The sequence below is a fragment of the Mesorhizobium sp. 1B3 genome (genome assembly GCF_050958605.1).
Taxonomy (GTDB): Bacteria; Pseudomonadota; Alphaproteobacteria; order Rhizobiales; family Rhizobiaceae.
In genome coordinates this window covers 112,983-341,590 of record NZ_JBJHDO010000003.1, presented here as the reverse complement: position 1 = coordinate 341,590, position 228,608 = coordinate 112,983, and the positions used below count along the sequence as shown (strand labels likewise).

212 protein-coding genes, 5 tRNA genes and 3 pseudogenes (2 of these 220 cut by a window edge) are annotated in these 228,608 nt (G+C 61.9%); 141 read left to right on the top strand and 79 right to left on the bottom strand.

Going from position 1 to position 228,608, the window contains the following annotated elements:
- Positions 1–145, bottom strand: the start of a protein-coding gene (locus tag ACCO56_RS10665) for an MFS transporter (RefSeq protein WP_433640387.1). It extends 1,088 nt beyond the left edge of the window; only the first 145 of its 1,233 coding nucleotides appear in the window; the start codon lies at positions 143–145; its stop codon lies beyond the left edge, outside the window.
- Between the two features lie 280 nt (positions 146–425).
- On the opposite strand from ACCO56_RS10665, the gene aspS reads away from it, so the two are divergent.
- Both aspS and ACCO56_RS10655 read left to right on the top strand, forming a co-directional pair.
- Positions 426–2,216 (top strand): aspartate--tRNA ligase, encoded by a 1,791-nt coding sequence (gene aspS, locus ACCO56_RS10660; RefSeq protein ID WP_433640385.1) that lies wholly within the window; start codon positions 426–428, stop codon positions 2,214–2,216.
- 46 nt (positions 2,217–2,262) lie between these two features.
- Entirely contained in the window at positions 2,263–2,898 is a 636-nt protein-coding gene (locus tag ACCO56_RS10655; protein WP_433640383.1) for a hypothetical protein, read from the top strand.
- 45 nt (positions 2,899–2,943) lie between these two features.
- Here the strand turns inward: ACCO56_RS10655 and ACCO56_RS10650 are convergent, their stop codons facing one another.
- Positions 2,944–4,152 (bottom strand): hypothetical protein, encoded by a 1,209-nt coding sequence (locus ACCO56_RS10650; protein ID WP_433640382.1) that lies wholly within the window; start codon positions 4,150–4,152, stop codon positions 2,944–2,946.
- A gap of 227 nt (positions 4,153–4,379) precedes the next feature.
- On the opposite strand from ACCO56_RS10650, the gene parC reads away from it, so the two are divergent.
- The 4 genes from parC (at position 4,380) to ACCO56_RS10630 (ending at position 9,752) form a co-directional block, all read left to right on the top strand.
- A complete protein-coding gene (parC, locus tag ACCO56_RS10645) occupies positions 4,380–6,632 on the top strand; it encodes a DNA topoisomerase IV subunit A (RefSeq protein WP_433640381.1) in 2,253 nt (750 codons plus the stop codon).
- A gap of 640 nt (positions 6,633–7,272) precedes the next feature.
- Positions 7,273–8,451, top strand: a complete 1,179-nt coding sequence (locus ACCO56_RS10640; protein WP_433640887.1) for an AI-2E family transporter — start codon at positions 7,273–7,275, stop codon at positions 8,449–8,451.
- 103 nt (positions 8,452–8,554) lie between these two features.
- Positions 8,555–8,932, top strand: a complete 378-nt coding sequence (locus ACCO56_RS10635; protein ID WP_433640379.1) for a hypothetical protein — start codon at positions 8,555–8,557, stop codon at positions 8,930–8,932.
- A 112-nt stretch (positions 8,933–9,044) separates the two neighbouring features.
- A complete protein-coding gene (locus ACCO56_RS10630; RefSeq protein WP_433640378.1) occupies positions 9,045–9,752 on the top strand; it encodes an SDR family NAD(P)-dependent oxidoreductase in 708 nt (235 codons plus the stop codon).
- A 62-nt stretch (positions 9,753–9,814) separates the two neighbouring features.
- Here ACCO56_RS10630 and ACCO56_RS10625 read toward each other — a convergent pair whose 3' ends face one another.
- The 6 genes from ACCO56_RS10625 to hemB all read right to left on the bottom strand — a co-directional run bounded on the left by ACCO56_RS10625 (position 9,815) and on the right by hemB (position 13,897).
- Positions 9,815–10,732 (bottom strand): DMT family transporter, encoded by a 918-nt coding sequence (locus ACCO56_RS10625; protein ID WP_433640376.1) that lies wholly within the window; start codon positions 10,730–10,732, stop codon positions 9,815–9,817.
- Between the two features lie 43 nt (positions 10,733–10,775).
- Positions 10,776–11,525 (bottom strand): arginyltransferase, encoded by a 750-nt coding sequence (locus ACCO56_RS10620; protein WP_433640374.1) that lies wholly within the window; start codon positions 11,523–11,525, stop codon positions 10,776–10,778.
- 110 nt (positions 11,526–11,635) lie between these two features.
- Positions 11,636–12,106, bottom strand: a complete 471-nt coding sequence (locus tag ACCO56_RS10615; RefSeq protein ID WP_433640372.1) for an RDD family protein — start codon at positions 12,104–12,106, stop codon at positions 11,636–11,638.
- A 90-nt stretch (positions 12,107–12,196) separates the two neighbouring features.
- Positions 12,197–12,436 carry a DUF2188 domain-containing protein gene (locus tag ACCO56_RS10610; RefSeq protein WP_433640370.1) on the bottom strand — a complete coding sequence of 80 codons (240 nt, stop codon included), beginning with the start codon at positions 12,434–12,436 and terminating at the stop codon, positions 12,197–12,199.
- A gap of 47 nt (positions 12,437–12,483) precedes the next feature.
- A complete protein-coding gene (locus ACCO56_RS10605; protein WP_433640368.1) occupies positions 12,484–12,849 on the bottom strand; it encodes a DUF423 domain-containing protein in 366 nt (121 codons plus the stop codon).
- 16 nt (positions 12,850–12,865) lie between these two features.
- Positions 12,866–13,897, bottom strand: a complete 1,032-nt coding sequence (gene hemB / locus ACCO56_RS10600) for a porphobilinogen synthase (protein WP_433640366.1) — start codon at positions 13,895–13,897, stop codon at positions 12,866–12,868.
- Positions 13,898–14,045: 148 nt separating this feature from the next.
- On the opposite strand from hemB, the gene ACCO56_RS10595 reads away from it, so the two are divergent.
- Both ACCO56_RS10595 and ACCO56_RS10590 read left to right on the top strand, forming a co-directional pair.
- Positions 14,046–15,089 (top strand): enoyl-CoA hydratase/isomerase family protein, encoded by a 1,044-nt coding sequence (locus tag ACCO56_RS10595; RefSeq protein WP_433640885.1) that lies wholly within the window; start codon positions 14,046–14,048, stop codon positions 15,087–15,089.
- Positions 15,086–15,508, top strand: a complete 423-nt coding sequence (locus ACCO56_RS10590) for a DUF6163 family protein (RefSeq protein ID WP_433640365.1) — start codon at positions 15,086–15,088, stop codon at positions 15,506–15,508. The genes ACCO56_RS10595 and ACCO56_RS10590 overlap by 4 nt, the downstream gene beginning before the upstream one ends.
- A gap of 252 nt (positions 15,509–15,760) precedes the next feature.
- Here the strand turns inward: ACCO56_RS10590 and ACCO56_RS10585 are convergent, their stop codons facing one another.
- Positions 15,761–16,435 carry a GntR family transcriptional regulator gene (locus ACCO56_RS10585; protein ID WP_433640363.1) on the bottom strand — a complete coding sequence of 225 codons (675 nt, stop codon included), beginning with the start codon at positions 16,433–16,435 and terminating at the stop codon, positions 15,761–15,763.
- 136 nt (positions 16,436–16,571) lie between these two features.
- On the opposite strand from ACCO56_RS10585, the gene ACCO56_RS10580 reads away from it, so the two are divergent.
- The 19 genes from ACCO56_RS10580 to ACCO56_RS10490 all read left to right on the top strand — a co-directional run bounded on the left by ACCO56_RS10580 (position 16,572) and on the right by ACCO56_RS10490 (position 36,329).
- Entirely contained in the window at positions 16,572–17,492 is a 921-nt protein-coding gene (locus ACCO56_RS10580; RefSeq protein ID WP_433640362.1) for a substrate-binding periplasmic protein, read from the top strand.
- A 17-nt stretch (positions 17,493–17,509) separates the two neighbouring features.
- Complete coding sequence (locus ACCO56_RS10575) at positions 17,510–18,250, top strand: amino acid ABC transporter permease (RefSeq protein ID WP_433640361.1); 741 nt, start codon at positions 17,510–17,512, stop codon at positions 18,248–18,250.
- 4 nt (positions 18,251–18,254) lie between these two features.
- On the top strand, positions 18,255–19,055 hold the full coding sequence (locus tag ACCO56_RS10570; protein ID WP_433640360.1) for an amino acid ABC transporter ATP-binding protein: 801 nt from the start codon (positions 18,255–18,257) through the stop codon (positions 19,053–19,055).
- A 197-nt stretch (positions 19,056–19,252) separates the two neighbouring features.
- Entirely contained in the window at positions 19,253–20,449 is a 1,197-nt protein-coding gene (locus tag ACCO56_RS10565; RefSeq protein WP_433640359.1) for an NAD(P)/FAD-dependent oxidoreductase, read from the top strand.
- A gap of 226 nt (positions 20,450–20,675) precedes the next feature.
- Positions 20,676–21,338: a hypothetical protein gene (locus ACCO56_RS10560; RefSeq protein ID WP_433640358.1), complete on the top strand. Its 663-nt coding sequence runs from the start codon at positions 20,676–20,678 to the stop codon at positions 21,336–21,338.
- 413 nt (positions 21,339–21,751) lie between these two features.
- Positions 21,752–22,267: a transcriptional regulator LdtR gene (gene ldtR / locus ACCO56_RS10555; RefSeq protein WP_433640356.1), complete on the top strand. Its 516-nt coding sequence runs from the start codon at positions 21,752–21,754 to the stop codon at positions 22,265–22,267.
- A gap of 287 nt (positions 22,268–22,554) precedes the next feature.
- On the top strand, positions 22,555–23,811 hold the full coding sequence (locus tag ACCO56_RS10550; RefSeq protein ID WP_433640883.1) for a L,D-transpeptidase family protein: 1,257 nt from the start codon (positions 22,555–22,557) through the stop codon (positions 23,809–23,811).
- A 204-nt stretch (positions 23,812–24,015) separates the two neighbouring features.
- Positions 24,016–25,326, top strand: a complete 1,311-nt coding sequence (glyA, locus tag ACCO56_RS10545; RefSeq protein ID WP_433640355.1) for a serine hydroxymethyltransferase — start codon at positions 24,016–24,018, stop codon at positions 25,324–25,326.
- A gap of 106 nt (positions 25,327–25,432) precedes the next feature.
- The gene (nrdR, locus tag ACCO56_RS10540; protein WP_433640354.1) at positions 25,433–25,897 is read left to right on the top strand and encodes a transcriptional regulator NrdR; all 465 of its coding nucleotides are present in this window, start codon (positions 25,433–25,435) and stop codon (positions 25,895–25,897) included.
- A 96-nt stretch (positions 25,898–25,993) separates the two neighbouring features.
- Entirely contained in the window at positions 25,994–27,100 is a 1,107-nt protein-coding gene (ribD, locus tag ACCO56_RS10535) for a bifunctional diaminohydroxyphosphoribosylaminopyrimidine deaminase/5-amino-6-(5-phosphoribosylamino)uracil reductase RibD (RefSeq protein WP_433640352.1), read from the top strand.
- Positions 27,100–27,717: a riboflavin synthase gene (locus ACCO56_RS10530; protein WP_433640351.1), complete on the top strand. Its 618-nt coding sequence runs from the start codon at positions 27,100–27,102 to the stop codon at positions 27,715–27,717. Before ribD ends, ACCO56_RS10530 begins: the two co-directional genes overlap by 1 nt.
- A 119-nt stretch (positions 27,718–27,836) precedes the next feature.
- A complete protein-coding gene (gene ribH / locus ACCO56_RS10525) occupies positions 27,837–28,280 on the top strand; it encodes a 6,7-dimethyl-8-ribityllumazine synthase (RefSeq protein WP_433640349.1) in 444 nt (147 codons plus the stop codon).
- A gap of 1 nt (position 28,281) precedes the next feature.
- Entirely contained in the window at positions 28,282–28,782 is a 501-nt protein-coding gene (gene nusB / locus ACCO56_RS10520; RefSeq protein ID WP_433640348.1) for a transcription antitermination factor NusB, read from the top strand.
- Positions 28,779–29,984, top strand: coding sequence for an MFS transporter (locus tag ACCO56_RS10515; protein ID WP_433640346.1), 1,206 nt, complete (start codon positions 28,779–28,781; stop codon positions 29,982–29,984). Before nusB ends, ACCO56_RS10515 begins: the two co-directional genes overlap by 4 nt.
- Before the next feature lie 210 nt (positions 29,985–30,194).
- Positions 30,195–31,106 carry a glycine betaine ABC transporter substrate-binding protein OsmF gene (gene osmF, locus ACCO56_RS10510; protein WP_433640344.1) on the top strand — a complete coding sequence of 304 codons (912 nt, stop codon included), beginning with the start codon at positions 30,195–30,197 and terminating at the stop codon, positions 31,104–31,106.
- Positions 31,107–31,146: 40 nt separating this feature from the next.
- Complete coding sequence (locus ACCO56_RS10505) at positions 31,147–32,313, top strand: ABC transporter permease (RefSeq protein WP_433640342.1); 1,167 nt, start codon at positions 31,147–31,149, stop codon at positions 32,311–32,313.
- Positions 32,310–33,248 carry an ABC transporter ATP-binding protein gene (locus ACCO56_RS10500; RefSeq protein WP_433640340.1) on the top strand — a complete coding sequence of 313 codons (939 nt, stop codon included), beginning with the start codon at positions 32,310–32,312 and terminating at the stop codon, positions 33,246–33,248. The genes ACCO56_RS10505 and ACCO56_RS10500 overlap by 4 nt, the downstream gene beginning before the upstream one ends.
- Positions 33,245–34,000, top strand: coding sequence for an ABC transporter permease (locus ACCO56_RS10495; protein ID WP_433640338.1), 756 nt, complete (start codon positions 33,245–33,247; stop codon positions 33,998–34,000). Before ACCO56_RS10500 ends, ACCO56_RS10495 begins: the two co-directional genes overlap by 4 nt.
- Positions 34,001–34,184: 184 nt before the next feature.
- Positions 34,185–36,329, top strand: a complete 2,145-nt coding sequence (locus tag ACCO56_RS10490; protein ID WP_433640337.1) for a sodium-translocating pyrophosphatase — start codon at positions 34,185–34,187, stop codon at positions 36,327–36,329.
- A gap of 88 nt (positions 36,330–36,417) precedes the next feature.
- Here ACCO56_RS10490 and ACCO56_RS10485 read toward each other — a convergent pair whose 3' ends face one another.
- Positions 36,418–36,876: an outer membrane protein assembly factor BamE gene (locus ACCO56_RS10485; RefSeq protein ID WP_433640881.1), complete on the bottom strand. Its 459-nt coding sequence runs from the start codon at positions 36,874–36,876 to the stop codon at positions 36,418–36,420.
- Between the two features lie 182 nt (positions 36,877–37,058).
- On the opposite strand from ACCO56_RS10485, the gene ACCO56_RS10480 reads away from it, so the two are divergent.
- From ACCO56_RS10480 to ACCO56_RS10455, 6 genes are all read left to right on the top strand, one after another.
- Positions 37,059–37,619, top strand: coding sequence for a ubiquinol-cytochrome C chaperone family protein (locus ACCO56_RS10480; protein ID WP_433640335.1), 561 nt, complete (start codon positions 37,059–37,061; stop codon positions 37,617–37,619).
- On the top strand, positions 37,619–38,161 hold the full coding sequence (locus ACCO56_RS10475) for a YceD family protein (protein WP_433640333.1): 543 nt from the start codon (positions 37,619–37,621) through the stop codon (positions 38,159–38,161). Before ACCO56_RS10480 ends, ACCO56_RS10475 begins: the two co-directional genes overlap by 1 nt.
- A 111-nt stretch (positions 38,162–38,272) precedes the next feature.
- Complete coding sequence (gene plsX, locus ACCO56_RS10470) at positions 38,273–39,334, top strand: phosphate acyltransferase PlsX (RefSeq protein WP_433640331.1); 1,062 nt, start codon at positions 38,273–38,275, stop codon at positions 39,332–39,334.
- Between the two features lie 8 nt (positions 39,335–39,342).
- On the top strand, positions 39,343–40,314 hold the full coding sequence (locus ACCO56_RS10465) for a beta-ketoacyl-ACP synthase III (RefSeq protein WP_433640330.1): 972 nt from the start codon (positions 39,343–39,345) through the stop codon (positions 40,312–40,314).
- 181 nt (positions 40,315–40,495) lie between these two features.
- Positions 40,496–40,819, top strand: a complete 324-nt coding sequence (locus ACCO56_RS10460) for an integration host factor subunit alpha (protein WP_433640328.1) — start codon at positions 40,496–40,498, stop codon at positions 40,817–40,819.
- A 124-nt stretch (positions 40,820–40,943) separates the two neighbouring features.
- A complete protein-coding gene (locus ACCO56_RS10455) occupies positions 40,944–41,489 on the top strand; it encodes a MerR family transcriptional regulator (protein ID WP_433640326.1) in 546 nt (181 codons plus the stop codon).
- Between the two features lie 142 nt (positions 41,490–41,631).
- Here ACCO56_RS10455 and ACCO56_RS10450 read toward each other — a convergent pair whose 3' ends face one another.
- The 7 genes from ACCO56_RS10450 to ACCO56_RS10420 form a co-directional block, all read right to left on the bottom strand.
- Complete coding sequence (locus tag ACCO56_RS10450) at positions 41,632–41,883, bottom strand: ribbon-helix-helix domain-containing protein (RefSeq protein WP_433640325.1); 252 nt, start codon at positions 41,881–41,883, stop codon at positions 41,632–41,634.
- A 235-nt stretch (positions 41,884–42,118) separates the two neighbouring features.
- Positions 42,119–42,379 (bottom strand): DUF982 domain-containing protein, encoded by a 261-nt coding sequence (locus tag ACCO56_RS10445; RefSeq protein ID WP_433640324.1) that lies wholly within the window; start codon positions 42,377–42,379, stop codon positions 42,119–42,121.
- Between the two features lie 179 nt (positions 42,380–42,558).
- Positions 42,559–42,635, bottom strand: a tRNA-Pro gene (locus ACCO56_RS10440).
- 91 nt (positions 42,636–42,726) lie between these two features.
- A complete protein-coding gene (locus ACCO56_RS10435) occupies positions 42,727–44,001 on the bottom strand; it encodes an O-antigen ligase family protein (protein ID WP_433640322.1) in 1,275 nt (424 codons plus the stop codon).
- Positions 43,998–45,536 carry an undecaprenyl-phosphate glucose phosphotransferase gene (locus ACCO56_RS10430; RefSeq protein ID WP_433640320.1) on the bottom strand — a complete coding sequence of 513 codons (1,539 nt, stop codon included), beginning with the start codon at positions 45,534–45,536 and terminating at the stop codon, positions 43,998–44,000. The genes ACCO56_RS10435 and ACCO56_RS10430 overlap by 4 nt, the downstream gene beginning before the upstream one ends.
- 43 nt (positions 45,537–45,579) lie before the next feature.
- Positions 45,580–46,680, bottom strand: a complete 1,101-nt coding sequence (locus tag ACCO56_RS10425) for a glycosyltransferase (RefSeq protein WP_433640879.1) — start codon at positions 46,678–46,680, stop codon at positions 45,580–45,582.
- A gap of 83 nt (positions 46,681–46,763) precedes the next feature.
- Complete coding sequence (locus tag ACCO56_RS10420) at positions 46,764–47,327, bottom strand: polysaccharide biosynthesis/export family protein (RefSeq protein ID WP_433640318.1); 564 nt, start codon at positions 47,325–47,327, stop codon at positions 46,764–46,766.
- A 199-nt stretch (positions 47,328–47,526) separates the two neighbouring features.
- Here ACCO56_RS10420 and ACCO56_RS10415 point away from each other — a divergent pair, with 199 nt between their 5' ends.
- Positions 47,527–49,674 (top strand): GumC family protein, encoded by a 2,148-nt coding sequence (locus ACCO56_RS10415; RefSeq protein ID WP_433640316.1) that lies wholly within the window; start codon positions 47,527–47,529, stop codon positions 49,672–49,674.
- An 11-nt stretch (positions 49,675–49,685) separates the two neighbouring features.
- On the opposite strand, the gene ACCO56_RS10410 is transcribed toward ACCO56_RS10415, so the two are convergent.
- Positions 49,686–50,843, bottom strand: a complete 1,158-nt coding sequence (locus ACCO56_RS10410; protein WP_433640315.1) for a GNAT family N-acetyltransferase — start codon at positions 50,841–50,843, stop codon at positions 49,686–49,688.
- An 82-nt stretch (positions 50,844–50,925) separates the two neighbouring features.
- Positions 50,926–51,141: a DUF2842 domain-containing protein gene (locus tag ACCO56_RS10405; RefSeq protein ID WP_433640313.1), complete on the bottom strand. Its 216-nt coding sequence runs from the start codon at positions 51,139–51,141 to the stop codon at positions 50,926–50,928.
- Between the two features lie 155 nt (positions 51,142–51,296).
- On the opposite strand from ACCO56_RS10405, the gene ACCO56_RS10400 reads away from it, so the two are divergent.
- The gene (locus tag ACCO56_RS10400; protein ID WP_433640311.1) at positions 51,297–52,385 is read left to right on the top strand and encodes a COX15/CtaA family protein; all 1,089 of its coding nucleotides are present in this window, start codon (positions 51,297–51,299) and stop codon (positions 52,383–52,385) included.
- Here the strand turns inward: ACCO56_RS10400 and ACCO56_RS10395 are convergent.
- From ACCO56_RS10395 to speB, 3 genes are all read right to left on the bottom strand, one after another.
- Entirely contained in the window at positions 52,375–53,223 is an 849-nt protein-coding gene (locus tag ACCO56_RS10395) for an aminoglycoside phosphotransferase family protein (RefSeq protein WP_433640309.1), read from the bottom strand. The genes ACCO56_RS10400 and ACCO56_RS10395 overlap by 11 nt on opposite strands.
- 110 nt (positions 53,224–53,333) lie before the next feature.
- Positions 53,334–54,260, bottom strand: a complete 927-nt coding sequence (gene argC / locus ACCO56_RS10390) for an N-acetyl-gamma-glutamyl-phosphate reductase (protein ID WP_433640307.1) — start codon at positions 54,258–54,260, stop codon at positions 53,334–53,336.
- A gap of 97 nt (positions 54,261–54,357) precedes the next feature.
- Positions 54,358–55,308 (bottom strand): agmatinase, encoded by a 951-nt coding sequence (gene speB, locus ACCO56_RS10385; protein WP_433640305.1) that lies wholly within the window; start codon positions 55,306–55,308, stop codon positions 54,358–54,360.
- A 168-nt stretch (positions 55,309–55,476) separates the two neighbouring features.
- Here speB and ACCO56_RS10380 point away from each other — a divergent pair, with 168 nt between their 5' ends.
- Positions 55,477–56,523 (top strand): glycerophosphodiester phosphodiesterase family protein, encoded by a 1,047-nt coding sequence (locus ACCO56_RS10380; protein WP_433640304.1) that lies wholly within the window; start codon positions 55,477–55,479, stop codon positions 56,521–56,523.
- Between the two features lie 67 nt (positions 56,524–56,590).
- Here the strand turns inward: ACCO56_RS10380 and rpsI are convergent, their stop codons facing one another.
- The 3 genes from rpsI to ACCO56_RS10365 form a co-directional block, all read right to left on the bottom strand.
- On the bottom strand, positions 56,591–57,067 hold the full coding sequence (gene rpsI / locus ACCO56_RS10375; protein WP_433640302.1) for a 30S ribosomal protein S9: 477 nt from the start codon (positions 57,065–57,067) through the stop codon (positions 56,591–56,593).
- A 1-nt stretch (position 57,068) separates the two neighbouring features.
- Complete coding sequence (rplM, locus tag ACCO56_RS10370; protein WP_433640301.1) at positions 57,069–57,533, bottom strand: 50S ribosomal protein L13; 465 nt, start codon at positions 57,531–57,533, stop codon at positions 57,069–57,071.
- 231 nt (positions 57,534–57,764) lie between these two features.
- Entirely contained in the window at positions 57,765–58,223 is a 459-nt protein-coding gene (locus ACCO56_RS10365; RefSeq protein ID WP_433640299.1) for a PaaI family thioesterase, read from the bottom strand.
- Positions 58,224–58,383: 160 nt separating this feature from the next.
- Between ACCO56_RS10365 and ACCO56_RS10360 the strand changes: the two genes are divergently transcribed.
- The 4 genes from ACCO56_RS10360 to ACCO56_RS10345 all read left to right on the top strand — a co-directional run bounded on the left by ACCO56_RS10360 (position 58,384) and on the right by ACCO56_RS10345 (position 61,549).
- Positions 58,384–59,205 carry an enoyl-CoA hydratase gene (locus ACCO56_RS10360; protein ID WP_433640297.1) on the top strand — a complete coding sequence of 274 codons (822 nt, stop codon included), beginning with the start codon at positions 58,384–58,386 and terminating at the stop codon, positions 59,203–59,205.
- Positions 59,206–59,252: 47 nt separating this feature from the next.
- Entirely contained in the window at positions 59,253–59,774 is a 522-nt protein-coding gene (locus ACCO56_RS10355) for a CoA-binding protein (protein WP_433640877.1), read from the top strand.
- 109 nt (positions 59,775–59,883) lie between these two features.
- Entirely contained in the window at positions 59,884–61,167 is a 1,284-nt protein-coding gene (locus ACCO56_RS10350) for an O-acetylhomoserine aminocarboxypropyltransferase (RefSeq protein WP_433640295.1), read from the top strand.
- 37 nt (positions 61,168–61,204) lie between these two features.
- The gene (locus ACCO56_RS10345) at positions 61,205–61,549 is read left to right on the top strand and encodes a cupin domain-containing protein (protein ID WP_433640294.1); all 345 of its coding nucleotides are present in this window, start codon (positions 61,205–61,207) and stop codon (positions 61,547–61,549) included.
- Positions 61,550–61,586: 37 nt separating this feature from the next.
- On the opposite strand, the gene ACCO56_RS10340 is transcribed toward ACCO56_RS10345, so the two are convergent.
- Positions 61,587–62,837 carry a cytochrome P450 gene (locus ACCO56_RS10340; RefSeq protein ID WP_433640292.1) on the bottom strand — a complete coding sequence of 417 codons (1,251 nt, stop codon included), beginning with the start codon at positions 62,835–62,837 and terminating at the stop codon, positions 61,587–61,589.
- A 77-nt stretch (positions 62,838–62,914) separates the two neighbouring features.
- On the opposite strand from ACCO56_RS10340, the gene ACCO56_RS10335 reads away from it, so the two are divergent.
- From ACCO56_RS10335 to ACCO56_RS10315, 5 genes are all read left to right on the top strand, one after another.
- The gene (locus ACCO56_RS10335) at positions 62,915–64,018 is read left to right on the top strand and encodes an NAD(P)/FAD-dependent oxidoreductase (protein ID WP_433640291.1); all 1,104 of its coding nucleotides are present in this window, start codon (positions 62,915–62,917) and stop codon (positions 64,016–64,018) included.
- A 123-nt stretch (positions 64,019–64,141) separates the two neighbouring features.
- Positions 64,142–64,777, top strand: a complete 636-nt coding sequence (locus tag ACCO56_RS10330) for an ATP-dependent Clp protease proteolytic subunit (protein ID WP_433640289.1) — start codon at positions 64,142–64,144, stop codon at positions 64,775–64,777.
- 289 nt (positions 64,778–65,066) lie between these two features.
- Positions 65,067–66,335: an ATP-dependent Clp protease ATP-binding subunit ClpX gene (gene clpX, locus ACCO56_RS10325; protein ID WP_433640287.1), complete on the top strand. Its 1,269-nt coding sequence runs from the start codon at positions 65,067–65,069 to the stop codon at positions 66,333–66,335.
- Positions 66,336–66,610: 275 nt separating this feature from the next.
- A complete protein-coding gene (gene lon / locus ACCO56_RS10320) occupies positions 66,611–69,028 on the top strand; it encodes an endopeptidase La (RefSeq protein WP_433640286.1) in 2,418 nt (805 codons plus the stop codon).
- A 191-nt stretch (positions 69,029–69,219) separates the two neighbouring features.
- Positions 69,220–69,492, top strand: a complete 273-nt coding sequence (locus tag ACCO56_RS10315; protein WP_433640284.1) for an HU family DNA-binding protein — start codon at positions 69,220–69,222, stop codon at positions 69,490–69,492.
- A 410-nt stretch (positions 69,493–69,902) separates the two neighbouring features.
- Here the strand turns inward: ACCO56_RS10315 and ACCO56_RS10310 are convergent.
- Positions 69,903–69,978 (bottom strand) — tRNA-Val (locus tag ACCO56_RS10310).
- 204 nt (positions 69,979–70,182) lie between these two features.
- Between ACCO56_RS10310 and ACCO56_RS10305 the strand changes: the two genes are divergently transcribed.
- A tRNA-Asp gene (locus tag ACCO56_RS10305) sits at positions 70,183–70,259 on the top strand.
- Positions 70,260–70,293: 34 nt separating this feature from the next.
- Here the strand turns inward: ACCO56_RS10305 and ACCO56_RS10300 are convergent.
- Positions 70,294–70,590 carry a DUF982 domain-containing protein gene (locus ACCO56_RS10300; RefSeq protein ID WP_433640282.1) on the bottom strand — a complete coding sequence of 99 codons (297 nt, stop codon included), beginning with the start codon at positions 70,588–70,590 and terminating at the stop codon, positions 70,294–70,296.
- A 66-nt stretch (positions 70,591–70,656) separates the two neighbouring features.
- Positions 70,657–71,916 (bottom strand): OpgC family protein, encoded by a 1,260-nt coding sequence (locus ACCO56_RS10295; RefSeq protein WP_433640281.1) that lies wholly within the window; start codon positions 71,914–71,916, stop codon positions 70,657–70,659.
- A gap of 198 nt (positions 71,917–72,114) precedes the next feature.
- Between ACCO56_RS10295 and ACCO56_RS10290 the strand changes: the two are divergent.
- Both ACCO56_RS10290 and ACCO56_RS10285 read left to right on the top strand, forming a co-directional pair.
- Positions 72,115–72,666 (top strand): annotated as a pseudogene (locus tag ACCO56_RS10290) (adenylate/guanylate cyclase domain-containing protein); the annotation flags it as partial.
- A gap of 231 nt (positions 72,667–72,897) precedes the next feature.
- Positions 72,898–74,016 (top strand): hypothetical protein, encoded by a 1,119-nt coding sequence (locus tag ACCO56_RS10285; RefSeq protein ID WP_433640910.1) that lies wholly within the window; start codon positions 72,898–72,900, stop codon positions 74,014–74,016.
- Positions 74,017–74,132: 116 nt separating this feature from the next.
- Here the strand turns inward: ACCO56_RS10285 and ACCO56_RS10280 are convergent, their stop codons facing one another.
- Positions 74,133–74,300, bottom strand: a complete 168-nt coding sequence (locus ACCO56_RS10280; protein ID WP_433640279.1) for a Thivi_2564 family membrane protein — start codon at positions 74,298–74,300, stop codon at positions 74,133–74,135.
- Positions 74,301–74,373: 73 nt separating this feature from the next.
- A complete protein-coding gene (locus ACCO56_RS10275; protein WP_433640276.1) occupies positions 74,374–74,757 on the bottom strand; it encodes a rhodanese-like domain-containing protein in 384 nt (127 codons plus the stop codon).
- A 286-nt stretch (positions 74,758–75,043) separates the two neighbouring features.
- Between ACCO56_RS10275 and ACCO56_RS10270 the strand changes: the two genes are divergently transcribed.
- Positions 75,044–75,316, top strand: coding sequence for a YMGG-like glycine zipper-containing protein (locus ACCO56_RS10270; protein ID WP_433640274.1), 273 nt, complete (start codon positions 75,044–75,046; stop codon positions 75,314–75,316).
- Between the two features lie 12 nt (positions 75,317–75,328).
- Here ACCO56_RS10270 and ACCO56_RS10265 read toward each other — a convergent pair whose 3' ends face one another.
- Positions 75,329–77,401, bottom strand: coding sequence for a putative bifunctional diguanylate cyclase/phosphodiesterase (locus ACCO56_RS10265; protein ID WP_433640272.1), 2,073 nt, complete (start codon positions 77,399–77,401; stop codon positions 75,329–75,331).
- 602 nt (positions 77,402–78,003) lie between these two features.
- Between ACCO56_RS10265 and ACCO56_RS10260 the strand changes: the two genes are divergently transcribed.
- From ACCO56_RS10260 to ACCO56_RS10140, 25 genes are all read left to right on the top strand, one after another.
- Complete coding sequence (locus tag ACCO56_RS10260) at positions 78,004–78,369, top strand: NADH-quinone oxidoreductase subunit A (protein WP_433640270.1); 366 nt, start codon at positions 78,004–78,006, stop codon at positions 78,367–78,369.
- The gene (locus ACCO56_RS10255) at positions 78,360–78,941 is read left to right on the top strand and encodes a NuoB/complex I 20 kDa subunit family protein (protein WP_433640269.1); all 582 of its coding nucleotides are present in this window, start codon (positions 78,360–78,362) and stop codon (positions 78,939–78,941) included. Before ACCO56_RS10260 ends, ACCO56_RS10255 begins: the two co-directional genes overlap by 10 nt.
- A gap of 15 nt (positions 78,942–78,956) precedes the next feature.
- Positions 78,957–79,559 carry an NADH-quinone oxidoreductase subunit C gene (locus ACCO56_RS10250; RefSeq protein WP_433640267.1) on the top strand — a complete coding sequence of 201 codons (603 nt, stop codon included), beginning with the start codon at positions 78,957–78,959 and terminating at the stop codon, positions 79,557–79,559.
- Between the two features lie 73 nt (positions 79,560–79,632).
- A complete protein-coding gene (locus ACCO56_RS10245) occupies positions 79,633–80,823 on the top strand; it encodes an NADH-quinone oxidoreductase subunit D (protein ID WP_433640265.1) in 1,191 nt (396 codons plus the stop codon).
- A 1-nt stretch (position 80,824) separates the two neighbouring features.
- Entirely contained in the window at positions 80,825–82,090 is a 1,266-nt protein-coding gene (locus ACCO56_RS10240; protein ID WP_433640264.1) for an NADH-quinone oxidoreductase subunit E, read from the top strand.
- A 10-nt stretch (positions 82,091–82,100) separates the two neighbouring features.
- A complete protein-coding gene (gene nuoF, locus ACCO56_RS10235; protein WP_433640263.1) occupies positions 82,101–83,405 on the top strand; it encodes an NADH-quinone oxidoreductase subunit NuoF in 1,305 nt (434 codons plus the stop codon).
- A 77-nt stretch (positions 83,406–83,482) separates the two neighbouring features.
- Positions 83,483–84,106, top strand: coding sequence for an NADH-ubiquinone dehydrogenase (locus ACCO56_RS10230; protein ID WP_433640262.1), 624 nt, complete (start codon positions 83,483–83,485; stop codon positions 84,104–84,106).
- Between the two features lie 61 nt (positions 84,107–84,167).
- Positions 84,168–86,249, top strand: coding sequence for an NADH-quinone oxidoreductase subunit NuoG (gene nuoG, locus ACCO56_RS10225; protein WP_433640260.1), 2,082 nt, complete (start codon positions 84,168–84,170; stop codon positions 86,247–86,249).
- Between the two features lie 8 nt (positions 86,250–86,257).
- On the top strand, positions 86,258–87,301 hold the full coding sequence (nuoH, locus tag ACCO56_RS10220; protein ID WP_433640258.1) for an NADH-quinone oxidoreductase subunit NuoH: 1,044 nt from the start codon (positions 86,258–86,260) through the stop codon (positions 87,299–87,301).
- Positions 87,301–87,492, top strand: coding sequence for a hypothetical protein (locus ACCO56_RS10215; protein WP_433640257.1), 192 nt, complete (start codon positions 87,301–87,303; stop codon positions 87,490–87,492). Before nuoH ends, ACCO56_RS10215 begins: the two co-directional genes overlap by 1 nt.
- Positions 87,493–87,494: 2 nt before the next feature.
- The gene (gene nuoI / locus ACCO56_RS10210; protein WP_433640255.1) at positions 87,495–87,986 is read left to right on the top strand and encodes an NADH-quinone oxidoreductase subunit NuoI; all 492 of its coding nucleotides are present in this window, start codon (positions 87,495–87,497) and stop codon (positions 87,984–87,986) included.
- Between the two features lie 235 nt (positions 87,987–88,221).
- Entirely contained in the window at positions 88,222–88,842 is a 621-nt protein-coding gene (locus tag ACCO56_RS10205) for an NADH-quinone oxidoreductase subunit J (protein WP_433640253.1), read from the top strand.
- A 2-nt stretch (positions 88,843–88,844) separates the two neighbouring features.
- Positions 88,845–89,153: an NADH-quinone oxidoreductase subunit NuoK gene (gene nuoK, locus ACCO56_RS10200; RefSeq protein WP_433640251.1), complete on the top strand. Its 309-nt coding sequence runs from the start codon at positions 88,845–88,847 to the stop codon at positions 89,151–89,153.
- A gap of 11 nt (positions 89,154–89,164) precedes the next feature.
- Positions 89,165–91,153 (top strand): NADH-quinone oxidoreductase subunit L, encoded by a 1,989-nt coding sequence (gene nuoL, locus ACCO56_RS10195; RefSeq protein ID WP_433640250.1) that lies wholly within the window; start codon positions 89,165–89,167, stop codon positions 91,151–91,153.
- 1 nt (position 91,154) lies between these two features.
- On the top strand, positions 91,155–92,660 hold the full coding sequence (locus ACCO56_RS10190; protein WP_433640248.1) for an NADH-quinone oxidoreductase subunit M: 1,506 nt from the start codon (positions 91,155–91,157) through the stop codon (positions 92,658–92,660).
- A 12-nt stretch (positions 92,661–92,672) separates the two neighbouring features.
- On the top strand, positions 92,673–94,109 hold the full coding sequence (gene nuoN, locus ACCO56_RS10185) for an NADH-quinone oxidoreductase subunit NuoN (RefSeq protein WP_433640245.1): 1,437 nt from the start codon (positions 92,673–92,675) through the stop codon (positions 94,107–94,109).
- 2 nt (positions 94,110–94,111) lie between these two features.
- Complete coding sequence (locus ACCO56_RS10180) at positions 94,112–94,936, top strand: biotin--[acetyl-CoA-carboxylase] ligase (protein ID WP_433640243.1); 825 nt, start codon at positions 94,112–94,114, stop codon at positions 94,934–94,936.
- A 21-nt stretch (positions 94,937–94,957) separates the two neighbouring features.
- Entirely contained in the window at positions 94,958–96,628 is a 1,671-nt protein-coding gene (locus tag ACCO56_RS10175) for a ribonuclease J (RefSeq protein ID WP_433640241.1), read from the top strand.
- A 56-nt stretch (positions 96,629–96,684) separates the two neighbouring features.
- A complete protein-coding gene (mce, locus tag ACCO56_RS10170) occupies positions 96,685–97,089 on the top strand; it encodes a methylmalonyl-CoA epimerase (protein ID WP_433640239.1) in 405 nt (134 codons plus the stop codon).
- On the top strand, positions 97,086–97,355 hold the full coding sequence (locus tag ACCO56_RS10165; protein WP_433640237.1) for a DUF1467 family protein: 270 nt from the start codon (positions 97,086–97,088) through the stop codon (positions 97,353–97,355). The genes mce and ACCO56_RS10165 overlap by 4 nt, the downstream gene beginning before the upstream one ends.
- Positions 97,356–98,289: 934 nt before the next feature.
- The gene (gene proS, locus ACCO56_RS10160; protein WP_433640875.1) at positions 98,290–99,618 is read left to right on the top strand and encodes a proline--tRNA ligase; all 1,329 of its coding nucleotides are present in this window, start codon (positions 98,290–98,292) and stop codon (positions 99,616–99,618) included.
- On the top strand, positions 99,615–100,904 hold the full coding sequence (locus ACCO56_RS10155; protein ID WP_433640235.1) for a lipoprotein-releasing ABC transporter permease subunit: 1,290 nt from the start codon (positions 99,615–99,617) through the stop codon (positions 100,902–100,904). Before proS ends, ACCO56_RS10155 begins: the two co-directional genes overlap by 4 nt.
- Positions 100,856–101,581 (top strand): ABC transporter ATP-binding protein, encoded by a 726-nt coding sequence (locus tag ACCO56_RS10150; protein WP_433640234.1) that lies wholly within the window; start codon positions 100,856–100,858, stop codon positions 101,579–101,581. The genes ACCO56_RS10155 and ACCO56_RS10150 overlap by 49 nt, the downstream gene beginning before the upstream one ends.
- 116 nt (positions 101,582–101,697) lie before the next feature.
- Positions 101,698–102,171, top strand: a complete 474-nt coding sequence (locus ACCO56_RS10145) for a GFA family protein (protein ID WP_433640232.1) — start codon at positions 101,698–101,700, stop codon at positions 102,169–102,171.
- Between the two features lie 166 nt (positions 102,172–102,337).
- Positions 102,338–102,484, top strand: coding sequence for a hypothetical protein (locus tag ACCO56_RS10140; RefSeq protein ID WP_433640231.1), 147 nt, complete (start codon positions 102,338–102,340; stop codon positions 102,482–102,484).
- Here ACCO56_RS10140 and ggt read toward each other — a convergent pair.
- Positions 102,481–104,238 (bottom strand): gamma-glutamyltransferase, encoded by a 1,758-nt coding sequence (gene ggt, locus ACCO56_RS10135; RefSeq protein WP_433640229.1) that lies wholly within the window; start codon positions 104,236–104,238, stop codon positions 102,481–102,483. The two genes, ACCO56_RS10140 and ggt, sit on opposite strands and share 4 nt — an antisense overlap.
- 1 nt (position 104,239) lies before the next feature.
- Positions 104,240–104,983: a lipoyl(octanoyl) transferase LipB gene (gene lipB, locus ACCO56_RS10130; protein WP_433640227.1), complete on the bottom strand. Its 744-nt coding sequence runs from the start codon at positions 104,981–104,983 to the stop codon at positions 104,240–104,242.
- 190 nt (positions 104,984–105,173) lie between these two features.
- On the opposite strand from lipB, the gene ACCO56_RS10125 reads away from it, so the two are divergent.
- Positions 105,174–105,258 (top strand) — tRNA-Leu (locus ACCO56_RS10125).
- Between the two features lie 184 nt (positions 105,259–105,442).
- On the opposite strand, the gene ACCO56_RS10120 is transcribed toward ACCO56_RS10125, so the two are convergent.
- Positions 105,443–105,706, bottom strand: a complete 264-nt coding sequence (locus ACCO56_RS10120) for a DUF982 domain-containing protein (protein ID WP_433640225.1) — start codon at positions 105,704–105,706, stop codon at positions 105,443–105,445.
- A gap of 186 nt (positions 105,707–105,892) precedes the next feature.
- Positions 105,893–106,225, bottom strand: a complete 333-nt coding sequence (locus ACCO56_RS10115; protein WP_433640224.1) for a DUF982 domain-containing protein — start codon at positions 106,223–106,225, stop codon at positions 105,893–105,895.
- 190 nt (positions 106,226–106,415) lie between these two features.
- Between ACCO56_RS10115 and ACCO56_RS10110 the strand changes: the two genes are divergently transcribed.
- The 9 genes from ACCO56_RS10110 to ACCO56_RS10070 all read left to right on the top strand — a co-directional run bounded on the left by ACCO56_RS10110 (position 106,416) and on the right by ACCO56_RS10070 (position 115,389).
- Entirely contained in the window at positions 106,416–106,748 is a 333-nt protein-coding gene (locus tag ACCO56_RS10110; RefSeq protein WP_433640223.1) for an RcnB family protein, read from the top strand.
- 185 nt (positions 106,749–106,933) lie between these two features.
- Entirely contained in the window at positions 106,934–108,175 is a 1,242-nt protein-coding gene (locus tag ACCO56_RS10105; protein WP_433640221.1) for a PQQ-dependent sugar dehydrogenase, read from the top strand.
- A 63-nt stretch (positions 108,176–108,238) separates the two neighbouring features.
- The gene (locus ACCO56_RS10100; protein WP_433640219.1) at positions 108,239–108,565 is read left to right on the top strand and encodes a c-type cytochrome; all 327 of its coding nucleotides are present in this window, start codon (positions 108,239–108,241) and stop codon (positions 108,563–108,565) included.
- Positions 108,566–108,757: 192 nt separating this feature from the next.
- Entirely contained in the window at positions 108,758–110,170 is a 1,413-nt protein-coding gene (mgtE, locus tag ACCO56_RS10095; RefSeq protein WP_433640217.1) for a magnesium transporter, read from the top strand.
- A gap of 109 nt (positions 110,171–110,279) precedes the next feature.
- Positions 110,280–110,666 (top strand): MerR family transcriptional regulator, encoded by a 387-nt coding sequence (locus tag ACCO56_RS10090; protein ID WP_433640873.1) that lies wholly within the window; start codon positions 110,280–110,282, stop codon positions 110,664–110,666.
- Between the two features lie 208 nt (positions 110,667–110,874).
- On the top strand, positions 110,875–111,339 hold the full coding sequence (locus ACCO56_RS10085; protein WP_433640215.1) for an aminoacyl-tRNA deacylase: 465 nt from the start codon (positions 110,875–110,877) through the stop codon (positions 111,337–111,339).
- A 383-nt stretch (positions 111,340–111,722) separates the two neighbouring features.
- A complete protein-coding gene (locus tag ACCO56_RS10080; RefSeq protein WP_433640871.1) occupies positions 111,723–112,988 on the top strand; it encodes a D-amino acid dehydrogenase in 1,266 nt (421 codons plus the stop codon).
- Positions 112,972–114,075 carry an alanine racemase gene (gene alr, locus ACCO56_RS10075; protein ID WP_433640214.1) on the top strand — a complete coding sequence of 368 codons (1,104 nt, stop codon included), beginning with the start codon at positions 112,972–112,974 and terminating at the stop codon, positions 114,073–114,075. Before ACCO56_RS10080 ends, alr begins: the two co-directional genes overlap by 17 nt.
- 48 nt (positions 114,076–114,123) lie before the next feature.
- Complete coding sequence (locus tag ACCO56_RS10070; RefSeq protein ID WP_433640869.1) at positions 114,124–115,389, top strand: Glu/Leu/Phe/Val family dehydrogenase; 1,266 nt, start codon at positions 114,124–114,126, stop codon at positions 115,387–115,389.
- A gap of 45 nt (positions 115,390–115,434) precedes the next feature.
- Here the strand turns inward: ACCO56_RS10070 and ACCO56_RS10065 are convergent, their stop codons facing one another.
- From ACCO56_RS10065 to ACCO56_RS10055, 3 genes are all read right to left on the bottom strand, one after another.
- A complete protein-coding gene (locus ACCO56_RS10065) occupies positions 115,435–116,676 on the bottom strand; it encodes a saccharopine dehydrogenase C-terminal domain-containing protein (RefSeq protein ID WP_433640212.1) in 1,242 nt (413 codons plus the stop codon).
- Between the two features lie 38 nt (positions 116,677–116,714).
- Entirely contained in the window at positions 116,715–117,812 is a 1,098-nt protein-coding gene (locus ACCO56_RS10060) for a carboxynorspermidine decarboxylase (protein WP_433640210.1), read from the bottom strand.
- A gap of 297 nt (positions 117,813–118,109) precedes the next feature.
- Positions 118,110–118,592: an NUDIX hydrolase gene (locus tag ACCO56_RS10055; RefSeq protein WP_433640209.1), complete on the bottom strand. Its 483-nt coding sequence runs from the start codon at positions 118,590–118,592 to the stop codon at positions 118,110–118,112.
- A 700-nt stretch (positions 118,593–119,292) separates the two neighbouring features.
- Here ACCO56_RS10055 and ACCO56_RS10050 point away from each other — a divergent pair.
- Entirely contained in the window at positions 119,293–121,344 is a 2,052-nt protein-coding gene (locus tag ACCO56_RS10050) for an adenylate/guanylate cyclase domain-containing protein (protein ID WP_433640208.1), read from the top strand.
- Positions 121,345–121,382: 38 nt separating this feature from the next.
- Here the strand turns inward: ACCO56_RS10050 and ACCO56_RS10045 are convergent, their stop codons facing one another.
- Positions 121,383–123,812 carry a penicillin-binding protein 1A gene (locus ACCO56_RS10045; protein WP_433640205.1) on the bottom strand — a complete coding sequence of 810 codons (2,430 nt, stop codon included), beginning with the start codon at positions 123,810–123,812 and terminating at the stop codon, positions 121,383–121,385.
- A gap of 111 nt (positions 123,813–123,923) precedes the next feature.
- Between ACCO56_RS10045 and ACCO56_RS10040 the strand changes: the two genes are divergently transcribed.
- Positions 123,924–124,814 carry a LysR family transcriptional regulator gene (locus ACCO56_RS10040; protein ID WP_433640203.1) on the top strand — a complete coding sequence of 297 codons (891 nt, stop codon included), beginning with the start codon at positions 123,924–123,926 and terminating at the stop codon, positions 124,812–124,814.
- Positions 124,815–124,930: 116 nt separating this feature from the next.
- Positions 124,931–125,965: a cell division protein FtsZ gene (gene ftsZ / locus ACCO56_RS10035; protein ID WP_433640201.1), complete on the top strand. Its 1,035-nt coding sequence runs from the start codon at positions 124,931–124,933 to the stop codon at positions 125,963–125,965.
- Between the two features lie 79 nt (positions 125,966–126,044).
- On the opposite strand, the gene ACCO56_RS10030 is transcribed toward ftsZ, so the two are convergent.
- The 3 genes from ACCO56_RS10030 to ACCO56_RS10020 form a co-directional block, all read right to left on the bottom strand.
- Positions 126,045–126,542 carry a hypothetical protein gene (locus tag ACCO56_RS10030; RefSeq protein WP_433640199.1) on the bottom strand — a complete coding sequence of 166 codons (498 nt, stop codon included), beginning with the start codon at positions 126,540–126,542 and terminating at the stop codon, positions 126,045–126,047.
- Positions 126,543–126,630: 88 nt separating this feature from the next.
- Positions 126,631–127,323, bottom strand: a complete 693-nt coding sequence (locus tag ACCO56_RS10025; protein WP_433640867.1) for a DUF2161 domain-containing phosphodiesterase — start codon at positions 127,321–127,323, stop codon at positions 126,631–126,633.
- A gap of 105 nt (positions 127,324–127,428) precedes the next feature.
- The gene (locus tag ACCO56_RS10020) at positions 127,429–129,210 is read right to left on the bottom strand and encodes an SLC13 family permease (protein WP_433640197.1); all 1,782 of its coding nucleotides are present in this window, start codon (positions 129,208–129,210) and stop codon (positions 127,429–127,431) included.
- 369 nt (positions 129,211–129,579) lie between these two features.
- On the opposite strand from ACCO56_RS10020, the gene ACCO56_RS10015 reads away from it, so the two are divergent.
- Positions 129,580–130,647, top strand: coding sequence for a glycoside hydrolase family 25 protein (locus ACCO56_RS10015; RefSeq protein WP_433640196.1), 1,068 nt, complete (start codon positions 129,580–129,582; stop codon positions 130,645–130,647).
- Between the two features lie 148 nt (positions 130,648–130,795).
- Here the strand turns inward: ACCO56_RS10015 and ACCO56_RS10010 are convergent, their stop codons facing one another.
- The 4 genes from ACCO56_RS10010 to ACCO56_RS09995 form a co-directional block, all read right to left on the bottom strand.
- Positions 130,796–131,395, bottom strand: a complete 600-nt coding sequence (locus tag ACCO56_RS10010; protein WP_433640865.1) for an invasion associated locus B family protein — start codon at positions 131,393–131,395, stop codon at positions 130,796–130,798.
- A gap of 191 nt (positions 131,396–131,586) precedes the next feature.
- Entirely contained in the window at positions 131,587–135,987 is a 4,401-nt protein-coding gene (locus tag ACCO56_RS10005) for an autotransporter domain-containing protein (RefSeq protein WP_433640194.1), read from the bottom strand.
- 375 nt (positions 135,988–136,362) lie between these two features.
- The gene (locus ACCO56_RS10000; RefSeq protein WP_433640192.1) at positions 136,363–136,794 is read right to left on the bottom strand and encodes a hypothetical protein; all 432 of its coding nucleotides are present in this window, start codon (positions 136,792–136,794) and stop codon (positions 136,363–136,365) included.
- Between the two features lie 113 nt (positions 136,795–136,907).
- Positions 136,908–137,249: a hypothetical protein gene (locus tag ACCO56_RS09995; protein WP_433640190.1), complete on the bottom strand. Its 342-nt coding sequence runs from the start codon at positions 137,247–137,249 to the stop codon at positions 136,908–136,910.
- 201 nt (positions 137,250–137,450) lie between these two features.
- Between ACCO56_RS09995 and ACCO56_RS09990 the strand changes: the two genes are divergently transcribed.
- The 3 genes from ACCO56_RS09990 to ACCO56_RS09980 are packed head-to-tail and all read left to right on the top strand — an operon-like array spanning position 137,451 to position 140,841.
- The gene (locus ACCO56_RS09990) at positions 137,451–137,987 is read left to right on the top strand and encodes a molybdopterin-dependent oxidoreductase (protein WP_433640188.1); all 537 of its coding nucleotides are present in this window, start codon (positions 137,451–137,453) and stop codon (positions 137,985–137,987) included.
- A complete protein-coding gene (locus ACCO56_RS09985; RefSeq protein WP_433640186.1) occupies positions 137,984–139,765 on the top strand; it encodes an ATP-binding protein in 1,782 nt (593 codons plus the stop codon). Before ACCO56_RS09990 ends, ACCO56_RS09985 begins: the two co-directional genes overlap by 4 nt.
- A complete protein-coding gene (locus ACCO56_RS09980; protein WP_433640184.1) occupies positions 139,762–140,841 on the top strand; it encodes a response regulator in 1,080 nt (359 codons plus the stop codon). Before ACCO56_RS09985 ends, ACCO56_RS09980 begins: the two co-directional genes overlap by 4 nt.
- Before the next feature lie 90 nt (positions 140,842–140,931).
- Here ACCO56_RS09980 and ACCO56_RS09975 read toward each other — a convergent pair whose 3' ends face one another.
- Together ACCO56_RS09975 and ACCO56_RS09970 are read right to left on the bottom strand one after the other, a co-directional pair.
- Entirely contained in the window at positions 140,932–142,026 is a 1,095-nt protein-coding gene (locus tag ACCO56_RS09975) for an ROK family transcriptional regulator (protein WP_433640863.1), read from the bottom strand.
- An 84-nt stretch (positions 142,027–142,110) separates the two neighbouring features.
- Positions 142,111–142,761, bottom strand: a complete 651-nt coding sequence (locus ACCO56_RS09970) for an SGNH/GDSL hydrolase family protein (RefSeq protein WP_433640182.1) — start codon at positions 142,759–142,761, stop codon at positions 142,111–142,113.
- A 445-nt stretch (positions 142,762–143,206) separates the two neighbouring features.
- Here ACCO56_RS09970 and ACCO56_RS09965 point away from each other — a divergent pair, with 445 nt between their 5' ends.
- The 5 genes from ACCO56_RS09965 (at position 143,207) to ACCO56_RS09945 (ending at position 148,484) form a co-directional block, all read left to right on the top strand.
- Positions 143,207–144,232 (top strand): ABC transporter substrate-binding protein, encoded by a 1,026-nt coding sequence (locus ACCO56_RS09965; RefSeq protein WP_433640861.1) that lies wholly within the window; start codon positions 143,207–143,209, stop codon positions 144,230–144,232.
- Between the two features lie 92 nt (positions 144,233–144,324).
- Positions 144,325–145,818, top strand: a complete 1,494-nt coding sequence (locus ACCO56_RS09960) for a sugar ABC transporter ATP-binding protein (RefSeq protein ID WP_433640180.1) — start codon at positions 144,325–144,327, stop codon at positions 145,816–145,818.
- 27 nt (positions 145,819–145,845) lie between these two features.
- On the top strand, positions 145,846–146,808 hold the full coding sequence (locus ACCO56_RS09955) for an ABC transporter permease (protein WP_433640178.1): 963 nt from the start codon (positions 145,846–145,848) through the stop codon (positions 146,806–146,808).
- A 1-nt stretch (position 146,809) separates the two neighbouring features.
- Positions 146,810–147,763 (top strand): ABC transporter permease, encoded by a 954-nt coding sequence (locus ACCO56_RS09950; RefSeq protein WP_433640176.1) that lies wholly within the window; start codon positions 146,810–146,812, stop codon positions 147,761–147,763.
- A 37-nt stretch (positions 147,764–147,800) separates the two neighbouring features.
- Complete coding sequence (locus ACCO56_RS09945) at positions 147,801–148,484, top strand: SGNH/GDSL hydrolase family protein (RefSeq protein WP_433640174.1); 684 nt, start codon at positions 147,801–147,803, stop codon at positions 148,482–148,484.
- 58 nt (positions 148,485–148,542) lie between these two features.
- Here ACCO56_RS09945 and ACCO56_RS09940 read toward each other — a convergent pair whose 3' ends face one another.
- Together ACCO56_RS09940 and ACCO56_RS09935 are read right to left on the bottom strand one after the other, a co-directional pair.
- Positions 148,543–150,522: a BCCT family transporter gene (locus ACCO56_RS09940; protein ID WP_433640171.1), complete on the bottom strand. Its 1,980-nt coding sequence runs from the start codon at positions 150,520–150,522 to the stop codon at positions 148,543–148,545.
- 111 nt (positions 150,523–150,633) lie between these two features.
- A complete protein-coding gene (locus tag ACCO56_RS09935) occupies positions 150,634–151,569 on the bottom strand; it encodes a LysR family transcriptional regulator (protein ID WP_433640168.1) in 936 nt (311 codons plus the stop codon).
- A 122-nt stretch (positions 151,570–151,691) separates the two neighbouring features.
- Between ACCO56_RS09935 and ACCO56_RS09930 the strand changes: the two genes are divergently transcribed.
- The 4 genes from ACCO56_RS09930 (at position 151,692) to aldA (ending at position 156,474) form a co-directional block, all read left to right on the top strand.
- Positions 151,692–153,038: an NAD(P)H-dependent oxidoreductase gene (locus tag ACCO56_RS09930; RefSeq protein WP_433640166.1), complete on the top strand. Its 1,347-nt coding sequence runs from the start codon at positions 151,692–151,694 to the stop codon at positions 153,036–153,038.
- Positions 153,039–153,145: 107 nt separating this feature from the next.
- Positions 153,146–153,778, top strand: coding sequence for a cupin domain-containing protein (locus ACCO56_RS09925; protein WP_433640165.1), 633 nt, complete (start codon positions 153,146–153,148; stop codon positions 153,776–153,778).
- Positions 153,779–153,851: 73 nt separating this feature from the next.
- Complete coding sequence (locus tag ACCO56_RS09920) at positions 153,852–154,943, top strand: 2-keto-3-deoxygluconate permease (protein ID WP_433640163.1); 1,092 nt, start codon at positions 153,852–153,854, stop codon at positions 154,941–154,943.
- A gap of 70 nt (positions 154,944–155,013) precedes the next feature.
- The gene (gene aldA, locus ACCO56_RS09915) at positions 155,014–156,474 is read left to right on the top strand and encodes an aldehyde dehydrogenase (protein WP_433640162.1); all 1,461 of its coding nucleotides are present in this window, start codon (positions 155,014–155,016) and stop codon (positions 156,472–156,474) included.
- Between the two features lie 250 nt (positions 156,475–156,724).
- Here aldA and ACCO56_RS09910 read toward each other — a convergent pair whose 3' ends face one another.
- Entirely contained in the window at positions 156,725–157,210 is a 486-nt protein-coding gene (locus tag ACCO56_RS09910; RefSeq protein WP_433640161.1) for an Lrp/AsnC family transcriptional regulator, read from the bottom strand.
- Positions 157,211–157,530: 320 nt separating this feature from the next.
- On the opposite strand from ACCO56_RS09910, the gene ACCO56_RS09905 reads away from it, so the two are divergent.
- From ACCO56_RS09905 to ACCO56_RS09880, 6 genes are read left to right on the top strand one after another with little or no spacing between them, the layout of a single operon-like run.
- Entirely contained in the window at positions 157,531–159,255 is a 1,725-nt protein-coding gene (locus tag ACCO56_RS09905) for a methylmalonyl-CoA mutase family protein (protein ID WP_433640159.1), read from the top strand.
- A 12-nt stretch (positions 159,256–159,267) separates the two neighbouring features.
- Positions 159,268–159,678, top strand: a complete 411-nt coding sequence (locus ACCO56_RS09900) for a cobalamin B12-binding domain-containing protein (protein ID WP_433640158.1) — start codon at positions 159,268–159,270, stop codon at positions 159,676–159,678.
- On the top strand, positions 159,671–161,212 hold the full coding sequence (locus ACCO56_RS09895) for a class I adenylate-forming enzyme family protein (RefSeq protein WP_433640157.1): 1,542 nt from the start codon (positions 159,671–159,673) through the stop codon (positions 161,210–161,212). The genes ACCO56_RS09900 and ACCO56_RS09895 overlap by 8 nt, the downstream gene beginning before the upstream one ends.
- Positions 161,209–162,390: a thiolase family protein gene (locus ACCO56_RS09890; RefSeq protein WP_433640155.1), complete on the top strand. Its 1,182-nt coding sequence runs from the start codon at positions 161,209–161,211 to the stop codon at positions 162,388–162,390. Before ACCO56_RS09895 ends, ACCO56_RS09890 begins: the two co-directional genes overlap by 4 nt.
- On the top strand, positions 162,390–163,478 hold the full coding sequence (gene meaB / locus ACCO56_RS09885; RefSeq protein ID WP_433640153.1) for a methylmalonyl Co-A mutase-associated GTPase MeaB: 1,089 nt from the start codon (positions 162,390–162,392) through the stop codon (positions 163,476–163,478). The genes ACCO56_RS09890 and meaB overlap by 1 nt, the downstream gene beginning before the upstream one ends.
- Position 163,479: 1 nt before the next feature.
- Positions 163,480–164,562: an ABC transporter ATP-binding protein gene (locus tag ACCO56_RS09880; RefSeq protein ID WP_433640152.1), complete on the top strand. Its 1,083-nt coding sequence runs from the start codon at positions 163,480–163,482 to the stop codon at positions 164,560–164,562.
- A 150-nt stretch (positions 164,563–164,712) separates the two neighbouring features.
- Here the strand turns inward: ACCO56_RS09880 and ACCO56_RS09875 are convergent, their stop codons facing one another.
- Positions 164,713–167,265 (bottom strand): N,N-dimethylformamidase beta subunit family domain-containing protein, encoded by a 2,553-nt coding sequence (locus ACCO56_RS09875; protein ID WP_433640150.1) that lies wholly within the window; start codon positions 167,263–167,265, stop codon positions 164,713–164,715.
- Positions 167,266–167,524: 259 nt separating this feature from the next.
- On the opposite strand from ACCO56_RS09875, the gene ACCO56_RS09870 reads away from it, so the two are divergent.
- The 12 genes from ACCO56_RS09870 (at position 167,525) to ACCO56_RS09815 (ending at position 179,715) form a co-directional block, all read left to right on the top strand.
- Positions 167,525–168,844 (top strand): ABC transporter substrate-binding protein, encoded by a 1,320-nt coding sequence (locus ACCO56_RS09870; RefSeq protein WP_433640148.1) that lies wholly within the window; start codon positions 167,525–167,527, stop codon positions 168,842–168,844.
- Between the two features lie 51 nt (positions 168,845–168,895).
- Complete coding sequence (locus ACCO56_RS09865; RefSeq protein WP_433640146.1) at positions 168,896–169,903, top strand: carbohydrate ABC transporter permease; 1,008 nt, start codon at positions 168,896–168,898, stop codon at positions 169,901–169,903.
- A gap of 3 nt (positions 169,904–169,906) precedes the next feature.
- Positions 169,907–170,797, top strand: coding sequence for a carbohydrate ABC transporter permease (locus ACCO56_RS09860; protein WP_433640145.1), 891 nt, complete (start codon positions 169,907–169,909; stop codon positions 170,795–170,797).
- Positions 170,798–170,877: 80 nt separating this feature from the next.
- Positions 170,878–172,371, top strand: a complete 1,494-nt coding sequence (locus ACCO56_RS09855) for an aldehyde dehydrogenase family protein (protein WP_433640143.1) — start codon at positions 170,878–170,880, stop codon at positions 172,369–172,371.
- Positions 172,368–173,510: an NADH:flavin oxidoreductase/NADH oxidase gene (locus ACCO56_RS09850; RefSeq protein WP_433640141.1), complete on the top strand. Its 1,143-nt coding sequence runs from the start codon at positions 172,368–172,370 to the stop codon at positions 173,508–173,510. The genes ACCO56_RS09855 and ACCO56_RS09850 overlap by 4 nt, the downstream gene beginning before the upstream one ends.
- Before the next feature lie 58 nt (positions 173,511–173,568).
- Positions 173,569–173,760 (top strand): RidA family protein, encoded by a 192-nt coding sequence (locus ACCO56_RS09845; RefSeq protein ID WP_433640139.1) that lies wholly within the window; start codon positions 173,569–173,571, stop codon positions 173,758–173,760.
- A complete protein-coding gene (locus tag ACCO56_RS09840; RefSeq protein ID WP_433640860.1) occupies positions 173,757–173,966 on the top strand; it encodes a RidA family protein in 210 nt (69 codons plus the stop codon). Before ACCO56_RS09845 ends, ACCO56_RS09840 begins: the two co-directional genes overlap by 4 nt.
- Before the next feature lie 289 nt (positions 173,967–174,255).
- Positions 174,256–175,797 carry an ABC transporter substrate-binding protein gene (locus ACCO56_RS09835; RefSeq protein ID WP_433640137.1) on the top strand — a complete coding sequence of 514 codons (1,542 nt, stop codon included), beginning with the start codon at positions 174,256–174,258 and terminating at the stop codon, positions 175,795–175,797.
- Positions 175,798–175,905: 108 nt separating this feature from the next.
- Positions 175,906–176,820 (top strand): ABC transporter permease, encoded by a 915-nt coding sequence (locus ACCO56_RS09830; RefSeq protein WP_433640135.1) that lies wholly within the window; start codon positions 175,906–175,908, stop codon positions 176,818–176,820.
- Entirely contained in the window at positions 176,820–177,752 is a 933-nt protein-coding gene (locus tag ACCO56_RS09825; RefSeq protein ID WP_433640133.1) for an ABC transporter permease, read from the top strand. Before ACCO56_RS09830 ends, ACCO56_RS09825 begins: the two co-directional genes overlap by 1 nt.
- Positions 177,753–177,754: 2 nt before the next feature.
- Positions 177,755–178,762, top strand: coding sequence for an ABC transporter ATP-binding protein (locus ACCO56_RS09820; RefSeq protein ID WP_433640130.1), 1,008 nt, complete (start codon positions 177,755–177,757; stop codon positions 178,760–178,762).
- Positions 178,759–179,715, top strand: coding sequence for an ABC transporter ATP-binding protein (locus ACCO56_RS09815; RefSeq protein WP_433640129.1), 957 nt, complete (start codon positions 178,759–178,761; stop codon positions 179,713–179,715). Before ACCO56_RS09820 ends, ACCO56_RS09815 begins: the two co-directional genes overlap by 4 nt.
- 253 nt (positions 179,716–179,968) lie before the next feature.
- Here the strand turns inward: ACCO56_RS09815 and ACCO56_RS09810 are convergent, their stop codons facing one another.
- The 7 genes from ACCO56_RS09810 to ACCO56_RS09780 form a co-directional block, all read right to left on the bottom strand.
- Positions 179,969–180,424, bottom strand: coding sequence for a lipocalin-like domain-containing protein (locus ACCO56_RS09810; RefSeq protein WP_433640127.1), 456 nt, complete (start codon positions 180,422–180,424; stop codon positions 179,969–179,971).
- A 33-nt stretch (positions 180,425–180,457) separates the two neighbouring features.
- Positions 180,458–181,441 (bottom strand): SMP-30/gluconolactonase/LRE family protein, encoded by a 984-nt coding sequence (locus tag ACCO56_RS09805; protein ID WP_433640126.1) that lies wholly within the window; start codon positions 181,439–181,441, stop codon positions 180,458–180,460.
- Positions 181,442–181,606: 165 nt separating this feature from the next.
- Positions 181,607–182,137 (bottom strand): PTS sugar transporter subunit IIA, encoded by a 531-nt coding sequence (locus tag ACCO56_RS09800; RefSeq protein WP_433640124.1) that lies wholly within the window; start codon positions 182,135–182,137, stop codon positions 181,607–181,609.
- 258 nt (positions 182,138–182,395) lie between these two features.
- Positions 182,396–182,773: an NUDIX hydrolase gene (locus tag ACCO56_RS09795; RefSeq protein WP_433640122.1), complete on the bottom strand. Its 378-nt coding sequence runs from the start codon at positions 182,771–182,773 to the stop codon at positions 182,396–182,398.
- A 613-nt stretch (positions 182,774–183,386) separates the two neighbouring features.
- Entirely contained in the window at positions 183,387–184,454 is a 1,068-nt protein-coding gene (locus ACCO56_RS09790; RefSeq protein ID WP_433640120.1) for a DNA-directed RNA polymerase subunit alpha, read from the bottom strand.
- Between the two features lie 53 nt (positions 184,455–184,507).
- Complete coding sequence (rpsK, locus tag ACCO56_RS09785; RefSeq protein ID WP_433640119.1) at positions 184,508–184,903, bottom strand: 30S ribosomal protein S11; 396 nt, start codon at positions 184,901–184,903, stop codon at positions 184,508–184,510.
- Between the two features lie 45 nt (positions 184,904–184,948).
- The gene (locus tag ACCO56_RS09780) at positions 184,949–185,494 is read right to left on the bottom strand and encodes a hypothetical protein (protein WP_433640118.1); all 546 of its coding nucleotides are present in this window, start codon (positions 185,492–185,494) and stop codon (positions 184,949–184,951) included.
- A 674-nt stretch (positions 185,495–186,168) separates the two neighbouring features.
- Here ACCO56_RS09780 and ACCO56_RS09775 point away from each other — a divergent pair.
- The gene (locus ACCO56_RS09775; protein WP_433640117.1) at positions 186,169–187,065 is read left to right on the top strand and encodes a mechanosensitive ion channel family protein; all 897 of its coding nucleotides are present in this window, start codon (positions 186,169–186,171) and stop codon (positions 187,063–187,065) included.
- Between the two features lie 93 nt (positions 187,066–187,158).
- Here ACCO56_RS09775 and ACCO56_RS09770 read toward each other — a convergent pair whose 3' ends face one another.
- A complete protein-coding gene (locus ACCO56_RS09770; protein ID WP_433640115.1) occupies positions 187,159–187,914 on the bottom strand; it encodes a hypothetical protein in 756 nt (251 codons plus the stop codon).
- Between the two features lie 808 nt (positions 187,915–188,722).
- Here ACCO56_RS09770 and ACCO56_RS09765 point away from each other — a divergent pair.
- Complete coding sequence (locus ACCO56_RS09765; RefSeq protein ID WP_433640113.1) at positions 188,723–190,228, top strand: alpha/beta fold hydrolase; 1,506 nt, start codon at positions 188,723–188,725, stop codon at positions 190,226–190,228.
- A gap of 104 nt (positions 190,229–190,332) precedes the next feature.
- Here ACCO56_RS09765 and ACCO56_RS09760 read toward each other — a convergent pair whose 3' ends face one another.
- The 6 genes from ACCO56_RS09760 to ACCO56_RS09735 all read right to left on the bottom strand — a co-directional run bounded on the left by ACCO56_RS09760 (position 190,333) and on the right by ACCO56_RS09735 (position 199,401).
- The gene (locus ACCO56_RS09760; RefSeq protein ID WP_433640111.1) at positions 190,333–194,154 is read right to left on the bottom strand and encodes a vitamin B12-dependent ribonucleotide reductase; all 3,822 of its coding nucleotides are present in this window, start codon (positions 194,152–194,154) and stop codon (positions 190,333–190,335) included.
- Positions 194,155–194,733: 579 nt separating this feature from the next.
- Complete coding sequence (locus ACCO56_RS09755) at positions 194,734–196,299, bottom strand: inorganic phosphate transporter (RefSeq protein ID WP_433640109.1); 1,566 nt, start codon at positions 196,297–196,299, stop codon at positions 194,734–194,736.
- Positions 196,300–196,491: 192 nt separating this feature from the next.
- Positions 196,492–196,977, bottom strand: coding sequence for an NUDIX hydrolase (locus ACCO56_RS09750; protein WP_433640108.1), 486 nt, complete (start codon positions 196,975–196,977; stop codon positions 196,492–196,494).
- A gap of 153 nt (positions 196,978–197,130) precedes the next feature.
- Positions 197,131–197,625, bottom strand: a complete 495-nt coding sequence (gene gpt / locus ACCO56_RS09745) for a xanthine phosphoribosyltransferase (protein WP_433640106.1) — start codon at positions 197,623–197,625, stop codon at positions 197,131–197,133.
- Positions 197,626–197,722: 97 nt separating this feature from the next.
- The gene (locus ACCO56_RS09740; RefSeq protein ID WP_433640105.1) at positions 197,723–198,562 is read right to left on the bottom strand and encodes a universal stress protein; all 840 of its coding nucleotides are present in this window, start codon (positions 198,560–198,562) and stop codon (positions 197,723–197,725) included.
- Between the two features lie 98 nt (positions 198,563–198,660).
- Positions 198,661–199,401 carry a competence/damage-inducible protein A gene (locus ACCO56_RS09735; protein WP_433640103.1) on the bottom strand — a complete coding sequence of 247 codons (741 nt, stop codon included), beginning with the start codon at positions 199,399–199,401 and terminating at the stop codon, positions 198,661–198,663.
- Positions 199,402–199,583: 182 nt separating this feature from the next.
- Here ACCO56_RS09735 and wrbA point away from each other — a divergent pair, with 182 nt between their 5' ends.
- Complete coding sequence (gene wrbA, locus ACCO56_RS09730) at positions 199,584–200,183, top strand: NAD(P)H:quinone oxidoreductase type IV (protein ID WP_433640101.1); 600 nt, start codon at positions 199,584–199,586, stop codon at positions 200,181–200,183.
- Positions 200,184–200,312: 129 nt separating this feature from the next.
- On the top strand, positions 200,313–201,281 hold the full coding sequence (locus ACCO56_RS09725; protein WP_433640100.1) for an alpha/beta fold hydrolase: 969 nt from the start codon (positions 200,313–200,315) through the stop codon (positions 201,279–201,281).
- A 452-nt stretch (positions 201,282–201,733) separates the two neighbouring features.
- Here ACCO56_RS09725 and ACCO56_RS09720 read toward each other — a convergent pair whose 3' ends face one another.
- Positions 201,734–201,931 carry a helix-turn-helix domain-containing protein gene (locus ACCO56_RS09720; RefSeq protein ID WP_433640099.1) on the bottom strand — a complete coding sequence of 66 codons (198 nt, stop codon included), beginning with the start codon at positions 201,929–201,931 and terminating at the stop codon, positions 201,734–201,736.
- Positions 201,932–202,717: 786 nt separating this feature from the next.
- Between ACCO56_RS09720 and ACCO56_RS09715 the strand changes: the two genes are divergently transcribed.
- Positions 202,718–202,924 carry a hypothetical protein gene (locus ACCO56_RS09715; protein WP_433640097.1) on the top strand — a complete coding sequence of 69 codons (207 nt, stop codon included), beginning with the start codon at positions 202,718–202,720 and terminating at the stop codon, positions 202,922–202,924.
- A gap of 1,409 nt (positions 202,925–204,333) precedes the next feature.
- Here ACCO56_RS09715 and ACCO56_RS09710 read toward each other — a convergent pair.
- Positions 204,334–204,582: a DUF982 domain-containing protein gene (locus ACCO56_RS09710; RefSeq protein WP_433640095.1), complete on the bottom strand. Its 249-nt coding sequence runs from the start codon at positions 204,580–204,582 to the stop codon at positions 204,334–204,336.
- Between the two features lie 190 nt (positions 204,583–204,772).
- On the opposite strand from ACCO56_RS09710, the gene ACCO56_RS09705 reads away from it, so the two are divergent.
- The 4 genes and pseudogenes from ACCO56_RS09705 (at position 204,773) to ACCO56_RS09690 (ending at position 206,655) form a co-directional block, all read left to right on the top strand.
- Positions 204,773–204,931: a hypothetical protein gene (locus ACCO56_RS09705; protein WP_433640093.1), complete on the top strand. Its 159-nt coding sequence runs from the start codon at positions 204,773–204,775 to the stop codon at positions 204,929–204,931.
- A 343-nt stretch (positions 204,932–205,274) separates the two neighbouring features.
- Positions 205,275–205,622, top strand: a pseudogene (locus ACCO56_RS09700) (tyrosine-type recombinase/integrase); the annotation flags it as partial.
- Between the two features lie 68 nt (positions 205,623–205,690).
- Positions 205,691–205,777, top strand: a tRNA-Leu gene (locus ACCO56_RS09695).
- Between the two features lie 182 nt (positions 205,778–205,959).
- Positions 205,960–206,655 carry a Crp/Fnr family transcriptional regulator gene (locus tag ACCO56_RS09690; RefSeq protein ID WP_433640092.1) on the top strand — a complete coding sequence of 232 codons (696 nt, stop codon included), beginning with the start codon at positions 205,960–205,962 and terminating at the stop codon, positions 206,653–206,655.
- Between the two features lie 9 nt (positions 206,656–206,664).
- Here the strand turns inward: ACCO56_RS09690 and ACCO56_RS09685 are convergent, their stop codons facing one another.
- Positions 206,665–208,257, bottom strand: coding sequence for a sulfatase-like hydrolase/transferase (locus ACCO56_RS09685; protein ID WP_433640090.1), 1,593 nt, complete (start codon positions 208,255–208,257; stop codon positions 206,665–206,667).
- Between the two features lie 129 nt (positions 208,258–208,386).
- On the opposite strand from ACCO56_RS09685, the gene ACCO56_RS09680 reads away from it, so the two are divergent.
- From ACCO56_RS09680 to ACCO56_RS09660, 5 genes are all read left to right on the top strand, one after another.
- Positions 208,387–209,379, top strand: a complete 993-nt coding sequence (locus ACCO56_RS09680; protein WP_433640088.1) for an ABC transporter substrate-binding protein — start codon at positions 208,387–208,389, stop codon at positions 209,377–209,379.
- A 7-nt stretch (positions 209,380–209,386) separates the two neighbouring features.
- Positions 209,387–210,202 (top strand): ABC transporter permease, encoded by an 816-nt coding sequence (locus ACCO56_RS09675; RefSeq protein ID WP_433640086.1) that lies wholly within the window; start codon positions 209,387–209,389, stop codon positions 210,200–210,202.
- Positions 210,199–210,954, top strand: a complete 756-nt coding sequence (locus ACCO56_RS09670) for an ABC transporter permease (protein ID WP_433640085.1) — start codon at positions 210,199–210,201, stop codon at positions 210,952–210,954. Before ACCO56_RS09675 ends, ACCO56_RS09670 begins: the two co-directional genes overlap by 4 nt.
- A gap of 8 nt (positions 210,955–210,962) precedes the next feature.
- Positions 210,963–211,799 carry an ABC transporter ATP-binding protein gene (locus tag ACCO56_RS09665; protein WP_433640083.1) on the top strand — a complete coding sequence of 279 codons (837 nt, stop codon included), beginning with the start codon at positions 210,963–210,965 and terminating at the stop codon, positions 211,797–211,799.
- A gap of 207 nt (positions 211,800–212,006) precedes the next feature.
- The gene (locus ACCO56_RS09660) at positions 212,007–213,197 is read left to right on the top strand and encodes a M24 family metallopeptidase (protein WP_433640081.1); all 1,191 of its coding nucleotides are present in this window, start codon (positions 212,007–212,009) and stop codon (positions 213,195–213,197) included.
- Between the two features lie 30 nt (positions 213,198–213,227).
- Here the strand turns inward: ACCO56_RS09660 and ACCO56_RS09655 are convergent, their stop codons facing one another.
- The 3 genes from ACCO56_RS09655 to ACCO56_RS09645 are packed head-to-tail and all read right to left on the bottom strand — an operon-like array spanning position 213,228 to position 215,748.
- Complete coding sequence (locus tag ACCO56_RS09655; RefSeq protein ID WP_433640080.1) at positions 213,228–213,647, bottom strand: cupin domain-containing protein; 420 nt, start codon at positions 213,645–213,647, stop codon at positions 213,228–213,230.
- 10 nt (positions 213,648–213,657) lie between these two features.
- Positions 213,658–214,506 (bottom strand): phosphoenolpyruvate hydrolase family protein, encoded by an 849-nt coding sequence (locus ACCO56_RS09650; protein ID WP_433640078.1) that lies wholly within the window; start codon positions 214,504–214,506, stop codon positions 213,658–213,660.
- 48 nt (positions 214,507–214,554) lie between these two features.
- Entirely contained in the window at positions 214,555–215,748 is a 1,194-nt protein-coding gene (locus ACCO56_RS09645) for a Tm-1-like ATP-binding domain-containing protein (protein ID WP_433640076.1), read from the bottom strand.
- Between the two features lie 105 nt (positions 215,749–215,853).
- On the opposite strand from ACCO56_RS09645, the gene ACCO56_RS09640 reads away from it, so the two are divergent.
- The 7 genes from ACCO56_RS09640 (at position 215,854) to ACCO56_RS09610 (ending at position 222,519) form a co-directional block, all read left to right on the top strand.
- The gene (locus ACCO56_RS09640) at positions 215,854–216,492 is read left to right on the top strand and encodes a TetR/AcrR family transcriptional regulator (protein ID WP_433640074.1); all 639 of its coding nucleotides are present in this window, start codon (positions 215,854–215,856) and stop codon (positions 216,490–216,492) included.
- A 363-nt stretch (positions 216,493–216,855) separates the two neighbouring features.
- Complete coding sequence (locus tag ACCO56_RS09635) at positions 216,856–218,172, top strand: extracellular solute-binding protein (protein ID WP_433640072.1); 1,317 nt, start codon at positions 216,856–216,858, stop codon at positions 218,170–218,172.
- 73 nt (positions 218,173–218,245) lie between these two features.
- Positions 218,246–219,151, top strand: a complete 906-nt coding sequence (locus tag ACCO56_RS09630; RefSeq protein ID WP_433640070.1) for a carbohydrate ABC transporter permease — start codon at positions 218,246–218,248, stop codon at positions 219,149–219,151.
- A 1-nt stretch (position 219,152) separates the two neighbouring features.
- Positions 219,153–220,112, top strand: coding sequence for a carbohydrate ABC transporter permease (locus ACCO56_RS09625; RefSeq protein WP_433640068.1), 960 nt, complete (start codon positions 219,153–219,155; stop codon positions 220,110–220,112).
- Positions 220,109–220,330, top strand: a complete 222-nt coding sequence (locus ACCO56_RS09620; protein ID WP_433640067.1) for a hypothetical protein — start codon at positions 220,109–220,111, stop codon at positions 220,328–220,330. Before ACCO56_RS09625 ends, ACCO56_RS09620 begins: the two co-directional genes overlap by 4 nt.
- A complete protein-coding gene (locus tag ACCO56_RS09615; protein WP_433640065.1) occupies positions 220,327–221,430 on the top strand; it encodes an ABC transporter ATP-binding protein in 1,104 nt (367 codons plus the stop codon). The genes ACCO56_RS09620 and ACCO56_RS09615 overlap by 4 nt, the downstream gene beginning before the upstream one ends.
- A 6-nt stretch (positions 221,431–221,436) precedes the next feature.
- Positions 221,437–222,519: an ABC transporter ATP-binding protein gene (locus ACCO56_RS09610; RefSeq protein WP_433640063.1), complete on the top strand. Its 1,083-nt coding sequence runs from the start codon at positions 221,437–221,439 to the stop codon at positions 222,517–222,519.
- A 36-nt stretch (positions 222,520–222,555) separates the two neighbouring features.
- Here the strand turns inward: ACCO56_RS09610 and ACCO56_RS09605 are convergent, their stop codons facing one another.
- The 5 genes from ACCO56_RS09605 to ACCO56_RS09585 all read right to left on the bottom strand — a co-directional run bounded on the left by ACCO56_RS09605 (position 222,556) and on the right by ACCO56_RS09585 (position 226,817).
- Positions 222,556–223,539 (bottom strand): hydroxyacid dehydrogenase, encoded by a 984-nt coding sequence (locus tag ACCO56_RS09605; RefSeq protein ID WP_433640062.1) that lies wholly within the window; start codon positions 223,537–223,539, stop codon positions 222,556–222,558.
- Positions 223,540–223,568: 29 nt separating this feature from the next.
- On the bottom strand, positions 223,569–224,303 hold the full coding sequence (locus tag ACCO56_RS09600; RefSeq protein ID WP_433640059.1) for a FadR/GntR family transcriptional regulator: 735 nt from the start codon (positions 224,301–224,303) through the stop codon (positions 223,569–223,571).
- Positions 224,304–224,305: 2 nt separating this feature from the next.
- Positions 224,306–225,475 (bottom strand): mandelate racemase/muconate lactonizing enzyme family protein, encoded by a 1,170-nt coding sequence (locus ACCO56_RS09595; protein WP_433640057.1) that lies wholly within the window; start codon positions 225,473–225,475, stop codon positions 224,306–224,308.
- Positions 225,476–225,529: 54 nt separating this feature from the next.
- Positions 225,530–226,417 carry a sugar phosphate isomerase/epimerase family protein gene (locus ACCO56_RS09590; RefSeq protein WP_433640858.1) on the bottom strand — a complete coding sequence of 296 codons (888 nt, stop codon included), beginning with the start codon at positions 226,415–226,417 and terminating at the stop codon, positions 225,530–225,532.
- A 166-nt stretch (positions 226,418–226,583) separates the two neighbouring features.
- Positions 226,584–226,817 carry a hypothetical protein gene (locus ACCO56_RS09585; protein WP_433640055.1) on the bottom strand — a complete coding sequence of 78 codons (234 nt, stop codon included), beginning with the start codon at positions 226,815–226,817 and terminating at the stop codon, positions 226,584–226,586.
- Here ACCO56_RS09585 and ACCO56_RS09580 point away from each other — a divergent pair.
- Positions 226,804–227,724 (top strand): sugar phosphate isomerase/epimerase family protein, encoded by a 921-nt coding sequence (locus ACCO56_RS09580; RefSeq protein ID WP_433640054.1) that lies wholly within the window; start codon positions 226,804–226,806, stop codon positions 227,722–227,724. The genes ACCO56_RS09585 and ACCO56_RS09580 overlap by 14 nt on opposite strands.
- Positions 227,690–228,276 (top strand): annotated as a pseudogene (locus ACCO56_RS09575) (DJ-1/PfpI family protein). The gene ACCO56_RS09580 and the pseudogene ACCO56_RS09575 overlap by 35 nt, the downstream one beginning before the upstream one ends.
- 285 nt (positions 228,277–228,561) lie before the next feature.
- Here the strand turns inward: ACCO56_RS09575 and ACCO56_RS09570 are convergent.
- Positions 228,562–228,608, bottom strand: the 3' portion of a protein-coding gene (locus tag ACCO56_RS09570) for an acyl-CoA dehydrogenase family protein (RefSeq protein ID WP_433640052.1). Its footprint extends 1,120 nt past the window's final position; the window shows 47 of its 1,167 coding nt (coding positions 1,121–1,167); its start codon lies off the right edge, out of view; the stop codon is at positions 228,562–228,564.

The window sequence follows — 228,608 nt, the reverse complement described above, 5'->3', positions numbered from 1 at the left end:
AGGTCGTTCCCATGAAGCCGATGACGCCCGGCGAAAAGCCTTCCTGTGCCCCGCGCAGCGCGATCAGCGTGCCTTGGAGCCCATTGCCGCCGAGCAGGAAGCCTGCAGCGACCAGAAGCGGAATCAGCGGGCGAATGGTGGACATTCGGGTGCGGCCTGAACGCGGTTGATTCGTCTATAGTCCGATGGGCTTGCCGACGCGATGCGCCAGTGGGCTATGATCATGGTCCAATTGTGTTTTCAGTCCCAAAGTCGGACAGATGGTTCCTTCGCGGCCCGCCCGACAGCCGCGGGATCGAGGCCGGGATCAGGCGACCGCAACCGTCGGTCGCCTTGACAAACCGCACCTCCCATGCGCTTTTCGCGCGAATTTTCGGACAGGGCGCATGCCCTGCCGCGGCAACTTCTCGAACCGGAATCTGGCCATGCACCGCTACCGCAGCCACACCTGCGCCGAACTGAATAAATCCGACGTCGGCAAACCTGTCCGTCTATCGGGCTGGGTCCATCGCGTCCGCGACCATGGCGGCCTGCTGTTCATCGACCTGCGCGACCATTACGGCCTGACGCAGATCGTCGCCGATCCGGATTCGCCATGCTTCAAGACGGCGGAGACGGTCCGCGGCGAATGGGTGATCCGTATCGACGGAGAGGTCAAGGCGCGCACGCCCGAAACGGTCAACACCAATCTCGCTACCGGCGAGATCGAGGTCTTCGCCCGCGACATGGAGGTGCTGTCGGCCGCCAAGGAATTGCCGCTGCCGGTCTTCGGCGAACCGGATTATCCCGAAGATATCCGCCTCAAATATCGCTTTCTCGACCTGCGGCGCGAAACGCTCCACAGGAACATCGTGGCTCGCACGAAGATCATCGCCGAGATGCGCCGACGCATGATCGATGCCGGCTTCACCGAATATTCGACGCCGATCCTCACGGCGTCGTCTCCGGAAGGCGCTCGCGATTTCCTCGTGCCCTCGCGCATCCACCCCGGCAACTTCTACGCCTTGCCGCAGGCGCCGCAGATCTACAAGCAGTTGATCATGGTGTCGGGTTTCGATCGCTACTTCCAGATCGCTCCTTGCTTCCGCGACGAGGATCCCCGCGCCGACCGCCTGCCCGGCGAGTTCTATCAGCTCGATCTCGAAATGAGCTTCGTCGAGCAGGAGGACGTGCTCCAGACGATGGAGCCCGTCATGCGCGGCGTTTTCGAGACTTTCGCCGAGGGCAAGCCGGTCACCGGCGAATTTCCGCGTATCCCTTACGACATCGCTATGCGCAAATATGGTTCCGACAAGCCAGACCTGCGCAACCCGATCGTGATGGAGGAGGTATCCGAACACTTCCGTGGCTCCGGCTTCAAGGTCTTTGCCAACATCCTGGCGAACGATCCGAAGGCCGAGGTCTGGGCCATTCCCGCGCGCACGGGCGGCTCGCGCGCTTTCTGCGACCGCATGAACAGTTGGGCGCAGGGCGAAGGCCAACCCGGTCTGGGCTACATCTTCTGGCGCAAGGAGGGCGAGAAGCTCGAGGGCGCCGGGCCGATCGCCAAGAACATCGGAGAGGAGCGCACCGAAGCGATCCGCACGCAACTCGGCCTGTCCGATGGCGACGCGGCCTTCTTCGTCGCGGGGGATCCGAAGAAGTTCGTTGCTTTCGCGGGTGCCGCGCGCACTCGGGCCGGCGAGGAGCTGAACCTCGTCGATCGCGACCGCTTCGAACTCTGTTGGATCGTCGACTTCCCGTTCTTCGAGTGGAACGAAGACGAGAAGAAGATCGATTTCGGCCACAACCCGTTCTCGATGCCGCAAGGTGGAATCTCGGCGCTCGAAAGCCAGAATCCGCTGTCGATCAAGGCGTTCCAGTACGACCTGGTCTGCAACGGCTTCGAAATCTCGTCCGGCGGGATCCGCAACCATCTGCCGGAGACGATGGTCAAGGCCTTCGAGATCGTTGGCCTTTCGCGCGAGACGGTCGAGGAACGCTTCGGCGGCCTGTACAGGGCGTTCCAGTATGGTGCTCCGCCCCATGGCGGCATGGCGGCGGGCATCGATCGTGTCGTCATGCTCCTCGTCGGCGCCAAGAACCTGCGCGAAGTGACGATGTTCCCGATGAACCAGCAGGCCTACGACCTGCTGATGAGCGCACCGGCAGCCGCGACCCCGCAGCAATTGCGCGAGCTCAACCTGCGGGTCGTGGCACCCAAGAAGGAAGACTGAGCGATGGCGGCGCGGCGCTCGGCTTTCCGGAAATAGGAGAACCAACATGCGCTGCAATCCTCGCGTTCTGGTCACCGGCTTCTCCGCCTTTCCCGGAGCGCCGGTGAACCCCACTGAGCGGTTGATTGCCGAGTTGGCGGCAAGGGACTCTCAGCTTCAGGAGGCTGGCGCGCTGAGTTTCGCCGTGCTCGATGTCGATTACGCCAAGCTTCCGGTCATGCTCGGTGAATTCGCCAAAGTCGAGCAGCCAGATATCGCCATCCATTTCGGCCTGAGCGCCGAGGCGCATGGCTTCACGCTGGAACGGTGCGCTCGCAATATCCGTGGGCCGAAGCCGGACAATATCGGCCATGTGCCGGTCGAGGGCAGGATCTGCGCTGGTCCCGACATTCTGGCATCGACCTTGCCGCTCGAGCGGCTGCATGCCGCCCTTGTCCGTCATGGCCTGCCGGTCTCCTGGTCGGACGATGCCGGCGGGTATCTCTGCAACTATCTCTTCTATCTGTCCCGTTCCGAGGCGATGGCTGAATTCGCGCCCGAAATGTCGGGGTTCATTCATGTGCCGCCGCTTGTCGAGGATAGCCGGGCGGATGCCTCGGCAATGCCGCTGGAGGCTCTCGTCGAAGGGGCAGAGCTCATCATTCGTGTCTGTGCGGCGAGCTGGAACGAACGAAGCGCGTAAGGAACCGCCCGGTCGATGCCGGGCGTTGAAGAAAATCCTGTCGTGCTACTCCGCTTCGCCGTCGTCGAGCGCGGGCTCATTGGCGGTTAGGGAGACGCCGAGCATCTTGATGAGATCCTTCGGCGATTGCGACATGGCTCCAGCCGCGATCGCGGCGAAAGGAACCGGATTCGTCGGCCGGGCGGAGATTTCGATGCTCTTCGGAGCATCAAGATAGGTATTCACCGCGGCCGTCGTTTGCGTCGTAAGCTCGGCGTTGTCGAGTTGGGCCATCAGGAATGGGAGAAGGCCCTTGGCCTGATTGACCACGTCGCCGGGCTTCACCTTCTGCTGGCCGGCGAGATAATCGATCACCTTGCCCGTCAGGGAATCGTCGTCAAAGCGAATGCGCGCCGAGTGAAAGGTGAGTTGCTGCATCAGCCCGAGCATGGCGAGGCTCTGCGCGCTGTTGTCGGCATTCTCGGGAGCCGCGGCCATCGTCTTTTGCAGTTCCTGCAGCGATTTGATGAAATCCGGTGTATAGCCCCCGAAATCGAAGGTCAGGCCCAGCGTTCCGGCCTTTTCGATGGAGACGTCGTATTGCTCGATGGCCAGCCGCCCGTCGCCTGGCTGCCAGTAGCCAGCGAGGTCGAACCTGCCGTTGACGGTCTGGAGATCGAGCGCTTCGATGAGCTTCCTGGAATTTGCGTCTTCGACGAGCGACAGATCGGCGGAGAACTTGTCGGCTGCGCCCGAAAAGGTCATCGGTCGGCCATCCACGGGCGCGTCGACCTCGAAATGCAGGCGATCCATTACGAATGCCTGCTTGCCGCCGACCCTCACGCTCACGTTCTGCACGGCCGCCGTGTCGTACATCAAAAGACCCGCCACCGGGTCGCTGGCGTCTTCCGAGGGGAACCTCAGATTGGTGAATCCGATACCGGTGGCCTCTACCGTCATGTCTTCCTGGGTTGTCGAATAGTTCGGCAGAGTGACGCTGCCGATGACAAGGCTCCCGGCCTCTTCCTTGATGTCGGCGAGGGTGATGTCGCCGAGCGCGATCTCCCCCGGTTCCGGAGCGATGGAAACCGTGGCGCCCTCGACGACCATCCTGGCGGCATCGCCGCTGATCCTGTCGAAGGTCAACGTCGTTCCTTGTCGCGATAGCGCGGATTTCAAGCGCTCGCCGACGGCAGCGGCGTCTTGGCTGAACGCGGACGAAAGCGGCACGACCAGCAGCAGGCTGGCAAGGGCAGCAGTACGACGAAAGGACATGGAGGTTTTCCTGAGAGGCAATGAAATCTTGTGGTCTTCCCTGTCGGGACAAAACCCGACCGGAAAATGACATTCCAGTGCAACTGCGCAAAAAAGCGGCCCAAAGGCAATCCCGGTCTCCGACGCTCCGTGCCGGAGGGTTAATGCATCGATCGAAATCCGTGGCCCAGCGCGTCAAATTCGCCGGGGGTCTTGCTGCGAATCGCCATCGCGGATAGTCGAAAACCATGGGAAAAGGAACAGTTCCGCCGGATTCCGGCGATGGTGATCACATTGAACCGGTCGACCTGAGAAAAGCGCTTGAAGAGCGCTATCTCGCATATGCGTTGTCGACCATCATGCACAGAGCCTTGCCCGACGTTCGGGACGGCCTGAAACCGGTCCATCGCCGGATCATGCACGCCATGCGGCTTCTGCGGCTCAATCCCGACCAGGGTTTTGCCAAATGCGCGCGCATCGTCGGCGAGGTGATGGGTAAGTTCCACCCTCACGGCGACCAGTCCATCTACGATGCGCTGGTGCGCTTGGCGCAGGATTTCGCCGTGCGCTACCCGCTGGTCGACGGCCAGGGCAATTTCGGCAACATCGACGGCGACAACGCCGCCGCCATGCGCTACACCGAGGCGCGCATGACGGAAGTGGCGACGGCGCTGCTCGAGGGCATCACCGAAGACGCCGTCGACTATCGGCCAACCTACAACGAAGAAGACGAAGAGCCGGTCGTCCTGCCCGGCGCCTTCCCGAACCTGCTCGCCAACGGCTCCGCCGGCATTGCCGTGGGCATGGCGACTTCGATCCCTCCGCACAACGCGGCTGAACTCTGCGACGCGGCGTTGCATCTCATCGACCATCCCCAGGCGTCTGTTGCCGACCTTATGCAGTTCGTGCAGGGGCCGGATTTTCCGACCGGCGGTATCATCGTCGACGACCGCGCTTCCATGCTGGAATCCTATGAGACCGGGCGGGGCGGCTTCCGCGTCCGGTCGCGCTGGCAACAGGAAGATCAGGGCAGGGGAACCTGGACCATTGCTATCACCGAGATCCCGTATGGCGTCCAGAAGGCGCGGCTGATCGAGAAGACGGCCGAATTGCTGATGGCCCGCAAGCTGCCGCTGCTCGAAGACATCCGCGACGAGAGCGCAGAGGACATCCGTGTCGTCCTTGTGCCGAAGAGTCGGACCGTCGATCCCGGCCTCTTGATGGAATCGCTGTTCAAGCTGACGGAATTGGAAAGCCGAATTCCGCTCAACATGAACGTGCTGTCGCGCGGCAAGGTGCCGAACGTCCTGTCGCTGAAGGATGTACTTTGGGAGTGGCTCGAGCACCGTAAGGAGGTGTTGATCCGCCGGTCCCAGCACCGGCTGGCCGAAATCGAGAAGCGCCTGGAGATCCTGGGTGGTTATCTCATCGCCTATCTGAACCTCGACGAAGTGATCCGGATCATCCGCGAGGAGGATGAGCCGAAGCAGGTCATGATGACCCGCTTCTCCCTGACCGACAACCAGGCTGAAGCCATCCTCAATATGCGCCTGCGTGCCTTGCGCAAGCTCGAGGAATTGGAGATCCGCAAGGAATTCGACGGGCTGACGGCGGAGAAAAGCCAGATCGAGGCGTTGCTGGCCTCCGATGCCAAGCAGTGGCAGACCATAAAATGGGAGGTCGGGAAGGTCCGCGAAAAGTTCGGCCCCGATACCGAGCTGGGCAGGCGGCGCACCACTTTCGCTGAGGCGCCGGATCACGATATCGAAGATATCCAGCAGGCCATGATCGAAAAGGAGCCGATCACGGTCGTTGTCTCGGAGAAGGGCTGGCTCCGCGCGATGAAAGGTCACCTGACCGATCACTCGCTGTTCTCCTTCAAGGAAGGCGACAGCCTGAAGCTCGCTTTCCCGGCGCAGACGACCGACAAGATCATCATCTTCACGACGGGCGGCAAGTTCTACACCATCGGTGCCGACCGCCTCCCCGGTGGACGCGGGCATGGCGAGCCTATCCGCATCATCGTGGATATGGAGAACGACCAGGATATCGTGACCGCCTTCGTTCATGATCCCACGCGCAAGCTGCTGCTCGTCAGTCACGCCGGCAACGGCTTCGTCGTCCCGGAGGGAGACGTCGTTGCCAATACGCGCAAGGGCAAGCAGGTGATGAACGTGAAGGCGCCGGATGAGGCGAAACGTTGCGTTTCCATTTCGGGAGACCATGTCGCCATCGTCGGCAAGAACCGAAAGATGCTGGTTTTCCCATTGTCGGAAGTCCCGGAAATGACCCGCGGCAAGGGCGTCCGTCTGCAGAAATACAAGGATGGCGGCATGCTCGACGTGAAGACCTTCGCGATGGAGGCCGGGCTTTCCTGGCAGGATTCGGCCGAGCGCGTTTTTGTCCGCAGCCGCGAGGAATTGACCGAATGGATCAGCACGCGAGCCTCGGCCGGCCGCATGGTTCCGAAGGGCTTTCCGAAAACCGGCAAGTTCGGCTGAGGCGCCACAGCCTCGTTTAGCCGATAGCCGACGACCGAAAATGATTGGATCGCTTTCGACAATACGCGCCTTACGATACCCTCCTCTGTCCTGCCAGACATTTCCCCCTCAAGGGGGGAGATTGGCAGTTTCGGTGTCGGCGCGTCTTCCGCTGCATCGATGATTGATGAAAACAGGCGTGACAGCCGATCTCCCCGCTTGTGGGCTACGAGATTTCACACATCCGGCGGAGCTTTCTGGAGCACCCCTTGTATGAGGCGATTGTGCTAGGTTGAGGTTGTTGGCCGACCAGGGGTGGCCACCCCTGGAGAGCCAACACCAGAACTCTAGCAGAATTTTCCCATACAAGGGGTGTTCCAGAGACCGCCGACAATACGTGAGATGTGTGAATGTCGTAGCCTTGAGGGGGAGATGTCCGGCAGGACAGAGGGGGGTATTATCGTAAGGCTCGGTAGTCGCGCAGCCAGTGCCGCCAGAGCCGCGCTGCGAGCGACGAGAGTTCGTCATCAATTCGTCGAAGCCGTTTGGCATAGGGCGCGGAATACTGCACAATAGGTGATCACGGCGAAGCCCCCGCGCCCAGGAGTAAGCGTTTTTGAATCTGTCCAGTCCCCGCAAGCCCACCAGCGAACCGCGCCTGATGGGGCCTTCGGCGCCGACGCGCGCAGCCGTGCTGCCGCCGCTGTCCGCTGCGCGATGGCTTCTCTTGCTGATCATCGCGGCGGGGATCTACTTTTTCCACGGGTTCCTTGTCCCCGTCCTGGCCGCCCTGGTGATTACCTTTGCCAGTTGGCCGCTCTACCGTCGGCTGCTCGAGGCCGTGCACGGAAATCGTACAGTCGCTGCCGCGATCGCGATCATGCTGATCGTCGGCTTTCTCGTGATTCCGATCGTCGTCGCCGGCAGCTATGCGATCAACGAGATCCGGGAATGGTTCAGCTGGGCGGTTGAGACCAACAAGGCCGGGGCGACGACACCGGAATGGATCGCGGCTCTGCCGGTGGTCGGCGAGTGGCTGGACGAGATGTGGGCACGCCACATCGGCCATCCTGGCGCTATCGGGCAATTGATCCAGCTCGTCAGCGGCGACAATATCGGCAGCATCTATCGAGCGGTCGTGGCGGCCGGTGGGGGCGCCTTCAACCTCGTGCTGACCCTTCTCTTCATGCTGATCGCGCTGTTCTTCACCTATCGCGACGGAGAGGCGTTTTCGGCGAGTGTCGATCGGCTCGGCGAACGCATTCTGCCCATGCGATGGGAACGCATCTCGCGCGTCGTGCCGGCCACCATCAGCTCGACCGTGACGGGCCAGACACTGATCGCGATCGGAGAAGGTATTGTGCTCGGCGTCGCCTATTGGATCGCCGGCGTCCCGTCGCCTGTCACTTTGGGCGTCCTGACGGGTTTGATGGCGCTTGTCCCGGGCGGCGCACCGCTCTCCATGTCGCTGGTTTCGATCTATCTCGTGGCGAGTGGATCGTGGGTCGCCGGTCTCGCCCTGTTCGCCTGGGGCTCCATCGAGCTGTTCGTCGTGGACAAGACCATCCGCCCCAAGCTGGTGGGCGGGCCGATCAAGCTCCCATTCCTCCCGACCTTCTTCGGGCTGATCGGTGGCGTAAAGACGATGGGATTTCTCGGCCTCTTCATCGGGCCGGTGCTGATGGCGCTGCTTGTCGCGATCTGGCGGGAATGGGTTCGTGAAGTCGAATTGACCGAAGGAGCCGCCCAGACGCTGGCCCCTCCCGAGCCAACAGACATGTCTCCGTCATCACCCACGCAGGGCAGCGCTGGGCCGCTTAAGAAGGTGCAGGCCGGATAAAGAGGCCTGCCGCGTTCGATCTACGTCAGATGCCGTAGTTCCCTGTCGGCAGCGGCTGTGGCACTCTCTCCCCGCCGCAAGCATGCTTAAGGGGGGACATCTCATGCAGGGGGTAGCACGCAACTTCTTCATTCTGGCGCTCGTCTATGCGATCTGGGGGATGCTGCTGGGCTTGGCAATGGCCATCAGCCATGATCACACCCAGATGCCGGTACACGCCCATACGTTGGTGGCGGGATTCCTGACGTCGGCCATATTCGCTTTCTTCTATCACCTGTTCCCGGCTGCCCGGACTTCGCGGCTGGCTTTGGTGCACTTCTGGCTGACGACCATCAGCGGCATCATTTTGCTCGTCTCGCTTTATTTCGTGCTCGCGGGAAACCCGGCGATCGAGCCGGTTACCGCCATTTCCTCGCTCGGCTTCTTCGCGGCGATGCTGCTTTTCGCCTGGATCGCGCTGCCGGTCGTGCGGAAGGGTTGAAACGCGGCACCGCTCGCTCGGCGGAGTGACCGTGAAGCGAACCCTTCTCGCGTCGAATGGAAACATTCGTCCGAAAGTGCGAGAAGCAGGCAAGCTATAGGAGGACAGGGTCATGCCGCCGTTCAAGGAAAAGACAGTGCTGATCACTGGGGCCACCGGGAATCTCGGCAAAGCGGTGGCCTGTGCATTCGATGCGCTGGGCACCCGGCTCGTGCTCGTCGGCTCGCGCTTCGAAACGCTCGATGCTGCCTATCCCAGCCTCAAGCCGCACCATCTGAAGCTGGCGGCCGACCTCACGGACAAGGCGGCTGCGGCGCGGGTGGTTGCCGAGGCGGGGCAAACCAGCGGTCGCATCGATGCGATTTGCGCCATTGCCGGTGGCTTCCATGCGGGAAAGCCTGTGCATGAGACAGCCCCTGCCGACTGGGACCGCATCATGGAGATGAACGTCTCCACCATGCTGAACGTCGTGAGCCCCGCCATTCCTGGCATGATCGCCCGCAAGGCCGGCAAGATCGTAACGGTGGGAGCGAACTCGGCGGCAAAGGGCGCCGCGAACACGGGCGCCTACATTGCCTCCAAGAGCACCGTGATGCGATTGACGGAATCGATGTCGGCCGAACTGCGCCAATACGCCATCAACGTGAACTGCGTGCTTCCGAGCACCATCGACACGCCTGAGAACCGGCAGGCCATGCCCAAGGCTGATCCGGCGCGGTGGGTGAAGCCGGAAGATCTCGCGGCGGTGATCGTCTTTCTCTGTTCCGAGAACGCCGTAGCCATGCATGGCGCGCTTGTTCCGGTGGTCGGGCTCTCCTGAGAACCCGAACGCCTCATACATGGGTGTTGATCTTTGACCGGTCGCGAGTTGCCCCTCGCACCTCAGGATGAGGAAGGTTGGGGCTGACCTTCCTCATCCTGAGGTGCGCGCGGAAGCGAGCCTCGAAGGACGCTCAATTGCCACAGGGAATGGCAGATGAGGGCAATGATGAGGATCGTGCCGCCGATCAGGCTGGAGCGCGACGGCACCTCGCTGAAGACCAGCCAGACCCAGACCGGCGCGAGTACGGTCTCCAGAAGGTAGAACATCGCCACCTCCGGGCCGGATATGTATTTCGGGCCGTTCGCGAGACAGAAGAAAGCGAACGGCATGATCACAGCGCCGTTGAAGACGATCCACCAGGGCGCCTCGACCCGGTAGCCGGTCTTCGCCACGAAGACGGTGGCGACCAGGAAGGGGAATAGCACCCCGACAAGCGCCGTGAAGCCCATATCCCGGCCGCTGGCGCGGCTGATCGTGATGGCCGCTGCGATGAGAAGCGCCGAGCAGGCCGCCAGAACGTCGCCCACCAGGTTGCCGGTTCCGATGGAGTCGCTGACGATGATCAGGACGCCGACGACCATGGCCGCCATGGCGACAAGGGTGCCTGTCCTCGGTTTCTCCTTGAGGAACAGCCAGGAGAGCAGGGCGGCGAACATCGAATTGAACGCCAGGATGAAGACAAGATTCGCCGTCGACGTGTTGTAGACGGCCGAGATGAAAGTGATCGAGCCTAGTCCGTAAAGCCCTGCCACGATGACGCCTGCCCGTCCAGGCAGGAGTTTCGGCACGTCGGGCGTAATCGCGCGCCAGACAGCCCATACCACCAGCGCGGCGACGAAGGTTGTGCCCGTCCGCAGCATCAGGATCGACCAGGCATCGCCGTCCGCCAGCCGGATCAACGGAATGTCGACCGTTAGCACGAGCCCACCGATCGCGGTCAGCAGAAGGCCTTTCGAATGATCGGATTGAGCGGACAAGGAGGTCCCGTGGGAAGACGGCAAGGCGGGATGAATTTCGAGGCTAGGCCGAGAAGCGCTCCCAGCCTTTCGGGCCGAGGTGCTCCTGCGGCTGGAAGCGCACCTTATAGTTCATCTTGCGCGAGCCGTTGACCCAGTAGCCGAGATAGACATGGGGCAGGCCGGCTGCCCGGGCCCGGGCGATGTGGTCGAGGATCATGAAAGTGCCCAGCGAACGGTCCTGCATTTCCGGATTGAAGTAGGAGTAGACCATGGAGAGACCATCGGTCATCTTGTCGGTCAACGCGACCGCGATCAACTCGCCGCGTCCCTTGCCGGTCATGAAAGTGTCCGGCCCGCGGCGACGATATTCGATGACTTTGGTGTCCACATGCGTGTCCTCTACCATCATCGCATAATCGAGCACGGTCATGTCCGACATCCCGCCTTTGCGATGGCGGGCGTCGAGATAGGCGCGGAACAACGAATATTGTTCGGTTGACGGCTCGGCATCGTGCACGACGCCGACAAGATCGGCGTTGCGGTGGAGCACCCGCTTCATGTTCCTGGTGGGTTCGAACTCGCCGGCCAGGATACGCACCGAGACGCAAGCCCGGCAGGATTCGCAGGCGGGTCGGTAAGCTATGTTCTGCGATCTGCGGAAGCCGCCCTGCGTGAGAAGGTCATTCAACTCGCGGGCCTTGTCGCCGACGAGGTGGGTAAAGACCTTGCGTTCGAACTGGCCCTCTATGTAAGGGCAAGGAGAGGGGGCGGTCAGGAAGAATTGTGGCGACTGAGTCGGGTGCTGGGTCATCTTTGTAGGCGCTGATCCCGATTTGCTCCTACCTTGGCCGCGCCGCAGAAAAATTCAACAGGAGAATGAAGGCGCCGTTCCGAGGCGTCTTCACATTCACGCGCACCACGTTAGCAGTCGCTGCGTGTCACTACCGTGCCGAGCAAAATGTCGTGCAGGGTGCGCTTGCGGTCGGAAAAGAGGGTGACCAGCAGGACGAGCGGCGTCAGCGCCACATTGCCTGCCCAAAACAGGACGGTATGCACGGTGGCGGTAAGGCCGTCGATGGCGCGGCCATCGAGCCGGTCGAGTCGAATGCCCATCATCCGCATGCCCATGGTGGCCTGGTCGCGGCCGCCCAGCGTGTTCCAGACATAGACCACGGCAACCAGCGGGGCCAGGATGCCGAATAGCGACCAGGCGATGCCGAACGTCAGCAACCCAAGGAAAAAGACCAGGATTCCGAACGGGATCAGCAGCAGCCCGATGATCAGATAGTCGATGGCGCAAGCGAGAACGCGCCGTGTGCGCACCCCATCATAGGCCCGCGTATCGTCGAGCCTGGTCGTGATGATCTCGCCGTCGAGGGCGCGGGTGTTCATGGTGTTTCCTCACTGGGCACGAAAAGCCGGACGCCGGCATGCCTTACCCAGATGGGGAACCCGTGGGGAAATTCAAGCGCATGCGGGGCGTCAGCCTTCCACGTCCGTGCCGGGACGATCGTATCCCTCGACAATTTCGTCGTGCCACTCGCCCTTGCTGTCCTGATAGCGGATCCCCGCCGTGCTGCCGGAAACCCTCTGTTCTCCCGCGGCGCGCTGTGCGGCCTCCAATGCCTGGTCATGCGTGGCGAAAGTCTCGGAAAAGACGTCATCCACCTTGTAGGCCCAGCCGCCATCATGTTCGACGATATGGTACGTGACATGTGCCATCGATCACCTCCAGCAGAAAAATCAATTTAAGAGAGGGGATGTAGGCTTCAAGGGCGGTCCGGCGAGGCGCGCCCCAAACCGAAGGCGGAACCGGCGATCATCAGCCAGCCGAGTATCATCGCGGCACCACCGGTCGGCGCCGCCATCGGGAACAATCGTGTTCCCGCATAGGCGCGCATCAGAAGGTCGCCGCAAAACAGCAGCAGTCCGACGAGCAGGACGAGGCTGCCGATGCGCAGCAAGACGTTCACCCTGAGAAGGCCGCTCGCCACGAAAACCGGCGCATGCATCAGCAGAAACGAGGCCGCGGTGCCGACATTGCCTCCGCCGGCATGGGCGGCCACGGCCGATAAAGCTACGCCGGCGGCTCCGGCAACGCCACCCGTCAGAACGAGGATACGATCGGCGATCAATTGACGATCCCTGCCATCAAGCCTTCAGCATCTCCGCCACTTGCGGTGCGAAATAGGTCAGGATGCCGTCACAGCCGGCACGCTTGAAGGCCAGCAGCGATTCCAGCATCGCCTTGTCGCCGTCGATCCAGCCATTGGCTGCGGCGGCCTTGATCATGGCGTATTCGCCCGACACCTGATAGGCGAAAGTCGGGATCGCGAATTCGTCCTTCAGTCGCCGGATGATGTCGAGGTAGGGCAGGCCGGGTTTCACCATCAGCATGTCGGCGCCTTCGGCGAGATCCTGTTCGGCTTCGCGTATCGCTTCGTCGGTATTGGCGTGATCGAGATAGTAGGTTTTCTTGTCGCCTTTGAGCAGACCGGCAGTGCCGATCGCGTCGCGGTAGGGACCGTAGAAGGCCGACGCGAATTTCGTCGCATAGGACATGATTGCCACGTCCTGGAAGCCGTTGGCGTCGAGAGCGTCACGGATGGCGCCGATACGGCCGTCCATCATGTCGGACGGGGCGATGATATCGGAGCCGGCCGCGGCCTGCAGCACGGCGGCGGCCGCCACCTGCTCGACCGTTTCATCGTTGACGATGATGCCCTCGCGCAGGATCCCGTCATGACCGTGGCTGGTGAATGGGTCGAGTGCCGCGTCGGTGATGATGCCGATCTCCGGCACCGCCTCCTTGATTGCCCGCGTTGCCTTGTTGATGACGTTGTCGGGGTCGAGGATATTCGACCCGGTCTGGTCGCGCAGCGAAAGCTCTACATTGGGAAAGGTGGCGATCGCCGGAATGCCGAGTCCGGCGGCACGCTCCGCCTCCCTGACCGCTTGGTCGACGCTCAGGCGAAACACACCCGACATGGCATCGATCGGCACGCGGAGGTCATTGCCCTCGACGATGAATATTGGCCAGATGAGGTCGTCCACCGTCAGCCGGGTTTCCCGGACGAGACGCCGCGACCAGTCGGCCTTACGCATCCGGCGCAATCGGCGGCTGCCGGTAATCTCGTCGACGTTGCGGGTTCCGGCGGGTTTGGCGGGCGTGACTTTGTTCATCGATCGTCTCCAGATGGCCGGTTTCTAGCACGCGACCCGATGATGACCAATCCGTTTGCCTGCGCAGCCTCGTCGCAGGGTCGCGCGGCATTGACGATGGCCGACCCGGCGCTTAGCACTTGATGCCGTTTCAATGAGGATTCCCATGATGGATTTTGGTGGCGGCGACGAGATCCGCTTCGAACGGATCGGCAAGGCGGGCGTTGTCACGCTGACCCGGCCCAAGGCGCTGAATGCGCTGACGCACGGCATGGTGAAGGCGCTGGCCTCGGCCCTCGATGCCTGGGAGATCGATCCCGCTGTCGCGCTGGTTGTGGTCAGAGGGGAGGGCAGGGCATTCTGCGCCGGCGGTGACATCCTTGCAGTCTACGAGGCGGGCCGTGCCGGCAAGCCGTCACCAGATTTCTTCGCTGACGAGTACCGGCTGAATGCCCGAATCCGCCATTTCGCGAAACCCTATGTTTCGCTGGTCGACGGCATCGTCATGGGCGGCGGCGTGGGCATTTCCTGTCACGGGTCGCACAGGGTCATGACGGAAAACGCCCTGTTCGCCATGCCCGAGGTCGGAATCGGATTCTTTCCCGATGTCGGCGGCAGCTACATCCTGCCGCGATTGAAGGGCAGCTTCGGCATGTATCTTGCGCTGACCGGAAACCGTATCCGTTACGGGGATGCGTTGTCGGCCGGCCTCGCCACGCACGCGGTGCCGAATGCGGCGCTCGGGGAACTGTTCAGCGAGCTTTGCGAGACCGCCGAGGTCGATGGCGCGTTGCGCAGCCATTGCTTGACGCCCGACGGCGAAACCGACGAAGCGACGCTTCACTCGATCCAACGCCATTTTTCCCAAGGTGAACTGAAGGCGGTCGTGACCAGCCTCCACAATGCCCGGTTTGGCGATGCATTTGCCGCGGCGACGCTCGAGACGATGCTGAAGCGCTCGCCCACGAGCCTGAGCGTGGCATTCCTGCAGATCTCGGCCGGGGCCATGCTGGACATGGACGAATGCATGCGCATGGAGTTCCGCATCCTGAACCGCATGCTGACCGGGCACGACTTTTATGAAGGCATTCGCGCCACGCTCGTCGACAAGGGCGCGAAACCGGAATGGAAGCCGGCGACCCTCGATGGGATCGATCGCACTGATATCGACGCCTATTTTGCGCCGCTGCCCGATGGAGAGCTCGAACTGTGACGGGGTTCGACGCCCCGCAGAGACTTCCGCAGCAGACACTGGCCGAGATGGGCTTCGTCTGGTTCCAGCGCCTGATCGCCTGTTATTGCCTGCTGTTCGGCGTGCTCTACTGGATCCGGCTGATCGGTTTTTACGATGGTCACCTCTGGCGTTTCGATTTGATGCCATTGCATTGGCAGGTCGCCGGGGTGACGCTCGCCGTGCTCTTTCCCTTCGCTGCCAGCGGCCTGTGGATGCTCGCCTCATGGGGGCCGGTGATTTGGTTCATCTGCGCGGCGACGGAAACAGTCATGTACGCCGGCTTTCCCGACCTGTTCGGCAGCCGACCGATCATCCCGATCTCCCATCTTTGCGTTGCGCTTTTCTACACTGCCTTCCGGATCGTCATCTATCTGCAGAGGCGCCCTGATCAGGCTTAGGATCAGGATCCATGAACTGACCCAAACGGTCAGACGACCGCTTCTCATCGAACCCGAAGACGACATGGGCCGGGTTACCGCCAGAGTGACCGCTTTGCGCCGCAAGTCGGTCGGTCGAAGCGAATTTCGCGGTCGCTGAAGGCAGCCACAACGGCGGGTAGTGCGAGTCGAGGTTGCGAGTGCGCATTGCACCAGTTCCGCCTTGCTACATGCAGCAAGAGTTATATCCACGCCCGTCTGGTTCGTGAGCACTCAGATGATCTTGCGGACTTCCTGTTCGAAACCCAGCACGTGATGCAGCGCAATACGCTCAGCCGTTGCGCCATCTCCCCGGCAGACCGCCTCTAGCATCTGGGTCTGCTCGTGCAGGACCTTGTCGAGACCTGTCATCAGTTCCGGAAACCGTCGCGTCGCCACGTGAAGAATCCGCAGTGACAGATTGTGGTAATGGTCGAGCGTATCAAACAGATAGGGGTTCTTCGCGGCGCGGTAGATGAAGCGGTGGATGCGACGGTCGAGTGCCAGCAGAGGCTCGATCTCCAGAGGATCCGAAAAAGCCGCAAGTTCTTCGATGAGTTTGCGTGCCTCGCGACGCTCGGGCTCACGCAGACGTTCGGCTGCCAGTCGCGTGGCCCAGGACTCGATGGTCGCCCGCGCTTCGTAGATCGCCGACAGGTCGCTGATATCTATGGTGCTGACAGATGTGCCCCTGCGTCCATTGACGTCGACAAAGCCGTCACGCTGCAGCCGCAGCAGCGCCTCGCGCACCGGCGTGCGGCCGACACCGAGCCGACGCATCAGCTCGGTCTCGCGCAGCAGCGTCCCCGGCGCCAGCTTTACCGTGATGATGTCCTCCCGTAGCTGCAGATAGGTCCGCTCGGCCAATGTCGAGCCGGCCTCGACCTCGTCGGCTTCTCCCTCACGCATCCGCCCATCCATCCACTTCTCCACCGCGCCGGCAAATCGGACCCGATCGCCAAGGAATCGCTTGACAACGGATTCTTGTAATATACTGTTCAATATATCACAAATATATTGATCGAATTATTGGGAGGTATCGGTCATGAACAAGGGTATTTTGTCGCATTCGCCGTTCAAGAGCGGCGTCGCGGCCTTGCTGGGCATTGGAATTGGATTGCTGGCCGCGTCGCAGGCGGCGCTGGCGGAAGATCTGGAGACGCTGAAGCCCGGCGTCCTGCAGGTCACGATCCAACCCTACATGCCCTACACGGCCCTGAAGGACGAAAAGCTCGTCGGACTGGACAGCGACATCCTTGCCGCGATCGCCGACGAACTGGGTCTGAAGATGGAGGTCAGCGTCACCGATTTTCCTGGCATGCTGGCCTCGGTCCAGTCGCGGCGCGCAGACATCACAATCGGTGGCATAGCCTGGTCTGATGCCCGCCAGAAGGTCGGCCTGTTCACCGATCCGCCTTACTATTCACCCCCGGCGATGGCCGTTCATGGCTCGGCCGACTATCCGGACGTCAAGAGCCTGGAAGGCAAGGCGCTTGGGACCGTGACGGGCTATGTCTGGGCAAAATCGATCGCCCAAGTGCCGAATGCTTCCCCGCACACCTATCCCACGGCCGACAGCGTCTTCCAGGATCTCTCGTCAGGAAGACTGGATGTCGGTTTCCTCGATCCGCTGCTGATCATCTACCAGCAGAAGGAGCGACCGGACATGAAGTTCCAGGTCAAGTACCTGACGCCGCCGTCCGCCGAGGAGGTCAAGGCCCATCCCGACTACCAGTACTTTCAGCCCTACATGACCGGCTTTTACCTGCCGAAAGAGGCACCTAAACTCACCAAGGCGGTCTCGGACCAGATCAACGCCATGTACAAGGACGGCTCGCTCGCCGCGCTCGTCACCAAATGGGGCGGCGATCCGAAGCAGTTCCTGGTTCCCTCGCCGGAGATGGCGGCTCAACGCCGCGGCGTCGACCGTCCCGCGGACTGGTCGCCGCCCTCGATTGCGCCCTGAGCAGCGGCGGCAAGCCTATGTCTCTTTTCCAAGATCTCGCCGGGTTTTTTCAGGTTCCCTGGGGCGACTACGCGGGCAATCTCGGCTGGGGTCTGCTGCGGACCCTTGCCTACACCATCGCCAGCTTCGCCGGGGCCGCCGTCCTCGGCCTCGTGCTGGCGCTGATGCGCCTCAATCGCCTGCGCATGGTGCGACTGCCGGCGGCCCTCTACACGGAAATCTTCAAGAATGTCCCTCTGCTCGCGATCATCTTCGTCACCTATTTCGGCCTGCCGTCGATCGGCATCAGATTCAGTGTCTTCGTCGCCGGCGTGCTGAGCCTTGTGCTGTTCTATGCAGCCTATCTGTCGGAGATTTTTCGCGCGGCGATCTCCGGCATCCATTCCGGCCAGAGCGAGGCGGCCCAGGCGCTGGGTCTCGGACGTGGCACAACCTTCGGCCATGTCATCCTGCCACAGGCGCTGCGGCTGGCGTTGCCGGGCACCAACACCATGTTTGTCGACCTTCTCAAGTCGACGTCGTTGCTGGTGACGATCTCGGCCGCCGAACTGATGACCCGGGCGCAATTGATTGCCTCCGAGACGTTTCGGGCGCTCGAAGTTTATCTGGTGATTGCGGTGATCTATTTCGCGGTCTGCTACCCGGTCTCGCAATCCCTTCTCTGGCTTGAGCGGACGATCCAGGCGGGCGTGCCGCTGTCGCTCGGGCGCCGGCGGCGGCTGAAGCTGGCTAAGACGCTGCTCGCAAGTGGAACCTAGAGCCATGACACAGCACATGCACGACCCGACACGTAGCGCGACGGCGTCCGGCGCCAGACCGGCCGTCACCATCCGCGGCCTGTGCAAATCCTTCGACGGAAGGCAGGTGCTGGGCGGCATCGATCTCGACGTGCCGGCCGGCAGGATCGTCAGCATCATTGGCCAGAGCGGCGGCGGCAAGACGACGCTGATGCGCTGTGTCAATCTCCTCGAGCAGCCCGACGATGGCGTCATCGATGTCAACGGCGAAACGATCTGCGCCAAGGGCGCGGTGACGTGCAGGGACCTCGCCAAGCTGCGCCAGCGGGTCGGGATGGTGTTCCAGCGCTTCAACCTGTTTCCGCACCTGACGGCGGTTGAGAACGTCGTGCTCGCCCAGATCCACGCCGCGGGCGTCGGCGAGCGCGAAGCGGTGAAACGCGCCGTGCGCCTGCTCACCCGCGTCGGCCTCGCGCATCGGGCAACAGCCTATCCGGAACGTATGTCGGGTGGCGAGCAGCAGCGCGTTGCGATCGCGAGGGCGCTGGCGCTCGGCCCCACCGTGCTTCTGTTCGATGAGCCGACTTCGGCGCTCGACCCTGAATCGACCGGCGAGGTGCTGCGCGTAATGCGGGAACTCGCCAAAGACGGCATGACCATGATTCTCGTCACCCACGAACTGCCTTTCGCCCGTGAAGTGTCCGACTGGATCGTGTTCATCGACGGTGGCCGCATCATCGAGCAGGGAACAGCGGCAGATGTGCTCGACAGGCCGCGCGAGGCGCGCACGGCCGCCTACGTCGCACGCTACGCCGCGCCGGGCTGAGCGCCGGATTCGACGGCCGATGCAGTCGGGATGGCACCTGGCGCCCTCCGCCAAAAGCATGTCTCCCGAAAGTGTGCCGCGGTTCGGGGAAAAAGACATGCGCAAGCCAAGACCCTGCAGCGTGTCGCTCGAATCCTTTTTTACAGGACACGCTGCAGGGGCGCATCTTCGATTTGTCCTAACCCAATGGGGATCAGATGAGCAGGATTTCAACAGACGTCGCCGTGATCGGCGGCGGCGTCATCGGTTTGGCGATCGCGCTGCGGCTTCGCGCGGACGGCCGCGAGGTCGTCGTGATCGAGCCGAACGAGCCCGGTAGCGGTGCCTCCTACGGCAATGCCGGAACCATCGCCAATTATGCGGTCATACCGGTCGGGACGCCGTCGATTCTGCGCAACCTCTTCTCGCTCCTCGTCGGCGCGAATGGCCCGTTGTCGATCCGTACCTCTGCCCTGCCGACGTTGTTTCCCTGGCTGGCGCGGTTCGCGTACGAATCGCTGCCGCACCGGTATCGGGAAAACACCCGCCGGATCGCTGAACTCGTTTCCGGCGCCGCTGCGGCGTGGGCGGAGTTCGCGGCTCAGATAGGTGCATCGGAGTTGCTCTCTACCAAGGGCTGTCTCTACCTTTATGACACGCGCGAGGCGTTTAGCGCCGCCATGACGGATATCGAACTCCGTCGCGGCTACGGAGTTGACCAAGAGTTCCTTTCTGGCGACGAGGTGCTTCGGCTCGAACCTTGTCTGCCGCCTTTCGAAGGGGGCGGCCTGTTCTTTCCGGGTGCGATCAGTCTCAGCGATCCGGGCGAGGCGATGCGTCGATTGTCCGCGGCGGTTCGTCGGGCAGGTGTCGAGTTCATCCAGGCTTCAGCGCAAGAGATCGAGCGCAAGTCGAATGGAATCCTGATCACCGCCGCGCCATTCGAGATTTGCACGCGAACCGCGATCATCTCCGCCGGTGCTCACTCGCAAAAGCTGGCCGCCCAGATCGGCGATCCGGTTCGGCTAGATACCGAACGCGGCTATCATGTCGAGTTCGACATGGCCGAGCCGCCGATCGAGCGGCCGGTCTGTCCGACGGCACACGGCTTCTATCTCTGCCCGATGCAAGGCCGGCTGCGCGTGGCGGGCCTGGTGGAACTCGGCGGTCTGACAGCGCCGGCAAACCCGAGGCTCCTGCAAGCCTTAGCACAGAATGCACGCCGCATCTTTCCGGAAATCGGCGAACCGAGCCGGACCTGGCTCGGATTCCGCGCTTCGATGCCCGATTCCGTACCCGTCATCCGACCGTCGAGTGGAGGTCGGGACGTTATCCTGGCCTTCGGCCATGGACACGTCGGCTTAACGCTTGCTCCGCGCACCGCCCAACTGGTGAGCGCCATTGTTGCAGCCTAGCCTCAAACCAACACTTGACTGTTTCGGAGCGACAGCTTCGCGTCCCTTTTGCGGCCACCGAAAGTTGATGCGATTTGCTCCTCGTGGTCGCGCAGCCGTTCCAAATTCTCTGTGCGCAACCTATCATTCGGCGGCGCATTGGGCCGATGCGTAGACTGACCGCCGCCCAAGCGGGAACACAGGAGTCGACCGATGACGAACACACGAATTTCACTGGGCGCTTGACATGGGCACGGCTCCTCGCCCGAGAACCACTGGTGTGGGGCAATTCCTTGATCTTGAACAACAGCGCGATTGGATAGAGGGCAAGACCGACTTGCCGGACGCGGGTGACCGCTCGGAGTCCCTGGAACAGCGCTTCAAATATGTCGCTCGATTTGAGAAGCTGCTTCGCCGCCCGCAGGCAAGGGAAGTGTTGGAGATTCTCGGGCTATACGGTCCAAACTGCATTCCTATTCCGCGCAAGACCGAGCGTTACTACTGGTCGGTTTCCTGTCTGCCGTCGACCTCGGACAAGCCGCTCATACGCGTCAATGCGAGCTGGATGGAGCTTTTCACGCTCTATGCACATGGCGAGGATGTCCGCGCCAGGTTCATCGTGCATCTTTCGGATTTTACCAAGGATCGTTCAGCCACGCCGGGTCAGGTGGACCAATCCTTTCTCGAGCGAAGCGTCGCGATGCCAGAGGACGTCAGTTATTTCTTCCCGCGTGGTGCGGACATTTTCGGAATCAATGTGCGCGGCTCTGCCTCGATCCGCAAACTCCTCGGGAGCCACCGCGTGTTGCGCGCCATTCGGACGTTCAACCTGACGCACATGAACCGAGGGCGGAACGCCTATCAGGCGAGCCACTGCTACAGCGTGGCGGATTACATGCAGGCAGATTGAGGTTCTGGGATGCGCGCCATCCTGGCGAATTCGCCGTCGCCTGTGGCGGCCGCATTTCCAATGCAAACGTAAGTCCGCATTCTTTGCCTCGCTCCCCAGAACCAGCCAGTCTCCTTTTGGCCCACTGCTGTCATTCCGGAGTATGCCTCCGACTGACAGCTTCTGGCTTGGCGCACAGCCGAGCTTGGCGATTCTCCAGATTCCATTCCATTGGTCTTGGCGTCGTCTTCGCCGCGGCAGGGTTAATTTTCTCGTTCACGGTGACCGTTCGTTAAGCCTCCGATTGAAGTCGGCCTAGGTAAGGCCCTGTTAAGCCTGACGTTTAAGTCGAATTTTATGTGTATTCGATAGGGTCGCGATCAAGGTGAGAAACAAAAGAAAATCACCAAGGCGACAAACGAGAGGCTAGAACCATGATCAATACGCGCCAGGCGGCGAAGCCCGCCATCGCAACCGATGAACGCCGCGATGCGATCCGTTCGCTTTACTTGGAGTCCTTGCAGCTTGTTGAAAGACTGCATCGCCGTTTGCTTGACGTGATCAAGGATGAATTCGACAGGAACGGCCGCAGCGACATCAACGCGATCCAGGCGCTGCTGCTCTTCAACATCGGCAATGCCGAGCTGACTGCCGGAGAACTGCGCTCCCGCGGCTACTATCTCGGTTCGAACGTTTCCTACAATCTCAAGAAGCTTGTCGATCTCGGCTTCATCAATCATCAGCGCTCGCGCATCGACCGGCGCTCCGTTCGTGTCAGCCTGACCGAGAAGGGGCAGGAGGTCGCCGAGGTCGTGGCGCGTCTCTACGACCGCCACATCGGGTCGATCGAGCAGGTCGGCGGCATCAACACCGAAGAATTCCAGCAGATGAACCGGGCTCTCCAGCGCCTCGATCGCTTCTGGAACGATACCATCGCATATCGGATGTAAGCGCCGAAGGTTCCTGGCAATCCCGGACCGGCGCCAGTTGGCGCCGGTTTTGTTTCGTCCTCTCACAACCTCGTGTGCGCCCCCGGCCATGCTGCCGCCATATTCGGATGGATTAGGGAAAGTCTCATGCCGCCGCTCTCATTTCGGGGTGGCTGTTCTTGCCGGGGGGAGGGATCTCTCGCGCCGCTCTGACAGTGTCTTCGCCTGCTATGGTTGGCGAAATGTTAAGATTGGCGCGGATATTCTCCCGGAGCGGGGCCGAAACGGAAACGATGTCTGGAATGTCCATGAAAGCAAACCGCCGATTGTTCCTTACCGGTGCCGGTGCCATGGCTATCGGCGCCTTTGCAGGTGCAGCGAATGCCCAGGACGTTATCGGCGATATTCTGAGTTCGCCCCGTCGCGGCAACTGGGATGATCAGTTCGATGCCAGCGTCAGCCAGTCTGGCACCAAAGTCGCCTCGCACCTGCCGATTTTCAGTCTCGGAACGGTTTCGTATGTCGAGCAGGCCATCGGCCAATATTCCGGAATCGTTTCCCAGGGCGGCTGGCCCGTCGTTCCCGACACCAAGAAGCTTCAGCTCGGCGTGTCGGATCCCGATGTCGAAGTGCTGCGCAAGCGGTTGATGATCGCCGGCGATCTTTCGACCCGCGCGGGGATCAGCCCGTCCTATGACAGCTATGTCGATGCCGCCGTGAAGCGGTTCCAGGCGCGCCATGGCCTTCCCTCCGACGGGGTCATGGGTAAGTTCACTTATGCGGCGATGAATGTTTCTCCGTCGGTGCGCCTCGGCCAGCTGCAGACCAACCTTCAGCGGCTTCGCGAGATCACCGCGGGTGAGCTTCCCCACCGCTTTGTGATGGTCAATGTTCCGGCCGCGCAGATCGAAGCGGTGGAAAATGGACGGGTCGTGCTTCGCCACACCGCGGTCGTCGGCAAGATCGACCGTCAGACACCGATCCTGAATTCCAAGATCAACGAGGTCATCATCAACCCGTATTGGAACGCGCCGGAATCGATCGTCCGCAAGGACATCATTCCGCTGATGCGCAAGGATCCACAATATCTGGCCAAGAACGCCATCCGTATCCTGGGGCCGGACGGCAACGAGATCGATCCGGCGACCATCGATTGGACCACGGAGGACGCGGCGAGGTTCCGCTTCCGCCAGGATCCGGGCGCCATCAACGCCATGGCCTCGGTCAAGATCAATTTTCCCAACCCGCATGCCACTTACATGCATGACACGCCGCAGCAGAGCCTGTTCTCCAAGCTGATGCGCTTCGACTCGTCGGGCTGCGTGCGCGTGCAGAACGTGCGAGACCTCGTCACCTGGCTGCTGCGCGATACGCCCGGTTGGAGCCGTCAGCGTTTCGAGCAGACCATCAAGAGCGGCGAAAGTGTCCCGGTGGCGATCGCCGATCCGGTGCCGGTTTATTTCACCTATGTCTCGGCCTGGTCCACTGGCGACGGCGTCGTCCACTTCCGTGACGATATCTATGGTCTCGACGGAGCCGACGAACTGCAGATTTCCGCGCTCTGAGGCTGGGCGCGTAGACCGCGCGATACGACCCTCCTCTGGCCGCCAGGCCAGAGGAGGGTCTCTTCGAGCACCGATCTGTTGTAGCGATTCGATCAATCCCCGAGGCGCAAAACCGGCCAGCAAAATTCGCGCTGCGAACGTGGCGGGCGCGAACGAAGTGTGTTAATGCGCGGCGCAATTCTCCCGAGCCAAAGGATCCCCGCCATGGCAACAGAAACGGCCGCCTCGAACCAGTTCGAATCCTTCTTCACGAGAACCCTGGCCGAGGCAGATCCTGAAATCTTCGGCGCCATCCGAAACGAACTCGGCCGCCAGCGTCACGAGATCGAGCTGATTGCGTCGGAGAACATCGTTTCGCGCGCTGTTCTGGAAGCCCAGGGTTCGATCATGACGAACAAATATGCGGAGGGATATCCGGGCAAGCGCTATTACGGCGGGTGCCAGTTCGTCGACGTCGCCGAGGAACTGGCCATCGAACGGGCCAAGAAGCTGTTCGGCTGCGCCTATGCGAACGTCCAGCCGAATTCCGGCAGCCAGATGAACCAGGCCGTTTTCCTCGGGCTTCTGCGGCCGGGTGACACCTTCATGGGTCTCGACCTGAATTCAGGCGGCCATCTGACCCACGGCTCGCCCGTCAATATGTCGGGCAAGTGGTTCAAGGTCGTTTCCTACGGGGTGCGTCGGGACGACCACCTGCTCGACATGGATGAGATCGAGCGCCTTGCTCATACTCATAATCCCAAACTGATCATCGCAGGCGGAACCGCCTATTCGCGCGTCTGGGATTTCCAGAGGTTCCGTGAGATCGCCGATGCAGTCGGTGCCTATCTGATGGTGGATATGGCCCATATTGCCGGTCTCGTCGCCGGCGGCGAGCATCCTTCGCCGTTCCCGCACGCCCATGTCGTGACGACTACGACGCACAAGTCGTTGCGCGGCCCGCGCGGCGGCATGATTTTGACCAACGACGAGGACATCGCCAAGAAGATCAATTCGGCGGTGTTCCCTGGCCTTCAGGGCGGGCCGCTGATGCATGTGATTGCGGCCAAGGCCGTCGCGCTGCGGGAGGCGCTTCAGCCCGAATTCAAGCAATATGCCAGGGATGTGGTCGCGAATGCCAGGGCACTCGCATCCAGCCTGCAGGAGACCGGTCTCGATATCGTGTCGGGCGGCACCGATAACCATCTCATGCTGGTGGATCTGCGCCCCAAGAACGCAACGGGCAAACGCGCCGAGGCAGCGCTCGGCCGGGCCAACATCACCTGCAACAAGAACGGCATCCCCTTCGATCCCGAGAAGCCCTTCGTGACTTCAGGCGTCCGACTGGGCACGCCGGCCGGCACAACGCGCGGCTTCGGTCAGGCCGAATTCCGTGAAATCGGCAAGCTGATCGCTGAAGTCCTCGACGGTCTCAAGGCCGCCAATTCGGATGAAGGCAACGCCGCCGTCGAGGCGGCGGTGAAGACCAAGGTGCTGGCGTTGACCGGGCGTTTCCCGCTCTATCCCTACATGTGACGGCAACAGCTTGAACGTCAACGATGGGGTGCAGGGCGATGCGTCGCCTTGCACTTTGCCGGAAAGGCTCTAAGCCTGTCTCGCGAAGGAAGAATCGCGAGACGACATGCGCTGCCCCTATTGCCAGTCGGAAGACACCCAGGTGAAGGACTCCCGCCCGGCGGAGGATGGGTCGGCGATCCGCCGGCGCCGTGTTTGTCCGACTTGCGGCGGTCGCTTCACCACGTTCGAGCGGGTCCAGTTGCGCGACCTCGTCGTGATCAAAAAATCCGGGCGCAAGGTGCCTTTCGATCGCGACAAGCTTCTCCGCTCGGTCGAGATCGCCGTGCGCAAGCGCAACGTCGATCCCGAGAGAATCGATCGCGCGGTGACGGGAATCGTTCGGCAGCTCGAAAGTTCGGGTGAGACCGAGATTCCGTCGGGCGAGATCGGCCGCCTCGTCATGGAAGCTTTGAAGTCGCTGGACGACGTCGCCTATGTGCGGTTCGCCTCGGTCTATCGAAATTTCCGTGAAGCCAAGGATTTCCATGACGTGCTGGGCGAACTCAAGACGGAAGACGACGCTGGCTGAGCGTCGCTTGCCCGGTTGCAGCAAGGCGGCTTGGCCGCTACAGCTTCGCCTCATGGACTACCCCTGCATTTCTGAAGTGCAATTCTCCGGCTGCCTATGACGACGAGCGCCATCGATCGACGCTTCATGGCGGCGGCTATTCGCCTGTCGCGGCAGCACAAGGGTCGGACTTCGACAAACCCGGCAGTCGCCACGCTGATTGTTCGTAACGACGGCAACGGCCCGGTGATCGTCGGCCGCGGCGTCACGGCCATCGGCGGACGGCCGCATGCCGAAACGCAGGCATTGGCCGAGGCGGGCGAACGCGCTCGCGGCGCGACCGCTTACGTGACACTCGAGCCCTGCGCTCATCACGGGCGCACACCGCCCTGCGCGGACGCGCTGGTGACCGCCGGTGTCGCACGCGTGGTCGGCGCCGCGACCGATCCCGACCCGCGTGTCTCAGGCAAAGGCTACGCCATCCTGCGCAAAGCCGGGGTCGCGGTGGACGAGCGGGTGCTGGCGGACGAGGCCGCCGATCTGATGGCCGGCTATCTGATTCGCTCTATCAGAAAGCGACCGGAAGTGGTTCTTAAACTTGCGCTTTCGGCCGACGGCATGATCGGGCGACTGGGAGAGGGGCAGGTGGCCATCACCGGAGCCACGGCGCGCGCCCAGGCGCACCTCATGCGCATGGAGGCCGACGCCATCGTCGTCGGCATCGGCACGGCGCTTGCCGACGACCCGTGGCTGACGGTCAGACTACCCGGCCTCGAGGGCCGGTCGCCTGCGCGCATCGTGCTCGACCGGCTGGCGAAGCTACCGGTCACAACGAAACTGGCCCGTTCAGCTCACGAGGTGCCGCTCATGATCGCTGTGGGTCCGGAAGCCGATAAGGAAAGAAAAGCGGCGCTTGCCGCCGCCGGTGCCGGCTTCCTTGCCACCGAAACCTACGATGGGCGGATCGCACTTCCGGAACTGCTGGAGGACCTGGCCGCGCGAGGCATGTCGAGCGTGATGGTTGAAGGGGGTGCCGATACGGCGCGCGCCTTCCTCGACGACGATCTGGTCGATCGGATCATATTGTTTCGGGGGCTCGGGGCAATCGGCAGAGGCGGCATTGCCTCGCCGATCGATCATGACCACATACCGGGCGGTTTCAGGCTTGTTCGCGAGGCTCGCTTTGGCGAAGACCGCTACGCGGAATGGATGAGGGCAATCTGATGTTTACCGGAATCGTCACCGATGTCGGGACCGTGGCGGGCGTTTCCCAATTGCCGGAAGGACGACGAGTTCGAATCGAGACAGCCTATGACCCGCAAAGTATCGCCATCGGCGCCTCAATCGCGTGCGGCGGCGTTTGCCTGACGGTGACCGCCTTGCCGGAAGAGGGGTCCAACCGTCGCTGGTTCGAGGTCGAAGCCTGGGAAGAGGCGTTGCGGCTTACGACGGCAGCCGACTGGCGAGAAGGCGCCCGCATCAATCTCGAACGTGCGCTGAAGATCGGTGACGAGCTCGGCGGCCATATCGTTTCCGGTCATGTCGACGGCACGGCTGAGATCGTGGCCCGGGAGGAGGAGGGCGATGCCGTGCGCTTCGTGCTCGAGGCGCCGCGCGAACTCGCGAAATTCATCGCGCCCAAGGGGTCCGTTGCTCTCGACGGCACCTCGCTCACGGTCAACAGGGTGGATGGGGTGCGGTTCGACGTTTTGCTGATCCATCATTCGCTGGCGGTGACGACCTGGGGCGAACGCAAGGTCGGCGACCATGTCAACATCGAGATCGATACGATGGCGCGCTATGCGGCGCGTCTTGCCCAGGCCGCGGCGGAAGGGTTGTAAAAGGAACGGTCGCACGTGGCTGCCTGCGTTCACAGGCCGCAGCATGCCTCTTGTGCGAACGAACGGCTTGCGGTCACACGCGGTTCGGCCTAAGTCACCGGCAACTCCCGGAGACCTTCATGTCCAATTCAGAAAAGCCCCATCTGCTGATCGTTGAGGCGCGCTTTTACGATGGCCTCGCCGACGCCTTGCTCGAAGGTGCCAAGGCGGCGCTCGACGAGGCAGGCGCAACCTACGACGTCGCCACCGTGCCCGGCGCACTCGAAATACCTGCCGTCATCACCTTCGCATTGGAGGGCGAAACGGATTATGATGGCTTTGTCGCGCTCGGCACTGTCATCCGAGGCGAGACCTATCATTTCGATATCGTCGCTAACGAATCGAGCCGCGCCCTGATGGATCTTGCCATTGATGAGGCGATCGCCATCGGCAACGGCATCCTGACGACCGAAAACGACGAGCAGGCCTGGGTACGGGCCCGCCGCAGCGAAGGCGACAAGGGCGGTTTCGCCGCCCGCGCCGCCCTGACAATGATCGCCCTGCGCGACCGCTTCGGAGCCTGACATGGCTGAGCCGGCCGACAAATCCGCACCGATGATCCGCCACGCCAACAAGCGTGGGGCAGCGCGGTTGGCCGCCGTTCAGGCCCTTTATCAGATGGACGTTGCCGGAAGCGGCCTTCTGGAGATCACCGCCGAATACGAGACGTTCCGGCTCGGCAAGGAGGTTGACGGGGCTCTCTACCGGGAAGCCGATGCGCAATGGTTCCGTGCCATCCTCGCCGGCGTCGTAGAGAAACAGAAGACGGTCGACCCCTTGATCCGTCAGGCACTGACCGATGATTGGCCCCTGTCGCGTCTCGACTCCACCTTGCGCGCCATCTTGCGCGCCGGAGTCTACGAATTGATGGAACGCGACGATGTTCCCGTCGCTGTCATCGTCTCGGAATATGTCGATATTGCCAAGGCTTTTTACGCCGAGGACGAACCGAAACTCGTCAATGCCGTCCTCGATCGGGTCTCGCGCAGGGTGCGCGGGGAGGGGCGGGGAAAAGACGCGTCGTGAATCCGGCCGAGCGCGAGGCGCGCAGGACGGCGCTCATCCTGGCGTCCTCACAGGCGATCGTCGGTTCGGCATCGTCCATTTGCATGTCCATTGGCGGCCTCGCGGGTTACTTCCTGCTCGCGACCGACAAGTCGCTGGCGACAGCTCCTGTGACCGGCTTCAATGTCGGCGTGGCGCTCGGCGCACTGCCGGCCGCCGCCTTGATCCGCCGTGCCGGGGCCCGCGGCGGCTTCATGCTGGGAACGCTGGTCACCGCCGTCGGGGGCGCGCTTGCGACCTGGGCTCTGTTCCAAGACCTCTTCTGGCCCTTCGTGGCGGGGCTCCTCGTCGTGGGATGCGGAGGAGCCTTCGTGCAGCAATTGCGCTTCGCCGCTGCCGACAATGCTCCGTCAGCCTTCAAGGCCAGGGCGATCTCCTTCGTCATGGCGGGTGGCGTGGTGACCGCCATTCTCGGGCCTCAGATCGTCATCTTCACGCATGATCTCTTCGCACCAGTGCCGTTCGCCGGATCTTTCGCCGCGATTGTCGTGCTTGCGGCGATCGGCGCGGCGGTTCTGTCCCTGCTGCGCGAACGCCATGGCAGCGCGCATGCCGCCGCGGCGGATGCCGCTCCGCCGCGCTCGCTGGTCGCGATCGTGGCCCAACCGCGTTTCCTGGTAGGGCTCCTTTGCGGCGTGGGTTCCTTTGCGCTGATGTCCTTCGTGATGACGGGAGCGCCGCTTGCCATGGTCGGTTGCGGTTTCTCGGCCGAGGAAGCCACTCTCGGCATCTCCTGGCATGTGATGGCCATGTTCGGGCCGAGCTTCTTCACCGGGCGCCTTATCCACCGCTTCGGAGCGGAACGCATCGTCGCGCTGGGATTGGTCCTTCTGCTCGGATGCGCCGTCGTCGCCCTGACAGGCATAGCGCTCTGGCAGTTCTGGACCGCGCTCATCCTTTTGGGGCTCGGCTGGAATTTCGGCTTCATCGGCGCCACTGCGATGGTCGCCGACACATACCGCCTTGTGGAAAAGGGCAAGGCGCAAGGGTTCCACGACTTCGTTCTCTTCGGCTCGGTCGCCTTTGCGTCGTTGATGGCCGGTATGGTCTACAACAGTTGGGGCTGGAACATGCTCAACTGGATCGTGTTCCCCGTCGCGCTTCTGTGTCTTAGCGCACTCGGGCTGCTGATGGCACGCCGGCGGCCCGCTTACGCGGCCTGATTGTCAGGATGAAGCAGTAGCGCGTCTGTTACGGCTTGTAGCCGGCCTGTCTCTGCTGCATTTTCGTCCCCGGACGGCCTGTCGCCGGCCGTGTCGCGCTGGGAAAAGTTTCCGCAGCCGCGGCTTCATATGAAACCGGATGCCCCGACGCCGCGTTTGGCATGTGCTGATATGCGCCCGCTGGAATCCAGTTCTCGAAGGGGGAAGCTCATGAAACCGATCGGACGTCTTCTCGGCGCGGGCATCGCGCTGGTCCTTGCCACGGCCGCTGCCGACGCGCAGGTCGTCGTGTCTTCGAAGATCGATACGGAAGGCGGTGTGCTGGGCCACATCATCCAGGCCGTCCTCAACGCCAACGACATCGCCACGACGGATCGCATCCAGCTCGGCGCCACGCCGGTCGTACGCAAGGCGATCATCGCCGGTGAAATCGACATCTACCCGGAATATACCGGCAATGCGGGTTTCTTCTTCGAGAAGGCTGACGACCCGGTATGGAAGGATGCCGTCAAGGGGTTCGAACTGGCCAAACAGCTCGATTACGACGCCAACAAGATCGTGTGGCTGTCGCCCGCGCCGGCCAACAACACCTGGGCCATCGCCTTGCGTAAGGACGTGGCGGAAGAGAACAAGCTCGTGTCCCTGTCGGATTTCGGCAAGTACGTCGCCGGCGGCGGCACGGTCGTGCTCGCCGCGTCGTCCGAATTCGTGAACTCGGCCGCGGCGCTTCCCGCGTTCCAGACGATTTACGGCTTCACGCTGAAGCCGGAGCAACTGATCACGTTGTCCGGGGGTGATACCGCCGCGACGATCGCCGCGGCCGCCAACCAGACGAATGGCGCCAATGCCGCGATGGTCTACGGCACCGACGGCGGCATCGCTCCTTCGGGGCTCGTCGTCCTTGAAGACGACAAGGCTGTGCAGCCGGTCTATCAACCGGCTCCGATCATCCGGGAGGCCGTGCTGAAGGAGCATCCCGAGATCGAGCAGATTCTCAAACCCGTCTTCGACAAGCTCGACCTTGTGACGCTCCAGGAGCTCAACGGCCGTGTCCAGGTCGGTGGCGAGCCCGCCAAGGGTGTCGCCGAAGATTTTTTGAAGAAAAACGGCTTCTTGAAGTAAGCTCTTCCGGCCGGCCGGAAATCCAGCCCTTGAGGGGACGTTGACGAAACGCGTGGACAAGCTCGGCGTCGCCATTGCCGCGATCGCCGCAGCGGGAGCTTTCTATGCGCCCCTGGCCGTCTTTCGCGCCAATCGCATTGTCGCCGGCGAGCCGCGTTCCATTCTGGAAGCCCTGCCGGTCGCGTGGGCTTGGCTGCTGCTGGCCGTCGTGGTCGGGGCGGCTCTGATGGCAGTGCTGCGGACGCCCGTCCGACTGAGATTGGGGACGGCCTTGGTCGTGCTCGTCGCTCTCTCACTGGCACTGGGCACGGCCGGTCGATATCTCACGCCGGAAGGCAATACGTTCGCCCGCGTCTCGCCGGGGTCCGGCTTCTGGCTGCTCGTCTTCGCTTTCACACTGATGCTGGCCGACGCATTGACCAGGCTCAGGCTTTCGCCGGCCGGACGTGTCGGCGTGCTCGCCGTGGCGGCGGGTGCCATGGCACTGCTTCTCATGTCCGGAACGTGGGATTCCCTTTCGATCCTCAAGGAATATGCCAACCGCGCCGACAGCTTCTGGTCGGAAGCGGGCCGCCATGTAACCTTGGCGCTGGGATCGCTCGTGTCGGCCGTCGCCGTCGGCATTCCGGTTGGCATCCTGTGCCATCGTGTCCGCTCCATCCGCGAACCGATCCTGAACGTGCTCAACATCATCCAGACCATCCCGTCGATCGCGCTGTTCGGTATTCTCATCGCTCCGCTCGGCTGGATCGCCGCCAATGTTCCAGGCGCCGCCGCGATCGGGATTCGTGGAATCGGCGTAGCCCCCGCCTTCATTGCGCTGTTCCTCTATTCGTTGTTGCCGATGGTAGCCAATACCGTGGTAGGGCTAGCGGGGGTGCCTCAGGCCGCCAACGATGCGGCACGCGGCATGGGCATGACCGACCGGCAGCGCCTGTTCGGTATCGAGTTTCCGCTCGCTTTTCCGGTGATCCTTACCGGCATCCGCATCGTCCTCGTGCAGAATATCGGCCTGGCGACAGTCGCCGCGCTGATCGGCGGCGGCGGCTTCGGCGTCTTCGTCTTCCAGGGGATCGGCCAGACGGCGATGGACCTCGTTCTGCTCGGGGCTGTTCCGACGGTGGCGCTGGCCTTCGCCGCCGCGATCATCCTCGACGCCCTCGTGGAAATCTCCTCTGGGCCAGGAAGGACGGGAGCAACCTCATGATCGAGATCGAGAGCGTCTCCAAACGCTATGGCGACACCACCGTCGTCGACGACGTATCCTTTACCGTGGAACCGCACACGATGACGACGGTGGTGGGCACGTCGGGATCGGGCAAGACGACGCTTCTGCGGATGATCAACAGGCTGGTCGAGCCGACGTCTGGTGTCATCAAGCTGGACGGCGTCGACAACCGCTCCATGCCGGGCCACGAGCTTCGTCGCCGGATCGGCTACGCGATCCAGGGGCACGGGCTCTTCCCCCATCGCACCGTTGCCCAGAACATCGGCACCGTGCCCGGGCTGCTGGGCTGGGAGCCGCAGCGCATCGCGGCGCGGGTCGAGGAGCTTATGGAACTCTTCCAGCTCGATCCCGGTGAATTCGGCCATCGCTACCCGCATGAGCTCTCGGGCGGTCAGCAACAGCGCGTCGGTGTCGCGCGCGCACTGGCGGCCGAGCCGAACGTGCTGCTCATGGACGAGCCGTTCGGGGCGCTCGATCCGATCATCAGGTCCAAAGCGCAGGAGGACCTTCTTGCCATCCAGCGCCGCTTCGGCACGACGATCATCCTCGTCACGCACGACATGGAGGAGGCGATCCATCTTGGCGGCAGGATCGCGGTGATGGACGGCGGGCGGCTGCTGCAATATGCGGCGCCGGCCAATATTCTTGCCCGCCCTGCCAACGAGTTCGTCGAACATCTCGTGGGAGCCGGCGACCGCGCGTTCCGGCTGCTGTCGATCGGGCGCGTCGGAGACGTGGTCGAGCCCGGCAGCGCGGAGGGAAAGGCCATGCCGGCCGAAGCCAGCCAGCGGGATGCGCTGGACGAACTGCTGTGGTCCGGCCGGGCGGCCCTGCCGGTCGTGGCCGCCGATGGAAGCGCGCTGGGCCGCGTCACGGTCGGCACTCTCGTCAGGCGGGCGGCGAGGCCTGTATGATCCGTTTCCTGCCTATCGGGCTGCGGCTCGTTGCTTTTGCTCTTCTCGTCGCTTTCGTGACCAATCCCGACTGGTTCGCGCCTCTGTTTCGGCCGCTCACACAGAACAATGCGCCGGCCATCTATAACCAGGGAAGCCTGCTCGGCCTGACGCTTCAGCATCTGAGAACGGTGGCGATCGCGACGGTCGCCGCGACAGCCGTTGCCGTCGCGCTGGCCGTGCTCGTCACCCGGCCGATCGGTGCCGAATTCCTGCCGCTGTCGCGCAGCCTCGTGAATATCGGCCAGACCTTTCCGCCCGTCGCCGTGCTGGCGCTGGCTGTGCCCGCGGTGGGGTTCGGAGAGAAGCCCACGCTGATCGCGCTCTTTCTCTATGGGCTGCTGCCGATCTTCGAGAATGCACTGACGGGGCTGACCACGCTGCCGCCATCCGTGCTGGAGGCCGCTCGCGGCGTGGGCATGACCGGATGGCAACGGCTGGCCAGGGTCGAGTTGCCGCTCGCCGTTCCCGTCATTCTCGCCGGCATCCGGCTCTCCGTCGTCATCAGCCTGGCCACGGCGACCATCGGATCCACGGTCGCGGCCAAAACCTTGGGCGAGGTCATCATCGCCGGGCTTCAGTCCAACAATCTTGCATTCGTGCTGCAGGGTGGGCTGATCGTGGCCGCGCTCGCGGTTCTGATCTACGACGCGCTGACCGCTCTCGAACGAATCGCCGCCCGACGCACCGGGCGTCTCTCGCCCGCGGGATGATGCCTTTACCGATTCCTTTTCGGTAACCCATTGGCGGCGAAATCACGGCCAAAAATTAACAAAACCTTGACGCTCCCAAGCCCGGTTCGTTAAGCCGCTAGTAGGCCGGATTCTGTCCAACGACCGGCCTTTCCCAATGGCCCGGGGAGGGGTTCTATTCGGGTCGCAATCGAGGAAATCCGCAATGACTATGCTTTACGTCGTCATTCTCTGCGGGCTGCTATCTGTCCTATACGCTATTTGGGCGACACGGTCGGTCCTCGCTGCCGATCAGGGCAATGCACGCATGCAGGAAATTTCTGCCGCCATCCGTGAGGGTGCGCAGGCCTATCTCGCGCGCCAATACACCACGATCGCCATCGTCGGCGTCGTCGTTTTCCTTCTCGCCTGGTGGCTGCTTTCCAGCACCGCAGCGGTCGGTTTCCTGATTGGCGCCGTCCTTTCCGGCGCCGCCGGCTTCATCGGCATGCATGTGTCGGTCCGCGCCAATGTGCGCACCGCCCAGGCTGCGTCGAACAGTTTGGCGGCCGGTCTCGACATCGCCTTCAAGTCGGGCGCGATCACCGGCCTGCTGGTGGCCGGTCTCGCGCTGCTCGGCGTCTCGGTCTACTACTGGGTTCTCATCGGCCCGCTCGGCTATCAGCCGGCTGACCGCTCCGTTATCGACGCGCTCGTGGCTCTCGGCTTCGGTGCTTCGCTGATTTCCATCTTCGCCCGCCTCGGCGGCGGTATTTTCACCAAAGGCGCCGACGTGGGCGGCGATCTCGTCGGCAAGGTGGAGGCCGGCATTCCGGAGGATGACCCGCGCAACCCGGCCACCATCGCCGACAATGTCGGCGACAATGTCGGCGACTGCGCCGGCATGGCGGCCGACCTCTTCGAGACCTATGCGGTGACAGTCGTCGCCACCATGGTGCTGAGCGCCATCTTCTTCGGCGGAACCGCTGTGCTCGGCAGCGTCATGCTTTACCCGCTGGCGATCTGTGCGGTCTGCATCATCACGTCGATCATCGGTACTTTTTTCGTCAAGCTGGGCGCCAACGGCTCGATCATGGGCGCCCTCTACAAGGGGCTGATCGTCACCGGCCTCCTGTCGGTCGTCGGCCTGTGGATTGCAACCCAGCTTACCATCGGCTGGGGCGAGATCGGAACGGCGGGCGGCATCCCCGTCACCGGCACCAATCTCTTCGTCTGCGGCCTGATCGGCCTGCTGGTGACGGCACTTATCGTCGTCATAACGGAGTACTATACCGGCACAGGCAAGCGTCCGGTCGTCTCGATCGCTCAGGCTTCGGTCACCGGCCACGGCACCAACGTCATCCAGGGCCTTGCGGTCTCCCTTGAGGCGACCGCTCTTCCGGCGATCGTCATCGTCGGCGGCATCATTGCGACCTTCCAGCTTGCGGGCTTGTTCGGCACGGCGATCGCCGTGACCACCATGCTCGGTCTCGCCGGCATGATCGTCGCGCTCGACGCCTTCGGCCCGGTCACCGATAATGCCGGCGGCATCGCTGAAATGTCGGGCCTGCCGAAGGAAGTGCGCCAGTCGACCGACGCGCTGGACGCGGTCGGTAACACGACCAAGGCTGTCACGAAGGGTTATGCGATCGGCTCGGCCGGCCTCGGCGCGCTGGTGCTGTTCGCAGCCTACAGCTACGACCTGCAATATTTCGCGGCCAACAGCCAACAGTTTCCGTATTTCGCGGATCTGGGCACTGTATCCTTCGATCTGTCCAACCCCTACGTGGTTGCCGGGCTGATCTTCGGCGGGCTGATTCCCTACCTGTTCGGCGGCATCGCAATGACGGCGGTCGGTCGCGCAGCGGGATCGATCGTCGAGGAGGTGCGCAAGCAGTTCCGCGAGAAACCCGGCATCATGCAGGGCAAGGATCGTCCCGACTATGCGCGCGCCGTCGATCTGCTCACCAAGGCGGCGATCCGCGAGATGATCGTGCCGTCGCTCTTGCCGGTGCTCGCGCCGCTGGTCGTCTATTTCGGCGTACTGCTGATCTCCGGCTCCAAGGCGTCGGCATTCGCCGCGCTGGGCGCCTCTCTGCTCGGCGTCATCGTCAACGGACTGTTCGTCGCGATCTCCATGACTTCGGGCGGCGGTGCCTGGGACAATGCCAAGAAGTCGTTCGAGGACGGCTTCGTCGACAAGGACGGCGTGAAGCACATGAAGGGTTCCGAAGCGCACAAGGCCTCGGTAACCGGCGACACCGTCGGCGATCCCTACAAGGACACGGCGGGTCCGGCGGTGAACCCGGCGATCAAGATCACAAACATCGTGGCTCTGCTGCTCCTGGCCGTGCTCGCGCACTCCGCCTGATGGAGAATTTGCGGCCGTAGCCGACAAAAGAAAACCGCGGGAGCGATCCCGCGGTTTTCTTGTCTATGGTCCTTGATGGTCCGGCCGATCAGCCGCCGCCGCCGAAGATATTGCGCGCGGCCGAGGCGCCCGTGCTGGATGCGCCGGCCAGCAACTGGCCGATGAAGCTCTGGTCCTTGCCGCCGGTCGGCGTGGTGCGCGACACGAAATCGAAGATCTTGCCGTCCTGCAGACCGTAATGGGCGATCTGCGTCACGCGGCCATCCTCACCGAAATAGACGGCGAGGACGCGCTGGTCGACTATCCTGGGATTCATGAAAGCGACCCTGCGAACGCGGGTCTGCGAGATGTAATAGAACACCTCATTGTCGAAAGTCGCCGTCGTCGACGGCGTGCCGAGCGCCAGCAGCACCTGCTCGCGACTCGAGCCGACCGGGACGAGATCGATCTGCTCCTGATCGATTACATAACCCTGGGTCAGAGTCTCGCTCGGGTTGAGAGTGCTCGACGCGCTGCAGGCGGAGAGCGCGGCCCCGGCGGCGAGCATCAGGACGGATGCGCGCGCGATCCTCTTTCCCGAGGTCTTGAAATCCTGCGAAAGCAATAACAATTCCCTCTCACCCCTATCGAACAGCGGCTTGCCGCTCAAGCGGCAGAAGCGGTAAACCAGCTTTTGCGCCGATGCAACCTGACTACCCCCGATAAACGGTTCCAAGGAGGCCGCCCGGCATGTTGAAACGTCTGTTCGGACGCCGAAGCTCGGCGAACCGCATCATAGTCGACAGCCTCTATGCCAAAATCGTGGCGGCGGCACGGCAGCCGGAGCTATATTCGGAGTGGCACGTGCCGGACACGCCGCTCGGCCGCTTCGAAATGGTCGGGCTCCATCTTTTCCTGCTCCTTCACCGGGTGCGTGGCGAGACGGGTGCGATTCGCGATGTGGCACAGGAACTGACCGATGAGTTTTTCCGCGACGTGGAGCACTCGATCCGAGAACTGGGAATCAGCGACCCCGGCGTACCCAAGCGCATGAAGAAACTCGCCCGCATGTTTTACGGCCGCGTCGTTTCCTACGGCGATGCGATCGACGCGGACGACCGTCAGGCCTTGGCGGAGGCCATTGCCCGGAACGTGCGGCCGGATGTCGATGGCTGGCCTGAAGCCGACCGGCTGACCGCATATGTGATCACGGCAGCCCAGGGTCTTGCCGCCCTGACCATAGACGCCATTTTGCAGGGCAGCGCCGAATTTCCCTCGCCGCTGTCCGTTCCAGGGGAAAGGAGCGCGTGATGGAAACGAAGAGCCCGGTTTCATTTCTGGCCCATGTCGCTCGCCTGCCCCAAAAGGGCATGCCTGTTGTCATCGAGGCCGACGAAAAAGAACGCGCGGCGCTGGCTGCCGCGCACGACCTGCTGGAGGTCAAGAACTATCGTGCCGAGCTCTTGGTTGCGCCATGGAAGCGTCATGGCGTCAAAGTCTCTGGAAACGTCAAGGCAGACGTCGTCCAGGAATGCGTCGTGACGCTAGACCCGATCGAGAATCACATCGAGGAGGAAATTGAAGGCGTCTTCCTTCCCGAGGATTCCAAGCTGGGGCGCAAGGGCTTCCCTGACCACGGAGGCGAGATCGTCCTGGATGCTGAAGGACCGGATAGTCCGGAGACCTTCACGGGGGACACGATCGACCTCGGTGCTTTTGCCGAGGAATTCTTCGGGCTGGGCATCGATCCCTATCCGCGCAAGGCCGGCGCGGTAGTCGAGGCGGAAAACGAACCGGAGATCGAGGAAGGCCCGTTGCAGGAAAAGCTCAGGCAACTGAAGCTGAAATCCTGAAAAGCATCCATTGAGGCGAAAAAAGCCGGTTGTGTCGAAGTCCAAAACGGCTATTTTCGCCCGGCTTCCGAAACCCGGCCGAAGTCCGGGACCAAACGAGATGACAGCTTCGTGATACGTATTTCCATTGACGCCATGGGCGGTGACCACGGCCCGAACGTGACGATACCGGCGCTGGCGAAGGTGGCTGAGCGACGCGGCGACGTGCGTTTCCTGGTCTATGGCCGCGAGGAGCAGGTCCGCCCGGCGCTTGCCAAGTTCGATAAACTCGCATCGGTCACCGAGTTTCATCACTGCGAGGTGGCGGTCAGGATGGACGACAAGCCGAGCCAGGCGTTGCGCCAGGGCCGTTGGAAGTCCTCGATGTGGAAAGCGATCGAAGCCGTCAAGAGCGGCGAGGCCGATGTCTGCATCTCCGCGGGCAACACCGGCGCGCTCATGGCAATGTCGAAATTCTGCCTGCGGACCATGGCTACCATCGAGCGTCCCGCGATCGCGGCGATCTGGCCGACCGTCCGGGGCGAAAGCATTGTGCTCGATGTCGGGGCGACGATCGGTGCCGATGCGCACCAGCTGGTGGACTTTTCGATTCTGGGCGCCGCCATGGCGCGAGCCCTGCTCGAGACCGATCGCCCCACAGTCGGCCTGCTCAATGTCGGCGTGGAAGAGATCAAGGGCCAGGAAGAGGTCAAGGATGCCGGGCGCATCCTGCGCGAAACCAATCTGAAATCGATGGATTACCGAGGTTTCGTCGAAGGCGACGATATCGGCAAGGGAACCGTCGATGTGGTCGTGACGGAAGGCTTCGCCGGCAACATCGCGTTGAAGACGGCCGAGGGGACGGCCCGACAGATCGGGGAATATCTGAAATCGGCGATGAGTCGCACGCTGATGGCCAAGATCGGCTACGTCTTCGCCAAGGGCGCCTTCGACTTGCTGCGCGAGAAGATGGATGTCCGCAAGTCGAACGGCGGGGTCTTTCTCGGCCTCAACGGCATCGTGGTTAAGAGCCATGGCGGAACCGACGCGGAAGGGTTCATGGCGGCGGTGGAATTGGGCTATGATATGGTTCGCAACCGGTTGATCGAAAAGATCAAATCGGACCTCGATCAGTTCCATGCCCGGTTGCCGCAGGTGGCGCGTCCATTGCCCGCGGCTGACGACAACATTTAGGGGCTGAAATGATACGATCGGTTGTGCGCGGCATCGGATCGGCGCTGCCGCGCCGCATTATGAAGAATACCGATTTCGAAGGTATCGTCGACACGACCGACGAATGGATCGTGCAGCGTACGGGAATCCGCCAGCGTCACATCGCTGCGGAGGACGAGACCACGGCCTCGCTTGGGGAGGCGGCGGCTCGAGCCGCCCTCGATGCAGCCGGGCTGACGCCGGCCGATATCGATCTGGTCCTGCTCGCCACCTCGACGCCCAACAACACTTTCCCAGCCACGGCGGTGGAAATCCAGCAGCGGCTCGGCATGCGCCATGGCTTCGCCTTCGACATGCAGGCGGTCTGCAGCGGTTTCGTCTACGCGGTCACGACAGCCGATCTCTATCTGCGCGGCGGAATGGCCAGGCGGGTCCTGCTGATCGGCTCCGAGACCTTCTCGCGTATTCTCGACTGGAACGACCGCTCCACCTGTGTCCTGTTCGGCGACGGTGCAGGTGCCATCGTCCTGGAGGCTGCAGAGGGGCAGGGGACCATAGCCGACCGAGGAGTCCTTGCCAGCAGCCTGCGCTCGGACGGGACGTTCAAAGACAAGCTCTTCGTCGATGGCGGACCGTCGACGACCGGCACCGTCGGACATCTGCGCATGGAGGGCCGGGAGGTCTTCAAGCATGCCGTCGGAATGATCACCGACGTGATCGAGGCCACTTACACCCAGGCCGGCATAACGTCGGAGGATCTGGATTGGTTCGTTCCCCACCAGGCCAATAGGCGTATCATCGACGCCTCGGCGAAGAAGCTCGGCATTGCCGAGGAAAAGGTCGTGGTCACCGTCGACCGGCACGGCAACACCTCGGCCGCCTCGGTGCCGCTGGCTTTGTCGGTCGCCGTTGCCGACGGTCGCATCAAGAAGGGCGATCTCGTCCTGCTCGAGGCTATGGGTGGCGGCTTCACCTGGGGTGCCGTACTCGTGAGGTGGTAGGCGATGCTGTCGGAGCGCTTGGGGCCGGAACAACCCGCGACCGACAAGGCCATGTGATATCGCTTGGCCTTCGACCCTGCCGTAGAAAGGCGCCCGAAGGGTTCTTGACCTAGACGAACCAATTACTTAACGTCGCTGCTGTTTGTATCGCTGTCGGTTTTGAGGATGGTTGGACGTTCGCATGGGGGGAAAAACACTTACGCGCGCCGACCTTGCGGAAGCCGTCTATCGAAAGGTCGGTCTCTCTCGAACTGAATCCGCCGAACTGGTGGAAACCGTCCTCGACGAAATTTGCGAGGCGATCGTACGTGGCGAGACCGTGAAATTGTCCTCCTTCGCCACTTTCCACGTCCGTTCGAAGAACGAGCGTATCGGGCGCAATCCAAAGACGGGCGAGGAGGTGCCGATCCTTCCACGCCGAGTGATGACCTTCAAGGCGTCGAACGTCCTGAAAAGCCGTATCCTGCGGGCCCATCAGAGCAGCCGGAACAAAGGCGGCAAGTAGTCCCGCGCAAGGTTTTGCCGAATTGGCGGTTGACAAGTGCTGCGCCGATTGGCGTCGGGCTTGAATATTGCATTCCAAATCGCTGAAATAGGATACGAATCGGTCCTTTTGGAGCGAAATGGCCATGGACAAGAGCCCCGACGCGTTCCGGACGATCAGCGAAGTCGCCGAAGAGCTTGATCTGCCTCAGCACGTCCTGCGCTTCTGGGAAACGCGTTTTTCCCAGATAAAACCGATGAAGCGTGGCGGAGGACGTCGATATTATCGGCCCCAGGATATCGAACTGATCAAGGGCATCCGGCACATGCTTTATGATCAGGGATACACGATCAAGGGCGTGCAGAAGCTCCTGCGCGAGAATGGCAATCAGTTCCTGGTCGCAATCGGCAGCGGCGATGTGGCCGCGGTCGAGGCGATCGCCCAGCGCAAGCAGGCCGAGGCGCCGCCGCAGCTTACGCCGGCCGCTCAGCCACGCAGCCAGGACGACGAGATGCTCGTCGGCGAGCCAAAGGTAAAACCATCCCGTCGCTTCTTCGGCCTCGGCAAGACCGAAGATGAAGGTCCCATTCAGGCGGGGAACGGAAAGCTCTCGCGCGACAATCGCGCGCTTCTGCAGGAGGCTTTGTTCGACCTGCTGGAATGCAAGCGCCTACTCGACCAGGTGCGATAAAGCATGTCGCCCAACAGTGTGTAGCGGTTTTGGGTAAACGACATGCAAAAACAACAGCCTAGAGCATGTCGTGCGAATCCCAATTCGCGCGACATGCTTTAGGCCGGCTCCACTTGAACGAGAACGCGGCTCCGCAAACCGCTCAGTCGTCGTTGGAGGCGTTGAGGTCCTCGGGCCGCGTGCCCTCATCGACACTGGGCATGTAGCCATGCGCGATCGCCCAATCGCGGAAAGCGGCCCGCAGGGCTTGCGGACGCGTCATTTCGCCATGCTCCTTGGCGTAACGATCGAGCGCGGAAAGCAGATCCGGCTGCAGGCGTACGCCGACAAGCGAACTCGTTGCCGCAGGTTTCGGGGCCGGATCGCGATCGAAGGAGGTCTTTGAATCTGCCATGAAAAGAATGTTACCACCAAAGTCGATGCGACTGTAAGCCGGACCTATCCAACTGTTTTCTCGGCGGTTTGATGAGTTGCTGATCGTTGGCGCTCCAAGTGCTTGACGCCGCCACGTCACTGGACGGAGAGGCGTCGACGCGTGACTAGCGCCCTGCCACCCGATCGGCAGCAGCTCCTGCAAAAGCGCAAACCGATTGTTTCCGGCAGGCGGGTGATAATCTCCGGGAAGCGGCTTACCCGGCCAGCTTTATATGCTGGTTTTCCAGTATCCCGGTTATGTGTGCGAAGCTGACCAGGGCGAGCCGTGCCTCTTCGGTCGTGAGATGTCCGACCAGGGCCGCGTTACAGCCGTTGACGGCACATTGGAAAACCGGACCTCTTCGGGCTGCAGGCCATTGGTTCAGAAAGCCAAGGGCTTGCCGGACATCCTTGATTTCAACGATGCTATTACGGTGCCAAATGCGCACCGGCTCTACAAATTGCAGCCGCTCCATTGTTTCCTCCCGGGGCGTCCCGCGCGGCGGAACGCTATTAAACTCCAGGCTTGGCAAATGGTTCCATCCGCGACGCACGAGGCAGAGTCTTGTGAAACGTCCCACGCCGTAGCGACCGACGCATTCCCGACATCATGCTCGGTAAAATGTGGTAGCGGCTAAGATGTTGATATGGATAATGGTCGGAGCGGCGGGATTCGAACCCACGACCCCTTGACCCCCAGTCAAGTGCGCTACCGGGCTGCGCTACGCTCCGAACCGGGTGCTCTCTATCGTCTTATGCCACGAGCGGTCAACCGAATTCGTCGCCGGTAAGGTGAGGAAACTGATATGGCTGTGAAAAGAGCTCAGCCGGCAGGGCACATCCGGGCAGGGACGCCGATTCTGCTATGCGGGGCGGCCAGGACAAGCGCCCGCTGATGTTTTCTTTCCAGGGCGATGCCGCCCCAGACCAGACCGAGCAGCAGATAAAAATGCCGCCAATGGTCGGTGTCGATGACCGTGCCGAGCGCGACGTGGCCCACGAGCACGATATAGGCGCAGAGGAAGAAGGGCTGCCAGGGCCGGGACCGGAACAGGATCCGTGAGCCCGCAACCAGGGTCCAGCCGATCAGAATGGCGTAGCTGGCAAAGCCCAGCCAGCCATAGTCGAGCAGGGCTTTCAGCCAGATGTTGTGGGTATCCTCGCCATAGGTCTTGCCGAAGACGAGCGGACCAATTCCCAGCGGGTGCTCCATCGCCATGAGGAAACCTATGCCGTAGCGGGCGAACCGACCCAGCCGATCGCTGTCATAATCCTGGGCGAGCTGCGCGCGGGTCGTGAACATCTCGGCGACACCGGGCATCTGCAGCATGGCTAGCATGGCGACGATAAGCAGCGTGATGGCTACGATAGTCATGACGATGATGCGCAGCCGAAAAAAGCCGCTCGCGCTCTGTACGAACAGGCATCCGACAAGCAGTATGGCCGAGGCTGCGAACAGGCCCCAGGCGCCGCGGGAAAAGGAGAAGAAGATGCCCGCCGCGATGACCAGCAGGGGAAGGGCATAGAGCACCATTTTTGCAGGACTGCCTGTCAGAACGCGGTAGAGCAACCAGATGCCGGGCAGGGTCAGGAATGGCCCGAAGACGTTGGGGTCCTCGAAAGCGCCGGCGGCACGCTCGTAGCGCGTGAAGACACTGGTCCCGGGAAAGGCGTCAAAATAACCGACAATGCCGAGCGCGGCCGTGAACGTCGCAGCCGCCAGCCATGCGCCGAAGATGAGACGGTAGAGCGAGGGCTGGACCTCGATCACTGCAGCGAAGAAGACGGCGGTGAGGGCCAGGAACAACGACACCGCGAGATAAAGGGGCGTATTGTCGAGATCGGCCATCTGCGTCATCGAGATCATGCCGCCGATGTTGAAGAGGACCAGAAGAACGATAAGCGGCGCGACCGATCTCGATATGCGCAGCCCGAACAATGCCCACACCGCGATCAGCCCGGCCATATAGAGCTCGTAGGGGGCCGGCTCGTTGATGACGAAGCCTGACAGGAAAACGCCGAGCGAGACTGCCGCGCTGCTGATCAGAGCGACCAGCTTGGCATTCACAGCGTCGCGGGAGAGCTCGGCGGTGCTCAATAGGCGTTTTCCGTGTTGAGCAGGCGGATCGGTGTCAACAGCAGGATTTTGAGGTCGAACCAGAGCGACCAGTTCTCGATGTAGTAGAGATCGTATTCGGTGCGCATCCGGATCTTCTCGTCCGTATCGATCTCGCCGCGCCAGCCATTGATCTGGGCCCATCCCGTGACGCCCGGCTTCACCCGGTGCCGGGCGAAATATCCGTCGACCACTTCATAATAGAGCTTGTTGTGCGACTGGGCCGAAATGGCATGAGGGCGCGGGCCCACGAGGGACAGCGAGCCGAACAGCGCATTGAAGAACTGCGGCAATTCATCGATCGACGTCTTGCGGATGAAGCGACCCACACGGGTGACACGCGGATCGTTCTTGACGACCGCGCTTCTTGCCGTCGGGTCGGCCATTTCGGTGTACATCGAACGGAATTTGTAAACCTCGATGATCTCGTTGTTGAAGCCGTGACGCTTCTGGCGAAAGATCACCGGTCCCTTGCTGTCGAGCTTGATGGCGATCGCGGTCGCCAGCATCACCGGTGAGAAGACGATGATGCCGAACAGCGAGAAGAGGATGTCGAAGCAGCGCTTGGCGACCGAATCCCAGTTGTTGATCGGACGATCGAAGATATCGAGCATCGGCACCGAGCCGATGAAGGAGTAGGAGCGGGGCCGGAAACGCAGTTCGTTCGCGTGGGCCGATAGCCGGATGTCGACCGGCAGCACCCAGAGCTTCTTGAGAAGGGACAGGACGCGCGCTTCCGCCGTGACAGGCAGGCAGACGATCAGCATGTCGATGCGGGCGATCCGAGCGAATTCGATCAATTCGGTGACGTTGCCGAGCTTCGGATAGCCGGCGACGACAGGGGGGGACCTGCGGTCGTCCCGGTCGTCGAATATGCCGCATATCCGAATATCGTTATCGGCTTGGCGTTCGATCGATCGGATCAGCGTCTCGGCGGTCTTTCCTCCTCCGACCAGCACCGCCCGCCGCTCCATCCTGCCGTTGCGCGCCCAGCGCTTGACCATGCTGGCCAGGACGAGTCGCAAGCCGAAGAGGAGGAGGAACCCGGCAACGAACCACGCGCCGAACCAGAAGCGCGAGAAATCGGAAGAAACCTTCAGGAAGAAGCCGGCTACCGCGAAGAGAGCGAATGTGCCGGACCACATCAGGATCAGGCGGCCGGCATTGGCGAAAGGCCGTCTCAGCGCCGAAACCTGGTACAGGTCGGCCATTTCGAAGAGAATGACCGCCAGCAGCGACCCGCCGATGATGATCGCCGGATAGTGCCAGTAAAGGTGGGTGGCGAAGCCGACATAGAGGATGTAGAGCGCGACGCCGGCAAGCACGAGCAGGCCGAATTCCGCCAGTCTCAGGATGCCGCTGACCATGACCGGCGACATCGTGTCGTGTCGGTACTGCGCTGCCACCTGGCGCGCCACATCGTTGATCTGCCGAGGCGGGCTCTTGTAGTCGGATCCGTCCTGGAAATTGCGCACCGCTTCGACGGAAAAACGCTTTGTGGGGTCGATTTCGCTCATTGCGGCAGGTCTCGCGTCTTGGTTGAGGCCTAGCAGCAATGCGCTAAGAAACCCTTTCTCGGGAGGCGCGGGCCGACTGGCGCGCGAGGGCGGCGAAATAAGCCTGTTCGATGGCGCCGGCCATGACGTCGGCGCCAAAGCGGGACCGGAGCGTTTCGAGCCTCGGCATCGAGGCCTTGAAGGCGGCACGATCCTGGATCGCCGCAACCATGCGTCCGGCGATTTCACCGGCGTCGGGCCGGACCAGCGCCGGCGAGTCGTTGCCGAATATCTCGGGGATTCCGCCCACCTTGGTGGCAATTATCGGCTTGCCCGCAGCGAGCGCCTCCAGCACCACGTAAGGCATGGCCTCGGCACGGGAGGGAACCACCACGACCTCCGCCAGAGCGAAGGCCTCGCGCGCCGGCATGGATGGCAGAAAAGTCGCCTGCGCGGAGTTTCCGAACCTTCCGGCTTGTGCCTGGTAACGCGGTTTGTCCTCCCCGTCGCCAACCATCACGGCGCTCACCGGCCGGCCCAGGCGCGTGCCTGCTTCGGCGAGCGCATCGATGAAGATGTCGGGGCCCTTCAGGTCACGCATCATGCCGATATAAAGGAAGTCCGCGGCATTGGGCCTCGTGCCGACAGGATCGAATTCGCTTGCGTGCAGCCCGTTATAGATGAGGCTGTTCGGTGCTTTCGGCTCGCCGATCTTTCGCAGGAAGACGCGGCGTTCATATTCGGAGACGAAAAGCAGATGGTCGGTCACGCGCCCCATCAATCTTTCCAACGCGAAGAAGAACTTACCCATGGCGGTGGTCTCGTCATAGTGCAGACTGCCGCCATGAGCTGAATAGACGCGGGCCACGCGAGACCTGGAAACCCGCAACAGTGAGCCGAAGAGACGGGCATAGACACCACCCTTGGCGCCATGGCCGTGCAACACGTCCGGCTGCAATTCCTTGATGATCTTCAATGTCCGCCAGGCGGACGCTATATCGCCCGGCCCGACATGACGCTGCATGGGTGTGCGGCTGACGCCGAGCGCCAGCAGCGGCCTCAGCGTATCGAACAGCCGTTCCTCGAACATGCCACCCGTTGTGGAGTCGCAAACGATGCCGACGATGTGGCCGGCCGAGACCTGAGCTTCGGCCAGGTCGCGCACGTGCCGGAAGATCCCGCCGACAGGCGACCGGAAGCAATGGACGATGCGGAGCTTCCTGGTTGTCACGCGCGCCCCGGCCTATGTCAGAACAGCCGCTCGCGGACGTAGATCGTATCTCCTGGCAGGAGAGGATCGGACGTCACCACGCGTCCCGTCATCACCTTTCCGTTGATGTCGCGCGTGATGTCGACATTCGCCTGATTGGCGCGCGGCGAGAATCCGCCTGCCACGGCGACCGCTTTGTGGACGGTCATGCCCGGCACGTAGGAATATTGCCCGGCCGCGCCCACTTCGCCCATCACGAAGATCGGGCGGTAGCGGTCGATCTCGACGGATACGTCGGGATCGCGCAGATAGCCTTGGCGCAGCTTGTTTGCGATCTCGGCCTCGATCTGCTGGGTGGAGTAGCCGCGGGCCGCCACGGCGCCGACGAGCGGGAAGGCGATATAGCCGGACTGGTCGACGCTGTAAGTATTGCTGAGGTCCGGCTGCTCGAAGACCGTCACGCGGATCCTGTCGCCGGCGCCGAGACGATAAGGCTGGTCGATCACTTCGTGGAAAGCGGCCGGCGCCGGATGGTAACCCGAGCAGCCGGCGAGCAATGCGGCGGCGAGCACCGCTTGAAGGACGGGAAGCGTTCTTTTCATAGCCGAGCGCATACCTTGGAGAGCGGCCGAACCGGCGCAATTGGTGGTTGCTTCGTTATCACTCTGTTAGGGTTAATGGGCGGTAAAGCCCCCGCCGGCTGGGCTGCGTGTCATCGCGAACTTGGGCGCGTGGGACGGTTAACGGCTGAGTTACCATAGACGTTTACCCTGTTTCCGTGCCATGAGCGGAGTTGGGTGCATGTCTGGCGTTCACACCACCAGCGACGTCGATGTCGATCTCGGCAAGCTTTTTGCGAGCCTCGTCGAGAATTGGCGGCGCATCCTCACGGTGGCATTGATCGTGACAGGCATCGCCTTCATGCTCGCCTGGACGGCGACGCCCCGCTACAAGGCCGAGACACGTATTCTGATCGAGACGCGGGAGTCGGTCTTCACGCGGCCGGCCCCAGCCGGGGAGGGCAGCAATCCCGTCCTTGATGAGGAGGGGGTAACCAGCCAGGTGGAGGTCGTCGGCTCGACCGACATCCTGACGCAAGTCGCACGGAAGCTCCAGCTTTCCAAGCTGGCCGAATTCGACGAGGCTTCAAACTTGTCTCTCCTCGGGCGTTTGCTGGTGATAGCGGGCCTGAAGGCCGATCCCGGCGAGATCCCGCCGGAAGAGCGGGTTCTGAAGGCGTTTCGTGAAAGGCTCACGGTCTACCGGGTGGAGAGGTCACGCGTCATCGTGATCGAATTTTCCTCGCAGGATCCGAAGCTGGCGGCCGAAATTCCGAATGCGATCGCCGACGCCTATATCGCCGTGAGCCGGGACGCCAAGCTGCAGTCCAACGCCGACGCCACCGACTGGCTCGAACCGGAAATCGCCGACCTGACCGAGAGGGTAAAGGAGGCCGAAGCAAAGGTAGCGGCTTTTCGCTCGGAATCGGATCTGCTCGTGGGTCAGAACAACTCCGTCCTCGCCACCCAGCAACTTTCGGAACTGGCCAGCGAACTGTCGCGGGTGCGTGCAGCACGCGCAGCTGCCGACGCCAATGCCCAAAGCGTCCGTGCCGTTCTCGACGGCGGCGGTTCGCTGGAAGCCTTGCCCGACGTGCTTTCCTCGGGCCTCATCCAGCGTCTGCGCGAGCGGCAGGTGCAGTTGAAAGCCGACATTGCCGATCTTTCCACGACGCTTCTTGGCAATCACCCACGAATCCGGTCGTTGAATTCTCAGCTTGCCGACCTCGATCGGCAGATCCGCCAGGAGGCGGAGAAGATCCAGAAAGGCATGGAGACAGAGGCAAAGACCGCACAACTGCGTGAGCGGCAGCTCGTCGCCGATCTCAACACACTGAAAGCGGCGTCGGCCCGTGCCGGCGACCAGGAGGTCGAACTGCGGGCACTGGAGCGGGAAGCCGCGGCTCAGCGCGAGCTGCTGGAATCTTATCTTACCCGCTACCGTGAAGCGTCTTCGCGGAAGGAGCACAACTATCTGCCGGCCGACGCACGCATCTTCTCCCGTGCGATCGTTCCCGCCGAACCTTATTTCCCGAAGATCCTGCCGATCGTCGGCGCCGCCTTTGTTGGCTCGCTCCTGATAATGGCCGTGGTGACTTTGCTGCGCGAGTTGTTCAGCGGTCGCGCCATGCGTCCGGCCGCTGGCCTGGCCATCGAACCTGTCGGGCAGGTGCCCATGCCGGCGGCGCAAGCGCCGCTCGATGAGCCCGTCGTCGAGGTCCCCCTGACGTCCAAGGCCAAGCCCGAACTGCATCCCAATCTGGTGACACGGGAGCCGCCCACACCGATCCTCGGCGAGGTGTCCGTCGAACGCGCCGCGGAAAAGTTGATCGCGGGCGGGGCCACTCGGGCGATTTTCGTTTCTCCGGAGGGAGACGAAGCGGCGGCCGCTGCCGTGCTGGTCGCGCGCGAAGTCGCGGATGCCGGTTTGCGCGTGCTGTTGTTGGACCTGACGTCCTCGGCGGCCGCATCACGCCCGATGCTGGAAAGCGGAGTTTATCCGGGGATCACCAACCTGCTCGCTTCGGAAGCCCAGTTCACCGATGTCATCCACGCCGACCTCTATTCGGATTGCCATGTCATCCCTCCGGGCACAGCCGACCCGGTGCGGGCGATGCGGGCGGTCGATCGTCTGCCCATCATCATGAACTCGCTGACGACAGCCTATGACGTGGTCGTGGTGGAATGCGGTGTTGCCGACGCGGAAGCAATCCGCAGGCTGGTCTCGGCCGCGACGGAAGTGATGGTGAGCGTTCTGGAACCCACCGATCAGGCGATCGTGCTGGCCGCGGCGGATCTGGAGGCCGGCGGTTACGGCAAGCCGACCCTGGTGTCGCCGGCCGGCTACGAGCCGCCGTTTTCTCCGGTTCCCGATCGTTCGGCTGCATAACGAGCCGGGGATCAGCCCTGCTCGGAGCGGCTTCCTCTGCGTCTGCGCAGAGTCTGGGTAAGTCGCCAGGCCAGGCTGTTCTTCTTGATGAAGGCCTTCAAACGATTCTTCGCGCGCATCGCATGGACGAGAATCCTGCCGCCCATCGTCATCGGCACAAGCACGTCATAGTGGGTGATCTCGACGTCGCACCAGAGGCGCTTGTACGGTTCATCACCAACGCTGAAATCGTAAAGTGCCAAGCCATCCGCGCAGGCCCGCCGGATGTTGTCAAAGAAAAGGAAGTCGCCTGGGCTGAGGCGTGACAGCTCGTCCTCCCGGATCGCGCCGAATTCGCAGATCAGCCTGTCGTCGCAGCGGCTCGAACCAGTGACGGCGCGCAATTGGCCGGCCACTTCCAGGCCGTCGAGCACGAAGGGCGGCGTCTTCTCTGCAAGCGCATCGCCGAACAGCCTGTGGAAGAAACGACGCACCTCCGGGGTCGCAAAGACATCCGCCAGCCCCATCTTACGGAAGCGTTCCTGCTTCATCGAGAAAAAAGCTTCGAGGAACCGCGAGGCTTCGTCCGGTGTCGTCGCTGTGACGAAGCGGAAGCCGCCAGCGGCCTCGAACTTGCGGGATTGTGACCGGTTCTTCTTCCGCTTCCGTTTGCCGCTGGTGCGCTCCAGCAGCGCATCGAAGCCTCCGGAAAGATCGGTCGCAAGCGCCGGATTAGGGCTTTGCAGGTGTGGCAACGTCATCAACGGGTTCGTCCGGCCCTCGATAGTATCCGCCACGCGCTCAAGGGACAGAAGGTCGATGTCCGGCCGCTCTTTGCCGATCGAGGCGATCAGAATATCCAGGTCGGCACGGGAGAGGGGCGGAGCCGACGCTGCCAACGGACTGAAATTGCCGTTCGCATGATGCCCGCCCATGAACCGCGCGATATTGAAAGGCCCTCGGCGAACGATCTCGACCGCGAGCGCATAGGACGGCACACCCTGAAGGGAAAGCGTGGCGATGACGAAGTCTGGCTCGGTCTCCGCAATCCAGGCGCTCACCCATGCCGGGCTCTGGGCGGGCGAGAAGGTCGAGCAGCGTCCGAGGGCCTTGTAGGCTTCGAGCGCGGCGGCGGGTGTGCGATAAACAGCCGCGCTCGCGCGCGGCTGTTCCGCGGCTCTGTTCGCCACGGCGGCAATATTTCGTCCCGCCTCGTTCATGAAGCCGAAGATTAACAGCGAAAGGTGAAGGAAATATCGACCGAGGGTTTGCTTATCTTTTAGCCTTGGGCTCCGTCACCATCCATTTGATGATGAGCATGGCCGGCAATACCCACAACAGGCCGGACAGGAGGAAGAACAGCAAATGCACCACCGGGCCGGATTCGGCAAGCTGGGCGACCGCGATGATCGTCGCGAGCAGTGCATAGACGACGACCAGCACGACAAGCAGAATGGTTCCGATGAGTTTCTTGATACGAACGGGCATCTTTCTTCCTTTGCCGCTCTGGTACGAGTTTCCCGAAAGCGGCGCAACAGGCCGAAGAGGATGCTCGGCGCGACGGCGTGTCGCGAAGCCTGCCCTTGCGATGGCGGCCCCAATGGTCCACCAATCCGCCGCATGAGCAGGGATCTTCTGACGACATGAGCGCCATTACATCCGCCCCGACCATTCCGAGCGACCGCCTGCTGAGGAACCGCGGTGCCGTGCGAGCATGGCTTTATGTCGTTCTGGTCGTGCTGTTCGCGCTGATCATGGTCGGTGGCGCCACCCGTATGACGGGCTCGGGGCTCTCCATCACCGAATGGAAACCTATCCACGGCGTCATCCCTCCACTCAACCAGGCGGAATGGCAGGAGGAGTTCGAGAAATACCAACAGATCCCGCAATACGAGCAGATCAACAAGGGCATGTCGCTCGAAGAGTTTAAGGGGATCTTCTGGTGGGAATGGGCGCATCGGTTGCTTGCGCGCGGCGTAGGGTTCCTTGTCGCTATCCCGCTCGCCTTCTTTTGGTTGACCGGCCGCCTTGAGAACCAACTCAAGCTTTCTCTCGTCGGGCTGCTTGCGCTCGGCGGTCTGCAAGGCGCGATCGGCTGGTGGATGGTGGCTTCGGGGCTGGCCGAGCGCGTCAGCGTCAGCCAATATCGGTTGGCTACCCATTTGACGCTCGCTTGCGTCATTGTCGTTGCCGTTGCCTACATCGCTCGTGGGCTCGCGACGTACTCCCAAGGGCCGGCAGGTCGCAACGTTCGGCGCGCCGCCGGTACTATGGTTTTTCTCATCCTGATCCAGATCTATCTCGGTGGCCTCGTCGCGGGGCTCCATGCCGGACTCAGCTACAATACCTGGCCGCTGATGGACGGGGCCATCATCCCCGGCGACCTCTTCGTCATGGATCCCGCATGGCGCAACCTTTTCGAGAACCCGAAAACGGTTCAGTTCCTCCATCGCATGTTCGCCTACACGCTTCTGGCCGTAGCCGCCTGGCACGCGCTTGCCACGGCGCGCGCCGAGCCGGCAAGCACGCATGCGCGACGGGCCTGGCTGCTGCTGGCCTTGATTCTCGTGCAGGCAGGCGTCGGCGTGGGCACTTTGCTGATGCAGGCGCATATGCACTGGGCGCTGCTGCATCAGGGTGTGGCCATGGTCGTGCTGATCTTCGCGACCGCCCATTGGCGTGGCGCAAAGGGTGCCTATCCGCTACCGGATATCTCCGGGGTCAGAAGCTGACGTCCCTTACGTCGCGGATCGCTGCGGCCACTGCCAGTTCGCGGGTTTCGTCCGCATCGTTGGCGTCTTCGTGGTGCCACGCAGCCGAAAGGCAGCCATAGGCCAGCGCATGGTCGAGCAACCTGCGTGGATCCTGTCTCAGCGTCGCGGAAAAGGTTTCCGCCATGCCGGCGATCCGCTTGGGATCGAGGCAGAGATCGTCGCGGTGGAGCGGGTTGTAGAACATGTTCGCCGCATCGAAACCCGGATCGCCGACCACGCCCTTTGGGTCGATGGCGAGCCAGCCACGCGGGCCATACATGATGTTCTCGTGGTGCAGGTCGCCATGGAGCGGGCGAACATCTGCGGGACTTGAGAGCAGATGTTCGGCGACGCCGGCGGCTTCCACATAGAGGCTGGCGTTTCCCGCATCCCTGTCGGCTTTCGCCTTTCGGAACAGGCTGGCGAAACGTTCGCGAAGCGGCTGCAGGTCGGAAGGGATGGAATGCCCCGACGGCGAGAGAAGCCTTGCCAAAACTTCGGCCGCTATTTCGGTCGCCGCCGGATCGCCCAGCGTGTCGAGGTCGTGTTGCAGCATTCTTTCGCCGGCATATTCCAGCAGCATTCTCTGACCGTCCATGCCGAGCAGCTTCACCGCCCCTTCACCGCGGCGCCACCGTAGCAGGTGGGCGCCGCGCAACTCATCCTCGACGTCGTCGAAGGGTTTGAGGTCCTTCACGATGGCGGGGTTGCCATCTTCCATAAGGACCTTCCAGATCCGGCTGGAAAACGTCTCGGTGACGAGAACGGGATTGGAAACCTTCCAGCGGTCGGGAAAGAGAGGAATTTGCTTCTGCATGATTGGTGATCCTGCGTGGCGCAACAAGAACGGCCGGTCTTGCCATACCGGCCGGTCGTGAACCTTCGTCAGATATATGAGCGCGAGCCGGCTCGCCCCGACATGCCGGTCTAGAGACCGAGCATCAAGTCCATGTTCTGGACTGCGGCTCCCGAGGCGCCCTTGCCGAGATTGTCGTAGACGGCGAGAAGCAGCGCCTGGGCACGCTTGTCATTGGCAAACACGTAGAGCTTCATCCGGTTAGTATCGTTGTACTGCTCCGGATTGATATCGGGGACGCGTTCGGTCGCGACGAAAGGCGCAACTTCGACGAAGCCGTTCTCGATTCCCGCATAATGATCGGCGATCGCCGCGTGGAGCTCCGCTCCTGTGGGTACCCGCTCGAGGGTGGCGAGTTGCAGGGGAACCACGGTGATCATGCCCTGCGCGAAATTGCCGACGGCCGGCTGCATCAGCGGGTCGCGCTGAAGCTTCGCATAGGTTTTCAGCTCGGGAACGTGCTTGTGCTGGAACGTGAGCCCGTAAGGCAGGAATTCCGGAGCGTCTTCGCCCTTGCCGACATAGTCTTCGACCATGGCGCGCCCGCCGCCGGAATAGCCGGAAATGCCGTTCATCGTAATGGGATAGTCGGCCGGAAGCAGCCCGGCCGAGATCAGCGGCCGAACCACGGCAATCGGCCCTTGCGGCCAGCAGCCCGGATTTGCGACCCGTTTGGCTGCCGAGACTGCGGCAGCCTGCTTCCTATCCATCTCGGGAAAGCCGTAAGCCCAGCCTTCCGCGACGCGATGCGCGGTCGAGGCATCGATGACCCTGGTTTGGTCGTTGGCGATAAGCGAAACGCTTTCCCGTGCCGCGTCGTCCGGCAGGCAAAGGATGGCGATATCGGCCGCATTGAGGAATTCCGCGCGTGCCGCCTGGTCCTTGCGGCGTTCGACGGGAACGGACAGCACGGTCAGGTCGTCGCGGCCGGCCAGACGGGTCCGGATCTGAAGGCCCGTGGTGCCGTGTTCGCCGTCGATGAAGACTTTCGGTTTCATGCCCGTCTTTCCCAGGATAGTCGCAGCAGCAAATAGGCGAGGCGGAAGCCGGAATCAATTCCGCATTGGGTGAATCTTGCCCGCCAGGGATGCCGGCTCAGCCGCGCGCCTTTCGTTCGGCGAGCAGGCCCAGATAGTGCATGGCGACGGTCGAGCCGGCGATCGCCGTGATGTCGGCGTGGTCGTAGGCCGGCGCGACCTCCACGACATCGGCGCCGACAATGTCGACCTTGGTCATCTGCCGCAGCACCGACAGGATCTTGGCGGAGGAGGGGCCGCCCGCGACAGGAGTGCCTGTACCCGGCGCAAATGCCGGGTCAAGACAGTCGATGTCGAAGGTGACGTAGGTCTTGCGCCCGTCCGTGCGCTCGGTGATCGCGTAGGCGATATCGGAGGCGCGCATCTCCTCGACATCGTGGCCGTGCAGGATCCTGATCCCGAAATCGTCCGGCGCATGGGTGCGGATACCGATCTGGATGGAACGATCGGGATCGATGACGCCTTCCCGCACGGCGCGCCCTACAAAGGAACCATGGTCGATGCGCTTGCCATCGTCGGGCCAGGTGTCCTGGTGGGCGTCGAACTGGACGAGCGCCAGCGGGCCGTGGATCGCGGCGTGAGCTTTCAGGATGGGCCAAGTGATGAAGTGGTCGCCTCCCAGCGAAAGCAGGAACGCGCCACTCTTCAGAATTTTCGCCGCCTCACGCTCGATGGTGGCCGGCGTCTTCTGGTGATTGCCGCTGTCCAAAAGGCAGTCGCCGTAATCGATGACGGCGAGATCCGCGAAAAGGTCGGCATTGAATGGATATTGCGGGTCGTTGTCGAAAATCGCCGACGCCCGGCGAATCGCCTGCGGCCCGAACCGGGCGCCGGGGCGGTTCGTCACGGCGGCATCGAACGGCACCCCCCACACCACCACGTCGGCGCCTTTGACGTTCTTGGTGAAACGCCGGCGCATGAAGGAGAGTGCCCCCGCATAGGTCGGATCGCCCGCCCGCCCCGTGTTCTTCGTCGCAGTGAAGGCATGATCGATCGACGATGACGGCATGCTGGATAACCCTCTCACTGTTTTGGGAGGCACACTTATTGGACATTCTCCCCGCGATTGCGACCCCTTTTGACAGGCCGTACTTGCCCGGAGCAAGTCACGACGCTGTCATGGGCAGCCGCTATCCCTCCCGGCGCAACATGTCAGCCATGGGTGATTCCGGTGCGCATGATCCGCTTCTCCGCCGTGCTCGGCCTGATGGCAGCCTTGCCCTGGATGCCGGCGTCGGCTCAATCGCGCGTTGAGGCCATCCGCGACCGGCTGCTCAACGCCAATCAGTGGCGGGACCATGTGATGGTGGTCGCCCACCGTGGCGGCGGGCTCCAAGCTGATAAGACGCGTTTTCCCGAGAACTCGATAGCGGCGGTCGAGGACGCCGTCAGGGTTGGAGCCGAGATGGTCGAACTCGATATCCAGAAATCGAAGGACGGCGTCTATGTCGTCTTTCACGACACCTGGCTCGACCGCAGCTCGAATTGCAAAGGGATCCTTGCGGAACGGACCCTTGAGGAACTCAAGTCCTGCCGGCTCGTGATCGAAGGAACCGGCGCGGTATCGGACGAGACCGTGCCGACGCTCGCCGAGATGCTCTCGGTCACGCGGGATCGGATCTTCGTCAATATCGACAACAAGCTCGACATCTTCGAACTTCCGGGCATCGTCGCCGTGGCGCGTGAATTAGGAATCGCCGACCAACTCGTCGTCAAGCAGAACCTCTGGAGCGCCGAAAGGATCGCGGAGGCGCGACGCATCGTCGAACGGATCGGCCCGGACGTGACCTTCATGCCGATCATTGCGGACGACGCCGTGCGGGACGTCGATTTCCTGGAAGCGGCGACGCAGGCCTTCTCGGCCGATGCTGTCGAGATGATCCATTGGCACGCCGCCGGGCAACCGATGACCGGAGATGGCGGGCCGCTGTTCGGTGCGCGCGCCCGGGCCGTCGCGGCCCGCGGCGATTGGCATCTCTGGGTGAATACATATGCCATCGCAAACAAGGCGGGTGGCATGCTTTCGGGCGGTCGTGGCGACGAGCTTGCCGTCGCGGCAGCCTTCCCGCGGGAAACCTATGGCTTCTGGGCCGAGCGCGGCGCCACGGTGATCCAGACCGACGAGCCAGGCGCTGCGATCGAGTGGCTCACGCTCAACGGTTATCGAAGGCCGTATGCTGACGTGCCGGCTCGGCACGCCGCGGCGGAATCGTCAGCCGAATGACAGCCATGAAAAAGGCCGCCCGGAGGCGGCCTGGTCGATTCTGCATCGCGATGGATGCCGGAAGCAATTAGCGCTTCGAGAACTGGAAGCTGCGGCGGGCCTTGGCCTTGCCGTACTTCTTACGCTCGACCGTACGGCTGTCGCGGGTGAGGAAGCCACCCTTCTTCAGCACACCGCGCAGAGCCGGCTCGTAGTAGGTGAGGGCCTTGGAGATGCCGTGGCGCACGGCGCCCGCCTGACCCGACAGGCCGCCGCCGGCGACCGTGGCGACGATGTCATACTGGCCGGTGCGGTTCGTGGCGACGATCGGTTGCTGAAGGATCATCTGGAGGACAGGGCGCGCGAAATAGGCGCTGAAATCCTTGTCGTTGATGACGATCTTGCCCGAGCCCGGCTTGACCCAGACGCGGGCAATGGCGTCCTTGCGCTTGCCGGTGGCGTAGGCCCGGCCGCTCTTGTCGAGCTTCTGGACATGAACCGGTGCGGCCGGCTGGGCCGCGGCAGTGGCGGCGCCGAGTTCTGCGAGCGAGGAAAGCTCAGCCATATTACTTAGCCCTCTTGTTCTTGGCGTTCAGCGCGCCGACGTCGAGCGTCTCGGGCTGCTGGGCGATGTGCGGATGTTCGGCGCCTGCATAGACGCGGAGGTTCTTCATCTGGCGACGGCCGAGCGGGCCGCGCGGGATCATACGCTCCACGGCCTTCTCGACGACCCGCTCGGGGAAGCGTCCCTCGATGATCTGGCGCGCGGTGCGTTCCTTGATGCCGCCGGGGTGGCCCGTGTGCCAGTAGTAGACCTTGTCGGTGTACTTCTTGCCGGTGAGGACAACCTTGTCGGCGTTGATGACGATGACGTTGTCGCCGTCGTCGACATGCGGCGTGTAGGTCGGCTTGTGCTTGCCGCGAAGACGATTGGCGACGATGGAGGCGAGGCGGCCGACGACGAGACCCTCGGCGTCGATGAGCACCCACTTCTTCACCACGTCCGCAGGCTTCTGCGAAAAGGTTTTCATGGTTCTGCTTTCTTTCGGGACCTTCCGGAGAAGGCGTTTCTTGTTGCTTCGATTGGCCTGTTGGGCAGGCCAAAAAGAAACCGCAGCTTTGTGAACCGCAGCGTCGAGCGGCTTATAGGAGAGGCGGAAACCGGCGTCAAGCTGGTATCATTTGCAAGCAGAGCAAGAAAGCTAGCAGAAACAGCAACTTAAGAAGATGGTATTATTTTACCTCAATTGTATCTTGCGCCTTCAGCCACTTGTCGTTCGGCGCGGCGGGATGGAGTAGGTCCCCGTCGCATGGGCGACGGTATGCCGATCCAGTCCGGCGACGATGTCGATGTCGTAGACCATCAGGCTCTTGCCGAGCTTCAGGATGCGGCAATGGCCGTCGATCGGCCCGGCTTCGGCCTTACGCATGAAGTTGATGTTGAGGTTGGTCGTCACCGACAGCGCGTCAGGCCCGGCATGAGACAGCACGCAGACATAGCCGCCGATGTCTGCCAGCGTGAAGAGGGACGGGCCTGAAACCGTTCCCCCTGGGCGCAGGTGCCGATGATCCGCATCGAGCCTCACTATGCAGCCCCCTGGGAAGACTTCGACCGCGCGGTAGGACGCAAAATCGTCGTTGAGCTGAGGGTAGACCCGTTTCAGCAGATCGTTGATTTCGTCTGCCGTCATTTGCGGGGTGAGTGCGGCCTGTATCGGCATGTCGTTTCCTGTCCTACGCCGGATCATTTTGCTTGCGGCATTGCGGCCAAGCCGCTTCCGTTTCCGTAAACGGAAGTCAGAAGACACATTTCCCGGCTGTTCTTCAACCCCGAGCGTGATAGACCGGTGACCGAACGTGAAGCCTTCTGGAGTCCCTACCATGGCCGAGATCGTCGCAATCAAGCGCAACCACGAGCAAGGGCTGGTGCATGCCGCGCTCGACGGCGGTATCTTGCGGCTGACGCTGGCCAACCCGCCAGCCAATGCGCTTTCGCTTGCTCTCATGGAGGCTTTGCAGCGCGAACTCGACGCGGCCCGTGATGACAAGGTGGTACGAGTTGTGGTCATCGCCGCGCCGGGCAAGGTGTTCTCGGCCGGTCACGACCTCAAGGAGATGACGGCACATCGTTCCGACCCGGACCGGGGCAGGGCCTTTTTCGAATTGACGATGGGGCGTTGTTCGGCGCTGATGCAGTCGATTGTCCGCCTGCCCAAGCCGGTGATCGCCGAGGTCAATGGTGTGGCGACCGCCGCAGGTTGTCAATTGGTCGCGAGCTGCGACCTTGCCATTGCCTCCAGCGAGGCCACCTTCGCGACGCCGGGCGTGAATATCGGCCTGTTCTGCTCGACCCCCATGGTTGCCTTGTCGCGCAATGTCTCGCGCAAGCATGCGATGGAGATGCTGCTGACTGGCGAGATGATCGATGCGACGACGGCCCGAGAGTTCGGGCTGGTCAACCGTGTGGTGCCGCCCGAATACCTGAATCAGGTTGTGACGAAATACGCCGAAACCATTGTTTCCAAATCGCCCTTGACGTTGAAGATCGGTAAGGAAGCCTTTTATGCCCAGGCCGAGATGGGCCTTTCCGATGCCTATGACTACGCCGCACGAGTGATGGTGGAGAACATGCTCGCCCGTGATGCCGAGGAAGGGATCGGAGCCTTCATCGGCAAGCGCAAGCCGGAATGGATCGGCGAATGAACATCCGCTCGGGTTAAGAATCGTCCGCTCCCGCTTACATGGCCAACATGAACCACGATCACTACGACAACGATTACATTGCCGGTATCCTCAATTCCGTAAAGACGGTCGCGGTGGTCGGCGCCTCGGCCAATGACGTGCGGCCGAGCTTCTTCGTGACGAAATATCTGATCGACAAGGGGTTCACGGTCTTCCCCGTGAATCCCGGCCAGGCCGGCAAGGAGATCGCCGGCCGCCTGGCCTACGCCAGGCTGTCCGACATTCCGGAAGCCATCGACATGGTCGATATCTTCCGCGCCTCCGACGCCGTTCCGCCGATCGTCGACGAGGCGCTGGCGCTCGATCCCCTGCCGAAAGTGATCTGGATGCAGCTTACCGTCCGCAACGACGAGGCCGCCGCCAAGGCGGAAGCCGCCGGCGTGAAGGTCGTGATGGATCGTTGCCCGAAGATCGAATATGGCCGCCTGTCCGGCGAGATCGGATGGAACGGCGTAAACAGCCGCGTCATTTCCGCGAAGAAACCCGTCATGCGGCAAGGCTTCCAGAGTTTCGGGGTACGGCAGCGATAGGCGAAAGCCTACTCCCTATCGGCTTTCTCCGAGCATTTTCTTCTTTGCATTCGCGCGCTGGCTCCGCCAAGAATGCCGCCGAACCAAAAGCCCCCTAGGGAGAGATGACATGTCGCAACGCGCACCAGGTTTCAACACGCTCGCCGTCCACGCCGGCGCCAAGCCGGATCCGGCGACCGGCGCTCGTGCCGTGCCGATCTACCAGACGACGTCCTACGTCTTCGACGATGCCGATCACGCCGCCTCGCTTTTCGGCCTGAAGGCCTTCGGCAATATCTACACGCGCATCATGAACCCGACACAGGCGGTGCTGGAGGAGCGCGTCGCGGCCCTCGAAGGCGGCACCGCGGGCCTCGCCACGGCTTCAGGCCATGCGGCCCAGCTTCTCGTGTTTCACAATCTGATGCGTCCCGGCGACAATTTCATTGCCGCGAAGAAACTCTATGGCGGTTCGATCAATCAGTTCGGCCATGCCTTCAAGAATTTCGGCTGGGAAGTGCGCTGGGCGGATCCCCAGAACATCGACGGTTTCGAGAGCCAGATCGACGACCGTACCCGCGCCATCTTCGTCGAAAGCCTGGCCAATCCCGGCGGCGAATTCGTCGACATCGAGGCGATCGGCAATATCGCGCGCAAGCATGGCCTGCCCTTCATCGTCGACAACACGCTGGCGACGCCTTATCTGCTGCGGCCGATCGAGCACGGCGCAGACATCGTCGTGCATTCGCTGACCAAGTTCATCGGCGGTCATGGCAATTCCATCGGCGGCATGATCGTCGACGGAGGTACCTTCGACTGGTCGAAATCCGGGAATTATCCGATGCTTTCAGAGCCTCGTCCCGAATATGGCGGCATGGTGTTGCATGAAACTTTCGGCAATTTCGCCTTCGCGATTGCCGCGCGCGTTCTGGGCCTGCGCGATTTCGGACCTGCCATTTCACCCTTCAACGCTTTCCTTATCCTGACCGGCCTGGAAACCCTGCCGCTGCGTATGCAGCGTCATTCGGACAATGCCAAGAACGTGGCGGAGTATCTGTCGAAGCACGCCAAGGTCGCCTGGGTGTCCTATGCCGGCCTGCCCGGAGACAAGAACCATACGCTCCAGCAGCGCTATTCGCCGCTGGGCGGCGGCGCGCTCTTCACCTTCGGTCTCAAGGGCGGCTACGATGCGGGCGTCAAGTTCGTCGAGGGGCTCGAGCTCTTCTCGCACCTCGCCAATATCGGCGACACCAAATCTCTCGTCATCCATCCGGCATCGACGACTCATCGCCAGCTTTCCGACGAACAGAAGATCGCGGCCGGCGCAGGACCGGAGGTCGTGCGGTTGTCGATCGGTATCGAGGATGTCGCCGATATCATCGCCGACCTCGAGCAGGCGCTGGCCAAGATCTGAACGACATGGCATGGAGGGCCGGATGCAGGAGCCTTCCATGTCATTCTTTGTCTCCATCGATATTTCCGCGGTCGAGCCGGAACACGGCGCGCCCGCGGAAGGCCGGCTGATCTCCGGACAGCCTCGCTTCACGACCTGGAATGTCGAGGAGGCAGAGGGCGGCCTTTATGCCGGTGTTTGGGAATCCACCCCCGGCAAATGGCGCATCGAGTATGACGAGTGGGAGTTCTGCCATGTCCTCTTCGGCGTTTCGGTCATAACCGAAGACGGCGGCGCTGCCCGGACGATCAAGGCCGGCGACAGCTTCGTGCTCAGACCTGGCTTCAAGGGAACCTGGGAAGTCCTTGAAACGACTCGCAAGGAATATGTGATCCGGCTGTAGGTGCGTCCTTCGAGGCTCGATAATCTGATGCGAAGCCTTACGCGCTCACGACCAGCCGCTCCAGCCCGTGGAAATGATAGGTGTCGCGGAAAATCGGTTCCTCGACGAGCCGCAGATCCGGCAGGCGGTCGAACAGCACCTTCAGCGCCGTCTGAAGCTCCAGTCGCGCAAGCGGCGCGCCGATGCAGAAATGGATACCTGCGCCGAACGAGACGTTCTTCTGATCGCTCCGGCCGGGATTGAAGGTTGCTGCATCCGCGAAAGCGATGGGATCGCGATTGGCCATGCCGAGCAACAGTGCGACCTGCTGGCCGGGCTTCAGGGCCAGTCCGTCGCCAAGGTCGATTTCGCCATAGGCGTAGCGCGTGAACATGTGCAGCGGTGCGTCGAAGCGCAGGCATTCCTCGACGGTCGCCGTCGTGGCTTCCGGCGACGCGAAGAAACGACCGGTATCGCTACCCTGAGCGAGGATCGTACGCACCGCGTTGCCCGTCTGGTGGACGGTCGCCTCATGGCCGGCATTGAGCAGCAGGATCGTCGACGAGATCAGTTCGTCCTCGGACAGTTTCTGGCCGCCCTCCTGGGCGGAGATCAGCAGGGACAGGAGATCGTCGCCGGGATTCTTGCGCCGTTCGGCTACGTAGCCACGGAGAAAATCCGAGAATTCCCGGGCAGCTCTGTCCGCCGCGTTTTCGGTCTCATGTGTCCGCCCATGCATGTACATAGCGACCATTTTGTGGGACCAATCGAGCAATCGCGGCCCCATTTCCACGGGCACCCCCAGCATTTCGGCGATGATGGTGATCGGCAGAGGGGAGGCGAAGGCCGGCAGCAGATCAACCTCCCTGCCGAAGCTGTCGATCAATTCGTTCGCCAATTTCTCGATGCGCGGCTTCAGTCTTTCGACCTGGCGCGAGACGAAGGCGCGATTGACCAATGTCCTCAATCTCGTATGGGCCGGCGGTTCCAGTTCGAGCATCGAATTTGCTTCGACGCCGTCGAAATGGGCAAGGTGCGAGCGATCGCCGCGGTAACCCTGGTCGTCGGCCGCACCCGCCGGCTTCTCGCGCCCGAAGCGGCGGTCGCGCAGCAGACGGTTGACGTCGTCATAGCCGCCGAGGCACCAGAAACCGTAATCCTCCCAAAAGAAGGCGGGGCTTGCCCCGTGCAGCCATGAGTAGGCCTCATAAGGGTTCTGCACGAAACGCGGCTCGTGCGGGTCGAGACGAACGTGCCGCGTGACAGGGTCGAAGGAAAGGTAAGGCGGAGGCGGGGAGAGGTCGGTCATGGCCGCTTCTCTAGCCCGCCTTGCCAATGCCTTTCCAGACCGTATGTTCACGTGGCTCGAAAACGCTGGAGATCCCCATGAGAATAGCTGTCGTCGGGGCGGGTATTGCCGGCCTGTCCACTGCCTGGGCGTTGGTCAAGCGTGGTCATCAGGTGACGCTGATCGAGCAGGGATCGATCCCCAACCCACTCGCCGCTTCAGGCGACCATCACCGGATCATCCGCCGCGCCTATGGTGCTGCAGCCGGTTACGGCCGCCTGATCACGCAGGCGTATCGGGCATGGGATGAAATGTGGGCGGATCTCGGCCGGAGCCATCTGGATCCGCGCGGTTTTCTCTGTGTTTCCCGCGAGCCAGGCGACGATGCTCAGAAATTGCGAGAGGGGCTGGAGACGGGTGGCTACCTGTTCGATCTCTTCGATCCGCAGGCTGCGGTGGAGCGCTGGCCGTTCCTCGAGTCCGGATCGTTCCGCTACGCTTTCTTCTCCAAGGAAGGTGGCGCGCTGCATTGCCGGAAGATCGCGGTCGACCTCGTCGCCTGGCTGAGGAGCAGAGGGGCCGACGTTTACGAAAACAGCAAGGTCACCGCGATCGACCTCGACGAGGGCCGGGTGACGCTGGCGCAGGGGGGCACCATCCTCGGGGACCGGGTTGTCGTTGCGGCGGGAGCCTGGGTGTTGAAGCTGTTTCCCGAACTCGACGGGACGCTGAAGACCTACAGGACGGCGCTCGCCTATGCCGAACCTCCGGCCGATCTTCGGGAGGCATGGGAAAGGGCGCCTGTCATCCTGGATGTCGGTGGGCGTGTCGACGGCTACATGATCCCGCCCTCGGGCGGGGCGGGCATGAAGTTCGGCTCCGGCCTGCACAAAGTCCCGACGAGCGACGCCGACTGGAACAGGCTTCCGGTCGAAGGCGAGGGCGAGGCGATCCGCAACCTCTTCCAGCCGCCCATCGCCCGCGTCCGGGAATACAGGATTACCGAGGTGGTGACCTGTGCCTACACCTTTACCGAGGACGAACGGTTCATGGGCGTCGAGAAGGGCAAGTGCCTGATCATATCGGCCTGCTCGGGCCATGGCTACAAATTCGGCGCCGCGGTCGGGCGCCGCGTGGCCGAAGCGATAGACGACGGCGACATTGCCGGACTGAAAGCCTGGTTGAGAGCCGAGACTGTTTAGGCGTCGTTGAAACCAGGCACTCCGTCGGCCTTGCGCAGGGTGGAGGCCGCGTCCTATTTATCAGGTGAGCATCTCAATACGATTCCGCGTCTACGCGCCGGAATCCCGTCAAAGGGACAGTTTATGAAGCACCCCGTCGAAACCTATATGAACCTCGTGCCGATGGTGGTCGAACAGACCAACCGCGGCGAGCGGGCCTTCGACATCTTCTCACGCCTTCTCAAGGAACGGATCATTTTCATCACGGGTCCGGTCGAAGACGGCATGGCGACTCTGGTCTGCGCCCAGCTACTCTTCCTCGAGGCCGAAAACCCGAAAAAGGAAATCTCACTTTATATCAATTCGCCGGGCGGCGTAGTGACGTCGGGCATGGCGATTTACGACACGATGCAGTTCATCAAGCCACCGGTATCGACGCTTTGCGTCGGCCAGGCCGCGTCGATGGGGTCGCTGCTTCTGTGTGCCGGCCACAAGGATATGCGCTTTGCGACGCCGAATGCGCGCATTATGGTCCATCAGCCTTCCGGCGGTTTCCAGGGGCAGGCTTCCGACATCGAGCGGCACGCGCAGGACATCATAAAGATGAAGCGTCGGCTGAACGAGGTCTACGTGAAGCACACCGGACGCGACTACGACACCATCGAAAAGACGCTCGATCGTGACCATTTCATGACAGCCGACGAGGCGAAGGATTTTGGCATTATCGACAAGGTCTACACCTCGCGGGAAGCCGCGGAGACCGGGGTCGCGGTGGCTTGATCCTCGGTTGCTACGAAAGAATGACGCTTTTTTGAGACACTCTGCGTCATTTCTGTCACAATTTGCTGTTCCCTCCGCGATTGCCACGGCCTACGTTAAGCCTATGTTGAGTTTCGACGGCTTAGCGTAATGTTGGGGCAGTCGCAGATCATTGCAGCGATTTCTGGTATGTGCTGTTACGGAATACCAGCGCGTGCCAGCTTCTGGCGCCGGCGGTTTTCCGCCACGGACTTGCTATCCGCCCATCCTGCTTCGGCGAAACGGATGGCAGTGAAAGGACTTGAACAAGATGAGTAAGGTCAGCAACAGCGGCGGCGATTCCAAGAATACGCTCTATTGCTCCTTTTGCGGCAAGAGCCAGCACGAGGTTCGCAAGCTGATCGCCGGTCCTACGGTGTTCATCTGCGACGAGTGCGTCGAGCTTTGCATGGACATCATCCGCGAGGAGAACAAGACCTCGATGGTGAAGTCGCGCGAGGGCGTGCCGACCCCGCAGGAGATCCTGAAGGTTCTCGACGACTACGTGATCGGCCAACCCTACGCCAAGCGCGTGCTTTCGGTTGCCGTCCACAACCACTACAAGCGGCTGGCCCATGCCAGCAAGAACAACGACGTCGAACTGGCGAAGTCGAACATACTGCTGATCGGCCCGACCGGCTGCGGCAAGACGCTGCTGGCGCAGACGCTCGCCCGCATCATCGACGTTCCCTTCACCATGGCCGACGCGACAACCCTAACCGAGGCGGGTTATGTCGGCGAGGATGTCGAGAACATCATTCTCAAGCTGCTGCAGGCCGCCGACTACAATGTCGAGCGCGCACAGCGCGGCATCGTCTACATCGACGAGATCGACAAGATCAGCCGCAAGTCGGACAATCCCTCGATCACGCGTGACGTGTCGGGTGAGGGCGTTCAGCAGGCTTTGCTGAAGATCATGGAAGGCACTGTCGCCTCGGTGCCTCCGCAGGGGGGCAGGAAGCACCCGCAGCAGGAATTCCTGCAAGTGGACACCGCCAACATACTCTTTATCTGCGGTGGCGCCTTCGCCGGCCTGGACAAGATCATCTCCGACCGCGGTCGCAAGACCTCGATCGGTTTCAGCGCTACGGTCGCCTCGCCTGAGGATCGCCGCACCGGCGAGCTCTTCCGGCAGGTCGAGCCGGAGGATCTCCTGAAATTCGGTCTCATCCCCGAATTCGTCGGCCGGCTCCCGGTCCTGGCGACGCTCGAGGACCTCGATGAAGCCGCGCTGATCCAGATTCTGACGGAGCCGAAGAACGCGCTGGTCAAGCAGTATCAGCGGCTGTTCGAGATGGAGAATGTGGAGCTGACCTTCCACGAGAACGCGCTTTCGGCGATCGCCAAGAGGGCGATCGAGCGCAAGACCGGCGCGCGCGGCCTGCGGTCGATCATGGAAGCTATTCTGCTCGACACGATGTTCGAACTGCCGGCGCTGGAAGGGGTGCAGGAAGTGGTGATCTCCGAGGAGGTCGTCTCCGGCAACGCCCGCCCTCTCTATATCTACGCCGAGAAGGAAAAGGGCAGCGTCAGCGCCTGACGACCCGGAACTCTGCGGTCCGCGGGGTGTGCAGCGCAAGGCGTTGCCGCCCCGCAACCATGTCCGCGGACCGGTTGCCGCAGCGTGACAGCCCTTTTGGCGAGGTGTCTACCTCTTGACCTTTGCCACCTCAGCATCCACCTAACACTGCGAGGTTGGGGCCTACTCCGTGCTAAATCAAAGCGTCACATTGGGCGATAGGCGGAACGGTTTGCGACCGTTATGATGAGATTCGCGGCCGGCCTAAGTGCGACTGCGAAATGAAAGGTAAGACAATGGCCAAGCTACCCCGGTCTTCCAGCGACGGTGTGTTCGCGGTCCTTCCGCTGCGCGACATTGTGGTGTTCCCGCATATGATCGTGCCGCTCTTCGTGGGGCGCGAGAAGTCCATCAAGGCGCTGGAAGAGGTGATGGGGGCGGAAAAGCAGATTCTGCTCGCTACCCAGATGAATGCAGCTGACGACGATCCGGAGCCCGACGCGATCTATGACGTCGGCACCCTCGCGAATGTGCTGCAGTTGCTGAAGCTCCCGGACGGAACGGTCAAGGTTCTCGTCGAGGGAACGGCGCGCGCCAAGATTTCCAGCTTCACCGATCGTGCCGAGTTCCACGAGGCCAAGGCCGAGATCCTCGCCGAGCCCGAGGAAGACGAGGTCGAGATCGAGGCGCTTGCGCGCTCCGTGATCTCGGACTTCGAGAACTATGTGAAGCTCAACAAGAAGATCTCCCCCGAAGTGGTTGGCGCAGCCAGCCAGATCGACGATTACTCCAAGCTCGCCGATACGGTCGCTTCGCATCTCGCGATCAAGATCACCGAGAAGCAGGAGATGCTGGGCACGCTCTCCGTCAAGGAGCGCCTGGAAAAGGCCATGGGCTTCATGGAGGCAGAGATCTCCGTGCTCCAGGTTGAGAAGCGCATCCGCTCCCGCGTGAAGCGCCAGATGGAGAAGACCCAGCGCGAGTACTACCTCAACGAGCAGATGAAGGCCATCCAGAAGGAGCTCGGCGAGGGCGAGGACGGCCGCGACGAGGCGGCCGAGATCGAGGAGCGCATCAAGAAGACGAAGCTCACCAAGGAGGCCCGCGAGAAGGCGGAGGCCGAGCTGAAGAAGCTCCGGACCATGTCGCCGATGTCGGCCGAGGCCACGGTGGTGCGCAACTATCTCGATTGGCTGCTCTCGATCCCCTGGGGCAAGAACTCCAAGGTTCGGCACGATCTCGATTTCGCCCAGGACGTTCTCGACAAGGACCATTACGGTCTCGAGAAGGTCAAGGACCGCATCGTCGAATATCTCGCCGTGCAGAGCCGCCAGAAGAAGCTGAAGGGGCCGATCCTTTGCCTCGTTGGCCCTCCCGGCGTCGGCAAGACCTCGCTCGGCAAGTCGATCGCCAACGCGACCGGCCGCGAGTTCATCCGCATGGCGCTGGGCGGTGTGCGTGACGAGGCCGAGATCCGCGGTCACCGTCGCACTTATATCGGCTCGATGCCCGGCAAGATCATCCAGTCGATGAAGAAGGCTAAGAAGTCCAATCCGCTCTTCCTGCTCGACGAGATCGACAAGATGGGCATGGACTTCCGCGGCGATCCGTCCTCAGCCCTGCTCGAGGTGCTGGATCCCGAACAGAATGCCACGTTCATGGATCACTATCTGGAGGTCGAATACGACCTGTCTGGCGTGATGTTCGTGACGACGGCGAATACGCTGAACATTCCACCGGCCCTGATGGACCGTATGGAGATCATCCGTATCGCCGGCTACACCGAGGACGAAAAGGTGGAGATCGCCAAGCGGCATCTGCTGTCCAAGGCCATTCGCGATCACGCATTGCAGCCGAAGGAGTTCTCGGTCAGCGACGAGGCGCTGCGGGAGGTCATCAGGACCTACACTCGTGAGGCCGGTGTTCGTAGCCTTGAACGCGAGCTGATGAAGCTCGCCCGCAAGGCCGTGACGGAGATCCTGCGGACGAAGAAGAAGTCGGTGAAGATCACGCCCGCGAACCTGTCGGATTATCTCGGCGTGCCGCGGTTCCGCTTCGGCCAGGTCGAGTCGGACGATCAGGTTGGTGTGGTCACGGGCCTTGCCTGGACGGAGGTCGGCGGCGAGTTGCTGACGATCGAAGGTGTCATGATGCCCGGCAAGGGCCGCATGACTGTCACCGGTAACCTGAAGGACGTGATGAAGGAATCGATCTCGGCGGCGGCCTCCTATGTCCGTTCTCGGGCCATCGATTTCGGCATCGAGCCGCCCTTCTTCGACAAGCGCGACATCCACGTGCACGTCCCCGAAGGCGCGACTCCGAAGGATGGGCCGTCGGCCGGCGTGGCGATGGCGACCGCCATCGTTTCGGTGCTGACCGGCATTCCGGTGCGTGCCGACGTGGCGATGACAGGCGAGATCACGTTGCGTGGTCGCGTCCTGCCGATCGGTGGCCTGAAAGAGAAGCTGCTCGCCGCTCTCCGTGGCGGCATCAAGAAGGTGCTGATCCCCGAGGACAACGTTAAGGATCTCGCCGAGATCCCCGACAATGTGAAGAGCGGGCTGGAAATCATCCCGGTCTCGAGGGTCGGCGAGGTGCTTCGCCACGCGCTGGTGCGCATGCCTGAGCCCATCGAGTGGGTCGAGCCGACGGAGGGCCCCGCCACCAAGCCGGAAACCGGCGACGAGGCCGGAGCGCAGACCCTCGCCCACTAACGGCGCGTGTCAGTTGCAAAAATCGAAAAGCCGGGCCTTCGTGCCCGGCTTTTCTGTGAAAAAGCCCGGAAATCCGCCATTTTTCTTCAGCCAAAGGATTTTTCCGGCTTGTCGGCGGTTTACTTCTTTCTAGAGTCCGTCTTCTGCCGGTTGAGTCGATTGTCCCGGTATTCTCATAGAAGGGAAGTTTTATGAACAAGAACGAACTCGTGTCCGCCGTCGCCGAAGCAGCGAAGATTTCCAAGGGCGACGCACAGTCGGCGGTCGACGCGGTATTTTCTGTCATCTCCGGAGAGCTGAAGAAGGGTGGGGATGTCCGTCTCGTGGGCTTTGGGAATTTCAGCGTGACGAAGCGTGCTGCTTCGACCGGCCGTAACCCGCAGACCGGCGCCGAGGTCCAGATCCCGGCGCGCAACGTGCCGAAGTTCTCGGCCGGCAAGGGTCTGAAGGACGCCGTCAACTAAGCAGGATTGACACTGCTATGTGCCGAAAAGCCGGGGCTCGCTCCGGCTTTTCTGTTTCTGGGTCGTCGGATTCCCGCTGAGAAGTAGGGGCCGCAATTTGGTCTGCGCACAATTGATCCCGTGCCTTCCCTCACAACCAGTAAGTTTTGGGATTATGAGCGCCAGATGGGTGTGGGCGTCGAGTAGCCCCGCTTCCTGGATGTGGCTCGATACTTGACGTATGTCGCCTCGAAGGGATTCGCAGTAGTTTCGGCCAGAGCTGCGATTCTGACCGAATGCAGCGCTTCACTTCGCCTCGGAGCACGACAGAGAGCCCGGTCCGGGATGCCGGCCTAAATTCGATGACGGATTCGGAGAACTGTGTCCGCCTCTCGTCTGTAGCGTGGATTTCGAACAGCCTGGGCGGCGAATGGTGGGCGATGAGAGACTCGAACTCCCGACATCTTCGGTGTAAACGAAGCGCTCTACCAACTGAGCTAATCGCCCGACGCGTGGCGGACGTTTAAGCGGTTCGGATCGCGATCGCAAGGGCAAATCGCGTTGGTCGGCGGAGCTGCCGCAGCGGCACGAAGGGGTTTGAAAAAACCTTGCACGACAACGCGAAAAAGCTGCTTCGACACGCTTGACACTCCACGGCGAACCCCTTATCCAGCCGCCAACGACGACATGAGTTCCTCTTGAAGTCGGTGCGCGGGTGTAGCTCAGTCGGTTAGAGTGCCGGCCTGTCACGCCGGAGGTCGCGGGTTCGAGCCCCGTCACTCGCGCCATTTCGAAGCCTCAGGGAGCTTCTGCCTGTAAGCCTCAGCCTTCCAACGATCGCTCTTGCTCAGCCATGGGCGGAGACGAGTAATCGTCGCCGACGAGCACTCGCGCCTCGCGAGCGGCTTCGACGAATGCCTCTCGTGCGGCATCGCTGGGTGCGTCGCCATTAATCGCGGCAAGGCACTCGCGCAACGCAGCGCGATGCTTTGCGCTGCCCTTTTCGCGCCAGTTGCCGTTCAGAAGATCAAGTGCCTGGCGAGCGCTGAAGACGTGTTGAATGTCACCGATGATGCCGACCGCGACCGGCACCGATGTGGAGAACCAACCATCGATCATTGGCGAGATCTCCTCTGGGTTGGACCTCACCGACTATAGCATGGGGAAGTGCGTATTGAACGCACATCACCGTGACATTGGCGCAGCGCCTCCCGACGCAATTAAGAGGTGCTTTTGAGACGGGACCTCAGGAGCGTAATGCCGGTACGCAAGGGAACGGACCGATCCCAAATATTGCTCCCGCTCTCGCCAGATGGCCGGGAGAGGAAGCAGCGCGATAGCCGCAAGCGCGACGCCGGTCTTCGAGAGCTGCGAGAGCTCCGGAGTACGCTGATCGAGATAATAGACGGCGTAGACTATTGCGACATGCCAGACATAGACGTGCAGCGAGTGTCGCCCGAGGCACTGCAGGAAGCGTAAGGTGAGCAGCCAGACAACCGCGTTTGCCATCCTCCGCACGGCCGCGTTGCGATGACGTGGGCCTGCGATTATGAGCCAACTCAGCCCATAGGCGACGGCGGCGAAATTCATGAGATACACCGGGCCGAAATCGGCGCGGATCTCCATGGTCGTGAATTCTTCGATCACGTAGTCGGGCAGGAGGCCCCAAGCCGTCGCGATGCGCAGCGGCAGGAAGAAGAGGCAGAGAGCCAAGGCAGCCTTCACCATGGTGGTGCGTTCAGGAGAGAAAACGCGCGACCAGTCGATCTTGTCCTGTGCCCACAGGGTTCCGACGACGAGGGCGGATACGAAGACGATCTGCCATCCCATCATGTTGAAGCTAACCCTGACGCCCTGATTGTCGGTGCTGGTGAGGACGTCGTTGAGGGGCACCGTCCCAAGGCGGTGCAGGCCAAGTTGCGCGGCCATCCAGACGAGAAGCGAGCCGACAAGCACTCGCTCCCACTTGCCTTTGAGGCAAAGCCAAATCAGCGGTGGGGCAACAAGCATGTAGACGGTGTACTGCGGCAGGATGTCCATGAAAGTAGGCTGGAATACGAATGTCGCGACTGCGATCAACCGCTTCGGATCGCTGAAGCTGGTATCTCCCAGCCAGTTCCACCACGCCTCACGACTGCCTGGCAGCACCATGCGCACCAGAAGCACAACGATGATCATACCCATCGCATAGCGATAGAGCTCGAACGCGCGCGCATAGACTTTGCTGAATCCCTCGGCGCGCCCATGCTTGAGCATCTTGCGAGCGTAGATCAGCCCGATCAGCAGCCCCGACAGAAAGACGAAGCCTTGAGCGTCCTCGACAAAGGCGAATTGTCTATGATTGACCTCCAGCAGCCAGAAGCCGCCAGTGAACACCAAATGGTTGATGAGCATGAACACGAGAAAATAGCCTCGCATTCCGTCGACTATGTCTAAGCGCTTCAACTGCCAGTTTCATCCTCTGTCATCGACCTATTGGACCGATCGTTCATCACCGAATGGGGAGGAAAATAGGGGCGGATACTTGCCGAGACACGTCACAAAAGGTTGCATCCGGTAAGGGTAGGAAACCATCAGCTGCGGTTCACAAGCCGAGCGGACACACATCGATGATGCGGCTGACGTCCGAGACGTCAGAAGGACATGAGGCAGAGGGCCGAACTAGGCTGCCGCGTTGAGGGCTTCAAATCTGACCAGACCGAGATGCTCTATGAGCGGCTCTGCTCGCCGGGGCTCTCCGATTGCCGCCTTCATGTCCAGGCGGTAACAATAAAGTGCGCCCCTGGCGGGAAATCGCGATCGACGATTTCCCGTGCGATGCCCGGTGATTCCATGCGCCAAGCATTGAACAAGAAGTCTGTGGCCGTCCTGGCGGCGGATGCCGTCGGTTATAGCCATGCCATGGGAACCGATGAGGCGCTCGCTCTGCGTGCGCTCGCCAACAGCCGTCAGCTCATCGACGCCCTGATAGATTCGCATGCCGGACGTATCTTCAACACGGCCGGAGACAGCGTGCTGGCCGAATTCCGCAGTCCTCCTGAAGCGGTAAGATGCGCATTTGCCATTCAATCGGCCTTGCGCGGCAGGGAGGGCGATGGGCCGTGCTTCGTCTTTCGGATCGGGATTTCCGCGGGCGAGGCTATCGTAGAAGGCGCCGATCTTCTTGGTGGGACCGTGAACCTGGCTGCTAGGCTCGAGGCGATTGCGCCGGCCGGCGGCATCTGCATTTCCCAGGCCGTTTACGATGCCACGGCTCATGAAAGCGCTGAGAACTGGGAGGATCTCGGTCTGCGCCATCTGAAGCATCTCATCGAGCCCGTGCGTGTATTTCGCTTCGTCCCGTCCGGCGTAAGCCCTCTGCCGATTATAGCCGAAGCCCGGAAGCCGGTGGTCATGGTGTTGCCTTTCGCCAATCGAGGAGGACTGGTGGAAGATACCTATCTGAGCGAGGGCGTAACGGAGGACGTTATCGCAGGCCTGTCCCGTTTTGGCAGCTTGGCGGTTCTCGGCATGACCTCCTCCAATACCTACCGAGAGCATGCCGCCGACAGGCTCCGCCTCGCCGAGGAAATGGGCGTGGAATATGTCATTCAGGGTAGTGTGAGCCGTTCCGGAGAAACCGTCCGGCTCTGGGTGCAGCTCGTGGCCGTACGATCCGCACTGACCTTGTGGGCGGAGCGCTACGAGCGGATCATCGATGATCTTTTTGCGGTGCAGGACGAGATCGCCGAAACAGTGGTTTCCGCCCTTGCTGGACATTTGGAAAGTGATGCCCGCGCATCTGCAACCCGCAAGCGGACCGAGAACATGGAGGCCTACGATTTTCTGCTACGAGGAATCCACCTGGCTCGCGCACTCGACCCGTATTCGGCATCGGCGGCGCTCGCGGCGTTCGAAAAGGCGTTGGCGCTTGACCCTGAATACGCGCTTGCCCTTGCCTGGTCTGCGCTGATGAAACTGCGTCTATGGGCCTGGGAACCGGACGCCCACGACAGCGAGGAAATGTTGGCTCCCGCCCGAAAGGCGCTAGCCATCGACCCTTCAGAGAGTTGGTGTCATCTCGTCTTCGGCCAGATCATGATGTATCTCGGACAACTGGCGGAGGCCGAACAGCACCATCAACGCGCTTACGAATTGAACCCGTTCGATGCGCATGTCATGGCGCTGCGCGCACCGCTTTCTGTCTATCTGGGTAAGCCGGCCGAGGGGGAGCGCTGGGCAAGTCGGGCCATGCAGCTCAACCCGCTCCACCCCGATTGGTACGTCACCAACCTTGGCCTCGCGCTCTACTGTCTGGGGGAGTACGAACAAGCGACCAAAGTCTACCTAAAGGTTGCGGAGCCGCAGGTCGGTGTCTTGGCCGGTTTGGCCGCAAGCTATGCACAGCTGGGCAATGCTGCCGGCGCAAGGGCAACGAAAGAGCGTCTTCTTGCACTGGCGCCTGGTTTTTCGACGGAACGCCTGCTTGGCACGAGGCCGTTCCTCCACGCACATGATCGGTCGCACCTGCGTGACGGTTTGGAGAGGGCAGGATTGCCGTCCTAGAGGGCTCCGTCTCCCTTCCGGCGCGCAAAGGGCACATCATCTCTAGACTTCATGCATTGCGCACTCGGAAAAAGGACACCGATTTCGGGCCGATTCCGTGAGGGCTCCAACGGCGCTCAGAATACGGCGAGGTATCTGAGCAGCGATACTATGCCGATGATGACGACGATCACCTGAGCGATTTGCTTGGTGCGGCCGTCCAATGGCAGGCGATTCACGAGCCAGAGCACCAAGACGACCACGAGGAATGTGATCAGGATGCCAATCAGCATGCTTGTGGCCATAGTCCTCTCTCTTCCCAAGAAGGCGAAACGTCTGCTTCAACGTGCGGTTTAGGTGGAAGGTTCCAAGCCCGATTCAGGAGGGCTTCTCGACAGCGCCGCCGCTATCGGCCCAGTCCTTGAAGGCGCCGAGGTTGAAGACCTTGTCATAACCCAGGTCTTTCAGCGTCTTGCCGCTGAGGGCGGAGCGTCCGCCCGAGGCGCAATAAAGGATGACGGTCCGGTCCTTGCCGAAGGACTTGTCATGATATGGCGACTCGGGATCGGCGCGAAACTCGAGCATGCCCCGTGGCACATGCAGTGCGCCCTTGACCTTTCCGCTTGCCTGGATCTCCGGCGTGTCCCGAACATCGACGATCAGTGCATTCTGTTCCGCCACCAGCCTCCGCGCTTCATCGGGTGTCACCTTGGGCACAGCCGCGTTCGCCGCAGCCATCAGCTCCTTCACGTTCGTCGCCATGTCGCGCCTCCAGGATGCCCCCAGGCACAACATAGCGCGCGCGGCAGCCGGGGGAACCTTGGCCATTAGCGTTAAGAGAAGATCGATCGAGCTCCGGAGCCCGAGGCGCCTGTTGCCCGGGTCTCAGGATTGTCGTTCCGTCAGCCCGACCGATCCAGCCCTATCCGTGCCGCGCGCAGGCGCACAACCTCGTCGATCGGCCAGGAGCCGTAATCTATCGAGAGTGGTGGATCAAATATGCTCTCCGCGCATTTTGATCTCGCCAGGGTCAGACGAGGAGATGACAATGCGAACCACCATCATAGCAGGCACGATGCTTCTCGCCCTTGCTGGGTGCACACAGACGCAGCAGGGTGCGGTGATCGGAGGCGTTGGCGGCGCGGCCGTCGGCTCCGCGGTGGCGGGATCGGGAAGTCGCACTGAAGGGGCGTTGGTTGGCGCAGCCGTCGGTACGGTTGCAGGCGCCCTCATCGGACGCGCGAGCGAGCGGGATACTTGCTACTACCGCGACAATTACGGGCGCCGATACGTGGCTCGTTGTCCGCGCGGGTATTATTGATACCACCAGCGCTCACGCGGTGCCGAGCAGGCCGACTTCGCCGGTGAGGCTGCGCAGGGACAGCCAAGCGCTCGTCTGATCGTCGGGCATTGGGAACGCTACGCCGTAACCTTGGACGCCAGGGCAGCCGAGCTCGAGCAGGCAGGAAAGCTCTTGCTCCGTTTCGGCTCCCTCCGCGACGATCGAAATGCCGAGCTCGCGCGCAAGGTCGATGATCGCCTTCACGATCTTCGCGTTGTCGGGGTTAGCGTGAATATCCCTGACAAACCGCCTGTCGATCTTGAGCCGGTCGACCTTGTCGGCGCCGACATGTGCCAGGCATGCATAGCCGGTGCCGAAGTCGTCCAGTTCCAGACGGACACCCGCATCGTGCAGATGCTTCAGCGTCGGTGTGATGCCGCTTGTTTTATCGTCCAACATCACCGATTCGACGATCTCCAGCGCGACCAGCTCGACGGGCAGCGCCTCACGCTCGAGTAAATTCACGAAGTGCGAGGCGAAATCCGGCTCGCACAATTCTTCGGCCGACGCGTTGAGAGATAGGCGGCCGAACTCCAGGCCGGCCTGATGCCAGGCGGCGGCTGTCTTGATAGCTTTCGCAAAAACGATGCGGCCGATGGCCGGCATCAGGCCGGACTTAACAGCCACGGGCAGGAAAACGGCGGGCGCGACGCTTTTGCCCTCGAGGTCCCAGCGTATGAGCGCCTCGACGCCGATGACCTTGCCGGTCCGTAGCGCTATTTGCGGCTGGAAATACACCGAGAAGGCATTTGTCTCGATTGCATCCCGAAGCCTGGTTTCGAGCCTTGTGTCTTCCTCCAGGCGCTCGCGCAGCGCCGCGGCGAACAGGCGATAGGTACCGCGTCCTTCCGCCTTGGCGCGGTAGAGGGCGAGATCGGCATTGACGATCAGTTCCCGCGGGCTCGTGGTGTTGTCGGGGAAGAAGGCGACGCCGACGCTGGCGCTTGGCCGAAGTGACGTGTCTCGGAAGCTGAAAGGCTCCTTGAGCCTCTCGGTGATGCGAGAGACGACCTCGATCGCATTGGAAGCGCTCCCCACATCGTTGAGGATGACGACGAACTCGTCGCCGCCGAGGCGTACGCATACATCGGACTCGCGTACGGTGCCTTGCAGCCGCCGGGCCGTTTCGAGCAGAATGGCGTCGCCCGCGCCATGCCCCAGCGTATCGTTGATCGTCTTGAAGTGGTCGAGGTCGAGATGGACCATCGCCACCATCTCTTCCTTGCGCCTCGCCGCGGCCAGAGCGGTGTCCAGATAGTCATTGAAGAATGCGCGGTTGTAGAGTCCCGTCAACGCGTCGTGATTGGCGGCTAATGCCATCTGGTCGCGTGCCTTGACGAGTTCCGAAGTGCAGACAGCGAGTTTGCGCGTCAATGGCCGGAAAATCAACGCAGCTTCACCGAGCAGCAGAAGCAGGGTCACCGCAAAGACCGTCAGGTGGATCTTCTCCATCGCCGCTTCATCTGCGGACGCTTCCGCCGAGAAGAGCATGGTCAGGTTGTGGTATCCACGGCGTGCCCTTTCAGCGACGTGAAGCTTTAGGGCGGTGAACTGGTCGACGGCCTTCGCCGGCATGGCGTCGCTGATCCCTTCGGGCAGTGCCGCCAGGAATGCCTCGACCGTGCGGGCAAGCAACATGGTCGACGCATCGATGTGATTTGGCCCGTTTTCGAACAGGCCAATCGCCGCGTCCGAAAGCTCGAGCCCAGAAACGGGGAAATCCCCTTCCGGAGATCCGTTACGTAACAGCGCGTGGGTTGCGAGGAAGTCGTTCAGGGCAGCCTTCAGGCCGGCTCTTGCCTGTATCCGCGTCCATTGCATGTCCGCCGTGTAGGCCTCGGTGGCGGACAGTAGGATCCGTTGCGACAGCATCTGCTGTCTGGTGCCAAGCTCGATCAACGCACCCTTCTGCACGTTGGCCGAAATGACTGAACTCAGAAGGAAGAAGCTGGCAGTGGCGAGTGCGGCAATGAGGACCAATGCGATCGCGTAGGATGCCTTGCTCTTGCGCAGCAGACTATCGGCCAACGCGTCGCCTCCGGCGCCGGTTGCCTGGCTATTCATTGGTGTCCTCCCAAGCACAAGCATCCCCGGACCCAACAATAGCGGCGAATACTGAATGGCCTGTAAATGCTCCAATGAATTGCCTCGAGACATATACGGTCGTTACTGCTTGCTTGCTTGAGTGGATAAAGAATTGCTCAGCGTGGTTTCCGTTGCGCTGGGACGGCGCCCCGACGAACGAACGTCTCCTGCATTCGGTTCGTGAACCTGGCCTCCGTCCAGTCTGTTGCCCGGATGTCACGCGCTTGTGAGAGGGGAGGCTGGAGGCGCCCGCCGATTCGTCTGGCCCGTCCGCAAGAGCAGGGGCGAGGACCCGAAGGATGTCGCGGCTCCCGCATCGAAGCAGCCGGGCTCCCGCTACGAAGGACGCGGTCGGCTCGGAGCAAGACGGCCGGGATCGGACGCTTTTTGGAGCGATAAACCCAAATCCGCCGCTATCTGGACCACAGTTTCGCCACTGTTGGGCTTGCGCCGTCTGATGCGCTGCGCTAACCCTCGCCGCGTTGCAACATGGGGCGATCAGGGGTGATGAAACGCCACGTTTCATTCGCCTGCCTGGTGCTATAGAAATCGTCTGTCCGAAGCCAAACGAAAGTCAGCCAATGAACGGACTCCTGAGTACCTATCTGCCGGTCGTCATCTTTATCGGCGTAGCGCTCGTGGTCGGTATCGCCTTGATCGTGGCGCCGTTCCTGGTGGCCTATCGCAGCCCCGACCCCGAAAAGCTCTCGGCATATGAGTGCGGCTTCAACGCCTTCGACGACGCCCGCATGAAGTTCGACATCCGCTTCTACCTGGTGTCGATCCTCTTCATCATCTTCGATCTCGAAGTGGCGTTCCTGTTCCCCTGGGCGGTCTCATTCGGCGAGATCGGTATGCTCGGCTTCTGGTCCATGATGGTCTTTCTGGGGGTCCTCACCATCGGCTTCATCTACGAATGGAAAAAGGGAGCGCTGGAATGGGATTGAACGACGGCTCTTCCACGCTTATCGCCCCGAAGCCAAAGGGCGTCATCGATCCGAACACGGGCAAGCCCGTGGGCGCGAATGACCCCTTCTTCAGCGATGTCAATAACGAGCTTTCCGACAAGGGCTTCCTTGTCACTTCGTCCGAGGCTCTGATCACCTGGGCGCGCACCGGTTCGCTCATGTATATGACCTTTGGTCTTGCCTGCTGCGCGGTCGAGATGATCCACAGCGCCATGCCGCGCTACGACAGTGAGCGCTTCGGCATCGCACCGCGCGCCTCCCCGCGCCAGTCGGACGTGATGATCGTCGCGGGCACGCTTACCAACAAGATGGCGCCGGCCTTGCGCAAGGTCTATGACCAGATGCCCGAGCCGCGCTACGTCATCTCGATGGGGTCGTGCGCCAATGGCGGCGGCTACTATCATTATTCCTATTCGGTGGTTCGCGGCTGCGACCGCATCGTGCCGGTCGATATCTATGTGCCGGGCTGCCCGCCCTCGGCCGAAGCGCTGCTCTACGGAATTCTTCTTCTGCAGAAGAAGATCCGGCGGACCGGAACGATCGAACGGTAGGGCAGGGGTGCGATCATGAGCGAAGCCCTCAGGGATTTTTCAAGCTACGTCAGGGAGCGGCTCGGAGCGAAGGTGCAGGACGCGGCGATCGCGTTCGGCGAACTGGCGCTGCAAGTCGAGCCCGGCGACATCATCGACGTGCTCACTTTTCTTAAGAACGATGTGCAGTGTCAGTTCGTTTCGATCATCGACATCTGCGGCGCCGACTATCCGATGCGCGAGAAGCGCTTCGATGTGGTCTATCACCTCTTGTCGCCGCGCCAGAACCTGCGCGTCCGCGTCAAGGTTCAGGCTGACGAGGAGACGTTGATTCCATCGGCGACACCGATCTATCCGGGAGCGGACTGGTACGAGCGCGAGACCTACGACCTCTACGGTGTTCTCTTCGCCGGGCATCCGGACCTGCGCCGCATTCTCACCGATTACGGCTTCGAGGGGCACCCGCTGCGCAAGGACTTCCCGCTCACGGGCTTCTTCGAGGTGCGCTATGACGACGAGGTCAAGCGCGTCGTCTACGAGCCTGTGGAGCTCAAGCAGGAATTCCGCACCTTCGATTTCCTCTCGCCCTGGGAAGGCACGGACTACGTGCTGCCGGGCGACGAAAAGGCGAAACAGTAGCGGGCGAAGAAGCGAGGTCGCCACGTTGGAGAGACTGGCGATCCGGGATGCCCCAGGGATTGGCACGGAAAAGATGACCGAGCACAACGTCCGTAACTTCCACATCAATTTTGGCCCGCAGCACCCTGCGGCGCACGGCGTGCTTCGTCTTGTTCTGGAGCTGGACGGCGAAGTGGTCGAACGCGTGGATCCGCATATCGGGCTCCTGCATCGCGGCACCGAAAAGCTGATGGAGCACAAGACCTATCTGCAGGCCGTGCCCTATCTCGATCGGCTCGATTACTGCGCGCCGATGAACCAGGAGCACGCCTTCGCGCTGGCGGTCGAGCGGTTGCTCGGCATCGAGGTGCCGAAGCGCGGCCAACTGATCCGAGTGCTCTACTCCGAGATTGGCCGCATCATGAGCCACATTCTCAACGTGACGACGCAAGCCATGGATGTTGGCGCGCTCACGCCACCCCTTTGGGGCTTCGAGGAGCGCGAGAAGCTCATGGTGTTCTACGAGCGCGCGTCCGGCTCGCGCATGCACGCCGCCTATTTCCGTCCCGGCGGGGTTCACCAAGACCTGCCGCAGAAGCTGATCGAGGACATCGGCAAGTGGATCGACCCGTTCCTGAAGGCGCTCGACGATCTTGACGATCTGCTCACCCCAAACCGCATTTTCAAGCAGCGCAATGTCGATATCGGCGTCGTGTCGCTCGACGACGCCTGGGCGTGGGGATTCTCCGGCGTGATGGTGCGCGGCTCAGGCGCGGCATGGGATCTTCGCAAGTCGCAGCCCTACGAATGCTATCCGGAGCTCGAGTTCGATATTCCGATCGGCAAGAATGGCGACTGCTTCGATCGCTACCTCATCCGCATGGAAGAGATGCGGCAGTCGGCACGCATCATGCGGCAATGCGTCGAGCTTCTGCTGGGTAAGGAAAAGACCGGCCCCGTTTCCAACCTGGACGGCAAGGTGGTGCCGCCGAAGCGGGACGCCATGAAGCGCTCGATGGAGGCGCTGATCCATCATTTCAAGCTTTACACCGAAGGCTACCGGGTTCCGGCGGGCGAGGTCTACGCAGCCGTCGAGGCGCCGAAGGGCGAGTTCGGCGTGTTCCTCGTCTCGGACGGAACCAACAAGCCGTACCGCTGCAAGCTGCGCGCCCCGGGTTTCGCCCATCTTCAGGCGATGGACTTCCTGTGTCGCGGCCACATGCTGGCCGACATCTCGGCCGTGCTCGGTTCCCTCGATATCGTTTTTGGTGAGGTCGACCGCTAAAATGTCCGTTCGCCGTCTCGCAGAGCCAGCCGTCCAGCCAGCCACCTTCGCCTTCGACGAGGCGTTTTCGGCGCAGGTGAAGACCTGGATCAAGAAATATCCCGAGGGTCGCGAACAGTCGGCCGTCATCCCGTTGCTGATGCTTGCCCAGGAGCAAGAGGGCTGGGTGACCAAGGCCGCGATAGAGCACGTCGCCGACATGCTCGGCATGCCCTACATCCGCGTCCTCGAAGTTGCGACCTTCTATACGCAGTTCCAGCTCAAGCCCGTCGGCACGCGCGCCCATGTTCAGGTTTGTGGCACGACGCCCTGCATGCTGCGCGGCTCCGAGGCGCTGATGGATGTCTGCCGCAGCAAGATCCATCACGACCAGTTCCACACCAATGCCGACGGCACGCTTTCCTGGGAGGAGGTCGAGTGCCTCGGCGCCTGCGTGAACGCGCCGATGGTGATGATCTTCAAGGACACCTATGAAGACCTGACGCCGGAACGCCTGGCTGAGATCATCGACGAGTTCGAGGCCGGCAGGGGGGATTCCGTATCTACCGGGCCACAGAACGGGCGATTCCTGTCGGCGCCGCTGTCCGGCTTGACGTCGCTCAGCGACGAGAAGGCAGTCCTCAAGACGACGCGCGCGAAGGAGGCCAAGGCAGCGCCTGCGGGCGCCGCCGTGGCGAATGCGGAAGGGCCGGTCGCTCCGTCCAAGCCGGCGAAGCCGAAGACTGACGCGCTCGAAACGAATCCGGCCGTGAAATCGCCGTCGCCAGCCAAGGTGGCCCCTGCTGCGGAGAAAGCCGCGAGCGTGCGAGCGCCGCGCTATTCCGCGAACGGTGCGAACAAAGCCTCGGAAGCGGTTGAAAAGGTTTCCAAACAACGCAAAGGGCCACTACAGAAGGCGGAACCCGCCGCGGCGTACAAGGCGCCCGAACGGTTGACCGGCCAGCCCATTGGCGCCGATGCGAAGAAGCCTGCCAAGCCGGCGCTCGACGACAAGAACCGCCCGGCCGGCATCGAGAAGCCTACGGTGGTCGACGATCTCAAGCTGATCTCGGGCGTTGGTTCGAAAATCGAGGAAACGCTGCATTCACTCGGCATATTTACCTTCGCGCAAGTCGCTTCGTGGAAGAAGGCCGAGCGCGCCTGGGTCGACTCCTACTTGAATTTCAAGGGCCGGATCGAGCGCGACGACTGGGTGAAGCAGGCCAAGGCGCTGGCCAAGGGCGGCGTTGCCGAATACATCCGCGTCTTCGGCAAGAAACCGGTCTGAGGGACGACACATGCTTCAGGACAAGGACCGCATTTTCAACAACATATACGGCCGTTTCGACAAGTCGCTCGCGGGCGCCATGTCGCGCGGCCATTGGGACGGCACGGCCGGCCTCCTCGCCAAGGGCCGTGACTGGATCATCAACGAGATGAAGGCTTCCGGCCTGCGCGGGCGCGGGGGTGCCGGCTTCCCGACCGGCTTGAAGTGGTCGTTCATGCCCAAGCAGAGCGATGGACGTCCGTCCTATCTCGTGGTCAACGCCGACGAATCCGAACCCGGCACCTGCAAGGATCGCGACATCCTCCGCAACGACCCGCACACGCTGGTCGAAGGCTGTCTCATCGCGGGCTACGCCATGGGCGCGGTCGCGGCGTATATTTATGTGCGCGGCGAGTTCATCCGCGAGCGCGAGGCGCTGCAGCGCGCCATCGACGAAGCCTACGCCGCTAGGCTCATCGGCAAGGGCAACAAGAATGGCTACGATTTCGACATCTACGTCCATCATGGCGCCGGCGCGTATATTTGCGGCGAAGAGACCGCGCTGCTCGAAAGCCTTGAGGGCAAGAAGGGCCAGCCGCGCCTCAAGCCGCCTTTCCCGGCGAATGTGGGACTCTATGGTTGCCCGACCACGGTCAACAATGTCGAGTCCATTGCGGTCGCGCCGACCATCCTGCGGCGCGGTGCGGCTTGGTTTTCGTCCTTCGGCCGGCCCAACAACGCCGGCACCAAGCTGTTCTGCGTCTCCGGCCACGTGAACAACCCGTGCACCGTGGAAGAGGCGATGTCGATTCCCTTCCGCGAGCTGATCGACAAGCATTGCGGTGGCGTTCGTGGCGGCTGGGACAACCTGCTGGCGGTCATTCCGGGCGGCTCTTCCGTGCCCCTGGTGCCGGCCGAGCAGATCAAGGACGCGCCGATGGATTTCGACGCGCTGCGCGACCTGAAGTCGGGTCTCGGCACGGCGGCGGTCATCGTCATGGACAAATCGACTGATGTCGTGAAAGCGATCGCGCGGCTGAGCTATTTCTACAAGCACGAGAGCTGCGGGCAGTGCACGCCATGTCGCGAAGGCACCGGCTGGATGTGGCGGGTCATGGAGAGGCTGGTGCGGGGCGAGGCCCAGAAGCGCGAAATCGACATGCTGCTCGACGTCACGAAGCAGGTCGAGGGTCACACGATCTGCGCGCTGGGCGACGCCGCCGCCTGGCCGATCCAGGGTCTGATGCGCCATTTCCGCCATGAGGTCGAGCGGCGGATCGACGAGTTCTCCAGAAACGCCCATCGCGCCGAGCCGGTGCTCGTGGCGGCGGAGTAGACGGATAACAAAACAGGAAGGTCGTTAGAGGAAACGAGCAGGACAGGGCGAACGGAAACCGGCCAGGAGAAAGGCCAATGTCGTTATTTTCCATGCCCGACCACTTGATGCCCGACGTGAAGCAACTGGAACGAATGAACAGGAACATCCACGCATTGCTGCCCGAGGAGCTGGCCAGCGCCGTCAATATGATGGCGCATCCGGCCGCCGGCTTGGCTGCTGCCTCCGCGCTAGGCTTCGGTCTTGCGGGGCATGCGTTCGGCGTCTGGATGGGCGCCGTCGCCGGGGCGGCGGAGGTCTCGCAGCGCATGTTCGAGCAGTTCGAGGACGAGGCAGCGCCTAAGACGACGAAGTCCGGAGCGCCGGAGCCCGACCTTGCCCGTGCAGGGGCCGTGATGGAGGCAGCGAAGCCGGTTCTGGTGACCGCAGCTGGCTCTGACGCGACGCCCGGAGGGTTGAGGCAGCCCAAAGCGGCCGAACGGCCGGGACAGCCTGATGACCTTAGGAAGATTTCCGGTATCGGGCCGAAACTGGAAATGGTGCTCAACGGGCTTGGCATCTGGACTTACGCGCAGATCGCAGCTTGGACGCCAGCCGAGGTCGCTTGGATCGACGACTATCTGTCGTTCAAGGGACGCGTCGGCCGTGACGGCTGGATAAAGCAGGCGAAAGCGCTGGCCGGAACAGAGACGAAGCACTGAAGGGACGAGCCGGGCATTCGCCCGGTTGAATATGCGGATCACCGCAGGGATTTGAAGCGATATGGCGAAGCTGAAGGTCGACGGCAAAGAGATCGAAGTACCCGACCACTACACGCTCCTGCAGGCGGCGGAAGAGGCGGGCGCGGAAGTGCCCCGTTTCTGCTTCCACGAGCGGCTGTCGATCGCCGGCAACTGCCGCATGTGTCTGGTCGAGGTGAAGGGTGGACCGCCCAAGCCCCAGGCGAGCTGTGCCATGGGCGTCAAGGATCTCCGCCCCGGGCCCAACGGCGAGCCGCCGGAAGTCTTCACCAACACGCCTATGGTCAAGAAGGCCCGCGAGGGGGTGATGGAGTTCCTGCTTATCAACCATCCTCTGGATTGTCCGATCTGCGACCAGGGCGGCGAGTGCGATCTGCAGGATCAGGCGATGGCTTTCGGTGTCGACGCGTCGCGCTACCACGAGAACAAGCGCGCGGTGGAAGACAAGTATATCGGGCCGTTGGTCAAGACGATCATGACGCGCTGCATCCATTGCACGCGCTGCGTCCGCTTCACTACAGAGGTCGCCGGCATCTCGGAACTCGGCCTGATCGGCCGTGGCGAGGATGCGGAGATCACCACCTATCTCGAACAGGCGATGACTTCCGAACTGCAGGGCAATGTGATCGACCTCTGCCCGGTCGGCGCGTTGACTTCCAGGCCCTATGCCTTCCAAGCTCGCCCTTGGGAACTGACCAAGACGGAATCGATCGATGTGATGGATGCCGTCGGCTCGGCCATCCGCGTCGACACGCGCGGCCGTGAGGTGATGCGCATCCTGCCGCGCAACAACGACGCGGTGAACGAGGAATGGATTTCCGACAAGACCCGCTTCATCTGGGATGGCCTGCGCACGCAGCGCCTCGACCGGCCCTATGTTCGTAAGGAGGGGCGGCTCACCCCCGCAAGCTGGCCCGAGGCCTTCGCGGCCATCAAGGAAGCCGTGGCCCGCACAAGCGGCGACCGCATCGGCGCGATCGCAGGCGATCTGTCGGCCGTCGAGGAGATGTACGCGCTGAAGCTGCTGATGGCTTCGCTGGGCTCCCCCAATGTCGATTGCCGTCAGGACGGCGCCGCGCTCGATCCGTCGCTCGGCCGTGCGTCCTACATTTTCAACCCGACCATCGAAGGCATCGAGCACGCCGATGCCGTCGTCATCATCGGTTCCAATCCGCGCTTCGAAGCCTCGGTTCTCAACGCGCGCATCCGCAAGCGCTGGCGTATGGGCAACCTTCCGGTCGGCATGGTCGGTGACGCAGGCGATACGCGCTACGACTATGAACTTCTGGGCGCCGGCCCCGAGACGCTGAAGGATCTTGCAAACGGCAAAGGCAGCTTCTTCGAGGTGCTGAAGAACGCCGAGCGGCCACTGATCATCGTGGGGCAGGGTGCTCTTGCTCGTACGGACGGTCGCGCGGTTCTGGGCCTTGCCGCCAAGCTCGCCGGGGCTGTCGGCGCGGTCACTGAGGAATGGAACGGCTTCGCGGTGCTGCACAATGCGGCCGGCCGTGTCGGCGGCCTCGACATCGGCTTCGTGCCGGCCGAAGGCGGCAAGGATGTGGCTGGCATGATGGGCGCTCTGGACGTGCTCTTCCTGCTCGGGGCCGACGAACTCGACATGACCGCCATCGGCAATGCCTTCACTGTCTATATCGGTACGCATGGCGATGCCGGCGCCCATCGGGCCGACGTAATCCTGCCGGCTTCCGCCTACACGGAAAAATCGGGCACCTACGTCAATACCGAGGGCCGCGTCCAGGCGGCCAATCGTGCCGGCTTCGCACCGGGCGACGCACGCGAGGACTGGGCTATTCTGAGGGCTCTGTCGGATGTGCTCGGCCATCGGTTGCCCTTCGATTCGCTGGCGCAGCTTCGCGCCAGGCTTTATGCCGACTATCCGCATCTGGCGGCCATCGACCAAGTCGCACCGGCAGCAGTTGACGGCGTGGCCAAGGCCGCGGCGCTCGTCGGGCCGACGGACAAGGCTCCGTTCGTACCGGCGGTCAAGGACTTCTATCTCACCAATCCGATCGCCAGGGCATCGGCGGTCATGGCCGAATGCTCCGCTCTCGCCAAGGGCGGCTTCAAGCAGGCGGCCGAATAGGGACGATCATGGACAGCTTTTTCTCGATATACGTCCTTCCGGCACTGATCATCCTCCTGAAATCGGTGGTGCTGATCGTCGTCCTGCTGATCCTCGTGGCGTATCTGCTTTATGCCGATCGCAAGATCTGGGCTGCCGTTCAATTGCGTCGCGGGCCGAACGTTGTCGGGCCCTGGGGCCTCTTGCAGGCCTTCGCCGACCTCTTGAAGTTCGTCTTCAAGGAGCCGGTCATCCCGTCCGGCGCCAACAAGGGCGTCTTCCTTCTTGCCCCGCTGGTCTCGGCGGTGCTCGCCATCTCTGCCTGGGCAGTCATCCCGGTCAGCGAGGGCTGGGCCATCGCCAATATCAATGTCGGTATCCTCTTCGTTTTCGCCATCTCTTCGCTCGAGGTCTACGGCGTGATCATGGGCGGCTGGGCGTCGAACTCGAAATACCCATTCCTCGGAGCGCTTCGTTCGGCGGCTCAGATGGTGTCCTACGAAGTCTCGATCGGCTTCGTCATCGTCACGGTGCTGCTGTGCGTGGGCTCGTTGAACCTCTCGGACATCGTGCTGTCGCAGCAGGACGGTCTGGGCACGCGGCTCGGCCTGCCGAACACGCTGCTGGACTGGCACTGGCTGGGCCTCTTCCCGATGTTCGTGATCTTCTTCATTTCGGCGCTCGCCGAGACGAACCGCCCGCCCTTCGACCTTGTCGAAGCCGAATCGGAACTCGTCGCCGGGCATATGATCGAATATTCGTCGACGCCCTTCCTGTTGTTCTTCCTCGGCGAATACGTTGCGATCGTGTTGATGTGCGCGTTGACGACGATCCTGTTCCTCGGCGGATGGCTGCCGCCCTTCGATTTCGCGCCCTTCACCTGGGTTCCCGGCGTGATCTGGTTCGTTCTGAAGGTCTGCCTGGTGTTCTTCATGTTCGCCATGGTGAAGGCGTTCGTGCCGCGCTATCGCTACGACCAGTTGATGCGCCTTGGCTGGAAGGTGTTCCTGCCGATCTCGCTCGCCATGGTCGTGATCACCGCCGCGTTCCTCAAGCTGACGGGGATGGCGTGATGTCGGTCGCGCTCGTCGGAGCGTTGCTCGGGCTGTTGCTTGCTGCTGTCGACTTCGTGTTGCTGCGGCTACTGGCCTCGCGCGTCGAACTCGACGAGACGAAACGTGTTTTGAATGTTACGGGCCTCAGCCAGTTCGTGCTGTTGCCGATCGTGGGCTACCTGGTAGCCCCGCTGTTCAGCGGAGAATGACAATGTCGGCGCTTGCTCAAGCCGCCAAATCGCTGCTTCTGAAGGACTTCGTCGGGGCCTTTTTCCTGTCGATGCGCCAGTTTTTCGCACCCAAGGGCACGCTCAACTATCCGCATGAGAAGGGACAGGTGAGCCCTCGTTTCCGCGGCGAGCATGCGTTGCGGCGTTATCCCAACGGGGAGGAACGCTGCATTGCCTGCAAGCTCTGCGAAGCGATCTGCCCGGCACAGGCGATCACCATCGAAGCCGGCCCGCGCCGCAACGACGGTACCCGCCGTACGGTGCGCTACGACATCGACATGGTGAAGTGCATCTATTGCGGTTTCTGCCAGGAAGCTTGCCCGGTGGACGCGATCGTGGAAGGACCGAACTTCGAGTTCTCGACGGAGACGCGCGAGGAACTCTACTACGACAAGGAAAAGCTACTGGCGAATGGCGACCGGTGGGAGCGCGAGATCGCGCACAACATCGCACTGGACTCGCCTTACCGGTGACATCCGGCAGGACGGCCGGTCGGCGCCGGCCGACCGGAGGAAGACCCGACCTTCGTTACGGGCAGGGTCATTCTCCAGAAATTTGAATTGCGCAGGTTTCTTCTAACGGGCCTTTGAACCCGGTGGGAACATGCGCTAGGTACACGCGGCATTGTCCGCCGGAGGCGGCGGCAGGCCAGGCACAAAGGGCAGGGCGCGTAGGCGTCCCTGCTTGAAGGAAACCCGGGGGAACCCCATGCTCAACGGCCTCGAAGCGGTCTTCTTTTACCTCTTCGCTTTCATCGCGGTCGCGGCGGCCTTCATGGTCATTTCCGCGCGCAACCCGGTTCACTCGGTGCTTTACCTGATCCTGACCTTCTTTAACGCGGCCGCCTTGTTCCTCCTCACCGGCGCGGAGTTCCTGGCGTTGATCCTGCTGGTCGTTTATGTCGGCGCCGTGGCGGTGCTCTTCCTTTTCGTCGTGATGATGCTCGACGTCGATTTCGCCGAGCTCAAGGAAGGCGCCCTGCAATACGCGCCGATCGGCGCCTTCATAGGCCTGATTCTCGCGGCCGAACTGATCGTCGTCACCGGCGGCTATGCGCTTGCTCCGCAACTCGCCTCCAGCGTAGCCCAGCCGACGCCGGATATAGCGACACGTCACAACACGGCCGCGCTCGGCGACATCCTCTATACGGATTACATCTACTTCTTCCAGATCGCGGGGCTCGTCCTGCTGGTCGCCATGATCGGCGCGATCGTGTTGACGCTCCGCCACAAGCCTGGCGTCAAGCGCCAGAGCATCCCCGCGCAGGTGGCGCGCACGCCGGCCACGGCGATCGAGGTCAAGAAAGTCGAAACGGGTAAGGGAATCTGACGATGACCGTCGGTATCGGACATTATCTCACTCTTTCGGCGGTCCTGTTTACGCTGGGCGTGTTCGGCATCTTCCTGAACCGGAAGAACGTCATCATTATCCTGATGTCGGTCGAGCTTATCCTGCTCGCGGTGAATATAAACTTCGTGGCCTTTTCTGCCGCGCTTGGCGATCTCGTCGGTCAGGTCTTCGCGCTCTTCGTGTTGACCGTCGCCGCCGCCGAAGCCGCGATCGGCCTTGCCATTCTCGTCGTCTTCTTCCGCAATCGCGGTTCGATCGCCGTCGAAGACGTCAACATGATGAAGGGTTGACGGAAACCAAAATGTACCAGGCCATCGTCTTCCTTCCGCTGCTCGGTTTCCTGATCGCCGGCTTGTTCGGCCGGTCGATCGGAGCAAAGGCGAGCGAATACATAACATCCGGCTTCCTTGTGATCTCGGCAGTGCTGTCCTGGGTCGCTTTCTTCAGCGTTGCCTTCGGCGACGGCGAGGTCTTCACAGTGCCGGTGTTGCGCTTCATCGAGGCCGGCGGGCTTCAGGCCGATTGGGCGCTCCGCATCGACACGCTGACCGTCGTCATGCTGGTTGTGGTCAACACCGTGTCGGCGCTGGTGCACATCTACTCGATCGGCTACATGCATCACGATCCGCACCGGCCACGTTTCTTCGCCTACCTCTCGCTGTTCACCTTCGCCATGCTGATGCTGGTGACCTCGGACAACCTCGTGCAGATGTTCTTCGGCTGGGAGGGCGTCGGTCTCGCTTCCTATCTGCTGATCGGCTTCTGGTACAAGAAGCCCTCGGCCAACGCCGCGGCGATCAAGGCTTTCGTCGTCAACCGCGTCGGCGACTTCGGCTTCCTCCTGGGGCTGTTCGGGGTCTACATCCTTTTCAACTCGGTCGAGCTCGGCACGGTCTTCGCCAATGCGGCTTCCTTCTTGCCTGCCGAAGGCGCGGCCGAGACGGCCGAACCATACTGGACGTTCCTCAACTTCACGCTCGACAAGCAGGGCGCGCTGACGGTCGTCTGCCTCCTTCTCTTCATGGGCGCGATGGGTAAATCCGCCCAGGTCCCGCTCCATACCTGGCTGCCCGACGCGATGGAGGGGCCGACGCCCGTCTCGGCGCTGATCCATGCCGCGACCATGGTCACGGCCGGCGTCTTCATGCTGGCACGCCTGTCACCGCTGTTCGAGCTGACGCATACCGCCCTCACGGTCGTCACCTTCATCGGCGCGTTTACCGCGTTCTTCGCCGCCACCGTCGGTCTCGTCCAGAACGACATCAAGCGCGTGATCGCTTATTCGACGTGCTCGCAGCTCGGCTACATGTTCGTTGCGCTCGGCATGGGCTTTTATTCCGCGGCGATTTTCCACCTGTTCACGCACGCCTTCTTCAAGGCGCTGCTGTTCCTTGGCTCGGGCTCGGTGATCCATGCCGTCTCGGACGAACAGGATATGCGCAAGATGGGCGGCCTCAGGAGGCTCATCCCTGTCACCTATTGGATGATGATCATCGGCACGCTGGCGCTGACCGGCGTGGGTATTCCCGCGACGATCATCGGCACGGCCGGCTTCTTTTCCAAGGATGCGATCATCGAGGGCGCGTTCGTCGGACACAATGCGATGGCCGGTTTCGCCTTCACGCTGCTCGTGATCGCCGCTTGCTTCACCAGCTTCTATTCGTGGCGGCTGATTTTCATGACGTTCCACGGCCAGCCGCGCGCCAGCGCCGACGTGATGCACCATGTGCATGAATCGCCGCCGGTGATGCTGGTCCCGCTGGTTCTGCTCGCGATCGGCGCGTTGTTTGCTGGCGTCATCTTCCACGACTATTTCATCGGCGAGCACTATGCCGAGTTCTGGAAGGCTGCTCTGTTCACCCTGCCGGACAACCACATCCTCCATGATTTCCATGATGTGCCGCTCTGGGTGAAGCTTGCGCCTTTGGTGGCCATGCTGCTCGGTTTCGGAGTTGCCTACCAGTTCTACATCCGGTCCCCCGAGACGCCGCGCGAACTCGCTCGACAGCACCGCATCCTCTATGCGTTCCTGCTCAACAAATGGTACTTCGACGAGATCTACGACTTCCTGTTCGTCAGGCCGGCGAAGCGCCTCGGCACCTTCCTCTGGAAGAAGGGCGATGGTTGGCTGATCGACGGTTTCGGGCCGGATGGCGTGTCGGCGCGCGTCATCGATGTCACCAGCCGCGTCGTGCGCCTGCAGTCGGGCTACCTCTACCACTATGCTTTTGTGATGCTGATCGGGGTTGCAGCCCTCGTCACCTGGATGATGCTCGGGAGCAGCTTCTGAAATGACCGAATGGCCAATTCTATCGACGGTCACCTTCCTGCCGCTGGTAGGGGCATTCCTAATCCTGCTGATCAGGGATGAAGGAGACAGCGCGCGGCGCAACATCCGCAACGTCGCCCTGCTGACGACCGTCTTCACCTTCCTCCTCTCTCTGTTCATCTGGGTCGGCTTCGACAACGCGAACCCGGGCTTTCAGATGGTGGAGAAGGCAGCCTGGCTGGATTCCGGCATCTCCTATCACATGGGCGTCGACGGCATCTCGATGCTGTTCGTCATCTTGACGACGTTCCTCATGCCGCTCTGCATCCTGGCGAGCTGGCAGTCGATCGAGAAGCGGGTCAAGGAATACATGATCGCGTTTCTCGTCCTCGAGACGCTGATGATCGGCGTGTTCTGCGCGCTGGACATCGTGCTGTTCTACGTGTTCTTCGAGGGCGTGCTGATCCCGATGTTCATCATCATCGGTGTTTGGGGCGGAAAGCGGCGCGTCTATGCGAGCTTCAAGTTCTTCCTCTATACGCTGCTCGGCTCGGTGCTGATGCTGCTTGCCATCATGGCAATGTTCTGGACGGCCGGCACGACCGACATCCCGACGATGCTGACCTTCAACTTCCCGGTCGCCATGCAGACCTGGCTGTGGCTCGCCTTCTTCGCTTCCTTCGCGGTAAAGATGCCGATGTGGCCGGTGCATACATGGCTGCCGGACGCGCATGTCGAGGCGCCTACGGCCGGCTCCGTCATCCTGGCCGGCATCCTCCTGAAGCTCGGGGGCTACGGCTTCCTGCGTTTTTCGCTGCCGATGTTCCCGCTGGCCTCGGCCGATTTCGCGCCCTTTATCTTCGTGCTCTCCGTCGTGGCGATCGTCTACACCTCGCTGGTCGCGCTGATGCAGGAGGACATCAAGAAGCTTATCGCCTACTCGTCCGTGGCTCACATGGGCTACGTGACCATGGGTACCTTCGCGATGAACCAGGAAGGCATCCAGGGCGCCATCTTCCAGATGCTCTCACACGGCCTGGTCTCCGGCGCGCTCTTCCTTTGCGTCGGCGTCATCTACGATCGAATGCATACGCGCGAGATCGCGGCCTATGGCGGTCTGGTGAACAACATGCCGAAATATGCGGTGGTCTTTCTGGTGTTCACCATGGCGAATGTCGGCCTGCCCGGCACGAGCGGTTTCGTCGGCGAGTTCCTGACGCTGTTCGGCATCTATCAGGTCAATACCTGGGTGGCGCTCTTCGCTGCGACCGGGGTGATCCTGTCGGCGGCCTATGCGCTGTGGCTCTATCGCAAGGTGATCTTCGGTGTGCTGACCAAGGAGAGCCTGAAGGGACTGCTCGACCTTTCGCCGCGCGAGAAGGCGGTCATGTATCCGCTGGTCGCGCTGGTCATCTTCTTCGGCGTCTATCCGATGCCGGTGCTGGATGTGACCGCGGCGTCGGTAAAGGCGCTGGTCAACAACATCACTGTGTCGCTGGAAGCCGCGCAAACCGCGGCAGCGAACTGACGGGAACGGGTTATGACGCCGGAACTTTATACAAGCCTCTCCCTGGCGACGCCGGAACTCATCCTCGCCATCGGGGCGATGGTGCTGCTGATGGTCGGCGTCTATTCGGGCGAGCGTGCAAACACGGTCGTCAACGGACTTGCCGTCGCGATCATCATAGGCGCCGGCGCTTGGCTGATCTTCCTCGGTGGGGAAGGGCAGGCTTTCGGCCGCGCCTTCATCAGCGATCCGTTCGGCCGCTTCATGAAGGTCATAACGCTGCTCGGCTCGGTCGTCACCCTGATCATGTCGGTCGGCTTCGCCAAGGCCGAGAAGTTCGACAGGTTCGAATATCCAGTCCTCATCATGCTGGCCACGCTGGGCATGATGCTGATGATTTCGGCCAACGACATGCTCTCGCTCTATCTCGGGCTGGAGCTGCAGTCTCTGTCGCTTTACGTGGTGGCGGCGATCAACCGCGATAGCGTGCGCTCGACCGAGGCCGGCCTGAAATATTTCGTGCTCGGCGCGCTGTCTTCCGGCATGATGCTCTACGGCATCACGCTCGTCTACGGTTACACCGGCCATACCGGGTTTGAAGCGATCGCGACCGCGCTTGCCGGCGGGGAGCGCCAGCTCGGCCTGGTCTTTGGCCTGGTCTTCGTGCTTGCCGGCCTTGCCTTCAAGATCTCGGCCGTGCCGTTCCACATGTGGACGCCGGACGTCTATGAGGGTGCGCCGACGCCGGTGACGGCCTTTTTCGCCGCCGCTCCCAAAATGGCCGCGATGGCGCTGACGGTCCGCGTCACCGTAAGCGCTTTCGAGCCCATCGCGATCGACTGGCAGCAGATCATCGTCTTCATCTCGGTCGCTTCCATGCTGCTCGGCGCTTTTGCCGCGATCGGCCAGAGGAACATCAAGCGCCTGATGGCCTACTCCTCGATCAGCCACATGGGCTACGCGCTGGTCGGTCTCGCCGCCAACAGCGAAGCCGGCGTGCGCGGTGTGATCATCTACATGCTGATCTATATGGTCATGACGCTGGGTACCTTCGCCTTCATTCTGGCGATGCGGCGCAAGGACGGCAATGTCGAGCAGATCGAGGATCTCGCCGGCCTTTCGGCGACGAATCCCGCCATGGCCACGATCATGACGATCATGATGTTTTCGCTGGCCGGCATCCCCCCGCTCGCAGGCTTCTTTGCCAAGTGGTACGTGTTCCTGGCCGCAATCAATGCCGGCCTGGTCGGGCTTGCCATCATCGGCATGCTGGCTTCGGTGGTGGGCGCCTACTATTACTTGCGTATCATCAAGATCATGTGGTTCGATCAGCCGGTGGGCGGCTTCGCCCCTATGGCCGGCGAACTCAAGCTGGTGCTCGGCCTTTCCGGTGCCTTCATCCTGTTCTACGCGCTGATCGGCGGCCCGATCGTGCAAGTAGCCCAGGCTGCAGCGAGGACGTTCTTCTGACGATGGCCTTTTCGCTCGCTCCGACGGCGCAGCAGGACGGCTACCGCCTTGAGGCGCACGAGAGCGTCGGTTCCACAAATGCGCTGGCGCTGGATCGTGCACGGGAAGGCGACGCCGGCCGTCTCTGGATCGTTTCCAAGCGCCAGGAGAGCGGGCGTGGCCGGCGCGCCCGGCCATGGGCGACACTGGAAGGAAACCTCGCCGCGACCCTGTTGGTGGTCGAACGCTACGAGATACGACTGGCGGCAACATTGGGTTTTGTCGCTGGGTTGGCACTCGCCGATGCTTTGGACGCCGTCGTGCCGGGCAGAGCCGTCGCAGTGGGGCTGGATGGCGGCGGCGGGCGCGACGATCGGTTCGAGCTGAAATGGCCGAACGATGTGCTTGCTCATGGCGCGAAGCTGGCAGGCATCCTGCTGGAATCGACCATGCTGAGTGAAAGCCGATTTGGCTTGGCGATCGGTATCGGCGTCAATGTCGTGGCGCACCCTGAAGGCTTGCCTTATCCCGCGACGTCCCTCCAGGCACTGGGTGGCCAGTGCGATGCAGAAACATTGTTCCTGGCGCTTTCCGATGCCTGGAGCGAGAACTGCCGGCTGTGGGATGAGGGCAGGGGCCTTGGCAGCATCCGGGAACGCTGGCTCGCTCACGCCGCGGGGCTCGGAAGCGAGGTGGCGGTTCGGGTGGACGGCGAGGTTGTTCGGGGGGTATTCGAAACGATCGACGAGGATTGTCGCTTCGTGATCCGCGATCGAGAGGGCAGGGCAGTCACCATCACCGCCGGCGACGTCCATTTTGGCGCCGTCGCATCGGCAGGAACAGCATGAAGAATTCGGAGTTATCGACGCATGGCTACAGCGGACAGGGCTGAACTGGTTTTCGTCCCGCTTGGCGGTGTCGGAGAAATCGGCATGAACTTCGCGCTCTACGGCTACGGTCCGGAGCATGCGCGCGAGTGGATCATCATCGACTGCGGCGTGACGTTTCCCGACTCCGGATTGCCGGGCGTCGACCTGATCCTGCCCGACACGCGTTTCATCGAGGAGCGCCTCGACGAGCTCAAGGGCATAGTCATCACCCACGCCCATGAAGATCACTACGGGGCCTTGCTCGACCTGTGGCCTCGCCTCAAGGCGCCATGCTGGATGACGCCGTTCACCGCAGGATTGCTGGAAGCCAAGCGCCAGTCGGAGAGCAATGCGCCGAAGGTGCCGGTGACGATCTATCGTGCCGGCGAAACCTTTACAGTGGGTTCGTTCCAGATCGAAGCGATCGCGGTTACCCACTCCATTCCCGAGCCTGTCTCCTTGGCGATCACCACGCCGGCCGGCACGATCATCCACACCGGCGACTGGAAGATCGATCCCGCTCCCGAGATCGGACCGTTGACCAACGAGGCCCGCTTTCGCGCCTATGGCGATAAGGGAGTCCTCGCACTGGTCTGCGATTCCACGAATGCGGTCAGGGAGGGGGAGTCTCCGTCCGAACAAGCGGTCGGCCAAAGCCTCAAGAAGCTGATCGAAGACGCAAAAGGGCGCGTTGCCGTCACCACCTTCTCCTCGAATGTCGGGCGCATCCGTTCGGTCGCCGAGGCAGCGCGGGATGCCGGCCGCAAATGCCTGCTGCTCGGCCGCTCGCTGAAACGGGTCGTCAGTGTCGCCGAGGAACTCGGCTATATGGACGGATTGCCTGAATTCATAGCCGAAGAGGAATATGGGCTCGTCCCGCGTGACAGCCTCGTCGTTATCTGCACGGGCAGCCAGGGCGAACCGCTGGCCGCCTTGGCGAAGCTGTCCCGCGACGAGATGAAAACGGTCTCGCTGACGGCGGGCGACACGGTGATCTTCTCCTCGCGTACCATTCCGGGCAATGAGCGCGCGATTCTCGAAATCAAGAACCGGCTCTTCGATCTCGGCATGAAGATCATCGAGGACGGCGATGCCCTCGTCCATGTTTCCGGCCATCCACGCCGCGACGAGTTGCGCCTCATGTACAACTGGACGAGGCCGCGGATCGGCGTTCCGGTACATGGCGAGGCGGCGCATCTGGTGGCGCAGGGTTCGCTGATGGCCACTTCCGGGGTTCCCGAAGTGGCGCAGGTGCGCAATGGCGACATGCTGCGGCTATTCCCGGGCGGCGCAGAAATCATCGACCAGGTGCCCTTCGGGCGCGTCTACAAGGATGGCAAGCTGATCGGCGACGACGAGGCGATGGGCGTTCGCGGTCGTCGCAAGCTTTCCTTTGCCGGCCATGTCGCGGTCAATGTCGTGCTTGACGATCGATACGAGTTGGCCGGCGACCCGGATCTCGTGTCGATCGGCGTTGCCGCGATGGATGCCGGCGGTGAGCCGCTCGAGGATCTGATGATCGATGCGGCAATCGGCGCTGTGGACTCCATCCCTCGTCAGCGGCGAAAAGACCTGGATCTCGTGCGGGAGGCCGTCCGCCGTGCCGTCCGTGCGGCCGCCAACGAGGCCTGGGGAAAGAAGCCTCTGGTGACGGTGTTCGTCACGCAGTAGCCCATCGGCGTGGATGTCGCTCTGGATTCGGAAACGGCTCGACGAAAGATAGATAGATGCTCGGACGTTTGAACCATGTCGCCATTGCGGTACCCGATCTCGCTGCAGCGAGCGCGGTGTATCGCGACACGCTCGGCGCGTCCGTGACGGCGCCGCAGCCCTTGCCCGACCACGGCGTCACCGTGGTTTTCATCGATCTCGGCAATACCAAGGTGGAACTGCTCGAGCCACTCGGCGTGGATTCGCCGATTGCTGCCTTTCTTGCCAAGAACCCGGCGGGGGGCATGCATCATGTCTGCTATGAGGTGGACGACATCATCGTTGCCCGCGACCGGTTGAAGGCGACCGGCGCCCGCGTTCTTGGTGATGGCGAACCCAAGGCTGGCGCGCATGGCAAGCCCGTGCTTTTCCTGCACCCCAAGGACTTTCAAGGCACGCTTGTGGAACTGGAGCAGGCATGACCTGGGTTTCCGTCGCAGCGCTTTATTTCATCGTCTGGTGGCTGACGCTGTTCGCCATCCTCCCCTTCAGCTTGCGGACGCAGGATGATGAGCAGGAAGTCGTGCTGGGCACGGTTTCCAGCGCTCCGAAGGGGCCGCATATGCTTCGCGCGATGGTCCGCACGACGATCGTTTCGGCGATCGTTCTCGGAAGCTTCTACCTCGCGACGCGCGGGCTGGGTCTCTCCATCGACGACATTCCCCAGATCGTTCCGGAAATCCGCTGAAGCTCCTCTTCCCGCGTGAGGACGCCTCGCTGCAGCCATGGCGATGAGCGTAGAGCCGGCTCCTCACTGTCCTGCCGGACATCTCTCCCCCGCAAGCGCCGCAAGCGGGGAGAGAATTGATGTCTCGACAGCTTTCGCCAATTTCCGGCGTTGCTGATTGGCGACAATGCAAGCGGCCAGCGTCTCTCTCCTCGCATCGCGCAGGGCTGTCCGGGGAAACTTTTTGCGCAAGCTGGGCGAGTCTTCTGGAGCTGTATCGCAATCCAAGATGGCGTAATTCGACTCTTCGCCCGATGCTTGTCATGCGCAATTGTCGAACTGCAACCAGAAACTGCCGGGCAAAGGCGGCAGAATGCAATCGCTCCGAGTCTTCCAGCGCTATCTCTGCAACCGAAAACCTTTCCCCGGACAGCCCTGCGCATCGCGGGGAGAGATGTCCGGCAGGACAATGAGGGGCCGGCGAAGGCAATGAATGACTATCATTATCAGTCATTCAGCTCTCGATTGCCCAAAAAAAATGCAAGGCCGAAGCCTTGCAATTTTAACGCGTCCGATCCGCTTTCCGGTTTCCGGCGGCAGCGAGTAACCGCGCCTAGATCGCATCCTCCCAAGACTTTGACCGCGTAGGAGAGCGGATTTATTTCCGCCCTCTCGTTTATTGGGGGGCACATTAGCCTACCAAAGAACAGGATGTCACGCGGAATTTTTCGTGAAACACCATCAGAATGTGCTGCAATGCACAATAGAGATGCAGGCCTTGCCTCGACTTTAGTCAGACTAAACTTGGCCGCGGCAAGATCCCTTGGTCGCAGCCCATTTGCGGCATGAGATCGGGTTTCCAAGCGGCCATGAAATAGCTATGAAGCGCATGCAAGCAATCGCCTGCTTCGCGGCCGCCGGTCGCGGAGTGTCCCAGGTTTCAACGGAACTTTTCATGCGGCTTTCGCGCTACTTCCTGCCCATTCTCAAAGAGAACCCTCGTGAGGCGGAGATTGTCTCCCATCGCCTGATGCTGCGCGCCGGCATGATCCGCCAGCAGGCGGCTGGCAGTTTTTCCTGGCTGCCATTGGGCAAGCGCGTGCTCGACAAGGTCTGCCAGATTGTCCGCGAGGAGCAGAACCGCGCCGGCGCCCTCGAAATCCTGATGCCGACGATCCAATCGGCCGACCTCTGGCGCGAGAGCGGCCGCTATGACGACTACGGCAAGGAGATGCTGCGCATCAAGGATCGACATGAACGCGATATGTTGTTCGGCCCGACCAACGAAGAGATGGTGACGGAGATCTTTCGGTCTTACGTGAAGTCCTACAAGGATCTGCCGCTCAACCTTTACCACATCCAGTGGAAGTTCCGCGACGAGGTGCGGCCCCGCTTCGGCGTCATGCGCAGCCGCGAGTTCCTGATGAAGGACGCCTATTCCTTCGACCTGGACTATGAGGGAGCCAAGGCCGCATACAATCGCATGTTCGTCGCATATCTCAGGACCTTCACCCGGATGGGTCTGCAGGCGATCCCGATGCGCGCCGATACCGGCCCGATCGGCGGTGATCTTTCGCACGAATTCATCATTCTCGCCGACACCGGTGAGAGCCAAGTGTTCTGCCACAAGGATTTCCTGACGCTTCCCGTGCCCGGCGCGGACACCGATTTCTCGAACGACGCCGAGATCGGGGGCATCGTCAAGCAGTGGACGACGCCCTACGCCGCCACCGACGAGATGCATGATGAAAAGAGATGGGACGCGATCGCCGAGGCGGACAAGGTTTCGGCTCGCGGCATCGAGGTCGGCCACATCTTCCATTTCGGCGAGAAGTATTCCAAGCCGATGGGCGCCAGGGTTACTGGGCCCGACGGCAAGGAGCGGCCCGTGTCGATGGGTTCGTATGGGATCGGTCCCTCGCGATTGATCGCGGCGATCATCGAGGCGAGCCATGACGAGAACGGCATCATCTGGCCGGCATCTGTGGCGCCTTTCGACATCGCCCTCATCAACATGAAGGTGGGCGATGTCGAATGCGACCGCGCTTGCGACGAGCTTTACCAGACGCTGACGGCGGCAGGGCTCGAGGTTCTCTATGACGACACCGATCAGCGCGCCGGCGGGAAATTCGCGACGGCCGATCTGATCGGCTTGCCCTGGCAGGTGATTGTGGGCCCGCGCGGCGTGGCCGCCGGCGAGGCCGAGATCAAGGAACGCAAGACGGGCGAGCGCAGCACGATCCCGCTCGCCGAGGTCGTCAACCGGGTCGGTACCGCTCGATGAGCCAGACGGCGGCCGCAAAGCCCGCCGGCGGCGCGGGCCCTTTTTCCGCATTCGAGCGGATGGTGGCCTGGCGCTATCTGCGGTCGCGCCGCAAGGAGGCCTTCATTTCGGTGATCGCCTCCATCTCCTTTGCCGGCATTATGCTCGGCGTGGCGACGCTCATCATCGTCATGGCCGTCATGAACGGTTTCCGCGCGGAGCTGCTGGTCCGGATTCTCGGCATCAACGGCCATCTCGTCATGCAGCCCGTGGATTTGCCGCTGGACGACTACGCGGCCGTCGCGTCGCGTATCGACGGCGTGCCGGGCGTCAAGTTCGCAATCCCGCTCGTGGATGGTCAGACGCTGGCTTCAGGCAATATCGGCGCGGGCACTGGCGCGCTCGTGCGAGGGATCCGTGGAGAAGACCTCGCCAAGCTGAGGCTCGTCGCCGACAATGTCCGCCAGGGTTCGATTGTCGGCTTCGACGGCAGCGAGGGCGTGGCGATCGGCACCCGAATGGCCGAGAACCTCGGCCTGGCGCTCGGCGATTCCATCACGCTGATCTCGCCGGACGGCGATGTCAGCCCGCTGGGTTCGACCCCGCGGATGAAGACCTATCCGGTGGTCGCCATCCACGAGATCGGCATGTCGGAATATGATTCCTCGATCATCTTCATGCCGCTGGCCGAGGCACAACTTTATTTCAACATGGAGAACCGCGTTCAGGCGATCGAGATCTTCGTCGACAATCCCGATGCCGTCGATCAACTCAGGAAACCTGTCGAGGACGCTGCACAGCGTCCGGTTTTCCTGACCGACTGGCGCCAGCGCAACCAGACCTTCTTCTCGGCGCTGGAAGTCGAGCGCAACGTCATGTTCATGATCCTGACACTGATCGTGCTCGTTGCGGCGCTCAACATCATCTCGGGCCTTGTGATGCTGGTGAAGGACAAGGGCGCCGATATCGCTATATTGCGGACCATGGGAGCAACCCGTGGCGCCGTCATGCGGATTTTCCTGATGACGGGTGCGGCGATTGGCTTCACAGGCACCCTCGCCGGCGTCGTGCTGGGGGTGATCGTCTGCCTCAACGTCGAGAGCATCCGCCAATTCTTCTCCTGGCTTTCGGGAACCGTGCTGTTCAATCCCGAGCTCTATTTCCTGAGCAGGTTGCCCGCGAAGATGGATCTCGGCGAGACCATCTCGGTGGTCCTGATGGCACTGGCCCTGTCCTTTCTCGCGACGCTGTTTCCGGCATGGCGCGCTGCCAAGCTCGACCCCGTCGAAGCCCTGAGGTACGAGTGAGCACGCCTGTCATCGAACTGAAAAGCGTCGAGCGCCACTACGTTCAGGGTCCACGCAAGCTGACCATCCTGAATGGCGCCGACTTCTCGCTGGGGCGAGGCGAGATGGTGGCGCTGGTCGCGCCGTCCGGCACAGGCAAATCGACGCTTTTGCATACGGCCGGCCTTCTGGAGCGCCCGGATGCGGGTGACGTCATCCTCTCAGGCAAGGCCTGCGGGCGCCTGTCGGACGACGAGCGCACGGCGATCCGCCGTAACGATATCGGCTTCGTCTACCAATTCCATCACCTGCTGCCGGAATTCTCCGCCCTCGAGAACATCATGATGCCGCAACTGGTGCGTGGCCTCGGTAAGCAGGAAGCGGCCGACAGGGCGATGCAGTTGCTCGATTATATGAAGATCGGGAAGCGCGCTCACCATCGCCCGACCGAATTATCAGGCGGCGAACAGCAACGTGTGGCGATTGCTCGTGCCGTCGCCAACGCTCCGCTGATCCTGCTCGCCGACGAGCCGACGGGCAATCTCGATCCGACCACTGCCTCCTATGTATTCGAGGCGCTCGAGGCGCTGGTGCGCCAGTCCGGCCTGGCCGCACTGATCGCCACGCACAATTTTGAACTTGCCGGTCGGATGGACCGGCGGGTCACACTCGCGGAGGGCAGGGTCGTTCCCCTCTGAGACTGCCGATTCGGCCCGCTCCAACGGCTCCATTGCTGGCCATCGCGGCTCGACATTCCTTGTCCGGGGCGGTAGCAGTATAAGGGCGGCCGAACGGCGAAAGGCGGCGGCAATCGATGCAGGACCAAACGATACGCGCGATCGGGAGTTGCCGCTGCGGCCGGGTTCAGTTTGAAGTAACCGCGCGACCTCTCCTGACGATGGCCTGCCACTGTCACGGCTGCCAAAAGATGACAGGTAGCGCCTTCTCCCTCAGCGCCGCCCTCCCCGCGGAGGGATTTCGCGTCACGAATGGAGATCCGGCGATTGGAGGGTTGCACGGGCCGTCGCGGCACTACTTCTGTCCGTATTGCATGAGCTGGCTGTTCACGCGGCCCGAAGGCATGGATTTTTTCGTCAACGTACGCCCTACAATGCTTACGGGAAACTTCTGGACGGAGCCCTTCATCGAGACCTGCACGGCGGAGAAACTGGATTGGGCGTCCACGCCAGCACGGTACAGCTATTCGCAGTTCCCGCCTCCTGAAGCGTATGAGCAGTTGGTCGCGGAGTTCGCCGAGCACGAAGCCGCTTCCCGCAAGGAAGGCTGACCGGCGCAATCCGCCAGCCTGCGCTTCCGCGCCCACGTACAACATTACGGGGTCGAGTGCGCGCTGTCGGGCTCGCATGCGAAGGCGCGCCTTCCCTGAGAGCTGCCCGCGGCAGGAATTCGTTAACCCTCGATTCCGTCAAGCTGACGCACGGTTAAGAAACGGATTGAACAACGAACAAAAATGGAACATAAGAGGAACAGACATCAACCGGAGAGAGAGTTCCATGACCAATCTCGTGCAGGACGTCGTTTCGCTGGTTTCTGTGAGCGCGTTCATCGTGACCATGGCCATGTGGATAGGGGCGCTCTAATCACCCATCGCCACGCCCTCGCGGCGGGGATCCGCCCCGCCGGTCAGGCCGCCGGAATCGATAGCGATCCCGTGCAGCCCGGAATTGAGATCGCGGGTCTTTGTCTTGAACCCCAGGGCTTCGAGGTCGTCGGCATAGTCCACCGCCTTGGTTCCTGCCTCGAGTTCATAGGTGCCGAAGCGGTTGGAGAGATGTGGGAGAGATATCGCCGCCTGCATATCCATCTTCCAGTCGATAAGCGCGATGAGCGTCTTGGCGACGAAAACGATGATCTGGCTTCCGCCGGGTGAGCCCAGCGCGTAGACGGGCGTTTTTTCCTTCAGCACGATGGTCGGCGCCATCGACGAGCGTGGCCGCTTGCCGGGCTCGACGCGATTGGCGACGGCCTGTCCGTTCTCCTCGGGCTCGAAGGAGAAGTCGGTGAGCTGATTGTTGAGCAGGAAGCCGGCGGTGAACAGGCGTGAGCCGAAGCCGTTCTCGATGGAAGTCGTCATGGCAAGCACGTTGCCCATTTCGTCAACGATCGTGAAGTGAGACGTCGAGGGCTGTTCCAGTGAACGCCCGTCGATCCGGAGTTCGGCTTTGTCCCATGGCGGCTCGCCTGCCTTGACCGCGTCCGCTTCCAGCGCGGCAGGGCGCCGTATCAAGGCGGATCGGAATTTCAGATAATCGCTGTTGAGCAGTCCCTTGGGCATAGAGACGAAATCGGCATCGGCCACGTACCGCTCGCGGTCTGCGAAGGCGAGGCGGGTTGCGTCGCCGATGATGCGCCAGCTCTCGGGATCCTCCGCTCCGAGGTCCGCAATATCGAAAGGCTCCACAATGCCGAGGATCTGGCCGACGGCGATGGCGCCGGAGGAGGGCGGTCCCATGCCGCAGACATCATATCCCCTATACGGCGCGCAGACGGCCAGCCGCTCTTCGACCGTGTAGGCGGCAAGATCGGAAAGTGCGAGGCCGCCCGGATTGGTGGCGTGGCCGCGCACGGCTTCCACGATACGCTCCGCGATCGGCCCTCGATAGAACGCATCGGCACCTCCGGTCGCGATCGCTTTCAATGTCGCGGCATAGTCAGGGTTTTGCAGAAGGAAGCCGGCAGGCAGAGGCGCGCCATCGGGTGCGAAGAAATAGGCCCGAGCCGCAGGCTCCTTGTCCAGCCGGCCGACATCTTCGGCAATCAGCGCGCCGAGGCGCGGGGAAACCTCGAACCCTTGTTCCGCAAGCCGGATCGCCGGCGCGAAAAGTTCCGCCCATGGCCGCTTCCCAAATCTTTCATGGATGGTCTCGAGCAGGCGCGGCACGCCTGGCGTGCCGACCGATCGCCCGCCCACCACGGCATCGAAGAATGCGAGCGGTTTGCCGTCATTGCCGAGGAAAAGGTTCGGCGTTGCGGCGGCAGGCGCGGTCTCACGGCCATCGAATGTTGTGAGCGTTTTGCTCGCGGCGTCGTACCAGACCAGGAAGGCGCCGCCCCCGAGCCCGGAGGATTGAGGCTCGACAAGGCCCAGAACGGTCTGCACGGCGACTGCCGCGTCGGCCGCGCTGCCACCATCGCGCAGCACCTTCAGCCCGGCCTCCGCGGCAAGCGGATTGGCCGCGACTACCATTCGGGTCCGGGCGTGGACCGGCGCCTTTGCGGAGAGGCCGCTCTCGCTTTCCGGAGCAATGACGTCGGACGCCTGCTGGGCCGAGGCGGGCGGGCCGAGGAGCAGGAACGCGGCAAGGACAACTGAGGTGAATCGCGCCGCGCTCATGTCAGGCACTCTTGCGCAGCGATTCGGCTAAGCGGGTGTCGACGGGCCCGAATACGTCATGGAAGGAGCTCTTGAGGGCGAGGTCGACATCGGTCATCGTCACCGGCAGGCCGAGATCGACGAGGCTGGTGACGCCATAGCCGGTGATGCCGCAAGGCACGATGCCGGAGAAATGCGACAGATCCGGTTCGACATTGATGGCGATGCCGTGAAAGCTCACCCAGCGCCGAAGCCGGATGCCTATCGCTGCAATCTTGTCCTCCGCCGGGAGGCCTCCGGCAAGAGGTGGCCGGTCCGGCCGAATCACCCACACACCCACCCGATCTTCGCGTCTTTCGCCCTTGACGTTGAAACGAGCGAGGGCGCCGATGATCCATTCCTCCAGCGCCGCAACGAAAGCGCGCACGTCTTCGCGTCGGCGTTTGAGATCGAGCATCACATAGGCAACCCGCTGGCCTGGCCCGTGATAGGTGTATTCGCCGCCGCGCCCCGCGGCGAAGACCGGAAAGCGATTCGCATCGATCAGATCCTGCGGCCTGGCGCTGGTGCCGGCCGTATAGAGTGGGGGATGCTCCACGAGCCAGACCATTTCTCCCGCCTTGCCGTCGCGAATCTCGGCGGCGCGGGCTTCCATGAACTCCAATGCGTGGGGATAGGAAGTGAGACCTGCCTCGATGCGCCATTCGACGGGTGCGGAGCCCGGAACCGGCAGGAAGGACGTGGCTATCTTGCTGCGTTCTGTCATCTGAATTCCTTGCTGCTCAACATATGGAGCCAAGCCGGGAAAAGGTCCAGATCGCGCCGCGGCGGGCTGGCGCGCGAAGCTTCCCCAGAGGCAAGATCTTTCACCGGAATAATGTGCCGGGTGCACTTGTTTCGCCCAAGGCATTTTGCTACATGCCGCGAGCCGGTCGGAACCGGCCCTTTCGTGACGTGCGGTCGTGGCGGAATTGGTAGACGCGCAGCGTTGAGGTCGCTGTGGGGCAACCCGTGGAAGTTCGAGTCTTCTCGACCGCACCATTCTCTTCCGAAAAACCTTGTTTTCTGCGGCGCGGAGGCCTGGTGGCCCACGTCAACCCCAGGCGCGGGACACATCGATTTTCTCGGCGAACTGGGGCTTGGCGCGACCGTCCAGCGGCCAGCTTTTCAGAGATGGAATGAACGTCCCGACCAGCATCCTCAAAAGTGTGAAGATGGCCTGATGTCAGTGAACTGTTTCTGTCGCATCCAGGACGCCCGCTTCGAGTGCGGCATCGGTGAATGCTTCTCGCGCCTCGGCCGGCGTGATGTGGCCAGTACCCACGCAGTTCAAGGCCTTCGTCGCCATCTGCTGGCAGGGTCCACCTTTCGCGGGCCAGTTCTCACTTCTAAGGCACTGGACCGCTTCGCGCACGGTGCTGATCTTCCTCGACCTTCGCGGCCGGCCGAAATCGATTCTCACGGGTTTGTCGAACTCGATCCGTCGCATGTGGCACCAACGCCTATCGGCCCTCAATTGTTTCGAAGGGCAGCATGATCATTCAGAGGCTCGATCTTTCGCAGACCATAGGTTGGACGCGGTATGAACCCTCGTCAAGCCTGTTCGCAGCTCGGGACCAGCTTCATCGAGGTGCGAGCCGCGCAGCCGAGGTCCACCGGTTGAGCCCGCGTGATGTCAGAGCAAGGATATCGTAGGATCAATCCTCAGGCCGGCGGCCTTCAGGGCAGTGACGAATGCGACATTGGCATCTTCGACGCTGGTCATGCCCATGTCGGCCCCAGCGCATTGGTTCATCGCGTCGGTCCATTGCTCGCTATCGTTTTCAGCCCAGTTGTCGAACAGGAAGTCCGACGCATCCGCGACGGTGGAAATCAGATAGAAACCACCGGGGCGATCGGAAAAGATAACGACGGGGGTGTGAAGCTTTTTCGTATCCATCCCCCACAGTGGGACTCCTTTGCGGCGAAAGCGAGTGCAAGCCTCGAATTTCGAAGGCTGCATCGTCATCCTCAGCCTCGAAAGGCCTGCTCTCCCGGTTGCCTAGTCACCGCTCGCGAGCAGATGAATTCACCAAAGCGGGTCGAGAGCCTCATACAACCCTTTGGAAATGTTACGGATTGTTAATCCGGCCATTCATGTTGGGTTCACGCTCCGGCCTCTAGAAGTCTCACGTCAATGAGCAAAGGAGACCTCCCCCGTGAAACGAATTGCCCTTGCCGCGATCGCATTCTCGATACTTGCCGCGCCAATGGCGCAAGCGCAGCCTCGTTATGACGGACCTCGTCCGCATCATTCCCAGAAACATCAATATAAGAGCCCGAAGCACTACGCTCCGGGCCAGCACAAGAAGCGCCATTGGTCACGGGGTGACCGGGTGCCCGAATGGCAGCGCCGGCACCACGTCCGCGACTATCATCGCTATGGGCTCAAGCGTCCCGGCCGCCATCAGCAGTGGGTCAGGGTCAACAACGATTATCTGCTTGTGAGCATTGCATCCGGGGTCATCGCATCCGTGGTCGCCGGCCGCTGATTCCCTGGCTCCGTGCCGGAGGGGCGGCAACGCCGCCCCTCCTCCTGTTCCGTGGCTTTCACCGCTTTCCGGCGTAGCGGCCCTATTCCTCCGTCAGCGCGCCGCGCAAGAAGCAACACGATGGTCCAGCTTCACCCGCCGCCACCAATGATGTTATCGTCGAATGGGGGGTCAGGGAGGAAGACATGGGTAAAGCAGCACTCTTTGCAGCGCTGATGGCAAGTGCATGTACAGTGGCCAGCGCCCAGAGCAATCTCGAAAAACTTTCAAACTTCAAGACAACGGGAACAACCGATTTCACGGTTATTGAGCAAGGTGGATCGAAGGCGGAGGCCATCAAGGCGATACTGGAAAAGATCAAGGTTCCTGAAGGTTTCAGGATCGATCTCTACGCGATCGTTCCGGATGCTCGCCACATGGCCGTGGGCCCACAAGGCATCGTCACATTTGTCGGTACTCGCAAGACCAAGATCTGGGCCGTCACCGACCGCGACAAGGACAGGGTGGCCGACGAGGTCAAGGATTTCGCGCCATCGATCGAATTCGCAATCCCCAACGGCCCCTGCTTCTCACCGGAGGGGGTTCTCTATCTCGCCGAGCAGAACCGGGTGCTGTCGTTCCCTGCCGCTGAGTTCTTCTACGAAAGCCCCGATGTTGCCGCGTTCAATGTCCTGAAAAAGGGCGATCTCGTCCCACCCGACGAGGAGAGCTACAACCATACGGCACGCGTCTGCCGGGTCGGGCCGGACGGCAAGCTCTACATTTCGCTTGGCCAGCCCTTCAACGTTCCTTCCCCCGAAAAGCTCGACCTGTTCGAAAAGCACGGGATCGGCGGGATCATTCGGATCAATCAGGACGGAACAGGCCGGGAGGTCCATACTTACGGCGTGCGCAATTCGGTCGGTCACGATTTCAACCCGAAGAACGGAGAGTTGTGGTTCACCGACAATCAGGTCGACGGCCTCGGCGACGATCAACCGCCCGGCGAGCTCAACCGCCAGACTGCGGCCGGGCAGCATTTCGGCTTTCCCTATTTCGGCGGAGGCACGGTGAGGACGAACGAATACAAGGATAAGGAACCGCCGGCGGAGGCCGTGAAGCCCGCCGCGGAGATGGAAGCGCACGCAGCCGATCTCGGCATGAGCTTCTATTCCGGCGACCAGTTCCCGCAAAAGTACCGCGGCGGCATATTCTCGGCCCAGCACGGCTCTTGGAACCGCACGAAGCCGGTCGGCGCCCGCGTGATGTTCACACCCTTGAATGAGGACGGCAGCGCCGGCACGCCCGAGGTGTTTGCGGAAGGCTGGCTCGACGCGAATGGCGAATATCTTGGCCGCCCGGTCGACATCGCTCAGCTCCGGGACGGCTCGATCCTCGTTTCCGACGACCTGGTCGGCGCCGTCTACCGCATTTCCTACCAAGATTGATTTGTCACGCGCTCCGCTTCGATTGCTGCAATCGGAGCGGGGCCGCCATTTGGCTCGAATCTCATGATCAGATCCGAAATTTACCTTGCGATCCTTGCGTTGTTGGTCGCCCCGGCGGTGTCGCATGCCGCGGATGCCAAGGCAGGTCGGGCGCTCGCCGCCCAATGCCAGGTCTGTCACGGCTTGGACGGCATAGCGAAGATCCCGATCGCGCCCCATCTGGCGGGGGAGAGCGAAATCTATCTTCAGTCCCAGTTGAAGGCGTTCCGCTCCGGCAAGCGGGAGCACGAGATGATGACGGTTGTCGCCAAGGATCTCTCCGACCAGGAGATCGCGGATCTCGCTGCGTGGTATGCCTCCATCGCGATCAGCGTGACAATGCCGAAATAGCGCGTCGCTCGTTCCAAGGGACGGGTTGTGGGAGCCCAATAGGAATGGGGTAGTGCCGGTTGCCCGTCCCGGCGCCGGTCCATCTATTTGTTTTAGCCGCTCTTGTGCGATGCCGAGTGATTTTACTTGGCCGCAAAATGATCTAGACCCCTCCAAAGGCTTATCCCGGGAATCGAGCGGCGGGAGGCGTATTTGGAAGAAAGTCATGAACAGGTTTCGGATGCGCCGGAAGCGGGGCACGCCGACATCTATGGCGCGGATGGTGTCGTTCTGCCGTCCTTTCTCGCCCATGTCGGGGCGGCGATCGCGGATCGCGATACGCTGACGCTGAAGCGCGACGTCGGCGACCTCCACCAATCCGAGCTCGGCGACGTCATCGAGGCTCTGCTGCCCGAACAACGGCTTGCTCTGGTCGACCTGCTCGGCAAGGATTTCGATTTTTCGGCGCTCACGGAGGTCGACGAGGCCATCCGTCTCGACATTGTCGACAGCCTGCCCAACGAGCAGATTGCCGAGGCGGTGAAGGAGCTCGATTCCGACGATGCCGTCTACATCCTCGAGGACCTCGATGCCGAGGATCAGGAGGACATCCTCGCGAAGCTGCCTTTCACCGAGCGCATCCGGCTGCGCCGTGCGCTCGAATACCCGGAGGAGACGGCCGGCCGGCGCATGCAGACGGAGTTCGTCGCCGTGCCGCCCTTCTGGACGGTTGGCCAGACCATCGACTACATGCGGGAAGATCGCAATCTTCCTGACCGCTTCAGCCAGATCTTCGTCATCGACCCAAGCTTCAAGCTGCTTGGCGCCGTCGATCTCGACCAGATCCTGCGCGCTAAACGAACGGTCAAGATCGAAGGCGTAATGCATGAGACGCGCCATGCGATCCCCGCGACGATGGACCAGGAGGAGGCGGCGCGCGAGTTCGAGCAATATGACCTGCTGTCCGCGGCGGTGGTCGACGAGAACGACCGGCTGGTCGGCGTGCTCACCATCGACGATGTGGTCGACGTCATCCAGGAAGAGGCCGAGGAGGATCTTCTGCGAATGGGCGGCGTCGGCGATGAGGAGCTCTCCGACACGGTCGTCGCAACGTCCCGATCGCGCGTACCCTGGCTTCTGGTGAACCTGGTGACGGCCTTCGTTTCGGCGTCGGTGATCGGCATATTCGCCGAGACGATCGAGGAGATGGTTGCGCTGGCCGCATTGATGCCGATCGTCGCCTCCCTTGGGGGCAACGCCGGCACGCAGACCATGACTGTCACTGTCCGGGCGCTGGCGACCCGCGATCTGGATATCTACAATGCCGGACGTGTCATCCGGCGCGAGATCATGGTGGGCTTCCTGAACGGCATCACCATTGCGACCATTATCGGTCTGATCGCGGGAGCATGGTTCCAGAACGTCGATCTTGGTTTGGTCATCGCGGCCGCGATGATCATCAATATGCTCGCCGCCGCGCTCGGGGGTATCCTGATCCCGTTGTTCCTGGACCGGCTCGGCGCCGACCCGGCCATCGCGTCGTCGATCTTCACGACCATGGTGACGGACGTCATCGGCTTCATCGCTTTCCTCGGACTTGCGAGCTGGTGGATGCATCTCGGCTGAGCAGGCGCTCTGCGTTCTTGGTGCATCATGAGAAATTTCGAATATTTGACTTTTACGTAAACGCCGTGCGAGACTTCGCCACTGGAATCGACGGGTGCACCGGATGGCGATGCGGGAATATTATTCGATCACCGAACTCACCCGCGAGTTCGACATCTCCACGAGAACGCTGCGTTTTTACGAGGACGAGGGGCTCATCCAGCCGGTCCGCCGCGGTCGTACCCGGCTGTTCCGACCCTCGGATCGCCATCTCATCAAGCAGATCATGCGGGGAAAGCGTCTCGGCTTCTCCATCAATGAGATTCGCGAGATCATCCAGATGTACAAGGAGCCGCCGGGCGAAGTCGGGCAGCTCAAGCTGATGATCAAGCGCATCGAGGAAAAGCGCGAGGATCTGCGCCAGAAACGCAGGGATCTCGAGGAGACCTTGGCCGAGCTCGACCAAGCGGAAGAATCCTGCGTGGAGAGGCTGGTGGAGCTGGGCGTCAGCACCTGAAAGGTTCACGTTCGCTCGTCAAACTTGCCCCGGCAAATCGGTGGGTGTATTTTTTTCCTAACCCGTCTTGGAGCGGGTCCGGACGACCGCCGGCCGGCTTGGCGTGGAGCCGTTCGACGTGCCGGGGCTGCCACCGCCGGTACGCATTTCCCCGCCATCCGTTTCGCCGTGCCGGTCAAACCTGGCATTGGTTTCGAAAGGAACGGTCATGGGTATTGCACTGACAATGCAGGAATATCTCGAGGACAATCACGTCCCTTATGAAGTGGCCAAACATAACAAGACCGGCTCCTCGGCGATGACGGCTCAGGTCAGCCACGTGCCGGGCGCTTCGCTGGCCAAGGGCGTGGTGCTGAAATGGGATGGTAGCTATCTCCTGGCCGTTGTGCCTGCCACACGCCATGTCGATCTCGGAAAGGTTGGCAGGATCGTGGGCGAGAGGGTCCAATTGGCGAGCGAGGAAGAGGCGAGCGCCCTGTTCCCGGACTGCGACACAGGTGCCGTGCCGATCTTTGGCGCGCCCTACAGGGTGGCCTGCGTGATCGACGACGGTCTGGAGCGGCACGGCGACGTCTATTTCGAAGGCGGCGATCATCGGACCCTGGTGCATGTCAGCGGCGATGGCTTCAACCGGCTGATGTATGGCATGCCCCACGGGCATATCAGCGACTGACGCATCGCCGCTATCGGGAGGGGCGTCTTACCTGGCGCAATTGCGAGTCGGGTCGAACACTATTGCATCTGGCTCCCGATTGCTTATTTTCCGCAGCGGCACAGGCTGATCGAAACCCGATGGCAGGCAAACGACTAACGGCACCGAGCCGCATATCCGGGACCCGCGCTCGATTTCTCAATCACGCGGGAAGCCTCATCGCATGCATATAGCCCTGGCGCGGCGACAGCCGTGACCGGGGGTCTGAAATCCCAACCCAAGCTTCAGCACTGATTTTCGGATGCCGCGCAAGCTGTTTCCGGCAAGCAGTCATGATTGATGACGGGTTGCGCCGGACCATCACGGAATGGTCCCAGGCCCCCGCGAACCAGGAGAACATCAAGTTGAAAGTCGTTGTGCTCGGCGGAGGGGTCATTGGCGTGACCACCGCTTATTATCTTGCCAAGGCGGGACATGAGGTTACGGTGCTCGACCGCCAGAAGGGAGCCGCCCTAGAGACCAGTTTCGCCAATGCGGGCGAGGTCTCGCCCGGCTATTCCTCTCCCTGGGCCGGCCCCGGCGTTCCGATCAAGGCCGTGAAATGGCTTCTGATGAAGCATGGCCCCCTCGCCATCCGGCCGAGTCTCGATCCTGCGATGTGGTCCTGGGTACTGCAGATGCTGCGCAACTGCACCTCGGCACGGTATGCAGTCAACAAGGCGCGCATGGTGCCGATCGCCGAATACAGCCGCGACTGCTTGCGCCAGCTCAGGTCGGAGATCGGCTTGGCATATGACGAACGCAGCCAGGGTACGCTTCAGCTTTTCCGAACCCAGATCCAGCTCGACTCGATCGGCGGGGACATCGAGGTGCTGAAGAAATTCGGCGTGCCTTTCGAAGTGCTCGATGAGGCGGGCTGCATCGCCGCCGAGCCGGCATTGGCACGTGTGCGTGGAAAATTCGTCGGCGGACTGCGGCTGCCGGACGACGAGACCGGCGATTGCCACATGTTCACGAACAAGCTCGTCGAACTCGCCCAAGGCGCGGTGACGTTCCGTTATGGAACCACGATCCGGGAAATCGTGACGGATGGCGGGCGTGCCACGGCGGTGCGGACCGATGACGGGATTGTCGAGGGAGATGCCTTCGTCGTCGCCATGGGCAGCTATTCGCCTCTGCTGCTCCGAACGCTCGGCATCAAGGCTCCCGTCTATCCGATCAAAGGTTATTCGCTTACCATCCCGATCCAGGATGAGGGGGGCTCCCCGGTCTCTACGGTCATGGATGAAACCTACAAGGTCGCGATCACGAGGCTCGGCAATCGCATAAGGGTCGGCGGCACTGCCGAGATCGCCGGCTACGATTTGGCTCTGCGGGAATCGCGCCGCGGCGCGCTGGAGTACTCCTTCACCGATCTCTTCGGTGGCGGCGGTTCCGTGAGCGAGGCCACATTCTGGTGCGGCCTGCGGCCAATGACACCGGATGGTCCGCCAATCGTCGGGCATACCCATATCGGCGGCCTCTATTTGAACACGGGACACGGCACGCTGGGCTGGACCATGGCCTGCGGTTCCGGCCGGGTGCTTGCCGATCTGATTTCCGGCCAGAGGCCCGATATCGACGTGCGCGAACTCAGCATCAAGCGGTACAGCGATGAGCATTACGGTTGATCGCGCCGGCGCGATCCTGACGATCGATCTCGGAGCTGTCGTTTCGAACTACCAGGTGCTGCGCGGAAAAATTGGCGCCGCCGACTGTGCCGGCGTCGTCAAGGCGGACGCCTACGGTTTGGGCGCGGTCGAAGTGGCGTCGGCGCTCCATGGCGCGGGCTGCCGGAAGTTCTTCGTCGCTCATATCGGCGAGGGGGTGCAACTGCGCGAGAGCCTGCCCGCTGACAGCGACATCTTCGTGCTGAACGGCATGCCTGCGGGCACTGAGGACGATTTTTTCGACTCCGGACTGGTCCCTGTTCTCAATAGCCTGCGGGAAATCGCAGCTTGGCGGGACCATGCCCTGAAGAGGGGGCACCGGCTGCCGGCGGCTGTCCAGGTGGATAGCGGCATGTCGCGGCTCGGCCTGCCGCCCCGCGACGTCGACACGATCGCCTCTGATCCTGAAATGCTGGGTCGGTTCGACCTGAAGCTGGTGCTCAGCCATTTGGCCTGTGCGGACGAATACGAGCATGCGGCCAATGGGCAGCAGCGCAACGCATTCGATCGCCTGCGCTCGATGCTGCCCCCCGCACCGGCGTCGCTCGCCAATTCGTCGGGTATTTTCCTGGGAAGCGCGTATCACTACGATCTTGCTCGTCCGGGAGCCGCGCTCTACGGCATCAACCCGACGCCACACAGGGCCAATCCGATGCGGCCGGTGGTGCGCCTGTCCGCCAGGATCATCCAGCTTCGCGACGTATCGGGAAGTACGGGGATAGGTTACGGACATACGGCATTGGCCACGAAGCCGACACGCCTCGCCACGATCTCCCTCGGCTATGCCGACGGATGGCGTCGCAACGCCGCGACGGCCGCATTCCTGAATGGCGTGCGGCTGCCATTCATCGGCCGGGTCTCGATGGACAGCATCATCCTCGACGTGACGGATTGCCGCGACGGTTCCGTCGGTGAAGGGGATTGGGTCGATCTGATCTGCGAAGAGCAGACCGTCGATCAGGTTGCTGCTGCGAGCGGCACTATCGGCTACGAGGTCCTGACAGGTCTTGGCTGCCGGTTCCATCGGCGCTATGTCGGAGCCGCCTGAGCCCGACGGCCCCGGCGGACCGATAACTTCCAACCACTAGGAGCCATGATGACGGAAGACAGTCTTCTCAACCACGCACTTGTCCGGCTGGACGAAGCCGCCGCCCACCTCAGCATCGATCCGGACGTGATTGAGAAACTGAAATACGCGCGAGAAACCACCAAGGTGCGGCTGATGATCCGCATGGACGACGGCTCGCGGAAATCCTTCCTCGCATGGCGCTGCCGTTACGACGACACGCGCGGCCCGACCAAAGGCGGCATCCGGTTCCATCCGGAATCGACCGCTGACGAGGTCGAGACGCTCGCCTTCTGGATGACTTTCAAATGCGCGGTGATGAACCTGCCTTATGGTGGTGGCAAGGGTGCGGTGCAGGTCGATCCACGCAAGCTCTCGAAAGCGGAGCTCGAACGCCTGTCACGCGCCTATATCCAGGCTTTTGCCCGGATCATCGGTCCCGATCGCGATATACCGGCGCCGGATGTCTACACCAACTCGATGATCATGGGCTGGATGGCGGACGAATACGCCCAGATCGTCGGTCAGGCCGAGCCTGCGGTCATCACCGGCAAGCCGATCGCTCTGGGCGGCTCGCTCGGACGCGGCGACGCCACGGCGCGTGGCGGTTTCTATCTCGTACGCCATCTCGCGGAGGATTGCGGACTGGCAGAATCGGCGCGAGTGGCGGTCCAGGGCTTTGGCAATGCCGGCCAGCATATCGCCGATCTTCTGGCGTCGGACGGGCATCGGATCGTCGCCGTCTCCGACTCCGAGGGCGCGGTTGTCTGCGCGGACGGCCTTGATGTCGCTCTTCTCCTGGAAGCCAAGAAGCAGGGCCGTTCGGTCCTCTCCACTGCGGGGCAGGCCGGTCATCAGGTCTTGGCGGCCGATCAGCTTGTCGCCGTCGATTGCGACATGCTGGTTCCGGCTGCCCTGGAGAACATGATCCACGAGGGCAATGCCGGCACGGTCAAGGCCAAGCTCATTCTCGAATTGGCGAACGGGCCGGTCACGCCTGAAGCGGACAAGATCCTGGCCGGCAAGGGCGTCGTGGTCTTCCCGGATATTCTGGCCAATGCCGGCGGGGTGACCGTTTCCTATTTCGAATGGGTTCAGAACAGGCAAGGTTACTACTGGACGGAGGAAGAGATCCACCAGCGTCTTCGCTCGATCATGGAGCGTGAAGGGCGCGCCATCTGGACCATTGCCGGCGAAAAGCAGATGCCGATGCGCACGGCTGCTTATGTGCATGCTCTGAGCCGCCTGGCCGAGGCGATCGAGGCGCATGGCACGCAGAACTTCTTCATGAGCTGATATATCGACGCCGCCGCCTGAAGAAGCGGCGGCGTCCTGCGAAAATCAGGAGAACGTCAGAGGGCGGTCGCCGTTCTCGTCCTTGATGCGGGTCGGCAGGCCGATCTTGCCGAGCAGGTCGAGGAAGGGGACCGGAGGCAGTTCCTCGACATTGGCCATCCGCTTGACGTCCCACGGCCCGCTGGCGATCAGCATAGCCGCCGCCACCGCCGGCACGCCTGCGGTGTAGGAGATTCCCTGGCTGCCTACCTCTTCGTAGGCTTCCTTGTGGTCGGCCACGTTGTAGATGAAGACCTCGCGCTCCTTGCCGTCCTTTGTTCCCTTGACGACGTCTCCGATGCAGGTCTTGCCGGTGTAGTCCGGGGCAAGTGACGACGGATCGGGAAGGACCGCCTTGACCACCTTGAGCGGCACAACTTCTTGACCCTCGGCAGTGGTTACCGGCTGCTCCGAAAGCAGTCCGAGATTCTTCAGGACGGTGAACACGTTGATGTAATGGTCTCCGAAACCCATCCAGAAGCGGATGTTAGGGACGCCGAGATTTTGCGACAGCGAATGGATTTCGTCATGACCCGTCATGTAGGTCGGGCTGACGCCGACCACCGGGAGATCCCAGTCCTTGCGAATCTCGAACATCTTGTTCGATGTCCACGTGCCGTCCTGCCATGACCAGACCTGGCCGGTGAACTCGCGGAAGTTGATCTCGGGATCGAAATTGGTCGCGAAATAGCGGCCATGGTTGCCGGCATTCACGTCGACGATGTCGATGGAATCGATCCGGTCGAAATATTCGTCGCGGGCAAGGGCGGCATAGGCGTTGACCACGCCCGGATCGAAGCCGGCGCCGAGGATCGCCGTCACGCCGGCTTTCTCGCATTCGCCGCGCCGCTTCCATTCATAATTGGCATACCATGGCGGGGTCTCGCAGATCTTCATCGGATCCTCATGGATGGCCGTATCGATATAGGCCGCGCCCGTGGCAATGCACGCCGACAGTACGGACATGTTCACGAAGGCCGAGCCGACATTGATGACGATGCGGCTGCCCGTCTTCTCGATGAGAGTCTTCACGGCATCCACGTCCATCGCATCGAGCGCATGCGCCGCGATCGTGCCGTCCGTCTTCAAGCTCTTCTTTTCGATGACGGATTCCATGATGGCGTGGCACTTCTCCACAGTGCGCGAAGCAATGTGAATATTGCCCAGCACGTCGTTGTTCTCAGCGCATTTATGCGCGACGACCTGTGCAACGCCGCCGGCGCCGATGATGAGGACGTTTTTCTTCATTCGGGGGGATGTCTCCTTCTACGTGCGGAAAATGGGCCTCAGGAGAGGCTCTGTTCGTAGTCGGCGAAGGTGAATTCGCGGACCAGCCTGGTGCTGCCGTCGAGTTCGCGCACCGCAATCGACGGCATTTTCACGCCATTGAACCAGTTCTTTTTGACCATCGTGTAGCCGGCGGCGTCCTGGATCGAGAGGCGATCTCCGACTTTCAGGGCGTCGGGGAAACGGAATTCACCGAAGATGTCGCCCGCCAGGCAGGACTTGCCGCAAATCATAAAGGTATGCGGGCCGGCATCGGGGGCCAGCTTCGCCGTTTCGCGGTAGATCAGCAGGTCGAGCATATGCGCCTCGACGGAGCTGTCGACTATGGCGAGATCCTTGCCGTTGAACAGCGTGTCGAGAACCGTCACCTCGAGCGTGGTGCTCCTGGTGATGGCCGCTTCGCCCGGCTCCAGATAGACCTGCACGCCGTAGCGGCCGGCGAATGCCTTGAGCCGCTCGCAGAACGCATCGATCGGATAGTTCTCGCCCGTGAAATGGATACCGCCGCCGAGGCTGACCCAGCCAACCCGTGACAGCAGCGAACCGAACTTCTCCTCGATGTCGCCGAGCATGCGGTCGAACAGGTCGAAGTCGGCATTCTCGCAATTGTTGTGGATCATGAAGCCATCGACACGGTCGAGGACCCTGGCGACTTTTGCGGCATCCCATTCGCCCAGCCGGCTGAAGGGGCGGGCGGGGTCGGCGAGGTCGAAGCTCGAGGAACTGATCCCTGGGTTCAGACGCAATCCGCAAGGAATACCGCTTGCGCGTTCGGCAAAACGCTCGAGCTGTCCGATCGAGTTGAAGATGATCTTGTCGGCATTGGCGATCACCTCATCGATTTCGTTATCCGCATAAGCCACGCTGTAGGCATGGGTTTCGCCGCCGAATTTCTCGCGCCCGAGTTTCACTTCATAAAGTGATGACGATGTCGTGCCGTCCATGTGCTCGCGCATGAGATCGAACACTGACCAGGCCGCGAAGCATTTCAGGGCGAGCAAGGCCTTGGCGCCGGATTTCCGTCTGACCTCGGCGATCTTCTCCATGTTGCGGAGAAGCTTTGCCTTGTCGATCAGGTAATAGGGTGTCTGGATCATGGGCGGTGTGTCCCGTGGTCTGCGCGTTCTCGGCCGGTGATGTCTGGAATTATAATGGCGGCATCCCATTGGGGATGCGTCTTGCCGACGAAGGTCGGTGTTCAGTCCTGAGAGAGCTGAAAACCTGGCGAACCCGGACGCGAAGCCAGGGCTTCGGTCGCGCCCGGGTTATGATCCCGTTTTGCGGCGCTGGGGCTCTCGGGGGCTATGTGCCTTAAGGGTGAACATGGTGCGGCAAACCTAGGCATGAAGGCCGCGAAGTCAAGAGCGAGACGTTGCACGCCTCCCTCTCCCTCATCACATGGCTGGCTTGCGATCCAAGCGCAGCGTGGCCAGCAACTCGGCGAGCTGTCCGTCCGAGGCGACCCGGCTTGCCTGGTCGAGAGCATGCCAGCGTCGCCTCCGTTCAGCCTGTTCCGGCCAGTGGACAAGGGTGCCGCGCACATGAAGGCTGAACAGCGTCACCACGCAGTCGCCGCTGGACCCGTCGGGGAGAGCCTTCAAATAGCGATACTCGCCGACGGGGCGTGGATCGACACCGCCGATTACGCCGGCCTCTTCGAAGGCTTCCTGGGTTGCCGTCTGCGCGGGCGTCTTGCCCTTCGCTGGCCACCCCCTGGGCAGGATCCATCGTCCCGACTGGCGCGTCGTGATCAGCATGACTTCCACGTCCCCATGCCTTCCCACCCGCCAGGGCAACGCGCCATATTGCTGCAGCGTCGCTCCGAAGACTACGTTCGAACGTCTTGCCATCTCGGCCGGCCGCGCGAGAAGCGTCATGGCTGCGCTCCGTAATCGAAAGGATCGAAGCCGATGGAGTTCCAATCCGGCATCGCCAGGCGAGGGGAGGTCGGGCGCCTTGGGGTTGCGCACCATACGCAGCGCGTCGCGGCGCGCGGAAAGGGCCTTTGGCAGGAGTGGCAAATCTTGGTGGGTCCTGGTCCCGTCATGACATGCTCCATGGATGCGGCGTTATGCGCCGCATGGAAAAATCGCTGATGCTCTTTGGGCGATTGTCCCGAAGCGAGTACTGTACCGAGCGCTCAGCCCGACAGGCCGCTCCGGGGAAAGACATGCGTCTTTCCGGAAAGCCCTGATGCACTCCTGAAACGTCCCCTGTACATGGTTGTGCAGCTAGCCGAACATCTCGGCAAAACAAGGGCAGAAACTGGTCGTGAAAGGGAATTTTTCTTTTTGCGGCAAGGATTTGTTAACCTTGGGCCAAGTGGCGCATGAGCGCCGGATTTCCGCCGACGGTTGCCGAGGAAGCCGTCGATGGGCCTGTTTTGCTGCAACTCGTCGCCCTCACCGCGGTATCACGCTTTAGGTCGGGATCAGAGCGGAGCCCATGTCCCAAGGAAGCGTTTTCAGCGGCGGCGCAAATCGACAGCTCTCGGCTGGAAAATACCCGTTGCCGTTTGGTTCCGCAGTGCCATTATGACCATGGTACAACTGGGTGGATAGGAGCAATCAACCCAAGGTGACGAGCACTCCGGATGCCCCCGCTACGACTTTCCAAGACCGGCTCTTGAACCGCTCCTTCCGCTCGCTTCTCGGCGCGGCGATGGTAGCGACGCTCGTAGCCGCGTCCGCCGCCTTGATAGGGTTGGATTACGTCCGCGCGCGCAATGCCGCGATCGAGGACGCGACGAAGGAGATGCAGGTCTTCGCCGAGCGGGTCGTCGACCGCTTCGGCGTTCTCTCCGGCGACACCGTCACCCTGGTGGGAGCTGTCGCCTCCGTCGCGAACTCGGTGCTCGATCCGCCGCCCGCGCGAATGGCCGACAAGATCGCCATCTTCCGCGAAGGCATGTTGCGGTCGCCGCATCTCGATGGCGCCTATGTCGGTTATCCCGACGGCTCTTTTTTCCAGCTCGTCAACCTCAATCACGCCGGCTGGCGAGCCGCTTTGGATGCACCCGACGATGCCAGGATGGCCGTACGCATCATCGAAGCCAAAGGGGAGGGTTCGGTGAACCGCGTCATCTTTCTCGATGCGGATGGGCACACAGTTGGGGAACTGCCTGGAAAGCCTTCAAGCTTCGATCCGCGCAACCGGCCCTGGTATCGGGCGGCCGTCGGGCAATCGAAGCCTGTCTCCGTCGGCCCCTACGAAATGGCCACGACCGGGTCGCTTGGGGTAACAGTCGCCGAGGCTCATCGCGGCAACCGGAACGTCGTCGTCGCCGTCGACATCATCCTCGACACGATCACCGAGTTCCTTGCCTCCCAGCGCATTTCGCAGAATGCGGTCGCATTCATCGTCGACGCTTCCGGCAATCCGGTGATCCATTCCGACCGGGACTTCATGAGGCGCATCACCGCGCCCAGAGAGGACATCGAGTCGGGTCCATCGCCGGCGTCGGATCCTCTCGTGCGCAGTACCGGTGACATCGACGCAAGGCTGGGAGGGACGGAATTCGTCGATGTCGACGGGCGAACCTTCCTGGTTGCCGTCACCCCGATCACATCCGCGCTGTTGCTGGGTGGCCATCGCGTGGTCGTGGCGGCACCTCTGGACGAACTGATGGGTCCCGCCAATCGAGCCCTTCTGCAGGGACTCGCGGTCTCCGGGACAATCGTCCTGCTCGCGATACTGGCTGCGCTGCTGCTGGCGCAGTTCGTCACCAAATCGCTGTTGCGGTTGACCGCCAGCGCGAACCGCCTGCAGAGCCTGGATTTCTCAACGCCGATCGATGTGGCCTCGCGCGTGAACGAGATTTCGACCCTTGGTCAGGCGATGAACAAGGCGCGCGATGCGATCTCCACCTTCGCCATGTATGTTCCGAAGGAACTTGTGCGCAAAGGCATAGAGTCCGGCCATTTCGCGGGCAGGTCGGCATGGCGCCAGGATGTGACGGCGCTTTTCACGGACATCTACGACTTCACGACGATCAGCGAGGTGCACTCGCCCGAGCAGGTCGTGGCCATGTTGTCCGAATATTTCGACATCTTCAGCAGTACGGTCGATGCTCATGGCGGAACGATCATTCAGTTCCTGGGGGACTCGGTCTTCGCCATGTGGAACGCTCCGGTCGCCGATGCGCGCCACGCGGAAAACGCCTGCCGTTGCGCCCTGGCGATCGAGGATAGGATTGCTGCCTATAATGAGGCCCAGCGCCAGAAGGGCCGCCCCGAGTTCCGCACGCGTTACGGTATCCATTCCGGCATGGCGGTGGTCGGCAGTGTCGGTGCGGAGGAGCGCCTGCAATACACCGCGATGGGCGACACCGTGAATGTCGCCTCTCGGCTGGAGGGCATGAACAAGGACTACGGCACGACGATCCTGGCGAGTGGAGCTGTCGTGGCGCTCTGCTCGGATCGGATCGCCTTCAAAGCCTTGGGATCGGCACAGGCCAAGGGCAGGGCGGGCACGCTCGAAATCTACGAGGTTGTTGCCGTGAAGGCCGATTCCTCTGACGGCGATGTCGATGCGACCCCTTCGGGGGAGCAGGACGAGACGCCGGGCGATTTCATCGGTTCTTCACCACAGCCGGAAAGAGGGCGGCAGCGGGCGCGAACGAAGGTCTGATCCCCAGCATCCGGCACGATGTCTGTCGGCAAGCCGTCTTAATAAAGACCGGTGCCGTTGAGGAGCTTCTCGCGTAGTTCTGCGGAGAGCTCGTTCTCTGCGATTGGTGGCGCGGACGAGATTTCCGCCTCGTCTCCGCCAATTATCGGGCAAGTGCCTCTGCACGGCGCCGTTCCTGGCTTGAAGGCTTCCATGATCGCGCCTCGACTGCCCTTGGACGAGAGCCGCCCGCTGTGGCGGTCGACGGCCATGAATGTCAGACCTTCGGGGATGTCGAAATCCTCGGCTGTTCCGTTCCGCAAGACTGTCTTCATGAAGTCGATGAAGATCGGCGCGGCCAGCCCGCCGCCGGATTCGCCGTAGCCCATCGGACGCGGCGTGTCGAAGCCCATGAAGACACCTGTGACGATGTCGGGAGTAAAACCGACGAACCACACGTCCTTCTCGTCGTTTGTGGTGCCGGTCTTGCCGGCTATGGGAACACCAAGCCGACCAACGCTGCTGGCTGTGCCGCGCTCGACGACGCCGCGCATCATCGAGGTGATCTGGTAGGCAGTCATGGGGTCGAGAACGTAGTCCGGCTGGGCGGGGGCCGAGTGCCGACCGTTCGCTGCAACGCAACTGTCGCATGCGCGCTGGTAGAGCGTCTGCCCGTAGCGATCCTCGACCGAGTCGACGAGCGATGGCTTGACGGCCTCGCCGCCATTGGCGAACACGGCGTAGGCGGAGACCAGGCGCATCAACGTCGTCTCGCCGGCGCCCAGCGCCATCGGCAGATACGGTTTCAACTCGTCGTAGAGGCCGAAGCGAACGCCGTAGTCGACGACAAGGTCCATCCCGAGATGGCGTGCAAGGCGCACGGTCATCAGGTTCCGGCTTTTTTCCAGGCCGGTGCGCAGGGTGGACGGTCCGCTGAAACGGCCGTCGTAGTTCTTGGGTCGCCATACCCGTCCGGCGCCGTCCGGAATGGCGAGGGGCGCGTCCATGACCAGCGTCGCAGGCGTGTATCCGGCGTCGAGTGCCGCCGCATAGACGAACGGTTTGAAGGCCGATCCCGGCTGACGATAGGCTTGTGTGGCACGGTTGAACTTCGACTGGGAGAAGGAAAACCCGCCCACCATGGCAAGGACCCTGCCGGTCTTGGGATCGAGCGAGACGAGCGCGCCCTGCACCTCGGGCGGTTGGCGCAGCCTGTAGCGGCCACTGCTCTTTTCGACGTAGACGACATCGCCAGGGTGCAGCACCTGGTCGACGCGTTGAACTGTCCTCAGCTTGTTCTTGTCGAGAATTCTCAGCGCCCACTTCATGTCTGCGAGACCCATCGTTGCCGTTTGTTCGGCCTGCGGCGCGCCGGAGCTTTTGCGAAGGCCGACGCGTGCATGATCGGCTTCCGAGCCGAGCACCACGGCAAGGCGCCATTCCGGCACATCGGAGTAGGGTTCGATCGCGGCCAGCGCACGCTGCCAATCGTCGGACGGATCGATCCGGGCGACGGCGCCGCGATACCCATGAGCTTCGTCATAACGGATGAGACCGCTGCGCAGCGCAGCAAGAGCCGTCTCCTGAAGCCTGGGATCGAGCGTGGTCCGGATCGCAAAGCCGCCTTCATGGAGCGCGTCGGCTCCGAAACGGCGCGACAGTGCCTGGCGGACCTCCTCGGAAAAGTATTCGGCCGAACGCAAGGTGTAGGCAGGTTTGCGAGACGCGAGGTGGAGCGGCGTCGCTGCTTCGCGCGAGGCCACCTTCGGGGTGATGAGACCGTTGGCCGCCATCTGTCGCAGCACCCAGTTGCGGCGGGCGTTCGCGGCTTCCTTCTCGATAAAGGGATTGTAATTGTTCGGGGCTTTGGGAAGGGCTGCTAGAAGCGCAGCCTCGGCGATGCCGAGCATTTCGAGCGGCTTGCCGAAATAGGTCTGGGAGGCTGCCGCCACGCCGTAGGAGCCGGCGCCGAGATAAATGCTATTCAGGTAGAATTCGAGGATCTTGTCTTTGGAATAGGTCTGCTCCATGCGCAGTGAAAGGACGGCTTCGCGGATCTTCCTTTCGATGTTGCGGTCGGGTGTGAGCAGCAAATTCTTGACCACCTGTTGGGTGATCGTAGAGGCGCCGACCAAGCGACGATCGGACCCGAAATTCACAAGATTGACGATGACCGCCTTGAGGAGCCCGAGCGGATCGAGACCGGGATGGCTGTAGAAATTCTTGTCCTCGGCAGACAAGAACGCCTGCTTCACTATCTCGGGTATGGCTTCGATCGGCAGCGGGAACCGGCGTTCCCGGGCGTATTCGGTCATCAGTTCGCCGTCGCTCGCATAGACGCGAGCGACCCCGGCCGGCTCCCAGGTCGCAAGTGCCCTGTGGTCCGGCAAGTCCTTGATCAACGGCGCGACATGAACCGCGGCAAGGAACGCGCCGGCAAGCAGAATATGGCTTCCGATACTGAAGCCGTGGGCCAGGATTCTCATCATGGACTTGGATTTCCTCGGGTTTCCGGCGGGAAAATGCGCGAGAGGCCGCGGCTGTACAAACGATCAATAGTCGGGTGAGATATGAAAAAAACTTGCCCTCTGGAGTGACCAATGGACAATTCTCAACTGCCGCTCAATGCGCTGCGGGCGTTCGAGGCGGCGGCTCGGCATTGCAGCCTGACCAAGGCCGGTCTCGAATTGCGGGTGACGCAGACCGCGATCAGCCACCAAGTGAAATCCTTGGAGGGAGTGCTTGGCGTGAAGCTCTTCCGCAGGTTGCCGAGGGGGCTTGCCCTGACGGATGAAGGCATGTCGCTTGCCCCGATCCTGACAGATGCGTTCCGTCATCTGCGCGCGACCCTGTCCCAGTTCGAGGACGGGCATTTTCGCGAAGTGCTCACCGTCGGGGCGGTGAACACCTTCGCGACAGGATGGTTGCTGCCGCGGCTGCGGTCCTTCCGCGACGAACACCCTTATGTCGACGTGAGGTTGATGACCAACAACAATCGGGTCGATCTGGCGGGCGACGGTCTCGACGTCGCCATCCGCTTCGGAGAGGGCACCTGGCTCGGCACGGAGGCGGTCCATCTGCTCGACACACCGCTCGCTCCGATGTGCTCGCCGCTGATAGCACAGGGGCTCGGGGACCCAGCGGACATGCGGGACCACGAATTGCTGCGCTCTTATCGCTTGGATGAATGGAAGCGCTGGTTCGAGATTGTCGGTGTCGCCCCGCCGCCGATCCGGGGGCTGATATTCGACTCTTCGCTCGCGCTCGCCCAAGCCGCCGCCCAGGGCGCGGGCGTGGCACTCCTGCCCGTGAAGATGTTCCAGCGTGAACTTGAGGTAGGCCGCCTCGTACAGCCCTTCGAAACCGAGGTCCCCGCTGGCGGCTATTGGCTGACTTGGCTGAAGTCGCGCCGCGAGTCCGGCGCGATGAAGGCTTTTCGGAGCTGGCTCGTCGCAGCGGCGAGCGAGACTGGCGGAATCGGTGTCGCGTAAATGGGGCGAGGGCTTTCACAAGCGCGGATGGTTAACGATTCCTTGCATCGGAGTGCGCGATCTGATTCCCTTGGTTAGCGCGATTCGGGAGGCGGGGCGCTCTAGGAACGGATGCGATGACTACAGTGAAGAAGCCCGAAATCTCGGAAATGAGACCCAAGATCACCGTCATCGGAGTCGGCGGCGGTGGCGGCAACGCCGTCAACAACATGATTGCGGAGGGGTTGGAAGGTACGGATTTCATCGTCGCCAATACCGACGCACAGGCGTTGCACATGTCGAACGCGCCCAAGCTGATCCAGCTCGGCACTTTCGTCACCGAAGGGTTGGGGGCGGGCGCGATGCCCGAGATCGGCCAGGCGGCGGCCGAGGAATCGATCCATGAGATCATGGATCATCTGTCCGGCACGCATATGTGCTTCATCACTGCGGGAATGGGCGGCGGTACCGGCACTGGTGCAGCTCCCGTCATCGCGCATGCTGCCCGCGAGGCAGGCATCCTCACCGTTGCCGTCGTGACCAAGCCGTTCGGCTTCGAGGGCAATCGCCGTATGCGGATCGCCGACAGCGGTATCGAACGCCTGCGCCAGTGCGCCGATACGGTGATCGTCATCCCCAATCAGAATCTCTTCCGGGTCGCCACGGCGAGCACCACCTTCGAGGGCGCCTTCGCGATGGCGGACAAGGTGCTGTATTCCGGTGTAAGTTGCATTACCAACCTGATCGTCAAGGAAGGTCTGATCAATCTGGACTTCGCCGACGTGAAGACGGTCATGCGCGACATGGGGCGGGCCATGATGGGAACGGGCATCGGCACCGGGGAAGGGCGCGCTTTGAAGGCGGCCGAGGCATCCATTTCCAATCCGCTGTTGGATGAAAGTTCCATGCGGGGCGCGAAAGGTGTCCTGATCTCGATTACCGGCGGCATGGACATGACGCTCTACGAGGTGGACGAAGCGGCTACCCGCGTTCGCGAGGAGGTCGGCGACGACGCCGAGATCGTGGTGGGGGCGATCTTCGACCAGGAGCTTGCCGGCCAGTTCAAAGTGTCGGTCGTAGCGACCGGATTGGAAGCACCCAGGATCGTGGCCGAACCTGCTCTCGGTGTTCACGACCAGCCGCTGCAGGCACAAGCCCAGCCACTCTATTAGGGCGGTCGCCACGCAAGGCCGGGCGCAACCAAGCCCAGGCTTCGCAATGTCGGCCGTGGTTTAGCGATAATTCGACGGGTTACTTGCGGCTGAAATCAATCTGGGCGGTCACGACCTGCTCGCCCGTCTCGGGATGGGGCTCACGCGTGACGAGCCTCATCCGATCGCTGCTCAGGCTTGCGACCTGCATGCTGGCTTCCTTCGTGCCGGGCCATTTGACTTGAAGGTTGAGCGTGCGACCTGAACGCTTGCCGGAAAGCTGGGCGGTGCCGCGTCGCGAGCCGACATAGGAGCCGGTATAACTTGCGCCGTTGGCCTTCAGATCGGCACCGATCTTACGCGAGAACACGGCCAGCGCGCGGCATGCGCCGTCCATATTGATGGCCGAGGCGCTGGCTTGGGAATCCAAACTGCAGGAGACCTTCATCGGTTTCGCATCAGGGGTTAGCCTCACTTGGCCGGAACCCTGCCAGTTGCCGGCAAGATCCCTAAGAAAGCCGGTCTCGTCGGCGGAGGCCTGAAATGATGGGAGCGCCACCAGGAGCAGCGCTGATGCGATCGCCAGTTCCTTTGTCATTGTCCGACCTCTCGGCCATGCAGTAGGCCACAATGAAGTTAAACGCCGGCTAACCGAACCTGATCCGGAGGGCCGCGTTCACTTTTGCTTACGGTTCGTGAGCAAACCGCGATGAGCCATCGGCGAGCGCTTGCGGTGCCCATCGCTGCAGAGCCTGGCGACCGGCATCCGTTAGATCGTACAGGCCTCGTTCCGGTCGGAGGAACCAGCCATAGACATTCCGTTGCAGGATCTTGGGTGCATTGGGGGCGTCAGGCTTAAGATCGCGTGGACGCTTTGGGCCGCTTGCCAACGCCGCGGCGCAAGTCAGGGCTTCCTGCCGGTACGCCGTCATGATCGGAGCCTTCGATCCACCCCCCGCTGTGGGATCGCCCTTGCGGCGGCGGTGTTCGTCGACAAGTCGCGATCGGCGACGCGGATCCCGGCGGGGCGCCGGAGCGGTCGGACCGAGGAGAACCTCCACACGCCCGTCGGCGAAGACGCCGAGCAGGCCGACACCCAGCCGACGGCAGAGGTTGCGGAAGCGCCTGTCGCTTTCCCGTCCCTTGCCCCGGGTCGACATCCTCGCGGCAAGCCAGACCTCGTCGCACGCCGCCATGCGATCGACACCTTGAAGGACAAGCTCGAGATTGAACTGCAGCTTCAACTCGCAGATGACCACAACGGGTGGGGAGTCGGGGCTGAGCGCAACCAGGTCGCAGCCGCCGATCTCGCCTTTCACGCAGAAGCCCAGGCTTTCGAGGAATCGTTTGATGGGGAGGTAGAGCGAAGTTTCGAGCACGGCAGTTTGCTGATGGGAATCATAGTCCAGACTGCCTGATTTGCTTTCCACCGTCACCACTGGCCAGCCGAAACGTTTATCCATGGGTGCTGTCGGGTGGACGGGTCAATTCAGCGGCCAGACCGCCAGCAGGGCCGGAACCGCAACAAGGATGACGATGACGGAGAGAGGCAGCCCCAGCCTCGGATAGTCGGAGAAACGGTATCCTCCGGGACCCATGACGAGCGTATTGCATTGGTGTCCGATCGGCGTCAGGAAATCGCAACCCGCACCGATGGCGACCGCCATCAGGAACGCCTCCGGCTTGTAGCCGAGAGAACTCGCAAATCCGGCCGCGATCGGAGCCATGACCAGAACGGTTGCGGCATTGTTGAGAAAAGGCGTGACGGCCATTGCCGCCACGAGGATCAGGGCGAGAGCGCCGTAGCCGGGCAGGGTCGCCCCGAATTCCGCGAGGGTGGAGGCGATAAGATCGGTCGCTCCGGTTCGGCGCAGCGAGTCGCTCACCGGAATAAGCGCGGCCAGCATCACCAAGATAGGACCGTCGATGGAACCGTAGATCTCCCGGACCGGGATGACCTTGAAAAGCACCATCATCGTCGCGGCGGCGAAGAACGCCACGGGTATCGGGACCATCCCCACAGCGGTGGCGGCCATCGCGGCAAGGAGGATCAGGAGCGGGACGATGCCGCGCCGGGCGCTGCCGAGCAGAAGAGGGCGCTCCGCCAGCGGCAACAGTCCGAACTCCCGCAGGAAGTCAGGCAGGACAGTCTGACTGCCCTGCAGCAGGACGACGTCTCCCAGGCGAAACGTGATCGTGCCGAGCCTTTGGTCGAGCCTTTCGCCTTTACGGCTGACCGCCAGCAGGTTCACGTTGAACCGGTCGTAAAGCAGCAGGCGCTGCGCCGACCAGCCGATGAGGCTGGAACTTTCGCCCACGATCGCTTCTATCGCAGTCACTTCGCTGCCGGCCGGATTCTTGCCGGCGCGTTGACGATCGCGCCCGATGCTGAGTTTTCCCTGCGCGACGAGACGATCGAGCGCCTGATGATCGCCTTCCATCAAAAGAACGTCGCCGGTGCGTAATACGGCATCCGGAAACGGTGTTACGCGATTGCCGCCGGACCTCAGAATCGATGTGATCACGACATCGCCGGCTCCGATCTTCAGGAGATCCGCGAGCGGTTTGCCAACGACCGTGGAATTTTCGGCAACGGTCGCCTCGGCTACATAGTTCTTGATGTCCAGCGCCTCATGCAGCGAAGTGTCCTGCCGCGTGCGCTGCGGCAATATCCAGTAGAACAGTCCCAGGAAGATGGTACCTGCGATTGTCAGGGCAAGGCCGACCGGGGTGAAGTCGAACATCGTGAAGGCGGTGCCGGTGATTTCCGCGCGCATGCGCGAAACGACGATGTTGGGAGACGTCCCGATCTGCGTCATCAGTCCGCCGAGCAGGGATGCGAACGCCATCGGCATCAGGAATGTGGACGGCGAAACATTGGAGCGCCGTGCGAACTGAAAGGCCACCGGTATCATGATGGCCAGCGCGCCGATGTTCTTCACGAACGCGGAGAGCACCGCGACGAGCGCGACCAACAGGATCACCTGGCCTCGGACCGAGTTCAGCCTGGGGAGGTGGCGCTCGATGAGAAACTCCATGATGCCGCTGCGCGCCACGCCCGCGCTGACGAGAAGGGCGCTGCCGACGATGATCACAATGTCGTCGCTGAACCCGCTGAAAGCGCGATCGAGCGGCACGACGCCGACGGCGAGCGCGGCGAGCAGGGCAACGGCCGCGACGAGATCATAACGAAAGCGGCCCCAGACGAAGGCCGCCATCATCAGGCCGATGATCGAGAAAGACAGGAACTGAGGCGTTGAAACCATGGACAATTCTATGTTGGACGTTGGCAAACGCGCGTCTCGGGCAACGAGTTGCCGGTTGTTTTTCCATGGGTTCGTGATTCGCGAAACAGTGCAAAGCGGTCCTGAGGGTTCCCGTTCCTGACGCTAAGGTGCTTTCAGGGCTTGTTGGAGGGGGGCACCGTGGTCGGCATCGCCGGAGCTATCCGCTCCTGCTGGCCACGCCCCTGCGGATTGTCGACGCCATTGGTTCCGAGCGCGTCGAGTGGCGAGCCAACTCATTTACGATCTGATTCAAACTTTCTTTGTAATTTACTGACAGAGAATCGGTCTGCCGTATTGTCCGCCGACGGCTCCTGCCTTCGGTCTGTTTTGTATCGTGTACAGGCCCAAATGCGTTTGCGAAGCGTAGTCTTTTCCCTTTTGGTCGCCATGGCTCTTGCCGGCTGCTCCTACAGCTCCGGCCTCGAAGACATGCTGCCACCCTCCAACGAGGTGACCAACGCCATCCGGCCGTCGGCCCCGGTGCCGGCCAGAGAGGTGGCTGCACGTGATGTCCCGACTGAGGCCGAGATCGCAGAGATCGAGGAGGCACCGTCGCAGGTCGCTCTGGCAACCGAGCCGAAAGTGGCTGTGCCGTCGCAGAGGCCTGAGCCCGAATTACAGGCGATGGCCCTGGTGCCGCCGGCGAAGCTGCCGGCGATGGCGATGACTATCCCGGCAAGGCCTGCCGTACTTTCGCGCCCGTCGAGAGTGGGAGAGATCCATCGCCAGCGCTTCCGTGATGCAAAGCCCATCAATTTTGGCCGTTCCTCGCCGCGCCACCTGGCAGTCCACGGCGTGGATGTCTCGCGCTGGCAGGGCGAGATCGACTGGGTCAAGCTGCGTTCGCAGGGCGCCAACTTCGCCTATATCAAAGCCACCGACGGGGGCGACCATCTCGACCCGCTGTTCAGGAAGAATTGGCGGGAGGCGAAGCAGGCGGGCCTGAAGCGCGGTGCCTATCACTTCTTCTACTGGTGCCGTGCGGCGAGCGAGCAGGCCGATTGGTTCATCCGCAACGTGCCGAGGGAAGCCGGTGCGCTGCCGCCGGTCATCGATGTCGAATGGAACGGCGAGTCGAGATGCAAGAAGCGCCCCTCCCGTGCCAGGGTGCTGGAGAAGATGCAGGTCTTCATGGACAAGCTGGAGCGGCACTATGGCCAGCGCCCGATTATTTACACGGCGCCTGACTTCTATGCCGACAACCTCGAAGGCGCGTTCCTCGACTATCCCTTCTGGCTACGCTCCGTGGCGCGACACCCTTCCAAGGTCTATCCCGGCCGCGACTGGGTTTTCTGGCAATATTCCGGCTCGGGCCTGTCGCATGGGGTGAAAGGCAAGATCGATCTGAACGTTTTCCATGGGACGGAAAGCCAGTGGCGCAGGTGGGTGGCGGCACACACGGCGGGATCGTCCTGAAAACATCCGCTGGACTTCAGCATTGGCTGATGCTGCAGCGCTTTGTTTTCCGATCATTTCCTTCGCGCCGGGAAACCTTTTGCCGGCGCGCTCATCTTCCCGAGAACAGGGCAACGATTTGCCCGATTTTCATAGGCCTGATTGCCGATCACTTTTGCGATGGGTACTCGCCTGTCCGTCTGCCCAAGCTCTGGTGACCGAGCGCAAATAAACGATCGAGTGCCTCCGCAAAACCGTTGAGGGATACGGAAAATGCCACAGGCTCGCTGTCGTGTGACGGGGTTGCGATGATGCTCAGGGTGGTTCCCGATCGGAGTGCCGTGACGAACTGCTCACCAAGATCGAACGTGACTATGCATCCCACCGGCAGGCAAGTACGAAAACGCAGGGTCTCGGCGTTGCCGTTGTCATCGACCTTGATTGAGACGCCCGCATCAAGTGCCAGGCCAAACGGCAAGACCAAAGCGCCCCTCAGCTTTTCGGCCGAGGTGGCGCTGAACTCTACGGCGAGGACGCGACGCCCGGCCTTCGGATCGGCCTGCTGCTGCGACATCACGCATCTTTTCCCGTCGTTTCGCGTACTGCAGGCGACCTGCCAGTCCTGATAGGATTCCTTTAGTGAGGAAGCGCCACCCGGAAGGGCCGTCGAAAGCGATTCCGAGCGGGCGTGCCTCGTTTCCTGCGATTGGCCAGGATGCGAAGGCTCGCCTCCCTTGTCCGTCGCAAGGACCGAAGCCTCCGAGAGCATGAGGCTCGAATTTGGTTGGAAGGCGATAACGAACGCGGTCACCGCAGCCACCATCCCGGTGGCAATCAGAACTCGGCGTGGAACAAGCTTCATCGCACTCTTTTTGAAATGAATTTGGCTTTTTACTCGATCGACCACCTACGGCCCGAGCGGATGGGCCGCTCCGCTGAGGGTCGGAGCGGCCCAGGCGCCTAGAACTGGACGTTGAAGTTGGCCTTCACGGTCTGATCCTGGGCGTCTGAAGCGAACTGGCCGGTGTAGGAGACGCCGAGCTTGGCATCGCGAGCGATCGCGAAATCAATGCCTGTCTCGATAAGCGCGGCATCCCTGCCGATCAGTACGCCAGCGACGTTGAAGGCATCCCCGCCTGCGAAGGCATGAACGGCTGTCGGCGTGAGGTCGCCGAACGCATGACGCCATCCCAGCATGCCCCTGGCGAACGCATCGACCGCACCCATTCTGAAGTGATGCGAAGCGCGCACGCCAACAGTCGTGAATGTGGCATCGGCCGTTTGGCTGTTGCTGACCAGTGCCGCAGAACCGCCGGTTTCGACGAAGCCACCTGTTCTGAGGCTGACATGCGCCAGATTAGCGTAAGGCTCGAGGCTCGATGTCGTCGCGAGATCGAAACGATAGCCGAGTTCGCCGAAAGCCTGGAACGTTCCCGAGTTGTAGGAGCCGTGAAGTTTTTCAGAGAAACCGGCAAAGGAAACCGAACGGGACGTATCGATATCGTGCCAGGAATAGGCCAACCCTGAGCGAAAGCCGACATTTCCCCATTCGGTACCGCCGTAAAGCCCGACGTGATAGTTGTCGCTGTCACCTGACGAGGAGCGGTCTGCCACCGAGAAGCTCGAGTGGCTATATCCGGCGATGATGCCAAGCCGCCAGTCGGCAAGATTGACATCGCCGCCAACCAGCAGGCCGCCGGTGTCGCGGGAAAAACGGGCGGCATTGCCATCACCATCCCAATGTCCCCATGCCCCAAATCCTTGCGTCCAAAGTGCGAAGGCGTCAGTTGTGCCGGGGGCAAGTTGGAGACTGCCGTCATCGAAGGCCATCACGGGTGGGACAGGTTTGCTCGAGCCGGCGAAGGCGCTGCGAATGCGGTTGTTGACCGCGTCGCGAACGAAGTGGCTATCCGAGAGAAGAGCTGTCTTGACGGATGCATGCAGTTCACCTGAGAGCTGGTCGAAGGCTCGAACTGCGCTCTCTTGGTCTCCCACACCGGCGACGGCATCATAGACGGCGTGGCCTGCGCCCAGGCGCTCCGCGCTTTTTGCCGTGGCACACTGATTGCGAGTTCGCGCGACGTCGCAGAAGGCGACGGTGTTCCGGCTGACATCGAGATAGACATTGCCCGCATCGTAATCGAGGCCGAGCGTGAGGAACGGACTACTGTAGTCCAGCGCCGCGTACGTGCCCTCCAATCCACCGGCCGCCGACAGGATCGTGTAGCGTACACTGCTTCCATAGTTGCCACCGAGATTTCCAACCTGAACCGTTCCACCTTCGAGCGTCGCTGTCCCAGAAATGTCGATGAGGTCGCTCTGGCCTTCGGGGTTCACTTCCAAAAGATAGGTTGAGCCGGCAGCTTGAGTGAAATCGCCATTCACCGTCAGGGTGCCGATCGAATTGCCCGGGGAGATCGTTGCACCCGAGGCGACATAGGTGGTTCCGACAATCCCGGTTCCTCCAAGCAACGTGCCGGCTCCGATCGAAAGGGAGCCGCCCAGCTTGCCTTCGACAACTAACCCTCCGCTCGTCACCGTCGTCTCACCTTCGAAGGCCGAGCTGTCTTCCGTCAGGCGAAGGAGATTGTCGTCGCCGACGGCTACTTGGAAGAGGCCGGATCCCGAAACGACGCCACGATAGGCACCGCTGCCGTTCTGCTCGAACCGCATGAAGCCATCGGCGCCAATCGCCACATTCCCTCCGAACAGGTCCGTCCTTGAAACGAGGCCCCCGTCGTCGATAGCCCAGTCGAGCGCGCTGCGGCTGGCAAGGTTGAGCGTTCCTCCGCCGGTCTTTGCCATCGTCCCCCGCCCGGAGATGGCGCCTTCGAAGACGGCATCGGCATCCTGGTCGAAAACGACGTGGCCGTTATTCGCGATGTTGTTCCTGATGCTGACCGCGTTGCCGACGAGTGTGCCGGATCGTACGATGGTGTCGCCGCGGTAGCTGTTCTGGCCTGTCAGCACCAGGGTCCCGAGGTCGTCCTTGACCAGAGCACCATCGCCCCGCAACGCGGAAGCGACGGTGGCAGTATAATCAGCGCCCGCCCGGGATCCATCGCCTACGCGGATGGTCGTCTGCTCGTCGCCGAGATTTATCGCATCGCCCTCTACGCGATAGCCGTCGACGGCGAACTGCATTCCGGTGACGGAGATCTCGCCATCGGTCCCGCTCACAGTTACCAATCCAGCATCGCCCTGGAAAACCGCGAAGCGGCCGCCCCAATTGTCATTGGCGTCGCCATTCGTGCGTGTCCAGTTGGTCGAGCCTTGTCTCCAAATACCGTCACCCCCGGCGATCGAGCCGTCCGCAGTAGTATTGGAGCCGTCCCAGAACTGGATATTGGGTTGCGGATCCGGTCCAGGGCCTGGATCGCCGCCCACGACAATATTTACCTGCTTGTCGATCGCGGTCTGGATTTCGATGTCGTCGATATCGAATTCGCTGTCGTCGGGTAGGCCTACGACTTCCAGGCCGTTGTCGGTCAATACGCCGCCATAGTTGAACAGGCGGTAGATCCCTTCGCCGAACGCAATTCCTTCACCGTCGTCAATCGTGAGACGGCCATCCAGAACCAGATCGCCCTGGACATCGAAGAATGCGCGATCGCTCGGTGCATCGACCAGAATGTGGATGTCCGAAGCATCGCCGAGAGAGAGACTCCGCATGGTGAGCGTGCGGTCATAGTGCCCAAGCAGCCGCCCGCCATCTGCAATCTCGACATGGCTGTCAATGAGACCGGAACCAGTGACGGTACCGCCGAACTCTGCTTTGACGGCATTGTTGTATTCACCGTCAAACGACAATGTACCCTCGCGCGCAATCGCTTGCGGCCCGGCATATGAGTGGTTGGCGGCAATGCTGATTGTTCCACGACCCATTTTGGTGAGGGTCAATGCCTGGTTCCCATCGAACTGGCCGCTCAACGTGCTGAAGTCGTTGTTCTCCAGGATCAAATGCGAGCTGAACAGCATCGCATTCGACAAATTGACGGCGTTTCCCAGTTCGAGCACGTTCCGTCCTTCAGATGGTTGAAGAAACTCGACCGTACCGGTGCCGAACGCCTGTGAAGTAGCGGCTACGACGCGGCCGCCTCGAATTTCAGTCTTGCCGCCGTAGGTGTTGTTGCGGAGCAATTCGAGCGTACCGTTGCCCTCCTTGCGGAGCTGAACGGCGTTCGCATCGCCGGAAATAACACCGCTGATGGACGAATCGCCATCGAACCCACCCAGTATCAGGGAGGCATTCTCATTAATAATGATATTGCCGTTCGCCTCGAGGCGATCGATCGCCTCGGTCCGTGCCACCCGCAAAGTGCCGAACGATCCAACAGTCAGGAGGGAATCATCGGCAATCGCGCCGTTAAGGCTGTCGAGAACCAGAGTGCCATACTGGATGTTGGTCCCGCCTGCATAATTGTTCTCGCCAGTCAGCACGATTGTGCCATTTCCATACTTTATGAGTGGGCCGGAGCCGGAGATGGCCCCGCTCAGCGTCGCGGATCGATCCGTCTCGACGTTGAGAAGCGCGCCTGCCGAGCCGGATATGACGAGATCGTTAGCGACCGCTGTCTGTTCGTCAGCGAGCTGAAATTCAATCGCGGACGATGACGGGCCGCTTGAGGTGAATTCGATTGCACCGGTGCCAAGTGAACTGGCGTGACGCATCAAGATTGTTCCGTATGCAATCTCGGTCCCACCAGAAAAGTCGTTGACCCCATCGGTTCGAAGTACCCCGCTGCCTTGCTTCCGCAGCCCCAGCGTTCCCGCACCATCACTCAGAACGCCCAACACATCTCCCGTGGTGACGCCAATCGTCGCGATGGACGCCTCAGCATTGTTCGTGACCGCTCCGGATCGGCCTTGCAGGTTGTAAATGTTCTGATCCACTCCAGAGAGGTCCAGAGTCCCCCCGGCCAGTTCTACGAAGGTCCCTTGGCGGCTGAAATATTCCCGACCTACTTCATTCCCAAATTGAACGTTTGAACCCGAATTCAGGCGAATGCCGCCGCCTGATGTCCCAGAGCCGGAACCTGAATAAGAAATGCTTTGGGGTGAGAAAATGATGACCCCATTTCGATCGGTAGGTGTTAAGCCGACTTGCAGCATGCTCGAAGTGCCAAAGGTAAGATTGCCCGCATAGGTCGCAATCACCCCTCGATCCGCCGAGAGGCTATAAAAAACTCTATCGGGAATCTCCATGTCATCGTAGTAGGTGCCGCTTTCCTCATAGACAATGGCCTGCCCACTTGCCGGACCGAGTGGTAAAAATGCGCTCACAAGCGCGGTCGCGCAGAGCAGTCTGCTCCTGCGCAAAGCCAAGAAGGATCGTGTTGCGTTGCGGTTTATGGCAACCATGATGCTACTCACTGCTTTGAAATGATCAGGCGACGCCGATGAGCGCGCTTGGGCGAGCTGCGGACGACTCGCGGAGCGAAAACTTGTCGAGGCAGGAAGAACGCCTGCTCCTGGTAACTTCCCGAAGTGGAATTCCCCTACCAGGGCGGATCTTAGGTTTGGACATGCTTGGAAAGTCTCCGTTCAAATTTTGAACGGCCTATCAGCGCCGCATCCGGATCGCCCCGTATGAACGGAGGGGAGGGATAAGAAAATTCTACCGGTGCGTGTGGGCAACAAAGTCAAAAAAGAACGGCGATAGCATCGAGCTACCGCCGCCTGAGCTGGCCCCCTACAGCTCGTTGTCCGAGCCTTATTATCGTTGGGGAGGAGGGCTTATCCCTCTCCTTGGATCGCGATCTTCCTCAAACGTTCGGCGTAGGGAATGACGACGGCCTTATACTCGGCACCTCGATTACGGATCGCGTCGAATTTTCCTCTTTCGGCGTGCAGCCCATCCACTGCCGACTGCTTTTGCTCTGGCGTCATGCGCGCCATCTCTGCGATTTTGTTGATGAAGTCTTCCATCATCTGCTCGAACTCGGCGTTCGGGATGGTCGCTATGAAGCCGGTCATGGTCTGGTCGAAGGCTTCCTTCCAGGAGGCGCGAGTGAATCCCGCCGCAGGTATGAGCTGCGACGATTCATCGTCGATCTCAAACCACTCTTCGGCAGCCTCCTCGTCGTAGTAGATCGTATCGCCCGTTTCCGACGCGAGCTTCTCCAGCACGGTTACGACCGCCTGCACGTCGCGTGCATCCAGCGCCACCGCAGTTCCGACCGAGAAATAATAGATCAGCGCTGAAAGCGTCGCAGCGGTCAATGAGATGCGGCCGCTGCAAGGGCGAGGGGTGTCCCCATTCTTCGGTTCGGATTTTCTGTTCAGGAGCATTCCCGCATAACTCCCGCGTGCGCCTTGGCCGACTGACTGGTGGCGACCATATTCCCGGCCGTCGAAGCGACCTGGCTGGCGACCATACCGCCGCGACCACCGAACCCACCGAAACCGCCAACCATGCCGAGCGCACTGCCAAGCATGGCGGCGTTCGCCTGTGCCTGGATCGCTTCATCGCAGGCGTCCCTGTTTCTGGCCGCTGTTTTATGTGTCTTGGCTCTGGCTGAGACGGATTTCCCGCTTTCCGCCGCAGTCGTTGCCGGCCCCGACGTGGTTTGGCTGCAGCCGGCAATGGCAAGACAAACCGCTCCTACAATCGCAATTTTCATGAAGTCTTCCTGATAGCTACGCGGCAGGCTGGCTCACATGCTCCTGGAGCGCGGCAAGCTGTGTCGCGAAATTGAGATGCGGGGCGGCAATAGAGGATGAAATCGCCTCCCGCCCCCTCTGTTCACAGGGGGTGTCGGAAAAAAACGGCATTTACATCGGCGGAATTCACAATCGTTCCTAACGCGAGAGGCATTCCGTCAATGAAGCCGATTGGCATCCGCCGAGTATCCGAATGGTCTCAGCTTCTGATGGCGGCAGCGGTGTCTGCGGTACTCAGTTCTCAGAACGTGATGGCAAGAGAACTCGACCATCCGGCCGGCCCAGTGCTGCTTACCATCACCGGCAATGTTGGCAGAGCGAACCATGATGAGGCGGCTCTTTTCGATGAGGAAATGCTGACAGCACTTCCTTGGCACCGAATCGTGACAAGCACACCGTGGACGGACGGGATCAAACACTTCGAAGGCATTCGGCTGAGCGACCTGCTGCGGGAGGTCGGCGCCAGCGGGCAAACCCTGCACGCCAGTGCGTTGAATAATTATCAGATTGAGATTCCACTCTCGGATGCGGATGAATTCGGAGTGCTGATTGCCATGCGAATTGACGGAAAGCCATTGCTGCGGCGTGACAAAGGTCCGCTTTGGATCGTCTACCCGCGAGACAGTATTCCAAGTCTTCAAGATGAACGGTATGATTCTCGGTGGGTGTGGCAACTCCACAAAATCGAGGTTCGATGAGCATCGCGGCAAAAAGGCGAGCGATATCCGGTTTTACTTTGGCGGCCGTGGCCGCATGCGCAGTGCTTTTGGCTTTCGCCCTGCACAAATTGGTGGAGGCAGAAAAGGATTTATCAAGTGCCTTTGGAGAGAACCTTCTGTGGGCAGTTTCCCAGGTTCATTATGAAGCGCATCGATTGGCGCTGGAATCCGAAGCTTGGAACCGCAGCGGCAGAACGCCCGAGGATGCCGAGCGGCTGCGATTACAGCTCGATCTATTGTTCAGTCGTGTTGCCGTCCTGTCGGAGGGGTCCCTTGGCGAAGGGCTGGCGAAATTGGCCGGGAGCGAGCTGGGAGAGGCTGCTTCATCTCACCTAACGGCTTTCGAAAACGAGCTGGAGCGAGTGATTGCCGCGCGCGCGTCCATTCTGCCGGCAACTCTCGACGACTTGCTGAGCGACGCATCCAAATTCAGGTCTGCGGCCAACGACATCATGATAGCGGAGCGCCACAGTCTTGCTTCTCAGCGCGACGAGTACGGAGCGGTCCTTCTTGAAGCAATCATTGCCGTCCTTCTTATATTCGGTTTCGGGATTTTCATCGTTGTCCGTCTGGTGGTGAGCCTGCGCTCGGCAGCCCATGCGGAGGATGCGCTAAGGCGTGACCGCGATTTTTCACGGCTTCTACTGGAATCGAGCGGGGACGGCGTCTTGGCCATCGACGCAGAATTCCGTTGCACTCACTGGAATTCGGCACTGGGCAAGATGTTTCCTGTGGCAAGCGGATCGGAGGTCGTGGGCCGATTGCTTCAGGACGCCTACCGGCTATCTGACGATCACCTGATCACAAACATGATGCGGCAAACCCTGGGAGGGGAAAGCCTGCATATGCCCGCCCATGCCCTTCCGGCAGGCAACCGCTATGTGGAGAAATTTACCTACCCCATCCTGTCAGGCGAGAAGGTCGTCGGAGCGATATTGTTTATTCGCGACGTCACGGAAGCACATCTGGCTCAACTCGAACTGGTCAAGCATCGAGACGAGCTCGAGTCCATCGTCGCCGAACGGACAAAAGATCTTGAGGAGTCTCTCGCGCGAGAGACTGCTCTTCGAGAGCTCTATAAGGGTTTCGTATCCATGGTGTCGCACCAGTTCCGAACCCCGCTTTCCATTGTCGATGCCAGCGCGCAAAGAATGATCCGCCGCGGCAAGGCGATGAACGAGGATGAGATTCGTGAGCGTGCCGGGAAAATCCGGTCTGCGGTATTGCGACTGACCCGTCTGGTTTCCAGTACCCTGAACGCCGCGAAAGTAGACGCCGGACAGATCGACGTCGATATGCGACGTTGCGATTTGGGCAAGCTCGTCATGGAAGCATGCGAGCGACAGAAGGAAACAGTTCCGGATCGAGAATTCCGCGTGGACCTGGATCAACTGTCCGATTGGGTTTCGTGTGATCCGCTTCTGATCGACCAGGTTGTCGCCAATCTTCTATCCAATGCGGTCAAGTACTCGGCGCCCCCGAGCGCCATAGAGGTCACGGCCGAAATCGATCGCCACTGGGTGCGCATCAGCATCTGTGACCGTGGTGTAGGCATTCCCGACGATGAGCGCCCAAAACTTTTCGAACGCTTTTTTCGCGCCAGGACAGCTGTCGGCGTCGAGGGGACTGGAATTGGACTGCACGTCGCACGCACCATCGCTCGGATGCATGGCGGCAATGTAGAAGCCTTCTCGCGCGATGGGGGCGGCTCATCCTTTGTTCTCAGCATTCCCAGAGAGGTGATGGTGGCAGCATGATGGCTCAATTCAGCACGCCAGAAGCCGAACGCGGCGGCGCGAGGAAGACAGTGCTCTGTGTCGAGGACGAACCTGATCTTCGCACGGATATTGCGGAGGAACTCGTCTCGGCAGGCTATCATGTCGTCGAGGCAGGCAACGGCCGTGAAGCCATCGGCAAGCTGGAAACGCTGCGGCCGGATCTGATACTGTGCGATATCACCATGCCCGAGCTTGGCGGCTATGAGCTGATGGCAAAGGTCAGAGCCGAGAGACCCGATCTTGCCGAGGTGCCGTTCATTTTTCTTACTGCGCTGGCGGATCGGGCCGAGGTGTTGAATGGGAAGAACGCCGGTGCTGACGACTACCTGATCAAGCCCGTCGATTTCGATGACCTCTTGGCGACAATTAAGTCGCGACTTCGCCTAGTGGATCGCGTCCGCCAGTCATTGATAGCTGAGCTCCAGATCGAACAGCAGCGCATGATCGAACAGGCCGTCCGGGACGGTGAAGTGACATTGGCTGCTCTGGCGGCTGCCTTGGACCGTCTCTCGATGGGCATTTTCCTGATCGAGCAGACGGGCGAGGTTCGCATGACCAATGAAGCCGGCCGAAGATTGGCGGAAAAAGGGGACGGGCTCGCGCTGACATCCTCGGGACTGGTCGGGCGCTCAGCCAATTCATCCCAGTCCATCAGGACCGCGCTAGGCGACGTTCTGCGCGGTATAGGAACCACCCAAACCCTGGCGCTGGAGAGGGACGGTGGCCATCCTCTCCTGCTACAGCTTTCAGCACTCAGCCTGCCCGGCAGCAACTCCCGCCACGCTGTTGCTCTCGTTGTGGACCCGGACAAGCAGACCGAGGTTTCCCCTGAGATTTTAGCATCGCTCTTCGGCTGCACATCCGCTGAGGCAAGGCTTGCCGCTGCCCTGGTTGCGGGAAAAAGGCTGGAAGAGATTGGCGAAGAGTTCGGCGTCAAGCAGACAACCATTACCTTCCATCTTCAGAACCTGTTCCAGAAGACGCACACCCATCGGCAAGCCGACCTCGTCGCATTGTTGATCCGAGCAACGATCCCGCTTTCGCTGCAGAATTGAGATCGATCCCATGCTCGCAGGATAGAGGAGGGAAACTATCCACGTCATTGCGGACCTGCGCTGTCGCCAGGCAGGCGCCGTCGTCCGCGGTCATCGAACCATGAAACGCGAACTGAACGGCAGGCTGGCCGCGCCCACCGCCTTGGGTGAACGTTCGATATTGCCTGCTATGGCTTGGACCGCTGTCAGGCTGCCTTCCAGCTCCCGGCAGATTTCCTGGCACACGCTCTGCGGTGCATAGGAGGACAAGACCACGGTCGGAATCGGTACGAACTGGGCAAGCGCCTCTACGGATTTCTTCAACTGGTCGACAAGGTCCCGGCGCCAGGCTGTCTCGGCTGGCCCATGGGACGGCCAATTGGAGCCACGCTCCCACAACTGAGTGGTCAGTGTTCCTGTTTTTCGAACTTCTCTTTCCAAACGCAGAATGCCGACGTCGAAGCTGACCGCCGCGTTTGCGTTGTATATTTGGTGGTTGAGGACCAGCCGGGAGTGGAGACGCGCACCGAGATAGAAAAAGAGATAGTCGGACAGGCTTTTGGCCACACCGAACATGCTCTCGCCGCCAGCCGCCGCCGTTATGTCGTTCTGAACATAGACCGGATATCCGATTTCCTTCTCTATTTCTTCCTGAAGGGCTTCGAATCGTTCTTGCACGCCTTTCGGTGCCAACTCCAGTTCGGCCTTGTCCTCCGGCAGGGCCAGGCCAATGCCTGCAATTCGCCCATGGAGGTCGTCCGGTAGAATTCTGATGGCTGTCTCGATCGCCTTCATGAACTGAGGATGGTTGCTGTCGTGGCTCGGCGCCGGCATTGGCAATACGGTGTGGAACCGGACCGAGCCGACGAAGTCGACAAGAACCACTTCGATCCGCCGGTGGCCGATGCTGATGCCCACCGAATACGCTCCTTCGGGATTGAGCGAGATCGGCACGGTTGGCGGGCCGACACGGCCGCGCTGCGCTTCGCCCTTGGCGATCAGCCCCTCCTGTTCGAGCGAACGCACGATTACCGACACTGTCTGTGCCGACAGCCCTGTGCGCTCTCCTATCTCAAGCCGCGTGATGCCCTTGCTCTGCAGGAGCAGGGACAAAACCAGGCGCTCGTTGTAGCTGCGCACGCTGATCGCATTCAAACCGCTCGCGCGATCGGCGATCCGCAGCGGGTTGGGCGGCGCAAACCGCATATCAGGCATCACATGTTTCCCGGCGAAGGTTGGAGGAAGGCATACCGGCCGCAGGGCAAGTCATGATCGGCCAGACCCAAGCAGTCACTTCTCATCCGGCCACCCGATTGCTTCGACTTCGCGTGCGAGAGCAGCACCCAAAATCGCATGTGCCTCCTTGTTGATATGAAATCCGTCGAGCGGATCGCAACTGACCACCGAACCTGCGTCGAAGAAGTGGACCTCCAGCGAATCGGCGATGATCTCGAATTCCAGCGCGAGCCGGCGCGATTTCGCCGGCGCGCCAGCGAAGATCGATTCCCATTCTTTGATGTCGTCGAGCATCGGCGGAGGGGCGACGATCATGATTTCCGGAACGGTGCCACGCGGCCCCGGCATGAGTTCCTTGATGTCATGCACGAGGCAACCGATGCCCATCGCCACTTCGGAAGGAGGCTGATTGAACCTGACCTTCAAGTCGTTGGTCCCCAGCATGATAATGACGAGGTCGAGCATCATGTGGCTCTGCAGGCAAGGTTTCAGGTAGGTACGACCGTTTTTGTGCGCCCCCTCGATCGGATCGTCTCGCACGGTCGTGCGGCCGCTCAAACCTTCCTCGATCACATGCCAGCGGCTGCCCAGCGCTTGGGCCATCACGCCGGGCCAACGCTCCGTTACGCCGTAGCGGTCAAGCGGTGTGCCGCCGGGAATCTGGCCATGGGTGTTGGAGTCGCCGAAGCAAAGTACCGACCGCATGTTCTCGTTCCTGGAAAAATAACCCATCCTGTGCAAGGGGTTACGAGATTATCCTCATATTCCTTGTCGCTAGCCTGCCATTCGACACAGCCAAAGGCAAGACAGCTCCCGGGATAATCATTCAATCTGACTAACTATTGACAACAGGCGGAGTTGGTGTTTGATCTGGGATGGGAGGAAGTCCTGACAATCTGAGAGGCCCTTTGCGATACCATCGCGAGGTGGGGAGGACGGGCCGTTGCGGGCAGGATTGAACACCCGAACAGAATGCTGATTTGCGTTGTCGGGAGATCCGGCAAATCGCCGCGCTCGAACTATGCCGAGCACGGGAGGACCAGTCGTGTGCTGTGACGATCCCCTACGGGATCGAGAGAGCTCGAGAAGGAGGATGGCTCTGATGGGAATATTGACGAAAACACTTTTGGCCGCGGCGTTGGCGACAACGATGCTCAGTGCGGCATCGCATGCCGATGAGGTGCATCTGCTGGACGGAGTTACGGCCCGCGGCGGCGACAATCCGTCGGTCGAGCCCGACAAGTTCAAAAAGGACGCCCCCTGGGTAATCGGGATGAGCCATTTCGGCGTGAACGCCAATACCTGGACCGTGCAAGTCGCGCATGAATCCGAAGCAGCGGCCGCAAAGGATAGTCGCATCAGCAAGTTCATTCTTCTCGATGCCGGCTTCGATCAGAAGAAGCAGGTCGGCGACATCGAGGACCTGATCGCGCAAAAGGTGGATGCGATCATCGTTCAGCCGGTCACGTCGACATCCGCCAACGCCAGCATTGCCAAGGCAGTCGCTGCCGGTATCCCGGTCGTTGTGCATACCGGCCGGATCGAATCCGACGCCTTCACGACGGAAATCCAGGGCGGCGCGGAGCATTTCGGCAAGGTCATGGGCGACTTCCTGGTGAAGGAGCTCGGCGGGAAGGGCAACATCTGGGTCCTGCGTGGATTGGCCGGCCACCCCGAAGACACAAACCGATACAACGGCCTGCGTCAGTCGCTCGAGGGCACGGACGTCAAGATCATCGCCGAGGAGCACGGCGACTGGCAGTACGACAAGTCGAAGAAGCTTTGCGAAACACTCTACCTAAACAACCCTGAGGTCGATGGTATCTGGTCTTCGGGCGCCGATATGACCCGTGCCTGCGTCGACGTGTTCAAGCAGTTCGGCGCCGAGATCCCCCCGATTTCGGGCGAAGGCAACAATGGTTATTTCGGCCAATGGATCAAGGACGGCTTCAAGTCGATCGCGGCCGAATACAGCCCCTCGCAGGGAGCAGCCGGCATAAGGGCTGCGGTGGCGCTGCTCGAAGGCAAGGAACTGAAGAAACATTACGACTACAACCCCGAGGGGTGGGGCATCGAGAAGGCGAAGCAATATTACCGCGACGACCTTTCCGCCAATGTCTGGTGGCCATCGGAGCTGTCCGAGGAAAAGCTGAAGGCGCTCTACGGCAAAAATTGACATCTCCGGCAATGAGCGCGGGCGACAGCGTGCCTGTCGCCCGCGCCTGCTCCGGCGCAGGGTGCCGATCGCCAATCAAGGATCTGTCTGTTGTGGAAAACCTCGTTGAAATGTCTGGGATTTCCAAGGCCTTCGGCGGGAATGCCGTGCTGAAGGGCGTCTCTTTGGCGTTGAAACCGGGCTCCGTACATGCCCTCATGGGTGAGAATGGCGCCGGCAAATCGACGTTGATGAAGATCCTGGCCGGGGTTCACCAACCGGACGACGGCGAAATCCTATCCGAGGGGAAGAGATTGAACTTCGCCAATCCCAGGGACGCGCTGGGGTTCGGCATCTCAACCATATTCCAGGAGCTTTCGCTGCTCCCCAACATGACAATCGCCGAGAACATGTTTCTGGGACGCGAGCCGACCACGGCGTTCGGGTCGGTCGACCATGCACGAATGAACAAGGAGGCGCGCCAGGCGCTTGGCGAGCTTGGGCTCGACCTTGATCCGACGACGCTCGTTTCCGAACTCAGCATTGCCGAGCGACAATTCGTCGAAATCGCGCACGGCATCAAAGCCGAAGCCAATATCTTTATTCTCGATGAGCCGACGGCGGCCCTCAACGCGGCCGACGTGGACACGCTGAACAAACATATCCGCCGTCTGCGCGCCGAAGGGAAGGTGATCGTCTACATTTCGCATCGAATGGATGAGATCTTCGAGATCTGTGACACGGTCACGGTTCTCAAGGATGGAGAGCTGGTCGCAACGCGCTCGCTGTCCGAGATGACGCCCGCCTCGTTGATCGCAATGATGGTGGGGAGGGAGTTGAAGGACCTTTTTCCCGAGCGAGGCGGCGAGCCAGGCCCGATCGTGTTGGAGGTCGACGGCTTCCAGATCAGCGACAGTTCGCGGCCTTTCGCGCTGTCTTTGCGGCGTGGCGAGATCGTTGGCCTTGCCGGCCTCGAGGGCCAGGGCCAGCAGAAATTCCTGAGGGCGCTCGTCGGCCAGTTCGAGCCCGTGGGCGGCAAGGCGAAAGTCAAGGGAGAAGACCTGCCGCTTCCACTGTCGGCATCCGGTGGCATCCGCCAGTTGCAACGGATGGGCGTCGCCTTCGTCCCTGAAGATCGAAAGGAGGATGGGCTTTTCCTGGGGCTTTCGATCGGCCACAACATCGCCGCGGCACTTCATTCCTCACGGCCGGCGCTGGCCATTGCACGCAGCTACCGGACGCTCGTCGAAATGACCATGACGAGCATGAGTGTAAAGACGGTAGGGCCCTCCGCACCCGTCAGCACACTCTCGGGCGGCAACCAGCAGAAGGTCTTGCTCGGACGATATCTTGCGGCGGACATGGATATCCTCCTGATCGAAGAGCCGACGCGCGGCGTGGATGTCGGGGCGAAATCCGAAATTTACCGGCTGCTTCGTGCCTTCACCCAACGGGGCGGTGCCGTCCTCGTCCTGTCGCGGGAGACGATCGAGCTCATCGGCCTGAGCGATCGCATCTACGTCGTCCACAACGACACGATCGTCCGAGAGATGCCGGCCAGCCAAGCCAGCGAACACAATATCCTGGATGCCGCACTGAGTGCCTGACCGGCGAGCAGGGGAACCGAGCACAAGATGAGACAGATTGCGACACGTTTCCTTAATCCAAGGGGATCGCGACAAGGGCTCTGGGTTCTTCCCCTGTTGATTGCGGGGGTGATCGCAGTTTGGCTCAGCATCGAGACAGCGCAGTTCCTGAATGCGGCCAATCTGGTCAACCTGGTTGCGCAGGCAATGCCGCTGGTCGTCACCGCCATTGGCCAAATGTTCGTGATCCTGCTCGGCGGACTGGATCTTTCAGTCGGATCGGTGATCAGCTTCACTACAGCCGTTCTGGCGCTGGATGCGCCAGCCTATCTGGTGGTTCCGGCTGTTTTCCTGCTGGCGGCCCTGATCGGTTTCACCAACGGGTTCATTATCACTCGGCTCAATGTCCACCCGATCATCGCGACGCTTTCCATGCAGTATATCGTGCTGGGGGTGACACGCACGCTCCGGCCCGTGTCCGGCGGAACGGTGCCGGAACTCGTGGTCGCCTCGGTATCGGGTTCGTTCCTGGGCATCCCTATGCCGATCTATTGGGGGGCCGTCGCGATCGGCCTCGCATGGAAGCTGTTATACGGGTCGCGGTTTGGCCTGCATCTCTTCGCCATCGGCGGTGGCGTATCGTCTGGCGCAGAGGACGCAGCGCATAATTTCGGCATCTCCGACAAGCGCAACATCCTCCTTGCCTATGTGATCTGCTCCTGCTTTGCGGCGCTGGCGGGCGTTTTTCTGGCTGGCCGCATCGTTTCAGGCGATCCGAATGTCGGTCTGCTTTTCGAATTGGATGCCATTACCGCGGTTGCCATCGGCGGCACGCAGCTTTCCGGCGGCATTGGCAGTCTGCAAGGCACGGTTCTCGGCGCGCTTGTCATGGCGCTGCTCGCCAACGGTATGAACCTGGCGAACGTCTCACCCTTCATCCAAACCACGGTGAAGGGTGCGATCCTGCTGCTCGTCGTGGCTCTGCAATCACGCAAGAAGATGGGCCTGTAAGATGACGGCGGCGTTTGACGGTCTCCTCGTGCGCAGGCTTTTGCGCATCCCACCATCCTATTACGTTTTCGTGGTGCTGCTGCTCATCCTCTGGATCGCGCGGCCTCACATGCTGAACCTCAACGTGATGGGGATATTCATCCGTCAGATGGTGCCGCTCGGCATTCTCGTTCTGGGCCAATTGCTTGTGATGCGAGTAAAGAGCATCGACCTGTCGGGCGGCGGCGTGATCCTGCTTATCAACTATTACATCTCGTCCGGGCTTTTTCCCAGCGCGTCGATGACGTTCTTCGTCTTGCTCGCTCTCGCCACCGGTCTCGCGGTCGGTTTGTTCAACGGACTTATGATCGGCAAGAGACGGGCTTCGGCTGTGATCGTCACGCTGGCGGTCAGCATCGTTCTTGTCGGAATCGTGCAGTTCCTGTCGAGCGGCAAGCCTCCCGGCGACGTGCCTTCGATGTTCGCGGATCTTTACAATACCAAGCTTGGCCCGGTCCCGACGCCGGTGATCTTCTGGGTCGTCCTTTCGCTCGCAATGTCACTATTCCTGTCGAAGAGCGTGTTCGGCCGCTACGTCGCCTCGGTCGGCGAGAATGCACAGGCGGCACATTTTTCAGGTGTTCCGGTCGAGCGAACCGTCATTTTCGCCCATGTCCTCGCGGGCCTGATAGCCGCGATCGCAGCGCTGGTTCAGACGGCTTCGATCGCAGTCGGCAGCGTACGGGTAGGCCTCGACCTGCCGATCCTGGCCGTCGCCGCCACCATCCTGGGCGGCGTCGTTTTCGGGCGCGGGGAGGGCGGCGTTTGGGGGCCGGTCTTCGGCGTCCTGTCCTTCGCACTGCTCTTCGTCGTGATGACTACCTTCGGGATCGACGAACCGGGCAAGCTCGTCGCCCAAGGCCTCATCATCCTGCTTGCCGCGATCTTCTACGGACTGCGCTCCACCAAGTCGTGAAATTCCATCCAACGCTACCTGTTTAAAAGGAGAGACCATGACCCAGACCAGATCGATCTTGTGCTTTGGCGACTCGCTGACCTGGGGTTGGATACCCGTCATGGAAGGTTCTCCCACCTACCGCTACGCATATCAGGAGCGCTGGACCGGCGTCATGGCTTCACACCTGGGTGACGGCTTCGATGTTATCGAGGAGGGGCTGAGCGCACGCACGACCAGCCTCGACGATCCCAACGATCCTCGCCTCAACGGCAGCGCCTACCTGCCTTCGGCGATCGCGAGCCATCTCCCGCTCGACCTGGTGATCGTGATGCTCGGTACGAATGACACCAAATCTTTCTTTCACCGCACGCCCTACGAGATCGCTAATGGAATGGCGAAGCTGGTGGGACAGATTCTCACCGGGGGAGGCGGTATCGGGACACCCTATCCGGCGCCCAAGGCCCTTGTCGTTGCGCCTCCGCCACTGACGCCGATGCCGCATCCCTTCTTCCAAGGGATGTTCGGGGGCGGGCACGAGAAATCCGCCGCGCTTGCCGAGCAATACCGGGCGATGGCCGACTTCATGAAAGTGGATTTCCTCAATGCCGGCGACTTCATCACCACGGATGGTTGCGACGGTATTCACTTCACGGCCGAGAACAACCGCGATCTAGGCAAGGCGATCGCAGACAAGGTCAAGGAGATTTTCGCGCGAGAACCGGTGAAAAAGGTAGCCTGACGAGCAGAGGGGAGCGCCTTCGTGCTTTCCACCTCCGCCGCGCTTGCTGGCGATCCGGCTAAGCCGGCAAGCGCGGTGATGCTTCGGATGCCATATGATGCCTGAAGCGGTCGTAGTGGTTGACGACATCGGCGATCACCTGCTCCGCTTCGTATCCGAAGATGTCGTAGCCGAAGCCATCCCATGCCAAGGATACTTCGGCTCGATAGTATTGCCTCCGCTCACCTTCGCGGCGCGCCGCATCGGTAAGCGCGAAGGCCGGGATCGGATGCCCGATGGCTCGGACGCGGTATATGAAATCGGCTGTGTTTTCTCCATGCCCGACGGATAGTTGCATCCCGTCTTCGAGCTTTTCGATGCGGGCCGCCAAGTCGCGTTTAGCGAACTCCGCCTCCACCGAGGCAAGCGCCTTGGTCACGGTGGTTTCTATGTAGGCCATCACCTGGCGCTTCGAGGGGTGGCTGACGATGGCGCTCAGGCGTCGACGCCAGGAAATGCTACCATCCGTGTGAACGAGCGGGACGGGTGGCAATGGCCTTCGCGCCGTCTCGGCCGCGTCCTCGCTGAGCGCCCGCCACACGCCGTAGCACATGACGAGAATGATCACGGAAAGCGGCAACGCCGCGATCACGGCAGCCATCTGGACGGCCTCGAGACCGCCCGCCAGCAAAAGACATGCGGCCACTCCGCCACAGGTGAGTGCCCAAAAAACCCGAAGCCACAAAGCGGGTTCTTCTTCTCCGCGCGAGGTGATCATGGCGATGACCAGAGCGCCTGCGTCCGAGGCGGTGACGAAATATACGGCGACCAGCAATCCGGCTATCCACGACAGCAGGACGGACCACGGCAGATAGTCGAACACCGTGAAGAGTGCGATCGGCATGTTCTCAGCAACCGTGTTCGAGATCGCGCCGTTCGCCTCGTTGAGGTCGAGCCAAATGGCGATGTCACCAAAGACCGTGAACCAGATGAAGCTGAACCCAGCCGGTGCAAACAGGACCCCGAGGAGAAATTGCCGGACCGTTCGCCCGCGAGAAATCCGGGCGATGAACATGCCGACGAAGGGCGACCAGGACATCCACCACGCCCAATAGAAGAGGGTCCAGGTGCCGACCCATTCGGTCGGCTCGTAAGCGTAGATATGAAAGGTGCGCGCGACGAACGCGTTAATGTAGAGGCCGATATTCTCGACGAAAGCCTGCAGCAGGAACCTGGTTGGCCCGAGGGCCAGAATGAGACCCATCAGCACGAACGAGACGATCAGGATCATCTCGCTGAGGCGGCGGATACCGTTGTCGAGGCCGGTCGCCACCGTGATCGTCGCGAGGACCGTCACGATGCCGATCAGAACGAGCTGTGTCGTCAGGTCCTGGGGCAGGCCGAAGAGGTAGTTCATGCTCGCATTGAGCTGCGCCACGCCGAGTCCGAGGGATGTCGCCAGTCCGGCAAGCGTGCCGACCACGGCGAAGATATCGATCACATCCCCGACAGGGCCATGAATCCGATTCCCTAGAATCGGAAGGAAGGCGGATCGAACGAGCAGCGGCTGATCCTTGCGAAATCCAAAATAGGCTAGGGCTAAGCCGAGCACTCCGTATATCGCCCAGGCGTGAACGCCCCAGTGAAAAAAGGTGATTTCCATGGCGTCCCGCGCGGCCTGGGCGGTTCTGGGTTCGGCATCCGGCGGGGTGGAGAAATGCGTTATCGGTTCGGCAACCCCATAGAACACGATCCCGATGCCCATGCCTGCGCTGAACAGCATGGCGACCCAGGTCCCATAGCCGTAGTCCGGAACCGAGTCGTCAGGCCCAAGTTTGATCCTGCCGAGAGGACTCACGGTTAACGCCAGCAGAAATAGAACGAAGATTCCGACGGCGAGCATGTAGAACCAGCCCGCCTCCGCCAGCACCCAGCTGTTGGCATGCTCGAAGAGTGCGTTTGCCGATTGTGGCGCAATGCTGGCGTAGAGGATCAGGCCGACTGCGATGATGGCCGAGCCGAAGAAGGTGACGGGCGAAATGCTGGTCAGCTTGTTCAACAGCCGGATTCCCAGACTGATAGCGACTTGTTTGGAAATAGATCACGAAGGAAAATTTCCAACCAAGTGTTCAGTCCGGGCATCTGATCCCTCCAATGGAGGTTTTAGACGCTACGATCTCTTCGCCCACTCTGAAGGTCGAAACCGGCCACGATAGGCCTCGGCCTGCCTCACGATAAACTCCTTCACCTTCGCTGTCCGTAGGCGATAGCGCGGGTTTTCATGAGTTACGATCCAGTAGGATCGCGAAAATCTGACTTCCTCGACCAAGAGCCGTACCAGCTCGGGGTGGTGAGCCGCTATGAAGCAAGGCAGCAGCGCCACCCCCACGTCATGACAAGTGGCATCGACCTGCGTCAGGATGTTGGAGACTTGCAAATCCGCATCGCGGTTGGGCAGATAGTCGCGCAGATAATCATGGGCCGGGGTCGGCAGAAGGTCGGGGATATAGCCGATCACGAAATGGCGATCGATATCGGCGACTGAACCGATCTCCTCATGCGATTGCAAATAGTTGCGGCTGCAATAGAGACCGTACTCATAGTCGCACAGCTTGCGCGAAACCAAGGGACCCAGCGTCGGCCGCTCCATCATAATGGCAATATCGGCCTCTCGCTTGGTCAAGCTCACGATCGAAGGATCCGCAATCAGCTCGATCCGAATGTCGGGATGCTCGCGCAAGAGCACATCCAGCCTGCGCACGAAAAAATTCGAGGAGAAGCCCTCGGGCATCGTCAAGCGGATCGGTCCGGCAAGACTGTTCACCTCGGCCGCTACATCGGTCTGGATGCGGACTACCGCGCTTTCCATCTGCTGTACCTCGGCAGCAAGCCTCTGGCCTGCTTCGGTGATCTTGTAGCCGGCAGGCGAGCGCTCGAACAAAGGCACCCGCAAGCTGGCCTCAAGCGCGGCGATGCGCCGGCTGAGCGTCGAATGATCCAAGCCGAGACGGCGCGCCGCAACCGTCAGCCGCCCCATCCGGGCGACCGCAAGAAAGGCTTTCAGATCGTCCCAATCAAGCTCGGACGTATGGGAATTTTCACACATGCGCTTTGTGTATATGCGAATTTACAACAGGGTAAGCTGGTTTGTAGCACTGCTCTACCGTTTGGTGGTCCTGTGGAGGGGTTGGCCAAGCCAAGGAAACACAAATCAGCGGGAGTGTTCCGATGTCCATGTTCGACAAACTTCGCACGCTGGAAGCCTCAGGCAGACCCATCCGCGTCGGCATCATCGGCGCTGGAAAGTTCGGCTCGATGTATCTGTCGCAGGTCCCTCGCACTCCCGGAGTGCATCTGGTCGGCGTCGCGGACCTGAACCCGTCCAACGCTCGTGAATCGCTGCGCCGCGTCGGCTGGCCGGACGAGCGCTTCTCGGCCAAATCCTTCGAAGAGGCCAGCAAGACAGGGGCGACCTTCGTCACCGACAGCTCTGCCGGCATGATCGCCAGTCCCTTCGTCGACATCGCCATCGACGCCACCGGCCATCCGGCGGCAGGTGTTCGCCATGTTCTGCTGGCCTGCGAGCACGGCAAGCATATCATTATGGTGAACGTCGAGGCCGACGTGCTTGCCGGTCCGCTGCTGGCAAAAAAAGCCGAAGAAGCCGGCATCATCTATTCGATGGCCGCGGGCGACCAGCCTTCGCTCATCGCCGAACTCTGCGATTGGGCGCGTTGCACCGGGTTTGACGTGGTCTGTGCCGGAAAGGGCACCAAATACCTGCCGATCTATCACAAATCGACCCCCGAAACCGTCTGGGGTCATTACGGCTTCTCGCCGGAGCAAGTGGCGAGCGGCGACTTCAATCCGAAGATGTTCAATTCCTTTCTCGACGGCACCAAATCGGCACTAGAGATGGCTGCTGTCGCCAATGGCTGCGATCTCTTGCCACCCGATGACGGTCTCCTCTTCCCGGCCTGCGGCGCGGATGATCTGCAAAGCGTCCTGCGCCCCGAGGAATATGGCGGCATCCTCAAGCGCCGCGGTACCGTCGAGGTGGTCTCCTCGATCGAGCGCGACGGTCGCCCGGTCTTCCGCGACCTGCGTTGGGGTGTCTATGTCGTGATCGAGGGCGAGACCCAATATGTCCGCGACTGCTTCAAGCAATACGGCCTGCTGACCGATTCGACCGGCCGCTTCGCTGCCACCTATAAACCCTACCACTTGATTGGCCTGGAACTCGGCATTTCGGTCGCATCGATCGCCACTCGGCAGGAGCCCACCGGTCGTACCAAGGGCTGGAGCGCCGATGTCGTCGCCGTCGCCAAACGCAAGCTGAGCGCGGGAGAGATGCTCGATGGCGAGGGTGGCTATACCGTCTATGGCAAGGTGATTCCGGCCGCGACCTCTTCGAAGTTCGATGCGGTGCCGATCGGTCTGGCCCACGGCATGAAGCTCAAGCGCGATATCGAGGATGGCCAGGTCGTCTGCTGGTCGGATGTCGACTATGACGCTGATGACGTCACCATCAAGCTACGCAAGGATATGGAAAAGCAGTTCCTTGTGACCGCCTGATCGGCCGCTCGAAAGCTTTCACCACAAGACAGGCCTTGTGCCCGGCCGCAGCGGCGCGCCGCCCGGCGAAATGCTGCGGCCCAAAATCCAAGCGAAAGAGGACCAACATGGCACTTGACGGTGCGCCCCAGTCTTTGGGGGTCAAACTCGACAATGGCACACGGGTGACGCACGGCAGTGGCGCCAATGTGAAGGTTCCGCTCGAGGGCTTTCCCGTCACCATGCATGAACTTTATACAGGGAATGACGACGGCGCGAAGCTATCCTTCGAGGGCCAGTTCGGCTTCATCGAATTTCATCCCGACTGCCGCCTGCCACGCCATATCCACATGATCCGCGACGAGACGACGGGAAAGCTGGAGATGCTGCCCGAGCGCATCCTGGTGCTGAACGGCGTGGGCGTGACCGAGCTCTGTGGCGAATATTTCGTTGTGGCGCCGGGCAGCCTCGTCGACATCCCACCGGGTGTTCCGCACACCTGGAATGCTTGTCCGCCGGGAGTGAAACTGCCCGATGGCACGGTCTCGGACGGCCATTTCACGATGGTCTACAACTATTCGGACAAAACCAGCTTCTTTGCCACCGAGCAAACCGAGCTGCTGGGTAGCGCCGACGAGTATGTCGCTTATCAGGGCGATCTTCAGGACATTCGTTTCCCCATCTTGAACAAGGAGGAAATCGTCGCCCGGGCCCAGTTCGTCTGGAACAGCGACCTGCGCCAAGATCTTGATCTGGCGTGACAATTCACGGGCTGCGGCTTTAAGCCAGCGGCCCGTGAACGGCATTTGAACACACTTTCACTGGGAGGAATGCATGGGTTCAACATACACGGAAGGTCGGGGCCTGGTCGGCTCCATCGGCCATATCCTTGGCAAGATCCCCGGCGCCATGATGATCGTACCGCTGTTTCTTGGCGCGACACTCAACACCTTTTGGCCCGAGTTGCTGAACGTCGGCAGCTTCACCACGGCACTTTTCCGTGACGGCACGGGCGCGTTGCTCGGCCTGTTTTTCTTCTGCATGGGCGCGCAGATCGATTTTCGCCAGACCTCCGCGACGCTGCAGAAAGGCACCGCCATCCTGCTCGGCAAGGCCTTCATCGGCGGCACCATCGGCCTGCTCGTGGCCTTCTACATGCCGGGCGGCACGCTGTGGGGCCTGACCCCGCTTGCCATCATCGCCGGAATGACCAACTCGAACTCGGCGCTCTACGTGGCCCTGACCAAGCAGTTCGGTAACGCTTCCGACCGTGGCGCGGTTTCGGTGATCTCGCTGAACGACGGCCCGTTCATCACCTTGCTTATCCTCGGCACCGCGGGCCTTGCGGCTTTCCCGATGGAAATGCTGATCGGCTGTCTGCTGCCGCTGGTTCTCGGCTTCGTCGTCGGCAACACCTCGCCCAACGCGCGCAAGTTCCTCGAGCCGGGCGAGATGCTGCTTATCCCGTTCCTGGGCTTCGTGGTCGGCCGTGGCATAGACTTCTCGATGCTGCTGCAGGCCGGCATGCAAGGCGTCCTGTTGGGCATCGGCACGGTGATCTGCTCCGGGGTGGCTGCCATGCTGTTCCTGCAGCTTATGTTCGTGGCCACTCGCCGCCCGCACGCCACCCGCAACCTGATCTCCGGCGCCGCTGAATCGACGGTTGCTGGAAACGCGGTCGCCACACCGGCCGCTGTGGCTCTGCTCGACCCGAGCTACAAGGCAATCGAGGCGATTTCGACTTCGCAGGTCGCCGCAGCCACGATCACCACCGCCCTGCTGGTGCCCTTCCTCGTGATGGCCGTGTCGCGTTGGCAGAATGCTCGCGGCATCTCGCCGAATGCGGAAGAGCATTGGATCAATACCGGCAGCGTCGAATACGAGCCAGCCGCCGGCCAGCGTCAGCCGGCCCGAGCAAGTCTTTGAGATCCGGTGTGGAGACGAGCCATTCTCCTCCCCACGATCCGACTGTCCCCGAACATCCGAGGAGCAATACATGACCGCCAACCCATTCATCGGCCTCGACCGCGCTTATCGCAACTATATCGACGGAGCCTTCGTTGACGCCGGATCCGAACTGATCGACGTCATCAACCCAGCCACCGGCGCCGTTATCGCCCGCGTTCCGGAAACGAACGCGACCGAGGTCGACCACGCCGTCGCCGCCGCTCGCAGCGCCCAGGGCTCATGGGAAAAGCTGCCCGCCATCGAGCGCGCGGCCCATCTGCGCAAGATCTCTGCCAAAATCCGTGAAAATCGTACGGCTCTCGCCGACATTCTTGTCAAGGAGCAAGGCAAGATCCAGGGCCTCGCGCAGGTCGAAGTCGACTTCACCGCCGACTATATCGACTACATGGCCGAATGGGCGCGCCGCATCGAGGGCGAGGTCCTCACCTCGGATCGCCCGAACGAAACCATGTTGCTGCTTCGCAAGCCCGTCGGGGTCGTCGCCGGCATCCTGCCGTGGAACTTCCCCTTCTTCCTGATCGCGCGCAAGCTGGCTCCTGCTCTGGTCACCGGCAACACCATCGTGATCAAGCCGAGCGAAGAAACTCCGATCAACGCCTACATCTTCGCTGAGCTGGTCGCCCAGACTGATCTCCCGAAGGGCGTCTTCAACCTGGTCGGCGGCCGCGGCCGCACCGCGGGCGAAGCTCTGGCCTCGCATCCGGGCGTGGATCTGATCACCTTCACCGGATCGGTCGGCACCGGCTCGCACATCATGCAGCTCGCCGGAAAGAACCTGACCCGCGTCAATCTGGAACTGGGCGGCAAGGCTCCGGCCATCGTCCTGAAGGACGCCGACATTGATCTCGCCGTAAAGGCGATCTTCGAGTCGCGCGTCATCAACACCGGACAGGTCTGCAACTGCGCGGAACGCGTGTATGTCGAGCGCGACGTCCATGACGTGCTGGTCGAGAAGCTGAAAGCCCTGTTCGAAAGCACGCGCTATGGCGATCCGTCAGTGGAAGACGATCTGCACATGGGGCCGCTGGTCAACCAGGCCGGTCTGAGCAAGGTTGCGGACGCTGTGGCGCTGGCCAAGGAGCAGGGCGCTAAAGTCGTCACCGGCGGCAAGATCGCCGAGCGTGGCCAGGGCTTCCACTACGAGCCGACGCTCCTCATCGGCGCCACCGCCGAAATGGACATCATGCGCCGCGAGACCTTCGGTCCGGTGCTGCCGATCCAGGCTGTAGATAGCCTCGACGAGGCGATCGCGTTGGCCAACGACTCGGAATACGGTCTCACCTCGTCGATCTATACGAGCAACCTGAACTCGGCACTGAAAGCCGCGCGCGAACTGAAGTTCGGCGAAACCTATATCAACCGCGAGAATTTCGAGGCGATGCAAGGTTACCACGCCGGCCGCCGGAAGTCCGGCATCGGTGGTGCCGATGGCAAGCATGGCCTCTATGAATTCACCGACACCCACGTCGTTTATATCAAGGGTGAATAATATTCGCCGACCAAACTGAAAACCAGGCGCTGCGCTTCTGGCGCATGCGCCTGGTTTTGTCATTGGCGAGGGCTCCTGCGGCAATCCAATGCGCCGCTCGGGCATTGCTTTATTTGCTTGAGATGGGGAGGTGTGCGTCTCTAAGGGAACACATCCACAACCTGCACAGCTACCTCTCCTACTCAGGATGCAGACCGCGGCCCCAGGCGTTACTTGCCGATCGGGAATTGTGCGACGCAAGCCGTCCTGCTTATTTGCCCGACTTGACGACGCCGGCCTTGGGCGCGAACTTGAAGACGCGCTTGTGGGTTTCAAGAATCGCGCGGGTATTTACCCGAACTATACCTTCGACATTTGCGAGTTGGTTCGTCAGGAAATCCACGAATTCGGCGTTGGAGGCGAAGGTAGCGCCGGCGAAGATGTCGAAGCTGCCGGTGGTAATGTAGACGAAATAGACCTCCGACAGGCTCGACAGCTTCTTGGCGACACGACGAATGCTCTTCGTCTCGACCTCGATTTCCATCATGATCCAGGTCGTGTGGCCGAGATTGAGCGGATTGGTCAATGCTACGAATTCGATCACGTTCGACTTGATCAATCGGCTCAGTCGGTTGCGCACTGTCGATTCCGGTACGCCGAGCGAATCGGCGATTGCCTTTGCGGGTGCGCGCGCATCCTGATGCAGATGCTTGATGATGCCGACGTCGAGTTCATCGAGATTGATAGCGATTTCCATCGGCGCTGCTCTCCGGTCTGGCCTGGTGTCGTCAAGTTAATACGGAGCGTTTCCGACGAAGGCAATGAAAGCCGCCGGTTTCCTGGAGATGCCGATCTGGCCAAATCCCCGGGCTCTCCGGAAAACGGTATTGCGGAGCGACAGCCGGGCCATCGAGGTCCCGCATGCCAGATCTGGCCATATCAGTCCTTCAGATTACTCGTTGATGCGATATCAGCAAAAAAAGTTGCTTTTTTTTGCTGAAAAATTCATATAGTGCGAAGCGAAGCAGAGGAATCCGCCACGATGACGAAGTCGGCTGGGCGAACGGAGGGTAAGCAATGCTGGGCTCATCGCTGGAGAGCCGGAACATGGTAGACGATGTGGAAAAGCCTGCACCGGCAGGCCCGGACGCCGACGCCTATCGGCGCTGGCTGTCGGGAGCGTATGCGCAGGAGTTGGCGGCGCGCGGCGCGCGCAAGTCCTTCCGCACCGACGTCGGCATTGAAATCGCGCCGCTCTACACGCCTGCCGATCTTGAACGCATCGGATTCGATTATCGCCGCGACCTCGGCCTGCCCGGCGAATATCCCTTTGCGCGGGGTGATCGTGCCGGAATGTTCCGCACCGAGAGCTTCGTCGTTTCGGCTTATGCCGGCTTCGGCGACGGCGTGGCCTGCAACGCGCGCTTCAAGCGGCTGCTCGACATCGGCGCGGAGCAGATCCTCGTCGCGCTCGACCTGCCGACCCAGTGCGGCTACGATTCCGACCACGAGATGGCAGCGGCCGAGGTGGGGCAGGTGGGCGTCGCTATCGACACCCTCGCCGACATGGAGGCCCTTTTCGAAGGCATTCCGGTCGACACGGTCAAGCGCGTCGGCACGCTCGGCAATTCGATAGGACCGATTGTGCTCGCTCTCTATGCCGCCCTCGGGGAAAAGCAGGGCGTCGCCTGGAAGGACTACACGGTCAATCTCCAGAACGACCCGTTGAAGGAATATATCGCGCGTGGGACGCAGATCCTGCCGGCCGAACCCGCGGCGCGGCTCGCCTGCGATGCGGTCGCCTGGTGCATCGGCACGGCGCCGCACTGGTCGCCGATGACGGTCTGCGCCAACCACATTAATGCCGGTGGGGCGGGCTCCTCCATGGCGCTATCGATCGCGCTTTCCAATGCGCTCCACTACATCGACCTGATGCTCGCCAAGGGGCACGATATCGACGACGTGGCCCCGCTCATCCACATGTTCCCTGACGAGCGGCATGATTTCTATATTTCAGTGGCGACGCTGAGGGCGCTTCGCCGCGTCTGGGCGCGGCTGATGAAGGAGCGTTACGGCGCAACACGCGGCGAGGCGTTGGCGCTCCGGACCACCGTCTACGGCCACGGCCAGGAATCGCTCCAGGAGCCGCTCAACAACATCGTGCGCACCGCCATCGGCACGCTCGCCTACATGCTCGGCGGCGCGAGCTACGTCTATCTCGCCGGCTACGACGAGGCGGTCTCGACTCCGGGCGAGGAATCGATGCGCGTGGCGCTCCGCACGCTGCAGATCATCGCCAGCGAGCACGGGCTCGCCGACGCTATCGACCCGATGGGCGGCTCCTATTTGATCGAGACGCTGACGGCGGCGGTCGAGACGCAGATCCTCGACGGGCTCGCCGAGATCGAGCGGCTCGGCGGTGCGCTCGCCGTCATCGACACGGGCTACGGCCGTCGTCTGATGACCGAGGGCGCGGTAAGGCGCCAGCGCGCGATCGACACTGGCGAACGGCCGTGGGTCACCGTCAACCGCTTTCCGGTCAAGCCAAACGTGCCCAACACCGCCTTCCGCGGCGATCCGGAGGCGACCGACCGCCAGCTTCGCCGCCTCGCCGAGGTGAGATCGCAGCGCGACGGGGTTCGCGTTGCCGAGCTGCTTGCCGACATCGACCGCGCCTGCGCCGAGGGGCGCAACTGCACGCCCGTAGTGCTCGATGCGGTCAGGGCCTATGCCACAGTAGGGGAGATCTGCCAGGTCTGGCGCGACCGTTTTGGCATCTTCACCCCGTCGACCGATTTCTGAACCGGGTGAACGATGACGCGACGGCGGCTGCGTATACTGATTGCGAAAGTGGGTCTCGACGGCCACGACGTGGGCGCGCGCGTGGTGGCGCGCGGACTGGTCGATGCGGGCATGGAGGTCATCTACACCGGCTTGCGCCGCACGCCGGCGCAGATCGTGCGCGCCGCGATCGAGGAGGATGTTGACTGGATCGGCATCAGCGTCCTTTCCGGCGCGCACCGCGTGCTGGTGCCGCGCATCCGCGCCATCCTCGACGAGGCCGGCGCGGGCGATATCCGCATGATGGTCGGCGGCATCATCCCGCAGGAGGACGTGCCGGAGCTCGAGGCCGCCGGAGTCGCCCGCGTCTTCCTCTCCGGCACCCCGATCGCCGAGATCGTCGAATTCCTCGAACAGTCACCCATGGATACGCAGGATGCATGATACGAAATTCGGACATGGCTCGACTGTCGGCCGGTTGATGGCCCAGGCGGCGCGGCGCTTCGGGTCGCGAACGGCGCTGATCTCGGGCGATCTCGCCTGGACCTTCGCCGAGTTCGACGCCATCGCCGACCGCCTCGCCGCTGGCCTTGCCGAGCGGCTTTCACCGGGTAGCCGGGTCGCGTTGATGATGCGCAATTGCGCCGACTACCTTTTCCTGCAGGCGGCGATCGAGCGCGCTGGGCTCGTGCGCGTGCCCATCAACGCGCTCGCGACCGCCCATGACGTCGAACTGATCGTCAAGGACTGCACACCGGGCGCCTTTTTCCACGACGAAGCAGCGGCCGCGCGCATTCCCATCCGCGATGGCCTCTGGCGCGCCTCCGTCGACGGCGGTGCGGCGGCGTGCGGGCCATCCTATGCCGAGCTTCTTTCCGCCGGACGTGCCGTCGGTATGGGCGAGGAGCCGAACCTCGATGACCTTGCCTCGATCAACTACACGTCGGGCAGTTCCGGCCGGCCGAAGGGCGTGATGCTCAATCACCGCAATTGGGCGGCTGTCTATCGCAACATGCTGATCGACCGCGACATCCGCGCCGATGACGTAGTCGCCCATATCGGGCCGCTCACCCACGCGAGCGGCACCTATTTCGTGCCCTGGTTCCTGCGCGGGGCGGCGAACGTGCTGGTCGAGGGCGGGTCCATCGAAGGCCTGCTCGAAACGATAGAGCGTCACGGCGTGACCGTGTTCACCTGCGTGCCGACAATGCTCACCCGCATCGTCAATCATCCGCGGGTCGGCGATTTCGACCTCTCGACGCTCAGGATGATCGGCTACGGCGCCGAGCCGATCCCGCGCAACACGCTGGCGCGCGCGCTCGATCTCTTCGGCCCGATCCTCGTCCAGAACTACGGATTGACCGAGGCGATGATGACTTGCACGACGCTGCCGCCGGAACATCATTTCGACGCGGCGGGCAATCCGCGGTTCGGCGCGATCGGCAGGCCCTATACCTTTGTCGAGATCGTCCTGCGCGACGAGGCCGGAAACCCGGTCCCGAACGGCGAGATCGGCGAGATCACCGTGCGTTCCGATCATGTCACGGAAGGGTACTGGGGCATGCCGGAAGCGACGGCGGCCGTCCTGCGCGACGGCTGGCTCTGGTCGGGCGATCTCGCGCGCATGGGCGAGGACGGCATCCTTTCGCTCGTCGGGCGCTCCAAGGACATGCTGATCTCGGGCGGTTTCAACATCTATCCCCAGGAGATCGAATCGGCGCTGACCAGCTGCGCCGACATCGTCGAGGCGGCGGTCATCGGGGTTCCCGATCCGGCCTGGGGAGAAATCGCTGTCGGCTATGTCTCGCTCGCGGCGGGCTCTGCACGGCGCGCCGACGACATCCTCGCGGAGATCAAGCCACGGCTCGGCATCCGTACTCCCAAGCGGATCGAAATCCTCGAACACCTGCCGAAGAACGGCAACGGCAAGGTCGACAAGAAAGCGCTGCGCGCGGGCGCGGCCATGGAGGCGTCATGAGGGGCGAGGTCGTCATCGCCGGGGCGGTGCGCACGCCCTTCGGCCGCTTCGGCGGCGCGCTGCGGGAAGTCTCCGCGCCCGAGCTCGGCGCTTTCGCCGTCGACGCCGCGCTCGATCGCGCCGGTCTCGCGCCGGAGGCGGTGGAGGCCGCCTATCTCGGCGTCGGCATGGTCTGCGCGGGGATGCTCACCCCGGTGCGACAGGCGGTGCTGCGTTCGCGGCTGAGACAGGAGACTCCTTCCCTCGGCATCGACCGCGCCTGCTGCTCGGGCATGACCGCGGTGGGCCTCGCATTCAAGGATATCCGCGCGGGAGAAAGTTCCCTCGTCGTGGCCGGCGGCTTCGAGAGCCTCTCAAGGACGCCGCAGCTCCTGCAGCGCAGCCACGCCAACCGCGTCGGCAGCGTCACCGTCGACGATCCCCTGATGATGCGCGGCGAGGTGGTCGAGAACTCGATCTCCGGCTACACGGCGCGCGAGGCCCTGCAGCACGGGGTCGATCGCGCGATGCAGGACGAATGGGCGCTGCGGAGTCATGAGCGCTACTTCGCGGCGGACGCGCAAGGCTTTTTCGACGCGGAGCGGCTGGTCTTCGACAAGGGCGCGACGAGGCTCGACAAGGACGAGGCGCCGCGCGCCGACACCTCGCTCGAAAAGCTCGGCAAGCTCAGGACCGTCTACGACAGCGAGACCGTGACAGCCGGCAACGCGCCCGGCCTCTCCGACGGGGCGGCGGCGATGATCGTTGCAAGCACATCGGCCGCGAAGGCGCACGGGCTCGACGTCCAGGCGACGATCGTCGCATATGCCCAGGTCTGCGGCGGGCCAACTTCGGGCTCCTACACCCCGGCGGCGGCGATTTGCGAAGTCCTGCGCAAAGCAGACGCGCGGCTCGACGACGTCGCGCTCATCGAGATCAACGAGGCCTTCGCGGCGACTCCGTTGGTGTCGACGTTGAGGCTCGCCGACGGCGACCAAGCGGGTGCGGAGCGCCTGCGCGAGCGCACCAACGTCCACGGGGGGGCCGTGGCCATCGGCCATCCGCTCGGCGCCAGCGGTGCCCGCCTCGTCACGACTCTCGCCGCGGCCTTGAGGGCCCGCGGCGGCGGGCTCGGATTGGCCGCAATCTGCGGCGGGTTCGGCCAGGGCGATGCGGTCCTGGTCAGGGTCGATGGGTGATGGACGGGGGCGAGCGCCGCCGGATTGCCCGCGCGATCAGCGCCGCCGAGAACCGCGGTCCTGAATGCGAAACCGTGCTGCGCGCGGCCTATGCTACGCGCGGGCAGGTGCGCATCATCGGCGTTACCGGACCGCCGGGGGCGGGCAAATCGACCTTCGTCGACCGATTTGCCACCCATCTCGCGCGCGCCGGGCGGCGCGTCGCCATCATCGCCATCGACCCGTCGAGCCCCTTTTCCGGCGGCGCGCTTCTCGGAGACCGGGTGCGGCAGGGCGAAAGTGCCGCCGAGGAGAATGTCTTCTTTCGCTCGGTTTCGGCGCGCGGCTCTATCGGGGGCCTGAGCGAGACGGCGGTCGATGTGATCGCCGTATTGTCCGGCTTCGGCTTCGACTATGTCCTCCTCGAAACCGTCGGCGCGGGCCAGTCCGACGTCGAGATCCGGGAGATCGCCGACTGCACCTTCGTCATGACCGTACCCGGCCTCGGCGACGGCGTCCAGGCTTCCAAGGCTGGGCTGATGGAGATCGGCGACGTCTTCATCGTCAACAAGGCGGACCTGCCGAACGCCGCCGATACGGCCAAGCACATCCGCGCTGCGATCTCCGCCGCCTATATGGGCAAGCCGGGTCTGAACCGCGTCGAGCCGGCGAAGCGCCCGGCGTTCGGCGCGAATGGCCATACCAGCGACGGCCTGCGCGCGCTGATGCGCCGCCACGGCGACATGGCCTCTGACGACTGGGTCTGGGTGCCGCCGGTGCTGTCCGTCTCCGCTGCGCGGGGCGATGGGGTCGCCGAGGTCGCAGCGGCCGCCGACACCTATCTCGACTGGTTTTCCGAAACCGGCCGGCGGGCCGAGCGCGAACGCGATCGGCTCTACCGGCAGATTCTGAGGACGCTGTCCGCGATCCTGATCGCGCGCTTCTCGATGCCGGTCGGGGGCACGTCCTTTCCGCCCGAAGTGGCGGAATGGGTGGAGCGGATTTCCGGCGGCGAGGCCAGCCCGCTCGACGCGGCGCGGGCGCTCGCCGCTTCGCAAAGTGGGCATTCGCAAAGTGGGCAAATGAACCCGGACACCGAGGAAAGGTGACATGGCAACCGTCGAACTCGAAGGCGTGCGCAAGAATTTCGGAAATCTCGAAGTGGTTCACGGCGTCGATCTCGCGATCGGGGAGGGTGAGTTCACCGTCCTCGTCGGGCCGTCCGGCTGCGGAAAATCCACCTTGCTCAGGATGATCGCAGGATTGGAGGAGGTGACGTCGGGCGCGGTGATGATTGGCGGCGAGGTGGTCAACCACCTCCCGCCCAAGGACCGCGACATTGCGATGGTGTTCCAGAACTATGCGCTCTACCCGCACAAGACCGTAGCGGCGAACATGGAGTTCGGCCTGAAGCTCCGGAGGTTGCCGGACGCTGAAATCAGGCGGCGCGTCGCGGCGGCCGCCGACATTCTCGGCCTGGCTGACCTCCTCGGCCGCTATCCGCGCCAGCTCTCCGGCGGCCAGCGGCAGCGCGTCGCCATGGGCCGAGCCATCGTCCGTGACCCGCAGGTCTTCCTCTTCGACGAGCCCTTGTCGAACCTCGACGCCAAGTTGCGCGTGCAGATGCGGACCGAGATCAAGGCCTTGCAGAAGCGGCTCGCCACCACCTCGGTCTACGTCACTCACGACCAGGTCGAGGCGATGACCATGGCCGACCGTATCGTCGTCATGCACAACGGCCATATCGAGCAGGTCGGCGCGCCGCTCGACCTCTACGAGAAGCCGGCAAACATGTTCGTCGCGGGCTTCATCGGCTCGCCGGCGATGAACTTCATCCCCGGTACGGTCGCGCGCGACGGTGCCGGACCGACGCTCCGGGCGGCTGGCGGGCTGAGGATCCGGCTCAACCACGATTGCGCCTGCGAGGCGGGGCGTGAGGTCGTCTGCGGCATCCGCCCCGAGCACCTGTCTATTACGGATGGAGACGAGCCGGACGCATTTCCCGCCGAACTGCGCTACATCGAGCCGACGGGCTCGCAGACCTTCGTCTTCGCCGATATCCCCGGCGGCCCGCAGGTCTGCCTGATCACCGCACAGCCGCGCGCACTGACGCCCGGCTCGGCGATCCGGCTGCGGGCCGCGCGCGAGTGGATACACCTCTTCGACCGGGAAACCGGCGCCGTGCTGGCGTGAGCGGCCTCAGAGACCGTTCGAGAATTCGCTCCGGCGGGACAGATGGCGTGGTTCTCGAGAACCGGAGCGCGCGTATATGAGGTACGTGAGCACCGGAAGCGCAGAAAACCGCGTCAGATGTCCGCCGGAGTAGAATTCTCAAACGGTCTCTCAGGCTCCGGGCATCTCGAAGGGCGCGGGATCGACGAAGCGGCGGAGCACGTTTCCGGTGAGCCGCGCGATGTCATTGGCGAAGCCGTTATGGGAGAGCGTTCCGGCATAGGCGATTGAGCCAGTCGAGAACACCGCGCCGCCGTTCGGGCATTCGAAGAAGACGATGTCGGCCCTGACCGCCGGGTTGAACATCGCGCCGGTGCCGAGATGCGGCACCAGCACCATGTCGTTCGCCGGTTGATAGGCGGGGGAATGATTTTCGGACGAGGCGAGCACCAGGGCATGGGCCGGCGAGCCGAGACGAGAGTCGCAGCTGTCCAGCTCCTCGCCGGCCGCGCCGCCCGAAGCGCCGAAATCGCCGAGGATCTCGTTCTCGATACCTTCGAAGATGAACGCGGCCCGCGGGTCGCGGCTGGCCGCCGTGCGCCGGAAGTAGCTCGAGCGGTCGAAGCCCTGGCCGGAGAAGCCGATACCGACGAGGCGGTGCGGCGAGCGGCCCTGGCGGCGCCACAGCCCGCTCATCTCGCCGGAGAAGCCCATGTGGTATTCGCCCGGATCGGCATCCCAGGCGCGGGTGCCATCCTCGGCGCGGCGCGTCTCGATGATGCCCTGCTCCTCGGGGTGATAGGCGATGCGCCAGTAGAATCCGTTGCCGCCGAGATACATCAGCCGCCCCCCCTCCGAGAGATAGCCTTCGACCGCGTCGTACATTTCGGTCGAGTAGTATTCGGGGTGCGCGCCAGTGAGGACGACGCGGTAGGGCTCGAGCAGCTTCTTGCCGTGGACATGCAGGTCGTCGTCGGTGATGACGTCGAAGTCGAGGCCGAGCTTCTCCAGCCATTCGACGACGAAAAGATCCTCGGAGAAGTTCCAAAGTCGGCCTTTGGGCCGGAAGTTCGTCACCGGGCGGAGCCGCGTGCCGTAGGCGACGCCCGAGCCGTCGGAGTGGGTGCAGTAGGTCGAAAGCCCGAGCGGATAGTCGAGGAGTTGCAGGTCGGCGGCGTCGAAATCGAGGACGCGTCCGCGGATCAGCTCAGTCGTGGGCAGGAAGAAGCGGGCGCGGTTGTTGGCATAGACGGTGTATGTGGCAGTCGGGGCGAGGAAGGCGATCTTCGCCTTCTGCTCTCCCGGTCGGACGAAGAAGGGAATGTATGTCTCGGCCGCGCCGCTCCGGAGCCGGCACGCATAGACGCCGCTCGGCCAGTTGGCGGCGATCCCGATCTCCACGTCAGTCTCCCAGCCGGCATCGTCAATATCGTCGTCGTGGAAGTGGATGGCGCCATAATGCGACGGATCGGCGCTGAAGTCGCGCACCGTGCCGTCCCAGAGATGGCCGGTCATGGCGCGGGTCGGCTGGTTGAAGAGGCGTCCGTCATGACCGTACGGCCCGGCATCAACGGCACGACCCGTGCTGATATCCCGGGAGAAATCCCAGGCGGCGAGCGCGTCGGGGCGCGCGGCGAGACCGGCGGGCGAAAGCGGCAGGGCGCCAAGGCCATCGGCATCGAGCGCCGAACCGAGTATCGCCGGCGCCTCGATCTTGCCGTTGAAGTGGCCGCCATGGCTCTCGCCGTGCGCGTCGTCCTCATGCCAGGCGGCGATCAGGAACGGCCGGCCGGACCGGGCAGATGCGAGCGGGATCGTGCCGTGCGCCACGGTGTGCCTCGCCGCCACGAAGCCCTGGCCGGGCAGGGGTTCCTGCACGATGCGGACCTCGCCGGTCGCTGCGTCATGGCTTGCCGCCACTCGGCTCCAGATGCGCAGCGGCAGCGGCGTTCCCGTCGTCACCTCCGCTGTCTTTTCGCCGTCGCCCACGCGCAGCGTCAATGCGCCTTCGGCGTCGAGGAAAAGGACGACGCCCTTGCGTTCTCCCGCCGACCAGTCGCCGAGGAGCGCGCCCGGTTTGCCATAGAGCGTCGGCCAGACGAGCATCTGGATGCTGAAGGAGAGGGGCATTGCCGGCCCTTCGGGAAACGCCGCGTAGGAGCCGGGCCGCAACGGCTGCGTGCGGCCACTGAAACTGCCGAGGCTCGCGACCTCGCTCTCTTGGAAACCGGCGTCGTTCGCGCCACGTGCCGGAGCATGGAGGCGCACCACGTCGGCGCGGTAGCTCTCGATGCCCGGTGTCGAAATCTTGATCCCCACCTTGTCGCCAGCGCCGGCAGTGAGCGTGTCGGCATAGGCGAGGATGACTCGGCTCGTGTCGGGCGGCGCGATTTCCTCGGCGGCGGGCGCTTCGATCTCGCCAAGATCGGCGGCGAGGTCGCGGCCGGTCAGGATCCGCCAGCGCAGCTTGAACACCGTCCACTCAGCTTCCTCTATCGAGGAGAAGGCGTAGCCAGGCACCACGCGCGGGCGCAGCGGTACGCCGGAAATTTGAGCGAGCAGCCATTTCTCGCGCGGTTTCGCCACGATCAGGCAGTGCTTGCCCTCAACCGGCAGGCCTCGCATGCGGGTGAGCACCGCCGTCAACTCGGCGCTGTGCGGCCCGAGCGGGTTCGCCCTGAACTCGCGTGCTAGGTCGAGGCGGCTGGGATCGATCTCGTACATCGAACTCTCGCTTGTGGTGGAAGTGGCTGGATTCGTGGTGACAAGACAGGGTGGGCGGAAGGACCAGGATCAGGCGGCATTCTGCGTCGGAACTTGGCGCCATGGCAATGCCGCCCGCCAAATGTCCGGATAAATGAAAACGTTCGATAGATAATAAAATATTGCGATATTCGCAATAACTATGGTTAAATTATGTTGAAAACGCACAAAGACTCGTCTATGGTCCCCGAAATCGACACGAGCGTCAGGGAGGGATGTCATGTCGGACGACCGCATTCATGGAAGCACTCGCAGGGAATTCATCCGCAATGCCGGGCTAGGGGCGCTGGCAGTCGCTGCCGGCGGCCTGTCGCGACCGGGACTCGCACGTGCCGCGCCGCAGATAGCACTCGTGGGCTGGACGTTCCGACCGGACATGGTCCAGACCTATATCGACATGTTCAACGAGAAGTACGGCGAGGACGTCGACTATTCGACGCTGCCCTGGCCGACCTTCCATCCGACGCTGGAGCAGCGCTTTTTCGCCGGCGAAATCGTCGATGTCATGTACTGCACCCATAACAACCGGCAGCGCTGGTTCGAGCGGGGCATGATCCGCAACATCGAGGATCTGGAAGGGTTCGACGAGATCAGGTCGGCCATGCTGCCGGCCGCGCTCGCCAGCCTGACGAGCAAGGACGGCGAACACGTGATCGCGTTGCCCTATTACTCGGCCTATTTCATCATGATGTACAACGATCCCATGCTGAAACAGGCGGGCTTCGAGAAGCCGGGCTCGACCTGGGACGAGATCATCGAGCAGTGCGTCAAGCTGAAGAAGGACGGCATCTCCGAATATCCGATGCTGCCCAACTGGAATCCGACGCAGACCGGCACCAACCCGCAGTTCCTGAGCGACTGCTTCGCCGAAGGGGCGACGCTGTTCGACGACGCCAACAAACTGCGGGCCGACCAGGACGAGGTCGCCCATGTTATGGAGCGCTGGCAGAAGATGTACGAGCTCGGGCTCGTCACGCCGGAGATATTCACCCAGGCGTCCTCGACGGATACGCATCGGATGATGTTCACCGGCAAGTATGCCTTTCATTCCAACCACTGCAACTACCTGCAGGACACCGCCACGGACGAGAAGCAGTCTCAGCTCGCCGGCAAGAAGGCGCGGATCACACCCTATCCGGGCAAGACCGGCGACACATATGCCTGGACCGATTCCTACGTGCTCAACGCCAAGACCGAAGCGCTCGACGACGCCTGGAAGCTCATGCGCTTCCTCGGCGCCAATCTCAACGGCGACTGGCACGTCCAGAAGCAGTGGGCAGTCTCGTCTGGCGTGCAGAACCCCTATCCCGCCTTCTACGAGGATCCGGAGGTGATCGCCTCGACCGACACTTGGGTCGATCCCGAGATCCTCAAGCAGCAGGCTGGCAAGGGCAAGGTCATCAACGCCTTCAAGGAGAGCTGGTATCCGGAATACGACACCAAGGTCGTGCCGATCATGCACGACATGATCCGCAAGAAGTCGACGGTGCCGGAAACGATCGAGGCAATGACGCAGCTCTACACGTCGGTTGCCTCTTGAGGCCCTGGGGCGCTGCCCGACCGGACGCGACGACGGGAGAAAACACGGCCGATGGCTGATCTGGCGACACTCGGAAAGGGAAGGCTGCCGGCGCGCGCCGGCGCGAAGGGCGGCGGTGGCCTTTCCCGCCGCTTCCATCTTTATGCCAACACGCAGTCCGGCTTCGCCACGCTCCTGATACTGCCGGCGCTGACGGTGATCTTCGTCGTCGTCTTCTTTCCGCTTCTCTATTCGATCTGGCTCAGCCTCGCCGAGGTCGACCTGCTGGATACGTCCGGCCCCAGCCTCAACCTCTTCGGCGTGCCAATCCCCCTCTACCAATTCGTCGGGCTCGCGAACTACCGCGAGCTCGCTGGCGACCCGCTCTACTGGAATGCGCTGATGCGCACCGTCTATTTCGTCACCGCCTTCGTCATCGAGGCGACGGTGATCGGGCTTGCCATGGCGCTCGTCCTCAACACCGAATTCTTCGGCCGCCCGATCCTGAGGGCGGCGCTCCTCATCCCTTGGTCGATGTCGCGCGTCGTCGTCGGGCTGCTCTGGCTCGGCATGCTGTCGTCTGACTTCGGTGCCCTCAACGCGGTCATGCATCGGCTCCGGCTGATCGACCAATACATCGCCTTTTTCGAGAACGGCTTCTCGGCGCTCAACACGCTGGTCCTCGTCTATGTGTGGAACCAGGCGCCCTTCGCCACAGTCCTTTTCCTGGCCGGCCTGCAATCGATCCCGAAAGACCTCTACGCCGCGGCCGAAGTCGACGGCGCCGGGTTCTGGCGCAAGCTCTGGCACGTGACGTTGCCGTCGCTCAGGCCGATGATGTTCCTCGTCCTGGTCCTGTCGACCGTCAACGGCTTCCTCATGCTCGATCTCATCTTCGTCATGACCTTCGGCGGGCCGGGCAACGACACGACGACCGTCTCCTGGCACGGCTATCGCACGGCCTTCAATCTCTTCCAGTTCGGTCCCGGGACGGCGATTCTGTTCACGCTCACTCTGATGTGCGTGGTGTTGACGGTCGTCTACCAGCGGCTGGTGCTGTCGAAATTCCAGGCGGAGTAGGGTATGGTCGCCGTCACCACCGATTACCGCCGCGCGCTCGGGCCAAGGATCGCCTCGACACTCGGCCTCTACGCGCTCGCCGGGCTCGTCGCGATCTGGTTGATCGGTCCGTTCCTGTGGCTGTTCATCACTTCGATCAGCTACCAGCGCGACCTGCTCGCCATGCCGACGCCGCTCCTGCCGATCAATCCGACTTTCGAGAACTACCAGAAGATCCTCGGATTGACCGAGTTCAACCATGCCGACCAGGCCCGGCTCGTTATCGCCTCGCTGTCGAACTCCTTCATCGTCGCGATCGCGGTCACCGCGATCAACATCGTCTTCGGCAGTGCCGCCGGTTACGCCTATGCCCGTCACCGCTCGCGGGCGATGAGCCTGTCGCTATATTTCGTCCTGTTCACGCGCATGCTGCCGGTCGTCGTGCTCATCCCGGCGATGTTCCTGATGCTGAGGCAGGTGGGGCTGCAGAACTCGCTGATCGGGCTCACCATCGCCTACTGCTCCTTCACATTTCCCTTCACGATCTGGATCATGAAGAGCTATTTCGAAACGATCCCGCGCGAGCTCGAGGAAAGCGGCCTTGTCGACGGCTGCACGCGCTTCCAGGTGTTCCTCAGGCTGATCGTGCCGATCTCGGGACCGGGGTTCGTCGCGGCGGGCGCATTCACCTTCGTGCTCGCCTGGAACGAATTCCTCGTCGCTCAGGTGCTCAATTCCAAGCGCGGCATGACCACGCTGCCGCCGGCGATCGCCGGCATGCTCGGTCAGGCCAATATCGACTACGCGATCATCGCAGCCTCCGGATTCATCTCCGCGCTTCCGGCGGCCCTGCTCGCCCTCATTTTCCAGCGCTACATGGTGCAGGGGCTGACGGCCGGCTCGGTGAAGAGCTGACCAGCGTTGATCCGCGGGCCCGGTCTGGCCCACAAATCCCATCGGTGCCGTCAGAGCGCCCAAGATCAGGAGACTGAACGATGAATGTCATGGCAAAGAACCTTCCCGCCTTCCTCAACTCAGCCCCGAAGAAGCTCCTGATCGGAGGCGAGTGGGTGGACGCGGCGACCGGCAAGACCTTCGATACCGTCAATCCTTCGACCGGCGAGGTGATCGCCAGGATCGCCGAGGGCGACCGCGAGGATGTCGATCGCGCCGTCGCTGCCGCGCGCCGCGCCTTCGACGATGGTCCGTGGCGCAGGTTCAAGCCCTATGACCGGCAGGACATCATCCTCAAGCTCGCCGATCTCGTGGATCGCAATTTCGAGGAATTTGCCCTCATCGACGCGATGGAAATGGGAGAGCCGATCGCGCGGCGCAACAATGCGCGCCGCCGGGTCCTGAGCCTGCTGCGCTACTATGCAGGCATGGCGACGGCAATCCATGGCGAAACCGTCGAAAACTCGATGCTCGGCGGAGATTTCACCACCTTCACCCGCAAGGAGCCGGTCGGCGTCGTCGGGGCGATCGTGCCCTGGAACGGCCCGATGGTTTCATGGATATGGAAACTCGGCCCGGTGCTCGCCACCGGCTGCACCGCCGTCTACAAGCCGTCGGAGGAGGCCTCGCTCTCGGCAATCCGGCTCGCCGAGCTCCTGTGCGAGACCGGCATTCCGGACGGCGTCGTGAACGTCGTCACCGGCTTCGGCCACGGCGCGGGGGCGGCCCTCGCCGAACACCCCGGCGTCGACAAGATCGCCTTCACCGGTTCGGTCGAGACCGGGCAGAAGATCCTGATGGCGTCTGCCGGCAACCTGAAGCGGGTGACGCTGGAACTCGGCGGCAAGTCGCCCGACATCGTTTTTGCCGATGCCGACATGGACCTCGCGGTCCCTGGCGCGGCCATGGCCTGCTTCGGCAACACCGGGCAGGTCTGTTCGGCCGGCACGCGTCTCCTCATCGAGGACAAGATCTACGACGAGTTCAACGAGCGGCTCGCGGCCTACGCGAAAACACTCAAGGTCGGTAGCGCGCTCGAAACAGACACGCAGATCGGCCCCCTTGTGTCGGCAAAGCAGCTCGCCCGCGTCACCTCCTATCTCGATCTCGGCCGGCAGGAGGGCGCGAAGGTGATCTCCGGCGGCGCGCGGGTTACCGACGCCGGCCGTGACAAGGGCTACTTCGTGCCGCCGACCGTTTTCCGCGACGTCAAACCGGAGATGCGCATCGCGCGCGAGGAGATCTTCGGCCCTGTCGTCGGCACCATGCCGTTCTCGACCATCGAGGAGGCGGCCAAACGGGGCAACGACACGCATTTCGGCCTCGGCTCCGGGGTGTGGACCCGTGACGTTGGCAAGGCGCACTATCTTGCGAACAATATTCGTGCAGGTTCGGTGTGGATCAACTGCTACCAGATGATGGATGCCGCCATGCCATTCGGAGGCTACAAGATGAGCGGATACGGGCGCGAGTCCGGCATTGCCCAATTCGACGATTATCTGAACGTCAAGGCCGTGTGGATCAGAACCGCGTGACCGTGTCCAAGCTTTTCTCGCCCATCGCGCTCGGCGGCCTTACGCTCGAAAACAGGATCGTCGTGTCGCCGATGTGCCAGTACCACGCCGCCGACGGCTCGGCGACCGACTGGCACATAATCCATCTCGGTCAGTTCGCTTTGTCGCGGGCGGGGATGGTCCTGATCGAATCGACCGGGGTCGAGCGGGACGGGCGGATCACGCCTGGCTGCCTCGGGCTCTATTCCGACGAGAACGAGGCTGCGTTGTCCCGCGTCGTCTCGATCTTCAAGGCGGTCGGGCGGATGCCGATCGGCATTCAACTCGGCCATGCCGGGCGCAAGGGCTCGAGCCATCTCCCCTGGCACGGCGGCCATGGCCTCTCGGCGGAGGAGGGGGCCTGGGCGACTTTCTCCTCGTCGCCCGCTCCTTACGATGGCAGGCATTCGGCGCCCGTGATGCTCGACGAGGCGGGCATGGCCCGCGTCGAAGTGGCATTCGTCGACGCGGCGAAGCGGGCGGACCGCATAGGGCTCGACGCGGTCGAGCTCCATGCAGCGCACGGCTACCTGCTCCACCAATTCGTCACGCCCTTCGTCAACCGGCGCACGGACCAATATGGCGGAAGCCGCGAGAACCGGCTGCGGTTTCCGCTCCGCGTGGCTGCGGCGCTGCGCGCCGCCTGGCCGAGGGACAAGGCGCTCGGCGCGCGCATCAACGGCCCGGACGGGGTCGAGGGTGGCGCAACGATCGAGGACGCGATCGCCTTCGCGGAAGGGCTCAAGGCGCTCGGCTACGATTATGTCTGCCTGTCCGCTGGCTCGCTGTACGGCGGGCAGCGCTTCGAGGCGGCGCCCGGCTACCTCCTGCCGCACGCGGAAGCGGTCCGACGGGCGACTGGGATGACGACGATGGGCGTCGGCATGATCGTCGATCCCTTCCTCGCGGAGGAGGCGGTGGCGGCAGGCAAGGCTGACTTGATCGCCATCGCTCGCGGGTTCCTGGAAGACCCGCGCTGGGTTTGGCATGCCGCTGAAAGGCTCGGCGTGAAGATGCCATTCCCGCCTGAATATCGCGGCGCTGACCTCTCCGTCTGGCAGGGCGCGCCGCATCGGCCCCTTCTCGTCCACGATCCGCGACCCAAAGCCGAGGCTTTATAGGGCACGACATACGCCCGGCCTGACAGACTTCAAGAACACGAACGAAACGGAGGCTTTGATGACAAAAAACATTCGCCACAATCCCGCCGGCATGGCCCCGCCGACGCAGAACCTTTATTCTCACGGCGTCGAGGTGCCGGACGGCGCGCGCCGGCTCTATGTTGCCGGGCAGGTCGGGGTCCGGCCGGACGGCACGCTGCCCGAGACGCTCGAGGGTCAGACCGAGCAGTTGATGGAGAATTTCCGCTGATACTCGCCTCCGCGGGCATGGACTTCTCCGACGTGGTCAAGATCACGGCCTATTGCCTGAAGGCGGAGGATATCATCACCTATGCCGGTATCAGGAACCGCCATTTCGCCGGCAATCCGCCGGCCACGACCGCCGTCGTTGTGGCCGGCCTCGCGCTTCCGGAATGGAAGATCGAGGCCGATCTCGTCGCTGCAAGGGCTGTCTGACTCCGACCTCAGACATTCCGGCGACGCTCCGATCCTGCCATATTGGGAAGTGCCGGAGCCTCGCCGGCATGGGGTGTGTGCGAAATCGGCATTATTTAAGTGCAAATCTGGCTGAACACGCAGAATTAGTTGACAAATTTGGAGGATATGGCAAAATAATCCTGCGAACGTGGCGAAGTGGCCGCGGACCAGCGAAAATCGCGGAAGGGAAGGACCGCGAGGCAAACATAGGGCTGCGGACGGTGAGGAGTCGGCTGACGGTCCGTTTTAGCATGTTGGGAGGAAACCGATGCGCAACTATATCGCATGTGCCGCCGCGTGCGCGGCCGTCGTCGCGGGCTTCGTGACGGAAAGCCGAGCCGGCAAGGCGGACGACACGCTTACGTGGGCGACCGGGACGGAGATCGACACGTTCGACATCTACTATCAGGGTCTGCGCGAGGTGGTGATCGCCTCGCTCTACAATTGCGACTCCTTGATGTTCCGCGATCCGAAGACCAACGAATACAAGCCCTTGCTCGCCAAGTCCTATGCCTGGACAGATGACAAGACGCTCGATGTAGAGCTGCGCGAGGGCATCAAGTTCACCGACGGGACGGATGTCGACGCCGAGGACGTCGCCTACACGTTCAACCACGTCATCGAGCCCGACAGCGGCATCAACGTGCGGCTGACCGTCGACTGGATAGAGAGCGTCGAGGCGCTCGGACCGCACAAGGTGCGCATCCACGCCAAGGCGCCGACGCCGGCGGCGCTCGAATATCTCTCCGGCAACACGCCGATCTACCCGTCCGGCCACTGGGATTCCGCGCCCGAGGTGCAGGCAGGCGACAAGACGCGGCGTGACTGGGGTGCTGTGCTGCCTGTCTGCGCGGGGCCCTACAAGCTTACCGGGTTCGAACCCGGTCGCTCGGCGACATGGGAGAAGAACCCGGACTATTACGCCGACAGCCCGAAGGGCCAACCGCAGATCAGCAAGATTGCCTATCGCACGATCGGTGATCCGGAGGCGCAGATCGCCGAGCTGCTTGCCGGCTCTGTCGATTGGATCTGGGGCGTGCCCCCGGAAAACATGGACCAGCTCGCCGGCTTCGGCAATGTCACGGCCACGGCCGCCTCAACCACGCGCATGGCCTTCCTGGCGCTCGACGCGGCCGGCCGCTCCGGCGACACGCCCTTGAAGGACGTCAGAGTCCGCCAGGCGATCGCTCATGCCATCGACCGCGAGGCGCTCGCCAAGCTCGTCGGCAATTCGGCCGGCGTGCTCAAGTCCATGTGCTATGCCGCACAGGTCGGCTGTACGGAAGACGTCACGCAGTATGAATACGACCCGGGTAAGGCCAAGGCGCTGCTCGCCGAAGCGGGTTTCAAGGACGGGCTGAAGTTGCCCTTCTACGCCTACCGCGACAGGCGCTACTCCGAGGCCGTGCTCGCTTATCTCAGGGCTGTCGGCATCGAGCCGGATTTCCAGTTCATCCAGAACGTGGCGCTGCGCCCGCTCGTCATCGAGGGCAAGATGCCGTTCGCACATCTGACCTGGGGCTCCCAGGGCATGATGGACGCATCCGCCTCTGTCAGCCTCTACTTCAAGTTCGGCGTCGACGACTATGCCCGCGACGAGGAGGTGAAGAAGCTGCTCGAGGCCGCCGACACCACGATGGATCCCGAGAAGCGCAAGGACCTCTATGCCCAGGCACTGAGAAGGATCGCCGACCAGGCCTACTACATCCCGCTTTACACTTACGGCCGCGGCTATGCCTTCTCGAAGGAACTCGACTACGAGGTCACGCCCGACGAGATCGCCCATTTCTACCTTGCAAAGTGGAAATGACGGACTGATCCTCCGCCACTGTCTCTCGGCCGGCGCCGTCTCGCCGGCCGGGTCGTATCCGGCGCAGGCACTGCTGCGCCTGTGCCGACACCGGTCCCGGAGTACGCAATGGTCATGTTCATCGCAAAACGTCTCGGCGTGACCGCCCTGGTCCTGCTGGTGACGTCGATCCTGTCCTTCTCGCTCGTCCATCTCTCGGGCGACCCGGCGGTAGCGATGGCGGGCGAGCGGGCGACGCCGGAGCAGATCGAATCGATCCGGCGCATCTACGGCTTCGATCGGCCGTTCTACGAACAGTACCTGCAATGGATGGGCGACGTGCTGAAAGGTGATCTCGGCCGCTCCAACTACCTCAAGGAGGATGTGGCGCAGGTGCTTGCCAAGCACCTGCCGGTCACAGCCAAGCTCGGCTTCCTGGCGCTGATCTTCGCCCTCGTCCTATCCGTGCCGCTCGGCGTTGTCGCGGCGCTCCGGCCTAACTCACTGATCGACCGGGCGGCGTTGATCATCTCGGTGACGGGACAGTCGATGCCGTCCTTTCTCTCCGCGATCGCGCTCATCTTCGTTTTCGGGGTGATGCTGCGATGGCTGCCGATCTCGGGCAACGCCACCTTCGCGCACTACGTCCTGCCGGCGGTAGCGCTCGGCTACTACGCCTCGCCCGCGATCATGCGGCTGACGCGGTCGGGCATGATCGACGTGCTTCAGTCCGACCATGTCAAGACAGCCCGTGCCTATGGTCTTTCGGCCTGGCAGACGATCGTGCGCCACGGCCTGCGCCACGCCATAATCCCGGTCGTCGCGGTCGCGACCGTACAGTTCGGCTACATGCTGGGCGGCTCGGTCGTCATCGAGGCGGTATTCTCGATGGATGGCATCGGCAATCTCGCCTGGCTGTCGATCCGCCGTTACGACGTCGAGGTGATTCAGGCGATCCTCCTCGCCGTCGCCACCACCTACGCGGTGCTCGCCCTTCTCGGCGACCTTCTCAACGCCGCACTCGATCCGAGGATCAGGGTCTGATGAGCGTAATCGTGGAAGAAAGACTCGACATGGCGAGATCTGAGGCCGGCGCCCCGCGGGAGCGACACCGCATCCTGCCGCCTGGGCGTCTCGCGATGCGGCGCGCGCTCGGCCATTCCGGCTTCTGGCTCGGCAGCGTGACGCTCGCCATCATCCTCGTCGCTGTCATATTCGCGCCGCTTGTCACCGGCGCCGATCCGTCGATGCAGGACCTGGCGCTTCGGCTGGCGCCGCCCGTCTGGCATGCCGAGGGTGACTGGGCGCATCCGCTCGGGACCGATCATCTCGGCCGTGACTATCTGGCGCTTCTCCTTCATGGTGGGCGCATCTCCCTTCTGATCGGCATCCTGACCATCCTGCTCTCGACCCTGATCGGGGTGACGCTGGGCGTCGCAGCAGGCTATTTCGGCGGCGCCGTCGACCTGGCAGTCAATTTCATCCTCACCATCCGGCTGACGCTGCCCGTCGTGCTCGTCGCACTCGTCGCCGTCTCCACGCTCGGGCAGTCCTTGCCGCTCCTCGTCCTTGTCATCGGCGGCCTGATGTGGGACCGGCTCGTCATCGTCACCCGCGCGACGACACAGCAGCTCGTCAGCCGCGACTTCATCACCGCGGCGCGTACCCTCGGCGCATCGACGCCGCGCATCTTCCTGCGCGAGCTCCTGCCCAACATCACCGCGCCGCTCATCGTCGTCTGCACGCTCGAACTCGCCCGCGCGATCCTCCTGGAATCGACGCTCTCCTTCCTCGGGCTCGGCGTGTTGCCGCCGCTCACTTCCTGGGGGCTGATGATCGCCGAGGCCAAGAGCCAATTCCTGTTCCGGCCATGGCTGATCGCCATCCCCGGCGTGGCGCTCGCTGCGCTCGTGCTCTCGATCAACCTTCTGGGTGACGCGTTGCGCGACGTCACCGCCCCGGACGGAAAGGCATGACCATGGCCCCGCTCCTAGACATACGCAGCCTGAGGATCTCGATCCCGACCCATGGCGGCTTGCTCCATCCGGTGCGCGGCGTCGACCTCTCGGTAGAACGTGGCGAGACGCTGGCGATCGTCGGTGAATCCGGCTGCGGCAAGAGCATGACCGCGCAGGCAATCCTCGGGCTCTTGCCGAGGAACGCGAGGCTCTCCGCCGAGCGGGTCGATTTCGACGGCACCTCGCTGCTGAATCTGTCTACCCGGCAGTGGCGCAAGATCCGCGGCCGGCGTATAGCCATGATCTTCCAGGACCCGATGACCGCCTTCGACCCGTGCTACCGCATGGGCGACCAGATCGCCGAAATCGTGCGCTGGCACAGGCCGGAGAGCGCCAATCCGCGCGTCATCGCCGACATGCTCGCCCGCGTCGGCATCGCGGCGCCCGACGACAGGCTCGGGCAATATCCGCACCAGCTCTCGGGCGGCTTGAGGCAGCGCATGATGATTGCGACTGCACTTCTCTGCCGGCCGGACCTGATCATCGCCGACGAGCCGACGACGGCGCTCGACGTGACGATCCAGACGCAGATACTGAAGCTGCTCGCCGACCTCCAGAAGGAGACCTCGGTCGGGCTCGTCGTCATCACCCACGATCTCGGCGTCGTCGCCGGCATCGCCGACCGCATCGCCGTCATGTATGGCGGCGAGGTGGTGGAGGCGGGGGCGGCGGACGCGGTGCTGGGCGACCCGCGCCATCCCTACACGCGGGGGCTCCTCGGCTGCATTCCGACACCGGGCGAGACCGGCCGACGCAAGACGCTCGGCTACATTCCAGGCGTGGTACCGCGGCCGATAGGCGAGTTGTCGGCCTGCAATTTCCTTGAGCGCTGCGCGTGCGCCGAGGCCATCTGCAGGGAAGGGCCGGTGGCGCTCATCACTCCGTCCGAGGGGCGGGCGGTGCGCTGCCGCCTCGTCGAAGGCGGGTCCAGGGCACAGGAGCGGCGTAGGGAGGTGCAGCCGGCATGAGTTTTGTCGCGGTCAGGGACGTCAGACGCTCCTACATGCTCAATCCGGGTTCGCCGTTCAGGAAGCCGGCGGTCCTGAAGGCACTGCGCGGCGTCGCGCTCAACATCGAGCAAGGCGAGATCCTCGGCCTCGTCGGGGAATCGGGCTGCGGCAAGTCCACGCTTGCCCGCCTCCTCCTGGGCATCGAGGCGCCGAGCGAGGGCGAGGTGACCATCGGTGACCGGCCAATCTCCTCCTTCGCGCCGCGCGAGCGAGCGAAACTGATCCAGCCGGTGTTCCAGGATCCCTATTCCTCGCTCAATCCGCGCATGACGGTGTCGGCGGCGATCGCCGCGCCGCTCGAGATCCAGAACTGGGGAAACGCACGGTCGCGAGCAGCGGCGGTAGAGCGGATGATGGATGCTGTCGGCCTGCCGCGCTATCTCGCGCATGCCTATCCGGTGCAGTTATCAGGCGGCCAGCGTCAGCGAGTGGCGATCGCCCGCGCCCTGATCGGCGAGCCAAAGGTTCTCGTCTGTGATGAGCCGACATCGGCGCTCGACGTTTCTGTTCAGTCGCAGATACTCAATCTCCTCATAGAACTACACCGTGAATTCAAACTGACTATGGTGCTGATCAGCCACAATCTCGCCGTTGTCAGCCATCTCGCCGACCGCGTGGCGGTGATGTATCTCGGCCGCGTCGTCGAGATCGGCGGGACCGACGCGATCTTCAACCATCCACGCCATCCCTACACGCGCGAACTGTTGCGCGCCATGCTGTTGCCGAAGCAGGGGAAGGGCCTGCCGGACCTCACCCTGAGCGCCGAGTTCCCGAGCCCGGTCTCGCCGCCGCCAGGCTGCTCGTTCCACCCGCGCTGCGCCTTTGCGAGCGAGCTCTGCAGCAGAGAGACCCCCGCGCTCGCCCCAGTGGACGGGTGCGAAGCAGCCTGCCATCACCCGCTGGCGGGGTAGGCGGCGCGCCATCGATCAACATCCTGCCGGATCGATCGTCTCGCGCAAAATCGCGCGGAGATGGATGAGCGCCGGGCGCCGCTGGAAGCTAAGCTACTAATCTAGCAGGGAGGACGGATCTCAGAGACCATTTGATAATTCTACTCCGGCGGACTTCTGACGCGGTTTTCTGCGCTTTCGGTGCTTACGTACCTCATATACGCTCCGCTCCGGTTCTCGAAAACCACGCCATCTGCCCCGCCGGAGCGAATTCTCAAACGGTGATGCGCTTCCAGGTCAGCGTCGCGCGCACGACGCGCCCGTCCCAGGGATTGTTCGAGGGCCCAGCGATCAGCGTCAGCGTGTCGTTTTCCACCTTGAACCGGCGTGGCTGGTCGGTGTTTGCCCAGGCTTCGTTCCAGGCGATCTCGGTGTGGTGGATGAGCGTGTCCGGCCCAGTGATGGAATAGTGCCCGGCATAGGCCGTCAGTCCCTTGAAGAGGGCGAGTGCTTCCTCGTCGGTCGGTGAGAGGCCCTTCGGGGCCTCCCGCTCGCCGGGAACGTTGAGAACCGAGAACCGCCCATCGTCCGTATAGGTGATGAGGCCGCGGGGGTTGGGTCCCCGCGGATAGGTCACTTCGCCTGTCTCCATATCCTCCTGCTTGTGGCTCACGAGCCGCCAAGTGGAAACGATGGGCGCACGCCCGTTCGTCTGGTCATGATCCGTCAAATCGGTCTCCTCATTCGATGCAGCATGCGGGCGTCAGGCGCCCGGCACACCCTGCGTGTTGACATAGAGCGAATAAAGCGCGCGCCCCGTGACCATGAACAAACGGTTGCGCTTCGGCCCACCGAAGCAGAGGTTGGCCGCGCGCTCCGGCAGGCCGATATGGCCGATCGCCTTGCCTTCCGGATTGATGACCAGGACGCCGTCCCAGCCTTCCTTGACCGCGCCGTAGGCGGCCCAGATGTTGCCGTCGACATCGCTGCGGATGCCGTCCGGCGCCTCGCCTTCTCCGCAAGTGAAGAAGACGCGGCCATTTGTGAGTGACTTCTTGTCGTCGGAAACATCGTAGACGCGGATCGTTACCGGCTTCGAGCCGGAATCGACGATGTACATCAGTTTCTCGTCTGGCGAGAAGCAGAGCCCGTTCGGTGCTTTGACGTCGCCTGTCGCCACCATCATCTCGCCCGATTTGGGGTCGAGGCGGTAGACATTGTTAGGCAGCTCCGATTTCGCCTTGACGCCGGAATAGTTGCCGCCGATGCCGAAAGGCGGATCGGTGAACCAGACGCTGTCGTCGATCGCGACGACCACGTCGTTGGGCGAGTTGAGCGGTTTACCCTCAAAGCTGTCGGCGAGCACCGTGATTGTGCCGTCATATTCGGTGCGCGTAACCTTGCGGCCGTGCTCGGCCGAGATCAGGCGGCCTTGACGGTCACGAATGAGCCCGTTGGCGTAATTCGACGGCTCGCGGAAGACGGTGACAGCGCCGGTCGATTCTTCCCATTTCATGATGCGGTTGTTCGGGATGTCGGTCCACAGAAGGAAGCGCCCGTCGCCGAAATAGACGGGGCCTTCGGTGTAGCGCATGCCGCCGGTGTAGAGCTGTTCCACGGCTGCGAAGAAGACCATGTACTTGCTGAAGCTCGGATCGAGTGCCCTGACGGTGGGATCGGGATATCTGACACTGGTCGTGAAATCGGCCAGCGCCCGCGAAGCGACGGTGCCGGCTGCCAATGTCATGCCCATTGTTTGCAAAAGTCTGCGTCTGCTGGTTCCTGACATGATGTTCCCCTCGGGTTGGTTCCCGTAGCCATAATGCACCAAGAAATGGATGATTCAACATATTTTAGGTAATTATTATGCGGAAAACGCAAATATTTGCTTGATAGGTGACGTGTGCGGGCATTAGAGGGCTGAGCGGCAGGGTGATCCGGGCAGGGATTCCGAAAGCTGTTGCGCTTGATCTTGAAGGGGCTCCTTGAACGGTCTCTCGGCAGATCCCAGCAGGGCGTATGCCTCTGCAGCCGAACCGGCGCGGCGCAGCCCGCTCGATATTTCTGCCGAACGCAAGAGCCGGCAGGCGGAACCCAGAGCGCGCAACAGCCCGGCACTGTTTACCTTCGGCCACAGAAGGGCAAGCACAAGGTCGACGGGGTCGTCGCTCGACGAATCGAACCAGACGGGCGAATCCAGGATCGCCAGCATCGCAGCAGGGGCAGCGACCTTTTCCAGCCGCGCATGCGGCACAGCGATACCCCTTCCTATATCCGTTGGACCCAGCCGTTCGCGGCGCAGGAGCGCCAATAGCACCGTCTGCTCGCTCAGGCCGGCTCTCGCGGCCAATCCCGCGGCCATGCCCGCAAGGATTGAACATGTGTCCTGCGCCTGCAGTCCAAGCACGATGTCCTGCGCGCGCAAGAGGTCACTTATTTTCATAAGCGGCTCCATCGCAGTCCCGCATTCGCGCGGTAGACTGAGACGTTTCCGTAGCTCAGCTACGACGTCTGTTCAGAGGGGGGGAACCTGTTGATCCCAGAGGCGAAAACGGAAATTCCGATCGCGCCGGATTAGACTCCTGCTTCGCGGAGCCGAGTTCTCGTAACGACAACAGGTGATCACAGCGAACACGCGCCGAAGGAAGCAGGGAATGCCGCATCTCGCGGTGAGCCCTCGCATAGCGAACCGCTTCGATGATCAAAGCTGCAGTCCGGAACCAGATCGCACCTTCGGGTCGACCTCCAGGGATCGGAGAAATTCGATCAGTTCAGGCTCTTTGACGAGCTTGACGGCCTCTTCGACCGACCGCCAGTCGCGCTTGCGTCGCGCTTTCCCCGGCCAATTCAGCAACGTCCCTCTTACATGAAGAGCAAACAAGACTACTGTTTCGGATTCGATCGCGCCGTCGGTACCAGCTTCCATGCAGCGGAAGCTGCCGATCGGTTCAGCGCCCGGCTGGCCGACAACGCCGGCCTCTTCGAAGGCTCGGCGTGCGGCTGACCGCGCGGGCGAGCATCCCTCCGCCGGTAGGCCTCCTGGAAAAGCCCATGAGCCGCCAAGTCGATGCCGGATCATCAGCAACTGAAGGTTTCCGTTCCGATCAATTCGCCATGGGATGGCTCCGTATTGCTTTGGGACGGCAGCGTCCGCCACCGTAATAGGGGAGTGGAGGACGCAGTCGCGCCGAGTTCTCATGGCAGCACCTGCCATAAGCTCGGATGTGATCCCTGATGGGGAAGAATACCGGAGACACCCAGCGGCGCAGCAACTGGGGCTGTGCACCATGGACATCGGACCGCTGCCTTGGGCAGCTTGCGGCTACAGGTAAAACAAAAGCGTCTGGGGTGAGGCAGTCTCATGCTACGCTCCATCGTTACGACGCTGGAAAACGCCGCAAGAAATGAACCGCATGTGTTGGTGGAATTTCCCGGAGCAGAAGCTAGGCGCGGAGTTCAGGGTTAGGAAACCTGCTCCGGGAAAAGTGCCGTGCTTTTCCAGTCAACCTCGAAATTCTGACGAATACCTCGATATGCATATGAACAACATATCTCTTGAATTATTTATTTCAAGGGCGGCAAAATTTCGCAGAGAAATAATTTATATATTAAATACTTTTTCTTCCTCGATCATAAAAGGAAAAAACCATGGACCATCAGGCCAAAGATCACGACTGCGACAATCAGCTTCGTCATGCTGTCCAAATCTGGCGCTCCCGTTCGACCGTACCCGTTTTCCGATAGTGGCTTACCAATCCGTTGATGTCGGCTGGGGGCCAGCCAGGTACCTCAGCCCCGAGGCCGAGGCCAATGGTGGCAAGAGCGACCTTGATCTCGTGCAATGTCTTGCGCCCGAAATTCGGTATGCGAAGCAACTGCGCCTCAGTGCGTGTCACAAGATCTCCTATGTAGACGATATTCTCGTTGTTCATGCAGTTCGACGCCCGAACCGACAATTCCAATTCGTCAAGCCGTTGAAGCAGAACCGGATCGAAGCCCAGGGGATCAGCACAGGTTTCCGCAGGCTCGCTGAACTCTTCCTCGAAGTTGATGAACACGCTCAATTGGTCATGGAGGATCTCGGCAGCACGTCTGAGCGCTTCTTCACCGCTGATCGTGCTGTTGGTTTCTACAGTCAGGATCAGCCGGTCATAGTCGAGCATATGCCCAAGCCGCGTCGGCTCGACAGTGTAGGTGGCCCGCCTGACCGGCGAGTGCACGGTATCAATGGCAGTGAAACCCGCAGGCACGTGGGCTGCCGGCTGAGCGCTGTTGGGCACATAGCCGTAGCCTGTTGCGATGAAGATCTCGAGCGCTGCCGCAGTACCATTGATGACCGTGCAGACAGGTTGGTTCGCATCTACCGCATTCAGGCCGTCGATGTGGACTATGTCGCCCGACGTCAAAACACCGGGTCTGTCCAAAGCAATCCGCAAGCGGGCCGATTGGAACGTCTCATCGACGCAGAAAGCGAGTTGCTTCAAATTGAGGATGACGGCCTGGAGAGGCTCTTCAATGCCTTCAATCCGGGACCCATCGAAAGTGGCGCATTCGAACCGCATTGCCGTTACGGCCGCCCCGGGAATGGAGGAAAGCAAGACGCGGCGCAGGGCAGTGCCAATCGTGAAACCAAAGCCTCGCTCGAGCGGCTCCAGCGTAGCCGTCGTAATCAGTCCCGTTGTGCTTTTCTCGAACGATTTCGGCCGAACAAGGTCGAGCCAATTTCTTTTCTTCATTGCTGATCCGTGAACAACTGACACACCGCCGGCCTCGTGCCGGCGAGAGCGGCGAACATCTTTGCCGGGCTGCCTTGCTAAACACGCCGCTTGCGATATCCCCGACAGCCATTGTGCGGAACGGGAGTTACGTCGCGGATCGACCTCACTGTGAAACCCGATGATTGAAGCGCGCGCACGGCTGCGTCCCTGCCGGAACCCGGGCCGGAAATCACCACCTCAATTGTCGACATTCCGTGTGCGGCTGCCTTTCGGGCACAATCCTCTGCCGCCACTTGGGCGGCGAACGGTGTCGCCTTTCGCGATCCCTTGAAACCCTGGGAACCGCTGGAAGCCCAAGCGATAGCGTTTCCCTGATCGTCAGTGATCGTGATGATCGTATTGTTGAAGCTCGAGTGGACGTGGGCAATGCCGGTTGTGAGGTTTTTGCGATCCCGCTTGCGCATGCGGACGGTATCTTGTCCGTCGGACATGGTTCTTTGCTCCTGATTTGGACGATTGATTGTGAAATGAGCACTTCACGCAGCGCTCGGGCCAGGGTCGTCGTCATCTGGAATGAAGACGGGGCCGGAGCTGGGGCCGATGATCCGCGGCCTGAAGCTCACGATATTCTCTTCTTTTTCCGAGGCGTCGCCCTGTGCCAGGGGTTTTGATATGTTGACGACCCTTGTTTCGGCTTCCGGCTGGGACAAAACGGCATCGACCCGCAATGTCTCATGGACCGAGGAGCCAAGCTCGACGGTGATCGCACTGCCCTCGGCGAGACCGAGAAGCGCCAACCCTCTCAGCGTGTGTATCGACAAGGCATATGAGGGCAGGCTGCCTGGCTGGCCCTGCACGACAAGATGGGGGCCGGTCAGGAGGCCATCGACAAAATAAGTGAGACGGCTGTTCAACGTGACGACCTTGGGTGGAATGTCATCGCGAAAGTGGACAGTGCTGCCGTGGACCTTCTGGTCGAGCAGCTTCAGATAGGGACCGTAGTCACCCTGGTAGCGTTCCAGGATTACCTCCAGGATCGCATGGTCCTTGGTGGTCAGTTGGCAGTGAGGCCTTGTTGACATGGCTAGCTTCCCCGCGGGACGTCTCGACGGTCCCGGCCAATCGATGTGATTGTCAGGTATTCCCCTGGTCTGGACGGGGTCCGGCCAGGGGATCACGCATCCGTGGGCGGACTTTTGCCCAAGCAAGAATGCAGCGGCGTTGCGGGAACCATCTGGGTGCCCGCCAGATGCTTGGCAGAGAGCGTTCGGTCCTTGTTCGAACCGACCGGAATTTCCAATGCAGTCATGTCAGACAGAGTCATTGCCACCCCCTAAATCCCAAGGGCGTCGACGATTTCGCGACAATTTCCTTGCCGCTGCAGAGAGAGCTGGTTGTTAAAAGCGGTTCCCCGGACTCGGAGATCCGAGCCGGGGTCAGATTCCCGCGATGGGGGTGATCCGTCTCACGGCGCCCATCAGGCGATATGCTCGCTTGAGTTTCATGGGGGCAGAGCATGGCCTGAATTCCAGGATTGTCAACTCACACGCGGTGCCGACGAAATGCCGCGGCACAAGTCCCAAATGTGCTGTGCATTCAAGCCAGGCCGAGGTGAGCAGCGTCTTTTGCCCAGACGCGGGGATTGGGATATCTCAAGCACCGGGACCAGGGCGCGCGTTGTGCGGCAAAGCGCCCCATAATCATTCGTGGATGGAAGCAAGAACGTGGAAATATTGCGTAAACCGGGAGGCAAGCGGTGATCGATCGAGCCCGTATCCTGTGGTTCTTTTGGCCGGCGCTTCTCTTCTCAATTTCAGTAGCGGCATACATATTTCACGGATCTGCATTGCAGTACTTCGTCCCGGAAGCGAAAGACAGCGCGGTCCGGCAGTTGAGTGTGGCCGCCGTTTACTATTCTGGTGCGTGGCTGTTAGCGCGAATAACGGGCGCTGCCTTGAAAGGCGGGAGAAATGGCCGCCGCAAGGTACCAAAGCTTCTCAGGGAACTCGTTACTGCGGCTCTGTTTCTGGTGGCAACGATTGCAACCGTTGCCATGCTGCTGGGCCAGTCGGCAGGAGGCGCGCTCGCCAGCTCGGGTTTGATCATCGCTATTCTCGGCTTCGCCATCCGCAATGTGCTGGCTGACGTGCTGTCGGGGATCGCTCTCGGTCTGGAGGCCCCGTTCAAGATCGGCGACTGGGTCGAGATCGACGGATCCATCCGCGGTCGCGTCATTGAAATAGGATGGCGTACGACGCGTCTTCAGACGCGGAATGATACCTACATGATCTTGCCCAACAGCCAAATTTCGCGTCAGAGATTGACCAATTTCAGCGCGCCGAAAAAACACTACCGAGCCAGTCTTGAGATCGTCCTTGGCCACGACATTCCGGTCGATCGGGGCAAGGAGTTGCTGGCTGCGGCAGCCGCGTCGACCGAGATTATAATGCAGTCGCCGAAGCCGGACGTGCGCGCGCTTTCGTACGATACGGAAGGGGTAAGATACGCCGTCCGATATTGGGTGCCGAGCTTCGTGGATGACATCGATTGCCGCGATGCCATACTTGTCGCAGTCGACGCGGCAATCCGTAAAAGTGGCCTGCCGCCGCCGTTCAGTCGGGTCAAGCTCGTGTCGACGAAAGACAATCCCTGAGCTATCGCCGGAGAGCGTGCAGCGGTGTCGGCTCGTATGCGCGCTCTGTCGGTCAGACAGGGTTTTTGCTTCCAGCTACCTTCCGCGCAAATGTCATGAATACGATGCGGCGGCTACTGCCTCCGCACTCCAACTGTCAGGCAGGCAGCCTTGATTCCCGAAAGTGCTCGAGTCGTTTCTATCCTGCGGCCTGGCAAAGTAGATATGATGGAATGCGTCGGCCCGACCTCCGTCAAGAAGTACGTCGTCACGTCTCCACGCCCATTTTAGCGCGTCCAGACTTTTTTCGAAGGTCGGCGAGACGGTCGCAGACCAGAAACCGGCAATCCCTGACGGCTTGAGAGATTGCTCGACGGCTTTGAGGCCCTGGTTGCCATAGATCTCGTCGTTCGAGCTGCGGACAGTGACGTCGGGACCGTTATCCGTGTCCATCACAATGACGTCGTAGGCCTCATGGCGCTCCCTCAGGATGTCCATCACATCTCCGATGCGGATTTCGACCCGAGGATCGTCCAAAGGATGCTCCGCGAGATGGCCGATATGATCTCGGTGCCAGTCGACGATTTCAGGGACCAATTCGCAAACGGTCACTTCAGCGTCCGATTCCAGGTACATCAACGCGGCGCGGAGGGTAAACCCCATGCCCAGCCCGCCGATCAGCACTTTTCTTGCTGACCGGCCGAGCAATCTCAGGGAGCGCTCGGCAAGAATTGCTTCCGACTGATGGTTGAAGTTCGACATCAACTCCCATCCGTTATAGCGGATTTCGTAAATGTCGCCCCTTGTACGCAGAATGATTTCGTCACCAGCGCGATTGCTCGCTCTGGCCAGTTCGGCCCAGATAGTCATGCTTATTCCCACGTTTAAGGCGAGCGAACCTTTCGGACGCCCTTTCGTACGGTTTGTGTCGGGAATTTTTTTGGGTTGCCGCAATCCTCAGAGGTGCAGCAACCCCATCGCATTGTTTGCTCTGGTGCCGATCAGCAATGGAAAGACCGCTGACATATTCGACGTTATAAATACGTACATCTCTGTCCGAACTGTCAGCATATCCTCATCAGTGTGCGCCTCTATATGGACCATTGGGTCCGCGGAATCCAGTCTCGCACGGCTCAGGGCCATGAGCCGGGGTATACGCATCCGCCTGCAAACGGGGCAGGGAGGCTACTCCCTCGGTTTCGGAAGGCGACCTGACGACAACGTCGCTAGAGCATGTCGCGCGAAGTGACATCGCGCACATGCTACTAAGTTTTTGTTTTTGCCTGCGGTTTTTCTTTGGGCGATATGTGTTGAAGGGGCGACGATCACTCTTGCGATCTGGCGGGGGCGCCGCCGAGCTATTTCTGCAGCCAGATTTGTGGATGCACCTAAGGTTTGTCTACAGACGAGCGACTATGCTTTTGCTGAGTTTTTCCGACACGTGCGACCTCGGACGGCAGGACGCCGATCCGATCCGCCGCCTGTCTTGAAGTCAGACCAGACATGGCGAGCTTGCGGACATTTCTTTTTATCGCCTCCCCGGAACTCATTCAAATGAGGATGGTCTGGATTCTAACCGTGATTTAGACAATTCATCTGGTTCAAAGGGATAATTCAGAGCTTTCCTCCTTTCTGCGCGAGCTACCGTCACCCGTCTTTTCAGCCGGGAGGAGCGAACATGCGAAAACAAGCGGCATTTTTGTCTGCTGTCTGGGCAGCGACCCTGCTGTCCTGCCCCACGGCGCTGGCCCAAGACAAGCCGGTGCCACGCCTCGAAAAATCAGAATGTGTTACTGACATCCTGAAAGCCGCTGAAGCGGAATGCCACACTTTCTTCGCTTACGAAAACCGCGACGCCAAGAGCGGCCCTGTCCTGGAGCTTCCGGTGGCAGTGATCGGCAAGAGCGATCAGCCAAATGTCAGGCCGGTATTCTACTTCCCCGGGGGGCCGGGCGCTTCGCCGATGGGGCGCGAAGCCGTGGTTACGAACTTGAGGAGGGCTGCCGGCGACCACCCGCTGGTGTTGGTCGACTCCCGCGGGATGGTGCATTCTAAACCCGCCCTGACCTGTCCGGATTTCGAGGTAATTTCGCACTACCACAACATGTTCACTAACGTGACTCTGGGCGGCAGAACCCCGGCTGACCGGATGAAGCTTTACGCCGATGGCGTGAGGGCCTGCCACGACAAGCTGGTTCGCGAAGGTATCGACGTCTCCCGCTACAACGAGTACGAGGTTGCCCGCGACACAGACGAGATCCGCGAACTGCTCGGTTATGAAAAAATCGACATTATCGGGACTTCCACGGGCGGGGGAACCGCCAACTCCTATTTAAGATATTTCCCTGAGAGCGTTGGAGCGGCCGTCTTCGCGTGGCCCTGGTTTTCCGAATTGCGCAACCGGCCACTACTCGACGAATATTATACGACCAAGCAAATCTACCTCGACACGTTGTCCATCTGTGTGTCGGAAAGCGAGGGGTGCCGTGCAGCTCTCTCCGACGACTGGATGCATTCGATCGAGGCCGTGAAAAATGCCTTGGACGAGAAGCCGTTCGAGGTGACCGTGCGGACCGACAAGGGCGAAGACCGTCGCCTCGTTTTCGACGGCGTCACCTTCATCCACCACCTCTATCTGGTCCTTGCCGACAAGTACGATATCCTGCCCAAGGTCGTCGCCGACGTCCGGCAGGGCAACTACGAAATCCTCAACCAGTTCTTCGACACCGCAGGTGCTTCCACCTTCTCCAGCAATCCGGCCTGGGCTCTCGGCTACTATCTTTCTCACGTATGCGGCGACATGGGAAAGAACCGACCGTCTGTGGAGATGACCACCAGGATGCTAGAGGCCGAGCCCGCGCTAATCGGTTTCGAGCCGACTGTCCTCTGCGCCTGGTGGGGAACCGATGGCGCGGTGCCGCCACAGCACAGCGATCCCGTGAAGTTTGACGGCCCGGCATTGTCGCTGCACGGACAGATGGACCCATGCTGCAGCATTCGCTGGGGCCACCAGTTGAAGCGGCACATTCCAAAGCTGCAGTCGGTTGTTTTTCCGGGGGAGGGACACGGCTGGGCGAGTGAATGCCGCGCCGAGATCATCAACGCATTCCTGAAGTCACCTGGCGAGGAAGTTGATGACAGTTGCGCAACCAGCAAACCCCTGAAACCTTGGGTGCTGAAGTAGTCCATTGTGGACCAGGAACGCCAACGCCCTAAAGCGTTGGCGTCCGCCTCACATGCCCCGCTATCTCTCAAACGGTTCGAAGCGTAGCGGCACGGCTTCTGGTTTCACGAGCAGCCGCTCGTTGCGCCGCAAGTGTCGCACTTCTCGCAGGTGCCGTTGCGCACCATCGTGAAGTTCTGGCACTCCGAGCACATGTTGCCGGTGTAGCCCTGCATGATCGCCCGGCTGCGGCGCTCGGCAGCTAAGGCCTTCGCCTCCGAAGCTTCCTTGCCGGCGGCATCCGTGAAGAGGGCGTTGGCGGCAGATGCCTCCTCGGCTTCCACGGCGATGTCCTTCGTCAATTCCTTCGCGCGCTCCTCATAGTCGCGCTTGAAGGCGGTGGCTTCCTCCTGCAGACCTGCATAAACGGGCTTCAGCGCGGTCACCGTCGCGCCGGACGAGATCGAGCGGATGTTCGAGCCGGAATAGGCCGTCGTCGCTGCGCGCGCCGGAGCGGGCGAGGGGGCTGCACCTCCGGCCATGCCCTTGGGATCCGATCCTTCGAGGTCGCCGCCGCTCACCACCTTGAGGGGCGAGGCACCGCGAGTCAGGCCCTTGGAGAAGGGAATCGCACGGCCTTCGTTGATGCCGCGGCCGAGCGCGGTGTTGGAGAAGTCCGACGTGTCGACATGGGCGAGGTCATGGCGGCCAAGATAGGAGATGGCGAGCTCGCGGAACACATAGTCGAGGATCGACGTGGCGTTCTTGATGGCGTCATTGCCCTGCACCATGCCGGCCGGCTCGAACTTGGTGAAGGTGAAGGCCTCCACATATTCCTCCAGCGGCACGCCATATTGCAGACCAAGCGAGATCGCGATGGCAAAATTGTTCATCATGGCGCGGAAGGCGGCACCTTCCTTGTGCATGTCGATGAAGATCTCGCCGAGACGGCCGTCGTCGAACTCGCCCGTGCGCAGATAGACCTTATGGCCCCCGATAACCGCCTTCTGCGTATAGCCCTTACGGCGATTGGGCAGCTTCTCGCGGTCGCGGACGACCTTCTCGACGATGCGCTCGACGATCTTCTCCGTCACCGTCACTGCCCTGGCGGCGGTCGGGGCTGACACCAGCTCCTCGATCAAATCATCCTCGTCGTCCTCGTCTGCGATCAGCGAGGCGTTGAGCGGCTGGCTGAGCTTGGAACCGTCGCGGTAGAGCGCGTTGGCCTTCAGCGCCAGCTTCCAGGACAGCATGTAGGCTTCCTTGCAGTCCTCGACCGTCGCCTCGTTGGGCATGTTGATGGTCTTGGAAATGGCGCCGGAGATGAAAGGCTGCGCTGCCGCCATCATGCGGATATGGGATTCCACCGACAGGTAACGCCTGCCGATCTTGCCGCAGGGGTTGGCGCAGTCGAATACCGGCAGGTGCTCGGTCTTGAGAAAAGGCGCCCCTTCCAGCGTCATCGCTCCGCAGACATGGATGTTCGCCGCTTCGATGTCCTTCTTGCTGAAGCCGAGAGCCGGCAGCATCTCGAAGGCGAAGTCATTGAGCTGCTCGTCGGTGAAGCCAAGGACGTCCTTTGCGAAGTCCTCGCCCAGCGTCCATTTGTTGAAGGCGAACTTGATGTCGAAGGCCTGCTTCAGCGCCGCGTTCAGAGCCCCGATCTTCTCGTCGGTGAAGCCTTTCGCCTTGAGCGATCCGGGGTTGATGCCGGGCGCCTGGTTGAGATTGCCGTGGCCGACGGCATAGGCCTCGATCTCGGCGATCTGGCTTTCCGAATAGCCGAGCGTGCGCAGCGCTTCCGGCACGGCGCGGTTGATGATCTTGAAATAGCCGCCGCCGGCGAGCTTCTTGAACTTCACCAGCGCGAAATCCGGCTCGATGCCCGTGGTGTCGCAGTCCATGACGAGACCGATCGTGCCGGTCGGCGCGATCACCGTCGCCTGGGCGTTGCGATAGCCGTGCTTCTCGCCGAGCTCGATGGCGTGATCCCAGGCGGCGCGAGCATGCGCAATGAGTTCCGGCTGTGGGCAGTCGGCCTCGACCAGGCCGACCGGGTTGACCGACAGATTTTCGTAGCCGTCCTTGTCGCCATAAGCGGCGCGGCGGTGATTGCGCATCACACGCAGCATGTGGCTGGCATTGCGCTCATAGTCGGGGAAGGCGCCGAGCTGGGCCGCCATCTCCGCCGAGGTCGCATAAGCAACGCCCGTCATGATCGCGGTCAGCGCGCCGCAGAGCGCCCGGCCTTCCCGTGAATCATAGGGAATGCCTGATGTCATCAGCAGGCCGCCGATATTGGCATAGCCGAGACCGAGCGTGCGGTATTCGTAGGAGAGCCTCGCGATCTCCTTCGAGGGGAACTGGGCCATCATCACGGAAATCTCGAGCACGATGGTCCACAGCCGCACGGTATGCTCGTAGCGTTCGATGTCGATCGAGCCGTCGGCATTGCGGTAGGTGAGCAGGTTGATCGACGCCAGGTTGCAGGCCGTGTCGTCGAGGAACATGTATTCCGAGCATGGATTGGAGGCGCGGATCGGACCGGCGGCCGGCGAAGTGTGCCAGTCGTTCATGGTCGTGTTGAAGTGCAGGCCGGGATCGGCGGAAGCCCAGGCCGCGTGGCCGATCTTTTCCCAGAGGTCGCGCGCCTTGAGCGTCTTGTGCACCTTGCCGTCGATGCGGCGGATGAGGCTCCAGTCCTCGTCCTTCTCGACGGCTCGCAGGAAGTCGTCCTTCAGCGACACGGAGTTGTTGGAGTTCTGCCCGGAAACCGTGAGATAAGCTTCCGAATCCCAATCCGTGTCGTAGGTGCTGAACTCGACCTGTGTGTAGCCCTGCCTGGCGAATTGGATGACGCGCTTGATGTAGTTCTCAGGGACAGCGTTCTTCTTCGCCGCCTTGATCTCGCGCTTCAACGCCGTGTTGATCGCCGGGTCGAAGCAATCGTCGGCCTCCCCCTCGCAATTGACGCAGGCCTTCATGATGGCGGCGAGGTGCCGGCGGACGATCTTGGAGCCGGTCACCAGCGAGGCGACCTTCTGCTCTTCCTTCACCTTCCAGTCGATATAGGCTTCGATGTCGGGATGGTCGGCATCGACCACGACCATCTTGGCGGCGCGACGGGTCGTTCCGCCCGATTTGATTGCGCCGGCGGCGCGATCGCCGATTTTCAAGAAACTCATCAGGCCCGACGAACGGCCGCCGCCCGACAGTTTCTCGCCTTCGCCCCGCAGATGGGAGAAGTTGGAGCCGGTACCGGAGCCGTATTTGAAGAGGCGCGCCTCGCGCACCCACAAATCCATGATGCCGCCCTCGTTGACGAGATCGTCGGCGACCGATTGGATGAAACAGGCATGCGGCTGTGGGTGCTCGTAGGCCGACCTGGACTTGGTCAGCTTGCCGGTGAACGGATCGACGTAGAAATGCCCCTGGCCAGGCCCGTCGATGCCGTAGGCCCAATGCAGGCCGGTGTTGAACCATTGCGGCGAATTGGGCGCGACACGCTGCGTGGCTAGCATGTAGGCAAGCTCGTCGCGGAAGGCGCGCGCGTCATCCTCGCTATCGAAATAGCCGCCTTTCCAGCCCCAATAGGTCCAGGTGCCGGCAAGGCGGTCGAAGACCTGGCGGGCATCGGTCTCGGAACCGTAGCGCTCGTTCTCGGGCAATTTCGCGAGTTCGGCCTCGTCGGGCACGGAACGCCACAGGAAGGACGGCACGTCGTTTTCTTCGACCTTCTTGAGGCGGGCAGGGACCCCCGCCTTGCGAAAATACTTTTGGGCGAGGATGTCGGCCGCGACCTGGGAGAACTGCGCGGGCACGTCGATGTCGTCGAGGCGGAAAACGACAGAACCGTCCGGGTTCTTGATCTCGGAAAGCGCCTTGCGGAATTCGATGTCCGCGTAAGCGCTCTGTCCATCCTTGGTGAAACGCCGTTCGATGCGCATTTTCGTGGTTCCTTATGCCTCTATATATAGCGTCTTTTCCACAGCCATTCACAGCCAATTCGAAAAGACACGATCCGCCGCTACCAGGCAGCCATATGGCCACCCGGCTCCTCGTCCGCCGTCATCCATCCAAGTGCCATCGGCTCTCCTTCGGGAGCGCCCCGCCCGGCTCTTCGACGGACCCTTGCGGGTCCAACTCAACTCTCTGATTTGCGATTCCCCAGCATGGGGCGAAATTCACGATATCTAGTGCCGAGCATGTCTGCAAACACTAAATATAGTGTTAACAGGAGATTTATTCCAGCCCGGTAATTCTCCCTTTCGTCCTTCGAAACTCATAAAATCGCGTCGTCCGCCAGTCCTGCGAACCGGCGGCTACGGCGATCGAAAACGCACCAAAATCTGGAAAAAAGACCGGTCTACGAACTTTCCGGCCGTGCCCTCAACGCGAGCACATGGCTTATAAAAAGCGACTCGGCCGGGAGCGTCAAGCATTCGTTTTGTGACCAATCCATGACGCAACATATTGTGGGCGTCATGTGTGGATAATGGGGACGGGCGAGGAGGGCGTTTCAGGTCTCAGCTGACGGCGTCGAGCGCCAGGAAAACCGCCGCGGCGAGGAGCGCGGAAGCTGGGACGGTCGTGATCCAGGCGGCGACGATGGTGGTGACGTGGGCGCGGCGCACAAGCTTGCGGCGCCTTGCCTCTTCGCTGGAGGGTTGACCTGGGATTTCGACCTTCTCGGCGATCGCATCCTCGGCCGTTTCGAGGAGATCGGGGATTCTATTGCCGCGTTCGGCGCGCCACAGCTCCTTCTTGCGCTCGATATAGAGTCGGCGGCGTTTCGAGTGGGCGGTGTACCATTCGCGGTAAAAGCCGACACCGAAGACGGCGCCGACCGCAATATGCGTGGAGCTCACCGGTAATCCGAACCACGATGCGACAATAACCGTGATCGCTGCCGAAAGCGCCACGCAGAAGGCCCGAATCGGGTTCAGCTTGGTGATCTGCTCGCCCACCATGCGGATCAGGCGCGAGCCGAACAGCATCAGCCCGGCCGAAATGCCGATGGCGCCGATAATCATGACCCAGAAGGGAATGCCGACCTCGGCGGTCACATCGTTGGCAGTAGCCGTGTGGACGATCGCCGCCAGCGGACCGACGGCGTTGGCGACATCGTTCGCGCCGTGCGCAAAGGAGAGCAGGGCGGCCGAGATGATAAGGGGCAGGTTGAAGAGCTTGCGCAGCGACTGGTTGCGGTTCTCCAGCCCAACGGACGTCCGGCGCACATGGCCTTGTGCGAGCCACCAGGTGAGCAGGAATGCTCCGACGCCGATCATCGCCACGTGAAGAGCGCCGAGATCGACAAGATGATTGAGCCCTTTGGTCGCGAGATAGGCGGCGAAGGAGCCTGCCATGATCGCGATCAGCAGCGGCACCCATTTGCGGGCAGCCGCGATCTTGTCGCTGCGATAGACGATGCGATCCTTGACGAAGGCAAGGAACAGCGCGGCGACGAGGCCTCCGAGGAGCGGGGAGATGACCCAGCTTGCAGCGATGCGGCCCATCTCCGTCCAGTCGACCGCCAGCGGACCGACGGCTGCGATGCCTGCGCCGACCACGCCGCCGACCACGGCATGGGTCGTGGAGACCGGCGCGCCGATCCAGGTCGCGACGTTGACCCAGAGCGCCGACGACACCAGCGCCGCCAGCATCAGCCGGATAAAGACCGACGGGTCGCTTACCGCGGATGGAGCGATGATACCCTTGGCGATGGTGTCGACCACGTCGCCGCCGGCGATAAGGGCGCCGGCGCTTTCGAAGATCGCGGCGATGACCAATGCGCCGCCGATCGTGAGAGCCTTGGCTCCGACTGCCGGACCGACATTGTTGGCGACGTCGTTGGCGCCAATATTGAGCGCCATGTAGCCACCGATCGCAGCGGCCGCGACGATGATGAGGGCGCGCGGCTCGCCGCCTGTGAAGATTGCCGAGAAGACCGCGACGAGCGCCAGGAACAGCAGCGCCAGCCCCGGCGCGACGAGCCGCCGGGAAAGGAGGATTGTGGCTTCCTCGACATGGACGAGCTTGTCCAGGTCCTTGTCGAGCGTGTCCTTGCGTGTCCTGAACGTGGTCTCGGCCATGAATCCCCGTACCGAATCGCGAAGCGCCGGCCAGGCCGACAGTGGGTCGTCGCCTACCGTATCGGACGAAAAACTGAAATCGAAAACCCGGCGACCTGTGGATTGCTCTCCAGATGGGTGTGACGGCACGGCAACGCCGCCTTCAACTCCCGGAACGGGAGGCGGTGGAACAGATAGGTGTTGCCGGGCGGCCTACGCCGCCGATTTGTGCAGGCCTTTTCCGAACCGAGCGATCAGTTCGCCGAGATCAGGCTCCTGCACCCGTGCCGCCGCCTCGGCTGGGGAGAGCCAGGCGCGGCGCCTGCGTTTTTTCTCCGGCCATTTGTCGGCCACGCCCTTCACTTCGAGCGGAAACACGCGCACTTCGCAGCGAACTTCCATGCCGGATGATTGACGCTTGCCGTAATAATAACGGCCGGCCTCCAGCCTGGACACCGCGCCATCGATCCCCGCTTCTTCCGCGGCTTCGCGCGCCGCGGCTTCGCAGAGCTGCTCTCCTCCTTCCGGCCAGCCTTTCGGCAGCACCCACCTTCCGCTGTCGCGGCTTGTTACCAGGAGGATCTCGATCCCGCCGGCTTTTTCCCGCCATGGCAGCGCGGCCACCTGCGTGCGGCAGGGCATGCCGCCGAACAAGCGGCGAAGGCGCTCCATCAGGTGGTTGTAGGTCGTATGGCGCATCAGGGTCGAGGGAAGTTAGTTTGCCGACTCACGATCAACGAGGTTAATTGTAGGTAATAATGGTGAAAATACGATAGACAAGAGCATCCCGCCGCCGATGGGAGGCAGGAGCGTTAGGCCTTACGAAGGGGTCTTGCTTATCCCCGCGGCGGATCAGCCGACGTGGCCGTCCGCAATAGGCTTCTGATAGGTGAAGCCCAAATCCCAAGGGAAGTAGATCCAGGTGTCCTGCGAGACCTCCGTCACGAAGGTGTCGACAAGCGGCCTGCCTTTCGGCTTGGCATAAACGGTGGCGAAGTGCGCCTTCGGCATCATGGCGCGGACGACCGCGGCGGTCTTGCCGGTATCCGTAAGGTCGTCGACGATCAACACGTCCGCTCCCTCGTTTTCGAGAAGAGCGGAGGAGACTTCCTTCAGAATCTTCAGTTGCCCCTGTTCCGTATAGTCGTGATAGGAGGCGACGCTTACGGTTTCGATGACGCGGATACCAAGTTCGCGGGAGATGATCGCCGCCGGCACGAGGCCGCCCCGCGTGATGCAGACGATGGCCTTCCACTGTCCGGCGCCCGACAATCTCCAGGCAAGCGCCCGGGCATCGCGATGGAATTGATCCCAGGAGACGGGAAAGGCTTTTTCGGGAAGGGACATCGAGCGCACTCCGATGGCGCGCGTCCACGCGCCGACATTTGGGAATGCAGCCGGAATTAGCGGGAATGCCTGGGGCTTGGCAAGTCCTTGCGCTGCTTCAGCGCGACATGAAAGTCGCGACGGGCATCGATTTCAACACTTCCCTGGTGACGCCGCCGAACAGGAACTCTCGCAGCCGCGAGTGCCCATATGCGCCCATGACAAGCAGATCGGCATTGATCTCGATTGCGCGGTTCTCGATCACCGCGCTCACGCCGATGCCTTCGGAACTTTCATTGGCTACCGTGACATGTGCGCAATGGCGAGCCAATGCGGCGGCGATATCGGCACCGGAGCTTTCCGGAAGGTCGCCACCCGTGTCCGGAGCGTCGATGGTGAGGATTTCTGTTTCGTCCGCTTCCATGATGAAGGGCAGAGCATCGAAGGTGGCTCTGGAAGATTCGCGTGTGCCGTTCCAGGCCACCAGGATCTTGCGGAAGACGGTCGTCACCGGACCCGCATAAGGAACGAAAAGAGCAGGCCGCCCGGTCTCGAAGAGGAGGTGGTCGACATTGGCCGTCTGTGCGGTGCTTTCAGCCGGGTCCGTCTGGGCTGCGATGACGAGATCGGCGGCGCGCGCACTGGCGAGCGCGCACAGCGCGCTGTCGCCCGAGAGGCTTTCCATGGTACGCCATTCCGCCGAGACGGCGGCCGAACTGGTGCGAGCGGCGAAGACTTTTTCGAGTTCCGCAGCCCTTTCCTTGGCGACTTCAGAGGTCACCTGCATGAATTCGGCATCGGGAAAGCCGATAGCCGTCGTGTAGGGCAGGGCCATGGGCTCGGCGTGAATGCCGATGACATGGCCTTGGAGGCGGGAAGCGAGTGGAAGCGCGTGATCGAGAACGCGTTCGATGTCGTTCTTGTTCTGGATGACGGCAAGCAACGTCTTGTAGCCCACGGGACGGCCTCCCTTATGCGACGGCTTCAAAAAAACGCCGGTCGCCGCGACGAAGTTCCCGGCAGCGGGATCTTCCCCGCATCGAGGATCATCGTCTATCAGCCGGATTTCTTCAACCCGTCCACCATTGCCTGCACGGCTGCGCGGCCGGCTTCCAGCGCCTCGGGCGAGCGCGCGCGCACGACGAGTTCGGTCCAGAAGGTTCCGTCCTGATATTTCGGATAGGAGCCGATGATGGTGTCCGGATGGGCTTTCTGGATGTCGGCGAGCAGAGTCCCGATCGTGCCTTCGCCAAACGGACAATGGACGGTTGCCGACACGAGCTTCGTTCCGGTTTTCAGCGTCGGCACGACATTGTCGAGCATGGCCTGGAAGATCGCCGGCACGCCCGCCATCACATGCACATTGCCGATCTTGAAGCCCGGCGCCCCGGAGATTGGGTTGTCGATATGCGTTGCGCCGCGCGGCATGCGAGCCATGCGCTTGCGCGCCTCGGTAAATTCCATGCCTCGCGCCGCGTAGTGGGCTTCGAGGAAGGCGTATGCCTTGGCATCGTATTCGCAGGGAACCCCAAACGCCTTCGCAACGGCGTCGGCGGTGATGTCGTCGTGGGTCGGGCCGATGCCGCCGCTTGTAAAGACGTAAGTGCGGCGCGTCCGCAACGCATTGATGGCCGTGACGATCTCTTCGTCATCGTCCGGCACGATGCGAACTTCCTTCAGATCGATACCGATGGCCGTCATGATATCGGCAAGGTGCCCGATATTGCGATCCTTGGTGCGCCCGGAGAGGATTTCGTCGCCGATTACCAGCATCGCCGCGGTGATGATCTCGGTCATGACGTGGGGCCTCAGAATCCAGACACCGTCACATACCCTTCCCGTCACGGGCCGGCAATGGTCGTCGAACGGTGAACGAACTGTCGACGGCGAGCGGATTACGGGAACACGCATCGGCGGGTACAGTCTCCGTCGTGACGGCAAGAGCGTCGTCATACCGGAGCATTTCAATGGAGAAAATCATGACCAAGGTGCTGGTGCTTTATTATTCGAGCTGGGGGCACACGGAAGCGATGGCGCGGTCTGCGGCTGAAGGCGCGAAGGAAGCGGGTGCCGATGTCACGATGAAGCGCGTTCCCGAATTGGTGCCCGAAGCAGTAGCCAAGGCAGCCCATTACAAGCTCGACCAGGATGCTCCTTTCGCGGAGCCCGGCGAACTCGGCGACTATGACGGCCTGATCCTGGCCTTCTCGACCCGCTACGGGGCGATGGCCGCGCAAATGAAAAACTTCCTTGACCAGACCGGTCCTCTCTGGGTCAAGGGCGCTCTGGTCGACAAGGTGGCTACCGTGATGTCGTCCACCTCCACGCAGCACGGCGGAGCCGAGATCTCCATCCTTGCCGCGCAGGCATCGCTCCAGCATCACGGCATGATCATCGTTCCGCTCTCCTATGCCTATCAGGGGCAGATGGGCAATGACGTGGTGCGCGGCGGTTCGCCCTACGGCATGACGACGACGTCCGATTCCGACGGCTCACGCCAGCCTTCGGCACAGGAGTTGGAAGGGGCGCGCTTCCAGGGCAAGCGTCTCGCCGAAATCGCGATCAAGCTGCACGGCTGAGTGCGATCCCCGCCGCGGCGGGGATCGGGCCGTTCTTTTCCCCATCGGGCTATGCCTGAAAAAGCGTGCGTTGCCTCGCGCCCGATCGCGGCTAGAGTGCAGCGCACGTCCTGGGCTCCGAGGGGAATCATGTCTTTCACGTCGATCCTGCTTGGCATTGTCGTTTCGGTTGCGGCGATGGCCGCGCTCATGCTTGCGGTTGCAATTTTCCGGACACGCCGGATTGTATCGCTGGCGGAGAAGCTCGTCCCGCCATCCGGAAAGTTCGTCACGATAGACGGCAATCGCATCCACTATATGGAGAAGGGCGAGGGCAGGCCCATCCTCTTCGTCCACGGTCTTGGCGCGCAACTGCATCAGTTCCGCTCGACACTCTTCGACAAACTCGACGGCTATCGGCTCATTGCCATCGATCGTCCGGGCTCCGGCTATTCCGAACGCGTGGCGGGCGCAACCGGTGGCCTGTCCGAACAGGCCCGTGTCGTGCATCATTTCATCGAGGCGCTCGGGCTGGAGAAGCCCCTGGTCGTGGGGCACTCGCTGGGCGGCGCCGTGTCGCTGACGCTGGCGATCGAACATCCCAAAGCAATTTCGGGCCTTGCTCTGCTCTCGCCATACACCTACCACTCCGGCGCGATCGCGCCCGAGTTCGCTGCCCTTTACATCCCGTCGCCCCTGAAACGACGCCTGATAGCCGAGACCATTGCGATCCCCGCCGCGCGGAAATATGCCGATCAGACCTTGGCCTTCGTCTTCGGGCCGCAGCCGGCGCCGGCGGACTACATGACGGAGGGAGGCGGCTGGGCCGGGCTCCGGCCCAGCCATTTCTATGCGACCTCGACCGACATCGTGGCAATTGGCACTGATTATCCGCGGCTCCAGAAGAGGTTCGGCGAGATCAAGGTGCCGGTCGGCATTCTCTTCGGCACCGCCGACCGCGTGTTGGACTACCAGAAACATGGCGTCGAGATGGTTGGCCGGATTGCGGATCTCGACCTGGAGCTCGCCGAAGGCATCGGCCACATGCCGCAGTTCGGTGCGGCCGAACAGACCGCTGCTTTCATCAAGCGAATGGCTGAGCGGGCGTTTCGAGCCTAAGCCCGACGAACGCGAAAAACTTCTGCTGGTGATGAGATCAAGCGCGGCTTGACCTTGGCGCGTGGCCGTTTGAAAAGGACGGCCGTGCGGACGTGGCGGAACTGGTAGACGCAAGGGACTTAAAATGTGGCCGCGGCCATCCCGGCACAGCTCAACAAGTGCCACAGAGTCCGGATTTGTGGGCTTTCTTAGTGGCCGATGGTGACCGTTGTCCCTGCGTATCCCGGTCTTTACTCGCACGTCCGGTGCCAAATGCGGTGCCAATTCAGGCTAGGGGAGGGCGTGGTGGCCAAGGCCTGAAGGTATGGTCATCATGACCACACCTTAGGCCGGCGAGGGTTATGCCGTGCAGGTGCCTGTATGGTGCAGGTACCTTTCCGGCCAGGTCGTCACTGGGGAAATCGCCAGTGAGACAAGCTGCCGTGCTATCGGGCAAATTTGCCCTTTGATATTCAGTCGGCGGCGCCCTTCAGCCTCACGCCAGGCCCGCCACCATTCTCAGGGATGAACTGGATGCCGGCCGCTTCGAGCGCTTCCACCACGGCCGATAAGGCGTAACCGGGTTCGGTCGCGTCAGTCTCAATACGGGTGATGGTGTTCCGGTGCACGCCGGCCTTCTCGGCAAGATCCCGAACGGTCCAGTTAAGCATGCCTGTTGTAGGCGCGCGCTGCTACCGTCTTGGTGAACTGGCCACGCGAGACACGTCGGATTGCTTCAGGTGCGCTGACGCTACCGTGCTCGTGACGGGCAGGGCGTCGAACTGCGACCTCAGGGTTGAAGCTCATCGCCTGTTCTCCTCTCGCTGCTTCACGCCGGAATGGCAGGGTGTGCACAGGGACTGGAATGGGCCGGTCCAGAACCTCACCGGGTCGCCACCATGGCGCTCTATGTGGTCGCAGGTGTCGGCGGCAGTGATCCTGCCAGTTGCCTTGCATATGCGGCACAGGGGCTCGGCCGCGAGCTGATGAGCTCTAACTGCTTGCCACCGGCCCGTCTTGTACCAGCGTCTCCGTTCTTGGCTGTCCCGCTGGTGGTCGTAGGCCCTGCGCTGTTGCTGGCGATCTCCTACGCCTGGTCGGCGCTGGATTGGCGGCTTACGCGGCATCGTCGCCCGAGCCGTTCCGTATGAGGGTCAAGCTCGTGCCATTCGGCCATGATGGCAAAGACGATACGCAAATTGGCATCAAAATTTGACAACGCAGCATGAATGGCCGACATGCCACCTATGCCTATCCCACATGTCATCACGGCCTACCGCAAAGGTAACAGCCAACCCGGCTGATAGCCTGGCGTCACTACCTGCGAGAGCAAGAGCGACGCCAGGATTGAAACCCCATTCACCCAAATAGACCTCCTGCGCTCCCGTCGAGGCGACCCGCTGCGGTTTGTCCGCGCGCCCGTCTGCGGTGACAGCGCGTACCCATGGATAACTCCCATGTCCTTCAAGTACAGCTTCACTTTCCCGATTACCGGCCCGAACAAGTTGCCTCGGTTCAAGCAGTGGGCAGCTGAACATGTTCCAGAGGTGCCGATGAGCCTACCGCCTCAAGTTCCGATTAAGAGCGAGGCAATGACGATCCGGCTGAAATCCGCAGAGGATCGGCAAAAGATCTCTGACAAGATCCAGAAGGCTAAGTTGTAAGTACTACTCGGTGCGGAGGCAGCGAGGAAAGACCGCTGCCTTCGCTCAGCTAGTTCTGTCTGAAAAGTGAACCATTTTTACCGATTCGACCGCCGCCAACGGCGCCGCCGCCTCGCACTGACATGCCGCCTCTTTCTACCGCCTGGCTGTTGCTGGGGCCGGTATTCGGCAGAGCTCTATCCGACTGAGCTACGCCCGCCCTATCTTCTAGAGCCGACGGCGGGACTTGAACCCGCGACCTCTGCCTACTGACCAGTTTCGCATCCCCAAGCAACTAGTCGAGAACCACCCCGATGCTCTGCCACTACGCTCCGAGAATCATAAGACCAGCGAGGCTGTCGGGAGCGCGCCTCGCGGAATGTGGTGCCCGTCGCCGTATCGAACGGCTTCCCCTGATCATCATCGGCCGGCAACAGCCTGACGACTGGATCAAGGGCGCATGCCGTGTCTCGGGCAAATTAGCGACCACCTCGACGCATAGACCTGCCAAATGAGGCGGAGAAACTCCACTCAACTGGTTAGCTACTTACGCGGGAGTTTTGATTTTTTGGCGTTTGCCCAGCATTCAACCGGGCGGCGATCCCGAGCCGGTCGCTACCCCGGCATTGCTGTCGCTAGTCGGGGGTCGGATCGCGTCCCCTTTTGAGAAATTGAACATTGTGCGCGGGCAGTCTGCCGGGCTGACATCGCGGTAGACTGAGCGCGGCGACGCCGCACTGGTTGTCCGCCATCGCCATGTGTGGTTTCCTCCAACAAATCTCGGGAGGAGACCTGGAATGGCAAGATTTTCGGCTAACTGCCCGATCTGCAAGAAGAAGGCCGAACAGGCCGCAGCCACCGCAGGGGACCACACCGAGATTGATTGCTCCGACTGCGGCCACTTCGGAATTTCCCGCACTCTCAAGTCAGTTCTCCCGAGCCACTCAATCGCAGTCAGGCGGCAAACGCTGGATCGCGCCCGAATGCGAGCACGGTATGGGTCCCTACCGCTTGCTACGACTTACGACCTTCCGTAATTCGGTCGGCATTGCAACGCTAACGGGGGGGCGTAGCTGCATGCTCTAGAAACGAAAAAGCCGCTGGAGATTTCATCCAACGGCTTCGGCGTCTCATGTGAGATGTGCGGTCCTTGCTTCTCAACTCGCCAGTACATCCGTGGTCGGACGAAAAACGAAGGCCTGGAGCGCTTCAACCTCTGACGGGGACGCGCTGCACATTCGCCATATGCGTGTTCATTGCGGCTTAATCAAGGCGCCGGAAATTCTCGCTGGCTATCGCGATGTCGCGTCCACAATGCTCGCACTTTAGCTCTGCGTTGCTCCGCAACCAACCAACGGTCTTTTTTTCAGTATGGGAACAGCGCGGGCAGACGACACCAATTTCACGACCATCGCCTGCCTGGGCCTGTCTCATGAAGTGACCAGGATGCCGGCCCCACGCGCAGCGACCGCAAATGCGCGCCTGGCGTTTTCTGCCGGCTTTTTACCCGCACTTGCGTCGGAGCATGCTTGAAGCGCGGCCCGATGCTTATCCCCTCGCTTGCCCGGCCAGTTCCTTAGCAGGAACTCTGTGCAGGATTGGATGTCATCAATGTTGGTCTGCCCGCCCGCCGAATCAGTGAGGACAGTTATCGGAATGTTGAATTTCTGGTTTTGCATTCCCGCTTGTAGAGGAAAGGCACACCAGTAGCGAGGACTATTATCGGGCGTCTGCCCCCCTGCCACGATCTGGAATCGCGTCGCTTTGGAGATAGCCTCCTGTTCCACGCGAGCATTGATTGGGTTTCCTCAGCTACCCATGGTCTGTATGATCCGCCAAGTTCCACAAAGACTGCTTTCAGGAGAACTGATGCCGAGAAAACCGAACTACGACTTCGAACGCAAAGAGCGCGAGCGCGCCAAGGCTGCAAAGAAGGCCGAGAAACTCGCCGCGAAAGCTGAAGCCAGAGAGCATAGCCGATCAGGTGACGATGGCGCCCCAGCACAGACCGGGGAAACCGAAAAATAGCACGCGAGCCTTTCTACGCCGCCTTCCTTCTGCTTGGCGGCCTGTTTCCGCCGGCGCTCGTTGCGCTTGGCGGCCCAGGAGAAAGCTGACTGAGGAATCTCGATTTCGCGGTTACCGCTGCGGTCGCTTTCGTAGCGGACTGTGACGGCTGGCACGGCGTCGGCGGCGACCCAATTGTTCAACCCCTCGATGTCGCCCGCATCTTCCGCGATGGTAGCCGAAACATCGCTGATTTCGGGGTCGACCGGCAACCCCCTTTCATCGGCCGAAACGTCATGCTGGACGGCGCTGCCGCCAACCTGAAGTCCCGCACCGTCACCTTCATCGACACGAAGACGGGAAGGATCGCACGATCCCGCTGACGACCAAGGCCCTTGAGGCTGTCAAACGCCAGCACAACGCCGGACTGAACGGCCCTTGGACCGACATCTCTCAGTGGCGGATGATTGAGCTGTGGCGTCAGATCAAGGCGCACCTCCCGCAACTCGAAGACACCGTCCTCTACACGGCGCGGCACACTTGCTGCTCGTGGATGGTCCAGCGCGGCGTCGACCTGTACCGCGTGATGGAATGGATGGGGCACAGCACCCCGACCATGACGAAGCGCTACGCGCACCTCGCACCGAACCACCTTCTTGAAAACGTCAAGGCGCTGGAAGCAGGGCCGAGGCTGGCTGTTGTGAACCGCTAGAAATTACCCTATCAGGTGCGTGGGAAAAGGCGTGGGAAATCCCCACGAGAGTTCCCACGGGGGCCACAGCGGGCGTGGCGAAACTGGTAAACGCACAAGACTTAAAATCTTGCGTCTTCAATGACTTACGGGTTCGATCCCCGTCGCCCGCACCAACCAATCCGTGGGAAATAAAAGACTTAAAATCCTTCGATCCTCGATCGTGCGGGTTCGATCCTCTAGAGCTAGCTGCACGCCTGTCGCCCCCCGAAGGCGGGGGCGACTCGCCGACCTGGCCAGAGTACTGCTATGCCTGCAGCTGCCGCATGGACAATCCATGCGCCGAGGTGGGCGCTTCATGACAGCCGATCTGATGCTTTTTCGCAGGAATCCGTGGTTGGCTGGTTTGTCGCCCGACACCATGACCCATCTGGCGAGCAGGGCTATTGTCCGTCGATTGGCACATGGCGAACTCTGGGTCTCTCGCTCGGAGCTGGCCGGAGGCATCGCCGTGATCGTCGCCGGCGGGCTACGCTCCACGACATTCACCGCCGAAGGGAAAGAGTACGTCTTCTCCATCATGAAGGAGGGCGACATTTGGGGTCTGGTGTCGACGATTGACGGGATCCACAACGCCAACGATGTCTACGCACATGGCGAAACGACGCTGGTCACCATAGATCGACGGACGACCTTGGCAGCGATGGAACAGTTTCCCGATTTGGGGCGGTGCCTGATGGGTATTCTCTGCCACCGCTTGCGCATGGCCAACACGGTACTGGAGGACCGAGCTCTAAAGCCGATCGAAGTGCGCTTGGCGAGGCTGCTGCTCAGCCTTCGAGGATCGCGACAGGAAGCAAGCGATTCCTATGAAGTCGCGGTGACACAAGAGATGCTTTCAAAGATTCTGGGTTGCACGCGGCCGACCGTCAACAAGAAGCTGCGACAGCTCGAACAGGAGGAGATCGTGTCGGTTTCCTATGGTTTTATCCGCATCGAGAACCCGGCACGGATAGCCGTACTCGCTGGTAGGGGTGACTACCAGTATTTTTGACGGCAGCACTCACTCGGGAGCCTGCGGAGCCGGATTGCCGTCCGACAGCCACAGGTCCCAGTCCGCGCCGTTGAGGTGTCTATCGGCGAACATGGGACGCGTTGCAGTGGCATCTTCCGGCCGTCCCAATTGTCCGCAACCGGTGACGCCTTTCTCGACCGCGTCGCGCCGTGGGTCGACATACGCCGCAAACCACCGCATGAGCTGGTTGCTGAGTGTGCTTACGATGTCGCCCAGAATTGGGTCGGCAATACGGTTGGCCCGCTCACCTGGATCGGCGACAAGGTCGAAGAGTTCGTGCGGCCCATCAGGGTATCGGTGCACATATTTCCACTCACGAGTCCTCACCATGCGAACGGGCCCGTATTCGTCATAGACGACGACGTCGCGATCGCCGGCGATCTTCGTGCCACAAAGCAGGGCAGCAAAGCTGCGCCCGGGCTTTGCGGAGTGTGACACGGCTTCTTCGGACACACCGGCGAATTCGACCAGGGTGGGGTAGACGTCATAGCCGCTCAACAGGTCGTCGCTCACGAGGTCGCCCGGGATCCGTCCTGGCTGCGACATGATGCAGGGCACCTTGATCGACGTGTCGTACATGTTCTGTGGCCGGGTGCCGTTGCCCTTGCCCCAGATCCCGTGATGGCCACAGTTCATGCCGTTGTCACTCATGAACACCACGAGCGTGGACCGCGTCAGGTCTCGCCTTTCCAGTTCGGCTATAACCTTGCCGATGACTGCATCCATGGCGGTCACGGAGGCAAAATAGCCGGCAAGGCTTTCCCGACGTTGCTCCGTCCCCTTCTCCACCGCAGCGTGACCGCCGGCAAAGTCTGGGTGCGGCGGCTCCTCGGGGCAGGACTCGAAGGGGCAGTCTTCGTAAATATCGGTGAACTCCCTCGGATGGGAATTGATCCAAGGATAATGGGGTGCGGTGAAGTTCAGGCTCAGCCAGAAAGGCTCGGGTCGCTCGGCTTCCTCCGCGACGAAAGCGACAGCCTGCTTTCCCAATTCCTCGGTGATATAGCCAGACAGGACGATGGGGCGATCTCCGTCGACCATCGGGGCGTCGTAATATGGCCCCATGCCAGATTGATGGGCGAACCACTTTACGAAATTCGACCTGGGCCGGTCGCTGGCGCCGAGGTGCCATTTGCCGATGAGGCCGCAGCGGTAGCCCGCGTCGGCGAATACGTCGGTGATGAGGCGCTGACCCTCAAGATAGTCTATCCGGCTGTCTCCCATGCTGCCGGCGCGGATCCAGTCCTGTACGCCATGCCGCGAGGGTATGTCGCCGGTCAGCAGCGAGGCGCGGGCCGGAGAACAGACTGGTGACGTACAGAAGAAATTCTCGAAGCGAATTCCGGATGCGGCCAGCCGGTCGAGCACCGGCGTCTTGATTTCCGGGTTGCCGGCGCAGCCGAGCGCCCATGCGCCCTGGTCATCGCTGATGATGAAGAGAACATTCGGTCGTTCAGGATCACGGCTAGCCAACACACCCTCCCGGATCCGCTGCGGCGCGGAAAGCTTGCAAGCATTTGAGCTTTCAAAAGCGGGCCTTTCAACGTCGACGCGGTGCGAAGATTGTAAAGCCGCGAACATTCATGCGACACGTTTACTGCGAGGGTTGTCGTGTTGGAGAGAGGAACGCCAGACAATAGGGCGCAAGAAGCTGGCGCGGTCCGAAGTGACGGAACGAACGAGGCGCCATTCGTTCTCAGGGAGGAAGCCATGAGTGTGAACCGCAGGAACATTATTGCCGGCTCAGTCGCCGCCGCTATCCTCGCTAGTGCGGGATCTGTCTTTGCACAGAGCGACAACAAGACGATCAACATCGGCTATTTCCCGGTGGTTTCGCCGGTGCCGATCATGCAGGCACAGAAGAAGCTCGAGGAGAAAGGTTATACGGTCAATTGGGTGCCGATCACGCAAGGCTTGCCGGGCGCGGCGAGTGCGCTTGCCGCCGGCAGATTGGATATGAGTTGGGGAAACAGTATCTCAGCGGTGGTGATATTCTCGCAATCACCGGATTCGGCCCAATTCGTCGGCCAATCCTTCGTCAACGCCAATGTCACCGTTGTAGCGGCAGACAGCACGATCAAGTCGCCCGCGGATATCCAGAACAAGAAAGTAGTGGTGAGCGGGCCCAAGACGGCCTCGACCCTGTTCTTCAAGATTGCGCTTAAGAAGGCTGGCGTGGATCCGGAGGCGAACGAATATTTCGTCTCGGGAACAGGACCCGGAATGGTGGGCGTGCTGGATTCGGGAGGTGCGGAAGTGGTCGCCGGCTATGTGCCTTATGTCTCGGATATGGTGCTCAAGAAGATCGGCCGCGTGCTTTTCACAGGGTCGGACGCGATTGGCCGCGCCGCGCCCGGAGACGGATTCATCGCCAGCACGGCCTTCATCAGGTCGAACCCGCAAGCGGTGACGGACGTGCTGGCCGCGCAGGCCGACGCGACCGACTACGTCAAATCTGATCCGGAGGAGGCGTATAAGTTGATGGCGGAGTTCGCCAAGGTCGATGTCGAGGCAGTCCGCTATTCCTTCGAGAACGAGCTCATCGGTGTCGCGAACTCCTATGTGCCGGATGTCGAGGGAATCGCCGAGACGGTAGCAGTTGCGCAGCAACTCGGCTTCGCGCCGGAGGGGGTAGATCTCCCCGAATATGCGCGCAAATTCAACAATCTCGATCTCGCGGGCGAGGTGGCCAAGTCGCGTTGATCCGACGATGACCGACTTCCAGAAGGGGAGCTCTGACCAGACGAGACTGACAGCCAAGGCCAGGGCGTGGCTGCTGGGTGTCGCCGGGGCGATTCTGGCGATCGCATTCTGGGCTGGCATGGCGGCGTGGCTGCGGGGCGGCGGAGGTGCGATCAGCCGCCTGCCCGATCCCGCAAGCGTCGCGGTGGAACTCGCAAATTATGCGCGAGGCGCGCTCTGGCGCGACCTGTTTGCCAGCCTCCAGGTCTTCGTGGCCGGTTGGGCGATCGGGACGGTCCTTGCGACCGTTGTCGGCTTGATGATCGGGCGATCGCGTGTGGTCGCCGGATTGTTGAGCCCGGTCATCGAGGCCATTCGGCCGGTGTCGAGCATCGCGTGGGTGCCGCTGGCGGTGGTCTGGTTCGGGTTCGGCTTCACCAGCAAAGCTTTTCTGGTCGGACTGGCCGTCTTCCTCGTCGTCATTGTCTATGCGATCGACGGATCGCGGCGCATTCCGCCGGATCTCGCCCGAACGGCTGCCATGCTCGGCATGACGCCGCTGCAGCGCTTTCAGGCGCTCATCCTGCCCGGCGCCCTGACTGAGGTCCTGATCGGCGCACGCGTCGCTTTGATGGCTGGCTGGGGCACGGTCATCGTCGCAGAACTCGTGGCTGCTGATTCCGGCCTTGGGGCGCATCTCATCGCCATGCAGCAGAGCTACGACGTGGCGGCCGTGATGGCTGCCATGGTTTGCTTCGGCGTCGCAGGCTTCGTGATGAACGGCATTTTCTCCCGGTTGGAGACCTGGCTTTTGCCATGGCGTCCGCGTGAGGTGGCTCGGTGACCTTTCGCAACGTGTTCGACCGCGTTCTCCTGCCGATACTCGGCTTCGCACTTGCCATCGCCCTGTGGGAGGCAACGATCCAGATCTACCAATTGGAACGGATTGTGCTGCCTTCGCCATCCGAGGTCGCCGCGACCATATGGAGCCTGCTCCACAAAACGGCCTTCTGGCGCGATGTAGGCGTGAGCGTCAAGGAGTTCGGCATCGGCTATTTCATCGGCGCGCTTCTCGGAACTCTCGTTGGAGTGCTCATCGGCGAGAACGCGACGGCACGTGCAATGCTTGCGCCGGTGATTGAAGCGCTGCGCTTCATCGTTCCCTTCGCATGGATCCCGCTGACTGTCCTGTGGTTCGGGACAAGCCTGACGGGGAAGGTCGTCCTGGTCGCATACGCTGTCTTCTTCGTTATGGTCGTAACCACCGCTCGATCGCTGACGGCGGTCGATCCGGTCTTTACCCGAGTGGGCAGGACGTTGGGGATGGGCCGAATGACGCTCGCGCTGACCATTCGGCTGAGGGCTGCGGCACCGGGGATCGCAAGCGGGGCCAAAGCCGCGGCCGCGGTCGGTTGGATCGCCGTCGTGGCTGCTGAATATATCGGCGCGAGTGCAGGCCTCGGTGTGATGATCACCAATGCGTCGATGTCGCTTGCCACCGCCGAGGTGATCGCGGGCATGATGGTGATCGGCCTTATCGGGGCGGTGGTGAGCGTGGTTGTCGGCCTGGCGGCCCGCTTCTGGCTAAACTACTAGGAGGAACCGTGCCCGACATCCGGATATATCCAGCAGCGATCGGGCATCCGGCTCGCCAGGACGAAGGCCGCAGCGCGACTGGCGACGGTCTTGTTTTCGAGGGCATATCTCATGCTTACGTGGCGGCAAACGGGAGCACGCCTGTCCTCGACAACGTTTCCTTTCGCGCCGGGCCCGGTGAGGTTGTCTGTGTCGTCGGGCCGTCCGGCTGCGGCAAGAGCACGCTGCTGAACCTCGCGGCCGGACTGCTACGGCCCACCGCCGGTCGGGCGTACTGGAAAGGCCGCGAAATCCACCCCGGGGTCAATCCGGATCTCGGTATGGCTTTCCAGCAGCCGGGACTGTTTCCCTGGATGACTGTACGCAGGAACGTTGCCGTTGGCCTTACGACGCGCGGATCAAGCCGCGTCGAGGCCAATCGCCGCGCCGACGAGATCCTGGACACGGTCGGCCTGTCGGGCTTTGGCGACGCCTATCCCAATCAATTGTCGGGCGGCATGGCGCAACGCGTCGGCATCGCGCGCGCTCTCGCGCTGCGCCCCAAGTTGCTCTTGCTGGACGAACCATTTGCAAGCGTCGACGCATTCACGCGACTGAAACTGCAGGGCGAACTCAAGACGCTGCTTTCGCTTGACAAGCCGACCGTCCTCTTTGTCACGCACGACGTGTCGGAGGCCATCCTTCTTGGCAACGAGATCGTCGTGATGAGCCCGCGCCCCGCCGCGGTGCGCACCATCATTCCGATCGAACGAGAGGACCGCGACCGTGCCGGCCCGGGATATGCCCGCAAGATGACGGAGATCCTGAAACACCTCGGCGTGGAGACAAATCTCGCGCGCGATTGACGGCTGGTCTCGGTCGTCTCCGGCTCGTATTTTTTCATTTACTTAGCGATGGCCGGAGTTATCTGGTAGGACCAGGAAAGCAAGAAACCAAGGTTCCGAGCAGGAGCCCAGCGTAATATACCCTATCTGGATGGACCAGTGCGGCTTATCTGTTGCAAGGTAAGGAAGCAGATCCGCGCTGGCGCAATAGGTCGAGGGAGGATGCATATGAACGTCGAGAAGGGAAGGAATACCATTTCAGCCGTGCCCTTCGATCAGGCGCGGCTGGACGGTTTGATGGACGAGGCGGGTATCGACGTGGTCCTGGCGACGTCGAAACACAACACCCAATATCTCCTCGGCGGCTACAAGTTCATCTTCTTTTCAGCCATGGACGCCATCGGCCATAGCCGCTACCTGCCGATCGTGATCTATGGGAAGGGCGCTCCGGACCGTGCCGCCTATGTCGGCAATCGCATGGAGGGGGGCGAACACCAGAACCATCCGTTCTGGACGCCGACGCTGCATCTTTCCAATTGGGGCACGCTCGATTCCACTGCTCACGCCATCGAGCATTTGCGGGCGATCGGAGCGGGTGCGGCGCGCATCGGCATCGAACCGGCCTTTCTCCCGGCAGACGCCTATGTGGCGATCCGCGACGCCTTGCCGGATGCCGAACTGGTCGATGTGACGGACATGATGGAACGGCTGCGTGCGGTGAAGACGCCCGTCGAACTCGCCAAGCTCAAGAAAGCCTCGGAACTGATCACCGACGCGATGCTCGCCACCATCGCCGCCGCGCGGGAAGGTTCCACCAAGACTGAAATTATCGAACGCCTGCGCCGCGAGGAGACCAACCGCGGTGCGCATTTCGAATATTGTCTCCTCACCCTGGGGCCGAGCCATAATCGTGCGGCTTCCGACCAAGCATGGAAAAAGGGTGAGGTCCTGTCCATCGATTCAGGTGGCAACTATCGCGGCTACATCGGCGATCTCTGCCGCATGGGAGTGCTGGGCGAGCCGGACGCCGAACTCGAGGACCTGTTGGCGGAGATAGAGACTGTGCAGCAGGCGGCCTTTGCCGGAGTCAAAGCCGGTGCGCTGGGCGGCGATATGGTCGCGCATGCGGAAAGCGTACTGAAAGCCTCGAAGGTGGCCGCTTATACCGACTTCTTTGCCCATGGCATGGGGCTCATCACCCATGAGGCCCCATTTCTCATGACCAATCATCCCGTGACATACGAAGGCACTTACGCTGCAAAGCCGCTGGAGGCGAACATGGTGCTCTCGGTCGAAACCACGATGCTGCATCCCACCCGCGGCTTCATCAAGCTCGAGGATACAGTGGCGGTCACCGCGACCGGCTACGAGATGTTCGGCGAGCGGGGCAGGGGCTGGAACAGGGGCGGCACCGCGTAGTCGTTCCCGAGCGTCCTCGCCCGGGTGAAGCTATTTGCTGCCCACGGGGATCAGCCTGAAATCCGGCAGCTCGCGCAATGCCAGCTCCGGCCCGGCGGGCGAGTAGACGACGAAAAGCTGCATGGGAGCATCGCCTGTGTTGAGCGTCGAGTGAAAACGGCTTTCCGGTATGAAGATGGTGCAGCCCGGTCCGACCTTCTGCGTTACAGGGGCGCCGATCTCGTCCTCCACCATTTGCTCGCCATGCCCGGAAATGACGAAGATGATCTCCTCGGCCCCCGGATGGTTATGGCGGGCATGACCCTGGCCGGGCGGCAGGTCCACCACGCCGCCGGAAAAACGGCGGGCGCCGTTCACTTCCGGTGCCACCGTCAAGGCCAGCCGGCCCCAATCGAAGCCGAAGGCGTCGACATCCCCCGGATAAACGAACACCTTTCCTCTGTCTGCCATGATCCTCCTCCTAGCTTCTTGCGTTTCCTGCCAGTTCGATCGCCTTGAAGTCGGCTGTCTGTCTGGCTATGGCCGTTTCGGCCGGCAGGCGCTCCATCGAGGAGGCGCCGTAGAAACCGTGCAGCCCCTTGCAGCGCGCCAGCACGTAACGTGCGTCGTCCGGCATCGAGATCGGCCCGCCGTGGCAAAGCAGGATGACGTCCTTGCGAACGGAGCGAGCGGCCTCCGCGATGGCATCGATCTCGTTCACGCAGTCATCTAGCGATTTGGCCGAAGTGGCGCCGATCGAGCCGCCGGTGGTCACCCCCATGTGAGCGACCACGATATCGGCACCGACGGAGGTCATGGCACGCGCCTCGTCGGGGTTGAACACATAGGGCGTGGTCAGCAGGTCCTGCCGATGCGCCTCGGCGATCATGTCGACCTCGAGCCCGTAGCCCATGCCGGTCTCTTCGAAGCTCTGTCGCATGTTGCCGTCGAACAAGCCGATCGTCGGGAAGTTCTGCACGCCGGAGAAACCCATCTCCTTCAGTTCCCTTAGGAAGCGCGGGATTACGACAAAGGGATCGGTCCCGTTCACCCCGGCCAGAACGGGGGTTTGCTTCACGACCGGCAGCACTTCAAAGGCCATTTCCTTCACGATCTCGTTGGCATTGCCGTAGGCCAGCAGGCCGGCAGCGGAACCACGCCCGGCCATGCGGTAGCGGCCGGAATTGTAGATGATGATGAGGTCGATGCCCCCCGCCTCCTCAGCCTTGGCGGAGAGGCCGGTGCCGGCGCCTCCGCCGACGATCGGTTGTCCGGCCGCGATCATGGCGCGGAACTTCTCGAGAATTTTGGCGCGGGCGATGGCGGGCATGTGTTTCCTTTGGATTGAAAAGCAATGTCAAAAGCGAGCACGGCGCTGTCAGGCGGCGATCTCCCGGAACGCCTTCACCACGGCGTCGGCGAAGGCGGGATCGTTGATGTGGAACGGCAGGCGCTCGACGCGGCGGCTGCCGTTCGGCGCGATCGTTCGCTCGATCGCCTCGAAAAGCGACCGGTCGGCCTCCGGATCCCAGAACGGCCCGCCCTCGACGTCGATGGCGGACACGCCCTTCTCGGGGATAAGAAAGCGCACAGGCCCCTCGCAGCGCGAAAGCCGTTCGCCGATCCATTCGCCGATAAGGCGGCATTCGTCGGCGGTCGTGCGCATCAGCGTCACGTTCGGATTGTGTTCGTAGAAGCGCCGATTACGAAATCGCTCCGGAACCGTCGACGGTGCCCAGAAATTGACCATGTCGACCGCGCCTACCGACCCGACATAGGGCAGTTTTGTGCGCGCCACGGCGCCGAAGCGATCGTCAGTGGCGGGCAACACGCCGCCGAGCAGATGGTCGCAGACTTCGGTGGTGGTGATGTCGAGTACGCCGGCGAGAAGTCCGCTGTCGGCTAGTTTCTCCATTGTGCGGCCGCCGGTGCCGGTCGCGTGGAACACCATGCAGTCGTAGTCGGTTCGTAGCCGTTCCACGATGGAAGTGACGCACGGAGTGGTGACGCCGAACATCGTCATCCCCAGCGCCGGCTTACCAGCTGCCGCCGGCGCAGGATTAGCGACCATGCCGGCGATAGCCTGTGCCGCATTGTGCAGGATGACGCGCGACAGGCCGTTGAGCCCGGCCAAATCGGTAACGGACGGCATCATGACGATGTCCGACACGTCGACGTAAGGAGCGGTATCTCCGGACGCCAGGGTCGAGACCATCAGCTTCGGTGTGCCGAGCGGCAGGGTCCGCATGCCGGCCGTCACGACGGACGTGCCCCCGCCGCCGCCGATGCCGATCATTCCGGCAATGTCGGTCCTCGTCTGGACGAAACGAGAGAACGCTTCTCCCATGGCAGCGACGGCCGTCCCACGGTCATTGGTGCCTAGAACCTTGAACGAACCCTCCGGGTGGTGCGCAGCCACCTCCTTGGCAGGCACGTCCACCGGTATGAGGGCACCGCGCGTTCCAATGTCTACCAAGGTGACAGCCGCGCCGGCGGCGGCGATCGCAGCGGCCAGATAAGCCAGTTCTTCGTTCTTGGTATCGGCAGTGCCGACAACGTAGATCCGTTTCACGGCGTCTCCCCCACGGCCCGGTTTGCCGCGCTCATGGCCTTCCCGACAGCCGTTTCCAATGCTGAGGGCATTGCCTATTTTTTGAGACGGTCGTATCATATTGATATGGATGTCTTACGTCAATCGAGCCTTCCGCAGGGGCGGGGCCCGCGGGCTCGAACCCAACGCCTCATGCTGGAAACCGCCACGCGCCTCATGCAGGCGGGTGCGATCCCCTCGGTGAGCGAGGTGGCGGAAGCAGCCGAGGTCTCGCGGGCCACGGCCTATCGTTATTTCCCGAGCCAGGCGGCACTGGTGCAGGCGGTGGTCGAGGAAGCCCTAGGGCCCATTCTCGGCTGGCGTTCGCGTTCGAAGGACGCGGAGCGTCGCGTGGCCAGCTTGCTGGAAACGGGCATGCCTCGTATCGAGAAGTTCGAGGCGACATTCAAGGCGGCGCTGAAACTGTCGCTCGACCATTGGGCGCAGCGGGAGGCCGGCACGCTTGGTGACGAACCCACCTTCGCGCGGGGGCATCGTAGAGATCTCCTGGCGGATGCGCTCGCACCACTAAGGGATCAGGTGGATCCGCAGGTGTTTACCCGTCTGACGCAGGCGCTTTCCCTAATTTTCGGTGTCGAGGCGGTGGTTGTATTGAAGGACATATGGGGGCTGAATGGCGAAGAAATGCTGTCGGCCGCTCACTGGGCAGCTCAGGCGCTCATACGTTCGGCCGTGACGGAGTCTGGCAGCGTGAAGGTGGCCTGACGACGCTCACCGAGAAAACGCCAATCTGGTTCGACCAGATTGGCGGCGATGCTTTTGCCGCATTCGGAAGCCGGATTGCGGCGGTATTATTGATTCGGAAGACAAATATAGAACATAAACAAGAGGATATCCCGAATACTATACCCTCACTGGTTGTTGTTGTAGAAGAAACCGCTTGACGTCGATGATCAATTGGTAATACCAGATTAAAGAAAAATGCCGCAAAGATGGGAGACGCGGCAAACCGTTCCGGGTTGGGGGTGGGGGACGCCCTGGCTTCGGGATACGGCGTAGGGGAAATCTGCCTGCGGCCGGCAGTGCGTGGGCCGCGACAGGGTGGAATGCGCACAAGGGAGGAGAACCATGCGCAAGACAAGGGCCGGCATCCTTGCTGGCATCGGCCTGGCACTCGCCTGCACGACTTCGGCATATGCCCAGGACAAGCAGCTGACGATCTTTTGGGCGGAATGGGATCCGGCCAACTACCTGCAGGAACTCGCAAACGAGTACGAGAAGGAAACCGGCGTAAAGGTCGTCGTGGAAACGACGCCTTGGGCCGATTTTCAGACCAAGGCTTTCACGGAGTTCAACGCCAAGGGAAGCGCCTACGACATGGTCGTGGGTGACTCGCAATGGCTCGGTGCAGCCTCGGAGGGCGGCCACTATGTCGAGCTGACGGACTTCATCAAGGAGCACAAAGTCCTGGAGACGATGGCACCTGCCACCGTCAAATACTATTCGGAATATCCGGGCAATGGCGGCCGTTACTGGTCCATTCCCACCGAGGGCGACGCCGTCGGCTGGTCATACCGAAAGGACTGGTTCGAGGACCCGAAGGAGAAGGAAGCGTTCAAGGCCAAATACGGCTACGAACTTGCGGTGCCGAAGACCTGGAAGGAAATGACCGATATCGCGGAGTTCTTCCATCGGCCGAGCGAGAATCGCTATGGCATCGCCATCTACACGCAGAACCAGTATGACGGCCTTGCCATGGGGGTGGAGAACGCGCTGTTCTCCTATGGCGCCGAACTGGGCGACTACAGCACCTACAAGGTCGACGGCATTCTCAACTCCGACAAGGCTGTCGCCGCGCTGGAGAATTACCGGAAGCTGTTCGGCTACACGCCCCCGGGATGGACGAACGCGTTCTTCGTCGAGAACAACCAGGCCATCACTGAGAACCTGGCGGCGATGAGCATGAACTACTTTGCCTTCTTCCCGTCTCTGCTCAACGAAGCCTCGAATCCGAACGCCAAGAATACGGGCTTCTTCGCCAATCCCGCCGGCCCGGGTGGTGACCAGTACGCGGCTCTCGGCGGCCAGGGCATTTCGATCGTCTCCTATTCGAACAACAAGGAGGAGGCGATGAAATTCCTGGAATGGTTCATCAAGGACGATACGCAGAAGAAGTGGGCCGAACTTGGCGGCTATACCTGCAACAAGGCCGTCCTGGAATCCGAGGCTTTCCAGAATGCAACGCCTTACAACAAAGCCTTCTACGAAACGATGTTCAAGGTGAAGGATTTCTGGGCGGTTCCGGAGTATGCCGAGCTCCTTCAGCAACTCAACCAGCGCGTCTATCCCTATGTCGTGAACGGGGAGGGCACGGCGAAAGAAACGCTGGATTCACTGGCTGCCGACTGGAACGCGACGTTCAAGAAATATGGCCGCATGAACTAGGCAAGGGGCCGAACGGAGGGGGCAAGAGATCGCCCCCTCCGTTTGCTTTTCAGGTTTGCGAAAGGACGTTCAAGTGGCGACAGCGGTGATGACCACGCTGGATCGAGGCTCGCGTGCAGCTTCACGGGGTTGGAGCGACATCACGATCAGGAACCTCTTCATCATCCCGACGATCCTGTTCCTGATCGTGTTCAATATTTTCCCGCTCATCTACTCCCTGGGCTATTCCTTCACGGATTTTCGGGCGTCAACGAACGCAGCAGCCAATTTCGTGGGGCTCCAGAATTATCGCGAGTTGCTGAACGATCCCTACATCTGGAACAATTTCGCGGTCACCGCGAAATACGTGATCGTCTCCGTGGTCGGGCAGGTCCTGGTAGGCTTCGGCACCGCGATGCTGCTCAACCGCGCTATTCCTTTCAAGGGGCTCATCACAACGCTGCTGCTCCTGCCGATGATGCTGTCCATGGCAGTCGTCGGCCTTTTCTGGAAGCTGCTCTACGATCCGTCCTGGGGCGTCATCAACTGGGCACTCGGGCTCGGCAAGTTCCAGTGGCTGGGCGATCCGAAGATGGCGCTCTATGCCGTCGCCATCACCGACATCTGGATGTGGTCGCCCTTTGTCATGCTGCTTTCGCTGGCAGGCTTGTCCGCCGTGCCGAAGCATCTCTACGAGGCGGCGGCCATCGACCGGGCAGGACCTTTCTACACCTTCTTCCGCATCACGCTTCCGCTGGTCGCGCCGATCCTGATGATCGCGATCATTTTTCGGACCATGGAGGCCTTCAAGACCTTCGACCTTGCTTACGTGCTGTCGACGCAGCCCACGACGGAAGTGATCTCGATCCGGCTCTACAAGATGGCCTTCCAGGAATGGCAGACCGGGCGATCATGCGCCCTTGCCTACATCGTGCTCATCATGGTGATCGCCATCACCAACCTCTACGTCAAGTATCTGAACAAGGTGAAGGCGCGCTGAGATGGCTGCCGTTCAGACTTCCAGGGAGCGGGCGTTCAACAAGATAGCGGTCGTTGCCGTCGTCATCATAACGCTGATCTTCCTCGCTCCGATCTACTGGATCGTGGCCACGTCGTTCAAACCTCGCAATCTCGCCACCACTATCCCGCCGACGATCGTCTTCCAGCCGGAACTGTCGCCTTTCGTGAAGCTCTTCACCAAGCGCTCGCAATTGAGGGAAGCGCCCACGGCTGAGGAGTATGCGGCCGCGCCCTGGTGGGAACGCCTGGTGTTCGACGGCGGCGAGAAGGTGGTGCGCGACGGCAAGGGCGCGGTGCAATGGTCGGCCTATCCCAGCCGCTTCATGAATTCGCTGGTCATCGCGGTCGCCTCGACGATCCTTGCCGTCAGCATGGGTACCCTCACGGCCTACGGCTTCTCGCGCTTCAAGGTGAAGGGCGAGCAGGACCTGCTGTTCTTCATCCTGTCGACGCGCATGCTCCCGCCGGTCGTCGTCGCCATCCCGATGTTCTTGATGTATCGCGCCGTCGGTCTCAACGACACGCATTGGGGCCTCATCATCCTGTACACCGCTTTCAACCTCTCCTTCTCGGTCTGGCTGATGAAGGGCTTCATCGACGAGATCCCGAAGGAATACGAGGAGGCCGCGCTGGTCGACGGCTACACGCGTATGGAGGCCTTCTTCAAGATCGTCTTGCCGGAGGCGGCCACCGGCATCGCGGCCACCGCGGTGTTCTGCTTCATCACGGCATGGAACGAATACGCCTTCGCGCTGATCATGACGAACCGCCGCGCGCAGACCGCGCCGCCCTTCATCCCAAGCCAGGTGGGCTCCGGCTTGCCGGACTGGACCGTGATCGCGGCGGGCACCTTCCTGTTCCTGCTTCCGGTGGCGATCTTCACCTTCCTGTTGCGCAATCATCTGCTGCGCGGAATGTCGTTCGGAGCAATCCGCAAATGAGCTTTCGTGCCTTCAATCAGAAATTCCTGGAGCCTGGATCGCAAATATTGATGGTGCTGGGCATCATCTTTCTCTGCCAGCCCTGGAACCTTTTTCTGCACCGTTATGGCCTGACCGTGATCCTGGTCGGCCTGATCGTGTTCATGGTCGCGGGCAAGATCCCGCCGGAAGAGGAACCGCTGAGCGGCAAGGCCCGACACCAGGGAGCGCAGCATTGACGCAGATCGAACTACGCGGCGTGCAAAAATGGTTCGGCGCCGTCCAGGTCATCAAGAATCTCGATCTGGCGATCGCGGACAACGAGTTTATCGTTCTGCTCGGCCAGTCCGGTTGCGGCAAGACGACAACCCTTCGCGCCATAGCCGGGCTCGAGACGATCGATGAGGGCGATATCCTGATCGACGGAAAACCGGTGCAACACATGAAGGCGGCCGCACGTGACATCGCGATGGTGTTCCAGTCGTTCTCGCTCTACCCGCATATGAACGCTTACGAAAACATCGCCTTTCCCTTGCGGGCGACGCGGATGAACAAGGCCGAAGTCGACAAGGCGGTGCGCGAGATCGCGAGAGTGTTGCGCATCACCGATCTCCTCGACAAGCGTCCCTCGGCGCTTTCGGGCGGCGATATGCAGCGCGTGGCGATCGGGCGCGCGCTGGTCCGGCGGCCCAAGGCCATGCTCATGGACGAGCCGATCGGCGCGCTCGATGCCAAGTTGCGCGAGGAGATGCGCGCCGAGATCAAGCGCCTGCACATAAAACAGGGCTCCACGACAATCTACGTGACGCACGATCAGATCGAGGCGATGAGCCTCGCCGACCGTATCGTCATCATGCACGAGGGTGTGCTGCAACAGGTCGGCACGCCCGAGGAGGTCTACCGCCATCCAGCCAATCTCTTCGTCGCCCAGTTCGTCGGCAGTCCGGTGATGAATGTGGCCGATGCAACGGTGATGGAAGAGCGCGATGCGGCACGGGTTCAAGTGGGGGGTGCCGCCGGCGGTTTCGAGTTCCCACGCGAGCTTCTCGGCAAGCTCAACGGGCACGCCGCCGGCGGACTCGCTTTGGGAATACGTCCGGAAGGCGTGCTGGTGCGCCATGACGCGGCCGAGGGTTTTCTGCCGGTTGAGGCGCAGATCATCGAGCCCCTCGGCTCCTTCGACATCGTCGACCTCAAAGTGGGCGAGCAGGTGCTGCGGGCGCGCACCAGGGCTGGCTATGTCGCCCAGCCGGGTGAGAAGGTCTATGCGCGCATCGACCCGTCCCAGGCCCACTTTTTCGACGGAGCCAGCGGCACGTCGCTCGAGATACGGTTGTAGTCTGATATGGCCCATATCCAGCTCAGGAACATCACAAAGTCTTTCGGCAACCACACGGCTCTTGCCGACCTCGATATCGATATTGCCGACGGGGAGTTCTTCGTGCTGCTCGGGGAAACCGGCGCCGGCAAGACGACGACGCTCAGATTGATCGCCGGCCTCGAAAAGCCGACCAAGGGTCAAGTCTTCATCGATGGGGTCGACGTGGCAAACTGGGGCGCGGCCGAACGCGACGTGGCGCTGGTCCTGCAGCAATACTCGTTATATCCGCGCTATACGGTCCGCGAGAATCTGGAATTCCCGTTGAAACCGAAGATACGGCGCCTGCCGGATGCCGAGATCAAGGAGCGGGTGGCGCGGGCGGCGCGGACGTTGCGTATCGAACATCTGCTGGACCGCAAGGTGGACCGCCTGTCCGGCGGCGAAATGCAGCGCGTCTCGATCGGACGAGCCATCGTGCGCAAGCCGCGTGTGTTCCTCATGGATGAACCGCTTTCGGCTCTCGACGCCAAGCTGCGCGAGGCACTGCGGACCGAACTGAAGAACCTGCAGATGCAACTAGGCGCGACCTTTCTGTTCGTCACGCACGACCAGATCGAGGCCATGTCGATGGGCGACAAGGTGGGTGTGCTCCACAACGGCCGCATCGTCCAGACCGGCACGCCGCAGGAGATCTACGACAATCCGCGCGATACCTATGTGGCGCGGTTTGTCGGCTCGCCGCCGATGAACCTGATGGAGGGCCGCCTCGTGGGCGGCCGAGCGGTGGTGGCGCCGAAGGACTTCGAATTGCCTTATGCAGGGACGGTCGGAACTGCTGGCGTCGAGGGACAGCCGCTCGTCTTCGGGATCAGGCCGGAGGACGTGCGTCTGGAGTCCGGCGCGCCCATCGAGGCGGTCGTGCACGACGTGGAAAACCACGGAGTCGAGAAGATCGTCACGCTCGCCATCGATGACCTGCATTTGCGCGCGACCGTGTCGGGGCAGACGCGGCTGGAGATCGAGCAGCCTGTGCGCTTCGGCTGGAATGCCGAGAAGGTCGCTTTGTTCGACAGGGCGAGCGGATTGAGCCTGCGGCACGCGGGGTGAGGGGTCGGCTCGGCGGCCATCCCATGGCCATTGATATCAGGCTGGTATGGATGAAAACCGCTGCCGATACCGCTCGACCACTTCCGGATTGCGCAGGTTGACCGGCAGCTCCCCGGCCAGCACCCGCAGCGTCTCCTCCGCGGCGCCGATTCCCATGCGCATCATCGACTCCTCGGTGATGCCTGCCATGTGGGGGGTGATGACGACGTTGTCGAACGAGAAATAGGGGTGATCTGCCGCGAGCGGCTGCTCGGCGAAGACATCGAGCACCGCGCCGCCGATCCGTCCCGCCCCCAGCGCCTCGATAAGGGCCTCATCATCGATGACGGCCCCGCGCGAGACGTTGACGAGCACAGCCGTCGGCTTCATCAGATCAAGCCGCCGCGCGTCAACGACGCCCCGCGTCTCGGGGGTCAGCGGACAGCAGAGTGCGACGATGTCGCTCTCGGCCATCAACTCGTCCAAGCTGCGGGAAGCTATACCCTCGGGAAGCGCGCTCCCCGAGCGTGTCGTGGCCAGTACAGTCATGCCGAAGCCATTGCGGGCGATCACGGCGAGGTTGCGGCCGATATTACCCAGGCCGAGGATGCCGATCGTCTTGTCGGCCAGTTCGCTGGCCTGATCGGCATGCGCGCGCCCGGCATTCCAGCCCTTCTGGCGCAGGTCGCGGTCGACCGAGCGGAAGCGGCGCAGCACGGCCATCGCGCCGAACATGACATGTTCGGCGACGGTCCGCGCATTGACGCCGGGAACATTGGCTACCAGCACGCCCGCTTCGGTCGCGGCGTCGATCGGTATCCAGTCGAGCCCGGCGCCATGGCGCACTGCCAGGCGCAGCCGCGTCTGGGCATGGAAGAGTTCGCGCGGTATCGGTGCGCGCACGATCAGGATGTCGGCGTCCCGGCATTCCCGCGTCAGCGTTTCGGGATCGGGAGCGGAGGCGATACGCATTTCTCCGGCCTCGCGGAGAAGGGCGCTGGCGCCCGGATGGAGCGCGTGGGTGGTGTAGATGACTGTCACGCGATCCTCTTCATTCAGCCGGAGGGAGATCACGCTTGGGCGTGGGCCACGTCCCAGTCCTGCTGCTCCTCCGCATCGCCTTCGGCAGTCCCCCCGATAAGGCCCTTCCAGTAGCTCTCGGCGCCCTGCAGATGCGCGCTCATCAAGGCCTGAGCGAGATTCCCGTCGCGGCGCCTGAGCGCTTCGTAGATCTGGATGTGCTCGACATGAGATTTTCGACCGCGCTCCGGATCGCTGAAATAAACGGGCAGACGCTGCTCGCCCATCACGTAGTAAACGCTGCAGATGCGGTAGAAGACGCTGTTCTTCGTGGCACGCACGATCTCCAGGTGGAAGTCGCGGTCTTGCTTGGCAAGGTCGAGCCCTGCCGCCAGCCGTTCCTCGGATTCGGTCAGGATTTCGCGCAAGCGCTCGAAATTCTCCTCCGTAGCGCGGCTGCATGCGAGCTCGGCCGCCTTGATCTCATGGATCTTGCGGATCTCGACAGTCTCGTAAATCTGGACGGGATCGAGAGGCAGTCCCGCCTTGGCGAACAGCGCCATGGCCTCCACGCTGGCTTGCTTCGTGTCGACATAGATACCGGACTTGGCGCGACGTTCGACGATGCGCATGGCTTCGAGGATAGCAAGAGCCTCGCGGATCTGGCCGCGGCTCACCGAAAATTGCTCGGCCAGTTCGCGTTCGGAAGGCGTGCGGCCGGTTTTCGTGTCGGAATGCGCGAAAAGATAGGCGGCAAGTTCCGCCAGGAGATTATTTTCTTTCATCGTCAGCCGTGTTGCGCGTGCGCCTCCAGGAACCGTTCGGAAATGGTGAAGCCGAGTCCCGGTTTTTCCGGGATAGCTATCATACCGTCCCTGGCCTCGACAGTCTCCTCGATCAGGTCGTGGATCATGGGATTGGCGCCCAGCGAGAACTCGATCGTGAAGCTGGCGGGCGAGGCCGCGCACAGGTGGAGGCCCGCGAAGAAGCAGGGTGCGCCGGCCCACAGATGTGGTGCGAAGCGCAGATTGAAGGCGCTGGCGAGGCTGGCGATGCGCATGGCTTCCGTGATCCCGCCGCAGAAGGCAGGGTCCGGCTGGAAGATGTCTGCTGCCTTGAGGACGGCGAGGTCGCGGAAGGCGAAGCGCGTGGCCTCGCTTTCGCCCGCGGCCACTGGGATCGGACCGCTGGCGCGCACCTCTGCCATCCCGGCCTTGTCGTCGGCGATGACGGGTTCCTCGAACCAGGCGAGGTTCTGGTCGGCGACCAGATGAATGAAACGCTTGGCTTCGGCAACGGTGTAGGTTCCGTGCGCATCCACCATCAGCTCGACGTCCGGGCCGAGCGCCTCGCGTGCCGCGCGGACCCGCGTAGCGGAAATATGCGCGGCCCCATCCATCGCGCCGACACGCATCTTCACGGCGCTGAAGCCGCCTTTGTCGATGTAGGACTTGAGCTGGTCGCCGATCTGGTCCGCCGGTGCCCACCCGCCCGAAGCATAGGCCGGCAGTCGATCCGCTTTCCGCCCTCCGATCAGTCGCCATACCGGCTGGTCGAGCGACTTTCCCAGGATATCCCACAGCGCGATATCGACCGCGCTGATCGCCGCCACGGTCAGTCCGCGGCGCGCCAGTCGCGGCATGGCGTGACCGGCCCGTGCCGCGCTTTCATGCCGGCTGTCGTTGTAGAGCATCTCCCAGATGACCGCGATGTCGGCGGGATCACGCCCGATCAGCTCTGGTCCGACCTCATGGTTGAGCATGTGGACGAGAGCACCGTAGCCGCCCGTGCTGCCGGCTGCGTTCTTGCCCTCGCCCCAGCCGACAAGCCCGTCGTCGGTTTCAATGCGCAGGATGGCGGCGTCGAAGGTCGAGACCACGCCGAAATCGCTTCGGTGCTGGCGCGCGGCTTCGATCGGTATTCGGACCCACCAGGCCTGTACAGTCTTGATGCGCATAAAGTTCCTCAGGTCCGCGCTCCACGAAGGAGCAGGGCTCATCCGGTGACAGGTCTACTTGATCAGCGGCAGAAGCGTTTCAGCGGTGATGCGCATCTGATCTGTATAGAACTTCTCCGTCAGCAGGCTCGAGCCGTGGTCCTGGATGAATTTCAGCTGCTCGGGAGAAATATCGACAGGATTGCGCTCGACCATATCGGGATAGACGGCGGCCGGAGTGCGGTCGACCGGGGCCACGAACTCGTTGGTCAGGGCGCCGTCGTAACCGATCTCCTTCAGCGTGCCGACGATTTTCGGCCAGTCGATCGTGCCCAGGCCGGCCGCGAAGCGGTTGTTGTCGGCGACGTGGAAATCGAACAGGCGCTTGCCGGCTTGGCGGATCGCGTCGTGTACGTTGAATTCCTCCATATGTAGATGATAGGCGTCCAGGCACACGCCGCATTCGGGCGAGACCTCGTCGGCTAGCGCCAGCGCCTGGGCGCCGCGATTGAACAGATAGGTTTCGAAGCGGTTGAGCGGCTCCACCGCCACCCGTACGCCCACCTTCTTCGCGTGCGAAAAGCACTCGCGTGTGGCGTCCACCACCCACTTCCACTCTTCCTCTTCGGTCCCATCCGGCACCACCTTGCCGACGGTGCAGGGCACGAGCGTGATGATCTCGCCGTCGAGCTCGCTCACCATCGTCAGAACGTCCTTCACATACTGGACGGAACGCTCGCGCTGGCCCTGGTCTCTTGCGGCAAGATTGCGCTCGCCCAGCATGAGTGTCACCGCACCCCAACAGCGGATGCCATATTCCCTAAGCAGGGCACGGGTCTCGGCGGTCTTGTACTGCTCCGGCTCGCCGGAGATCTCGATCGACTCGTAGCCGAATTGTTTGATCCGCCTGAGCGTAACCTCGAGCGGCTCGGCCCGCATCCAGTTATGCGTCGAAAGATGCATCATCTATCCTCCCGCTATCGCTTCATCGGCGCGCCGGCCGGCCCGCCTTTTCTCCTCCCCCAAAACGTTCCAGCTCAAACTGGTTCGACCAATTGGGCGCTCTGTAACCTCTAGCGCAATTCGATCATGTCGGCAAGGATGACCCAGAATGCCGCTCGTTGGCCGCCTATCCGGCTGTTTTAGTAAGATTTTCGGGAGTTTTTGGCGTGGTGGCTCCGCCCGACTGGGAGGAGCGGCACTTGACCGGGTGAGCATTTTTGGTATTACCAGAAAAGGGGAGGCGAATATCACAAGAAAATTGCGAGACCGGCACAGCCTGATCTTGGTGCAGGATTCGACCGTGCAACCGGTCGGACGAAAGTGGGTCTCCAAAGGAGACGAAGTCGATGAAGGTCGGCATGTGCATGTTCCTGTGGACCACGCACGTCACGAGCAGGCACCAGGCGCTGCTGAAGGACATCAAGGCCACGGGGTTCGACGGGGTGGAAATCCCCATCTTCGAAGGCGACGAGAAACATTACGCGCAGCTCGGCGAGACGCTTGACCGCATCGGCCTGGAGCGTACGGCCGTCTCGGCGATGGGTGATCCCGGCATGAACCTGATCTCGCCGGACGCCGCCACCCGCCGGGCCGGGATCGACTACATGAAGTGGGCAATCGATTGCACTGCCGCGCTCGGGGCCGACCGGCTGAGCGGACCGCTCCATTCCACCCTAGGATTGTTTTCCGGCTCGGGACCGACCGCGGCGGAGAGGAAGCGCTCGATCTCCTCGCAGCGAGCCATCGGCGATCATGCGGGCAAAAGGAACGTCACGATCGGGCTGGAAGCGCTCAACCGTTTCGAATGCTATTTCGTCAATACGATGGACGATCTCTGCGCCCATATCGACGAGATCGACCGGCCGCATGTGAAGGCCATGTACGATACTTTCCACGCCAATATCGAGGAAACCGACCCTACCGGCGCCTTCACGCGGAACCTCCGGAACATCGTACATGTGCACATTTCGGAGAATGACCGGGGCGTGCCGGGGCGCGGCAACATTCCATGGACGGAGACTTTCGCGGCGATCCGCGGCAGCGGCTATGACGGCTGGCTGACCATCGAAGCCTTCGGCCGCGCCCTGAAAGACCTCGCGGCGGCGACGAAAGTCTGGCGCGATTTCTCCGAAAGCCCGGAAGCGGTCTACCGGGAGGGATACCGGCACATCAGGAATCGATGGGAGCAGACTGGGCCGACATTCAGCCGACAGAGTCTGGGAGGAGCATCCGCTGACAGGCAAGAGAATTCTGATGCTCACCGGTGAGTTCACCGAGGAATATGAGATTTTTGTCTTTCAGCAGGCAATGGAGGCCGTCGGCCATACCGTGCATGTGATTTGCCCGGACAAGAATGCGGGCGACGTGATCAAGACCTCCCTCATGACTTCGAGGGACATCAGACGTACACGGAAAAGCCGGGCCACGACTTCGTCATCAACAAGAGCTTTTCCGAAGTAAGGCCGGAGCACTACGACGCCGTCTACTGCGCCGGCGGCCGCGGCCCCGAATACATTCGAACGGACAAGCGCATCCAGGCCATCGTCAGGCATTTCCACGAAGCCAGGAAGCCGATCTTCACCATCTGTCACGGCGTGCAGATCCTCGTCGCGGTCGAGGGCGTGGTGAGGGGCAAGAAGGTCGGAGCGCTCGCGGCCTGCGAACCGGAAGTGACGCTCGCAGGAGGCACATATGTCGATCTTTCGCCGACCGAGGCTTATGTCGATGGCACCATGGTTTCGGCGAAGGGCTGGACAGCTCTTGCCGCTTTCATGCGCGAATGTCTGAAGGTGCTCGGCACGGAAATCAGACACGCATAAGTTCAAAATACGTCGCGAGTTGCCCCTCATCGGCCTGCTGGCCACTTCCTCCTGTAAAGGACGGGGAGAGATCGCTGTCTTCTCCACTTTCGCCAATCACCAACGTTTCTGATTGTCGAAAGTGGAGCGGCAGGCGACTCTCTCCCCGCCTGCGGGAGAGATGTCCGGCAGGCGGGGAGGGGCTTGCCCAAAGGTTAATCCTTGTTGCCGCCGGTAACCACATCCGTAGCGACCACAGCGGGATTCAAAGGACTTGCAGCCTCTCTCGAGTCCCGATCGTGCCGCTCAGAATACATTCGTCACGGGCAACCCGAGGGCCATGGAACCGGCGT

Coding starts and splice junctions, on each gene's coding strand:
- aspS (WP_433640385.1), top strand. CDS start 426: ATGCACCGCTACCGCAGCCACACCTGCGCCGAACTGAATAAATCCGAC.
- ACCO56_RS10655 (WP_433640383.1), top strand. CDS start 2,263: ATGCGCTGCAATCCTCGCGTTCTGGTCACCGGCTTCTCCGCCTTTCCC.
- ACCO56_RS10650 (WP_433640382.1), bottom strand. CDS start 4,152: ATGTCCTTTCGTCGTACTGCTGCCCTTGCCAGCCTGCTGCTGGTCGTG.
- parC (WP_433640381.1), top strand. CDS start 4,380: ATGGGAAAAGGAACAGTTCCGCCGGATTCCGGCGATGGTGATCACATT.
- ACCO56_RS10640 (WP_433640887.1), top strand. CDS start 7,273: ATGGGGCCTTCGGCGCCGACGCGCGCAGCCGTGCTGCCGCCGCTGTCC.
- ACCO56_RS10635 (WP_433640379.1), top strand. CDS start 8,555: ATGCAGGGGGTAGCACGCAACTTCTTCATTCTGGCGCTCGTCTATGCG.
- ACCO56_RS10630 (WP_433640378.1), top strand. CDS start 9,045: ATGCCGCCGTTCAAGGAAAAGACAGTGCTGATCACTGGGGCCACCGGG.
- ACCO56_RS10620 (WP_433640374.1), bottom strand. CDS start 11,525: ATGACCCAGCACCCGACTCAGTCGCCACAATTCTTCCTGACCGCCCCC.
- ACCO56_RS10615 (WP_433640372.1), bottom strand. CDS start 12,106: ATGAACACCCGCGCCCTCGACGGCGAGATCATCACGACCAGGCTCGAC.
- ACCO56_RS10610 (WP_433640370.1), bottom strand. CDS start 12,436: ATGGCACATGTCACGTACCATATCGTCGAACATGATGGCGGCTGGGCC.
- hemB (WP_433640366.1), bottom strand. CDS start 13,897: ATGAACAAAGTCACGCCCGCCAAACCCGCCGGAACCCGCAACGTCGAC.
- ACCO56_RS10595 (WP_433640885.1), top strand. CDS start 14,046: ATGGATTTTGGTGGCGGCGACGAGATCCGCTTCGAACGGATCGGCAAG.
- ACCO56_RS10585 (WP_433640363.1), bottom strand. CDS start 16,435: ATGCGTGAGGGAGAAGCCGACGAGGTCGAGGCCGGCTCGACATTGGCC.
- ACCO56_RS10580 (WP_433640362.1), top strand. CDS start 16,572: ATGAACAAGGGTATTTTGTCGCATTCGCCGTTCAAGAGCGGCGTCGCG.
- ACCO56_RS10575 (WP_433640361.1), top strand. CDS start 17,510: ATGTCTCTTTTCCAAGATCTCGCCGGGTTTTTTCAGGTTCCCTGGGGC.
- ACCO56_RS10570 (WP_433640360.1), top strand. CDS start 18,255: ATGACACAGCACATGCACGACCCGACACGTAGCGCGACGGCGTCCGGC.
- ACCO56_RS10565 (WP_433640359.1), top strand. CDS start 19,253: ATGAGCAGGATTTCAACAGACGTCGCCGTGATCGGCGGCGGCGTCATC.
- ACCO56_RS10560 (WP_433640358.1), top strand. CDS start 20,676: ATGGGCACGGCTCCTCGCCCGAGAACCACTGGTGTGGGGCAATTCCTT.
- ldtR (WP_433640356.1), top strand. CDS start 21,752: ATGATCAATACGCGCCAGGCGGCGAAGCCCGCCATCGCAACCGATGAA.
- ACCO56_RS10550 (WP_433640883.1), top strand. CDS start 22,555: ATGAAAGCAAACCGCCGATTGTTCCTTACCGGTGCCGGTGCCATGGCT.
- glyA (WP_433640355.1), top strand. CDS start 24,016: ATGGCAACAGAAACGGCCGCCTCGAACCAGTTCGAATCCTTCTTCACG.
- nrdR (WP_433640354.1), top strand. CDS start 25,433: ATGCGCTGCCCCTATTGCCAGTCGGAAGACACCCAGGTGAAGGACTCC.
- ribD (WP_433640352.1), top strand. CDS start 25,994: ATGACGACGAGCGCCATCGATCGACGCTTCATGGCGGCGGCTATTCGC.
- ACCO56_RS10530 (WP_433640351.1), top strand. CDS start 27,100: ATGTTTACCGGAATCGTCACCGATGTCGGGACCGTGGCGGGCGTTTCC.
- ribH (WP_433640349.1), top strand. CDS start 27,837: ATGTCCAATTCAGAAAAGCCCCATCTGCTGATCGTTGAGGCGCGCTTT.
- nusB (WP_433640348.1), top strand. CDS start 28,282: ATGGCTGAGCCGGCCGACAAATCCGCACCGATGATCCGCCACGCCAAC.
- osmF (WP_433640344.1), top strand. CDS start 30,195: ATGAAACCGATCGGACGTCTTCTCGGCGCGGGCATCGCGCTGGTCCTT.
- ACCO56_RS10500 (WP_433640340.1), top strand. CDS start 32,310: ATGATCGAGATCGAGAGCGTCTCCAAACGCTATGGCGACACCACCGTC.
- ACCO56_RS10495 (WP_433640338.1), top strand. CDS start 33,245: ATGATCCGTTTCCTGCCTATCGGGCTGCGGCTCGTTGCTTTTGCTCTT.
- ACCO56_RS10490 (WP_433640337.1), top strand. CDS start 34,185: ATGACTATGCTTTACGTCGTCATTCTCTGCGGGCTGCTATCTGTCCTA.
- ACCO56_RS10485 (WP_433640881.1), bottom strand. CDS start 36,876: ATGCTCGCCGCCGGGGCCGCGCTCTCCGCCTGCAGCGCGTCGAGCACT.
- ACCO56_RS10480 (WP_433640335.1), top strand. CDS start 37,059: ATGTTGAAACGTCTGTTCGGACGCCGAAGCTCGGCGAACCGCATCATA.
- ACCO56_RS10475 (WP_433640333.1), top strand. CDS start 37,619: ATGGAAACGAAGAGCCCGGTTTCATTTCTGGCCCATGTCGCTCGCCTG.
- ACCO56_RS10465 (WP_433640330.1), top strand. CDS start 39,343: ATGATACGATCGGTTGTGCGCGGCATCGGATCGGCGCTGCCGCGCCGC.
- ACCO56_RS10460 (WP_433640328.1), top strand. CDS start 40,496: ATGGGGGGAAAAACACTTACGCGCGCCGACCTTGCGGAAGCCGTCTAT.
- ACCO56_RS10455 (WP_433640326.1), top strand. CDS start 40,944: ATGGACAAGAGCCCCGACGCGTTCCGGACGATCAGCGAAGTCGCCGAA.
- ACCO56_RS10450 (WP_433640325.1), bottom strand. CDS start 41,883: ATGGCAGATTCAAAGACCTCCTTCGATCGCGATCCGGCCCCGAAACCT.
- ACCO56_RS10445 (WP_433640324.1), bottom strand. CDS start 42,379: ATGGAGCGGCTGCAATTTGTAGAGCCGGTGCGCATTTGGCACCGTAAT.
- ACCO56_RS10430 (WP_433640320.1), bottom strand. CDS start 45,536: ATGAGCGAAATCGACCCCACAAAGCGTTTTTCCGTCGAAGCGGTGCGC.
- ACCO56_RS10420 (WP_433640318.1), bottom strand. CDS start 47,327: ATGAAAAGAACGCTTCCCGTCCTTCAAGCGGTGCTCGCCGCCGCATTG.
- ACCO56_RS10415 (WP_433640316.1), top strand. CDS start 47,527: ATGTCTGGCGTTCACACCACCAGCGACGTCGATGTCGATCTCGGCAAG.
- ACCO56_RS10405 (WP_433640313.1), bottom strand. CDS start 51,141: ATGCCCGTTCGTATCAAGAAACTCATCGGAACCATTCTGCTTGTCGTG.
- ACCO56_RS10400 (WP_433640311.1), top strand. CDS start 51,297: ATGAGCGCCATTACATCCGCCCCGACCATTCCGAGCGACCGCCTGCTG.
- ACCO56_RS10395 (WP_433640309.1), bottom strand. CDS start 53,223: ATGCAGAAGCAAATTCCTCTCTTTCCCGACCGCTGGAAGGTTTCCAAT.
- argC (WP_433640307.1), bottom strand. CDS start 54,260: ATGAAACCGAAAGTCTTCATCGACGGCGAACACGGCACCACGGGCCTT.
- speB (WP_433640305.1), bottom strand. CDS start 55,308: ATGCCGTCATCGTCGATCGATCATGCCTTCACTGCGACGAAGAACACG.
- ACCO56_RS10380 (WP_433640304.1), top strand. CDS start 55,477: ATGATCCGCTTCTCCGCCGTGCTCGGCCTGATGGCAGCCTTGCCCTGG.
- rpsI (WP_433640302.1), bottom strand. CDS start 57,067: ATGGCTGAGCTTTCCTCGCTCGCAGAACTCGGCGCCGCCACTGCCGCG.
- rplM (WP_433640301.1), bottom strand. CDS start 57,533: ATGAAAACCTTTTCGCAGAAGCCTGCGGACGTGGTGAAGAAGTGGGTG.
- ACCO56_RS10365 (WP_433640299.1), bottom strand. CDS start 58,223: ATGCCGATACAGGCCGCACTCACCCCGCAAATGACGGCAGACGAAATC.
- ACCO56_RS10360 (WP_433640297.1), top strand. CDS start 58,384: ATGGCCGAGATCGTCGCAATCAAGCGCAACCACGAGCAAGGGCTGGTG.
- ACCO56_RS10355 (WP_433640877.1), top strand. CDS start 59,253: ATGAACCACGATCACTACGACAACGATTACATTGCCGGTATCCTCAAT.
- ACCO56_RS10350 (WP_433640295.1), top strand. CDS start 59,884: ATGTCGCAACGCGCACCAGGTTTCAACACGCTCGCCGTCCACGCCGGC.
- ACCO56_RS10345 (WP_433640294.1), top strand. CDS start 61,205: ATGTCATTCTTTGTCTCCATCGATATTTCCGCGGTCGAGCCGGAACAC.
- ACCO56_RS10340 (WP_433640292.1), bottom strand. CDS start 62,837: ATGACCGACCTCTCCCCGCCTCCGCCTTACCTTTCCTTCGACCCTGTC.
- ACCO56_RS10335 (WP_433640291.1), top strand. CDS start 62,915: ATGAGAATAGCTGTCGTCGGGGCGGGTATTGCCGGCCTGTCCACTGCC.
- ACCO56_RS10330 (WP_433640289.1), top strand. CDS start 64,142: ATGAAGCACCCCGTCGAAACCTATATGAACCTCGTGCCGATGGTGGTC.
- clpX (WP_433640287.1), top strand. CDS start 65,067: ATGAGTAAGGTCAGCAACAGCGGCGGCGATTCCAAGAATACGCTCTAT.
- lon (WP_433640286.1), top strand. CDS start 66,611: ATGGCCAAGCTACCCCGGTCTTCCAGCGACGGTGTGTTCGCGGTCCTT.
- ACCO56_RS10315 (WP_433640284.1), top strand. CDS start 69,220: ATGAACAAGAACGAACTCGTGTCCGCCGTCGCCGAAGCAGCGAAGATT.
- ACCO56_RS10300 (WP_433640282.1), bottom strand. CDS start 70,590: ATGATCGATGGTTGGTTCTCCACATCGGTGCCGGTCGCGGTCGGCATC.
- ACCO56_RS10280 (WP_433640279.1), bottom strand. CDS start 74,300: ATGGCCACAAGCATGCTGATTGGCATCCTGATCACATTCCTCGTGGTC.
- ACCO56_RS10275 (WP_433640276.1), bottom strand. CDS start 74,757: ATGGCGACGAACGTGAAGGAGCTGATGGCTGCGGCGAACGCGGCTGTG.
- ACCO56_RS10270 (WP_433640274.1), top strand. CDS start 75,044: ATGCGAACCACCATCATAGCAGGCACGATGCTTCTCGCCCTTGCTGGG.
- ACCO56_RS10265 (WP_433640272.1), bottom strand. CDS start 77,401: ATGAATAGCCAGGCAACCGGCGCCGGAGGCGACGCGTTGGCCGATAGT.
- ACCO56_RS10260 (WP_433640270.1), top strand. CDS start 78,004: ATGAACGGACTCCTGAGTACCTATCTGCCGGTCGTCATCTTTATCGGC.
- ACCO56_RS10255 (WP_433640269.1), top strand. CDS start 78,360: ATGGGATTGAACGACGGCTCTTCCACGCTTATCGCCCCGAAGCCAAAG.
- ACCO56_RS10250 (WP_433640267.1), top strand. CDS start 78,957: ATGAGCGAAGCCCTCAGGGATTTTTCAAGCTACGTCAGGGAGCGGCTC.
- ACCO56_RS10245 (WP_433640265.1), top strand. CDS start 79,633: ATGACCGAGCACAACGTCCGTAACTTCCACATCAATTTTGGCCCGCAG.
- ACCO56_RS10240 (WP_433640264.1), top strand. CDS start 80,825: ATGTCCGTTCGCCGTCTCGCAGAGCCAGCCGTCCAGCCAGCCACCTTC.
- nuoF (WP_433640263.1), top strand. CDS start 82,101: ATGCTTCAGGACAAGGACCGCATTTTCAACAACATATACGGCCGTTTC.
- ACCO56_RS10230 (WP_433640262.1), top strand. CDS start 83,483: ATGTCGTTATTTTCCATGCCCGACCACTTGATGCCCGACGTGAAGCAA.
- nuoG (WP_433640260.1), top strand. CDS start 84,168: ATGGCGAAGCTGAAGGTCGACGGCAAAGAGATCGAAGTACCCGACCAC.
- nuoH (WP_433640258.1), top strand. CDS start 86,258: ATGGACAGCTTTTTCTCGATATACGTCCTTCCGGCACTGATCATCCTC.
- ACCO56_RS10215 (WP_433640257.1), top strand. CDS start 87,301: ATGTCGGTCGCGCTCGTCGGAGCGTTGCTCGGGCTGTTGCTTGCTGCT.
- nuoI (WP_433640255.1), top strand. CDS start 87,495: ATGTCGGCGCTTGCTCAAGCCGCCAAATCGCTGCTTCTGAAGGACTTC.
- ACCO56_RS10205 (WP_433640253.1), top strand. CDS start 88,222: ATGCTCAACGGCCTCGAAGCGGTCTTCTTTTACCTCTTCGCTTTCATC.
- nuoK (WP_433640251.1), top strand. CDS start 88,845: ATGACCGTCGGTATCGGACATTATCTCACTCTTTCGGCGGTCCTGTTT.
- nuoL (WP_433640250.1), top strand. CDS start 89,165: ATGTACCAGGCCATCGTCTTCCTTCCGCTGCTCGGTTTCCTGATCGCC.
- ACCO56_RS10190 (WP_433640248.1), top strand. CDS start 91,155: ATGACCGAATGGCCAATTCTATCGACGGTCACCTTCCTGCCGCTGGTA.
- nuoN (WP_433640245.1), top strand. CDS start 92,673: ATGACGCCGGAACTTTATACAAGCCTCTCCCTGGCGACGCCGGAACTC.
- ACCO56_RS10180 (WP_433640243.1), top strand. CDS start 94,112: ATGGCCTTTTCGCTCGCTCCGACGGCGCAGCAGGACGGCTACCGCCTT.
- ACCO56_RS10175 (WP_433640241.1), top strand. CDS start 94,958: ATGGCTACAGCGGACAGGGCTGAACTGGTTTTCGTCCCGCTTGGCGGT.
- mce (WP_433640239.1), top strand. CDS start 96,685: ATGCTCGGACGTTTGAACCATGTCGCCATTGCGGTACCCGATCTCGCT.
- ACCO56_RS10165 (WP_433640237.1), top strand. CDS start 97,086: ATGACCTGGGTTTCCGTCGCAGCGCTTTATTTCATCGTCTGGTGGCTG.
- proS (WP_433640875.1), top strand. CDS start 98,290: ATGCGGCTTTCGCGCTACTTCCTGCCCATTCTCAAAGAGAACCCTCGT.
- ACCO56_RS10155 (WP_433640235.1), top strand. CDS start 99,615: ATGAGCCAGACGGCGGCCGCAAAGCCCGCCGGCGGCGCGGGCCCTTTT.
- ACCO56_RS10150 (WP_433640234.1), top strand. CDS start 100,856: ATGGCGCGCTGCCAAGCTCGACCCCGTCGAAGCCCTGAGGTACGAGTG.
- ACCO56_RS10145 (WP_433640232.1), top strand. CDS start 101,698: ATGCAGGACCAAACGATACGCGCGATCGGGAGTTGCCGCTGCGGCCGG.
- ggt (WP_433640229.1), bottom strand. CDS start 104,238: ATGAGCGCGGCGCGATTCACCTCAGTTGTCCTTGCCGCGTTCCTGCTC.
- lipB (WP_433640227.1), bottom strand. CDS start 104,983: ATGACAGAACGCAGCAAGATAGCCACGTCCTTCCTGCCGGTTCCGGGC.
- ACCO56_RS10120 (WP_433640225.1), bottom strand. CDS start 105,706: ATGCGACGGATCGAGTTCGACAAACCCGTGAGAATCGATTTCGGCCGG.
- ACCO56_RS10115 (WP_433640224.1), bottom strand. CDS start 106,225: ATGACGATGCAGCCTTCGAAATTCGAGGCTTGCACTCGCTTTCGCCGC.
- ACCO56_RS10105 (WP_433640221.1), top strand. CDS start 106,934: ATGGGTAAAGCAGCACTCTTTGCAGCGCTGATGGCAAGTGCATGTACA.
- ACCO56_RS10100 (WP_433640219.1), top strand. CDS start 108,239: ATGATCAGATCCGAAATTTACCTTGCGATCCTTGCGTTGTTGGTCGCC.
- ACCO56_RS10090 (WP_433640873.1), top strand. CDS start 110,280: ATGCGGGAATATTATTCGATCACCGAACTCACCCGCGAGTTCGACATC.
- ACCO56_RS10085 (WP_433640215.1), top strand. CDS start 110,875: ATGGGTATTGCACTGACAATGCAGGAATATCTCGAGGACAATCACGTC.
- alr (WP_433640214.1), top strand. CDS start 112,972: ATGAGCATTACGGTTGATCGCGCCGGCGCGATCCTGACGATCGATCTC.
- ACCO56_RS10070 (WP_433640869.1), top strand. CDS start 114,124: ATGACGGAAGACAGTCTTCTCAACCACGCACTTGTCCGGCTGGACGAA.
- ACCO56_RS10065 (WP_433640212.1), bottom strand. CDS start 116,676: ATGAAGAAAAACGTCCTCATCATCGGCGCCGGCGGCGTTGCACAGGTC.
- ACCO56_RS10060 (WP_433640210.1), bottom strand. CDS start 117,812: ATGATCCAGACACCCTATTACCTGATCGACAAGGCAAAGCTTCTCCGC.
- ACCO56_RS10055 (WP_433640209.1), bottom strand. CDS start 118,592: ATGACGCTTCTCGCGCGGCCGGCCGAGATGGCAAGACGTTCGAACGTA.
- ACCO56_RS10045 (WP_433640205.1), bottom strand. CDS start 123,812: ATGATGAGAATCCTGGCCCACGGCTTCAGTATCGGAAGCCATATTCTG.
- ACCO56_RS10040 (WP_433640203.1), top strand. CDS start 123,924: ATGGACAATTCTCAACTGCCGCTCAATGCGCTGCGGGCGTTCGAGGCG.
- ftsZ (WP_433640201.1), top strand. CDS start 124,931: ATGACTACAGTGAAGAAGCCCGAAATCTCGGAAATGAGACCCAAGATC.
- ACCO56_RS10030 (WP_433640199.1), bottom strand. CDS start 126,542: ATGACAAAGGAACTGGCGATCGCATCAGCGCTGCTCCTGGTGGCGCTC.
- ACCO56_RS10020 (WP_433640197.1), bottom strand. CDS start 129,210: ATGGTTTCAACGCCTCAGTTCCTGTCTTTCTCGATCATCGGCCTGATG.
- ACCO56_RS10015 (WP_433640196.1), top strand. CDS start 129,580: ATGCGTTTGCGAAGCGTAGTCTTTTCCCTTTTGGTCGCCATGGCTCTT.
- ACCO56_RS10010 (WP_433640865.1), bottom strand. CDS start 131,395: ATGCTCTCGGAGGCTTCGGTCCTTGCGACGGACAAGGGAGGCGAGCCT.
- ACCO56_RS10005 (WP_433640194.1), bottom strand. CDS start 135,987: ATGGTTGCCATAAACCGCAACGCAACACGATCCTTCTTGGCTTTGCGC.
- ACCO56_RS09995 (WP_433640190.1), bottom strand. CDS start 137,249: ATGAAAATTGCGATTGTAGGAGCGGTTTGTCTTGCCATTGCCGGCTGC.
- ACCO56_RS09990 (WP_433640188.1), top strand. CDS start 137,451: ATGAAGCCGATTGGCATCCGCCGAGTATCCGAATGGTCTCAGCTTCTG.
- ACCO56_RS09985 (WP_433640186.1), top strand. CDS start 137,984: ATGAGCATCGCGGCAAAAAGGCGAGCGATATCCGGTTTTACTTTGGCG.
- ACCO56_RS09980 (WP_433640184.1), top strand. CDS start 139,762: ATGATGGCTCAATTCAGCACGCCAGAAGCCGAACGCGGCGGCGCGAGG.
- ACCO56_RS09975 (WP_433640863.1), bottom strand. CDS start 142,026: ATGCGGTTTGCGCCGCCCAACCCGCTGCGGATCGCCGATCGCGCGAGC.
- ACCO56_RS09970 (WP_433640182.1), bottom strand. CDS start 142,761: ATGCGGTCGGTACTTTGCTTCGGCGACTCCAACACCCATGGCCAGATT.
- ACCO56_RS09965 (WP_433640861.1), top strand. CDS start 143,207: ATGCTCAGTGCGGCATCGCATGCCGATGAGGTGCATCTGCTGGACGGA.
- ACCO56_RS09955 (WP_433640178.1), top strand. CDS start 145,846: ATGAGACAGATTGCGACACGTTTCCTTAATCCAAGGGGATCGCGACAA.
- ACCO56_RS09950 (WP_433640176.1), top strand. CDS start 146,810: ATGACGGCGGCGTTTGACGGTCTCCTCGTGCGCAGGCTTTTGCGCATC.
- ACCO56_RS09945 (WP_433640174.1), top strand. CDS start 147,801: ATGACCCAGACCAGATCGATCTTGTGCTTTGGCGACTCGCTGACCTGG.
- ACCO56_RS09935 (WP_433640168.1), bottom strand. CDS start 151,569: ATGTGTGAAAATTCCCATACGTCCGAGCTTGATTGGGACGATCTGAAA.
- ACCO56_RS09930 (WP_433640166.1), top strand. CDS start 151,692: ATGTCCATGTTCGACAAACTTCGCACGCTGGAAGCCTCAGGCAGACCC.
- ACCO56_RS09925 (WP_433640165.1), top strand. CDS start 153,146: ATGGCACTTGACGGTGCGCCCCAGTCTTTGGGGGTCAAACTCGACAAT.
- ACCO56_RS09920 (WP_433640163.1), top strand. CDS start 153,852: ATGGGTTCAACATACACGGAAGGTCGGGGCCTGGTCGGCTCCATCGGC.
- aldA (WP_433640162.1), top strand. CDS start 155,014: ATGACCGCCAACCCATTCATCGGCCTCGACCGCGCTTATCGCAACTAT.
- ACCO56_RS09910 (WP_433640161.1), bottom strand. CDS start 157,210: ATGGAAATCGCTATCAATCTCGATGAACTCGACGTCGGCATCATCAAG.
- ACCO56_RS09905 (WP_433640159.1), top strand. CDS start 157,531: ATGCTGGGCTCATCGCTGGAGAGCCGGAACATGGTAGACGATGTGGAA.
- ACCO56_RS09900 (WP_433640158.1), top strand. CDS start 159,268: ATGACGCGACGGCGGCTGCGTATACTGATTGCGAAAGTGGGTCTCGAC.
- ACCO56_RS09895 (WP_433640157.1), top strand. CDS start 159,671: ATGCATGATACGAAATTCGGACATGGCTCGACTGTCGGCCGGTTGATG.
- ACCO56_RS09890 (WP_433640155.1), top strand. CDS start 161,209: ATGAGGGGCGAGGTCGTCATCGCCGGGGCGGTGCGCACGCCCTTCGGC.
- meaB (WP_433640153.1), top strand. CDS start 162,390: ATGGACGGGGGCGAGCGCCGCCGGATTGCCCGCGCGATCAGCGCCGCC.
- ACCO56_RS09880 (WP_433640152.1), top strand. CDS start 163,480: ATGGCAACCGTCGAACTCGAAGGCGTGCGCAAGAATTTCGGAAATCTC.
- ACCO56_RS09875 (WP_433640150.1), bottom strand. CDS start 167,265: ATGTACGAGATCGATCCCAGCCGCCTCGACCTAGCACGCGAGTTCAGG.
- ACCO56_RS09870 (WP_433640148.1), top strand. CDS start 167,525: ATGTCGGACGACCGCATTCATGGAAGCACTCGCAGGGAATTCATCCGC.
- ACCO56_RS09865 (WP_433640146.1), top strand. CDS start 168,896: ATGGCTGATCTGGCGACACTCGGAAAGGGAAGGCTGCCGGCGCGCGCC.
- ACCO56_RS09860 (WP_433640145.1), top strand. CDS start 169,907: ATGGTCGCCGTCACCACCGATTACCGCCGCGCGCTCGGGCCAAGGATC.
- ACCO56_RS09855 (WP_433640143.1), top strand. CDS start 170,878: ATGAATGTCATGGCAAAGAACCTTCCCGCCTTCCTCAACTCAGCCCCG.
- ACCO56_RS09845 (WP_433640139.1), top strand. CDS start 173,569: ATGACAAAAAACATTCGCCACAATCCCGCCGGCATGGCCCCGCCGACG.
- ACCO56_RS09835 (WP_433640137.1), top strand. CDS start 174,256: ATGCGCAACTATATCGCATGTGCCGCCGCGTGCGCGGCCGTCGTCGCG.
- ACCO56_RS09830 (WP_433640135.1), top strand. CDS start 175,906: ATGGTCATGTTCATCGCAAAACGTCTCGGCGTGACCGCCCTGGTCCTG.
- ACCO56_RS09825 (WP_433640133.1), top strand. CDS start 176,820: ATGAGCGTAATCGTGGAAGAAAGACTCGACATGGCGAGATCTGAGGCC.
- ACCO56_RS09820 (WP_433640130.1), top strand. CDS start 177,755: ATGGCCCCGCTCCTAGACATACGCAGCCTGAGGATCTCGATCCCGACC.
- ACCO56_RS09815 (WP_433640129.1), top strand. CDS start 178,759: ATGAGTTTTGTCGCGGTCAGGGACGTCAGACGCTCCTACATGCTCAAT.
- ACCO56_RS09805 (WP_433640126.1), bottom strand. CDS start 181,441: ATGACATTGGCAGCCGGCACCGTCGCTTCGCGGGCGCTGGCCGATTTC.
- ACCO56_RS09800 (WP_433640124.1), bottom strand. CDS start 182,137: ATGAAAATAAGTGACCTCTTGCGCGCGCAGGACATCGTGCTTGGACTG.
- ACCO56_RS09795 (WP_433640122.1), bottom strand. CDS start 182,773: ATGATCCGGCATCGACTTGGCGGCTCATGGGCTTTTCCAGGAGGCCTA.
- rpsK (WP_433640119.1), bottom strand. CDS start 184,903: ATGTCCGACGGACAAGATACCGTCCGCATGCGCAAGCGGGATCGCAAA.
- ACCO56_RS09780 (WP_433640118.1), bottom strand. CDS start 185,494: ATGTCAACAAGGCCTCACTGCCAACTGACCACCAAGGACCATGCGATC.
- ACCO56_RS09770 (WP_433640115.1), bottom strand. CDS start 187,914: ATGACTATCTGGGCCGAACTGGCCAGAGCGAGCAATCGCGCTGGTGAC.
- ACCO56_RS09765 (WP_433640113.1), top strand. CDS start 188,723: ATGCGAAAACAAGCGGCATTTTTGTCTGCTGTCTGGGCAGCGACCCTG.
- ACCO56_RS09760 (WP_433640111.1), bottom strand. CDS start 194,154: ATGCGCATCGAACGGCGTTTCACCAAGGATGGACAGAGCGCTTACGCG.
- ACCO56_RS09755 (WP_433640109.1), bottom strand. CDS start 196,299: ATGGCCGAGACCACGTTCAGGACACGCAAGGACACGCTCGACAAGGAC.
- ACCO56_RS09750 (WP_433640108.1), bottom strand. CDS start 196,977: ATGCGCCATACGACCTACAACCACCTGATGGAGCGCCTTCGCCGCTTG.
- gpt (WP_433640106.1), bottom strand. CDS start 197,625: ATGTCCCTTCCCGAAAAAGCCTTTCCCGTCTCCTGGGATCAATTCCAT.
- ACCO56_RS09735 (WP_433640103.1), bottom strand. CDS start 199,401: ATGACCGAGATCATCACCGCGGCGATGCTGGTAATCGGCGACGAAATC.
- wrbA (WP_433640101.1), top strand. CDS start 199,584: ATGACCAAGGTGCTGGTGCTTTATTATTCGAGCTGGGGGCACACGGAA.
- ACCO56_RS09725 (WP_433640100.1), top strand. CDS start 200,313: ATGTCTTTCACGTCGATCCTGCTTGGCATTGTCGTTTCGGTTGCGGCG.
- ACCO56_RS09720 (WP_433640099.1), bottom strand. CDS start 201,931: ATGCTTAACTGGACCGTTCGGGATCTTGCCGAGAAGGCCGGCGTGCAC.
- ACCO56_RS09715 (WP_433640097.1), top strand. CDS start 202,718: ATGTCCTTCAAGTACAGCTTCACTTTCCCGATTACCGGCCCGAACAAG.
- ACCO56_RS09710 (WP_433640095.1), bottom strand. CDS start 204,582: ATGCAAAACCAGAAATTCAACATTCCGATAACTGTCCTCACTGATTCG.
- ACCO56_RS09705 (WP_433640093.1), top strand. CDS start 204,773: ATGCCGAGAAAACCGAACTACGACTTCGAACGCAAAGAGCGCGAGCGC.
- ACCO56_RS09690 (WP_433640092.1), top strand. CDS start 205,960: ATGACAGCCGATCTGATGCTTTTTCGCAGGAATCCGTGGTTGGCTGGT.
- ACCO56_RS09685 (WP_433640090.1), bottom strand. CDS start 208,257: ATGTTCGCGGCTTTACAATCTTCGCACCGCGTCGACGTTGAAAGGCCC.
- ACCO56_RS09680 (WP_433640088.1), top strand. CDS start 208,387: ATGAGTGTGAACCGCAGGAACATTATTGCCGGCTCAGTCGCCGCCGCT.
- ACCO56_RS09675 (WP_433640086.1), top strand. CDS start 209,387: ATGACCGACTTCCAGAAGGGGAGCTCTGACCAGACGAGACTGACAGCC.
- ACCO56_RS09660 (WP_433640081.1), top strand. CDS start 212,007: ATGAACGTCGAGAAGGGAAGGAATACCATTTCAGCCGTGCCCTTCGAT.
- ACCO56_RS09655 (WP_433640080.1), bottom strand. CDS start 213,647: ATGGCAGACAGAGGAAAGGTGTTCGTTTATCCGGGGGATGTCGACGCC.
- ACCO56_RS09650 (WP_433640078.1), bottom strand. CDS start 214,506: ATGCCCGCCATCGCCCGCGCCAAAATTCTCGAGAAGTTCCGCGCCATG.
- ACCO56_RS09640 (WP_433640074.1), top strand. CDS start 215,854: ATGGATGTCTTACGTCAATCGAGCCTTCCGCAGGGGCGGGGCCCGCGG.
- ACCO56_RS09635 (WP_433640072.1), top strand. CDS start 216,856: ATGCGCAAGACAAGGGCCGGCATCCTTGCTGGCATCGGCCTGGCACTC.
- ACCO56_RS09625 (WP_433640068.1), top strand. CDS start 219,153: ATGGCTGCCGTTCAGACTTCCAGGGAGCGGGCGTTCAACAAGATAGCG.
- ACCO56_RS09620 (WP_433640067.1), top strand. CDS start 220,109: ATGAGCTTTCGTGCCTTCAATCAGAAATTCCTGGAGCCTGGATCGCAA.
- ACCO56_RS09610 (WP_433640063.1), top strand. CDS start 221,437: ATGGCCCATATCCAGCTCAGGAACATCACAAAGTCTTTCGGCAACCAC.
- ACCO56_RS09600 (WP_433640059.1), bottom strand. CDS start 224,303: ATGAAAGAAAATAATCTCCTGGCGGAACTTGCCGCCTATCTTTTCGCG.
- ACCO56_RS09595 (WP_433640057.1), bottom strand. CDS start 225,475: ATGCGCATCAAGACTGTACAGGCCTGGTGGGTCCGAATACCGATCGAA.
- ACCO56_RS09590 (WP_433640858.1), bottom strand. CDS start 226,417: ATGCATCTTTCGACGCATAACTGGATGCGGGCCGAGCCGCTCGAGGTT.
- ACCO56_RS09580 (WP_433640054.1), top strand. CDS start 226,804: ATGAAGGTCGGCATGTGCATGTTCCTGTGGACCACGCACGTCACGAGC.
- ACCO56_RS09585 (WP_433640055.1), bottom strand. CDS start 226,817: ATGCCGACCTTCATCGACTTCGTCTCCTTTGGAGACCCACTTTCGTCC.